At 69.9% G+C, this 224,791-nt stretch carries 230 protein-coding genes, 2 tRNA genes and 6 pseudogenes (2 of these 238 only partly in view); 112 read left to right on the forward strand and 126 right to left on the reverse strand.

Annotated features, from left to right (window positions below; all coding sequences use genetic code 11):
* The 11 genes from LWP59_RS34660 to LWP59_RS34700 form a co-directional block, all read right to left on the reverse strand.
* A protein-coding gene (locus LWP59_RS34660; protein ID WP_186383644.1) for a hypothetical protein crosses the window boundary here: on the reverse strand, positions 1-844 show its 5' portion. Its footprint begins 722 nt before the window's first position; 844 of the gene's 1,566 nt are visible here — the first part of the coding sequence; the start codon lies at positions 842-844; its stop codon lies off the left edge, out of view.
* Positions 845-965: 121 nt separating this feature from the next.
* Entirely contained in the window at positions 966-1,718 is a 753-nt protein-coding gene (locus tag LWP59_RS34665) for a hypothetical protein (protein WP_186383645.1), read from the reverse strand.
* Between the two features lie 87 nt (positions 1,719-1,805).
* Positions 1,806-1,937, reverse strand: a complete 132-nt coding sequence (locus LWP59_RS40525) for a hypothetical protein (RefSeq protein ID WP_267903855.1) — start codon at positions 1,935-1,937, stop codon at positions 1,806-1,808.
* A gap of 288 nt (positions 1,938-2,225) precedes the next feature.
* Entirely contained in the window at positions 2,226-2,540 is a 315-nt protein-coding gene (locus LWP59_RS41300; protein ID WP_407653133.1) for a tetratricopeptide repeat protein, read from the reverse strand.
* Between the two features lie 33 nt (positions 2,541-2,573).
* Positions 2,574-3,497: an IS3 family transposase gene (locus tag LWP59_RS34670; RefSeq protein ID WP_144646400.1), complete on the reverse strand. Its 924-nt coding sequence runs from the start codon at positions 3,495-3,497 to the stop codon at positions 2,574-2,576.
* Complete coding sequence (locus LWP59_RS34675; protein WP_186383668.1) at positions 3,494-3,805, reverse strand: transposase; 312 nt, start codon at positions 3,803-3,805, stop codon at positions 3,494-3,496. The genes LWP59_RS34670 and LWP59_RS34675 overlap by 4 nt, the downstream gene beginning before the upstream one ends.
* Before the next feature lie 67 nt (positions 3,806-3,872).
* The gene (locus LWP59_RS34680; RefSeq protein ID WP_186383620.1) at positions 3,873-5,459 is read right to left on the reverse strand and encodes a tetratricopeptide repeat protein; all 1,587 of its coding nucleotides are present in this window, start codon (positions 5,457-5,459) and stop codon (positions 3,873-3,875) included.
* Positions 5,456-6,529 (reverse strand): class I SAM-dependent methyltransferase, encoded by a 1,074-nt coding sequence (locus LWP59_RS34685; protein WP_144645603.1) that lies wholly within the window; start codon positions 6,527-6,529, stop codon positions 5,456-5,458. Before LWP59_RS34685 ends, LWP59_RS34680 begins: the two co-directional genes overlap by 4 nt.
* Positions 6,530-6,538: 9 nt before the next feature.
* Complete coding sequence (locus tag LWP59_RS34690) at positions 6,539-6,712, reverse strand: hypothetical protein (protein ID WP_186383619.1); 174 nt, start codon at positions 6,710-6,712, stop codon at positions 6,539-6,541.
* Positions 6,713-7,519: 807 nt separating this feature from the next.
* A complete protein-coding gene (locus LWP59_RS34695) occupies positions 7,520-7,849 on the reverse strand; it encodes a PadR family transcriptional regulator (RefSeq protein WP_186383618.1) in 330 nt (109 codons plus the stop codon).
* A gap of 20 nt (positions 7,850-7,869) precedes the next feature.
* A complete protein-coding gene (locus tag LWP59_RS34700; RefSeq protein ID WP_144645599.1) occupies positions 7,870-8,436 on the reverse strand; it encodes a phosphotransferase in 567 nt (188 codons plus the stop codon).
* Positions 8,437-8,552: 116 nt separating this feature from the next.
* On the opposite strand from LWP59_RS34700, the gene LWP59_RS34705 reads away from it, so the two are divergent.
* Positions 8,553-9,482, forward strand: a complete 930-nt coding sequence (locus LWP59_RS34705; protein ID WP_144645597.1) for a Fic family protein — start codon at positions 8,553-8,555, stop codon at positions 9,480-9,482.
* A 1,042-nt stretch (positions 9,483-10,524) separates the two neighbouring features.
* On the opposite strand, the gene LWP59_RS34710 is transcribed toward LWP59_RS34705, so the two are convergent.
* The 7 genes and pseudogenes from LWP59_RS34710 to LWP59_RS34740 all read right to left on the reverse strand — a co-directional run bounded on the left by LWP59_RS34710 (position 10,525) and on the right by LWP59_RS34740 (position 17,889).
* Positions 10,525-11,772, reverse strand: a complete 1,248-nt coding sequence (locus tag LWP59_RS34710) for a hypothetical protein (RefSeq protein WP_144645595.1) — start codon at positions 11,770-11,772, stop codon at positions 10,525-10,527.
* A gap of 521 nt (positions 11,773-12,293) precedes the next feature.
* A pseudogene (locus LWP59_RS34715) lies at positions 12,294-13,250 on the reverse strand (C40 family peptidase).
* Positions 13,247-13,861: a replication-relaxation family protein gene (locus LWP59_RS34720; protein WP_144645611.1), complete on the reverse strand. Its 615-nt coding sequence runs from the start codon at positions 13,859-13,861 to the stop codon at positions 13,247-13,249. The pseudogene LWP59_RS34715 and the gene LWP59_RS34720 overlap by 4 nt, the downstream one beginning before the upstream one ends.
* Positions 13,788-14,984 (reverse strand): annotated as a pseudogene (locus tag LWP59_RS34725) (VirB4 family type IV secretion system protein); the annotation flags it as partial. The pseudogene LWP59_RS34725 and the gene LWP59_RS34720, both read right to left, overlap by 74 nt.
* Positions 14,981-16,480: a PrgI family protein gene (locus LWP59_RS34730; protein ID WP_229857851.1), complete on the reverse strand. Its 1,500-nt coding sequence runs from the start codon at positions 16,478-16,480 to the stop codon at positions 14,981-14,983. The gene LWP59_RS34730 and the pseudogene LWP59_RS34725, both read right to left, overlap by 4 nt.
* Positions 16,481-16,483: 3 nt before the next feature.
* Positions 16,484-16,813, reverse strand: coding sequence for a pilin (locus tag LWP59_RS34735; RefSeq protein ID WP_373299696.1), 330 nt, complete (start codon positions 16,811-16,813; stop codon positions 16,484-16,486).
* Positions 16,814-16,998: 185 nt separating this feature from the next.
* Positions 16,999-17,889, reverse strand: a complete 891-nt coding sequence (locus LWP59_RS34740) for a hypothetical protein (protein ID WP_233921954.1) — start codon at positions 17,887-17,889, stop codon at positions 16,999-17,001.
* A 652-nt stretch (positions 17,890-18,541) separates the two neighbouring features.
* On the opposite strand from LWP59_RS34740, the gene LWP59_RS34745 reads away from it, so the two are divergent.
* The 5 genes from LWP59_RS34745 (at position 18,542) to LWP59_RS34765 (ending at position 22,590) form a co-directional block, all read left to right on the forward strand.
* Positions 18,542-19,546: a hypothetical protein gene (locus tag LWP59_RS34745; RefSeq protein ID WP_191334838.1), complete on the forward strand. Its 1,005-nt coding sequence runs from the start codon at positions 18,542-18,544 to the stop codon at positions 19,544-19,546.
* Complete coding sequence (locus LWP59_RS34750) at positions 19,539-20,489, forward strand: PDC sensor domain-containing protein (protein ID WP_186383342.1); 951 nt, start codon at positions 19,539-19,541, stop codon at positions 20,487-20,489. Before LWP59_RS34745 ends, LWP59_RS34750 begins: the two co-directional genes overlap by 8 nt.
* 309 nt (positions 20,490-20,798) lie before the next feature.
* Positions 20,799-21,287 carry a recombinase family protein gene (locus tag LWP59_RS34755; protein ID WP_144641316.1) on the forward strand — a complete coding sequence of 163 codons (489 nt, stop codon included), beginning with the start codon at positions 20,799-20,801 and terminating at the stop codon, positions 21,285-21,287.
* Between the two features lie 95 nt (positions 21,288-21,382).
* Entirely contained in the window at positions 21,383-21,805 is a 423-nt protein-coding gene (locus LWP59_RS34760) for a VUT family protein (RefSeq protein WP_222425605.1), read from the forward strand.
* A complete protein-coding gene (locus LWP59_RS34765; protein WP_144641322.1) occupies positions 21,802-22,590 on the forward strand; it encodes a deazapurine DNA modification protein DpdA family protein in 789 nt (262 codons plus the stop codon). The genes LWP59_RS34760 and LWP59_RS34765 overlap by 4 nt, the downstream gene beginning before the upstream one ends.
* A 29-nt stretch (positions 22,591-22,619) precedes the next feature.
* Here LWP59_RS34765 and LWP59_RS34770 read toward each other — a convergent pair whose 3' ends face one another.
* The gene (locus LWP59_RS34770) at positions 22,620-22,898 is read right to left on the reverse strand and encodes a helix-turn-helix domain-containing protein (protein WP_144641325.1); all 279 of its coding nucleotides are present in this window, start codon (positions 22,896-22,898) and stop codon (positions 22,620-22,622) included.
* Between the two features lie 564 nt (positions 22,899-23,462).
* On the opposite strand from LWP59_RS34770, the gene LWP59_RS34775 reads away from it, so the two are divergent.
* From LWP59_RS34775 to LWP59_RS34780, 3 genes and pseudogenes are all read left to right on the forward strand, one after another.
* Positions 23,463-23,864, forward strand: a complete 402-nt coding sequence (locus LWP59_RS34775) for a hypothetical protein (RefSeq protein WP_144641327.1) — start codon at positions 23,463-23,465, stop codon at positions 23,862-23,864.
* A gap of 81 nt (positions 23,865-23,945) precedes the next feature.
* Positions 23,946-24,542: a recombinase family protein gene (locus tag LWP59_RS41305; RefSeq protein ID WP_191334839.1), complete on the forward strand. Its 597-nt coding sequence runs from the start codon at positions 23,946-23,948 to the stop codon at positions 24,540-24,542.
* A gap of 400 nt (positions 24,543-24,942) precedes the next feature.
* Positions 24,943-25,806: pseudogene (locus LWP59_RS34780) on the forward strand (recombinase family protein); the annotation flags it as partial.
* A gap of 901 nt (positions 25,807-26,707) precedes the next feature.
* Here the strand turns inward: LWP59_RS34780 and LWP59_RS34785 are convergent.
* From LWP59_RS34785 to LWP59_RS34805, 5 genes are all read right to left on the reverse strand, one after another.
* Positions 26,708-26,780, reverse strand: a tRNA-Ala gene (locus LWP59_RS34785).
* 54 nt (positions 26,781-26,834) lie between these two features.
* On the reverse strand, positions 26,835-27,683 hold the full coding sequence (gene sepX / locus LWP59_RS34790; protein ID WP_144641334.1) for a divisome protein SepX/GlpR: 849 nt from the start codon (positions 27,681-27,683) through the stop codon (positions 26,835-26,837).
* A 143-nt stretch (positions 27,684-27,826) separates the two neighbouring features.
* A complete protein-coding gene (locus LWP59_RS34795; RefSeq protein ID WP_373299697.1) occupies positions 27,827-28,486 on the reverse strand; it encodes a GNAT family N-acetyltransferase in 660 nt (219 codons plus the stop codon).
* 15 nt (positions 28,487-28,501) lie between these two features.
* Positions 28,502-29,770 carry a molybdotransferase-like divisome protein Glp gene (gene glp / locus LWP59_RS34800; RefSeq protein ID WP_144641340.1) on the reverse strand — a complete coding sequence of 423 codons (1,269 nt, stop codon included), beginning with the start codon at positions 29,768-29,770 and terminating at the stop codon, positions 28,502-28,504.
* A complete protein-coding gene (locus tag LWP59_RS34805; protein ID WP_144641343.1) occupies positions 29,770-30,672 on the reverse strand; it encodes a UTP--glucose-1-phosphate uridylyltransferase in 903 nt (300 codons plus the stop codon). Before LWP59_RS34805 ends, glp begins: the two co-directional genes overlap by 1 nt.
* Positions 30,673-30,696: 24 nt before the next feature.
* On the opposite strand from LWP59_RS34805, the gene LWP59_RS34810 reads away from it, so the two are divergent.
* From LWP59_RS34810 to mscL, 4 genes are all read left to right on the forward strand, one after another.
* Positions 30,697-31,287, forward strand: coding sequence for a 5-formyltetrahydrofolate cyclo-ligase (locus LWP59_RS34810; RefSeq protein WP_144641346.1), 591 nt, complete (start codon positions 30,697-30,699; stop codon positions 31,285-31,287).
* Between the two features lie 294 nt (positions 31,288-31,581).
* The gene (locus LWP59_RS34815; RefSeq protein WP_144641349.1) at positions 31,582-31,935 is read left to right on the forward strand and encodes an FmdB family zinc ribbon protein; all 354 of its coding nucleotides are present in this window, start codon (positions 31,582-31,584) and stop codon (positions 31,933-31,935) included.
* Between the two features lie 381 nt (positions 31,936-32,316).
* Positions 32,317-32,562 carry a hypothetical protein gene (locus LWP59_RS34820; RefSeq protein WP_229857856.1) on the forward strand — a complete coding sequence of 82 codons (246 nt, stop codon included), beginning with the start codon at positions 32,317-32,319 and terminating at the stop codon, positions 32,560-32,562.
* A gap of 26 nt (positions 32,563-32,588) precedes the next feature.
* Positions 32,589-33,014 carry a large-conductance mechanosensitive channel protein MscL gene (gene mscL, locus LWP59_RS34825; RefSeq protein ID WP_144641355.1) on the forward strand — a complete coding sequence of 142 codons (426 nt, stop codon included), beginning with the start codon at positions 32,589-32,591 and terminating at the stop codon, positions 33,012-33,014.
* A 247-nt stretch (positions 33,015-33,261) separates the two neighbouring features.
* Here mscL and LWP59_RS34830 read toward each other — a convergent pair whose 3' ends face one another.
* Together LWP59_RS34830 and LWP59_RS34835 are read right to left on the reverse strand one after the other, a co-directional pair.
* A complete protein-coding gene (locus tag LWP59_RS34830; protein WP_144641358.1) occupies positions 33,262-33,444 on the reverse strand; it encodes a hypothetical protein in 183 nt (60 codons plus the stop codon).
* A 4-nt stretch (positions 33,445-33,448) separates the two neighbouring features.
* Positions 33,449-33,949: a MogA/MoaB family molybdenum cofactor biosynthesis protein gene (locus LWP59_RS34835; protein WP_144641361.1), complete on the reverse strand. Its 501-nt coding sequence runs from the start codon at positions 33,947-33,949 to the stop codon at positions 33,449-33,451.
* 88 nt (positions 33,950-34,037) lie between these two features.
* Between LWP59_RS34835 and LWP59_RS34840 the strand changes: the two genes are divergently transcribed.
* A complete protein-coding gene (locus LWP59_RS34840) occupies positions 34,038-35,108 on the forward strand; it encodes an NAD-dependent epimerase/dehydratase family protein (RefSeq protein ID WP_144641364.1) in 1,071 nt (356 codons plus the stop codon).
* Positions 35,109-35,548: 440 nt separating this feature from the next.
* Here the strand turns inward: LWP59_RS34840 and LWP59_RS34845 are convergent, their stop codons facing one another.
* From LWP59_RS34845 to LWP59_RS34855, 3 genes are all read right to left on the reverse strand, one after another.
* A complete protein-coding gene (locus LWP59_RS34845; RefSeq protein WP_144641367.1) occupies positions 35,549-36,595 on the reverse strand; it encodes a sensor histidine kinase in 1,047 nt (348 codons plus the stop codon).
* 215 nt (positions 36,596-36,810) lie between these two features.
* Positions 36,811-37,509 (reverse strand): response regulator transcription factor, encoded by a 699-nt coding sequence (locus tag LWP59_RS34850; RefSeq protein ID WP_144641370.1) that lies wholly within the window; start codon positions 37,507-37,509, stop codon positions 36,811-36,813.
* A 6-nt stretch (positions 37,510-37,515) separates the two neighbouring features.
* Complete coding sequence (locus tag LWP59_RS34855; RefSeq protein WP_186383344.1) at positions 37,516-38,907, reverse strand: hypothetical protein; 1,392 nt, start codon at positions 38,905-38,907, stop codon at positions 37,516-37,518.
* 143 nt (positions 38,908-39,050) lie between these two features.
* On the opposite strand from LWP59_RS34855, the gene LWP59_RS34860 reads away from it, so the two are divergent.
* From LWP59_RS34860 to LWP59_RS34870, 3 genes are read left to right on the forward strand one after another with little or no spacing between them, the layout of a single operon-like run.
* Positions 39,051-39,731 (forward strand): glycosyltransferase family 2 protein, encoded by a 681-nt coding sequence (locus LWP59_RS34860; RefSeq protein ID WP_229857858.1) that lies wholly within the window; start codon positions 39,051-39,053, stop codon positions 39,729-39,731.
* A complete protein-coding gene (locus LWP59_RS34865; protein ID WP_144641373.1) occupies positions 39,728-40,387 on the forward strand; it encodes a TIGR04282 family arsenosugar biosynthesis glycosyltransferase in 660 nt (219 codons plus the stop codon). The genes LWP59_RS34860 and LWP59_RS34865 overlap by 4 nt, the downstream gene beginning before the upstream one ends.
* Positions 40,384-40,983, forward strand: coding sequence for a class I SAM-dependent methyltransferase (locus LWP59_RS34870; RefSeq protein WP_144641376.1), 600 nt, complete (start codon positions 40,384-40,386; stop codon positions 40,981-40,983). The genes LWP59_RS34865 and LWP59_RS34870 overlap by 4 nt, the downstream gene beginning before the upstream one ends.
* An 85-nt stretch (positions 40,984-41,068) precedes the next feature.
* Here the strand turns inward: LWP59_RS34870 and LWP59_RS34875 are convergent, their stop codons facing one another.
* The 6 genes from LWP59_RS34875 to LWP59_RS34900 all read right to left on the reverse strand — a co-directional run bounded on the left by LWP59_RS34875 (position 41,069) and on the right by LWP59_RS34900 (position 47,321).
* A complete protein-coding gene (locus tag LWP59_RS34875; RefSeq protein WP_144641379.1) occupies positions 41,069-42,439 on the reverse strand; it encodes a S1C family serine protease in 1,371 nt (456 codons plus the stop codon).
* Between the two features lie 130 nt (positions 42,440-42,569).
* Positions 42,570-43,649 (reverse strand): galactose-1-phosphate uridylyltransferase, encoded by a 1,080-nt coding sequence (galT, locus tag LWP59_RS34880; protein ID WP_144641382.1) that lies wholly within the window; start codon positions 43,647-43,649, stop codon positions 42,570-42,572.
* Positions 43,646-44,455 carry a DeoR/GlpR family DNA-binding transcription regulator gene (locus LWP59_RS34885; RefSeq protein WP_186383345.1) on the reverse strand — a complete coding sequence of 270 codons (810 nt, stop codon included), beginning with the start codon at positions 44,453-44,455 and terminating at the stop codon, positions 43,646-43,648. Before LWP59_RS34885 ends, galT begins: the two co-directional genes overlap by 4 nt.
* A 51-nt stretch (positions 44,456-44,506) precedes the next feature.
* Complete coding sequence (locus LWP59_RS34890; protein WP_186383348.1) at positions 44,507-45,922, reverse strand: sensor histidine kinase; 1,416 nt, start codon at positions 45,920-45,922, stop codon at positions 44,507-44,509.
* Between the two features lie 8 nt (positions 45,923-45,930).
* Positions 45,931-46,623 carry a response regulator transcription factor gene (locus tag LWP59_RS34895; protein ID WP_144641385.1) on the reverse strand — a complete coding sequence of 231 codons (693 nt, stop codon included), beginning with the start codon at positions 46,621-46,623 and terminating at the stop codon, positions 45,931-45,933.
* A 41-nt stretch (positions 46,624-46,664) separates the two neighbouring features.
* Positions 46,665-47,321: a response regulator gene (locus tag LWP59_RS34900; RefSeq protein WP_144641388.1), complete on the reverse strand. Its 657-nt coding sequence runs from the start codon at positions 47,319-47,321 to the stop codon at positions 46,665-46,667.
* 144 nt (positions 47,322-47,465) lie between these two features.
* Here LWP59_RS34900 and LWP59_RS34905 point away from each other — a divergent pair.
* A tRNA-Arg gene (locus LWP59_RS34905) sits at positions 47,466-47,538 on the forward strand.
* Positions 47,539-47,881: 343 nt separating this feature from the next.
* On the opposite strand, the gene LWP59_RS34910 is transcribed toward LWP59_RS34905, so the two are convergent.
* The gene (locus LWP59_RS34910) at positions 47,882-48,298 is read right to left on the reverse strand and encodes a TetR family transcriptional regulator (protein ID WP_373299698.1); all 417 of its coding nucleotides are present in this window, start codon (positions 48,296-48,298) and stop codon (positions 47,882-47,884) included.
* A gap of 10 nt (positions 48,299-48,308) precedes the next feature.
* Here LWP59_RS34910 and LWP59_RS34915 point away from each other — a divergent pair, with 10 nt between their 5' ends.
* Positions 48,309-48,680 (forward strand): FAD-binding oxidoreductase, encoded by a 372-nt coding sequence (locus LWP59_RS34915; RefSeq protein ID WP_229857859.1) that lies wholly within the window; start codon positions 48,309-48,311, stop codon positions 48,678-48,680.
* A complete protein-coding gene (locus LWP59_RS34920; RefSeq protein ID WP_229857860.1) occupies positions 48,601-49,518 on the forward strand; it encodes a ferredoxin reductase domain-containing protein in 918 nt (305 codons plus the stop codon). The genes LWP59_RS34915 and LWP59_RS34920 overlap by 80 nt, the downstream gene beginning before the upstream one ends.
* A 113-nt stretch (positions 49,519-49,631) precedes the next feature.
* Here the strand turns inward: LWP59_RS34920 and LWP59_RS34925 are convergent, their stop codons facing one another.
* A complete protein-coding gene (locus LWP59_RS34925; RefSeq protein ID WP_222425606.1) occupies positions 49,632-50,336 on the reverse strand; it encodes a FadR/GntR family transcriptional regulator in 705 nt (234 codons plus the stop codon).
* A 143-nt stretch (positions 50,337-50,479) separates the two neighbouring features.
* Here LWP59_RS34925 and LWP59_RS34930 point away from each other — a divergent pair, with 143 nt between their 5' ends.
* From LWP59_RS34930 to LWP59_RS34960, 7 genes are all read left to right on the forward strand, one after another.
* Complete coding sequence (locus tag LWP59_RS34930; protein ID WP_144641395.1) at positions 50,480-50,680, forward strand: ferredoxin; 201 nt, start codon at positions 50,480-50,482, stop codon at positions 50,678-50,680.
* Positions 50,673-51,896, forward strand: coding sequence for an NAD(P)/FAD-dependent oxidoreductase (locus tag LWP59_RS34935; RefSeq protein WP_144641398.1), 1,224 nt, complete (start codon positions 50,673-50,675; stop codon positions 51,894-51,896). Before LWP59_RS34930 ends, LWP59_RS34935 begins: the two co-directional genes overlap by 8 nt.
* A gap of 58 nt (positions 51,897-51,954) precedes the next feature.
* Positions 51,955-53,397, forward strand: coding sequence for an aromatic ring-hydroxylating oxygenase subunit alpha (locus tag LWP59_RS34940; RefSeq protein WP_144641401.1), 1,443 nt, complete (start codon positions 51,955-51,957; stop codon positions 53,395-53,397).
* Entirely contained in the window at positions 53,394-53,942 is a 549-nt protein-coding gene (locus LWP59_RS34945) for a 3-phenylpropionate/cinnamic acid dioxygenase subunit beta (RefSeq protein WP_144641404.1), read from the forward strand. Before LWP59_RS34940 ends, LWP59_RS34945 begins: the two co-directional genes overlap by 4 nt.
* 41 nt (positions 53,943-53,983) lie before the next feature.
* Positions 53,984-54,937 (forward strand): NAD(P)-dependent oxidoreductase, encoded by a 954-nt coding sequence (locus tag LWP59_RS34950; protein ID WP_144641407.1) that lies wholly within the window; start codon positions 53,984-53,986, stop codon positions 54,935-54,937.
* Positions 54,938-55,090: 153 nt separating this feature from the next.
* Positions 55,091-56,260: an MFS transporter gene (locus LWP59_RS34955; protein WP_186383347.1), complete on the forward strand. Its 1,170-nt coding sequence runs from the start codon at positions 55,091-55,093 to the stop codon at positions 56,258-56,260.
* Between the two features lie 42 nt (positions 56,261-56,302).
* On the forward strand, positions 56,303-57,058 hold the full coding sequence (locus LWP59_RS34960) for a class II aldolase/adducin family protein (protein ID WP_144641413.1): 756 nt from the start codon (positions 56,303-56,305) through the stop codon (positions 57,056-57,058).
* A 65-nt stretch (positions 57,059-57,123) separates the two neighbouring features.
* Here LWP59_RS34960 and LWP59_RS34965 read toward each other — a convergent pair.
* Positions 57,124-57,485: pseudogene (locus LWP59_RS34965) on the reverse strand (IS110 family transposase); the annotation flags it as partial.
* Between the two features lie 1,027 nt (positions 57,486-58,512).
* On the opposite strand from LWP59_RS34965, the gene LWP59_RS34975 reads away from it, so the two are divergent.
* The 3 genes from LWP59_RS34975 (at position 58,513) to LWP59_RS34985 (ending at position 60,504) form a co-directional block, all read left to right on the forward strand.
* Positions 58,513-59,421 (forward strand): DUF5655 domain-containing protein, encoded by a 909-nt coding sequence (locus tag LWP59_RS34975; RefSeq protein WP_222425607.1) that lies wholly within the window; start codon positions 58,513-58,515, stop codon positions 59,419-59,421.
* Positions 59,422-59,508: 87 nt separating this feature from the next.
* Positions 59,509-59,901: a hypothetical protein gene (locus tag LWP59_RS34980; RefSeq protein WP_144641419.1), complete on the forward strand. Its 393-nt coding sequence runs from the start codon at positions 59,509-59,511 to the stop codon at positions 59,899-59,901.
* 84 nt (positions 59,902-59,985) lie between these two features.
* Positions 59,986-60,504: a helix-turn-helix transcriptional regulator gene (locus LWP59_RS34985; RefSeq protein ID WP_144641422.1), complete on the forward strand. Its 519-nt coding sequence runs from the start codon at positions 59,986-59,988 to the stop codon at positions 60,502-60,504.
* A gap of 143 nt (positions 60,505-60,647) precedes the next feature.
* On the opposite strand, the gene valS is transcribed toward LWP59_RS34985, so the two are convergent.
* On the reverse strand, positions 60,648-63,191 hold the full coding sequence (gene valS, locus LWP59_RS34990; protein WP_144641425.1) for a valine--tRNA ligase: 2,544 nt from the start codon (positions 63,189-63,191) through the stop codon (positions 60,648-60,650).
* 231 nt (positions 63,192-63,422) lie between these two features.
* Between valS and LWP59_RS34995 the strand changes: the two genes are divergently transcribed.
* From LWP59_RS34995 to hisC, 5 genes are read left to right on the forward strand one after another with little or no spacing between them, the layout of a single operon-like run.
* The gene (locus tag LWP59_RS34995; protein WP_229857861.1) at positions 63,423-64,394 is read left to right on the forward strand and encodes a thiamine pyrophosphate-dependent enzyme; all 972 of its coding nucleotides are present in this window, start codon (positions 63,423-63,425) and stop codon (positions 64,392-64,394) included.
* 37 nt (positions 64,395-64,431) lie between these two features.
* Complete coding sequence (locus LWP59_RS35000) at positions 64,432-65,457, forward strand: alpha-ketoacid dehydrogenase subunit beta (protein ID WP_308431750.1); 1,026 nt, start codon at positions 64,432-64,434, stop codon at positions 65,455-65,457.
* On the forward strand, positions 65,450-65,773 hold the full coding sequence (locus LWP59_RS35005; protein WP_144641431.1) for a biotin/lipoyl-containing protein: 324 nt from the start codon (positions 65,450-65,452) through the stop codon (positions 65,771-65,773). Before LWP59_RS35000 ends, LWP59_RS35005 begins: the two co-directional genes overlap by 8 nt.
* Before the next feature lie 2 nt (positions 65,774-65,775).
* Positions 65,776-66,399: an alpha/beta fold hydrolase gene (locus tag LWP59_RS35010; RefSeq protein WP_144641434.1), complete on the forward strand. Its 624-nt coding sequence runs from the start codon at positions 65,776-65,778 to the stop codon at positions 66,397-66,399.
* 1 nt (position 66,400) lies between these two features.
* Entirely contained in the window at positions 66,401-67,450 is a 1,050-nt protein-coding gene (gene hisC, locus LWP59_RS35015; RefSeq protein ID WP_144641437.1) for a histidinol-phosphate transaminase, read from the forward strand.
* Here hisC and lysA read toward each other — a convergent pair.
* Complete coding sequence (lysA, locus tag LWP59_RS35020) at positions 67,437-68,726, reverse strand: diaminopimelate decarboxylase (RefSeq protein ID WP_144641441.1); 1,290 nt, start codon at positions 68,724-68,726, stop codon at positions 67,437-67,439. The two genes, hisC and lysA, sit on opposite strands and share 14 nt — an antisense overlap.
* A 144-nt stretch (positions 68,727-68,870) precedes the next feature.
* On the opposite strand from lysA, the gene LWP59_RS35025 reads away from it, so the two are divergent.
* Positions 68,871-69,374 carry an OsmC family protein gene (locus LWP59_RS35025; RefSeq protein WP_144641444.1) on the forward strand — a complete coding sequence of 168 codons (504 nt, stop codon included), beginning with the start codon at positions 68,871-68,873 and terminating at the stop codon, positions 69,372-69,374.
* Positions 69,375-69,429: 55 nt separating this feature from the next.
* Here LWP59_RS35025 and LWP59_RS35030 read toward each other — a convergent pair whose 3' ends face one another.
* From LWP59_RS35030 to LWP59_RS35040, 3 genes are all read right to left on the reverse strand, one after another.
* Positions 69,430-69,831, reverse strand: a complete 402-nt coding sequence (locus LWP59_RS35030) for a VOC family protein (protein WP_144641447.1) — start codon at positions 69,829-69,831, stop codon at positions 69,430-69,432.
* 69 nt (positions 69,832-69,900) lie between these two features.
* The gene (locus tag LWP59_RS35035) at positions 69,901-70,533 is read right to left on the reverse strand and encodes an HNH endonuclease family protein (RefSeq protein ID WP_373299699.1); all 633 of its coding nucleotides are present in this window, start codon (positions 70,531-70,533) and stop codon (positions 69,901-69,903) included.
* Entirely contained in the window at positions 70,530-70,859 is a 330-nt protein-coding gene (locus LWP59_RS35040; RefSeq protein WP_229857862.1) for an MFS transporter, read from the reverse strand. Before LWP59_RS35040 ends, LWP59_RS35035 begins: the two co-directional genes overlap by 4 nt.
* 143 nt (positions 70,860-71,002) lie before the next feature.
* Between LWP59_RS35040 and LWP59_RS35045 the strand changes: the two genes are divergently transcribed.
* Entirely contained in the window at positions 71,003-72,007 is a 1,005-nt protein-coding gene (locus LWP59_RS35045) for a hypothetical protein (RefSeq protein WP_144641450.1), read from the forward strand.
* Positions 72,008-72,218: 211 nt separating this feature from the next.
* Here LWP59_RS35045 and LWP59_RS35050 read toward each other — a convergent pair whose 3' ends face one another.
* On the reverse strand, positions 72,219-73,133 hold the full coding sequence (locus LWP59_RS35050) for a ribonuclease Z (RefSeq protein ID WP_144641453.1): 915 nt from the start codon (positions 73,131-73,133) through the stop codon (positions 72,219-72,221).
* 165 nt (positions 73,134-73,298) lie between these two features.
* Here LWP59_RS35050 and LWP59_RS35055 point away from each other — a divergent pair, with 165 nt between their 5' ends.
* A complete protein-coding gene (locus tag LWP59_RS35055) occupies positions 73,299-73,730 on the forward strand; it encodes a YciI family protein (RefSeq protein ID WP_144641456.1) in 432 nt (143 codons plus the stop codon).
* Between the two features lie 38 nt (positions 73,731-73,768).
* Positions 73,769-75,007, forward strand: coding sequence for an RNA polymerase sigma factor (locus LWP59_RS35060; RefSeq protein ID WP_144641459.1), 1,239 nt, complete (start codon positions 73,769-73,771; stop codon positions 75,005-75,007).
* Here the strand turns inward: LWP59_RS35060 and LWP59_RS35065 are convergent.
* A complete protein-coding gene (locus LWP59_RS35065) occupies positions 75,004-75,579 on the reverse strand; it encodes a TetR/AcrR family transcriptional regulator (protein WP_229857863.1) in 576 nt (191 codons plus the stop codon). The genes LWP59_RS35060 and LWP59_RS35065 overlap by 4 nt on opposite strands.
* Before the next feature lie 5 nt (positions 75,580-75,584).
* On the opposite strand from LWP59_RS35065, the pseudogene mca reads away from it, so the two are divergent.
* Positions 75,585-76,315 (forward strand): annotated as a pseudogene (gene mca, locus LWP59_RS35070) (mycothiol conjugate amidase Mca).
* On the opposite strand, the gene LWP59_RS35075 reads toward mca, so the two are convergent.
* Positions 76,312-76,956 (reverse strand): rhomboid family intramembrane serine protease, encoded by a 645-nt coding sequence (locus LWP59_RS35075; RefSeq protein ID WP_144641463.1) that lies wholly within the window; start codon positions 76,954-76,956, stop codon positions 76,312-76,314. The pseudogene mca and the gene LWP59_RS35075 sit on opposite strands and share 4 nt — an antisense overlap.
* 134 nt (positions 76,957-77,090) lie before the next feature.
* Here LWP59_RS35075 and LWP59_RS35080 point away from each other — a divergent pair, with 134 nt between their 5' ends.
* Complete coding sequence (locus tag LWP59_RS35080) at positions 77,091-78,551, forward strand: alpha/beta hydrolase (protein ID WP_144641511.1); 1,461 nt, start codon at positions 77,091-77,093, stop codon at positions 78,549-78,551.
* Here the strand turns inward: LWP59_RS35080 and LWP59_RS35085 are convergent.
* Positions 78,525-79,523 (reverse strand): ABC transporter permease, encoded by a 999-nt coding sequence (locus LWP59_RS35085; RefSeq protein WP_144641466.1) that lies wholly within the window; start codon positions 79,521-79,523, stop codon positions 78,525-78,527. The two genes, LWP59_RS35080 and LWP59_RS35085, sit on opposite strands and share 27 nt — an antisense overlap.
* A gap of 59 nt (positions 79,524-79,582) precedes the next feature.
* A complete protein-coding gene (locus tag LWP59_RS35090) occupies positions 79,583-80,893 on the reverse strand; it encodes an aminotransferase-like domain-containing protein (protein ID WP_144641469.1) in 1,311 nt (436 codons plus the stop codon).
* A 69-nt stretch (positions 80,894-80,962) separates the two neighbouring features.
* Between LWP59_RS35090 and LWP59_RS35095 the strand changes: the two genes are divergently transcribed.
* Entirely contained in the window at positions 80,963-81,715 is a 753-nt protein-coding gene (locus LWP59_RS35095) for an alpha/beta fold hydrolase (RefSeq protein ID WP_144641472.1), read from the forward strand.
* On the opposite strand, the gene LWP59_RS35100 is transcribed toward LWP59_RS35095, so the two are convergent.
* A complete protein-coding gene (locus LWP59_RS35100; RefSeq protein ID WP_229857865.1) occupies positions 81,705-82,538 on the reverse strand; it encodes an SAM-dependent methyltransferase in 834 nt (277 codons plus the stop codon). The genes LWP59_RS35095 and LWP59_RS35100 overlap by 11 nt on opposite strands.
* 143 nt (positions 82,539-82,681) lie before the next feature.
* On the opposite strand from LWP59_RS35100, the gene LWP59_RS35105 reads away from it, so the two are divergent.
* Entirely contained in the window at positions 82,682-84,370 is a 1,689-nt protein-coding gene (locus tag LWP59_RS35105) for an SDR family oxidoreductase (protein WP_144641475.1), read from the forward strand.
* 101 nt (positions 84,371-84,471) lie between these two features.
* Positions 84,472-85,080: a dihydrofolate reductase family protein gene (locus LWP59_RS35110; RefSeq protein ID WP_144641478.1), complete on the forward strand. Its 609-nt coding sequence runs from the start codon at positions 84,472-84,474 to the stop codon at positions 85,078-85,080.
* A gap of 24 nt (positions 85,081-85,104) precedes the next feature.
* On the opposite strand, the gene LWP59_RS35115 is transcribed toward LWP59_RS35110, so the two are convergent.
* The 4 genes from LWP59_RS35115 to LWP59_RS35130 form a co-directional block, all read right to left on the reverse strand.
* Positions 85,105-85,572, reverse strand: coding sequence for a MarR family winged helix-turn-helix transcriptional regulator (locus LWP59_RS35115; protein ID WP_144641481.1), 468 nt, complete (start codon positions 85,570-85,572; stop codon positions 85,105-85,107).
* 131 nt (positions 85,573-85,703) lie between these two features.
* Positions 85,704-86,273: an efflux MFS transporter permease gene (locus LWP59_RS35120; RefSeq protein ID WP_229857866.1), complete on the reverse strand. Its 570-nt coding sequence runs from the start codon at positions 86,271-86,273 to the stop codon at positions 85,704-85,706.
* Positions 86,274-86,278: 5 nt separating this feature from the next.
* Entirely contained in the window at positions 86,279-86,635 is a 357-nt protein-coding gene (locus LWP59_RS35125; RefSeq protein WP_308431753.1) for an MFS transporter, read from the reverse strand.
* Positions 86,535-86,819 carry a hypothetical protein gene (locus LWP59_RS35130; protein ID WP_229857867.1) on the reverse strand — a complete coding sequence of 95 codons (285 nt, stop codon included), beginning with the start codon at positions 86,817-86,819 and terminating at the stop codon, positions 86,535-86,537. Before LWP59_RS35130 ends, LWP59_RS35125 begins: the two co-directional genes overlap by 101 nt.
* Positions 86,820-86,887: 68 nt before the next feature.
* Here LWP59_RS35130 and LWP59_RS35135 point away from each other — a divergent pair, with 68 nt between their 5' ends.
* Positions 86,888-87,718: a phosphoribosylaminoimidazolesuccinocarboxamide synthase gene (locus tag LWP59_RS35135; RefSeq protein WP_144641484.1), complete on the forward strand. Its 831-nt coding sequence runs from the start codon at positions 86,888-86,890 to the stop codon at positions 87,716-87,718.
* A 42-nt stretch (positions 87,719-87,760) separates the two neighbouring features.
* Here the strand turns inward: LWP59_RS35135 and LWP59_RS35140 are convergent, their stop codons facing one another.
* Positions 87,761-91,072 carry a choice-of-anchor D domain-containing protein gene (locus LWP59_RS35140; RefSeq protein WP_233921955.1) on the reverse strand — a complete coding sequence of 1,104 codons (3,312 nt, stop codon included), beginning with the start codon at positions 91,070-91,072 and terminating at the stop codon, positions 87,761-87,763.
* 136 nt (positions 91,073-91,208) lie between these two features.
* Here LWP59_RS35140 and LWP59_RS35145 point away from each other — a divergent pair, with 136 nt between their 5' ends.
* The 8 genes from LWP59_RS35145 to LWP59_RS35180 all read left to right on the forward strand — a co-directional run bounded on the left by LWP59_RS35145 (position 91,209) and on the right by LWP59_RS35180 (position 99,774).
* Positions 91,209-91,496: a glutaredoxin family protein gene (locus LWP59_RS35145; RefSeq protein WP_144645871.1), complete on the forward strand. Its 288-nt coding sequence runs from the start codon at positions 91,209-91,211 to the stop codon at positions 91,494-91,496.
* 14 nt (positions 91,497-91,510) lie between these two features.
* Positions 91,511-92,074, forward strand: a complete 564-nt coding sequence (locus LWP59_RS35150; protein ID WP_144645870.1) for a TetR/AcrR family transcriptional regulator — start codon at positions 91,511-91,513, stop codon at positions 92,072-92,074.
* A 195-nt stretch (positions 92,075-92,269) separates the two neighbouring features.
* The gene (locus LWP59_RS35155) at positions 92,270-92,836 is read left to right on the forward strand and encodes a hypothetical protein (RefSeq protein ID WP_144645868.1); all 567 of its coding nucleotides are present in this window, start codon (positions 92,270-92,272) and stop codon (positions 92,834-92,836) included.
* A gap of 131 nt (positions 92,837-92,967) precedes the next feature.
* A complete protein-coding gene (locus tag LWP59_RS35160) occupies positions 92,968-94,107 on the forward strand; it encodes a CaiB/BaiF CoA transferase family protein (RefSeq protein ID WP_144645866.1) in 1,140 nt (379 codons plus the stop codon).
* Positions 94,104-94,847: an acetoacetate decarboxylase gene (locus tag LWP59_RS35165; RefSeq protein WP_144645864.1), complete on the forward strand. Its 744-nt coding sequence runs from the start codon at positions 94,104-94,106 to the stop codon at positions 94,845-94,847. The genes LWP59_RS35160 and LWP59_RS35165 overlap by 4 nt, the downstream gene beginning before the upstream one ends.
* Positions 94,844-95,698, forward strand: a complete 855-nt coding sequence (locus LWP59_RS35170; RefSeq protein ID WP_144645862.1) for a 3-hydroxyacyl-CoA dehydrogenase NAD-binding domain-containing protein — start codon at positions 94,844-94,846, stop codon at positions 95,696-95,698. Before LWP59_RS35165 ends, LWP59_RS35170 begins: the two co-directional genes overlap by 4 nt.
* Positions 95,695-96,867 carry an acyl-CoA dehydrogenase family protein gene (locus LWP59_RS35175; RefSeq protein ID WP_144645860.1) on the forward strand — a complete coding sequence of 391 codons (1,173 nt, stop codon included), beginning with the start codon at positions 95,695-95,697 and terminating at the stop codon, positions 96,865-96,867. The genes LWP59_RS35170 and LWP59_RS35175 overlap by 4 nt, the downstream gene beginning before the upstream one ends.
* A 108-nt stretch (positions 96,868-96,975) precedes the next feature.
* Positions 96,976-99,774: a PQQ-dependent sugar dehydrogenase gene (locus LWP59_RS35180; RefSeq protein WP_229857868.1), complete on the forward strand. Its 2,799-nt coding sequence runs from the start codon at positions 96,976-96,978 to the stop codon at positions 99,772-99,774.
* A gap of 1 nt (position 99,775) precedes the next feature.
* On the opposite strand, the gene LWP59_RS35185 is transcribed toward LWP59_RS35180, so the two are convergent.
* From LWP59_RS35185 to LWP59_RS35210, 6 genes are all read right to left on the reverse strand, one after another.
* On the reverse strand, positions 99,776-100,594 hold the full coding sequence (locus LWP59_RS35185) for a MurR/RpiR family transcriptional regulator (protein WP_144645856.1): 819 nt from the start codon (positions 100,592-100,594) through the stop codon (positions 99,776-99,778).
* On the reverse strand, positions 100,591-101,634 hold the full coding sequence (locus LWP59_RS35190) for a zinc-dependent alcohol dehydrogenase family protein (protein ID WP_144645854.1): 1,044 nt from the start codon (positions 101,632-101,634) through the stop codon (positions 100,591-100,593). The genes LWP59_RS35185 and LWP59_RS35190 overlap by 4 nt, the downstream gene beginning before the upstream one ends.
* A gap of 452 nt (positions 101,635-102,086) precedes the next feature.
* Positions 102,087-102,884, reverse strand: coding sequence for an LLM class flavin-dependent oxidoreductase (locus tag LWP59_RS35195; RefSeq protein ID WP_144634957.1), 798 nt, complete (start codon positions 102,882-102,884; stop codon positions 102,087-102,089).
* Positions 102,885-102,950: 66 nt separating this feature from the next.
* Positions 102,951-103,637: a metal-dependent transcriptional regulator gene (locus tag LWP59_RS35200; protein WP_144634954.1), complete on the reverse strand. Its 687-nt coding sequence runs from the start codon at positions 103,635-103,637 to the stop codon at positions 102,951-102,953.
* Between the two features lie 33 nt (positions 103,638-103,670).
* Complete coding sequence (locus tag LWP59_RS35205; protein ID WP_144634952.1) at positions 103,671-104,120, reverse strand: GNAT family N-acetyltransferase; 450 nt, start codon at positions 104,118-104,120, stop codon at positions 103,671-103,673.
* Positions 104,107-105,708, reverse strand: coding sequence for an amidohydrolase (locus LWP59_RS35210; protein WP_144634950.1), 1,602 nt, complete (start codon positions 105,706-105,708; stop codon positions 104,107-104,109). Before LWP59_RS35210 ends, LWP59_RS35205 begins: the two co-directional genes overlap by 14 nt.
* 37 nt (positions 105,709-105,745) lie before the next feature.
* Between LWP59_RS35210 and LWP59_RS35215 the strand changes: the two genes are divergently transcribed.
* The 5 genes from LWP59_RS35215 (at position 105,746) to LWP59_RS35235 (ending at position 111,361) form a co-directional block, all read left to right on the forward strand.
* Positions 105,746-106,477 (forward strand): enoyl-CoA hydratase/isomerase family protein, encoded by a 732-nt coding sequence (locus LWP59_RS35215; protein ID WP_144634947.1) that lies wholly within the window; start codon positions 105,746-105,748, stop codon positions 106,475-106,477.
* On the forward strand, positions 106,474-108,000 hold the full coding sequence (locus LWP59_RS35220; RefSeq protein WP_144634945.1) for an AMP-binding protein: 1,527 nt from the start codon (positions 106,474-106,476) through the stop codon (positions 107,998-108,000). Before LWP59_RS35215 ends, LWP59_RS35220 begins: the two co-directional genes overlap by 4 nt.
* On the forward strand, positions 107,991-108,632 hold the full coding sequence (locus LWP59_RS35225) for a TetR/AcrR family transcriptional regulator (protein WP_186383092.1): 642 nt from the start codon (positions 107,991-107,993) through the stop codon (positions 108,630-108,632). The genes LWP59_RS35220 and LWP59_RS35225 overlap by 10 nt, the downstream gene beginning before the upstream one ends.
* Positions 108,633-108,689: 57 nt before the next feature.
* On the forward strand, positions 108,690-109,013 hold the full coding sequence (locus tag LWP59_RS35230; RefSeq protein ID WP_144634941.1) for a hypothetical protein: 324 nt from the start codon (positions 108,690-108,692) through the stop codon (positions 109,011-109,013).
* Positions 109,014-109,150: 137 nt separating this feature from the next.
* Positions 109,151-111,361 (forward strand): hypothetical protein, encoded by a 2,211-nt coding sequence (locus LWP59_RS35235; protein ID WP_144634939.1) that lies wholly within the window; start codon positions 109,151-109,153, stop codon positions 111,359-111,361.
* A gap of 8 nt (positions 111,362-111,369) precedes the next feature.
* Here the strand turns inward: LWP59_RS35235 and LWP59_RS35240 are convergent, their stop codons facing one another.
* Positions 111,370-112,539, reverse strand: a complete 1,170-nt coding sequence (locus tag LWP59_RS35240) for an acyl-CoA dehydrogenase family protein (protein WP_144634936.1) — start codon at positions 112,537-112,539, stop codon at positions 111,370-111,372.
* Positions 112,540-112,624: 85 nt separating this feature from the next.
* Here LWP59_RS35240 and LWP59_RS35245 point away from each other — a divergent pair, with 85 nt between their 5' ends.
* Positions 112,625-113,293 carry a 4'-phosphopantetheinyl transferase family protein gene (locus tag LWP59_RS35245; protein WP_144634934.1) on the forward strand — a complete coding sequence of 223 codons (669 nt, stop codon included), beginning with the start codon at positions 112,625-112,627 and terminating at the stop codon, positions 113,291-113,293.
* Between the two features lie 197 nt (positions 113,294-113,490).
* Here LWP59_RS35245 and LWP59_RS35250 read toward each other — a convergent pair whose 3' ends face one another.
* Complete coding sequence (locus LWP59_RS35250) at positions 113,491-114,606, reverse strand: isochorismate synthase (RefSeq protein ID WP_144634931.1); 1,116 nt, start codon at positions 114,604-114,606, stop codon at positions 113,491-113,493.
* Positions 114,607-114,680: 74 nt separating this feature from the next.
* The gene (mihF, locus tag LWP59_RS35255) at positions 114,681-114,992 is read right to left on the reverse strand and encodes an integration host factor, actinobacterial type (RefSeq protein ID WP_091517208.1); all 312 of its coding nucleotides are present in this window, start codon (positions 114,990-114,992) and stop codon (positions 114,681-114,683) included.
* Positions 114,993-115,254: 262 nt separating this feature from the next.
* Between mihF and LWP59_RS35260 the strand changes: the two genes are divergently transcribed.
* From LWP59_RS35260 to LWP59_RS35270, 3 genes are read left to right on the forward strand one after another with little or no spacing between them, the layout of a single operon-like run.
* Positions 115,255-116,883: a long-chain fatty acid--CoA ligase gene (locus tag LWP59_RS35260; protein ID WP_144634928.1), complete on the forward strand. Its 1,629-nt coding sequence runs from the start codon at positions 115,255-115,257 to the stop codon at positions 116,881-116,883.
* Positions 116,884-116,929: 46 nt separating this feature from the next.
* Complete coding sequence (locus LWP59_RS35265; RefSeq protein ID WP_144634926.1) at positions 116,930-117,295, forward strand: PaaI family thioesterase; 366 nt, start codon at positions 116,930-116,932, stop codon at positions 117,293-117,295.
* A gap of 43 nt (positions 117,296-117,338) precedes the next feature.
* A complete protein-coding gene (locus LWP59_RS35270; RefSeq protein ID WP_373299700.1) occupies positions 117,339-118,538 on the forward strand; it encodes a peptidase C39 family protein in 1,200 nt (399 codons plus the stop codon).
* A 22-nt stretch (positions 118,539-118,560) separates the two neighbouring features.
* On the opposite strand, the gene LWP59_RS35275 is transcribed toward LWP59_RS35270, so the two are convergent.
* Positions 118,561-119,142 carry a TetR/AcrR family transcriptional regulator gene (locus LWP59_RS35275; RefSeq protein WP_186383090.1) on the reverse strand — a complete coding sequence of 194 codons (582 nt, stop codon included), beginning with the start codon at positions 119,140-119,142 and terminating at the stop codon, positions 118,561-118,563.
* A gap of 64 nt (positions 119,143-119,206) precedes the next feature.
* Between LWP59_RS35275 and LWP59_RS35280 the strand changes: the two genes are divergently transcribed.
* From LWP59_RS35280 to LWP59_RS35315, 8 genes are all read left to right on the forward strand, one after another.
* Positions 119,207-119,971 (forward strand): SDR family NAD(P)-dependent oxidoreductase, encoded by a 765-nt coding sequence (locus LWP59_RS35280; protein WP_186383089.1) that lies wholly within the window; start codon positions 119,207-119,209, stop codon positions 119,969-119,971.
* Positions 119,972-120,138: 167 nt separating this feature from the next.
* Complete coding sequence (locus LWP59_RS35285) at positions 120,139-121,239, forward strand: S-(hydroxymethyl)mycothiol dehydrogenase (protein ID WP_144634918.1); 1,101 nt, start codon at positions 120,139-120,141, stop codon at positions 121,237-121,239.
* Between the two features lie 62 nt (positions 121,240-121,301).
* Positions 121,302-121,835, forward strand: a complete 534-nt coding sequence (locus LWP59_RS35290; RefSeq protein WP_229857869.1) for a gamma-glutamylcyclotransferase — start codon at positions 121,302-121,304, stop codon at positions 121,833-121,835.
* 39 nt (positions 121,836-121,874) lie between these two features.
* On the forward strand, positions 121,875-122,570 hold the full coding sequence (locus LWP59_RS35295) for a TetR/AcrR family transcriptional regulator (protein WP_144634915.1): 696 nt from the start codon (positions 121,875-121,877) through the stop codon (positions 122,568-122,570).
* Positions 122,571-122,630: 60 nt separating this feature from the next.
* On the forward strand, positions 122,631-122,900 hold the full coding sequence (locus tag LWP59_RS35300) for a helix-turn-helix transcriptional regulator (RefSeq protein WP_144634913.1): 270 nt from the start codon (positions 122,631-122,633) through the stop codon (positions 122,898-122,900).
* On the forward strand, positions 122,897-123,421 hold the full coding sequence (locus tag LWP59_RS35305) for a hypothetical protein (protein WP_144634910.1): 525 nt from the start codon (positions 122,897-122,899) through the stop codon (positions 123,419-123,421). Before LWP59_RS35300 ends, LWP59_RS35305 begins: the two co-directional genes overlap by 4 nt.
* Entirely contained in the window at positions 123,414-124,316 is a 903-nt protein-coding gene (locus LWP59_RS35310; RefSeq protein ID WP_144634907.1) for an ABC transporter ATP-binding protein, read from the forward strand. The genes LWP59_RS35305 and LWP59_RS35310 overlap by 8 nt, the downstream gene beginning before the upstream one ends.
* Positions 124,313-125,500, forward strand: coding sequence for an ABC transporter permease (locus LWP59_RS35315; protein ID WP_144634904.1), 1,188 nt, complete (start codon positions 124,313-124,315; stop codon positions 125,498-125,500). Before LWP59_RS35310 ends, LWP59_RS35315 begins: the two co-directional genes overlap by 4 nt.
* Positions 125,501-125,619: 119 nt before the next feature.
* Here the strand turns inward: LWP59_RS35315 and LWP59_RS35320 are convergent, their stop codons facing one another.
* The 3 genes from LWP59_RS35320 to LWP59_RS35330 all read right to left on the reverse strand — a co-directional run bounded on the left by LWP59_RS35320 (position 125,620) and on the right by LWP59_RS35330 (position 128,707).
* Positions 125,620-126,930 (reverse strand): citrate synthase, encoded by a 1,311-nt coding sequence (locus LWP59_RS35320; RefSeq protein WP_144634902.1) that lies wholly within the window; start codon positions 126,928-126,930, stop codon positions 125,620-125,622.
* A 197-nt stretch (positions 126,931-127,127) separates the two neighbouring features.
* Complete coding sequence (locus LWP59_RS35325; protein ID WP_144634899.1) at positions 127,128-128,048, reverse strand: carbohydrate kinase family protein; 921 nt, start codon at positions 128,046-128,048, stop codon at positions 127,128-127,130.
* A 53-nt stretch (positions 128,049-128,101) separates the two neighbouring features.
* Positions 128,102-128,707 carry a TetR/AcrR family transcriptional regulator gene (locus LWP59_RS35330; protein WP_144634896.1) on the reverse strand — a complete coding sequence of 202 codons (606 nt, stop codon included), beginning with the start codon at positions 128,705-128,707 and terminating at the stop codon, positions 128,102-128,104.
* Between the two features lie 70 nt (positions 128,708-128,777).
* Here LWP59_RS35330 and LWP59_RS35335 point away from each other — a divergent pair, with 70 nt between their 5' ends.
* Positions 128,778-129,917: an acyl-CoA dehydrogenase family protein gene (locus LWP59_RS35335; RefSeq protein WP_144634893.1), complete on the forward strand. Its 1,140-nt coding sequence runs from the start codon at positions 128,778-128,780 to the stop codon at positions 129,915-129,917.
* 107 nt (positions 129,918-130,024) lie between these two features.
* Here LWP59_RS35335 and LWP59_RS35340 read toward each other — a convergent pair whose 3' ends face one another.
* From LWP59_RS35340 to LWP59_RS35350, 3 genes are read right to left on the reverse strand one after another with little or no spacing between them, the layout of a single operon-like run.
* Positions 130,025-131,236, reverse strand: coding sequence for an amidohydrolase (locus LWP59_RS35340; RefSeq protein ID WP_144634890.1), 1,212 nt, complete (start codon positions 131,234-131,236; stop codon positions 130,025-130,027).
* Between the two features lie 11 nt (positions 131,237-131,247).
* Positions 131,248-131,739 (reverse strand): GNAT family N-acetyltransferase, encoded by a 492-nt coding sequence (locus LWP59_RS35345; protein WP_144634887.1) that lies wholly within the window; start codon positions 131,737-131,739, stop codon positions 131,248-131,250.
* Positions 131,732-132,640: an aldose 1-epimerase family protein gene (locus tag LWP59_RS35350; RefSeq protein WP_144634884.1), complete on the reverse strand. Its 909-nt coding sequence runs from the start codon at positions 132,638-132,640 to the stop codon at positions 131,732-131,734. Before LWP59_RS35350 ends, LWP59_RS35345 begins: the two co-directional genes overlap by 8 nt.
* Positions 132,641-132,706: 66 nt before the next feature.
* On the opposite strand from LWP59_RS35350, the gene LWP59_RS35355 reads away from it, so the two are divergent.
* Positions 132,707-133,282, forward strand: coding sequence for a TetR/AcrR family transcriptional regulator (locus tag LWP59_RS35355; RefSeq protein ID WP_144634881.1), 576 nt, complete (start codon positions 132,707-132,709; stop codon positions 133,280-133,282).
* A 37-nt stretch (positions 133,283-133,319) separates the two neighbouring features.
* A pseudogene (locus LWP59_RS35360) lies at positions 133,320-133,706 on the forward strand (MBL fold metallo-hydrolase); the annotation flags it as partial.
* Here the strand turns inward: LWP59_RS35360 and LWP59_RS35365 are convergent.
* The 12 genes from LWP59_RS35365 to LWP59_RS35420 all read right to left on the reverse strand — a co-directional run bounded on the left by LWP59_RS35365 (position 133,651) and on the right by LWP59_RS35420 (position 142,578).
* The gene (locus LWP59_RS35365; protein ID WP_144634878.1) at positions 133,651-134,106 is read right to left on the reverse strand and encodes a hypothetical protein; all 456 of its coding nucleotides are present in this window, start codon (positions 134,104-134,106) and stop codon (positions 133,651-133,653) included. The pseudogene LWP59_RS35360 and the gene LWP59_RS35365 sit on opposite strands and share 56 nt — an antisense overlap.
* Complete coding sequence (locus LWP59_RS35370; protein ID WP_144634875.1) at positions 134,103-134,417, reverse strand: YbaB/EbfC family DNA-binding protein; 315 nt, start codon at positions 134,415-134,417, stop codon at positions 134,103-134,105. The genes LWP59_RS35365 and LWP59_RS35370 overlap by 4 nt, the downstream gene beginning before the upstream one ends.
* Positions 134,414-135,481: a C40 family peptidase gene (locus LWP59_RS35375; RefSeq protein WP_144634872.1), complete on the reverse strand. Its 1,068-nt coding sequence runs from the start codon at positions 135,479-135,481 to the stop codon at positions 134,414-134,416. Before LWP59_RS35375 ends, LWP59_RS35370 begins: the two co-directional genes overlap by 4 nt.
* Positions 135,482-135,492: 11 nt before the next feature.
* Positions 135,493-135,813 (reverse strand): hypothetical protein, encoded by a 321-nt coding sequence (locus LWP59_RS35380; RefSeq protein ID WP_144634869.1) that lies wholly within the window; start codon positions 135,811-135,813, stop codon positions 135,493-135,495.
* A 46-nt stretch (positions 135,814-135,859) separates the two neighbouring features.
* Positions 135,860-137,140 (reverse strand): MFS transporter, encoded by a 1,281-nt coding sequence (locus LWP59_RS35385; protein ID WP_144634864.1) that lies wholly within the window; start codon positions 137,138-137,140, stop codon positions 135,860-135,862.
* 270 nt (positions 137,141-137,410) lie between these two features.
* Positions 137,411-138,082 (reverse strand): pyridoxamine 5'-phosphate oxidase, encoded by a 672-nt coding sequence (pdxH, locus tag LWP59_RS35390; protein ID WP_144634860.1) that lies wholly within the window; start codon positions 138,080-138,082, stop codon positions 137,411-137,413.
* 100 nt (positions 138,083-138,182) lie between these two features.
* On the reverse strand, positions 138,183-138,908 hold the full coding sequence (locus tag LWP59_RS35395; protein WP_144634857.1) for an urease accessory protein UreD: 726 nt from the start codon (positions 138,906-138,908) through the stop codon (positions 138,183-138,185).
* On the reverse strand, positions 138,905-139,594 hold the full coding sequence (gene ureG / locus LWP59_RS35400; RefSeq protein WP_144634854.1) for an urease accessory protein UreG: 690 nt from the start codon (positions 139,592-139,594) through the stop codon (positions 138,905-138,907). Before ureG ends, LWP59_RS35395 begins: the two co-directional genes overlap by 4 nt.
* Complete coding sequence (locus tag LWP59_RS35405) at positions 139,584-140,264, reverse strand: urease accessory protein UreF (protein ID WP_144634851.1); 681 nt, start codon at positions 140,262-140,264, stop codon at positions 139,584-139,586. The genes ureG and LWP59_RS35405 overlap by 11 nt, the downstream gene beginning before the upstream one ends.
* Positions 140,264-141,982 carry an urease subunit alpha gene (locus tag LWP59_RS35410; protein WP_144634849.1) on the reverse strand — a complete coding sequence of 573 codons (1,719 nt, stop codon included), beginning with the start codon at positions 141,980-141,982 and terminating at the stop codon, positions 140,264-140,266. Before LWP59_RS35410 ends, LWP59_RS35405 begins: the two co-directional genes overlap by 1 nt.
* Entirely contained in the window at positions 141,979-142,266 is a 288-nt protein-coding gene (locus LWP59_RS35415) for an urease subunit beta (RefSeq protein WP_144634846.1), read from the reverse strand. The genes LWP59_RS35410 and LWP59_RS35415 overlap by 4 nt, the downstream gene beginning before the upstream one ends.
* Before the next feature lie 9 nt (positions 142,267-142,275).
* Positions 142,276-142,578 (reverse strand): urease subunit gamma, encoded by a 303-nt coding sequence (locus tag LWP59_RS35420; RefSeq protein WP_144634843.1) that lies wholly within the window; start codon positions 142,576-142,578, stop codon positions 142,276-142,278.
* A gap of 249 nt (positions 142,579-142,827) precedes the next feature.
* Here LWP59_RS35420 and LWP59_RS35425 point away from each other — a divergent pair, with 249 nt between their 5' ends.
* From LWP59_RS35425 to sepH, 4 genes are all read left to right on the forward strand, one after another.
* The gene (locus LWP59_RS35425) at positions 142,828-143,976 is read left to right on the forward strand and encodes a citrate synthase 2 (RefSeq protein ID WP_144634840.1); all 1,149 of its coding nucleotides are present in this window, start codon (positions 142,828-142,830) and stop codon (positions 143,974-143,976) included.
* A gap of 135 nt (positions 143,977-144,111) precedes the next feature.
* The gene (locus LWP59_RS35430) at positions 144,112-145,458 is read left to right on the forward strand and encodes a serine hydrolase domain-containing protein (protein WP_144634837.1); all 1,347 of its coding nucleotides are present in this window, start codon (positions 144,112-144,114) and stop codon (positions 145,456-145,458) included.
* Between the two features lie 13 nt (positions 145,459-145,471).
* Positions 145,472-146,596: a phosphoserine transaminase gene (gene serC, locus LWP59_RS35435; protein WP_144634834.1), complete on the forward strand. Its 1,125-nt coding sequence runs from the start codon at positions 145,472-145,474 to the stop codon at positions 146,594-146,596.
* Between the two features lie 289 nt (positions 146,597-146,885).
* A complete protein-coding gene (gene sepH, locus LWP59_RS35440; protein ID WP_144634831.1) occupies positions 146,886-147,695 on the forward strand; it encodes a septation protein SepH in 810 nt (269 codons plus the stop codon).
* On the opposite strand, the gene LWP59_RS35445 is transcribed toward sepH, so the two are convergent.
* From LWP59_RS35445 to LWP59_RS35455, 3 genes are read right to left on the reverse strand one after another with little or no spacing between them, the layout of a single operon-like run.
* Complete coding sequence (locus LWP59_RS35445) at positions 147,692-148,045, reverse strand: MmcQ/YjbR family DNA-binding protein (protein ID WP_144634828.1); 354 nt, start codon at positions 148,043-148,045, stop codon at positions 147,692-147,694. The genes sepH and LWP59_RS35445 overlap by 4 nt on opposite strands.
* A 15-nt stretch (positions 148,046-148,060) precedes the next feature.
* Positions 148,061-148,681 (reverse strand): DUF2537 domain-containing protein, encoded by a 621-nt coding sequence (locus LWP59_RS35450; protein WP_144634825.1) that lies wholly within the window; start codon positions 148,679-148,681, stop codon positions 148,061-148,063.
* Between the two features lie 40 nt (positions 148,682-148,721).
* On the reverse strand, positions 148,722-149,525 hold the full coding sequence (locus tag LWP59_RS35455) for a TrmH family RNA methyltransferase (RefSeq protein WP_144634822.1): 804 nt from the start codon (positions 149,523-149,525) through the stop codon (positions 148,722-148,724).
* A 206-nt stretch (positions 149,526-149,731) separates the two neighbouring features.
* Here LWP59_RS35455 and LWP59_RS35460 point away from each other — a divergent pair, with 206 nt between their 5' ends.
* From LWP59_RS35460 to LWP59_RS35480, 5 genes are all read left to right on the forward strand, one after another.
* Positions 149,732-151,231, forward strand: coding sequence for a glutamate--cysteine ligase family protein (locus LWP59_RS35460; RefSeq protein WP_144634820.1), 1,500 nt, complete (start codon positions 149,732-149,734; stop codon positions 151,229-151,231).
* Between the two features lie 44 nt (positions 151,232-151,275).
* Positions 151,276-151,932: a biliverdin-producing heme oxygenase gene (locus LWP59_RS35465; RefSeq protein ID WP_144634817.1), complete on the forward strand. Its 657-nt coding sequence runs from the start codon at positions 151,276-151,278 to the stop codon at positions 151,930-151,932.
* A 160-nt stretch (positions 151,933-152,092) separates the two neighbouring features.
* The gene (locus LWP59_RS35470; protein WP_144634814.1) at positions 152,093-152,713 is read left to right on the forward strand and encodes a superoxide dismutase; all 621 of its coding nucleotides are present in this window, start codon (positions 152,093-152,095) and stop codon (positions 152,711-152,713) included.
* Between the two features lie 97 nt (positions 152,714-152,810).
* Positions 152,811-153,572 (forward strand): arylamine N-acetyltransferase family protein, encoded by a 762-nt coding sequence (locus LWP59_RS35475; protein ID WP_144634811.1) that lies wholly within the window; start codon positions 152,811-152,813, stop codon positions 153,570-153,572.
* A gap of 172 nt (positions 153,573-153,744) precedes the next feature.
* The gene (locus LWP59_RS35480; RefSeq protein ID WP_144634808.1) at positions 153,745-154,704 is read left to right on the forward strand and encodes a hypothetical protein; all 960 of its coding nucleotides are present in this window, start codon (positions 153,745-153,747) and stop codon (positions 154,702-154,704) included.
* Positions 154,705-154,839: 135 nt separating this feature from the next.
* Here LWP59_RS35480 and LWP59_RS35485 read toward each other — a convergent pair whose 3' ends face one another.
* The 3 genes from LWP59_RS35485 to LWP59_RS35495 form a co-directional block, all read right to left on the reverse strand.
* A complete protein-coding gene (locus tag LWP59_RS35485; RefSeq protein WP_144635147.1) occupies positions 154,840-156,126 on the reverse strand; it encodes an MFS transporter in 1,287 nt (428 codons plus the stop codon).
* Between the two features lie 104 nt (positions 156,127-156,230).
* On the reverse strand, positions 156,231-156,653 hold the full coding sequence (locus LWP59_RS35490; protein WP_144634805.1) for a MarR family winged helix-turn-helix transcriptional regulator: 423 nt from the start codon (positions 156,651-156,653) through the stop codon (positions 156,231-156,233).
* A 55-nt stretch (positions 156,654-156,708) separates the two neighbouring features.
* Complete coding sequence (locus LWP59_RS35495) at positions 156,709-158,166, reverse strand: NCS2 family permease (RefSeq protein WP_144634802.1); 1,458 nt, start codon at positions 158,164-158,166, stop codon at positions 156,709-156,711.
* A 117-nt stretch (positions 158,167-158,283) separates the two neighbouring features.
* Here LWP59_RS35495 and LWP59_RS35500 point away from each other — a divergent pair, with 117 nt between their 5' ends.
* Positions 158,284-158,523, forward strand: a complete 240-nt coding sequence (locus tag LWP59_RS35500) for a DUF2530 domain-containing protein (protein WP_144634799.1) — start codon at positions 158,284-158,286, stop codon at positions 158,521-158,523.
* Between the two features lie 24 nt (positions 158,524-158,547).
* Here LWP59_RS35500 and LWP59_RS35505 read toward each other — a convergent pair whose 3' ends face one another.
* Together LWP59_RS35505 and LWP59_RS35510 are read right to left on the reverse strand one after the other, a co-directional pair.
* Positions 158,548-161,262, reverse strand: coding sequence for a sacsin N-terminal ATP-binding-like domain-containing protein (locus LWP59_RS35505; RefSeq protein WP_144634797.1), 2,715 nt, complete (start codon positions 161,260-161,262; stop codon positions 158,548-158,550).
* A 64-nt stretch (positions 161,263-161,326) separates the two neighbouring features.
* Positions 161,327-162,094, reverse strand: coding sequence for a DUF3027 domain-containing protein (locus tag LWP59_RS35510; protein WP_144634794.1), 768 nt, complete (start codon positions 162,092-162,094; stop codon positions 161,327-161,329).
* Between the two features lie 50 nt (positions 162,095-162,144).
* Between LWP59_RS35510 and LWP59_RS35515 the strand changes: the two genes are divergently transcribed.
* The 3 genes from LWP59_RS35515 to LWP59_RS35525 all read left to right on the forward strand — a co-directional run bounded on the left by LWP59_RS35515 (position 162,145) and on the right by LWP59_RS35525 (position 165,214).
* The gene (locus LWP59_RS35515; protein WP_144634791.1) at positions 162,145-162,921 is read left to right on the forward strand and encodes a glutaminyl-peptide cyclotransferase; all 777 of its coding nucleotides are present in this window, start codon (positions 162,145-162,147) and stop codon (positions 162,919-162,921) included.
* A 41-nt stretch (positions 162,922-162,962) separates the two neighbouring features.
* Positions 162,963-164,648 carry an MFS transporter gene (locus tag LWP59_RS35520; protein ID WP_144634789.1) on the forward strand — a complete coding sequence of 562 codons (1,686 nt, stop codon included), beginning with the start codon at positions 162,963-162,965 and terminating at the stop codon, positions 164,646-164,648.
* A gap of 65 nt (positions 164,649-164,713) precedes the next feature.
* Positions 164,714-165,214 (forward strand): DUF2771 family protein, encoded by a 501-nt coding sequence (locus LWP59_RS35525; RefSeq protein WP_144634787.1) that lies wholly within the window; start codon positions 164,714-164,716, stop codon positions 165,212-165,214.
* Positions 165,215-165,242: 28 nt separating this feature from the next.
* Here the strand turns inward: LWP59_RS35525 and LWP59_RS35530 are convergent, their stop codons facing one another.
* Positions 165,243-165,629, reverse strand: a complete 387-nt coding sequence (locus LWP59_RS35530) for a cold-shock protein (RefSeq protein ID WP_144635145.1) — start codon at positions 165,627-165,629, stop codon at positions 165,243-165,245.
* Between the two features lie 220 nt (positions 165,630-165,849).
* Between LWP59_RS35530 and LWP59_RS35535 the strand changes: the two genes are divergently transcribed.
* Positions 165,850-166,071, forward strand: a complete 222-nt coding sequence (locus LWP59_RS35535) for a hypothetical protein (RefSeq protein ID WP_144634784.1) — start codon at positions 165,850-165,852, stop codon at positions 166,069-166,071.
* On the opposite strand, the gene LWP59_RS35540 is transcribed toward LWP59_RS35535, so the two are convergent.
* Positions 166,037-166,660: an HAD family hydrolase gene (locus tag LWP59_RS35540; RefSeq protein WP_144634782.1), complete on the reverse strand. Its 624-nt coding sequence runs from the start codon at positions 166,658-166,660 to the stop codon at positions 166,037-166,039. The genes LWP59_RS35535 and LWP59_RS35540 overlap by 35 nt on opposite strands.
* 83 nt (positions 166,661-166,743) lie before the next feature.
* Between LWP59_RS35540 and LWP59_RS35545 the strand changes: the two genes are divergently transcribed.
* Together LWP59_RS35545 and LWP59_RS35550 are read left to right on the forward strand one after the other, a co-directional pair.
* A complete protein-coding gene (locus LWP59_RS35545) occupies positions 166,744-167,349 on the forward strand; it encodes a TetR/AcrR family transcriptional regulator (protein WP_144634779.1) in 606 nt (201 codons plus the stop codon).
* Positions 167,350-167,352: 3 nt separating this feature from the next.
* Positions 167,353-168,315, forward strand: coding sequence for a R2-like ligand-binding oxidase (locus tag LWP59_RS35550; protein ID WP_144634776.1), 963 nt, complete (start codon positions 167,353-167,355; stop codon positions 168,313-168,315).
* Positions 168,316-168,351: 36 nt separating this feature from the next.
* Here the strand turns inward: LWP59_RS35550 and LWP59_RS35555 are convergent, their stop codons facing one another.
* A complete protein-coding gene (locus tag LWP59_RS35555; protein ID WP_144634773.1) occupies positions 168,352-168,765 on the reverse strand; it encodes a VOC family protein in 414 nt (137 codons plus the stop codon).
* 22 nt (positions 168,766-168,787) lie between these two features.
* A complete protein-coding gene (locus LWP59_RS35560; RefSeq protein ID WP_144634770.1) occupies positions 168,788-170,443 on the reverse strand; it encodes an AMP-binding protein in 1,656 nt (551 codons plus the stop codon).
* A gap of 56 nt (positions 170,444-170,499) precedes the next feature.
* On the opposite strand from LWP59_RS35560, the gene LWP59_RS35565 reads away from it, so the two are divergent.
* Together LWP59_RS35565 and LWP59_RS35570 are read left to right on the forward strand one after the other, a co-directional pair.
* Positions 170,500-171,261: a PhzF family phenazine biosynthesis protein gene (locus tag LWP59_RS35565; protein WP_144634767.1), complete on the forward strand. Its 762-nt coding sequence runs from the start codon at positions 170,500-170,502 to the stop codon at positions 171,259-171,261.
* On the forward strand, positions 171,261-171,635 hold the full coding sequence (locus LWP59_RS35570) for a YccF domain-containing protein (RefSeq protein WP_144634764.1): 375 nt from the start codon (positions 171,261-171,263) through the stop codon (positions 171,633-171,635). Before LWP59_RS35565 ends, LWP59_RS35570 begins: the two co-directional genes overlap by 1 nt.
* A gap of 237 nt (positions 171,636-171,872) precedes the next feature.
* Here the strand turns inward: LWP59_RS35570 and LWP59_RS35575 are convergent, their stop codons facing one another.
* Genes LWP59_RS35575 through LWP59_RS35605 form a run of 7 tightly spaced genes read right to left on the reverse strand, consistent with a single transcriptional unit; the run spans position 171,873 to position 177,047 of the window.
* Positions 171,873-172,673 carry a metallophosphoesterase gene (locus LWP59_RS35575; protein ID WP_144634761.1) on the reverse strand — a complete coding sequence of 267 codons (801 nt, stop codon included), beginning with the start codon at positions 172,671-172,673 and terminating at the stop codon, positions 171,873-171,875.
* A gap of 32 nt (positions 172,674-172,705) precedes the next feature.
* Positions 172,706-173,500, reverse strand: a complete 795-nt coding sequence (locus tag LWP59_RS35580) for an HAD-IIA family hydrolase (protein ID WP_144634758.1) — start codon at positions 173,498-173,500, stop codon at positions 172,706-172,708.
* A complete protein-coding gene (locus LWP59_RS35585) occupies positions 173,497-174,558 on the reverse strand; it encodes a sulfate/molybdate ABC transporter ATP-binding protein (protein ID WP_144634756.1) in 1,062 nt (353 codons plus the stop codon). The genes LWP59_RS35580 and LWP59_RS35585 overlap by 4 nt, the downstream gene beginning before the upstream one ends.
* Complete coding sequence (locus LWP59_RS35590) at positions 174,555-175,319, reverse strand: ABC transporter permease (RefSeq protein WP_144634753.1); 765 nt, start codon at positions 175,317-175,319, stop codon at positions 174,555-174,557. The genes LWP59_RS35585 and LWP59_RS35590 overlap by 4 nt, the downstream gene beginning before the upstream one ends.
* 28 nt (positions 175,320-175,347) lie before the next feature.
* Positions 175,348-176,130, reverse strand: coding sequence for a molybdate ABC transporter substrate-binding protein (gene modA / locus LWP59_RS35595; protein ID WP_144634750.1), 783 nt, complete (start codon positions 176,128-176,130; stop codon positions 175,348-175,350).
* Entirely contained in the window at positions 176,127-176,531 is a 405-nt protein-coding gene (locus LWP59_RS35600; protein ID WP_144634748.1) for a TOBE domain-containing protein, read from the reverse strand. Before LWP59_RS35600 ends, modA begins: the two co-directional genes overlap by 4 nt.
* A gap of 33 nt (positions 176,532-176,564) precedes the next feature.
* A complete protein-coding gene (locus LWP59_RS35605) occupies positions 176,565-177,047 on the reverse strand; it encodes a MarR family winged helix-turn-helix transcriptional regulator (RefSeq protein ID WP_144634745.1) in 483 nt (160 codons plus the stop codon).
* A gap of 92 nt (positions 177,048-177,139) precedes the next feature.
* Between LWP59_RS35605 and moaA the strand changes: the two genes are divergently transcribed.
* The 3 genes from moaA to LWP59_RS35620 all read left to right on the forward strand — a co-directional run bounded on the left by moaA (position 177,140) and on the right by LWP59_RS35620 (position 179,567).
* Entirely contained in the window at positions 177,140-178,201 is a 1,062-nt protein-coding gene (moaA, locus tag LWP59_RS35610; protein WP_144634742.1) for a GTP 3',8-cyclase MoaA, read from the forward strand.
* A 6-nt stretch (positions 178,202-178,207) separates the two neighbouring features.
* Positions 178,208-178,462 (forward strand): MoaD/ThiS family protein, encoded by a 255-nt coding sequence (locus tag LWP59_RS35615; RefSeq protein WP_144634739.1) that lies wholly within the window; start codon positions 178,208-178,210, stop codon positions 178,460-178,462.
* Positions 178,463-178,928: 466 nt separating this feature from the next.
* The gene (locus LWP59_RS35620) at positions 178,929-179,567 is read left to right on the forward strand and encodes a LysM peptidoglycan-binding domain-containing protein (protein WP_144634736.1); all 639 of its coding nucleotides are present in this window, start codon (positions 178,929-178,931) and stop codon (positions 179,565-179,567) included.
* Positions 179,568-179,831: 264 nt separating this feature from the next.
* On the opposite strand, the gene LWP59_RS35625 is transcribed toward LWP59_RS35620, so the two are convergent.
* The 4 genes from LWP59_RS35625 to LWP59_RS35640 all read right to left on the reverse strand — a co-directional run bounded on the left by LWP59_RS35625 (position 179,832) and on the right by LWP59_RS35640 (position 182,946).
* On the reverse strand, positions 179,832-180,773 hold the full coding sequence (locus LWP59_RS35625) for a molybdenum cofactor biosynthesis protein MoaE (RefSeq protein ID WP_144634733.1): 942 nt from the start codon (positions 180,771-180,773) through the stop codon (positions 179,832-179,834).
* A complete protein-coding gene (gene moaC / locus LWP59_RS35630; RefSeq protein WP_144634730.1) occupies positions 180,770-181,240 on the reverse strand; it encodes a cyclic pyranopterin monophosphate synthase MoaC in 471 nt (156 codons plus the stop codon). Before moaC ends, LWP59_RS35625 begins: the two co-directional genes overlap by 4 nt.
* A gap of 110 nt (positions 181,241-181,350) precedes the next feature.
* Entirely contained in the window at positions 181,351-182,745 is a 1,395-nt protein-coding gene (locus tag LWP59_RS35635; protein WP_144634727.1) for an NAD-dependent malic enzyme, read from the reverse strand.
* A 12-nt stretch (positions 182,746-182,757) separates the two neighbouring features.
* A complete protein-coding gene (locus LWP59_RS35640) occupies positions 182,758-182,946 on the reverse strand; it encodes a hypothetical protein (RefSeq protein ID WP_144634724.1) in 189 nt (62 codons plus the stop codon).
* An 89-nt stretch (positions 182,947-183,035) separates the two neighbouring features.
* Here LWP59_RS35640 and LWP59_RS35645 point away from each other — a divergent pair, with 89 nt between their 5' ends.
* Positions 183,036-185,270, forward strand: a complete 2,235-nt coding sequence (locus LWP59_RS35645; protein ID WP_144634722.1) for a helicase-associated domain-containing protein — start codon at positions 183,036-183,038, stop codon at positions 185,268-185,270.
* 31 nt (positions 185,271-185,301) lie between these two features.
* On the opposite strand, the gene LWP59_RS35650 is transcribed toward LWP59_RS35645, so the two are convergent.
* The 6 genes from LWP59_RS35650 to LWP59_RS35675 form a co-directional block, all read right to left on the reverse strand.
* Entirely contained in the window at positions 185,302-186,012 is a 711-nt protein-coding gene (locus LWP59_RS35650; protein WP_186383087.1) for a DUF742 domain-containing protein, read from the reverse strand.
* Positions 186,013-186,014: 2 nt separating this feature from the next.
* Entirely contained in the window at positions 186,015-186,437 is a 423-nt protein-coding gene (locus tag LWP59_RS35655) for a roadblock/LC7 domain-containing protein (protein WP_144634719.1), read from the reverse strand.
* A 137-nt stretch (positions 186,438-186,574) separates the two neighbouring features.
* Positions 186,575-187,183, reverse strand: a complete 609-nt coding sequence (locus LWP59_RS35660) for a GTP-binding protein (RefSeq protein WP_144634716.1) — start codon at positions 187,181-187,183, stop codon at positions 186,575-186,577.
* Positions 187,164-187,949 (reverse strand): DUF742 domain-containing protein, encoded by a 786-nt coding sequence (locus LWP59_RS35665; protein WP_186383086.1) that lies wholly within the window; start codon positions 187,947-187,949, stop codon positions 187,164-187,166. The genes LWP59_RS35660 and LWP59_RS35665 overlap by 20 nt, the downstream gene beginning before the upstream one ends.
* Positions 187,950-187,973: 24 nt before the next feature.
* Complete coding sequence (locus tag LWP59_RS35670) at positions 187,974-188,426, reverse strand: roadblock/LC7 domain-containing protein (protein ID WP_144634679.1); 453 nt, start codon at positions 188,424-188,426, stop codon at positions 187,974-187,976.
* Positions 188,427-188,430: 4 nt separating this feature from the next.
* Positions 188,431-191,286 (reverse strand): sensor histidine kinase, encoded by a 2,856-nt coding sequence (locus LWP59_RS35675; RefSeq protein ID WP_144634676.1) that lies wholly within the window; start codon positions 191,284-191,286, stop codon positions 188,431-188,433.
* Positions 191,287-191,550: 264 nt separating this feature from the next.
* Between LWP59_RS35675 and LWP59_RS35680 the strand changes: the two genes are divergently transcribed.
* Positions 191,551-192,345 carry an ABC transporter ATP-binding protein gene (locus tag LWP59_RS35680; RefSeq protein WP_222425449.1) on the forward strand — a complete coding sequence of 265 codons (795 nt, stop codon included), beginning with the start codon at positions 191,551-191,553 and terminating at the stop codon, positions 192,343-192,345.
* Positions 192,345-193,934 carry a benzoylformate decarboxylase gene (gene mdlC, locus LWP59_RS35685; protein ID WP_144634673.1) on the forward strand — a complete coding sequence of 530 codons (1,590 nt, stop codon included), beginning with the start codon at positions 192,345-192,347 and terminating at the stop codon, positions 193,932-193,934. Before LWP59_RS35680 ends, mdlC begins: the two co-directional genes overlap by 1 nt.
* A 46-nt stretch (positions 193,935-193,980) precedes the next feature.
* Here mdlC and LWP59_RS35690 read toward each other — a convergent pair whose 3' ends face one another.
* From LWP59_RS35690 to LWP59_RS35705, 4 genes are all read right to left on the reverse strand, one after another.
* Entirely contained in the window at positions 193,981-194,787 is an 807-nt protein-coding gene (locus LWP59_RS35690; RefSeq protein WP_144634670.1) for an ABC transporter permease, read from the reverse strand.
* Positions 194,784-195,548, reverse strand: coding sequence for an ABC transporter permease (locus LWP59_RS35695; RefSeq protein ID WP_144634667.1), 765 nt, complete (start codon positions 195,546-195,548; stop codon positions 194,784-194,786). Before LWP59_RS35695 ends, LWP59_RS35690 begins: the two co-directional genes overlap by 4 nt.
* A 15-nt stretch (positions 195,549-195,563) precedes the next feature.
* Positions 195,564-196,577, reverse strand: a complete 1,014-nt coding sequence (locus tag LWP59_RS35700) for an ABC transporter substrate-binding protein (protein ID WP_186383085.1) — start codon at positions 196,575-196,577, stop codon at positions 195,564-195,566.
* Positions 196,578-197,071: 494 nt separating this feature from the next.
* A complete protein-coding gene (locus tag LWP59_RS35705) occupies positions 197,072-199,549 on the reverse strand; it encodes a sensor histidine kinase (RefSeq protein WP_144634662.1) in 2,478 nt (825 codons plus the stop codon).
* A 194-nt stretch (positions 199,550-199,743) separates the two neighbouring features.
* Here LWP59_RS35705 and LWP59_RS35710 point away from each other — a divergent pair, with 194 nt between their 5' ends.
* Complete coding sequence (locus LWP59_RS35710) at positions 199,744-200,706, forward strand: ABC transporter substrate-binding protein (RefSeq protein WP_144634659.1); 963 nt, start codon at positions 199,744-199,746, stop codon at positions 200,704-200,706.
* Between the two features lie 102 nt (positions 200,707-200,808).
* Positions 200,809-202,461 carry a DNA repair helicase XPB gene (locus tag LWP59_RS35715; protein ID WP_144634656.1) on the forward strand — a complete coding sequence of 551 codons (1,653 nt, stop codon included), beginning with the start codon at positions 200,809-200,811 and terminating at the stop codon, positions 202,459-202,461.
* Here the strand turns inward: LWP59_RS35715 and LWP59_RS35720 are convergent.
* Positions 202,441-203,163, reverse strand: a complete 723-nt coding sequence (locus tag LWP59_RS35720; protein WP_222425448.1) for an arginase family protein — start codon at positions 203,161-203,163, stop codon at positions 202,441-202,443. The genes LWP59_RS35715 and LWP59_RS35720 overlap by 21 nt on opposite strands.
* Before the next feature lie 70 nt (positions 203,164-203,233).
* Between LWP59_RS35720 and LWP59_RS35725 the strand changes: the two genes are divergently transcribed.
* From LWP59_RS35725 to LWP59_RS35735, 3 genes are read left to right on the forward strand one after another with little or no spacing between them, the layout of a single operon-like run.
* Positions 203,234-203,818: a hypothetical protein gene (locus LWP59_RS35725; RefSeq protein ID WP_144634653.1), complete on the forward strand. Its 585-nt coding sequence runs from the start codon at positions 203,234-203,236 to the stop codon at positions 203,816-203,818.
* A 39-nt stretch (positions 203,819-203,857) separates the two neighbouring features.
* Positions 203,858-204,616 carry a DUF4253 domain-containing protein gene (locus LWP59_RS35730; RefSeq protein ID WP_144634649.1) on the forward strand — a complete coding sequence of 253 codons (759 nt, stop codon included), beginning with the start codon at positions 203,858-203,860 and terminating at the stop codon, positions 204,614-204,616.
* Positions 204,617-204,641: 25 nt separating this feature from the next.
* Complete coding sequence (locus LWP59_RS35735) at positions 204,642-205,442, forward strand: DUF72 domain-containing protein (RefSeq protein ID WP_144634646.1); 801 nt, start codon at positions 204,642-204,644, stop codon at positions 205,440-205,442.
* Positions 205,443-205,520: 78 nt separating this feature from the next.
* Here LWP59_RS35735 and LWP59_RS35740 read toward each other — a convergent pair whose 3' ends face one another.
* Positions 205,521-206,093: a type 1 glutamine amidotransferase domain-containing protein gene (locus tag LWP59_RS35740; protein WP_229857872.1), complete on the reverse strand. Its 573-nt coding sequence runs from the start codon at positions 206,091-206,093 to the stop codon at positions 205,521-205,523.
* A gap of 320 nt (positions 206,094-206,413) precedes the next feature.
* Here LWP59_RS35740 and LWP59_RS35745 point away from each other — a divergent pair, with 320 nt between their 5' ends.
* Together LWP59_RS35745 and LWP59_RS35750 are read left to right on the forward strand one after the other, a co-directional pair.
* The gene (locus LWP59_RS35745) at positions 206,414-207,217 is read left to right on the forward strand and encodes a MurR/RpiR family transcriptional regulator (RefSeq protein ID WP_144646293.1); all 804 of its coding nucleotides are present in this window, start codon (positions 206,414-206,416) and stop codon (positions 207,215-207,217) included.
* A 20-nt stretch (positions 207,218-207,237) separates the two neighbouring features.
* Complete coding sequence (locus LWP59_RS35750) at positions 207,238-208,386, forward strand: M20 family metallopeptidase (protein ID WP_308431751.1); 1,149 nt, start codon at positions 207,238-207,240, stop codon at positions 208,384-208,386.
* Here the strand turns inward: LWP59_RS35750 and LWP59_RS35755 are convergent.
* Positions 208,383-209,345 (reverse strand): zinc-dependent alcohol dehydrogenase, encoded by a 963-nt coding sequence (locus LWP59_RS35755; RefSeq protein ID WP_144646295.1) that lies wholly within the window; start codon positions 209,343-209,345, stop codon positions 208,383-208,385. The genes LWP59_RS35750 and LWP59_RS35755 overlap by 4 nt on opposite strands.
* Positions 209,346-209,419: 74 nt before the next feature.
* On the opposite strand from LWP59_RS35755, the gene LWP59_RS35760 reads away from it, so the two are divergent.
* On the forward strand, positions 209,420-210,364 hold the full coding sequence (locus LWP59_RS35760; protein ID WP_144646297.1) for an o-succinylbenzoate synthase: 945 nt from the start codon (positions 209,420-209,422) through the stop codon (positions 210,362-210,364).
* A 345-nt stretch (positions 210,365-210,709) separates the two neighbouring features.
* Here the strand turns inward: LWP59_RS35760 and LWP59_RS35765 are convergent, their stop codons facing one another.
* Positions 210,710-213,076 carry a xanthine dehydrogenase family protein molybdopterin-binding subunit gene (locus tag LWP59_RS35765; RefSeq protein ID WP_144642816.1) on the reverse strand — a complete coding sequence of 789 codons (2,367 nt, stop codon included), beginning with the start codon at positions 213,074-213,076 and terminating at the stop codon, positions 210,710-210,712.
* Positions 213,077-213,206: 130 nt separating this feature from the next.
* Here LWP59_RS35765 and LWP59_RS35770 point away from each other — a divergent pair, with 130 nt between their 5' ends.
* On the forward strand, positions 213,207-213,419 hold the full coding sequence (locus LWP59_RS35770; protein ID WP_144642815.1) for a PspC domain-containing protein: 213 nt from the start codon (positions 213,207-213,209) through the stop codon (positions 213,417-213,419).
* A gap of 69 nt (positions 213,420-213,488) precedes the next feature.
* Here LWP59_RS35770 and groL read toward each other — a convergent pair whose 3' ends face one another.
* The 4 genes from groL to LWP59_RS35790 form a co-directional block, all read right to left on the reverse strand.
* A complete protein-coding gene (gene groL / locus LWP59_RS35775; RefSeq protein WP_144642814.1) occupies positions 213,489-215,120 on the reverse strand; it encodes a chaperonin GroEL in 1,632 nt (543 codons plus the stop codon).
* 246 nt (positions 215,121-215,366) lie between these two features.
* Positions 215,367-216,761 (reverse strand): serine/threonine-protein kinase, encoded by a 1,395-nt coding sequence (locus LWP59_RS35780; RefSeq protein ID WP_144642813.1) that lies wholly within the window; start codon positions 216,759-216,761, stop codon positions 215,367-215,369.
* Between the two features lie 22 nt (positions 216,762-216,783).
* Positions 216,784-216,990 carry a cold-shock protein gene (locus LWP59_RS35785; RefSeq protein WP_144642812.1) on the reverse strand — a complete coding sequence of 69 codons (207 nt, stop codon included), beginning with the start codon at positions 216,988-216,990 and terminating at the stop codon, positions 216,784-216,786.
* Positions 216,991-217,090: 100 nt separating this feature from the next.
* Positions 217,091-217,705, reverse strand: coding sequence for an AIM24 family protein (locus tag LWP59_RS35790; protein ID WP_144642811.1), 615 nt, complete (start codon positions 217,703-217,705; stop codon positions 217,091-217,093).
* A gap of 71 nt (positions 217,706-217,776) precedes the next feature.
* Here LWP59_RS35790 and moeA point away from each other — a divergent pair, with 71 nt between their 5' ends.
* On the forward strand, positions 217,777-218,979 hold the full coding sequence (gene moeA / locus LWP59_RS35795) for a molybdopterin molybdotransferase MoeA (protein WP_186383424.1): 1,203 nt from the start codon (positions 217,777-217,779) through the stop codon (positions 218,977-218,979).
* A 19-nt stretch (positions 218,980-218,998) separates the two neighbouring features.
* Positions 218,999-219,292, forward strand: coding sequence for a GlsB/YeaQ/YmgE family stress response membrane protein (locus LWP59_RS35800; RefSeq protein ID WP_144642809.1), 294 nt, complete (start codon positions 218,999-219,001; stop codon positions 219,290-219,292).
* Between the two features lie 50 nt (positions 219,293-219,342).
* Here LWP59_RS35800 and LWP59_RS35805 read toward each other — a convergent pair whose 3' ends face one another.
* Complete coding sequence (locus LWP59_RS35805) at positions 219,343-219,519, reverse strand: hypothetical protein (protein ID WP_186383423.1); 177 nt, start codon at positions 219,517-219,519, stop codon at positions 219,343-219,345.
* 201 nt (positions 219,520-219,720) lie between these two features.
* Here LWP59_RS35805 and LWP59_RS35810 point away from each other — a divergent pair, with 201 nt between their 5' ends.
* Genes LWP59_RS35810 through LWP59_RS35820 form a run of 3 tightly spaced genes read left to right on the forward strand, consistent with a single transcriptional unit; the run spans position 219,721 to position 223,634 of the window.
* Positions 219,721-220,440, forward strand: a complete 720-nt coding sequence (locus LWP59_RS35810) for a phosphatidylserine decarboxylase (RefSeq protein ID WP_144642808.1) — start codon at positions 219,721-219,723, stop codon at positions 220,438-220,440.
* A gap of 3 nt (positions 220,441-220,443) precedes the next feature.
* Entirely contained in the window at positions 220,444-221,403 is a 960-nt protein-coding gene (gene pssA / locus LWP59_RS35815; RefSeq protein WP_144642807.1) for a CDP-diacylglycerol--serine O-phosphatidyltransferase, read from the forward strand.
* 20 nt (positions 221,404-221,423) lie between these two features.
* Complete coding sequence (locus LWP59_RS35820) at positions 221,424-223,634, forward strand: AAA family ATPase (protein ID WP_144642806.1); 2,211 nt, start codon at positions 221,424-221,426, stop codon at positions 223,632-223,634.
* A 4-nt stretch (positions 223,635-223,638) separates the two neighbouring features.
* On the opposite strand, the gene LWP59_RS35825 is transcribed toward LWP59_RS35820, so the two are convergent.
* Entirely contained in the window at positions 223,639-224,307 is a 669-nt protein-coding gene (locus LWP59_RS35825) for a LytR C-terminal domain-containing protein (protein WP_144642805.1), read from the reverse strand.
* Entirely contained in the window at positions 224,304-224,612 is a 309-nt protein-coding gene (locus LWP59_RS35830; RefSeq protein ID WP_144642804.1) for a DUF3263 domain-containing protein, read from the reverse strand. The genes LWP59_RS35825 and LWP59_RS35830 overlap by 4 nt, the downstream gene beginning before the upstream one ends.
* A gap of 127 nt (positions 224,613-224,739) precedes the next feature.
* Here LWP59_RS35830 and LWP59_RS35835 point away from each other — a divergent pair, with 127 nt between their 5' ends.
* On the forward strand, positions 224,740-224,791 hold the beginning of the coding sequence (locus LWP59_RS35835; RefSeq protein ID WP_144642803.1) for a peptide deformylase. The gene runs 506 nt beyond the window's last position; 52 of the gene's 558 nt are visible here — the first part of the coding sequence; it begins with the start codon at positions 224,740-224,742; the stop codon falls past the right edge of the window.

Raw genomic sequence — 224,791 nt, forward strand, 5'->3', positions numbered from 1 at the left:
GGAGACAGGCCAGCACCGCCAGCGCCTTCTCCAACACCGGCTTCCGGCCACGCAGCAGCTGTCGATCGAGGGTGTAGGGCAGCGCGGCGAACGGTTGCACCGTGTGATTCGGCAGCTCCACCGCCGGGGCAAGGAGGAGACCCCGCGCGATGGCGTCCTGCAGGATGGGTTGAGCCTCAGTGATCGGCATTCCCTGCTCACCGCGCAAGGTAGCGAAGGCGTCCGCCAGATGAGCTGAGCCGTGTTCGCGCACCAAGTCACCGACGACATCCGGATTCTCGAAGCCGAAGAATGGCGAGTACACCACGTCCCCGTCCAACAAGGGGATCGTCTTGACCAGCTCGGCCCTGCCACCGACTTCGAGAAGACGGGGAACCGCGGCGGTATCCAGACCGATCCGCGTTGCCAACTCCTCGACCGGCACCGGCGTGTCGGCGAGGCCGTCGACCAAGACCACCATCTGTTGTTCGAGCTCGGTCGGTTGGCGGGCTCGCCAGGCTCGACCGAGCTCGGCGTAGAGGTCGTCGTAGTAGGGGACGTTCTCGGTGAAACGGATGATCTTGCCGCCCGCGGTCTGCACCCCCTGGACGAACTCCACCTCGGCAAGCGCTCTCATGACAGCGTCGAAGGCAAACTGGTTGACGTCCAACTGCTCGGCGGCCACTGCGCGCAGCGCCTGTGCATCATTGATGACGTCCTGACCGCGGATGAGCGCGGCGAGGCTAGCTGCCATTCCGATCAATTGGGTGTCAGCCAGGGGTGTCAACGTACCCGAGTTCGGGTCGACATTGCGCAGGCCAGCGTGTACGTCCTGGCAGCGAAGCCCCTCGTCAAACGGCTCCATCTCGCCCCCTCAGCATCAACCCCGTCACTCTAGTCGGCCTAATCGTCCCCGTCGGGTCGATCGTTTCGGCCGGACCAGCTCGCCGGTTTCCCAGCCACGTGACAAGACTTCAAACGGCCACCTAGCCAGCTCGGGCTCGCAGACGGGCCTGCCCGGTCCGCGATCGCTCGGGCATCCGGCTGGATGCCGCGGCGCCAGGATGAAGAACTAGGCGGGCGCGGCGTGGCCGGGACGCTGAGCCCTTGCCGCGGACGGACACCTCGATCTCGTGCTCGACGAGGTACCCATGACCGTTGCCGAGGCCGCCGTGCCGGTGATCCGTTGCGGAGACCCGCAGGTCCGCCGCCGGCCACGCCTCGCCGTACCCGAACGGGACCAAGACCTTGCCGCGGTTTCTCGCTCGGCTGATCAGGCTGCGGGCTGTCGGCTGGCCCACCGGCCCACCGGCCGCAACACCGGCCCCGACAACCACGATGTCCAATCCGTCGAGCAAGGCGTCCACCACGACCGCCCAATGGGAGCCGGGGTTCGGCACGACGGCAAGCCGTTCCAATACGACGTCGCACTCGTGAGCGGCCAGCAACCCCAGGTCGGGCATACCGACGACAGCTGCCCACGAGCCGGCTTCCGTCGCAGCGGCCAGCATGATCAGCAGCAGTCTGCTTGGTCCATCCACCGCGACGGTGGCACCCAACGGCAGGCCGCCGGCCGGCAGCAACGCGGCCACGTCAGGGCGTACCGGCAGAACTGGCCGCGTCGCCTGGTCGGCGGTCGCCGCGGCGACCGCGCCCGCAGTTCTGACCGCGCCTGGCGCACGTCGCTCGAACACCGCCTGCAAGGACGCGATCGGTGATGTGCTGGTCACCGTCGTCATCGATAACCTCCCCGGAGAAGCCGTGCACCAGGTGCGCGGTCCGCCAAGGGGAAGTCGGCGGTCTTACATCGGGCCCTGCTCGTACCGCTACGTCCGGCTCGTCAGGTACGGCGCGTCGTCCATTTCGGCGATGTTGGCCACCGGACCGGAGCTGCGCAGGAACCAGGAATGGTTCGGCTCGCCTTCCGCGGCGCACGCATCACAGCGCACCTGGAGCACACCTCCACCCTCCGTCAACCTGCACCCGCGCGGCCGAAGCGCATGACGACCAGTCCGACACGTCGCGGGGACGACGACGGCCCTCCTCCCGGTTCCGTCCGTCCGGTAGTGCGCCTCCGCGTCAACAGGCCGAGGTTGAGTAGGCAGCAGGTCTATGAGCAGCGACGATACCACGACGATTCGCACAGGTGTTCGATACGTCGAAATGGGTGTGGTGTCATGATCGGGTCAAGGTTCGTCGAACTGCCCGCATGACGACGGCGCTCCTCGGCGTCGCGCCCTAACCGTCTACGTGCCGCCGTCGGGCCGCTGCTCGGAACGGCTACCGATCGCCTCCGGGGACGTCGAGCGCAGGGCGGATGCGGATGCTCGGTGTCTTTCTGCGAGGTCGTTGTCCCCAGATTCTTCATAGATCGCTACCAGGACGTCGTGGGCATGGGCTTGTTGGTGGCGGGAATCCAGGCGGACCATCACGGCGAGAGCGCGGATCGCGAGCTCTTCAGCGGTAGTGTGATCCCCCGCGTGGCGACGTGCACTGGCCAGCGAGATGTCAGCGCGGGCGGCGTTGTACGTGTCAGGCTTATGCAGGGTGGACAGCAGAATTGAGGTTCCCCCGCTTTGCCGGAGACTTGGTTATCAGGATTCGTCCGGCTCGGCCGGGAGTCTAGCCGGTCTGGTCTGTTGCCGGATGCGCCATGCTTCTTCGTACTCGTCGGGGGACAGTCCGCCGAGTCGTTCCTGGATGCGGCGGGGGTTGTACCAGCCGTCGATGTAGCGGAAGATCGCCGAGTCGGCCTCGGTGCGGGTGGTGAAGGTGTTGCCGGGCCAGTAGATCAGCTCGGTTTTGATGGTCGACCACAGGTTCTCGGCGAGTGCGTTGTCGTAGCTGTCACCGACGCTGCCGGTCGAGGGCGCGATGCCGGCGTCGGCCAGGCGCTGGGTGAACCGCAGAGCCGCGTATTGGCAGCCCTTGTCGCTGTGGTGGATCAACTGTCCATCATGGACGTCGCGGGAGCGCAGGGCGTAATCCAGCGCTGTGAGCACCAGGCTGGTGTCGGCGCGGGCGGCGGTGGCCCAGCCGACGACCTTGTTGGAGAAGGCATCCCGCATCGAGGCCAGCCACAACACCCCTTCACCGGTCATGATCCGGGTCAGGTCGGCCACCCAGAGTCGGTTCGGGGCATCGGCGTCGAACTGCCGGTTGACCAGGTCCGGTGCGGCCGTCTGGCGCGGATTCTGCTTGGTGGAGCCGCCTTTCCAGCCCTTGCGCAGGAACGCGCCTTGTAGGCCGTGCTCGCGCATGATCCGCTCGACGCGCTTGCGGCCGACCCGGATCCCCTGGCGGCGCAGCTCCAGCCACACCCGCGGCGACCCGTACGTGGCGGCGAACTCGTGCGAGCAGCGGATCTTGACGATCATCTCCAGCAACTGAGCGTCCTGAAGCGCCCGGCGGCTCGATGCGGACTGCCGGGCCCGCCAGTCGTAGTAGGTCGACGGTGGGATGCCCAGGACCCGCAGCACGAGATCGACCGAGAACTCATGCGCGTCGATGAAGCTCATGACGTCCTCCGGGTCGGGGCGATCACGGAGGCGAAATAAGCGCTGGCTGCTCGCAGCACCTCGTTGACCCGCCGCAGCTCAGCGTTCTCCCGCTTGAGCCGCCGGTTCTCCTCGACCATGTCGGTGCTCGACCGATCATGCCGCTCGCCGCGGTCGGCCTCGTCCTGGCGGATCCAGTTCCGCAGGGCCTCGTGATGAACGCCCAACTGCTCGGCCAACCGGCGGATCACCGGCTTGGGATCGGACTCCCGATACAACCGCACGGCCCGTTCCCGCAGCTCATCCGGGTACTTCTTAGGGGCAGCCACGATGACTTCCTTCCTCGGTTCGCATGATAAAACCTGGTTTGGAAGTCTCCGGGCAACCGGGGGAACCTCAAATGCGGGCGCGTTCCAGATGCTCGGTGGCCTCGGCGGCCCGGTCGAGCTGAACCAAGGCGTCCCCGAGGTTGATCAGCGCCAAGCCCTCGGCACGCGACCGTCCGAGGTCCCGCAGGATTTGGACGACCTCCAGGAAGCAGTCCTCGGCCGCCTCTAGATTCCCGGTGGCTACGTGCAGGATGGCCAGGCTTTTCAGCGCGCTGGCATAGCCGCGCCGATCTCCGGCTTCGCTCGTGTCCCGCAACGCCTGGTCGACGTGACCTTGCGCCCGCTGGACATCCCCCTGTCCGGCGTAGGCGCGGGCCAGGCGCTTCCGGATGGTGTTGGTCGCAGCGACGTCACCGGTGGCCTGGGCCGCGATGAGGGCGATCTCGTCCACCGCGATGGTGTGGCCATTGTCCTTGTGGATGATGGCGAGCGGCTGCATCGCGTCGGCGAGAAGAATTGCGAGCTCCGGCTGGCCGAGGGGCGCGGCTTCGCCTACGGCGGCGCCAAGGTTGCGACGTTCGCGGTCCAGCCATGCGAGCGCCGTGTTGTAGTCCTCGATGTCGAACGGCAGGAAGTACGGGGGCGAGCTGGAGAAGAACCGATAGTCGAGTTCGCGGCGTGCCGGCATGACGGTGGACGCGGCAGCCCTGGCGGTGTGGAGGAACCAGCGCAGAATCCGTTCCTGGGTGGCGGCGCGGTCCTCTGGGAGATCGTGTTCTTCGGCCGCATGGCGAGCGTGTTCGTGAACCAGGTCGTGAAAGCGGTACCGGTCCGCGTCGAACTCGGTGAGCAGACTGGCATCAAGCAGTTCGCGAAGGAGGTCCTCGGCCGTGCCGAGATCGGTGTCGATCGCTGCTGCGGCCAGCTCCACCGAGAATCCTTGGCCGGGGGTCAGGCCCAACGCCCGGTACACGCCGGCAGCGGGTTCGGAGAGGCTCTCGTAGGCCGTGTTGAAACTGGCCTGGGCCGACAGGTCATCGTTCATCGACAGGTACTCCAATCGGTTATGGGCGCGGCGCAACGTGGTCACGGTGTAGGACAGGGCGCGGTGGGGACGGGCCGCGGCGTGCGCCGCGGCCACCGTCAACGCCAACGGCAAGCCGCCGCATAGCTCTGCCAGCTCACGAGCCGGGTCGCCATGCGCGGCAACAAGTTCCGCACCGAGGTGCTGACGCAGGAGTTCCAGCGACCCGTCGGCATCAAGGGACTCGACCGAGATCAGGTGTGCACCATCGGCCATCAGGCCGCGCAATGGGCGCTGACTGGTGACCACGGCGAGGCTGTGCGGCGAAGTGGGCAGCAGCATGCGCACCTGCGCGCTGGAGGCGGGTGCTTCCAGAAGCAGGGCGAGGCGGCGGTGTGCGCTGATCGTGCGCCACAGCGCGGCACGTTCGGCCTCGGCTTGGGGAATTTGGTCCGCAGGGACACCCAGAGCACGGAGGAACTGTCCGAGTATCTCGGCCGGCGCGGCTTCGGCGGGATGGGTGAGATCGGCATACAGCTGCCCGTCGGAAAAGCGCTTCGACCAGCGTGAGAGCGCCGACAATGCCAGTGCGGTCTTACCGACCCCCGTCAGGCCGCTGAGCACGATCACCGTCGGGACGGTGCCAAACTCGCAGGCGAGTAGGTCGTCGAGCTGGGTGAGCTCATGCTGCCGGTTAGCGAAGCGTCGTGATGCTGGAGGAAGTTGACGCGGCGGCGGGAGGGTGAGGCGGCCGAGGTGGACATGGACGTCGCCGTGCACGGCACCGGCTTGGACGCTGGCGCCGTACACCGATCCCGCCGTGTTCTGGATGCTGGGCCGGATCGTTGATCTTTCCGTGGAGCGGCCGTCGGCCGGTTCGGCATGAGCCATGAAGCCCTCGCCGCACCGCGAAATCTCGCCACCATGCAGCCAACAGCGTCGGCTGCGGAGCCAGCCTGCTCGGGCGGGTCGAAGTCCAGGCTCAGCACCTCCCACCCCGCGAGGCGGGCGCGGAGTTCCAACTCCGGCGGCGACAGGACGCGCCGCTGCAAGACGTCGGCTTCGGTTGTCCCGTCGTCATGAAGCCAGGTTCTGTGAGTTGTCAGCACTTGGGTCAGTGGATTCCACTCGCTGCGATCGGTGTACGTGGCGCGGAAATCTCCGATCTCAACGCGCCGCAGTGCTGCTGGGGTCAGGGCCCCAATGGGCGCCAGCAAGGTATGCAGGATCAACAGACTGTCTTCCTGAGCGTGCGCCGAGAACGTGGCGAACGCCGCCTCAAGATCCGGATCTTCATGGATGTAGGACAGGCTGTTGCCGACACAGAGTATGGCGTCGAATCTCCGACCGAGCCGAACGTTGCTGATGTCCCCGACGAAGAAGTCCGGTTCCGGCCGGTGTTCACGGGCGTAGGCAATCAGGTGTGGCTGCACGTCAACACCGACTACCGTGTAGCAGCGGGCCAAGCGCTCGGCGTCGACTCCGATCCAACAGCCGAGATCGAGCACGCTTTGGGCGTCCGGGTGGTGCTGGTTGATCAGGTTGGACCAGCGTTGAGCGTTGGCGTCGGCGTTCGGATGACGCAGCCGCTCGGCGAGGTCGGGCCGCCGGTAGATGAAGTTCGACTGAGTAAGTTGGTTGCCACGCATGGTGTTCCTCGAAGAGCGGGCCGGCGTGTGGGTCGGGATCAACTCGGTCACTGGGCGGATTCACATCCGCCGCAGGCCGTCCAGCACCTGCTGGAGGAAGGCGAGGTCAGGTCGCTTGCTCTGTCGAACCGCGCGAGTAGCAGCAGCTCGTTCTGCCGCCACTCGATCTGCCGCACCACGATCGTCGTTGACCTGTTCGGCTGCTTGGATGTCCAGGCTGCCGATCCGCGGCATGTACGCAGTTGCGACGTTGCGTAAGGCGTCCTGTGTAGACGAAGAATCAGTTTGCATGGCCGGGTAGTCATCGCCAGAAACAAGCCGGTGCCGCCCGACGTACCCAGTCGGAGGCTTGCGGACCGCAGGGTCGCCAGTGTCGGGATCACGCAGAACACGCGTTCGGCGAGGAACGTTGGCGGACACAAGCTCATTACCGACTCCTCACCGGACACGTCGGGTACACATCGGCCTCGCTGTCGTGGAGAATCATGTTCGCGGCACTGCCTTCCTGGCATCGACGTCATCCTCATGTCGCCTGATCAACCGGCGGTCAAGGCAGTGAAACCCGCCTGTATGCGGTTTCCCAGAGCGCCGATGGGGCGGTTATGAGGCGTCGAAGCGGCACCGACCATGGTGACCTGCACTTTTAAGGCCCCGATGGCGGCGGCCAGGGGAATGCTCGGTACCCGCGGGGCCGCGCTCCGGTCCGGAATGGCCACGGCCTGCCTCGGGCCCGTAGCGTCTTCCAGTCAACGGGCCGAACGTAGGCCGGGTCGTCGGCGGAGATGATCAGCGTTGCCTCCGGGTCCTCACTGCGGCGCCTTTCGTTTGCCCATCGGACCTGAGCAGGCGATAGGTCCGGCGGCGGCAAGTAGGCTTGCCGGCCGGCGCGCCACACCCGCATCTGCGCAATCGCAAGGAATGCGATCAGGACGACCAGTAGCGCGCCGACTGAGCCACCACCCAGAATCCAAACGGCCGTCATGCGGACCTATGTGTCCGCCAGCGTGCGGCTCCGGCCGGTCCGGGTGCCCTGATAAGTGATCACGCGATGGATGGATCGTCCTGCAGGTGAAGCGCAGGCCACCACCGCCGCATGAGCCCCGCCAGGCCAACCGTTGCGGCGCTGGGCATCTGTGCTGCGCGGACACCGAGGTTGGTGATCTGGTAGTGGCGGCGACGGGGCTGCTGCGGGTCAGCAGAATCGGGTTCGGCCCAGTAGGCGCGGACCCAACCGTCTGTCTGCAACCTCAGAAGGATCGGGTATGTCGTTCCCGGCAGCAGGCCCGTTCGGTCGTAGATCTCCAAGCCGCACAGCGCCTTGCCAGGATCGGAGGACAGCGTCGTCAGCACGGCGCGGGTGTTCTTGCGCATATGCAACATCTCCTGTTTGATCAACCGTCACTCGCGACGAGGAGTTCTCGGGTTCGATGCCGCTGCTGTTCGAAACGTGACGGCTCGTCGTGGCGGCGTTTCCAACGGACGGCCAGCCAACGCAGGGCGATGGTCCGCCGGGCCGCAGCGAAGCGGCGTCGGCCATGGTGGTCGTTGATCCCGAGCTCGGGCAGGAGCGCGAGCCACAGGTCGTCGTGGATTGCGCGGGCGCTGGGGTGTTCGATGAGTTCGGCCGCGTCGTAGGCGGCGTCGGAGTGACCGGCGAATTCCCAGTCCAGCACGTAGATGGTGGTGATGAAGTCGTGCCAGAGCCAGTTGTCGAGGTTGCCGTCGCCGTGGGAAAACACCAGCGGGGCCGGCTCGGCGAGTACGGCCACGTCGCCGCGGTCGTGCCAGGTGGCGATCAGGCCCGTCATGTCGCGGTTGAGCGCGTCGTCCGGGCCATGATGAAGCTGCTCGGACCACGTGGTGATACGGCGGACGAAGTCGTGGGCGGCGTCCAGGCGGCCGAGGTTGGCGAATGGCCCGAGCGGCACTCCGCGGATCTGGCCAAGGGCGGTGACCATGGCTGGCAGCGCCGAACTCGGCGTGGCCAATCCGGTGACGGGTACTCCTGGCACCAACCTCAACCCGAGCGCGGGCAGTTCGGGGGTCTATCAACGCCGAGCGCCTCTGTGCCGACTTGCTTCAGCTCTCGGGCTATTCAGACGTCGATCCGCAGGCCACCCTTGGCGGGCCAGATGGCAAGAAGGACGTCCTCGCCAGGCGTGACGGCAGACTTTATGTTGCCGCTGTCTATTTTCCTCCAACAAGCCCGTCATTCGCGCAAATCGAGGCCAAGTACGTCGCCGACCGACAGGGCGTCGACGGGAACGATGCCGACGGCTTCGTGTTCTTCATCAACCAGCACCTGTCACTCGGCCAACGGCGAGACCTCCTCCGCCAAGGCTCGGTCGACGACGAGATCTTCCACCTCGAACGGATTCGTTCAGTCCTCGACTCGCCGCGCGGCTACGGGCTGCGCTTGGACTATCTGGACCGCGAGATGAATGTCGAGGAGCAGGTCGCCTTCTTTAGCACACTGAGACATACGCGCGTCCAGGAGCTCATCGACAATGATGATCTTCTGCCCCAGATTGCCGCCGAGAAAGCTCCAATCGCCAACTTGGATTTCGCGCTTCTTCAATTGCTGCACCGTACGATGCTCGTACATGATCCGCGATTTAGGCAGATTGGGGGGCGACTTCGTACGATGCTCACCCAGGTACGAAACGGCATGGGGGACGTCATTTACACTCCGCCACACCCTAATGACGTTCCTAATGTTCTCGCCGAACTCTTCACTTGGTGGCGCAATGCGTATGCACTTGGACTTTCTACGCAAGACACCGAGCAAGTCGTCCAGTCGCTGGCACGGCTCCACTACGGAATCGTTGCCACTCTCCCGTTTCTGGATGCCAATGACCGCCTGGCACGCCTCATTACCGACCAGGCGGCCCGAGAACTTATCCGGAGGGGCGTGTCATTTGACTTGATCACCGATGGTGATGCCTCCGTTTTACGCCATCCAGGGCAGCGCAAAACGGAGGCATGCACAAGCTTGAAGAACTAATCTGGACTGCGCTCGAATAGACGTTGTAACACGCGACAATTGACTGGTGGAGTAGCAGTATTCGAACCATGCTTTATTTCCCCCGGCCCCGTCCGTTAGGTGCAGCTTCGCACTCGGCCCCGCCAGTGGGGAGACGAGTACGCGCAGGGCGCAGATGACCACAGTGACCCGCCAACGACCTCGCCGCCGAGAATGAAGTCACTCAAACAGCGGGCCGCTGCCACGTCGAGCCATCGAGCAGTGCTCACCGCTGCACCCTCTCCAGTACACTGTTGTGCCGGTCATGCCATGCAGCTGGATGCTGGAAGCGGATAGGACGTGATTGTGTTCGACTCGGAAGTCCTTGCAGCGCTAGGTCGCGTGGTCTTGATGCTGCGGGTCTTGAGACGGCATTGGCAGCGTTCGCTGGCGAACGACTTGCCCTGCACGCGATGGATATCATGGGAAAGCCGGGCGCCGCATTGAAAGCTGCGAAGCGTGCACTCCGTGACGTCGATAGTGAATACCAATCTGCCTACGAAACCGCCTTTTGTGAAGCTGAGTCTTTGCTGCAGCGTCGTCACGAGTTCATACACGCGATGTGGTCGGATAGGACTGAAGATAACTCGCCAGGGATTATGGTTATCCACATGAGGACATTCAGGCAGGTGGACGTCTCAGTTCAGATTTTGGATCGCTTCAGCGAAGATCTCCGACGTTGCAGCAGCAAAATTATTCGGCTACTAACAGCGCAGATAAATCATCGTCCAATATCCGACGTTATCCCCATGACATAGTCGCAAACCGCGCCCAACTGCACATAGAATGCGATGAATCCCAATTAACCGGCGAAGTAGCAGTATTCAAACCATGCGGTATGCTCCCGATGTCATATATCGACAACGCGGTACCGCGGCCCCTTTTCGGGCCAAAACGACTGGCGTACGACCTGTGTCTTGGTCGGGGTATCCGTTCGGCCGGTCTTGCTGGCGCTAGTCAAGTTCTCACTTGAGCATGTAGGCCAAAAACTGTTTCCGCTGGCCGCCAGGCAGTTCTGTCGGGCTTAGAGCATCCGCCTCACAAAGTCTCGATGCGCCGCCGCTTGCTCGCGGACGTGACTGACCACTTGGTGAAGCTGCTCACCGCCGACGACCTTCGGCGCACTCAGCAGGGCGTCGAGGAAGACTCCAGCTGGTACGGCACCGGCTAAAATGCGCCTGAGGTGCGCCAGGCTGCCAGCCGGGCAGTAGCGAACGGGCGTGGAGGCCAGGTTCTCAAGGTCTGTCAATTTCTGGCTGAGGGTCTTCGCCGGCTCCGGCCCGACGATCAGCAACAGCTTTAGCGGCGGCAGCGTCGTCAGCTTGTGCTTGACGTTGTCGACATACTCCTGGAGGGCACGGGAATGTTTAGTTGGCAACGCATATGGCCGGGCGGTGCTCTTGGCTTCGACCAGCAGGGTGTAAGGCGCTCCGCCTCCCTGGCTGGCGATGCAGATTAGGTCCACGCGCCGCTCACCGCGGCTGGTCGATACCACGATGAAGCCGAACGACTGCAGCAGGATGCTCAACTGCTGCTCGAACCGCTCCTCAACCTGCTTGTCGCCGTGGCGTCGGATGACTTCTTCCGACCGCCTGGCCAGGTCACCGAGTTCCAACGAACCGATCAGGTGGCCCCACAGTTGATCCCGGCGCTTGAGGTCGTTCTCGTCCCGTTGGTCTACAGCCTGCCGGGCTCGTTTGGCCAAGGCTGCAATGAAAATGTGCGCCATAGCTAGGTGCTCACGGTGCGGGCTGTGTAATGCTACTTGCGACAGGTGCTCCATAGCCCAGTGAACGAACAGGTCATAACCAGTGCCGGTCAATCCGAGAACGACCGACCCTGTATTCTCCATGATGAACGTACTGTGGTAGCCCACGAAGAACTCTGAGATGAACCGGCGTTCGATGGCTGCATCGATGCCGAAGTCGGCTGACAGTAGGTCATTTCGGAGGCAACCAAAGAACGGGCTCCAGCCACGGTACTCACGCGTGGCGTACGCGGATTCAGCGAGCGGCAAGGCATAAGCAAAGTGGCTAGCGATTCGTAGGCTGGCTTGGCGCCATCGGATGTCGGTTGGATCTGCCGCTCGGTCATCGAACGAGGTGTCACGTTCAAGAATTCGCTTCCAGCCACCCATCAGGTCCTCAAGGTTTGCGGCGACCTGCGGCGCCTTCAAGCCCTCGTATCCCGCCTCTGCTGGACGGGGAAGATGGAGTACATCTTCAAGCTTGGCGACTTCGGGCGCCTGCAACGCACGGCCAATGTCTGGCATCCCTTCACTCTACAGTGTCGTACCCCAGGCCGACTTGGACTGACACGGCGATGTTGCGTGATCAAGCTGGTGGAACTCTGCCCTGCCAAGCGAGGGACAGTATGTGGCTCTCGCGTTCCCGATCGCGGTTAGCAAGTACGCCGGTCGTCGAGGGACGTGTTTCGGTCGGCCCCTGCCTGACCCCGGACCCTGCGACAGACGCGAGCGACCGGAAGACCTGGTGCTCGATCGAGCACCTGATGATCATTTACATGCGGCGTTCTCTCTTATATTTGCAGAAACTAGCACAAATGTACGTTCCGCTTGGACTTGATCATTTCGTTTTGAGGCGACCTGCGGTTTCCGCGCTACTTGAACACGGCACGGTCGTGCTCCTTCCGGGCTTGATGATCACTAGACCTCCACTTCCCGCTCTGGCGAGATATTGTTGACGGTGGCTGAACTGGGCTTTTCCGGAGCACTTGAGCAGATGCCCATTGAGTGTTCATTTGTCGCGGAAAGTGTTCAAGTGGACGCGGAAACTACAACAAATCCTGTTTGGATGGCCGACTGGCCGCAAGGTAGTCGTCTCCGTTCCAACGGTACGAGCTGATTTGGATGAGCTTGCCGGTTTCCGGGGCCTCGATCATCTTGCCTTCGCCGATTTACAACCCCACGTGGTGGACATTGCTGGGTGTCCCGTAGAAGACTAGGTCGCCCGGTAGCAACGGTTGCCCGTCAGGCACCAGTGGGCCAGCGTCGTATTGCGTCTGCGCGGTGCGTGGGAGAGTTATTCCCGCCGCGTTGTAAGCTGCCGTGGTCAGGCCCGAGCAGTCAAAGCCCTTGTCACCTTGGGCAGGCCCGTTACCTCCCCACTCGTACGGCAGCCCGATTTGGCCACAGGCATAGTTAATCGCCATCGTCGCTGCGGCTGTCGGCGCCTGGATGTTCTTGCAGTCACCGGTACCCACTACCGCTTGTCCGTACTTGGCTGCCTGCGCGAGCACTTCGTTGACGTACCAGTCGGCGTGGTTGTACGCGAAGATGGCCTTCCGGATGTCTTGGGGCGCACCGGAATCACAGAGGTAGTAGGCAGCGGCATAGATCGCGTCGTGCGGGTTGTATCGGGATGGCGGAGTGGCGCCACCGGGTGGTAGCGGGTGGCGCGCGACCACACTGTCGAATGTGGACTGTAGGAACTGCATCGGGCCTCCCGCCCCGGCTGAGTTCTCTCCGCTGGAGACGCCGGGCAGCGTCGAGCGACCGTGGTCGGTCTCGACCTTCCCGATGGCAGCGAGGATGGACCAGTCCAGGCCGGGGCACACCGTCGCTGCCTGCTGGTAGAGAGTCAGGTAGTTGGCCGGGATGTCGGCGACCGCGTCCTGGCTGGGCTGCGTGCTGCTGCTGCCGAACAGCGCATTGGCGATCGCTTCGCCGACTCCGCCGATCAGAATCGGGATCATGACGATGAACGCGATCACAGCGATGGCAATCTTCATGGTCGACCTCCAGACCGGAAGCGGCTGGTCGGAGGCAACGGCGGCAGCGGGTTAGGCGCCGCCAGTTCCGTCCGTGCTGCCGGCTGTGCCTGGGCAGGCGGGGTGGATTGTTTCGGCGGGGGAGCTTTGACGTGCGGCCAGCAGCGAGCGAGTTCGGCGAGCCGCAACCGGCCGGTTCGTTGTGGCGACGTGCCGGCAACCGGCAGCCATCGGGCTGCGGCAGGGCCGTTCTCGTCGCTGTCGCCGAGGAGGTCTGCCGCGCTGGTCGCTACCGGTACTAGCGCAGGTCGGTCCAGTTGCGACACCGTGTCCGCGAGTGCTCGTCGTGCAGTGGTCTCCCGCCGGTTGCTGGTCAGCCACACCAGCACCGGTGTGGTGATTCCTGTTGCGGCGGCGAGTTTCTGGTAGCCGTAGAGCTTGCTGGCGAGCTTGGTCAGGTCTTCGGTGCCGAAGTCGAATTCGAAAAAGAACTCGACTTCGTTCCCGTCTTCGCGCCATCGCCCGTAGGCGTCGGGGCGGACCATGTCGCCAAAAAGCCGCGTCGCCACTGTCAGCGAGGACCTCGGCGAGGTCGGCCAGCAGCGGCGCCGGCCGGGTCCAGGTCCGCGCATCCGCGGTGATGCCGACGCGCTGATACGTCGCGGTGATCGCGCGGTCCAGCGCGGCGCGTTCGGTCGGCGCGAGCTCACCGCCCAGCAGCACCGACAGGACGGTGTGCAGGAACAGGCTGCGGCGGATCAGGGCATCGCGCGGTGCGGTGCGCCGGCCGTCCGGGCGGGTGTGGATCGGCAGGTCCATCGGGTTGAGGCGGACCTGCTCGGCGCCGAGGTGAACGTAGGTACCGCCGACGGCGGCGGCCAGCCGGGCGTACTCGTCCTCGGGGTCGATGACGTGGATCTCGATCCCGCGGTAAAGCGACCGGAGCAACTCCAGCTTGACCAGATAGCTCTTGCCCGCACCGGAGCGTCCGAGGATCACGCTGTTGTGGTTGTCCAGCGCGAACCGATCGTGATGCACGAGGCCCTGGCTGCCGACGTTGAAGCCGTAGAGCACGCCGCTGGGCGCGCCGACCGAGGTCGAGTCCGGCGGTGGCAGGTCCGGCGACGTGAACGGATATGCCGCGGACAGCGCGGACGTGTCGAAGGTCCTGCGCATGCCGACGAGGTCCAGGCCCATGGGCAGGCTGGTGATCCAGCCCTGCAAGGACCGGTAGGTGGTCGGCTTGCAGTCCAGCAACAGCGACGCGGCCAGCGACCGGATCGCGGCAACCTCGTCGCCGAGGGCTTCCTCGGTCGACGCGTGCACGGTCAGGTAGAGCCCGAGCCGGTAGAGCTTGCCTTCGCCTCGGGCCACCCGCGCGGACAGGTCGTAGGCGTCCTCGGTCGCGGCTTCGACCTGGGGGTCGATCAACCGGCCCTTGTCGCTGGTGTGCCGGCGACCGGACTCTAGTTTCGACAGCTGCTTGCGCAGCCGGTTGGCCGCGGTGACGGGGTCGATCGGCTCGATGTGCAGCGACACATCGACCCGGCCTGGATAGGTCAGCAGCGGCTGGAGCCAACCGGGGTGCACCTCGCGCGGATACCCGGTGATCACGAACGAGGAGACCCACTCGCCGCCGACTTCCAACGCGCGCGGACGCACGGAGATGGCGTCCGGCGTGAACGCACCGGCTCGCCCCAACGGCGACCGGACCGCCGGCTTGTTACGGGCGCGGCGCTTGGTCTTGGTCGTCATGAGCGGCGCCTCCTGTCGTAGTCGTCGGGGTCCTCCGCGGCGTCGTCGAAGCTGTCCTCCCAGGCGTCCCCGCCGTCAGGGGTCTGGTCGGTGGTGAACACGGAGCGGCCGAACGCGCCCGCGTCCCAGCCCTCCTCCGGGGCGGTCGTGATGACCTCCTCGGCACCGGCCAGCCCGGAGCTCGGCGGAATCAGCGAGTCGGGGTTGCAGGCCGCAGCAAGGACCGCAGTGGCCTGCCCGGCGTCCAGCGGCGTGACCGTGATGCCCGACGGCGAGAGCAGCTCGACCGCCTCGCCGAGCCGGCGCACCAGCCGCGCCTCGGCGGCCCGCCGGGTGGCGTCGTCGACCAGTCCGGACTGCTTGGCTGCCTTGCGTCGCGCGGTCAACGCCGCCAGCGGCGACGACCCGCCCAGCCCATCGGTCGGGCCCAGAGAGTGCAGCGGCTCGCGCAGCACCAGCAGCACCTGGCGGCGCAACAGGGTGGTGGCGCGGCCGAGTTGGTCGAGGTAGTCGGCGTGCTCGCGCGCCGCCTGTTCCAGCGCCGAGTGCGGCAGCCCACCGGCCTGCGCGCGCAGTTCGGCGATCTGGGCGGACAGGTCCAGCCGTTCGGCCCGGACCAGCACCTGCACCGGTGCGGTGAGGCTGTGCAGGTACCGGCCGAACGAGGCGACGAGCGACTCCTGCTCGGCCGGCGTGCGCAGCCCGAAGTTGATCGTCGAGCAGACCGCGACCACGGCGACCCCGTCCTTGCCGAGGTCGATGACACCGGTGTCGGTGACCGCTTCGGCCGGCAACCGCAGCGCCGCCGGGGACACTGCCGACGCCGCGGTGCCCGCCCGGTCCTTGGTCTTGCTGCTGCCGTCCGCAGTGGTCGTGCTGGCGTGGGTGGTCAGCCACTCCGGGGCGGGGCGGATGCCCTCCGGCGCGGCCACCCGGTGCTGCGGGCTCATCCGCTGGCGCAGTGCGGCGAGTACGAGACGGTCGAGGGTGATGCCGTCGCGCTGGCCCAGTGCCAGGAACGCGGCGGTCACCCCGACGGGAATGGCCAGGATGAGGAACACAGCCAGCGTGGACGGTGTACAGCCAATCTGGCCGGGGAAACAACTGGTCGGCGGCTGTGTGCCGGTGGGAATCGGCAACGGCACAGTGGGCTGCGGCGTGGTGGTCGCCGCCGGCAGGTGACAGACCGGCAGCGGGGAGTCCGGCGTGCAGGAATCAGCCGTCGGCAGCGGCAGCGGCGGGGCCGATGTGGACGGCGGCTGCGGCGATGCCGCGGGTGAGGCCCAGGCGCTGACCGCGAAGACGCCAACCAGGAGCACGATGATGCTCAGCGCCAGCATCCAGCCCGCACGCCGACGCCGACGACCAGCCGGCGGCCGGTCACTGCTGGCATCGCCGACCGCGGACACCATCGCGCGGTCGGCATCGGCAGCAGTCGTGACCGGGCCGCCGGACTGGCGGTGCGGACGCACCGTGGGCGGGGTGCTGACGGCCATCGGTCAGGCCCCCACGATGCCCTGCAGGACGGTCACAACCAGCGGCGCCAACGCCGCCAAGCCGTAGCCGATCCCCGCAGCCTTGAACGCGGTCTTAGCCTTCTCGATCTCGCCGGGGTCGCCGCCGCCCATCACGTACCGGACGCCGCCGATGGACAGGAACACGGTCGCGAGTCCCGCGAGCACGCCCATGATCCAGTTGCGGACGTTGTTCAACACGTCCGTCACCGAGCCGGCCAACGCGAGGACCGTCGTCGTGTCCGCTTGCGCGGTCGACGCCGAGAGCAGCAGGACCAGTGACGCCGCCTCGGCGACCACGACCAGCCGGCGCACCCGGCGACGGCGCGCGGGACCGGTAGACCTCGGAGCGGTGGCGGGCCGGTTGTCGCGCGGCCCGGTCGAACAGGAACGCGCTCGACGGCGAGTCCGTGGCGCCGAGACCGGCGCTATCGCGGGCCCACGACGCGGGCGGGTGTGAGGGCTGCGCTCGCCAGGTCGCGGGCGAGCGGGCGAATGAATCAGGCGCATTGGGGCACCTCCGAAGGGCGGGTTGCGAGCGGGGAGATCCCGCAGCCCTGAACTCCGGATTTCGGCTCCGTTTTGGACACACGAGCCCGAACTTTTTTCGCCGCGTCGACTTCAGCGACCGATACGGACAGTGACGAACGAGGCAGGCGTCGAGCCGGCGCGGCCAGGCGCGACAACGCGATGGCGTTGGCCACCTGGTCGGTCAGCGCGTCACTCGGATCGGTCTCGGCGACGCCGTCGCGCAGGTACTCGGCGAGCCGAAACTCGGCGCGTTTGCGCGTCTTGTAGACCGCCCACTCGCCCGCCCCGTGGTGGGCAGCCCAGTCCGCGACGGGCACGCCCTCCAGCCGGGTCGCGCCGATCAGCGCGGCCTCGGTCTGGGTCAGGACTCCGTCCGCGACCGCACGGGCCAGGACCAGATCGGGGTGTCCCCACGGGGTGTGCGGAGGTGTCGACCGGAAGCCGGGCGCGACCGGAGTCGGACCATCCAGCGCGTCGGCGAGTGCGTCGTACCCGGACCGATACGCGGCCCACCGCAGCCGCAGCATCACCCGCGGCCGACGCAGATCGATCGTCGACAACGCGCTGAGGAATCCGGAGAGAACCTCGGCGTGCACGTCGGCCGGATCTCCGGCGAACCGATCGGACAACCTGGCCGCGACGGAGGTCAGCGCCGGCAGCGCCATCCCGACCGCGGCGACGGTCCACGTCGCCCCTTCGGTGCGGGCCCGCAGCACCAGATGCGCCCACACCGCGTCGCGCGTCTGCTGCGGGCAGCGGCGCGCCAGCAGGCGGTCGCGGACCTCGTCCAGTGGGATCAACCGGTCGGGCAGACCGGGAAACAACCGGCCGTTCAGCGACACCGGGTCAGGCCCGGTCACCAGCCATGTGAACGTGTCACGCGCGATATCCAGAGAATTCGAAACAGCGTCGTCGCAGTAGCGACGAGACAGAGATTGTGCAGTCATTTTGTGACTTCCCAAGCGTCGTGGCGAGCAACTACGACGACAGGAAGCCACAGCGGATTCCACGGAAATACCACGGAAATACCACGCCATTACTAGCCAGCTACTAGGGCGATGAACCTGGGCTACTAGAGTACTACTATTTCTAGGCCCCGGACCCGTCCAGCAAGATCTAATTATTGAGGTCGGACGAGCGACTCCTTGATCAGGACTAGTAGCTTCTGAGCTGGGAATCTATGTACGTCCTAGTAGATCACTAGTAGGAGAGTGCCCTGGTAGATCATCATCTAGGACCTCGTTCGGAGATCAACTTCTGAGAGCTCGAAAAAATCTTGAAAATCCGCTCGGCGAGGCCCTGAACGTCGCGTACGACACACACGACGTTCACGTAAAGACACGGCCAAATCAGCGGTTCTTTGCACTCCTTTTTTTCCCGCCAGCCTGGCACGGCAGGCGGTCATCGATAACGCGCGCAAAAAATCTGCCGACGCGTGTCCAAAACAGGGCCGAAATCCGGAGTTAAGGGGTGTCCGAACACGGCACACCGACCCGCCGGAGGAGAGCTGCGATGCCCCCGACACGCGACCACGACACCCCAGACGACCAGCCTCAGCAGCACGATCCGATCGACCCACCCACCGTCCCGATCCGGCTCCCACACCTCCCGCACGGCGCCCGGCTCCGTGACTTGCGGCTCGTACTTCGTCATCCCCGTCCCACCCGCCCAGCCTCCGTCTGGCCATGCGCGGAAGACGAGCTGCGCGAGGGCACGGGGTTGATCGCCCAGTGGCTGCTCACCGCGATCATCAAGCTCGTCACTGGCTACACCGCACCCGGTCAGCGGGTGCTGCTGCTCGACTCCGCACCGCACATCACCCCGCCCGCCGGATGGCCGTCCACCGTGGCCGGCCACCGCCCTGGACGCGGCCCGTACGCCGGACTGCTCGAAGCCGGATGGACCGTGGTCCGACTCGGCCGAGGGGTGGACACCCAGACCGCCGCGGCGCACCCCGACCGCTTCGACGACAGCCCGACGAACCCACCAACCGAGTCCGAGTCCGGACCCGGACCGCACGCCGCGAGTCCGGCCAGCGACCACCGCGACGCCGGTGGAACCGACGACCGGTCCGGACCCAACAGCGCCGCGACCGCACACGGTCCGGACCGGTTCGAGCTGATCATCACCGCCGCCGAGCCGCACACGCTCGACGCCATCCAGCCCACCGACTGGGCCGGTCTGCTGACCCCCACCGGCACCCTCGCGGTCATTACACATGGTGACAACTCGGGCGCCTGGTTCACCGATCCCGCCAGGCCGCTCGTGCGCGCCGCGCACCACGCCGGCCTCCACTTCACCGACCGCATCGCGCTGCTGCGCGTGCCCATTCGCGACACGGTGCGCGCGGTCGCCGGCACCGGTCCGCACGACCATTCCGCGAGCCCACCGGGGCCGCCAACGACGTCCATCCGGCACACCCGAGCGCACGACGACCTGTTCGTCTTCACCCGCCTCCCCGCCGCGAACGGCGACGCCAACGCCGCGGAGAACCGGGAGGACACCTCCCATGAATGACCGCCCCACGCCGCCGTGGCCGCGCTCCCGGATGTCGCGGGAGCAGCCGCCGAACCCGCGACTGACGGTCTGGCCAACCGGCCAGCGCGACCCCGCCGCCCAACTCCGCGACGCCGGATGCGTCCCCGGCACCGACACCGACGTCGACCGCATCCCGCCCGCCGTCGCCGCGCACGCGATCGCCACCTACACCCGACCCGGCGACCTCGTTCTGGACCCCGACTGCGGAGCCGGCACGGTCCTCGTCGAAGCCCTCCGCGCCGGCCGTCACGCGCTCGGACTGACGCCTCGGCGGCAGTCGTGGGCACTCGCCCGCGCCAACGTCACCACCGCCAAAGCGGCCGGCGCCTGGCGCGACGGCTCGGTCCTGGACGCCCGGCCACCGCTGCTCGCCAGCGTCCGCGCGGCCGGACTCGTCGGGCGAGTCGGACTCGTGCTCGCCGCACTCCGCCCAATCCCCAACGGCACCGACGAGCAGGACCCGAGTCCGGACCCCGACCATGCCGCCGCGATCGACCGACTCGCCACGACGCTGACGTTCTGCGAACCGCTGCTGCGCTCCGGCGGATACCTCGTCGTCGTCGCCCGGCCCCGCCGAAACCCGAACGGTTCGCTGATCGACGTCACGACGCCGCTGCGCGCCGCGGGCACCTCGGCCGGCCTGGCGCCGGTTGACCGGTGCATCGCGCTGACCGCCGGACTGCGCGGCCGACACCTGGTCACCCGCGCCGCGCTGGACGAGCGGCGCGCCGCCGCCCGCGCCCGCGCCGCCGGCGTACCGACGGCGCTCACCGCGCACCACGAGGTGCTCGTGTTCCAACTCGCCCATGAGGCCGAACTCGCCGCCGCAGCGGCAGCCGCGATCCCGTGGCCGACCGAGCACGACGTCACCCAGGCCGCCATCAACCGCGCCGAGTACCACGGTTGGGAGCGAGCGGCATGACCACGCGCCTGTACTGCCGCGAGTGCGGCTGGCAGCCCAAGTTCCGCCGCAAGCGCACCGCCCTGCGCGCTGCCGCGCGCCACCACTGCACCACCACTCCGCTGGCCGAGACGCATCCACACTGGTGGCTCCGGCTTGGACAACCCTGTGGACAAGTAGCCGCGCCGGGACCATCGACGCGGTCACCGACACGGTGTCCGAGCCGGCCGGTGGAGACGGCGCACTGCTCGACGCCGTGTCGGTGACCGCGTCCAGTGGGCGGCGCTCGCCGCGCACCACGCCGAGACCACCCGCCGAGCCCGTCTCGCGATGGTCGAACTCGTCCGCGCCGGCTACCAGCTCGGCCCACCGCCATACGGATACCGCGCCCTGCGCATCCGCGTCACCGACCCGACCGGACGCAGCCAACTGCGGGCCGTACTCGTGCCGGACTGGCACACCGCCGCAGTCGTCCGCCAGATCTTCACCTGGCGCGCCGACCACGGCCTGGGCTTCGCGGTCATCGCCGGACGACTCAACGCCGACGCGCGCCAATACCCGCCTCCGGTGCAGACCGGGCGGTGGACTGCCAAAACCGTCAGGCGCGTCATCACCAACCCCAAGTACGTGGGCCGCCAGGTGTGGGCGCGCACCGTCGCCGGCCGCCCAGCACCAGTCGAGCAGTGGGTGACTTCTGGCCCGAACGCGCACGAGCCACTGGTCGATCCGAGGACCTTCCAGCGGGCCCAGCCGCGCAACGACGAGTCCCCGCACGACGTGACCGACCCGGCCGACCATGCCCCGCCGAGCGCAGCATGACCCCGTCCCGGTGGACCTCAACGACGGCACTTCTGCTGTGCGGATACGCAGCCGCCATCGCGGCAGCGAACTGGGCTACCACCCTCTGGCCGCAGGTGCCCGTGTTCGGGTTGCAGATCCCCGCCGGAGCGTTCTTCGCCGGGCTCGTGTTCACGGTCCGGAACCTGCTGCAGGACGCCGCAGGCTCCCGGACAGCGCTCATCGCGGTGGTAGCGGGGGCCGCACTGTCCGGGCTGGTCGCCTCGCCGCACGTTGCGCTCGCAAGCGCCGCGGCCTTCGCCACTTCGGAGACGGCTGACTTCGCGGTGTACACCCGGCTGCGCCGCCGCCGGCCCGTCGTGGCGATGGCACTGTCCGACACGGTCGGTTTGCTGCTGGACAGCCTGGTGTTCCTGTCGTTGGCCTTCGGCTCATTGTCGTTGTTCGGCGGGCAAGTCGCGGGCAAGGCCGTCACGACGGTGGTCGCCGTGTCCGTGCTGACCTGCGCTCGCGCCGGCCGGCGAGCGGTGACAACGTGAAGTTCTTCCTCGGGATTCACCAGCCGATCTGGTTGACCCGCGTCCACGATGTCCCGCTGCTCGTGTCGCACCGGCGCCTCGGGCACCGCCGTACACTCCCACGCGCCGTCACGGAGTGGGCGTTGGACTCGGGCGGATTCACCGAGTTGCAGCTTCACGGTCGTTGGCAGATCAACGAGAAGGACTACGTCCGGGCCGTCCGGCGTTACGCCGACGAGATCGGCAACCTCGCCTGGGCCGCGCCCCAGGACTGGATGTGCGAGCAGAACATCCTCAAGCGCACTGCCCTGACCGTTCGCGAGCATCAACGGCGCACCGTGCGCAACCTCGTTCATCTCCGCGAACTCGCGCCCGATCTTCCCTTCGTACCGGTGCTGCAGGGCTGGACGACCGCGGACTACCAGCGTTGCGCCGACCTCTACTACCGGGCAGGGATCGACCTTGAAGCCGAGCCGCTCGTAGGCGTGGGGACCGTGTGTCGCCGGCAACATAAGGCCGTTGTGGAAGAGATCATGCGCGCTTTCGCTTCATGCAACTTCTCGCTGCATGGCTTCGCCATCAAGCTCGGTGGCCTCAGTCAGTACGCGGAGGCATTGTCCAGTTCGGACTCGATGTCGTGGAGTAGGCGGGGCCGGTATGTGCCCGGATGCGGTCCGAGTCATCGCACCGAGTCGAATTGCCTGCGCTTCGCGCTGAGCTGGTATCAGCAGATCCAGACCACCCTGGGTTCGGCGGGACTGTCCGCGGGCGGACCGTCCGCAGAGCCGTTGGCGAGGGTCGCATGAAGACCATCGCCGCGTCTCCCGGTGCGGGCTCAGTGGTCGCCGCGAGACTCCGCGTTGTCAGGTTCGACGAGCGAGACGTCGCGGGGCACGTCGATTCCGAACAGCTCGTTCGGCGTGCATCGCAGCGTCGTGCACAGCGCCTGCAAGGTCGCCACCTTCACCTGAACCGGCGGCTTTTTCATCAGCACGTCAACCGACTGGAGGGACAGCTCGAACCCAGCGCGCTGAATGAGGAGCTCGCGCAGTTCGGTCGCGGTCCAGACATTGCGGGAGGCCATGACCTTCCGCAGCCGCCACTCGATCTGCACCCGCTGCCGTCCCGCGCTCGTCGCTCCGCGGCGCTTCGCGCCGTCGCCAACCGACGCACAGTGTCCCCGATGGCGATGGAAGCCGGCCGCCACACGCCCGGCGTGTTCAGCAGGCACTCACCACTAAACAGGCGATACTTGAGCTAGTCAGGCTATGCGCTAGCTACTCAGGTGATACCTTAATTGAATGACAGACCTGCGCACGGTTCGACAAAGGGGAGGTGCCTCGGCACCCATCACGTTCATCACGACGCCGACGCGCCACTGTTCGCGGTCCGCGCCGGTAGCGATCTTCTGGACTCGCGTCGACCGGCCATCTCGCGCTGACGAGGTGACCGAGCACCAGCTCGGCACGGCACACGATCGTGCCGAACGGCAAGAGTCCAGCACGACCACGAGCGCCGGCCCCGCACAGACGTGCTCGGGGAGCAGAGACCCGCTGGTCGTGACAGCTTCGGCGATCCCAGCTCATTCAACGCACGTCATGGTGCGTGCCCGCGTCGCCGCGAAATCCGCCTCGTGTGGACGTGCGACCGCAGGTGTCGACGGCTGGGAACGCCCGCTGTGTCGACGGTTCCTGTCGCCGACCAGCAGGCCCATGAACCGCCAGCACCTGGACGGGTCACGGGCCCGGAAGGGGCGCTCACGTGCGCGCAACCTGCCGACCCCGCAAAGGTCAACAACAACCACACCGACATTCCTGCTCCGGTCGAATTGGAGCAACACGCAGGCACCGACAGCGTGCCGAGCAAGCAGCCTCGGTCGCAAGTCGGCGCGCGCGGCGCTGGACGCAACTTGGTGGTGCGCGGCGTCCGCCGCGATCCCCCCAACATGCGCAAGCTCGCGCGGGTGGTGGCCAGCCTCGCGGCATCCATGTTGGCCGAGGAAACCGGCCAGCAACCCGTGTGCTCCGAACCGGACGCATCCGCTGCCAGCCCGCGCAATGGCCACCGCGATGCGGCTTAGACCGCAGCACGTTCGCGCTCGACCCGCGAGCGCAGCGGATCTACCCGACTCACCCAATGAATGGAAGGAAAGGTCAGCACAATGTCGCTTGCCACGCCCGAACCCCCAAGCAGTCCTCGGACTACGGACCAGCAGGCCCAGTGCACTGTGCGCGTCGGCTCGTACCAGCGGCAGCCCGAGTTCGGTGAAGACGAGTTGTTGAACTCCTACGTCGCGTCTCAGCCGGGTTGGCAGGTCCGTCTCCACTGCACTGACCACTACGCGTCAGGCGCCACGATGCGACGTCCGGGACTACAACGGGTGTTGAAGGCGGCTCGCTCCGGAGAGATCGACGTGCTGGTCGTCTGCCACATACACAACCTGTCGCGCTCGCACCTGCACCTCACCCAACTTCTCAGCGAACTGAGAAGCCGAAGTGTCCGCGTCGTCTCGGCCGCCAATCCTTCCTTCGACACGGAGACCCCCTTCGGGGCCATCCTCGCGTGCGCACTGGACGTCATTGCGGGCATCGAACGGGACGGCGCGCGCGAAGACCGCCGAACCCTGCGGCGCCCGACACCCTCCGCGCGAGCGTCCATTCGCCGCGCGGTTGCTACCAGCGCCACCGGTCCGTTGATGGCGACCACGCCGCCTACGCCCTCGTCCATCCGGCCTGCCCCCCAGCGAGGTGTCCTGTGACTCGCACTCATCCCGGCGCGAACGACAGGCGGCGGCACGGCGTCAACTTCGGTGCACAACTGCCATCGCGTGACACTCAACTCGGTACCCGTGCGGTGATCTACCTGCACGTGTCCGCGTCGCAGCCAGCCGCAACCGACCGCAGTATCGCGACCCAGCGTGAAGCGTGTCTTCGCACGGCCGCCGAACTGGGTTTCTCAATCATCGACGACTACGTCGTCGCAGACCGGCCGGTCCGGAAAGTGGCCCCGCGCGAGGCATTCCGGCGCTTACGCACCCAGGCCCACAGGCGATCGACGGCAGCCGACCGGCTCGTATCGATCAGCCACCGATCTCGACGGCCGGGCCGTGTTCACCGGTGGCCGTGTACCTCGTCCAAGCCCACCGACCGGGAGATTTCATGACCAGCGCCTATGCCGACTTCGTTGACGAACTGGAGCGGGACGTCGCGATCCCAGTCCTGGGACTGCCCAATGACCCTGCCCCCGGCACCCGCGCGGTCATCTACCTCCGCGTGTCGTCGACCGGGCAGGTCAACACCGACTACAACGCCGAGGGCATCTCCATCCCGGCCCAACGTGAAGCGTGCTTGCATAAGGCGAGGGACCTCGGTGTCACCGTCATCGACGAGTACGTCGAACCCGGCCGCTCAGCACTGGAGATGACCAAACGCAAAGCGTTCCAGCAGATGCTCGCGCGGGTGCGCAGCCAGGGTGACGTCGATGTCATCATCGTCTACCAACTCTCACGCATGGCCCGCAACCGCTACGACGACGCGATCGTCATGGCCGACCTCCGCAAGCGCGGCGTCACCCTGGTCTCGGCCACCGAGGCGATCGACGACACCCCGGTCGGTCAACTGATGCACGGCATCTTGGCCACGTTCAACGAGTACCAGTCCCGCCAATCCGGTGCCGACATCGCCTACAAGATGGGTCAGAAGGCTCGCAACGGTGGCACTCTCGGCCGCGCCAAGATCGGCTACCTGAACCACATCGACCACTTCGACGGCCGCGTGATCCGCACAGTCATTCTGGACCCCGAGCGGGCGCCATTGGTCAAGCTCGCCTTCGAGCTCTACGCCACGGGCGACTATAGCCTCGACGACCTAGCCGACGAACTGTATGACCGCGGTCTGCGCACCCGCCCCACCAGTCGGCACCCGGCCAAGAAGATTTCGATCCACAAGCTCTCGGACATGCTGCGCGACCGCTACTACCTCGGCTACGTCGACTACAAGGGCGAGGAGATCCGCGGTCGGCACGAGCCGCTGATCGAGGATGAAGAACTGTTCGACCAAGTCCAGGAAATCATCGAAACCAGGGCCACGGCGAAGGAACGCCGCCGCACTCACCACCACTACCTCAAGGGCTCGGTGTTCTGCGGCTACTGCCGACGCGCGGGCAGGACACAGCGACTCACGATCCAGCGATCCGTCAACCGCCACGGGTCCGAGTACCTGTACTTCTTCTGCCGGCACATGCGCGAGGGCCTGTGCCCTGGCCCGCACGTCCACGCCTACCAGGTCGAAGAGGCCATCGAACGCCACTACGCCCACGTCCGGTTCCGGCCAGAGTTCATCGCGGACGTCGGCGCGCACATCGACTCCGTGATCAACGAGCAGGAAGCCGCCGCGCGCCTGCTGCACGAGCAGATTTCTGGCCAACTGAAGGAACTCGACACGAAGGAGGAGAACTTGATCGACCTCGCCGCCGACGGCACACTGCCGCAGACCAAGGTCAAAGCCAAGCTCCGCGACATCGCCACCGAGCGACGTCGCCTCACTGAGCGGCTCGACACTGCCAGCGCCGACCTCACCGACAGCGCCCAGCTCATCCAAGCTGCCCTCAAGTTCCTTCAAGCCCCCGAGGAGCTCTACCGACGCTGCAACGAGCAGCAACGACGCCTACTGAACCAGGCGATCTTCCAGGGCCTCTACATCGAAGACGACCAGGTCACCGATCATGACCTGCATGAGCCTTTTGGCCAGCTTCACGCCCTGCAACGTCAACACGTGCCCACGCCCCGAAGCGCTCCGGCCAGTCGGCCACGGCGGGCAGGCAGCAAAAAGGCCACCCGCCCAGCAGGTGGCCCTTCAACTTCCGGCGTTGCCCTTCTTCTGAAGGGCGTTCACGCAGGCAAGGGTTCTACTAACAACCCTAGGGTGGAGCTGAGGGGAATCGAACCCCTGACCTTCTCGATGCGAACGAGACGCGCTACCAACTGCGCTACAGCCCCTTGTTGAAAGCGTGGAAAGCATAGCAACCACCGCGAGGCGGTCGGCGAGGGGGGTTACTCGCCGACCGCCCGCCGGAACGGGAGTTGGCCCGGGTCGTCCAGTTCGTGGAATGCCGGGTCCTCGTCGTCCACGTCGACGATCACCGCGCGGCCGCGCATCCGCGAGGCGGGCGACGGGCGGCGCTCGATGCCGACCAGTTCGCGCCGCGGCTCCTCGGCCACCTCGTACTCGTCCCGCAGGTCCCGCCGCGGCGCGGCACGACGCCGAGCCCTGTCCAGCCGCGCGAGCCGTCGCTGCCGGATCTCGTTCTCGATCCGGACCTGCCGCCGCAAGTACGCGAGGTAGGACACGAACGCGATGTCGATCAGACCGTGCGCCCACCAGAGCAGCCCGGTCACGAAGCCGGCCGCACCGGCGGTCACCAGCGCGAGAAGGATGAGGGCCAGCACCACGCGCTGCCGGAACGCGTACTTGGCGCGCGCCGCGATCTCCGCGGCCTCCGGATCGAAGCCGCCACGGCCCGGCCGGTAGCGGCGCCCGTCGTCATCGGGGTCGTCATACGACGCGGAAGACCGGCGGCGGCGCGGATCGTCTTCGGAGTCGTCCTGGGGGTCGAAGCCGCCACGCGCGGAGCGGTAGCGGCGCTCGTCCTCTTCGGGGTCGGCGTACTCGTCGAGGTCGTCCTCGAGCTCAGCGGGTTCGGGGTCGACGACCTGTTGCACAGTCTGGGCCATGGCGAACTCCTCTTCCCCCTGGTCGGTGCCGCTCCCACTCCGCACGACGCGCGCCGCGAGCGCGGCATCCGCCGTCTGCACGACGGCCTGACGCTTCCGCGCGACCATGGGCACGAGCACGACAAGCCACGCCGCCGCCAGGGCGACAATGATCAACGAGCTGGGCATCTCCCTCTGTCACCTCCCCCGACTCCTGCTACATACCGTCACGCTAGTCACAGGAGTAACAGATCGCAGGTAGCCACGCCGCTCGAAAAGAGAAAACGGACCACCGGATTAGGTGAAACAGCACAGATGTGGTAACGCCGATCTCACACTCGTTCGGCGCGGCCCTGTTGCACGAGACGGGCGACGAGCCCGGGGCCGGTCTCCTCCGCGGTGATCGCGAAGCAGAAGTGGTCACGCCAGTCGCCTGCCACATCGAGATACCGCTGGAACAGGCCCTCCTGGCGGAATCCGGCCTTGGTGAGCACCCGGATGCTCGGCTCGTTCTCCGGGCGCACGGTCGCCTCGATCCGGTGCAGCCCACCGAGGGTCAGCGCGTGGTCCACCAGAAGGGCGACGGCGGCCGTCGCGACGCCTCCACCGACTGCCGTTGAGGACACCCAGTAACCGACCCAGGCCGAGCGGAGTGAGGCCCGGATCACGTTACCGACTGTGATCTGCCCCGCGAACTCGCCGTCCACCGTGATGACGAGAGGCAGGCACTGACCACGCCTCGCGAGCCCGCGCAACGCCATCCACTGCGGCGGCCAGGACCAGAAACCGTTGCGGTCGCGCCACGGGCCGGGCGCGGTCGGCTCCCACTTCTCGAGGTGCGCCTGGTCGCGCAGGCGGACCCGGGACCAGTCCCCGGCGTCGCGCAACCGGATGGGCCGCAGCCCGACGACCCCGGCCCCGACCTTGAGCGGCCCCAATCGTGCCGGCCAGCCGGGATGCCGGGCTTCGATGTCGTACGTCGTTGCCTGCACCCGGGTATTCAACCGTTACACCCGTTGTGCGAGGAAGGTCACCCGCACCTGCTCGCCCGCGGGCACCTCGGTGAGGTCTTCGTCCACGTTCACCAGGCAGTTCGCCTCGGCGAGCGAGGCCAGCAGGTGCGCGCCGGAGGTGCCGAGCGGCTGCACCAGGTACTCTCCCGTGCTCTCGTCGCGCAGCAACTGCCCGCGGAGGAAGCCCTTGCGCCCCTTCGTCGAGCCGATCGGCGACAGCAACCGGGCGCTGACCATCCGCCGATGCGGGTTCCGGGTGCCGCGGGCGGCCCTGATCAGCGGGCGGATCAGCACCTCGAACACCACGAGCGCGCTCATCGGGTTGGCCGGCAGCAGGAAGGTCGGCACCGAGTCCGGCCCGAGGCGCCCGAAGCCCTGCGCGGACCCGGGGTGCATCGCGACCCGCGTCATGTCGAGCCGGCCGAGGTCGGACAACGCCGCGTGCACCTCGTCGCCAGCCGTGCCGCCGGCGCCGCCGGCGACCACGACGACCTCGGACATCAGCAACCGGCCTTCGACCACTTCACGCAACCGCTTCGGCTCGCCGGGCACGATGCCCACCCGGCTGACCTCGGCGCCCGCATCCCGCGCGGCGGCGGCCAGTGCGTAGGAGTTGACGTCGTAGACCTGTCCGACCGACGGCGTGCGGTCGATGTCGACCAGCTCGTCGCCGACGGACACGATCGACACCCGCGGCCGCGGGTAGACCAGCACCTTGGACCTGCCGACCGCGGCGAGCAGCCCGACCTGCGCGGAGCCGATCGTGTCGCCTTGGCGCACCGCGACATCGCCGATCTGCACGTCTTCACCGGTGCGGCGGACGTAGCCGGCCGACGGCACCGAGCGGTGCACCGTCACGTTGGCCGGATGCCCGTCGGTGAAGGCCGTCGGCACGACGGCGTCGGCCAGCGTCGGCAGCGGCGCCCCGGTCGCGACCCGCACCGCCTGCCCTGGCTGCAGCCGCCGGGGCTGGCGCGAGCCGGCCGGGATCTCGCCCACCACCGGCAGCTGGACCGGCTCGTCCTCGACCGGGCGCACATCGACGCTGCGCACGGCATACCCATCCACGGCAGCCTGATCGAATCCGGGCAGGGCGTGTTCCGCGACGACCTCTTCGGCGCAGAGCAGGCCCTGTGCCTCGGAGATGGCGACGCGCACCGGACGCGGGCGCACCGCCGACTCCAGCACGAGCGCGATCTGCGCGTCGACGGGACGGAACTCCTGCTCAGCGGCCTCGGGCGGCTCCGGGGTGGGCGGGGTCATCAGCCTTCGTTCTCGATTCGCTCGGCGAGCCAGGTGCGCAGCGACGGGCCGTAGTCGGGGTGGTCGAGGGCGAAATCGACCGCGGCCCGCAGGAACCCGCCGGGGTTGCCCAGGTCGTGCCGGCCTCCCCGGTGCACCACGATATGTACCGGGTGTCCCTCTTCGATCAGCAGTGCCACCGCGTCGGTGAGCTGGAGTTCGCCGCCGCTGCCGGGCTCGATCCGGCGCAGCGCGTCGAAGATCGCCCGGTCAAGGAGGTATCGGCCGGCCGCGGCGTAGGTCGATGGAGCGTCCTCCGGCTTCGGCTTCTCGACCATGCCGTGCACGCGCTTGACGTCTTCGTCGCCCGTATCGGTGACGTCGAATACGCCATAGGGTGAGATCTGCTCCTTCGGGATATCGAATGCGCACAGCACGCTGCCGCCGTGCTTCATCCGGACCTCGGCCATCCGCTCGAGGACCCCGGCCGGCAGCACCAGGTCGTCGGGCAGGAGCACGGCGACGGCCTGGTCCTCGTCGGTGAGGTTCGGCTCGGCCTGGGCGACCGCGTGCCCGAGACCCAGCGCTTCTTCCTGGATGGCGACTTCGACGTCGAGCAGGCCGGGGCCGCGGCGGACCTTCTCCAGCAACTCGGTCTTGCCCTTGCGCTCGAGGTTCTCCTCCAGCTCGGGCGAGGGCCGGAAGTAGTTGACGACCGCTTCCTTGCCCGGTGAGGTGACGATCACAAGGCGCTTGGCGCCGGCCTGGGCCGCTTCGGCCGCGACGATCTCGATGCCCGGCGTGTCCACCACGGGTAGCAGCTCCTTGGGAACCGCTTTCGTCGCAGGTAGGAAGCGTGTCCCGAGCCCGGCGGCGGGGACGATCGCGGTCCGGAACGAGTTGTTGTCGAAGGCGCCCGTCATGGAGGTAAAGCCTAACCTGCGGTTATGTGTAGCGGGCGGAATGACGACCTGGGGAAGGCCGAGTGGCGGGCACGTGTGGCGGCGGCTCGCACCGACGTTTCCCAGGCCCAGCGGGTACTGGAGGCACGTGCGCTGGTCGCGGCGCTCGCCGCGTTGAGCCTGCCGGACACGGTCTGCTGCTACGTGCCGTTCGGAACCGAACCGGGTTCGGCGGCGTGGCTGGACCTCCTGCGCGGGTCCGGGGTGCGGGTGCTGCTGCCGGTGATCCCGCCGACACCGGCGCCGTTGGACTGGGCAGAGCACACCGGTCCCCTGGCTCCGGGTCGCCTTCGCGGCGTCCTCGAGCCGACGGGTCCACGCCTGGGGCCCGCAGCCTTGGGCGAAGCAGGTCTCGTGCTGGTGCCCGCGCTGGCCGTGGACAACCGGGGCGCGCGCCTCGGCCGCGGCGCGGGCTACTACGACCGGTCGCTCGCCCACGCCGCCCCCGACGCCGTCCTACTGGCCCCGATCCGCGACCACGAGCTGGTGGACCACCTCCCCACCGAGCCCCACGACGTCCGGATGACCGCGGCACTGACCCCACGCCGGGGTCTCGTGCCACTGCCGGTCGCATGACCTCTCGTGTCCTCCCAGGTACACCTCCTTCTCCGCAGCCACCACGCCTGACGCCTCCCATCGGTGACCGATATCTCACGACCCACCGACATCCTCGGAGGTCCGGCGACCGTTGTTGTGAGGTGAGGGCAAACGGGCAGGCCACTGGTACCGGCGGGTCGCTTGACCGCAGATGATCGTGGTGCGTCTCGGTTGCAAGGCATGAAAACCCCGTTTGACCTGCGGGGGAATCGCCAAGTATCGTCTAGTGTTAGCACTCTCGCGGATCGAGTGCCAATGCGCGAAGGAGCAGCAGTGCCCACCTACCAGTACGCCTGCAAGGAGTGCGGCCACCAGTTCGAGGCCGTGCAGTCGTTCTCCGACGCCAGCCTGACCGAGTGCCCGCAGTGCACCGGCCCGCTGCGCAAGCTCTACGGCGCCGTCGGCGTGATCTTCAAGGGCAGCGGGTTCTACCGCACCGACTCGCGCTCCGACGCCAAGTCGTCCGCCGGTTCGAGCAAGCCCTCGTCCTCGTCGAGCACCGGCTCCTCCGGTGACGGCGGGTCGAGCAGTGGCAAGTCGGACAGCAGCGGATCGAGCAGCGGCAAGTCGGACTCTTCGTCCTCCTCGTCGAGCAGCTCCTCCACCACTGCGGCCGCCGCTTCCTGACGAACGAGTTATCCACAGGCACCCAGTTGTCCACAGGTGCTTGAACATCATCTGTTCTCCTCGCGGGCACGCTTCTAGCGTCGAGGTGACGGCAGCGGACCCACCGCAGCCGCATCGACGACCAGGAGTGTGCCCGCGATGCGTTTCCCGCCCCGTTCCTCGTGGCACCGCTTTCGTTTTCGCTTACGTACCAGGCGTTTCCTGCTGATCCGGCGTGCACTCGCGGTCGGGTTGCTCCTCCTCGCCGCGGCGCTCGCCCTTCGCCCGACCGCTGCTACGCCCACGTCGGCCGAGCCTGCGCGAGCCCGTGCGAGTCCTGGCGTTCCGCTGTCCGGCGCGGCCGGTTTATCCACAGTCCCCGTCCACCTCGCGGACGCGAGCGTGGCCGCGTTGCTCACGCCCGGCATGCGGGTGGACGTGGTGACCGCCGAAGACGGTTACAGCCCCCGGAAGGTGCTGGCCAGCATGGCGACCGTCATCGACATCCGTCCGCCCCCGGAGGGTGGCAGCCAGCTCACGGGCACCGAGTCCAAGGGGCCTCTCGTGCTGATCGCCGTTCCCACCGAAATCGCGACGGAGGTGGCCGCGCTGTCACTGCGAAACCCGGTAGCCGTTACCCTCCGTTAGCCATATCCGGTGAGGAAGGAGTGCACATGCTGAAGGGTTTCAAAGACTTTCTGATGCGCGGCAATGTCGTCGATCTCGCGGTCGCGGTGGTCATCGGCACCGCGTTCACGGCGATCGTCACCGCGTTCACGAACGGTCTGATCAAGCCGCTGATCAACACGATCGGCGGGACGGATGCGGCCAAGGGCCTGGGCTTCAACATCCTCGGCAGCAATGACTCGACGTTTCTCGACTTCGGGGGTGTCATCAACGCGGTGATCAACTTCGCGCTGATCGCCGCCGTCGTGTACTTCATCATCGTGCTGCCGGTGCAGAAGATCCAGGAGCGCCGCAAGAGGGGTCAGGAAGCGGGCCCCTCCGAGCCCACGGACGTCGAACTGCTCATCGAGATCCGCGACCTCCTGCGCGAGCAGCGTGGTCGCCAGGAGAGTGAGGAGAAGATCAGGTCATAGCCGCCGCGCTCGCACCCTCCGCGGGCCCGGAGCGAGGACTATGTCGTGCGGTCAAGGCCGACGTGGGAGCCAACGGGGCCATTAGTCCCTTGACCGGGCACCACCGCTCACAGCCTGCATACGCGTGAAGCGAGGCCGCCCACAGCCCGCGGTCACAGCTCCCGCGGCCGCGACAGGGATCCGCCCTGAAGACCATCAGTCTCCGACCGGGCACCAACCGCCCGGGCAGGCCGAAGGGTGCTCGCGGCTAACGGTCGTGGTGCGGGGGCCGGTTCTCCCGGTACCAGGCGTCCCGGTCGCGGCTCGAGGACTCCGGATCGCGCTCGTCGGAGGTGGTTTCCGGCAGGACGTCCCCGAAGATCGCGTCCAGCTCGCGCCGGTCGCGCTTCGGGGACGGCCGGTCGCGTTCGTCGCGTTCGTCGCCGGACAACGGCTCAGGCCTCGTCGAGGCCGGACAGCTCGTCGATGACGTGCGGCACCAGCGAGGACAACGTCGCCATGCCGTCCCGCACCGCCGCGCGCGAGCCGGCGAGGTTGACCACCAGGGTGCTGCCCGACACGCCGACCAGGCCGCGGGAGATCCCCGCGTCGACGGCGCCGGCGGCGAGGCCGGAGGAGCGCAGCGCTTCGCCGATGCCGGGGATGGGGCGATCCAGCACGCCCGCGGTCGCGTCGGGGGTCACGTCGCGAGGTGACACACCGGTGCCACCGACCGTGATCACGAGGTCGACGCCACCGATGACGGCGGTGTTGAGCGCATTGCGGATGGCGACGGTGTCCGCGTGGACGACGACCACGCCGTCCACGATGAAGCCGGCTTCCTCCAGCAGCTCCGTGACCAGGGGCCCCGAGGTGTCATCGTGCTCGCCATGCGCCGCGCGGTCGTCCACGATCACCACGAGGGCGCGGCCAAGCCGCTGTGCACTGCGTTCCATGCAGCACACGTTAGCCCGTTGTTACCGAAGTCTGACGGCCACGTCCGAGCTACTGCGCGTACCTGGTCTCGCCCCATAGCGTGACGGCGTGCGAGTACTTGTGACGGGTGGCGCGGGCTTCATCGGCTCCCACGTCGCCGACCTGCTGGCCGCGTCCGGCCACGCCGTGACCCTGCTGGACGACCTGTTGCCGCAGGCGCACGGGGCCGGGGCAGCGCCGGACTACGTCGAGCCTCACCGGTTCGTGCAAGGCGACGTAGCCGACCGCAGGCTGCTGCGCGGGCTCCTGTCCGATGTGGACGCGGTCTGCCACCAGGCCGCGGTCGTCGGGCACGGGCTCGATCCGTCCGATGCTCCGATGTACGCGCTGAACAACGACTACGCGACCGCCGTCCTGCTCGCCGAGATGCACGTGGCAGGGCTGACGAAGCTCGTGCTCGCTTCGTCGATGGTGGTCTACGGCGAGGGCCGTTACTCGTGCATCCAGCACGGTGTCGTTCCACCCGCTCCTCGGCGACAGTCTGATGTGGACGCCGGCCGGTTCGAGCCGCCGTGTCCCGAGTGCGGGCGCGAGCTCGAGTCGCAGCTGGTCCCCGAGGACGCACCGCTGCGCCCGCAAAGCACCTACGCGGCGACGAAGCTCGCTCAGGAGCACCTCGCCGCCGCGTGGGCGAGGCAGACAGGGGGCACGGTTTGGGCCCTGCGCTACCACAACGTGTACGGGCCGCGAATGCCGCAGAACACCCCCTACGCCGGTGTCGCTTCGCTGTTCCGCTCGGCGCTGGTGCGCGGCGAGGCGCCCACCGTCCTGGAGGACGGCAACCAGCGCCGTGACTTCGTGCATGTGCAGGACGTCGCTCGCGCCAACCTCGTGGCACTCGAGACGCCCGGTCCCAGTGGCGACCTGACGGCGGTCAACGTCTGCTCGGGCATGCCCCACACCGTCGGCGAACTGGCGACGGAACTGGCCAAGGCCTGCGGCGGACCGGCGCCCCGCATCATCGGCGGTGCCCGGCCCGCGGACGTCCGCCACGTCGTCGCCGACCCGGCCCGCGCCGAAAAACTGCTCGGCTTCCGGGCGGCCGTACCGTTCGAATCGGGCATCGCGTCCTTCGCGACAGCACCGCTGCGCGCTCCGACCCCGGTGGCGGGTACCTAGCCAGACCGGTGGGCGACACCAGCGTCCGGCGCGGCGTCGTCAACCAACGACGAGCCCGTGCCGCGCGGGGCGCTGCCGGAGCCAGGACCACGAGGCGCCCTTGCGAGGTGGTGAGTGGGCGTTGAACCCGGACCGGCACCGCCATGAAGCCGCGAGTCGAAGCCGGGCCTACGTCCCGCCGCTGGCGAGGCCATGAGTGAAAGCCAAGCCGCCACACCCCCGCTCCTCGCGGAGTCGTGAGTGGAAGCAGGGCCATCACACACCCTGGCGAAATCCCGAATGGGAGCCGGACCGCCACGCACGCCCATCCCGAAGCCGCGGGTGAAAGCCGGGTCCACGTCCCACCCCTGAAAGCCAGGCCCCCGATGAAGCCCAGAAAGGAGCCGGCCCGCCACGACGCGGCCGCCGCGAAGCCGGGCGGCGGTGCCGGACCGGCAGCGTCAAGAGGTGGCGAGTGGGAGCCGGACCTCGAAGCGGCAGCCGTCGCCGTGGTTGCGGACGTCGATCTGGCCTCGGTGGGCTTCCACGAGGCCCTTGGCGATCGCCAGCCCCAGCCCGCCGCCTGTGGTGCCCGAGTGGTCCGGGGTTCTGGCCTGCGTCCCGCGGAACGCCACCTCGAAGACCCGCTCGATCTCGTCCTCCGGGATGCCGCCGCAACTGTCGTCGACGGCGAGCAGCGCCTCCGAACCGTCGATCCCCACGCGGATGGCCACCGTCCCGTCCGGCGGGGTGTGGCGGATCGCGTTGGACACCAGGTTGCGCACGATCCGCGTCAGCTCCGGGTCGCTGCCGGTCACCACGGGCCACACATCGGCGTCAGCCAGGACCTGCACCTTCTTCTGGTTCGCGACGATCGTCTGCGCGGCCAGCGCTTCGCTGATGACGTCCTGCAACGGCACGGCGGACATCGTCAGCCGCAGCGCGCCGGCGGTGATCCGGGACAGCTCGAACAGGTCGTTGACCATCCCCGACAGCCGCGACGTCTCGCCGCTGATGCGCGCGGCGTAGTCGGTCACCTCGTCCTTTTCGACGACGATCCCGTCCGCCAGCGCCTCCGCCATCGCACGGATACCCGCGAGCGGACTGCGCAGGTCGTGACTGATCCACGCGACCAGATCACGCCGGGCGGCCTCCGCGGCACGCTCACGCTCGCGGGCCTCCCGCTCCCACACACTGTGCCGCGCGATAGCCCGGCCGAAGACGATCGCCGCCGGCACCGTCACCAGCGCGACCAGCAGACAGACCAGCAGCATCGTGGTGAGCGCGGGGGTGAACATGAAGCCACTGATGCCGAGCACGCCCGCGAGAGTCGCGAGCACCGGGATCAGCACGAGCACGGTCAGCGTCGTGGCGAGCGATCCGCGCCGCAGCCAGTACAACAGCAGGCCGCCCACCAGCGCGACCGGCAGCGCGAACGCCAGCGCCAGCGGCAGGATGTGCCAGACGTGCGCCAACATCGCCTGCCACGACTCACCAGGCTCGATCACCGCGACACCACCTCACGCATGGCAAATTCGCTCCGAAGGCCCGGGAACGCCAACTCTTTGGATGGCGCCACGAACTTTCGGCCGCGAGGCCGAGCCGAGGACCGTGCCGCCGGCGGTGATCCGCACCCACCGAGCACCCCTCCCGTCGCGCGGCCAGGGACAGTAGGCCGTTCCGGCCGTTCTGCCGCCGAGCGAACCAACCCCACCGCCGGCCATCACGACGTCACCGGGTCGTACCGGTACCCGACGCCCCACACGGTCGCGATGCGCATCGGCTTCGCGGGGTTCGGTTCGATCTTCTCGCGCAGGCGCCGGACGTGGACCGTGACCGTCGACTGGTCGCCGAAGTCCCAGCCCCACACCTTCTCCAGCAGGTCGGCCCGCGAGAACGCCACCCCCGGATGCGCCAGGAAGAACGCCAGCAGGTCGAACTCCCGCGCGGTCAGCGGCAGCTCCGCGCCATCCAGGGTCGCCTGCCGCGCCCCCGGTTGCAGGCGCAGGTTGCCGTCCCTGGACTCGGGCGCGACGGGCGCCACGCCGGGCATCCGCGCCCGCCGCAGCACCGACGCCACCCGCAACGTCAGCTCCCGCGGGCTGAACGGCTTCGTCACGTAATCGTCCGCGCCCAGCTGCAGACCGGCGATCCGGTTCTCCTCCTCGCCGAGCGCGGTCAGCAGCACCACCGGCACCTGACTCGCCTGCCGCAGGCGCCGGCACACCTCGAGGCCGTTGATACCCGGCATCATCACGTCCAGCACGACGACGTCCGCCGGTCGCTGGGCGAACAGCCGGAGGCCCGTGACGCCGTCCCCGGCGACGTCGACGGTGAACCCGCCCGCCTCGAGGTAGCGCCGCACCACATCGCGCACCGTCTCGTCGTCGTCGACGACGAGCACCCGACCCGTCTCAGCCACAGCCACCTACCAGAACGTCAGCACCAGCGAGTTGACCGCGAGCGCGGTCAACGCCTGCCCGGCGAGCCACCACCGCCACGATGGCAGCAGCGACACGGCGGGCAGCAGCCACACCGTGAACGGTAACCAGATCCGCTCGACCTCGGCCTTCGACAACCCCGACACGTCCGCGAGCACGATCGCCACGGCCGCCGCGACGACCAGCAGCAACACCGGGTCGCAGCGGTTGCCCCGCCGCCACGGCCGCGCCGCCACGAAGGCGATGCCACTGCGCCGCACCCCCGCGACCAGCGCGGGCCCCGCGGCCAGCGCGAGCGAAGCCAGGTCCGCCCACACCCAGTACGAGTACGGCCGCGCACTCGCGATGCCCTGGTAGTACCGCTCGACCACCAGGTGGTACCCGTCGAACCACCAGAACCCCGCCGCCGTGAAGACCACCGCCACCGCCAGCGCACCGGCCACGGCCAGGGGCAGCGCGCGGGTGAGGCTGCGGCCGAGCAGCGTCACCGCGAACGCGATCAACCCGATCAGCGGCAACCCGTACGACAGGTACATGCCGAACCCGAGCAGCGCCCCGCCCAGGACGGACAACGGGACGGCGTACCACCGGCCGGCGCGAAACCCGTGCGTCGCGACGGCGATCAGGGCGATTCCGGTCGCGGTGACCCCGGCGAACATGCCGTCCGCCGACACCCCGACCCACACCGCGCCCGGGAACAGCACCGCGAACGGGAGCGTCGCGCGCGCCGCGTCGCAGCGGTGCAGGGCCGACAGCGTGAGTGGCACGGCGACGGTCACCAGGCAGCCGACGAGCACGCACACGGTCGCCGCCCAGGCGCCGCCCGAAAGCCCGATGCGGTCCAGCCAGACGAACACGAGCGTCGCGCCCGGCGGGTGGCCCGAGACGTGGGTGGTCCAGGAGTCCGGCTGGAAGTCGAGGATCCGGGAGGAGAACTGGCGCAGCATCGCCGGGATGTCGGTGATGCCGGGCACCTCGTGCAGGTACTCGTTGGGGTTGGTGAGCCGGTCGGTGAAGCCGCGGTGCCAGCCGTCGATCATGGCCAGCGCGAACGTCCACGCCAGCGACGTCGCGTAGCCGAGCGCGAGCAGCCGCCGCCACCGCATCCGCGCCACGAGCCCGGGGCCCCAGGCGACCACCGCCACCGCGATCAGCACCGCGAACAACGTGCCGGGCCCGACGTGCGGAAGCCACTGCGCGAACAGCGGTGCGGCGGGTGCCCAGAGCACCACGCCGCTGCCCGGCCGGTTCAGATACCCCCCGACCGCGACGGCCACCCCGACGAGAACGACCGCCACCAGCACGGCCCACAGATCGCGAGAACGTTTTTCGGGCCGCTCTTCCGCCACGGCGAGCGTCCGCACGATCCCCCTGGTCATGCGCGCACCATAGCCCGGCGCGGAATGCCCGTGAAACGGACCCGGGGCATCTGTCACAGAGTGGTAAGAAGTCAAGGACTGTCATGATTTGGTAAGGACCGCAAGGGTTCCGCTCTGTCCACCCTGGACTTACCGTCCGTTGCGTGAATCGGCACGAAATCGATCAAAACCTCGATCAAACAGACGTCGTCCTGCCGTGTCTCGACGAGGCCGCGGCACTGCCGAAATTGTTGCGTGCGCTGCCGCGAGGATTTCGTGCCATCGTCGTCGACAACGGCTCCACCGACGGCTCGCCGGAGATCGCGGGCGAGCTCGGCGCGAAGGTCCTGCACGAGCCCCGACGCGGTTACGGCGCCGCTGTGCACACCGGACTGGAGGCCGCGACCTCCGGCATCGTGTGCTTCATCGACGCCGACGGTTCACTCGATCCAGCCGACCTGATCCCGCTGGTCGCGACCGTGCGCAGGGGCGCGGATCTCGCCGCGGGCCGTCGCGTGCCCGTGGGCTGGGGCGCCTGGCCCTGGCACGCGAGGGCGGGTAACCACCTCCTCGCGACGCTCCTTCGCCGCCAGGGCGTTCAGGTGCACGACATCGCACCGATCCGGGCGGCGCGTCGCCAGGCCCTGCTCGATCTCGCGATCGCCGACCGCGCCTTCGGCTACCCCCTGGAGCTTCTCATCAAGGCCGGACGGGCGGGCCTGCGCATCGAGGAGTTCGACGTCGCCTACCGGCCGCGCGCGGCCGGCACGAAGTCAAAGGTTTCGGGATCCGTGCGCGGCACGCTCCGCGCGACGCGGGACATGGCGAAGGTGCTGCGCGGATGACCGGCTCGTTCTGCCTGCTGGTCGTCGCGAAGGCGCCGGTACCCGGTTTCGTGAAGACCCGCCTGTGCCCGCCCGCGACGCCGGACCAGGCCGCCGACATCGCGGCCGCGGCGCTGCTCGACACGCTCGACGCGGTCGCGGCAACCCCCGGCGCCGTGCCGGTCGTCGCGGCGACCGGAGACTGGGGCACCGCAGCCCGCGCGGCCGAGCTCGCACACGCGCTGTGGCCGATGACCGTGATCCGCCAGCGGGGCAACAGCTTCGCCGAGCGCCTGGTCAACGCCCACCAGGACGCCGCGATGCCCGGCCTCCCGGTGCTACAGATCGGCATGGACACCCCGCAGGTCACGCCTGATCTCCTCGCCCAGGGCGCGGCGTCGCTCACGAGCGAGGAGAAGGCCGCGCTCGGGTTGGCCGAGGACGGCGGCTGGTGGGCGCTCGGACTCGGTGACCCGGCGGCGGCGAAGGTGCTGACCGGGGTGCCGATGTCCCGCGCCGACACCGGAAGGCGCACCCTGCGGGCCCTCACCGACATCGGGCTGCGCACCACCGAGCTGGACCTGTTGTCCGATGTGGACACGATGGCGGACGCCGAGCGGGTGGCGGCCCGGTGCGGCGGGCGGTTCGCGCCGGCGGTCCGGGCGGTGCTGTCGTGAGCCCGTTCGACACGGCTCTGCTGGCCCACACGTGCGTCCTCGAGCTGGCCAACGGCGAGCGGATCGAACTGCCCGCGCGGCGCTGGGCGGCCGACCCCGGCAGGGGCGACGAGCTGATGCTGGCGCGTTGCACCGGCCCGACGCTCGACATCGGCTGTGGCCCAGGGCGGCTGACCAGTGAGCTGACCGCCCGCGGCGTCAGCTCGCTGGGCATCGACGTGTCGCGCACCGCCGTCCGCCTGACCCGGACGCGCGGTGGCAGCGCGCTCCGGCGGGATGTCTTCGACCGCGTGCCGGGCGAAGGCCGCTGGCAGCACGCCCTGCTCGCCGACGGCAATATCGGCATCGGCGGCGACCCCGTCAGGCTGCTGCGACGGGTCCGCGAGCTGCTCGCACCGGACGGACGGGTGCTCATCGAGGTCGAGCCCGGCCGTCAGTTTCGCCGCGGGCACGTGCGCGTCGGCAACAGCTCGTGGTTCCCGTGGGCCTGGCTCGGCGTCGACGCCCTGGACGACATCGCGCACACGGCGTCGCTGGAGGTCGCCTGGACCGGTTCACACGGTTCGCGGCACTTCACCGAACTCGCGGTGGAGTGACACGAAAAACGGGCTCCCGGCGACGGATCGCCGGGAGCCCGTGGTTGGTCTCGGCCGCGTCGAGCGGCCGAGCGCTGGAAGCGCGTCAGTTCACCTGGACCGGCTGGCCGCCGAGGGTGACCTGGACCGAGCGGTTGTCGCTCAGGGTGAACGTCACCTTGTCGTTCGGCGCGCGGGTGCGGATGGCCGCGATCAGGCCGTCGGAGTCGTTGATCACCAGGTTGTCCACCTTCGTGACCACGTCACCGGACTTGAGCCCCGCCTGCTCCGCGGGGCTGCCCGGCTGCACCTGCTGGATCATGGCGCCGCCGGCCTGCGCGTCGCTGACCGTCGCGCCGATGTAGGTCTGCGTGGCCTTCCCGGTGTCGATGATCTCCTGCGCCGTGCGCCGCGCCTGGTTGATCGGGATCGCGAACCCGATGCCGGCGTTGGTCGCCTCGCTCTGCTGCTGGCCGAGACCACCGGAGGACTGCGGGCTGTAGATCGCCGAGTCGATGCCGATGACCTGGCCCGCCAGGTTGACCAGCGGGCCGCCGGAGTTGCCCGGGTTGATCGCCGCGTCGGTCTGGATCGCGCTCATCACGGTCGTCTGGTCGCCGCTGCTGCCGCCCGCGCGGACCGGCCGGTGCAGCGCGCTCACGATGCCCGACGTGACCGTGCCCGCCAGCTCGAACGGCGAGCCGAACGCCACCACCTGCTGGCCGACCTGCGTCGCGTCGGAATTGCCCAGCGCCACCGGCGTCAGGTTCTTCACGCCCTGCACCTTGACCACGGCGACGTCCGTCGTCGGGTCGCGGCCCACGATCGAGGCGTCGGCCTTCGTCCCGTCCGGGAACACCGCCTGGATGCTGCCGCCGTTCGCGGCGACCTCCACGACGTGGTTGTTCGTCAGGATGAAGCCGTCGGTCGAGAGCACGAAGCCCGAGCCCTCGCCCTCCTCCTGGCTGCCCGAGACGACCAGCTCGACGACGCTGGGCGAGACCTTCTGCGCCACCGACTCGACGCTCCCGGCGGGCGCGGCACTGGTCTGCTGGCTCGGCACCGGCTGGTTCAACGCGTTGTAGGAGCTGCCGCTGCCGCCGGAACCCTGCGACGCGAAGTAGCCCCCGGCGCCACCGGCGGCACCGCCCACGACGAGGGCCAGCACGGCGACGCCCGCCACGAGCCTGCCGGAGCCGCGGCGCTGCTGCGGGATCGGCTGCTGCTGTGCCGGGAAAGTCGCGGTGCTGTACGGCAGGCCCTGCTGGTGCTGGGCGGTCTGCTGCTGCGGCGACGTCCACGGGTACGCCTGCTGCTGTGCGGGCGCCGACCACGGGCTCGGCTGCGCCTGCTGCTGCTCCCCACCGAAGGACGTCCCGCGCGGGGGCGTGCTCACGTCCTCCTGGGCCGGCTGCTCCGGCTGCGGCTCCCGCGGTTCACCGCTGCCGTGCGGTGCGCTGGGGTCGTTCTCGGTCATGTACCTCACCATGCTGGTTGGTCCTGAGAGCTAGCTGAGCCCAAGCTGAGCTTCCAACATGAGTATGCCCAAGGTCGCCGCCGGCCGCGCGAAGCGCGTCCCTTGAGGGTGGTGTCGGGCGAGAGCCGGCCTAGCCCGCCGCCCGCAGGCGTTCGGCGATCTGCTCCGGCGTGGCGTCGTTGATCCACACCGCCATCCCGGACTCCGAGCCCGCCAGGTACTTCAGCTTGTCCTTGGCTCGCAAGATCGAGAACAGCTCCAGGTGCAGCCAGCCCAGCTCGCGGTCGATGCGCACCGGCGCCTGGTTCCAGCCCGCGATGTAGGGCAGCGGCCGGTCGTACAGCGCGTCGCAGCGGCGCAGGACCTGCAGGTACACCTGGGCGAAGTCGTCACGCTCCGCGTCGGTGAGGGCGGGAATGTCGGGCACCTGCCGGCGCGGCACCAGCAACACGTGCACCGGCCAGCGCGCGGCGGGCGGTACGAAAGCCGTCCAGTGCTCGCCCTCGGCGATCACCCGGGTGCCGGACTTCTGTTCCGCGGCGAGCACGTCCCCGAGCACGTGGCGGCCGTGTTCCTCCTGGTAGGCACGGGCGGTGTCGAGCGCGCGCCTGGTCTTCGGCGTGACGAACGGGTACGCGTAGATCTGCCCGTGCGGGTGCGACAGGGTCACGCCGATCTCCTCGCCCCGGTTCTCGAACGGGAAGACCTGCTCGACACCCTCCACAGTAGACAGGAACTCGGTCCGGTCCGCCCACGCGTCCACGACGGTGCGGACCCGCTCCGGCGCCAAGGTGCCGAACGAGCCATTGTGGTCACTGGTGAAGCACACGACCTCGGCCCGGCCGCGCCCCGGCGCCGTCGGCACCAGGCCCATCGCGTCCACAGTGGACGGATCGCCGGTGACGTGCTGGGAGAACGACGGGAACCGGTTCTCGAACACCACGACGTCGTAGTCGGACTCCGGGATCTCGGTCGGCCGGTCGGGGCCGCTCGGGTCGAGCGGGCACAGGTCGGCGGGCGGCTTGTACGTGCGGGTCTGCCGGTGCGCGGCCATCGCGACCCACTCCCCGCTCAGCGGGTCACGCCGGATCTCCGAGCTCGCCGCGACCGGCGGCAGGTCCCGGCTGTCGACGGCGATGCGCTCGCGTGGCGACTCGTCGAAGTAGATGATCTCCCTGCCGTCGGCCAGGTGCCGCACCGTGCGTATCAACTTTCCTCCGCCTCGTTCACGTCGGCGACGACCAGCTCGCCGATGTGCTCGGCCAGCGTGTCCCGCGCGGCCGACGGCAACCCGTCGTCGGTCACCACGACGTCCGCTTCCTCGAGATCGGCGATGGTCGAGATGCCGACGATGCCCCATTTGGTGTGATCGGCGAGCACGACGAGCCTGCGCCCGGCCTCGACCAGCGCGCGGTTGGTCTCGCTCTCGTCCAGGTTCGGCGTGGTGAAACCCGGCCCCTCGGCCATCCCGTGCACGCCGAGGAACACCTGGTCCAGGTGCAGGCGCCGCAGGCTCGCGACGGCTACGCCGCCGACCAGGGCGTCCGAAGGCGTGCGCACCCCGCCGGTGAGCACCACGGTGCGCTCCGGCTGCCCGGACTCGCGCAGCACGTCGGCCACCCGGACGGAGTTCGTGACGATCGTCAGGCCCGGCACGGGGTCCAGCGCGCGGGCGAACGCCCACGTCGTGGTGCCCGCGGAGATCCCGATCGCGGTGCCCGGCCGGACGAGGTCCGCCGCCAGCCCGGCGATCGCTTCCTTCTGGGCCTGCTGCTGCTCGGACTTCGCCTCGAAACCGGGCTCGTCGGTGCTCTTGCCGAGGTTCGCCGTCGCGCCCCCGTAGACCTTCTCGACCAGGCCGCGGCTCGCGAGCACGTCGAGGTCCCGGCGGATGGTCATGTCCGATACGCCCAGCCTGACGACGAGCTCGCTGACCCGGACGGCACCCGTGCGCCGGGCCTCCTCCAGAATCACCGCTTGCCGCTGCCGCGCCAGCACCGCCGCTCCCGTCAACATCCTCGCCAACTACACAAAATCCTACACGATTAAACATCGGCAGGGGTTCGCTCAGGCGGGTGCTCCCGGCAGCCGGATGGTCAGCAGTGCGCCCCCCTCGGGCGAGCGGCCGGCGTAGACCTCACCGCCGTGCCGTTGCGCGGCCTGCTTGACGATGGACAGGCCCAGGCCGGAACCGGGCAGCGTCCTGGCCTCCGAGGAGCGGTAGAAGCGGTCGAACACCTTCGGCAGGTCGGCCTCGGCGATACCGGGGCCGGCATCCGCGACCTCGATCACCGCGGTGCCGTCGCCCAGCGGGTACATCCGGACCCGGACGGTCGAGCCGGGCGGGGAGAACTTCACCGCGTTGTCCAGCAGGTTGAGCACGGCACGTTCGAGCGCGCTGTGGTCGCCGGTGAGGACCCAGGGCTGCAACGACACGTCGAACTCGATGTCGTTGGCCCGGCGGCGGGCGCGGTCCAGTGCCCGCTCGACGACCTCGTTCAGCTCGACGCGCTCGAACTCGGTGCGCGGCTCGTCCTGCCGGGCGAGCTCGACCAGGTCGCCGATGAGCTGGGTCAGCTCGTCCAGCTGCGCCTTGATGTCGGTCTCGATATCGGCTCTGTCCTGTTCGGACAGTGCGGGCGCGCCGGCCCTGCTGGCCGAGAGCAGCAGCTCCAGGTTGGTGCGCAGCGACGTCAGCGGGGTACGCAGCTCGTGCCCGGCGTCCGCGACGAGCTGCCGCTGGCGTTCCCGGGACTCGGCGACCGTGCCCAGCATCGTGTTGAAGCTCGTGGTCAACCGGGCCAGCTCGTCGTCGCCGCTCACCGGGATCGGCCGCAAATCCCCCGTGCGAGTGACGTATTCCGTCGCGAAGGTCAGCCGTTCGACCGGCCGCAGCCCGGTGCGGGCGACGGCCGTGCCGGCCAGCGCGGCGATGATGATCCCGCCGCCGCCGATCAGCGCGAGCACGACGGCGAGCTCCTTGAGGGTCTGCTCGGTGGGGGTCAGCGACTGGGCGAGGACCATCGCCTCGCCCGGCGCGTACGGCAACGCGATGACCCGGGTGTCGGTCCTGCTGTCCGTACGCAGGGAGGACGTCGTCTTGCCCTGCGCGACATCAAGCTCCACCTGGCTCATCGGCGGCTTCCGGCCGCCCCGCGGAAAGTACGGCGTGCCGTCGGAGTCGAGCAGACCGATCTGGAGGTCGGTGCTGGTCAGGAAGGCGCCGGGGAACTGCTGGAGGCCCTGCTGGAGCTGCGGTGTCTGCACCGCGGCGATCGCCCGGACCTGCAGGTTGTCGTCCACCTGCTGGTAGAGGTTCTTGTCCACCGTGATGTAGGCGCCGAGGGAGACCAGCGCCATCACCCCGGCGACGCACGCCGCGGCGAGCAGCGTCACGCGGGCGCGCAGGGAGATGCGCCGCTTCGGCCTGCGCTTGTTCTCGGGGCGCTCGCTGACATCCACGACCGCCACGGTTTCGGTCACGGTGTGGCTCACGGCGGGGTCTCCCGCATCACATAGCCGACGCCACGAACCGTGTGGATGAGCCGCGGCTCGCCGCCGGCCTCGGTCTTGCGGCGCAGGTACCCGACGTACACCTCGAGCGCGTTGCCGGAGGTCGGGAAGTCGTAGCCCCAGACCTCCTCGAGGATGCGGCCGCGGGTGAGGACGTGCTTCGGGTAGGACATGAACAGCTCGAGCAGGGCGAACTCGGTGCGGGTCAGGCTGATCTCGCGCTCGCCCCGGCGGACCTCGCGGGTGCCCGGGTCCAGCGTCAGGTCGGCGAAGGTGAGCTGCTCGGCGTTCGGGCCGGGCTGATTGTCGGGCGCGGCGCGGCGCAGGAGGGCACGCAGGCGGGCGAGCAGCTCTTCGAGGGCGAAGGGCTTCGGCAGGTAGTCGTCGGCGCCGGCGTCCAGGCCCGACACCCGGTCGGAGACGGTGTCGCGGGCGGTGAGGACGAGGATCGGCAGGTCGTCGCCGGTGCTGCGCAGCCGGCGGGCCACCTCGAGCCCGTCGAGCCGGGGCATCATGACGTCGAGGATCATCGCGTCGGGCCGGTCGGCGATCACCCGCTCGAGTGCCTGCGCACCGTCGCCCGCGAGCTCCACCTGGTAGCCGTTGAACTCCAGGGAACGTCGCAGTGACTCCCGGACCGCCCGATCGTCGTCGACAACGAGAATGCGCATGTAGACAGTGTTACTGACAGTGCTGAGACCCGCCTAAGAACTCACAGTTGGTCGAGCAGGCCGCCACGGTAGGCGAGCAGTGCCGCCTGCACCCGGTTCGCGGCGCCGATCTTGGAGAGGACCGCGGAGACGTAGCCCTTGACCGTGGCCTCGGAGAGGTGGAGCTTGCCCCCGATCTCGGCGTTCGACAAGCCTTGGCCGATGAGCCCGACGACCTCGCGTTCGCGCTCGGACAGGCTGGCGAGCAGCTTGCGCGCGGGCTGGGCGGCGCGCTGGCCCTCGCGGTGCGCGCGGACCATTCGCGCGGCGACGCCCGGGTCGAGCACCGCGCCGCCGCGGGCGAGGTCGCGGACCGCACGCAGGAGCGCGGCGGGCTCGATGTCCTTCAGGAGGAACCCGTTGGCCCCGAGCCGCAGGGCGAGGCTGACGTACTCGTCCATGTCGAAAGTGGTGAGCATCGCGACGGTGGGCGGGGCCGGCAGGGCGAGGATCGCGCGGAGCGCGCGGATGCCGTCGTCGGGGGCGCGCATCTTGATGTCGAGCAGCACGACGTCCGGATGCAGGCGGCGTGCGGCCTCGACGGCCGAGCGCCCGTCCGTGGCCTCCCCGACGACCTCGATGTCCGGTGCGCCACCCATCATTCCACGCAGACTCGACCGCACCAGCTCTTCGTCGTCGGCGAACACCAGCTTGATCAACGGGCCCTCCGGATCTTGGGGAGCGGGGTTTCCGCGTCCGATCACGGAAGGTTACCCAGTGGTAGCGCAAGAGTCGATAGCTCGCGCGTTTGGCCGGTGTGGCTCGTGCTTCGTCGGCGCGTGCCGCTACGCTGTAGCCTGCCAGCCCTCGTAGCTCAGGGGATAGAGCACCGCTCTCCTAAAGCGGGTGTCGCAGGTTCGAATCCTGCCGGGGGCACAGATTGTGATCAACATGCGCACTCTGGCCTGCGGAAACGTTCTGTTTCTGAAGCAAGAGGGGGCGAGCCAGTGTGCGAACCTTACGTAGAGTCACTGCGAGTCTGCTCAGCGACCGTGATCGGTCGCCTACGGTAGGACCCGTCGCGGGCGTCGACGACTTCCTGCACATGGGTGCTCCTGCTCTCCGATGCGCATCAAGGATGCGACAAGGATGCGACCGTCGCGCGGCGAGAGCGAGTTGCTGCCTTATAGCCACGGCCACGTCGACGCCGCTCTTTCATGGGTGGTCGCGTCTGCCGTAGCTGTTCGCGTTGCCAAGGTGTCTGGCTACGACGGCGAGTTCACTGGGTGAGCAGCTTGAGTTCGAAGGCGATGGCCTGCCGCACCGGGCCCGCGCCGCCGTGGCGTTCGCGGATCACGAAGCGGAAGTGGTCCTCGTGCGCGCGGACGTGTTCGTGGAGCGTGCGCACGGAGGCCTCGATGACACCGGCAGAAGACCGGGAATCTCGGCGGGCCTCGTGGATCGTCGCACGCAGCGTGCGCATGGACTCCTCGACGAGCACGACGCCGAGTTCGTCCATCGAGGCGAAACGCCGGTAGAACGCGGTCGGCACGATGCCGACATGCTTGGCAACCTCACGCAGGCTGAGGTTGCCGAAACCAGTGTCGGCGAGTAACCCCAGTGCGGCGTCCAGGAGTGCGCGTCTGGTCCATTCTTTGCGCTCGTGGCGGGTAGCCGGTTCCGCAGCATTGCTCACACCGCACGGCGTGGATCGCTACCTGGAGCTGATCGGCCCGATGCTGGTCCGCCGCGAGCTCCGCGGCGTGGTCACGGGCGTTCGGCGGCAGACCGCGGACACGGTGACGCTCACGGTGCGGCCGAGCCGGGCCTGGCAGGGGTTCCGGGCCGGCCAGTGCGTGCGGGCGTCGGTGGACATCGATGGAGTGCAGCGCACGCGCTGCTACTCGCCCACCGGTTCGGAACAGCGGAACGGGCTGGAGCTGACCATCAAGGGGGCGCCCGACGGCTTGGTCTCCGGCTATCTGCACGCCCGGCCTGATGCTCGGCCTTTCCGCGCCGGACGGCCAGTTCACCCTGCCCACGCCGCGGCCGTCGCGGATTCTGTTCATCAGCGGTAGCAGCGGGATCACCCCGGTGCTGTCGATGCTGCGCACGCTTGCCGACGGGAAACACCGTGGTGAGATCGTGTTCTCACACTACGCCAGCGGGGCGGACGACGTGCTCCATCATGACGAACTGGCCCAGCAATCGCCGACCGTTCGTGTCGTTCTCGGATACACTCACGCCGAAGGTGCCGACCTACGGGGTTTCGTTTCAGCGGAGCACGTGGAGCGCGCCGTGGTGTCGCGACGCGGAGACCTACCTGTGCGGACCGCCTCGACGGCCGCGACGCTCGCCGCCGGGGCGTCGGTCGCGGTGCGCTCGGTCAGGCGGTCATCAGCCGGTTCATCGACCGGCGGTGCGGGCGCGATCATGTGGATGCCGCGGATCGCGGTGCCGTGCCTGCTGTTCATCGGGTTCGCCCCGTTGGGAGCCGCGGGTTACGTGCTCGTGGTGCTGCTCGCCAATGTCGTCATCATAGGCGGAAACGGTGGTGCCATCAGCATTTCAGGGATCTTCTACCGGCCGTCGATCCGGGCCAGCGGCGGCTGGGCCGCGTCGGTGTCCCAGCTGGGTGCGATGCTCGGACCGGTGGCTCGCCGGATTGTTGCTGGACGGCGGCATGACAGCGAAGGGGACGTTCTTCGTGTTCGCGATCTTCCCGATCGTCATGGTGGTGGCGCTCGCCGGAGATGGAGCCCGTCACCGCGGCGTAACGTCCATTATGGACGTTGGCGCGGAGGAATGGGGTTTCGGGACGTGCACGTGGATCTCTCGGGCGCTCGCTCGGGCACGGCCACCAATTTCACGAATGTGCTCCGCGAACACCGATGCAGCGGAGGCGTGCGCAGCTGACGTCTGTGCGTGTCGATGATCGCGTTGAGCCCGACTTCGCCGCGTGACCACGCCGGAAGAAGTCCATTGTGGACGGCCCAGCGGGCAGGCCGGCCGGACGTCGAAGCCGTGGCTCAGCAGGGGGAACCGACCGCGTCGGCGGTGCGACGAAGGTGGTCGGCCATGGCCTGATGTGCGCGATCGGCGTCCCTTGCCCGGACGGCGTCGATGAACTTCCGGTGCTCAGCGACGCCCTGTGTTCCCTCGTGTCGCGCTTCCTGTATCGACATCAGGATGGCGTCCCGGAACGAGTCCATGATCATCACGATCGCGGGGTTGTGAGTCGCAGCTGCGACACGTAGATGGAAGTCGAGTGACATCGCACGCGTGTAGGAGCCGTCGGTGCGTGCCGCTTCGGCCTCGTCGCACAGTTTGTCCAGTTCGAGGAGGTCGGTCTCGTCGGCGCACGCGATCACGACCGGGATGATCCCGAGCTCGAGGATCGAGCGTGCCTGCGTCACGTTCGCGGCGGACAGGCCGGCCGTGGTGAGAAGGTCGGTGATCCCCTCGCCGGCATGCTGCGTCGACGGGGCCGTCACGAAGGCTCCGCCGCGGGCGCCCATGCGGACCTCGATCAGGCCATTGGCTTCGAGCACGCGCAGGGCCTCGCGCAAGGACAACCTGCTGACATTGAGCTGAGCGCACAAATCCCGCTCGGACGGCAGGCGATCCCCGACCGGCAGCTCACCGGAACGGATTCGGTCACGAAGCAACCGCACGATGCGGTCCGCGGTTCTCGCGCTCGGTAGCGGATCGAACGCGCGGGCCTCCTTCGACACGCTGCCCTCCTCACCGCGGCCCGTTGGGCTGATTGGTCCCCTGCCAAGAGCCACCTTACGGCACCTCGCGCTATGACCCTTGACACCGACCTCCGCTGCTCCTAGTTTGAACTTCCAAACCATTGAACCAATGCGGAGGTGGTATGCGCATCGAGGCGGATGTCGCGAAGTGTCAGGGCTACGGCAATTGCATCGGCGTCGACGCCAAGCACTTCGATCTGGACGACGACGGGCTGGTCGTCATCCGGGACGAGATGGTCGATCCGGCCGATCTGGAGACGGTGGAGTCCGCGATCCGCAGTTGCCCGGTGGCGGCGATCTGGAGGACGGCTGCCGATGCGTGAGCGTGTTGTCATCGTCGGCTCGTCGGTCGGCGGCATCCGAACCGCCCAGGAGCTGCGACGCCTTGGCTTCGACGACGACATCATGGTGCTCGGCGCAGAGGAAGAGTTGCCTTATGACAAGCCGCCGTTGACCAAGCAGCTGCTCGTCGGCGGGCAGACTGAGGACCAGATCTCACTCCTCGGTGCCGATGGCTGGGACGGGATCGGGGTCGACGGCAGGCTGGCGACGGCCGCGACCGCCGTCGACATCGATGAGCGCACGGTCACCGCCTGCGGCGAACAGATCGACTACGACTACCTCGTCATCGCCACCGGCGTCCGACCTCGAACCTTGGGCACCGGCGTCGAGAGCGTCGTCTCCGTCCGCGAACTGCGCCACGCTCGGAGCCTCCGACTGCGACTCGCCGGGGGGCGTCCAGTGTTGGTGGTGGGCGGTGGCTTCATCGGTGCCGAGGTCGCATCGTCGGCGCGAACGCTCGGTGCCGATGTCACGATCGTCGAGGCGTTGGCGGCGCCGTTCGCGCGTGCCGTCGGCGCTGAGGTCGGCGGGCATCTCGCGTCCCTGCACCGCGACAACGGCGTCACGCTGTTGACCGGCGTGGGCGTGGAGGCCGTGGAGCAGACGTCCGAGGGTGCCGTTGTGCGGTTGTCCGATGGCACGACGCACGAGGCGGGCACGGTGGTCGTCGGGATCGGCACCACGCCCAACACGGAGTGGCTCGACGGTTCCCGGATCCCCATCGACGATGGTGTACTGACCGACGCCAGTTGCGCCGTCCAAGCCGCTGAGGGCGTTTACGCGATCGGCGATGTTGCCCGTTCGATCGACCAAGGTGCGACGGTCTATCGACGCGTCGAACACTGGACGAACGCAGTCGAACAGGCACATATCGTCGCCAAGCAGATCATCGATCCCACCGCGCGGGTTCCGAGTGCGCGTGCGCCGTATTTCTGGTCTGACCAGTTCGGCACGAAGATTCAAATGGTCGGACGCCCGGCGGAATCCGACAGCGTGGAACTGCGTCGATTCCCGACGCCGGCCGGGGAGAAGACCATTGCGATTTACGGGCGCCAGGGCGCCTTCGCCGCATGCGTCACGTTCGGCTGGCCGCGCGCGATCGCCACGTGCCGATCCGCGTGGGAGCGAGGCAAGTCCACTGAGCACGTGCTCGCCGAACTCGAAAAGCTCTCCTCGGGCGCGCCCGTTGGCGCGTGACATCTTGCCCAGCGCTCACGAAGCCATTACCAACGCACCACATCGAAAGGCACCAGTAATGACGGTGAAGGACCTAAGCACCGCCTCGGCGGCATCATCCCGAATCGGCGACCTGGTCGATGTCGACAGCGGTGTCATCAGCCGCGACATCTTCGTCAACGAGCAGATCCACAAATTGGAACTGGAACATCTCTTCCCGAGAGCCTGGCTCTTTGTCGGCCATGCCAGCCAGGTGCCCAACCCCGGGGATTTCTTCAGCTCTTGGATGGGCTCCGACCCGGTACTCATGACCCGTGCCACCAACGGCGATGTCTACGTTCTGCTGAACTCCTGCCGTCACCGCGGTATGCGGGTTTGCCGGTACGACGAGGGCAACACGATGCAGTTCACCTGCCCATACCACGCGTGGTCGTACTCGATGGACGGATCGCTGGTGGACGTCCCCGGCGATCTCCACGGCGTACCGCATATGAAATCGGCCTACCACGGTCGGCTCGAGAAGGACAAGTGGGGACTTGTCCGATGCCCCCGGGTGCACAACTACAAGGGCCTCATCTTCGCATCGTGGGACGAGGACGCACCGGCGTTCCTCGACTACGTCGGTGACTTCCGCTTCTGGCTGGACAACCTCGCGGACGCGTTCGACGGACGTGCGGGCGAGACCGAAGTATTCCGTGGCGTGCTGAAGTGGCGCATCCGCTCCAATTGGAAGTTCGTATCCGAGAACTTCCTGGGTGATACCTACCATGGCGCGTCGACCCACGCCTCGGTCGAGGCGGTCGGGATCGGTCCCGGCGGCCGGGGAAATCGCCGGCACGGTGAGCGTCAGAACCAGGGCGGATTCTCCAAAGGGCGTATGAAGACCTCCTTCCGTCTCGGTCACGGTGCGTCAGACAATCTCGACTACGAGATTCCCTATCCCGAGTTCGCCGAGCCGGATCTGACCGAGTACTTCGAGCGAGCATGGGACGTCCGCGCGGAGAAACTCCGCGCCGAGGGCCGGGCACTTGGCGGACGCGGCCCGGCGACGCTTTTCCCGAATATGTCGTTCGCCGCGGGTTTCCCGCGCTCGATCCTGGTCGCCCATCCGATCAGCGCCACCGAGACCGAGGTGTGGCGCTGGTTCCTCGTGGACAAGGATGCTCCGGATTTCGTCCGTGATTGGCTGCGCGAGTACTACATGCGCTACGGCGGCCCCGCGGGCATGACCGAGCAGGACGATATGGAGAACTGGGACTACGCGACCCAGGCAAGCCTGGGCGTGGTCGCCCGCCGCTACCCGTACAACTACCAACAGGGGCTTGGCGAGGAACGGCTGAGCGATCTCGACGGCGCGGTGCACTCCGACCACGCCATCGCCGGCGAGGTCAACGCGCGAGCGTTCTACCGCCGATGGGCCGAGTTCGTCGACAACATGTCGTGGCCCGAGCTGATGAACGTGGCCGCTGTCGACGACCGGGTCGCCAAGATCATGGAGCGCGCGAGCGAGGTGGAGGCATGACCGTCCCGACGCAGAGCGCCCAGCCGACCGGTATGCGGCGCGCGGAACTGCTCAGTGACATCAGCGAGTTCCTCTATTACGAGGCTGACCTCCTTGACGAGCGCCGCTATGAGGAATGGCTGGACCTGCTCGCGGACGACTACCATTATTCGGTCCCGCTCCGCATGAATGTCATGTACAACGACGTGGCGGCGCGCGAGGAGACAAAACACGGATCCGAGGTGTGCTGGTTCGACGAACCGAAGACCACGGTGGAAAACCGCGTCCAGCAGCTGCTGACCGGCGTGCACTGGGCCGAGGAGCCCGTATCGCGTGTCTCGCACATCGTGACCAACCTGCGGATCGTAGAAGTATCCGGAGATGAAGTCGAAGTCAGCGCTCGATTTTTCGTCTACCGTAATCGGGTGGCCGACGAGACCGACTTTTTCGTCGGGCGTCGTCGCGATTGGCTGCGGCGTACCGAGCGGGGCTGGAAGGTTTTCCGGCGAGTACTACACCTTGACCAGTCCGTGTTGATGGCGAAGAACCTCTCCGTCTTCCTCTGAGTAATTCCGACCGACCGCAGTCGCGATATGAAGGGTCTGGTATGAGTTGGACTGGCATCGACGGCACTCGGACTGTCGGCGTGATAGGGCTTGGCGGTATGGGCACGGCGTTATCCCGGGAATTGCTCCGGGCGAACTACGCGGTCGTCGTCCACGATCGCCGGACGGAACGGGTAGAGGAAATTGCCGCGGCGGGCGCGGACGTCGCCGATAGCGCCGCACGGCTCGCCGAGAAGTGCCGGCTTGTCATCACATTCCTGCCCGGCCCCGCGGAGGTCGAGCAGGTATTGGTGCACGACGCGGCGAGTGTCCTGTCCCGAGCCCGCGCGGGCACGATCGTGCTGGACATGTCGACGTGTGGTCCAGACACCGCCACCCGGGTCGGTGCCGCATTCGACGCCGCGGGCTGCGTTTTCCTCGACTGCCCCGTGAGTCGTAAGGCGCCGGAAATGACCGTGCTCATCGGTGGCGAGCCGGGTGTTCTCGGTGCGGCGGAGACCGTACTGGCCGACGTGTCGCGGACGCTCGTGTATTGCGGGCATCGAGGCGCGGGGTATGCGACGAAGTTGCTCAATCAACACGTGAAGTACGCCTGGTATCTCGCCGCGTCCGAGGCTCTGTTAATTGCCCGGGAATGGGGCCTCGATGCCCCGACGGTCGCGGGGGCAATCGAGCAATGCAGCGGAGGCGACTCCGGACTGGACACGGCCGCCGAGTTCTTTCGGGGCGACACCAGCCAGATGGCGACCCACGCACCAGCCAGCACGATCCACAAGGACATGCGACTGGTCGAGCGGCTGGCCGTAGCGAGTTCCATTTCCAGTCCGACCGCCGACGTCGTGGCCGACTTTTTTGAACGAGTCGCGGAGACATCGTATTTCGAGCGCCCGTACCCCGAAAGCACCGAACTACTCGCGTGCCTGCGCCGGCAGCGCCCGAGTAGTGACGTCAGGAAAGGGGGCGCCGAATCTCGGTCGCGATCCACCTCCGCCTGACCGCTGGACTCGTTCAGCATCCTCTCGATTGGAGACACCGAAGTGAGCACACAGCAAGCACCGGGGCCTGCTGCCGTAGCCCAACCGTCCTGGACATCGAACATGCGCTGGCGAATCGCCCTTCCGCCACTCGCGGTCATCTGGATAGTCGGCATGATCGACAAGACCGGCGCGGGTGTCATCGCCGCCGACGGTGGCTTCCTTTCGGCCCTTCATCTCCACGGTAAAGAGAGCCTGATCGGCTTCCTCACCACCGCCACGCTCTTGTTTTACGGGGCGTCGATGCCGGTCTGGGGTATTCTGATCGACAAGTTCGGCGCCAAGCGTTGCGCGGTCACCGGTCTTGTCTTCTGGGCCGTCAGTACGACGATAGCCGCATTGGCGCCCAACTACGGCGTCCTGGTGGTGGGCCGGGCCCTGCTCGGTGTCTCCGAAGGTTTTCTCTGGCCACTGTCGAACGCCCTCACGGCCCGCTGGTTCCCACGCTCGGAGCGGTCCAGGGCCAAGTCGATATGGATCGGCGCGATCAATCTCGGATTCGCGGTCGCCGCCTATCTGATCAACGCGGCCATTACGCTGACGAACTGGCGGGGTGCCTTCTTCCTGCTGACCATTCTCGCCCTCGTGGTCTGCGTCCCGGTCGCGTTGCTGCTGCTCAAGGACGACCCGACAAAGGTCAGGCGCATGACCGCCGCGGAGCGAGCGTTCATCGCCGCTGACAGTACGGATGTCAAGCTCACTCGCGACCAGAAGCGCAGTCAGCTCCTCACCTGGCCGTATTTCATCATGATCATCGGCTGGATCGCCAACAACATCGGCGTATACGGGCTCGCGAGCTGGTTCCCGTCCTATCTCAAGGACGTACAGCACGTGGGGAAGAGCACCGCGAGCGCTTTCGTCGCACTCGCATTCGTGCTCTGCATCGTCGTCTCGCCGATCGTGGCCGTATGGATGGACCGCCGCGGCCGCAAGGCCATCTTCTCTGTTGTGGGCTTCTCCCTCGCGGCCGTCCTTCTCGTGCTCTGTCGGGTCATTCCCTCGGCGGATTTCCAACTTGCGGCAGTCATCATCGCGATCGTCGGCATCGAGGGCATGACCACACTTGCCGGCCAGGGCGTGCTGCACTCGATGGCACCCGAGCGGCGCATGGGCCGGGCGGCAGGCGTGATGATCGGCGTCGGGAACTTCGTCGGTGCCTTCGGCGCGACGGTCATGGGCGCCTTCATCCATGCCGGCGGCTACCCTGCGGCATTCGGATTCTTGATCGGCACGTTCGCGGTGGGCGCCGCCTGCGCGTTTTCACTGCACCGGCTCCGGTACTGACCGCGATTCGGATCACCCGCGTTTCCACCGAAAGGAGTTCACATGGCCAGCGACGTGTCCGCTTCCGCGGACGACGCCTCGGGAGAGGCCGCCGCTCGCAGCATCGTCGCCACGGCGTGCAGGGCGCTTGCTCATCAGGGGCTGGCGGCCGACATCCTCGGGCATGTCAGCAAGCGCGCGGATGCCGACAGCATGTGGGTGAGGTGCCGCGGCCCGCAGGAGCGCGGGCTCCTCTTTACTCTGCCGGACGACGTCCGACGCGTGCCGATCGTCGGCGCGGCCGAGCTGCCCGACGGATACGCGGTACCCAACGAGCTACCGATCCACACCGAGATCATGCGGGCTCGGCCGGAGGTACAATCCGTCGTCCACGTCCACCCGCCCGCGGTTGTGGCCGCCGATCTCGCGGGCTTGGAACTGCGACCCATCGTCGGCGCGTTCAACATCCCGGCGATGCGCCTCGCGCAGGACGGGATCCCCGTCTACCCGCGCAGCGTGCTGATCCGTCGGCCCGAACTCGGGCGTGCGGTCTCCGACGTCCTCGGCACGAAGCCGGTTTGCGTGCTGCGAGGTCACGGGATCGTCGCCACCGGTTCGACAGTGCAGCAAGCTGTGGTCCGAGCGCTCAACGTCGAAGCCCTCGCACGCCTCACGCTCGACGCGGGCGCGCACGGCAGCCCGGACGTCCTCTCCCCGGAGGACGTCGCCGAGCTCCCAGATCTCGGCTCAACGTTCAACGACCAGTTCCTCTGGCAAAGCCTGCTAGCAAAGCTCGAGCACGACGGCCTCGCCGTTTGAGAGGTTCCATCGTGCCGAGTGCGCGTGTCCGGCAGTATCGGCGGGGAGGTGTCCCTACGTGGTTGTCAAGCGGCGGCTGCGGTGGGAACTGGTTCGGGGTGGTGGTAGTGGGTGCCGTTGCGGAGCATGGCGTAGAGGACATCGCAGCGGCGGCGGGCGAGGCGGTTCTGTTTCTTGCCCTCGGCTCGTTTGCGGTCGTGGTGGGCCCGGCTGACCGGGTCGGACAGCGAGGCGAACGCGGCGAGGAAGAGCGCGCGTTTGAGCTGGCGGTCGCCGGTGCGGGCGGGTGCTCGCCCTTGATGCTGGTGACGGTCTGCTCGGCCAGTGCGGTCATGATCGCCTCGACCAGCCGCTCGCCCATGCGGGGCGCGTGGGCCTTGGCGATCGCGGTGAGTTTGCGGCGGCCGGCTTTGGCGATGCCGGCCGGCACGTCGACCTCGAACCACACCCGCCCGGGGTGCCGGCCGGCTTGGCGCCAGGTCCCGTCCGGCTGCCTTGCCGCGCGGATGAGCTCGATGGCGTCGGCCATCCGCGGATCCGGTCCCGTGCCGTCGAGCCTGGTGGCCTGGCGGAAGTACTCGGCCGCGTTGAGCACGTTGTAGGACCAGCGGAACGGGTAGGCGAAGCGCTCGACCCACGGCGCCACCGGTTCGCCCGTCGAGAGGCGGCGGAGGAGCCCGCGCTGGAGGAGGTACTCCTCACCGGCACGGCGGGCAGCGCGGGTCGCGTCGGTGCCGTCGGTCGCGGCGTCGTAGGCGAGGAGTCCCTTGAGGGAGTTGAGCGTCGAGTGGAACGACGAGCGCGTCGAGCCCTCGACCCACTCGCAGTTCCAGCCGCCGTCGGGCAGGCGGTGCTCGAGGAACCAGTCGACGATGCCGGTGATGTCGGCGCCGAGCCACAGTCCGTTCGCGGTCGTCCAGGCGTTGATGCAGCAGTCGACTTCACCGTCCCAGTACGGCAGGTTGTCGTACTCCCAGCGGCAGTTCTCGGCGAGGAGTTCGACGGTGCGGCGTTCGCGCAGGACGGCGGGGTCGAGGCCCCACTCGCGCAACGAGTTGAGCGTCCAGGTGGTCGCGGTCCAGGGCTGGCCGTCCTCGGAACGCTGGAAGTCGGCGGGGAAGAACGCGCCACCTGCCCACTGGCCGTCCGGCTCCTGCAGCGCGAGCAGGCGCGAGCCGAAGCCCTCGGTGGCGATCCTGGCTCGCGTCGCTTCCCACACCCGGGGCGGTTCGTGCAGGAGGTCGCGCTCGACCTGCCAGCGCAACGCGGGATCCGAGTCGCGGAGCCACGCGGCGAGGTCCCTGGTCCCCATGGGGGGACTTTAGCCGTTTTCGGCGGAGTGCCGGGGGGCCACGAGCGGGTGCGCTAACGATTGGAGGGTCATCTCCGATCACCAATGGAACGCACGATCCCCTCCCAAGAGGGCGAGAAAGGCCAGGCACACTTTGAGCGACTTGAAGCTCTTCCGCATCAGTCACGGGAAGGCCGAGGAGCTGGCCGGCAGCTCGGTGGCGCTGGAGCGTCAACTCCAGCGCACGATCGAGGCCAATATGGAGACGTTGTTCGGGGTGCGCTTTCTCGCCACCGAATATTCGACCGGACCGCAGCACCGAGGCCGTATCGACTCGCTCGGGATAGACGAAACCGGTTCGCCGGTCATCTTCGAATACAAACGCTCCCGGGACGAGAACGTCATCAACCAGGGCTTGTTCTACCTCGACGGGTTACTCGACCACCGGGCCGAGTTTCAGCTCCTGGTCATGAACCGGCGTGGGGCGGCAGAAGCCGACCAGATCGACTGGAGCAACCCCAGACTGGTCTGTGTTGCCGGAGACTTCACCCGGTACGACGAGTACGCCGTCCGGCAGAACAACCGCAACATCGAACTGGTCCGCTATCGGGACTTCAATGGTGAGCTTCTGGCGCTCGAACTGCTCACGTCCGTCACCACCACAGGGCCCGCAGGAAATGTCGAACGCGCGAAACCAGAATCAGTCACCACCGGCGAGACAACTGTCCTCGAATATCTGGCCAAGGCGCCGGACGGCCTCAAGAACCTTTATGACGACCTCGATTCGCAGCTCACCGCCTATGGTGACGACGTTCAGAAGACCGCCCGCAAGAACTACTTCGCCTACAAGCGGCTCAAGAACTTCGCCTGCGTCGAGGTGCATCCCCAGAGCCGAGCACTGCTCGTCTATCTCAAGGTCAACCCGGACTCGATAGATCTCGAGGACGGGTTTTCACGCGACGTGCGGAACATCGGGCACTTCGGCACCGGCAGCTTGGAACTACGCATCAGAACACCTGAGGACCTGCTCAGGGCCGAGCCCTACCTGCGGACGAGCTATGACGCAAGCTGAGGACATCGCCGCTCTGGTGGATGCCATCCAGAAGAAGCTGCCGCCGACCTGGGCGCACTGGCTGCGTACGACCCGCAGGACCTTGAGGTGATCACCGGCAATCACCAGCGGCTCTCCGGCGGCTCACCAAAGGCAGTCGCGATCGTGGCGGTCGCACGCCGGCTCACCGCAGCAGGAGTCCACCGCGCCGCAGATCTTCGAGAACCGACAGATCTGCACAAACACGCTTACTTGAGCGTTCCCGGCCTCGGCACGGTCACCTGGGCCTACTTCCTCATGCTGCTGGGCATTCCCGACGTCAAGGCCGACGTCTGGATCAACCGCTTCGTCGCCAGGGCCGTCAGGGCCGGGCTGTCGGCGGCCGCCAGTCAGGTTCTGGTGAAGAGTGCTGCCGACCGCCTCGGGGTGTCGTCCATCGAACTGGATCACGCGATCTGGGATCACATGCGGCGCGCCGAGGGGTCATCCGGCTTCCGCTGACCGTCCACTGCAGACCCAATCGAGGGTCACCCGGACGGCTTTTCAAGATCAAGCTAGCCCCGGCATGCCGTTAGAGTCCGCGCGGTGACCGCACTCGGAGTGAGCTACCTCGGTGACCGCGCTCATCACGAACGGTTCGCCCGCGATCTCGCGGATGCCGGTTCGTCGCTGCACTGGACGGGCGCGGCCAGAGCCGACATCGTCCTGCTCGACCAGCATGCACCGAACCGATTGTCGTCGTGCCTGGTCACCAGCGCTGTCTTCCTCGTGGCCTGCCCGTCGGACGAGCCGCTGGAAGCGCTTCCTCCCGGGGTGCGCGGGGTGCTCAACTGCGCCGGCGCCACGTCGGCGCAGTTGCTCGCCGCGGCGGCGGAGGTCAGCTCGCTGCTCGGTCCACGGCAGACGGGACCGCTGCTGACCTCGATGGAGATCGACGTGCTCTCCTGCGCCGCCGCGGGGATGACCATCGAGGCGACCGCCCAGCGACTGGACATCACGGCGAGCGGCGGGCGCTCGGTGCTGAACTCGGCCAAGCGCAAGCTCGGTGCCCGCACCAGGGCGAACGCCGTCGCGTTGGCCTTCCGGCACGGGCTGGTCCGCTGACGCGCACCCGGCTGGTCCGCTGACGCTGGGAAGCGCTTTCAGGCGACTGCCCAGCGCACCCTGCCCCACGGGCGTGCCCGCGGGTCCACCCGGTCCGTGAATGCGCGGACCCGCGCCACCTCGGCGGCCACACAGACCGCGCGTCAGGCCTCCGCGAGCTGGACCTCGATCCGCAGCTCCTCGCCCTGCGGCGTGAACTCCAGCTCCTCGACGTTGCCCGCCGCCCGGAGGTCGCCGCCGATGGAGTTCAGCGTCTCGACCTGACCGGCGGGCCCGGCGATCCGCACCCTCTCGACCGGCGAGCGCATCGAGCGCTTCGCATCGCTCTTCGCCTTGCGGATCGCGCTGATCGCGGTGCTGGCCAGCGTGATCACCTCGGGCGAGCCGTCGACCGCACCGGCCGGGACGGGCCACTCGCTCGTGTGCACCGACTCGTCGTGCCACCACGACCACGCCTCCTCCGTGCTGTACGGCAGGAACGGCGCGAACAGCCGCTGCAGCGAGGACAACGCCTTCCGCAGCGCGAGCCGCGCGGACTGGGTGGCCGCGCCGCCGTCCTCGTCGTACGCCCGCTGCTTGATCAGCTCGAGGTAGTCGTCGCAGAAGAACCAGAAGAACCGCTCGATGCGCTCCAGCGCGGTGGTGTACTCGAAGCCCTCCAGCGCCTCGGTCGCCTGGCGGATCACGTCGTCGAGCGCGGCCAGCATCGCCTGGTCCAGCGCCTCGGTGATGCTCGCGCCCGCGGCGGGCTCCGGGAAGCTCAGCGCGAACTTGCTCGCGTTGAGCAGCTTCGTCGCCAGCCGGCGGCCGATCTTCATCTGGCCCTGGTCGAACGCCGTGTCCGTGCCGGGACGGCCGTTGGCGGCCCAGTACCGCACGGCGTCCGGGCTGAACTGCTCCAGCAGCCCCACCGGAGTGACGACGTTGCCCTTGGACTTGCTCATCTTCTTGCGGTCCGGGTCGAGGATCCAGCCCGAGATCGCCGCGTGGTACCAGGGCAGCGAGTCGTTCTCCAGCTGCGCGCGCAGCACGGTCGCGAACAGCCAGGTGCGGATGATGTCGTGCGCCTGCGGGCGCAGGTCCATCGGGAACGTCTGCGCGAACAGCTCCGGGTCCTCCTCCCAGCCGCAGGCGATCTGCGGCGAGAGCGAGGAGGTGGCCCAGGTGTCCATCACGTCCGGGTCGCCGGTGAAGCCGCCGGGCCGGTCCCGCTGGTCGGCGGTGTAGCCGGGCGGGGTGTCCGACGACGGGTCGATCGGCAGGATGTCCTCACCCGGCACGATCGGCGCGTCGTAGTTCGGCTCGCCCGCCTCGTCGAGGGAGTACCAGACGGGGAACGGCACGCCGAAGAAGCGCTGGCGGCTGACCAGCCAGTCGCCGTTGAGGCCGCGGACCCAGTCGTCGTAGCGGGCCTTCATGTACGCCGGGTGCCACTGCAGCTCGGCGCCGCGCCGCAGCATCTGCTCCTGGTGCTCGATCGACTTGATGAACCACTGCCTGCTGGACACGATCTCCAGCGGCTTGTCGCCCTTTTCGTAGAACTTGACCGGGCGGACGGTCTTGCGCGGCTCGCCCTCGAGATCACCGCTGTCACGCAGCATCCCGACCACGCGCTCGCGCGCGGTGTGCACGGTCGCGCCGGCCAGCTCGGCATACGACTTGCGCCCCGGCTCGTTGTCCAGCCCGGGGGGCGGGTCGGCCAGGATGCGGCCGTCGCGGCCGATGATCGTGCGGGTGGGCAGCTTCAGCTCGCGCCACCACTGCACGTCGGTCAGGTCGCCGAAGGTGCAGCACATCGCGATGCCGGCGCCGCGGTCCATCTCGGCGGCCGGGTGCGCGACCACCGGCACCTCGACGCCGAACACCGGCGAGGTGACCGTCTTGCCGAACAGGTTCCGGTAGCGCTCGTCGTCGGGGTGCGCGATCAGCGCGACGCACGCGGGCAGCAGCTCCGGCCGGGTGGTCTCGATGTACACCGGCTCGCCGTCGGCCTTGTGGAACGCGATCCGGTGCCACGCGCCCGCGTGCTCGCGGTCCTCCAGCTCGGCCTGCGCCACGGCCGTGCGGAACCCGACGTCCCACAGGGTCGGCGCCTCGGCCTGGTAGGCCTCGTCGCGCGCGAGCAGCCGCAGGAACGCGCGCTGCGAGACGCGCTGGGCGTGCCGGCCGATCGTGGTGTACGTGCGCGACCAGTCCACCGACAGGCCGAGCCGCTTCCAGGTCTCCTCGAACGCCTTCTCGTCCTCGGCGGTCAGCAGCTCGCACAGCTCGATGAAGTTGCGGCGCGAGACGTTCTGGACCGGCCGCTCGCCCTTCTTCACCATCGGCTCCGGCGCGACGAACTCCGGGTCGTACGGTAGCGACGGCTCGCACCGGACGCCGTAGTAGTTCTGCACCCGGCGCTCGGTGGGCAGGCCGTTGTCGTCCCACCCCATCGGGTAGAAGACGCGCTTGCCGCGCATCCGCTGGAACCGGGCGACGATGTCGGTGTGCGTGTAGGAGAAGACGTGGCCTACGTGCAGCGAGCCGCTGACCGTCGGCGGCGGTGTGTCGATGGAGAACACCGCGGCTCGCTCACCAGGAGCGCGGAACCGGTAGACACCGGTCTGCTCCCACTGGTCCGCCCACTTGGCATCCAGACCGTCCAGCGCGGGGCGGTCGGGCACGTTCGGCGTGGTCTCGGACACGCGTTTTGCCACCTCATCTACAAGAACAACTGGCCTGGGGTTGCATACAGCTTAACGGGGCAGGCCGAGCGCTTTTTCTCCGCACCCGTTCAGAGCATCCGTCAGCGAACAGCCTTGCCGGTGAGCAAGTTGTCCAGCACCCTGCCCGATCGGGCAACCATTTCTTGCATAGTGATCAGCTGAATCAGCCACTGTTGCACAGTCTACTGGCTGCTGTGCAGGCTCTGGGGCGTGGAAAAGGCTGACCTACGCGAGCTGCACCGCCTGATGCTGGTGGCCCGTCGCGTCGACGAGGAGGCCATCGCCCTGCAGCGTCAGGGCGTGCTTCCGGGCTACGCGCCGATGAGGGGCCAGGAGGCCGCGCAGGTTGGCAGCGCGGCCGCGCTGGACCTCACCCGCGACTTCGCCTTTCCCAACTACCGCGACCTGGGGGCCGCGACGGCGATGGGCGTCGACCTGGTCGGCTACCTCTCGACCCACCTGGGGACCTGGCACGGCGGGATGTACGACCCGAAGGCCTCCCGGTTGGCGCCGGTCAACGCCGTCGTCGGCGGAGCCGTGCCGCACGCGGTCGGCTGGGCGATGGGCGCCAAGCTGGACGACACCGGTGGCGTGGCGATCACCTACTTCGGGGACGGCGCCAGCTCGCAGGGCGACGTCCACGAGGCGATGAACTTCGCCGCGGTCTACCGGCTGCCGGTGGTGTTCTTCTGCCAGAACAACGGCTGGGCGATCTCGGTGCCGACCGAGCGGCAGGTCGCCGGCGGCTCGGTCGCCGCGCGGGCCGCCGGGTACGGCATCGAGGGCGTGCGGGTCGACGGGAACGACGTGCTCGCGGTGTTCGAGACGACGCGGGAAGCCGTGCTGCGAGGCCGCGACGGCGGCGGGCCGACCGTGCTCGAGGCGATGACCTACCGGATGGGCCCGCACTCCACTTCGGACGATCCCGGCCGCTACCGCACGCTCGAGGAGGAGCGGGCCTGGGCGGAACGGGACCCGGTCGCCCGTGCCGCTCGGCAACTGTCCGCGGACGACGTCGCCGAGGCCGAGGCGCATGCCGCGGACGTCGTCCGCCAGGTCCGGGAGGGCCTCGTCACGGTCGGCGACCGGCCGACCGAGGAGCTGTTCTCGTTCGTCTACCGCGAGCCGACGAAGGCTCTGCTCGACCAGCAGCATGCCTGGAAGGAAGCCGCTGATGTGTGAGAGGACCACACGAAGCGAGCGCGACGAAGGAGCTGCTGTGCTGGAGGACCGGACGGGTGCGGAACCCCGCGGCAATGCTGAGCTGTCCTTGCAGCAGGCCCTCAACCTCGCGCTTCGGCATGCGTGCGAGGACGACGACCGCGTGCTCGTCTTCGGAGAGGACGTCGGCCGGCTCGGCGGCGTGTTCCGGGTGACCGACGGGCTGCAGGCCAAGTTCGGCGAGCAGCGCGTGTTCGACACCCCGCTCGCGGAGTCCGGGATCATGGGCATGGCGGTCGGTCTGGCGATGGCCGGCTGGCGGCCGGTGCCGGAGATCCAGTTCGACGGGTTCGCCTTCCCCGCGATCGACCAGATCGTGAACCAGGTCGCGCGGCTGCACTACCGCAGCCGTGGCGTGCTGACCATGCCGATCACCCTGCGGCTGCCCAGCTTCGGGGGCATCCGCGCGCCCGAGCACCACGGGGAGAGCCTGGAGTCGTTGTTCGCGCACGTCCCCGGGCTCAAGGTGGTCTCGCCGTCGTCGCCGCGCGAGGGCTACCACCTGCTGCGGCAGTCGATCGCCGACCCGGACCCGGTGATCTTCATGGAGCCGAAGCCGCGGTACTGGCACCGCGAGTCCTTCGACCCGACGCAGCCGGTCGAGGCGCTGCCCGTGGGCACCAGCCGGGTCGTCCGGCAGGGCAAGCACGCGACGCTCGTGGCGTGGGGCGCGACGGTCGCCCGCTGCCTGCAGGTTGCGGAGCTGGCGGCGGAGGACGGCGTCGAGCTCGAAGTGCTGGACCTGCGCTGGCTCAAGCCGGTCGACGCCGACGGCCTCGCCGCGTCCGTCGGGCGCACCCGGCGCGCGGTGGTCGTGCACGAGGCCCCGCTGACCGCGGGCCTCGGCGCCGAGGTCTCGACGCTGATCACCGAGCGCTGCTTCGGCGAGCTGCGCGCGCCCGTCCAGCGGGTCACCGGGTTCGACGTGCCCTACCCGTCCGGCCCGCTCGAGGACGAGTACCTGCCGAGCATCGACCGGATCCTGACCGCCGTGCAGACCACCCTGGAGTACCGCCGTGGCTGAAGTGACCTTTCCGCTGCCCGACCTCGGCGAGGGCCTGATCAGTGCGAAGGTGCTGGAATGGCTGGTCGCCGAGGGCGACTGGGTTGAGCGCAACACGCCGCTGCTGGAGCTGGAGACGACCAAGGCCGCGGTGGAGATCCCGTCGCCGCAGTCCGGCCGGATCACCCGGCTGCACGTCGGCGAGGGCGAGGAGCTGGCGGCCGGGGACCCGCTGGTCACCTTCACCGTGGAGGACGACCAGGCCGGCATCGTCGGCACGGTGCCGCAGGAGAAGAAGCCGACCAGGCGGATCCGCCTCTCGCTGCCGGAGGACTGAGCATGTTCGCCATCGCCGAGGACGGCGCCAAGATCTGGTACGAGAGCGTGCCCGGGCCGCGGCCGGTGCTGCTGGTGCACGGGTTCGCGTCCGACAGCCGTCGCAACTGGACGGACACCGGCTGGCTGCGCGCGCTGGCCGAGCACGGTTACGTGACCGTGGATCTGCGCGGGCACGGGCAGAGCGGCAAACCGTCCTCCGGGTACACGCCGGAGGACATGGCGCGTGATCTGCTCGCGGTGCTCGACGTGGTTTCTTTGTCCACTGTGGACGTGGTGACGTACTCGATGGGTGGGATCATCGCGTGGCAGCTGGCCCGGATCGCGCCGGACCGCGTGCGCCGGATGGTGCTGGGCGGGATCGGCACGCGGCCCGCCGCGCGCGAGGACATGCTGCGGGTGCAGGAAAGGCTCTCCGGCGAGGACCTGAGCGCCTGCATCGACGGCATGGCAGGCAGCAGGATCGAAGGCAGCGCACCGGTCCCGGTGCTGTTCGCCGCCGGGGACGCCGACGAGTTCGCCGCGGACGCGCCCGAGCCGTTCGTGTCACTGGGCAGCCGCAACCACTTCAACGCCGTCTCGAGCCGGGCCTTCAAACAGGCCGCACTGGAGTTCTTCGGGAGCTGACATGTATCCGCGAATCCGAGCCGCCCTCGACGACGTGCCCGCCTATGTGCCGGGGAAGGCCACCGCGGGCCTGGTGAAGCTGTCCAGCAACGAAAACCCGTTCCCCCCGCTGCCCGGCGTCCTGGAGCGCGCGACGGCGGCCGCCGCGACGCTGCACCGGTATCCGGACCTCGCCGCGACCGAGCTGACCGGTGAGCTCGCGCGGTTCCTGTCCGTGCCGCCGGAGTTCATCGCGGTCGGCACCGGCAGTGTCGGCGTGCTCCAGCAGATCGTGCAGACCGTCGCGTCCGTCGGCGACGAGGTCGTCTACCCGTGGCGGTCGTTCGAGGCGTACCCGATCACCACCCGGATCGCCGGCGCCGCGGCCGTCGAGGTGCCGCTCGACTCCGCGGCCCGGCTCGACCTCGCCGCGCTCGCGGACGCGGTGACCGAGCGGACGAAGCTGGTCCTGGTCTGCTCGCCCAACAACCCCACGGGTCCGGGCGTCCGCCGGGACGAGTTCGCGGAGCTGCTCGCGCGGGTGCCGGAGGACGTGCTCGTGGTGCTGGACGAGGCGTACGTCGAGTTCATCCGCGACCCCGACGCCGTCAACGGCTTGGATTTCCTTGCCGCATACCCGAATCTGTGCCTGCTGCGGACGTTCTCGAAGGCGTACGGGCTGGCCGGGCTGCGGATCGGCTTCGCACTCGCCCATCCTCCGGTCGCGGCCGCGATCCGCAAGTGCGCGGTGCCCTTCGGCGTCTCGACGATCGCGCAGCTCGCCGCGATCGAGTCGCTGCACTGCCAGGACGCGATGCGCGAGCGGGTGGACGCGGTCGTCGCGGAACGGACGCGGGTGCGGGACGCGCTGCTCGAACAGGGCTGGGCGGTGCCCGAGACCGAGGCGAACTTCGTGTGGCTGCCGACGGGCGCGCGCACCGCGCGGTTCGCGGCGACCTGCCAGCAGTCCGGGCTCCTCGTGCGCCCCTTCGCCCCCGACGGCTGCCGGGTCAGCATCGCTGAGCGCGAGGAGAACGACCTGTTCCTCAGGACCGCGCTCACGCAGGTATGAGGTCGCGCCGCAGCAGGTCCTCCTCCGTTTCGCGCCGGACGAGCAGCTGCGCGACCCCGTCGCGGACGCCGACGACCGGTGGCCGCCCGACGAGGTTGTAGTTCGACGCGAGGGCGTGGTGGTACGCGCCGGTGACCGGCACGGCCAGCAGGTCGCCGGCGTGCACGTCGTCGGGCAGTGGCACGTCCTGCGCGAGGATGTCCCCGGCTTCGCAGTGCCGCCCGACGACGGTGACGGCGTGCCGCGGCGCGCGCGTGTGGCGGCCGACGAGGCGCGCGGTGTAGCGGGCGCCGTAGAGGGCCGGGCGGGGGTTGTCGCTCATCCCGCCGTCCACAGCGACGAACCCCGGCTTCACCGCGATCACCCGGTACAGCGTGACCCCGGCGTTGGCGACGATCGCGCGCCCGGGCTCGATCACCAGCCTGGGCAAGGGAATCCGCTGCCGCGTGCACTCGTGGGCGAGCGCGGCGCGGATCCGGTTCGCGAACCCGGTGAGGTCGAACGGCTGGTCGCCCACGCAGTAGGGCGCCGCGAAACCGCCACCGAGGTCGAGCTGCTCGATCGGCAGTCCGAGTCCGATCAGCCGGCGTACGGCGTCCTCGTACACCGAGACACGGGTGATCTGGGAGCCGAGATGGCAGTGCAGGCCGACCAGGCGCAGCCCGTTCGCCGCAGTTTGTCGCGCCGCGTCGGGCACCGTGTCCAGCGGGAAGCCGAACTTCTGGCCGTCGACGCCGGTCGTGACCGCCGGGTGGGTGTGCGCGTCGATACCCGGCGTCACCCGGATCAGGACCGGTTGCGCGGTGCCCGCGAGCTGGTCCATCTCGTCGAACGAGTCGAGCACGATCCGGCCGACGCCGTACGACAGCGCGGCCTCGAGGTCCTCGTCGGTCTTCACGTTGCCGTGCATCAGGATCCGCGCGGCGGGGATGCCCGCGGTCCGCGCGGCGGCCAGTTCGCCTGCCGAGCAGACGTCCAGGGACAGCTCCTCGTCGGCGAGCCAGCGGAACACCGATCGGCACGGCAGCGACTTCCCCGCGAACACGACCTCGGCCTCCGGCAGGGCTTGCCGGAACGCCCGGGCGCGATGGCGGACCTCTGTCTCGTCGAGCAGCTGGAGCGGAGTACCGAAGTGGCCGGCGAGGCTGGTCAGGGCCTGGCCACCGACTTCCAGGTCACCTTGGGGCAGCAGGCGGGTACTCGCGGGCCAGAGGTGTTTCTCCAGCGGCGGTTCCCCGCACGCGCCCACGCTCGGCAGCAGCTCGGCCAGTGTCACGACTTCCTCCTTCGACGGCTGACACTCGCCAACGTCGGTTGTTCCGGATGGTCGTGGCACCGCGGCGGACGCGATCATGACGTCCGGTGCGGGGTTATTGCCGGGGTTTTGACGCGCCTGGTGACGGCGGTCATGCTGGCGGGCATGGACACCACTGAGCTGCGGAAGCTGCAGGCACCGCTGAAGGACCGGTACCGCGAGACCCCGGAAAGCGCCGTCGTCACCATGAAGTCCGAGGCCGAGCTGTCGGACGTCGGCGTGTCGTGCAAGGTGCAGACGGGACAGGCGCTGGTCGAGGCGGGACTGCACCCGGCCGCCGGTGGCGACGGCACGCTGGCCTGCTCGGGTGACATGCTGCTCGACGCGCTCGTGGCATGCGCGGGCGTGACGCTGCGCGCGGTGGCGACGTCGCTCGGGGTGGACGTGCGCGGTGGCACGATCCGCGCGGAGGGCGACCTGGACTTCCGCGGCACGCTCGGCGTGGACAAGCTCGCCCCGGTGGGCTTCCGCGCGGTCCGCCTGGCGTTCGACCTGGACACGGACGCGGACGCCGAGCAGCTCGCGACGCTGGAGAAGCTGACGGAGCGGTACTGCGTGGTGTTCCAGACGCTGAAGAACGCGACGGAGATGAGCACGACGTTCGGGTAGTGGGCTGCCGTGGGGGCGGGAGGCGGCCTTCCCCCTGCGAAGGCCGCCTGGCCACCTACTCCACGTGGCTCGGGTCCATGTACAGCACTTCCCACGTGTGACCGTCGAGGTCGCTGAAGCTGCGGCTGTACATGAACCCCATGTCCGAGGGCTCGTTCGCCGCCTGGGCGCCGGCCGCCAGGGCCTTGTCGACGAGCACGTCGACCTCCTCGCGGCTGTCCACGCTCAGCGCCACGATCGTCTCCGTGCCGGCCGTCGCGTCCACGATCGGCTTCTTCGTGAAGTTCTTGAAGAACGGCTCGGTCAGCAGCATCGTGTAGATGTGCTCGTTGATCACCACGCACGCCGCGTTCTCGTCGGTGAACTGCGGGTTCACCGAGTAGCCGAGCGCGGTGAAGAAGTCGATCGAGCTGGTCAGGTCCTTGACGGGCTGGTTGACGAAGATCTTGGTGGACATCGGGCCCTCCTCGTTCGGTGGTTCCGTCCGGGGTAGACCCGCGCCGCCGCGAAAACTCATCGGTGCCGCTCAGCAGTAGTTCAGCATGTCCGTCAGCGCCGCCTTCTCCGGATCGGTCACGGTCAGCTGGTAGTACGACTTCACGGTGATCCAGTCGGTCGCGTAGGCGCACCAGTCCGCCTTCAACGCCGGGCGCCACTCGTCGGGAGCCTTGTCGCCCTTGGCCTGGTTGACGTTGTCCGTCACGGCCTTCAACTGCGGGCGCACGAGGTCGTTGGCGAACTCCTTGCGATGGTCCGTCGTCCACGATGCCGCGCCGCTTTCCCAGGCCTGCCCCAGCGGAACCGTGTGGTCGATGTCCACGTCGGACGCCTTGGTCCAGGTGGCGCCGTCGTACGGGCTGTGCCAGGTGCCCGCGGTCGGCCGGCACTGCGCGTCCGTCCGGACGTCCTGCCCGTCCCGCTTCAGTACCGTCTCCCGGGTGTCACATTCTCCCGAAACCTTTGCCCAGTGCGGAAACTTCTCCCGTGAGTACCCGCCCATCCCGTTACGCGGCTTGACCACCAGCCCCGCCAGCTGCGCACCCGCCGGCGCCGCGTTTGCCGGCGGCGGCGGCTGCGTCTTGAACGCCCCCGCCTGCCAGGCCGCCACCAGCAACGCCACCACGATCACCGCACCCACCGACAACCAGGACTTCTTCACCGCACACCTTTCGGAGCCCGCACCGGGAGCACTGCGGCCAGCCCGGCGATGAGAACGACGACGATTCCGGCCATACCCGCCCGTTGCGAGCCGAACAGGCCGATGAAACCGCTGAACATCAGCGGCCCGCGGAACGACACCGCGCGCCCGGTGGTCGCGTACAGCCCGAACGCCTCGCCCTCGCGCTCGGGCTTGACGATCCGGGCGAGGAACGTCCGGCTCGCCGACGGCGCGGGCCCGACGAACATGGCCAGCGCGAGCCCGCACACCCAGAACGCCCAGCTGATCGTCCAACGCCGCGGTGGCGCCTCTCCGGCCAAGGTCACGGCGAAATAAGACCTCACGCGCCCCGCGGTGATCAAAGCGGGGTGGGTCTTCCCCTCTTGACTCGCCAGGTGCCCGTCTGCACACTTGGGTTCACTGAATGGCACAGCAGTTTCAAACAGTCCCCGAGTGCTAGGAGACGGTGATGGCTGTCGGTTTCCGGTCCTTCCTGCGAGTCGCACCCGGCCAGCAGCTGCTCGACACCGTCATCGAGCACCTCGGCCGGTGGTTGGCGAGCAAGGAGATCCACCTCGACGCCGACCGGGCAGGTCAGTACGTGCTCGACCACGACGACCTGGTCACGGTGCTGCGGGACCGGGCGGGCGGCGGTCAGCTGTACCAGTGGCGGCGCCAGCACCCGGACGCGCAGCCGCGCGACGTCTGGCGCACCACGGTCACCGTGCTGGAGCACCCGGACGAGCCGGGCTGGATCTGGACCGAGATCGAGACGCGGGACGACTGCACCGCGCCCGGCGAGGCGCCCTTCAACCGATGCATGTCGGTGCCCAGCGTGCTGCGCGGGCTGCTCGGCGAGCTGGAGACGCTCGACGGGCGCACGGATATCGCACCGAGTCCGCAGTGGGTCACGCTCGGGCACCTGCCGGACCTGATGGACTACCTGGCCGACGAGACCCGGCGCGGTCCGGTGTACATGATCAGCCAGGGCCAGCAGCCGCGCGAAGACTTCGAGCGGTGGGCGCGCGAGGTGACCTGGCACCTGGTCGGGATGGGCAGCGCTTTCCTGCTCGACCCGGTGGTCGAGGCGGGGTTCAACGAGATGATGGGCGCCGGGCACGCGGTCCCGTCGGGCACGATGCGGACGTATCTGCCGGAGGTGAACCTGGACAACCCGGCGGACCCGCTGCGGCACCGCATCCTGGGCCGGACGCGGATCGTCGCCACGGACACCCGGCGCCTGGCCCGCATGCTCGGCCGCGCGGAACGCGACCGCGCTGCCCGCCTCCCGATCCCGGCCGATGCGCGGGAGCTGGTGAAGGCGTACGAGCCCAAGCCGATCCCCGTCTCGTGGCGGGATCAGCAGCGCCTGGTGATGGAGCTGCGGGCGGAGAACGAGCGCCTGCGCGAGGCCCTGATGGCGAGGCCGCACCTGCACGTGGCGGAGTTGCATCAGCAGCGGACGGCGTCTTAGGGCAGGCGGGCGGCGGGAGCCGCTTCGCGTGGGATCCGGGCAAGTTGGCGGAGCCGACCCACCCCGATTTCTGATCGTTCAACGGTCGACCCACCGGCCGCTGAAGAGGCTGGGTATCGGGGTTAAGGGGACGGCTGGGCTCGGCTCTCTCGGCTGCCGTTGCCGGGTTCGCCATCGCGGGGTGGCTGGGGTGCTGTCGGCCGTGGCCGTCTCACCGGCGCTTCGGCATGCTCACCCGGCTCAGGTCGGCTGCCACCACGACGTCGCCGCCGAAGATGTCCTTCGCCTCGTCGTAGAACTTGGTCGGGTCGTCGTAGCGTTGCGAGAAGTGGGTCAGCACCAGCTTCGTCACCTTGCTCTCCGCCGCGACCTGCGCCGCCTGGCGGGCGGTCAGGTGGCCGTACTCCTCGGCCAGCCCGGCGTCCTCGTCGAGGAACGTGGACTCGATGACCAGCAGGTCCGCCCGCTCCGCCAGCTCGTAGACCCCGTCGCAGAGGCGGGTGTCCATCACGAACGCGAACCGCTGCCCGCGGCGCACCACGCTCACCTGCTCGACGGTCACCGTCCGGCTGCCGAACCGCAGTGCGCCCGTCCGCTGCAGCTCACCGATCTCCGAACCCGTGATACCGAACCGGTCCAGCAGCTCCGGCAGCATCCGCCTGCCACCGGGCTCGACCAACTGGTAGCCGAACGACTCCACCGGATGGTCCAGCTGCCGCGCCCGCAGCTCGCCGAACTCGCCCTTCGCGATCACGCCGTCCTCCGAGACCGGCTCCTCGACGATCTGCGCGGTGTCGTGGAACACGCTCGCGTGCCGCAACCGGTCGAAGTACTCCTGCCCGGAAGCCGGATAGTGCGCGTGCACCGGATGTTGCACGTCGTCCAGCGACAACCGCTGCACCACGCCCGGCAGCCCGAGACAGTGATCACCGTGGAAGTGCGTCAGGCAGATCCGGTTGATCGCCGACGCCGAGACACCGGCGAACAGCATCTGCCGCTGGGTGCCCTCGCCGGGATCGAACAGGAAGCCTTCGGCGTCCCAGCGCAGGAGATAACCGTTGTGGTTGCGGGTACGGCCGGGCACCTGGCTCGCCGTTCCCAGTACTACCAGCTCGCGGACGGACACACGCCCGACCCTAGCCCGTTCCGGTCCACCGGACGCTCGGCCGTGGGCCGGCCGGCCCGAAGATCAGGACAGCTGTCCCGGGAAAATTTCCCGGGCGGGTGTCGATCCGGGGCCCGCTCGTTCGATGTGCTGGTGAAAGGACACCGACGAGCGAGGAGAAAAGCCATGCGATTCATGGTCATCATCAAGGCTTCGGCCGACAGCGAAGCCGGCGTCTTGCCGAGCGACGAACTGCTCAACGCGATGGGCAAGTACAACGAAGAGCTGGTCAAGGCGGGTGTGATGCTCGCGGGCGACGGCCTGCAGCCCAGCTCGAAGGGCGCGCGTGTCCGGTTCGAGGGCGACGAGCGGACGGTCATCGACGGGCCGTTCGCCGAGACGAAGGAGCTGATCGCGGGGTACTGGATCCTCGACGTGAAGTCCAAGGACGAGGCGATCGAGTGGGTCAAGCGCATTCCCTCGGACCCGGCCGGGACGGACGAGGTCGCCGAGATCGAGATCCGGCAGGTGTTCGAGGTCGAGGACTTCGCCGAGACGATGTCGCCCGAGACCCGCGAGCTCAACGAGCAGCTGCGCGAGCGGACCTCGGGTAACTGACTTGCCCGATTCGCCCGGAGGTGGTGTGCTCGGGGGCCGTGACGGCCTCCGACACCCACCGGACGATCGACGCCGTCTGGCGGATCGAATCGGCGAAGATCATCGGCGCACTGACCCGCGTGGTGCGCGACGTCGGCCTGGCCGAGGAACTGGCGCAGGACGCGCTCGTGACCGCGCTCGAACAGTGGCCGGAGGCGGGTGTGCCGAAGAACCCGGGCGCCTGGCTGATGACGATCGCGAAACGTCGCGCCATCGACCGGCTCCGCCGCGAGAAGAACCTGGAGCGCAAGCAGGAGGAGCTCGGCCGCGAGCTGCCGCCGGAGGAACCCGGGGTCGAGCCGGACGAGGTCAACGACGACGTCCTGCGCCTGATGTTCACCGCGTGCCACCCGGTGCTGTCGACCGAGGCCCGCGTCGCGCTCACCCTGCGCCTGCTCGGCGGCCTGGCCACGGACGAGATCGCCCGCGCCTACCTGGTCTCCGAGCCGACCGTGGCGCAACGCATCGTGCGCGCGAAGCGCACGCTGGCCAAGGCGAAGGTGCCGTTCGAGGTGCCCAGCGGTGACGAGCTCGCACCGCGACTGGCGTCGGTGCTCGAAGTCGTCTACCTGATCTTCAACGAGGGGTACTCGGCGACGGCCGGCGACGACTGGATGCGTCCGGCGCTGTGCGAGGACGCGCTGCGTCTCGGCCGGACCCTCGCGGCGCTCGCGCCCAAGGAGCCCGAGGTGCACGGACTGGTGGCGCTGATGGAGATCCAGGCGTCCCGCGCGCGAGCCCGCACCGGCCGCGACGGCTCGCCGATCCTGCTGCTGGAGCAGAACCGCGCGCTGTGGGACAGGTTGCTCATCGGCCGTGGCCTGCGCGCGCTCGCCCTGGCCGAGGAGCTGGGCGGCCTGCGCGCCCCGTACACCGTGCAGGCCGCGATCGCCGCCTGCCACGCCCGCGCGGCCACGCCCGAGGACACCGACTGGATCCGCATCGCCGCCCTGTACGAGGTGCTGGCGCAGCTCATGCCGTCGCCGGTGGTCGAGCTGAACCGGGCGGTCGCGCTGTCGATGGCGTTCGGGCCCGAAGCGGCGCTCGGACTGGTCGACGAGCTCGCCGACGAGCCCTCGATGCGGCAGTACCACCTGCTGCCCAGCGTCCGCGGCGACCTGCTCGCCAAGCTCGACCGGCACGCCGAGGCCCGCGCGGAGTTCGAGCGCGCCGCGGCCCTCACGCGCAACGCCCGCGAACGGGACCTTCTGCTCAAGCGCGCGGCGGAGTGCTCCTAAAGCTCGGCGATCCCCGAAGCCAGCAGGTCGAACACCCGCTCGGCGGTCTTCCGGACCCTGGCCGCCACGGCCTTTTCGCCGTTCGCCGTCCGGCGCAGCACCTCGTCGAACAGCAACCGGTGGGCCGTGGCCAGCTGCGCCGCGACGGCCCGGGCGGTGCCTGGCTCCATTCGCTCCGCCAGCGCGGCGGCCAGTCTGCTCTCCCGCTCCTCGTGCAGCTCGCGAAGCCGGGCCAGCAGGACGGGGCTGGAGACGATCAGCTTCGCGAACTCCCGGCCGGAGAACCCGAGCAGCGCGTCACGCCGGTCGAGCGCGTCGAAGTAGGCCTGCCGCGTCGTGTCCAGCACCGGCTCGCCGACGGTGGTGGCGAGGCTCTCGACGAACTCCTCGTGCACGTCGAAGACGAGGTCTTCCTTGCGGGGGAAGTAGTTCGTGACCGTCATCTTGGCCACCTCCGCGGCCGCGGCGACCTGCGCGATCGTCACGTTCTCGAAGCCGTGCTCGATGAACAGGCGGGTCGCCACGTCGGAAATGGCCTGCCTGGTCTGCTGTTTCTTCAGCTCTCGGAGCACCCGGGATGGCCCGGTACGTGGCGCAAGGCGCCGAGGTGCTGGTGGTCACCTGCACCGGCGGCGAGCGTGGGGACGTGCTGAACCCGCGGCTGGACCGGCCGGAGATCCGCGCCGAGCTGCCCGCGGTCCGGCTGCGGGAGATGGCCGCCGCCCGGGAGATCCTCGGTGTGCGGCAACGGTTTCTCGGCTTCGTCGACTCCGGCATGCCGGTGAGCTGCCGGAGGGCTGCTTCGCGCGGGAACCGCTCGAGACCGCCGTCAAGGCGCTGACCGAGGTGATCCGCGAGTTCCGGCCGCAGGTCCTGGTGACCTACGACGAGACCGGCGGCTACCCGCACCCGGACCACATCAGGACCCACGAGGTGGCGGCGGCCGCGTTCGAGGCAGCGGTCGGCACCGCGTACCAGATCAGCAAGCTGTACTACCTGTCCTCGTCCAGCCGCGCGTGGTTCCAGGCGATGCACGACGCGCTGGACGCCGACTCGCGGATGGGCCCGGTGCTCGCCGAGCTGCCGGACACCGAACGCCTGGTGACGACGAGGATCCGCTGCGAGGAGCACTTCGACGTGCGGGACCGCCCGCTGCTCCCCCATGCCACGCAGGTCGATCCGGACAGCGGCTTCACGGTGCACTCGCGGGACGTGGAGCGGAAGGTCTGGCCCACCGAGGACTACCAGCTGGCGCGCTCGCTGGTCCCGGTACACCTGCCCGAGGACGACCTGTTCGCCGGGACCTAGGACTCCAGCGGCTTGTCGAGCAAGGTGGTCGCCGGGTCCGGCTCGACGGCCTTCTTCCGCCGCTCGCGGAACAGCCAGCCGCCCAGGACGCCGGCGACGAACCCGAACAGGTGGGCCTGCCAGCCGATGCCCTCGCCCGCGGGGATCAGCAGCGAGAACTGGTAGGCGAAGCACAGCGCCATCACCAGCCCGATCACGATGTCGATCGGCCGCCGGTCGAACAGCCCGCGCACGATGATGTAGCCGAAATAGCCGAACACCACGCCGCTCGCGCCGGCCCCGACCGTGCCCGCGCTCGCGGTGAACCACGCGCCGAGCCCGCTACCTATCACGATCAGCGCGCTCACCCCGAGGAACTTCTTGACGCCCCGGTACGCGGCGAGGAACCCGAAGATGAACAGCGGCCCGGAGTTGCCCTCGATGTGCGCCCAGCTGAAGTGCAGGAACGGCGCGCTGAGGATCTCCGGCAGAGAGCCCACCTGGCGGGCGCGGATGCCGTAGTCGAAGCTGAGCTCGTAGCCCAGCGCGGCGTTGATGATCTGCACCAGCCACAGCACGACCAGGATGCCGACCATGACCCACAGCGCTTTGCGGGCCTCGGCGAGCAGGGCTTCGGCCTCCTCGCCGCGTGGCATGCTCATCCCTGCCTCCCGTTCTCCGTTCCGGTCAGGGTAACGGACATTTCCTACTTCCGGCGGGTCCCGGGTGCGGGTGTCCGAGGCTAGTGTTCCCCCGCGTGAAGCGTCTCGTGGCCCTCGCGGCGTCCGCATTGACCATGGCTTCGATCGTGACGGCGGCACCGGCCGCGGTGGCGGCGCCGGAGCCCATCGCCTGGGGTCCGTGCACCGACCCGACCCTCGTCGCCGCGGGCGGCGAATGCGGTTACCTGTCCGTGCCGCTGGACTACGACCACCCCTCGGGCGCGAAGATCCAGCTCGCCGTCGGACGGGTCAAGCACAAGGTGCCCGACGCTCGGTACCAGGGCGTCATGCTCACCAACCCGGGCGGTCCCGGCGGGTCCGGGCTGTACCTCGCCGCGCGCGGCTCGAAGCTGCCGAACCACGCCGGCGACGCCTACGACTGGATCGGCTTCGACCCACGCGGCGTCGGTTCGAGCAAGCCCGCGATCTCGTGCGACCCGCTCTACATGGACTACGGCAGGCCGAACTACCTGCCGGTCACGCCGCAGCTGGAGCAGACCTGGCTGCAGCGCGCGAAGTCCTACGCCGGCGCGTGCGCGAAGAACAACGACCTCGCGTTGCTGCAGCACATGAAGACCGTCGACTCGGTCAAGGACATGGACTCGATCCGCGCCGCGCTCGGCGTGCAGCAGGCGAGCTTCTACGGCTACTCCTACGGCACCTACCTCGGGCAGGTCTACGGCACGCTGTTCCCGAACCGGGTGCGGCGGATGGTGCTCGACAGCACCGTCGACCCGCGGTACGTCTTCTACCAGGCCAACCTGAACCAGGACCTCGGCTTCGACCGCAACATCCGGATCTGGTTCGGCTGGGTGGCGAAGTACGACTCGGTCTACCACCTCGGCAAGACGGGCGACGCGGTCGAGCGGCTGTTCGACGAGCAGCTGGCCAAGCTGTCCTTCCAGCCGGCGGGCGGGGTCATCGGACCCGACGAGTGGATCGACGTGTTCCAGCAGGCGTCCTACTACCAGCTGCGGTGGACCACGCTGGGCGACGCGTTCTCGAAGTTCGTCAACTCCGGTGACTGGCAGACGATGAAGACCCTGTTCGAGACGTACGGCGGCCGCGGGGACGACAACGGGTACGCGGTGTACCTCGCGGTGCAGTGCACCGACGTGCAGTGGCCGACCAGCTGGAACCAGTGGCGGGCCGACAACTGGCGCACCTTCGCGCAGGCGCCGTACTTCACCTGGCAGAACGCCTGGTTCAACGCGCCGTGCCTGAACTGGCCTGCCAAGGCGGGCAAGCCGGTGAACGTCAACGGCAGCAAGGTTTCCAGCGTGCTGATGATCGACGAGACGCTCGACGCGCCGACGCCGTACGAGGGCAGCCTCGAAGTGCGCAAGCGGTTCCCGGGTGCGGTGCTGATCGCCGAGCCGGGCGGCACCAGCCACGCGATCACGCCGCGCGGGAACGCCTGCGTCGACGACAAGATCGCGGACTACCTGCTGACGGGCAACCTGCCCGACCGCAAGCCGGGCAACCGCGCCGACGTCACCTGCGACCCGCTACCCCAGCCGGTCCCGGCGTCGTAGGCGCAGGGCCGACGCGACGAGCGTGACGAGGAGCCCCGCCACGCCCCAGATCGCGATGACCAGGAGCGGGCGCAGGGTGGCGTGGCCGTCGAAGTAGCCGAAGTTGCGCAGTGCCTCGGTGCCCGCGCCGTTCGGGATGGCGCCGCCGATCGCACGCCAGAAGGTGGGCAGCAGCTCGGCCTGGTACGCGCCGCCCGCGCTCGGGTTGCCGAGGATGACGAAGACCAGCACGGTCACGCCGACGCCGATCACCCCGAACAGCACCTGGAAGGCCATCGTGACGGTCGCGGCGGCGAAGGTGAGCATCGCGCCGATCCACCACAGCGCGAAGAAGTGGCCGGTGAGCGCGTGCAGCCACTGGTCGAGGATCAGCGCCCCGCCGAGTCCGGAGAGGATCGCGTACGGGACCATCGCGCCGAGCCGGAAACCGGTGCGTTGCAGGGTCGCCGGGCGGGCGCCGCGGGCGATGCCGAGCGCGGCGGCGGCGAGGTACCCGCCGACGAGCCAGCCGACGACCGCGTAGAACCCGGTCAGCGCCCGCGCGTCACCCGGTTCGGGGGCGACGAGGTCGACGGTGTTGACCGTCCGTCCCTGCGCGGTCTCGACCTGGGTGACGACCTGCTGGACGGCGGTGGCGAGCGCGGGACCGCCTGCCGAGGCGACGAGCAGGGTGTCCGTGGTGCCGCTCGGGTTGAGCACCAGACCGGCGGTGACCTCCCGGTCGAGGATGCGCGCGCGGGCTTCGGCCTCACTCCCGGCGGTGCTCGCGTCGAGCGGTGCGCCGGCGAGCTCGTCGAGCTGGTCGACCGTCGCTTGTGGACCGACGACGGCGAGCGTCACCCGGTGCGGGGCGGGACTGTGGAAGGCGCCCACATAGGACAGGATGAAGCCGAGCTGCAGCAGCAGCACCCCGGCGACGAGCAGGATCGTCCGGGGCGGGATCGCGTCCCGCAGTCGCTCCTCGGTTTTCATTCCACAGACCCTAGAAGCGACGGGGGGCGGCCGCTATTCGGCGGAGCCGCCGCCGGGCGTCACTCCACCCCGACGTCCTCCGGCGTGGTGCGGGCGAGCCCGGCCAGCGTGTCCAGCGCCTGCGCGAGCACCGGCACCGGGGGCGAAGCCAGGGCCAGCCGCACGGCGTTGGGGGCGCGCCCGGGGGTGACGGCGAACGCCGCGGCCGGGGTGACGGCGATGCCCCGGCGGGCGGCGGCGGCCACGAAGGTTTCCGCGCGCCACGGGTCCGGCAGCTCCCACCAGCAGTGATACGACCGCCGGTCCGCGCGGACCGGCAGCCGCTCATGGGCGAGGGCCTGCCGCGCGGCCGCGTCCGCGCGCTTCGCGGCCTCGATCTTCGTCAGCGTGCCGTCCGCCATGAGGCGCGTTCCCGCCTCGAGGGCGAAATGGGCCGGCGCCCAGCCACCCGAACGGATCGCCGTGGCCACTCGATCGGCGAGTTCCGGCGGTGCGGACACGAAGCCGAGGGTGAGCCCCGGGCCGAGGCGCTTCGACAGGCTGTCCAGCACGACCGCGCGGTCGGACGCCGGCGGCGCCGTCTCCGGCGCCAGAAACCCGTTGATCCCGTCGTCGATCAGGTGAAGCTCCCGCGCCGCAACGACTTCCGCGAGCTCGGCCTGCCGACGTGCGGACATCGTCACGCCGAGCGGGTTGTGCAGGGACGACTGCACGTACACCGCCCGCAGTCGTGGCGTCGAGGCCAGCGCGCCGGGCACCATGCCGTCCGCGTCCATCTCGATCGGCACCAGCGTGACCCCGAGCCGCGCCGCGATCCCTTTCACCACTGGATAAGTCAGCTCCTCGACGCCGAGCCGCTCACCCGCGGGCACGAGCGCGGCGACGACGGCCGCGATCGCCTGCCTGCCGTTGCCCGTGAAGAGCAGGCTTCCCGGATCGGGGGTCCAGCCGCCGCGTGCGAGATGGCGCGCCGCGACCTCACGGGTGACCGGCGAACCGGAAAGGCCCGTGGGCCGCAACGCGGCGGTGAGGGCGTCCGGCCGCAGCAACGCCGCGAGGCTGTCCGCCACCAGCGCCGACATCTCCGGCAGCACCGGGAAGTTCAGCTCGAGATCGACGGTGGCCGCGGCCGGTTCGGCCAGTGCCGGCTCCGGTCGCGCCCCGGCCGCGCGGATGAAGGTGCCGCGTCCTGTCTCGCCCACCGCGAGGCCCCGCCGGATCAGCTCGCCGTAGACCCGGGACGCGGTCGAGTTCGCGATCCCGCGGTCGCGGGCGAACCGGCGTTGCGGCGGCAGCCTGTCCCCGCCGCGCAACCGTCCGGCGGCGATGTCGGCGGCCAGTGCGTCCGCGATCCCGTGATAGTCGTCCATCGATCCCCTTATTGCACCGAGAGCATTGTTTTCATTGCTCCGCTCGGTTTCCGAGGATAGCTTCGAGGCATGGACCTCCGCTACGACGACAAGGGCACCGGCCCCGTGCTTCTCCTCGTGCACGGCCACCCGTTCGACCGGACCATGTGGCATCCGCAGCTCGAGCACTTCAGCGCGACCCACCGGGTGCTCGTCCCCGACCTGCGCGGTTACGGCGAAACACCGGTACGCGGTACGAAAACCCTGCTGCAAACGTTTGCCGAGGATCTCGCCGACCTGCTCGACCACCTGCACGTCGACCGCTGTGTCCTGGGCGGGCTGTCGATGGGCGGGCAGATCGCGATGGAGTTCCAGCGGCGGTTCCCCGAGCGCCTCACCGGCCTCCTGCTCGCTGACACGTCACCGCTCGCGGAGACCGGGCAGGGCAAGCAGAATCGCACCGAGATGGCCGCGCGATTGCTCCGAGAAGGAATGGGCCCGTACGCCGACGAAGTGCTCCGGAAAATGGTCGCCCCGGGCAGCTCCGAAGTGGACGAGCACGTCCTGGCGATGATGCGTGGCGCTCGGCCCGAGGGCGCGGCCGCGGCGCTGCGAGGACGGGCCGAGCGCCCGGACTACGTGGAAACTCTCCGTACCGTTCGCGTGCCCACGCTCGTGGTCGTCGGCAGCGAGGACGAGTTCACCCCGCTCGCGGACGCCGAGCTGATCCACCGGAGCGTCCCGCACTCGGAGCTCGTCGTCATCGAAGGCGCCGCGCACCTGCCGAACCTCGAACGGCCGGCCGAGTTCAACACGGCACTGGCGCGCCTGCTCAGCGCTTGACGCCGAGCCCGCCGACGAAACAGCACGCCGCGGGCTGCTCGCGCAGCAGCGCCGGCCCGTCGTTCACGTGCCACTCCGGCAGCCAGGTCAGACCGGGCTCGGCCAGCTCGAAATCCCCGAAATAGCTCCGGATCGTCTCGCGGTCGCGCGGGCTCGCGGCGATCCCGGCCTGCCGGTACAGCTCGACGCCGGCCTGGAACTGGCGCAGCTGCTCGTCCGGCACCGCGTCGAACGTCGCGTGCGAGATGACCAGCTGCGATCCCGGCGGCAGCAGGTCGCGGTACGCCGCGACCACGCCCGGCACCTCCTCCTGCGGGTCCAGGAAGTGCAGCACGGACACCATGAGCAGGCCGATCGGCTGCGTCGGGTCGAGCACGCGGGTGGCCAGTGCCGCCTTCCACACCGCGTCGACGTCGCGCAGGTCCGCGTGCAGGACGGCCTGCCGCGCCGGATCGCCGTGCCGCTCCAGCAGCACCTTCGCGTGCGCGACCGCGACCGGTTCGCAGTCGACGTAGACACAGCGGCTTTCCGGGTCGATCGTGTCCGCGACCTCGTGCACGTTGCCGACGGTGGGGACACCCGAGCCGAGATCGAGGAACTGGGTGATCCCGTTGCGCACGGCGTGCCGCACCGCGCGGCCGAGGAACTCGCGGTTCACCCTGGCGCCGATGCGGATGATCGGGACCAGCTTGCTCAGCTCGTCGCCGAAGACGCGGTCGATCGCCCAGTTCGCAGTGCCACCGAGGAAGTAGTCGTAGACGCGGGCGGAGTTCGGGTGATCGAGGTCGACCGCGTCCATCGAGGCGTCGTGTCGGTCTTTCACGCCTCGGCTCCCTTGTCCGCAACTGTCCCACCCGTGCGGCAGGCTAGCAGAGGACTCTACCGGTTCTTGAGTGTTACTCGCGGTCATAGTTACTTTCGGGTAGCATATTTCCGGCCGGCGCGGGCCGGCCCTGAGGAGGACGGATGAGGACAGTGGTCTCCGGCGACGTCCGGCTCGCGGTGTTCGAGGAAGGCCCGGCAGACGCGCCGACGGTGCTGCTCGTGCACGGCTATCCCGACACGCACACCGTGTGGGACGACGTGGCCGCCCAGCTGGCCACCCGGTTCCACGTCGTGCGGTATGACGTCCGCGGCGCGGGCGCGTCCGACTCCCCGCGCGGCACCGCCGCCTACCGGCTGCCGCATCTCAAGGACGACCTGTTCGCCGTCGCCGACGCGGTGAGCCCGGACGAGCCGGTGCACGTCGTCGCACACGACTGGGGCTCGATCCAGTCCTGGGAGGCGGTCACCGAACCGGGCGCGCACGAGCGGATCGCTTCCTACACCTCGCTTTCCGGGCCCAGCCTGGACCACGCCGCGTACTGGATGCGCGAACGCTGGCGCCGTCCGACGCCGCGGAAGCTCAAGCAGGCGCTGACCCAGCAGCTGCACTCGTGGTACATCCTCGCGTTCCACGTGCCGGTCCTGCCGGAACTGTTGTGGCGCACGGTTCTCGCGAGGCGCTGGCCCCTGTTGCTCAGCCGCGTCGAGGGCGTGCCACCGCGGCCCGGCCATCCGGCGCCGACGCTGGCGTCCGACGCCGCCCGCGGAGTTTCCTTGTACCGGGCCAACTTCCGGTCCCGGCTGAACAAGCCGCGCGAACGGCACACCCAGGTCCCGGTGCAGGTGATCACGCCCACCGGCGACCACTACGTCACCCCGGCGCTCACCGAGGGGCTCGAACGGTGGGCGCCGCGCCTGTGGCGGCGGCGCCTGCACGCCGGGCACTGGTCGGCGCTGCTGCGCGACGGCGCGCAGGTCGCGCGGATGGCGACCGAGCTGATCGACCACGTCGGCGGCGAGCCCGAAGCACGCGGCCTCGCCCGGGCGCGGGGTGCCGCGGGTCCGCTCGTCGTGGTGACGGGCGCGGGCAGCGGCATCGGCCGGGCGACCGCACAGGCGTTCGCCGCCACCGGCGCGGAGGTCGTCGTCTGCGACCTGGACGAGGCGGCCGCGCGGGCGACCGGCGGGCACGCGTACCGGGTCGACGTCTCCGACGAGGCCGCGATGCGCGAGTTCGCGGCCGAGGTGGCCGACCGGCACGGCGTGCCGGACATCGTCGTCAACAACGCGGGTGTCGGGCACGCGGGCAGCTTTCTCGCCACCACCACCGAGGAATGGCAGCGGGTGCTCGACGTCAACCTGTGGGGCGTGATCCACGGGTGCCAGGTGTTCGGGAGGCTGATGGCCGAGCACGGGGAGGGCGGGCACATCGTCAACGTCGCGTCCGCCGCGGCGTACCTGCCCGTGAAGTCGCTCGCCGCCTACTCGACGAGCAAGGCGGCGGTGCTGATGCTGTCGGATTGCCTGCGCGCCGAGGTGAGCGGCCGCGGGATCGGCGTCTCCACGATCTGTCCCGGCCTCGTCGCCACGAACATCACCCGGACGACGACGTTCTCCGGGGTGAGCGCGCAGGAGCAGGACCGGAAGCGGGCGAACGCGACCAGGGCCTACGGGCGGCGGAACTTCGGCCCGGAGAAGGTGGCGGCGCAGATCCTGCGGGCGGTGGCGACCGGCAAGGCGACCGTCCCGGTCACCCCGGAGGCGAAGGCGGGTCTGGCGCTGGCGCGGCTTTCCCCCGCCGCGTTGCGGGCGGCCGTGCCGCACACCTGACCTGAACATCAAGGTCCGCATCGCCTGATGCCGGTCCGATGAGTTCCGAGCCTCCGCGGAGTCTGCACTGACGGACGGACACACCGACGAGAGGAACCACCGTGGGCAAGCTGATCGTGGCCGAGTTCATGACCCTGGACGGGGTGGCCCAATCGGGAGGAGAGCCTGACGAGGACCGCGACGGTGGCTTCAGCCACGGCGGATGGCACGCACCGTTCCGCGACCCCGAGGCCGGCAGAGTCATGTTCGAGGCAGCCAAGTCGATGGACGTCCTGCTGCTCGGCCGCCGCACCTACGACGTGTTCGCCCGCTTCTGGCCGACCGCTCCCCAGGAGATGCCGTTCACCGCAGTACTCAACGGCGTCCCCAAATACGTGGCAAGCCAGACACTCACCGAGCCTCTGACCTGGCAGGGCTCGACCCTCCTCACCCAGCCCATCGCCGAGAGCGTCGCCGCACTGAAGGACCGCCACGAGGAGGTCCACGTCATCGGCAGCCTCAACCTGGTGCAGTCACTGCTGCGCTTCGGCCTCGTCGACCGGCTCGACCTCTGGGTCGACCCGCTCGTGCTCGGCACCGGCAAGAAGGTGTTCGGAGACGGCATCCCACCCACCGCACTACGCCTGATCGAATCCGCCAGCTACCCCAACGGCATGCTCCACCTGGCATACGACACCGCCGGCGAACCAACCTACGGCACCATCGGATGACCAGGTCTTGGCGGCCGTCACGCCTCAACGTTCCGCCTCCGGCGGGCGCAACGCGCGGAACACCTTGCCGCTCAGACGGCCCAGCTCCAGGAACTCCTCCTCGGTCAGCGCACCGGCCATGGTCCGGTGCACCGCGTCCGCGTACCCCGGCTGGATGCGTTCGAGGAACTGCGTGCCTTCGGCGGTCAGCACCGCGTACAGCCCACGCCGGTCGACCGGATGCTGCTCCCGCCGCACCAGGCCCAGCTGGGCGAGCCGGGTGACCCGGTAGTTCAGCCTGCCGCCCGGGGAGAACAGCACCGCAGCCAGCGCCCCCATCCGCATCCGCCCTCCCGCGGCGCGCAACCTGGTCAGGATCTCGTACTCGGCGTGCGAAATACCCGCGTCGGCGTGCAGATGCCGCTCCACCGCCCGCTCGACGAGGGTGCAGGCGCCGAGGAAATCGATCCACGCACGCCGCCGCTCGCCGGACAACCACGAACCGTCCGCCATGCCCAGGAAGAATATCCGCTTTCCCCGGTGCGCTCAGCCATGCGTCTCCACCGGCACCCCGACTGTCGCATGTGGACGCTGCGCCGACCAGAGGAGGGCCGTCACCGCGGTCGCGAGCGCCGAAGCGCCCGTCAGCCACCAGAACGCGGCGTGGAAGGCTCCCTCGGCGCCAGGTGTCGGGCCAGCACGACCGCGAGCAGCGCGAACGGCAAGGTCGTCAGCACCGTGAACACGGCGCCGCCGAACGCGACGACCCCACCGCCGAGCCGGTCGCTGAGCCGGTCGCTGAGCCGGCCCGCGAACGGCAGGGCGACCATCGTGCCGACCCCGAGCGAGACCAGCGACAGGCCGGTGGTCACGACGTCCGCGCCGCGCAGGAGCTGGAAGTAGAGCGGGAACAACAGCATCGCGCCGAACATCGAGGCACCGATGAACGCCGACGACGCCGCGGCCGCCGCGTACACCCGGTCGCGGAACAGCCGCAGGTCCAGCAGCGCATGCTCCCGTCGCCACGCGCGGACACCGAACGCGATGATCCCGGCGAGGCCGAGGAACAAGGGGATCGCCACCGTCGGCGCGGTGAGCGTCGGCTTCTCGCCGAACGTGGTGACGGCGTAGACGAACAGCGGCAGGCCGGCGCCGATCAGCAGGAACCCCGGCCAGTCCAACCGCGGCACGGCCGTCGCGACACCGCGCGGCACGTACCTCAGGCCGAGTGCGACCCGATCGCGCCCACGGGCAGGTTGATCACGAACAGCCACGGCCACGGCAGTGCGTGCAACAGCAGGCCGCCGACGGTGGGGCCGATCGCCGGACCGCTGCTCACGGCGATGCCGAGGATGCCCATCACGCGTCCGAGCCGCCGCGGACCGACCGCCTGGCCGAGGATGGTCTGTCCCGCAGGCACCAGCAGCCCGGCCGAAATCCCCTGCACCACGCGCGCCGCGACCAGCCACCCCAGGTCACCGACGAGTGCGCACAAGCCGGACGCGACCGTGAACGCCGCGAAGGCGTACAGCCACAGCCTCCCGACTCCGATCTTTCGTCCCAGCCAGCCGCACAGCGGCCGCGAGCGCGATCAGGTAGGCGCTCGACACCCACTGCACCTCGTCGAGCGTGGCGCCGAGGTCGGTGCGGATCGCGTCGAGCCCGACGTTGACGAGCGAGGTGTCGAGCATGCTGACGAACGCGCCGAAGACGATGACGAGGGCGAGCCGCCAGGTGGGCCAGGAGATCCGGTCGGTCATGAGACCACCTGAGACCTCGACCTTACTGGAGGTCAAGCGCGGTGGAGCACGGCCTTTAGGATGGGCGCATGGAGCACGTGCACGCGGGCAAGGTTCGCGACCTCTACCTCGATGGCGACGACATCCTGCTCGTGGCGTCCGACCGGATCTCGGTCTACGACGTGGCGCTGCCCACCCCGATCCCGGGCAAGGGCGCGCTGCTGACCCAGCTGTCGAACTGGTGGTTCGAGCACTTCCGCGAGGTCGTGCCCAACCACGTGCTGTCCGTGACGGACGTGCCCGAGGAGTTCGCCGGCCGGGCGATGCGCTGCAAGCCGCTGAAGATGGTGCAGGTCGAGTGCATCGCCCGCGGTTACCTCGCGGGGCTCGGGCTGCGCGAGTACCAGAAGTACGGCACGGTGTCCGGCGTCGCGCTGCCGCCTGGGCTCGAGGAGGGCAGCAAGCTGCCCGAGCCGATCTTCACGCCGACCACGAAGGCGAGCGAGGGACACGACGAGTTCATCACCTTCGGCGACGTGGTGAACCAGGAGGGCCGCGAGACCGCGGAGCGGCTGCGCGAGCTGACCCTCGAGATCTACCGCAAGGGCGCCGAGCACGCGGCCGGACAGGGCATCATCGTCGCGGACACGAAGCTGGAGTTCGGCTGGGACACCGAGGGTGTGCTGACCCTCGGTGACGAGGTCCTCACCTCGGACTCGTCGCGGTTCTGGCCCGCCGACGAGTGGGAGCCGGGACGGCCGCAGTACGCCTTCGACAAGCAGTTCGTCCGAGACTGGGCAGCCGGCACCGGCTGGGACAAGACGGAGCCGGGCCCGGAGGTCCCCGCCGACATCGTGGAGGCCACCCGGCGCCGGTACGCCGAGGCGTACGAACGGATCACCGGCCGCACCTGGTCCTGAGTAGACGGTTCGGGGCGCCGGTGGTCCCGGCGCCCCGAACGGTCAGCGGTAGGTCACCTGGATCGAACCGTTCGAGAACCAGAACGTGATCCACCCGTGCACGAAGTCGTTCCGCCTGCCGCCGTTGATGCCGTACTCGTCCGAGCTCGGGTAGCCCAGCGCGCTGCGCTCCCAGCCCATCGACGCCCACTGCTGCCGGATCAGGCCGTAGATCGCCGCCGGACCCGTCGACGGGGTCCAGTAGATCGACGCCTGTTTGCTGAAGTGGTTGTACCGCCCCACCCCGTCCGGCGTGCCCAGCTCGTCCGTCGTCGGGTAGCCGAGCGGGCCCTGCTCACGGCTGAGCGCGGTCCACCGGTCCCGGATCTGCCCCTGGATCGACCACGCGCCGGTGTTCGCCGTCCAGTAGATCGACGCGCCGTCCGGGCGCGAGAAGTGGTTGTACTTCCCGGTCCCGTCCGGGGTCGTCGTCTCGTCCGTGATCGGGTACCCCTGCGGCCCGGTCTCCCAGCCCATCGACGCCCACTTCGTCCGGATCGCACCCTGGATGGCATGCGCCCCGGTGTTGGGCGTCCAGTAGATCGACGCGCCGTCCGCCCGCGAGAAGTGGTTGTACCGCCCCACTCCGTCCGGCGTGCCCTGCTCGTCGGTGATCGGGTAGCCGAGGCTGCCGGCCGGCCCGCCGAGCGCCTTGTACTTGGCCAGGATGTCGCCCAGCATCGCGTGCGCACCCGTCGCCGCGGACCAGTAGATGCTGCCGCCGCGGAAGTCCTGGGCCTTGCCGCCGCCCGCCGTCGCGTACTGCGCCGATACAGGGTCACTCAGGAACGAGCCGCGGGCGCCGCCGAGCTTGTTGTAGTAGTCGGTGATCGGGTCGGTGTTCCCTTGCAGGGTCACGGTCTTGGCGGTCTCGAGGTCGTCACCGGTGATCTCGTACACCGCCGTCGCCGGGTAGGCGTCGGACGGGGTGAAGGTCACCTTCTGCTGCATCTCCTCGCCCGGCGGGATCGGCTGCCCCTCGGCCAGCGGGTCGTCGCTGTGGAACACGCCCGCAGGCGCCTTCGCCTTGGTGATCGTCAGCGGCACCGTGCCGGTGTTGGCCACGGTGAACGAGAGCGTCACCGACTGCCCGACCGGGACCGTGTGGAAGTCCACCACCGTCGGGTCGAGCGTCAGCTGCGGCTTGCCCGTCAGCGCGGTGCCCGTCATCGGCACGGTCACCGAGCCCTGGTCGCTCGACAGCGTGAGCGCGCCGCTTTCGGGCTTCCCGGTGTCCGTGCCCGTCGTCGGCGTGTAGGTGACCGGGACCGTCGTCGACGCACCCGCCGCCAGCACGGTGCCCGCCGTGGGCAGCTGGTCCGCGCTGAACGGTCCGCCCGGCGCGGTCACCGCGGTGATCGTCTCCGCGGTGGTGCCCGTGTTGATGATGTTGACGCCGAGCTCCTTCGCCGCACCCGTGCGCACCTGCCCGAAGTCGAGCGAGGTGGGTGTCGCGCCGAGGCCCGGCTGCGTGCCCTGCCCGTGCAGGTCCATCGCGGTGGTGCCGACGTTGGTGCTGAAGGTCAGGCTGCCGGTCGACGCGCCCCAGGCGGACGGCGTGTAGCTGATCGGCACGGTCAGTGTCTGCCCCTTGACCAGGCTCACCGGCGTGGTGAGCGAGGTGACGAAGGGAGCGTCCGCGGTGGCGCCGGTGACCGTGAGATCACGGTTCGCCGTGACGGTGACGGTCGCGTTCTCCGTGGTGCCGACCGCGGTCGAGCCGAAGTCGTACGGCTTGGTCGCCAGCACGGCGGTGGTCGGCCTGCCGAAGCCGAGGATCTTGCCGTCCCGGGTGCCGACGTAGACCCGGCCGTTGTCGGTGGCGGGCACCGAGAACTTGACCGCCGTGCCGATCGGGGCGGAGTAGCGCAGCTTCAGCACGCCGTTGACCGGCACCGGGTCGTACGCGCGCAGCTGGGCGTTCGCCCCGGTCGGGCCCGTGCTGTAGACGACCCACACCAGCGCCGAGCCCGAGGTCGTGCCGGTGGAGGTGACCACCGGCGAACCCGAGGTGTAGCCGAAGTTGTCGGTGGTCGTGCCGACCGAGGTCAGCGACGGCCCGGCGGCGGAGTACTTCAGCGCACGCAGCGGTCCGGTGTTGCCGACGACGTAGACGTAACCGCCGTCGCCGCCCCAGAAGCCGGGCCGGCCCCAGACGCCCTGGAACGGGCCGGTCATGCCGACGACGGCGTCCCCGCCGCCCGCCCCCTGCCCGGAGCCGCCGAGGTGGTCGGCGTCGAGCAGGTAGACCCGGCCGTCCTTGCCGACCTGGACGACCAGGCGCGGGTGCGCGGTGGTGCCGAAGTTCGACGGCAGCGCCATCGGGCCGCCCGAGCCGAGGTCGGCGTCGTCCTGGTTGAGCTTCGTGTTGTCGTGCGGGCTGAAGAAGCTCTGCGGGGTGAGGGACCCGTCGCTGTTGACGGCCAGCCGCACGACCGACTCGCCGAGGGTGGCCGGCGGGTCCTCGCCGGGGCCGGGCGCGGGCGCGATGCCGTTGCCGGTAGCGACGATGATGCGACCGGGCCCGTCGGAGAGCAGCCCGGCGCCGGACTCCCAGATCCCGCCCTCGTCCGAGGCCGAGGCCTCGGTGGCCCAGATCGTGGTCTGGGCACCGGTCGAGGCATTGACGCCGACGATGTAGCCGACGTACGGCGTGTAGTCGCAGTGGCTGGCGAACCCGGCGTAGACGACCCCGTCGAGCAGCAGCAGCCCAGGCCGCTGCATCGCGGTCATCGGGTTGAACGGCACGCTCGGGTTGTTCGTCGGCGCGCCCTTGATCGTGGTCGGGAAGCCCGCGCGCTCGGCGCCGGTCTTCGCGTCCAGCGCGTGCAGGTACCAGTGCGGATGCTGGGCGTCGGGCCCGTCGTTGACCTTCGCGGTGAGGTAGACGGTGCCGGTCGACGGGTCGTAGACGGGCGTGGCCGTGACGCCGATGTTCGGGACGAGGTCACCACAGCTGACGGTGGACGCCGGCCAGGCCGGGCCGAAGTCGACGCTCCACTTCTGGGCGCCGGTCACCGCGTCGAGGCCGTAGACCTCGTTGTTCTCGGTGGCGGCGACCACGACGCCGTTCGCCACGACGGGCTGGGCGTAGACCTGGCCGTTGACGTTCGCGGAGAACAGCTGGCCGAAGTCGGCCGCGCTCACCTGCGACGGCACCAGGCCGGCTTCGTCGTCGTCCCAGCCGGTGCGCAGCGTGTTGTGCGCCGAGGTCGAGTCGTCGGCGAGCGCGGTCGGAGCGACTCCCCAGCCGACGAGAATTGCAATTACGGAAAGTAGCAAAATCCGGGCAGCATAACGAGACCGGATGAACAACGCGTGCCTCCATTGCGCCATTGGGACGCAACAGTCGCGTCACCCCGCGACAGACATTTCGTAATTTCCCCCGATCGTGTTACTTCTCAAGATCACGGACGAGTTACGATCACCGGGAAATGGTTAACCTGGAGCCATGACCACTGCGCACGAAAGTGCTGTCGAGTTCTACTGGCGGCCCGGCTGCGGGTTCTGCATGATGCTGCGCGCCCACCTCGAGCGGGCCGGCCTGCCCCTGCACGAGGTCAACATCTGGGAGGACGACGACGGCAGGGCCCGCGTCCGCACGGCCGCGAACGGCAACGAGACGGTGCCGACCGTGTTCGTCGGGCCGGTCGCGATGGTCAACCCCGACATCGACGAGGTGCTCGCCGCTGTCCGCGAGCACGCACCCCAGCTTCTCGCGACCCGTACCAACCAGTAGGTACAATCGGCACCGTGGACACGGTGGAACGGCTGATCACCAGCACGCAGGAGCTGCTCTGGGATCGCGGCTACGTCGGGACCAGCCCGAAGGCCATCCAGCAGCACGCCCAAGCGGGCCAGGGCAGCATGTACCACCACTTCGCGGGCAAGTCCGAGCTCGCGCTGGCGGCGATCTCGCGCAGCGCGGCCGAACTGCGGGAAGAGGCCGAGTCCGCGCTGTCCGGCGCGGGCACCGCGGTCGAGCGGATCTCGGCCTACCTGGACAGGGAGCGCGAGATCCTGCGTGGCTGCCGCGTCGGGCGGCTCGCACAGGATCCGGACGTCGTCGCCAGCGAGGAGCTGCGCCGGCCGGTCGGCGAGACGTTCGACTGGCTGCGGGACCGGCTCGCTCAGGTGCTCGCCGAGGGCAAGGCGAACGGCGAACTGGCCGAGGACCTCGACCCGGTGGACGTGGCCGCAGCCGTGGCCGCGGTCGTCCAGGGCGGTTACGTCCTGGCCCGCGCGGCCGGTTCCGAGGAGCCCTTCACCCACGCCGTCGCGGGCGTGCGCGACCTACTGCTCGGTAAACAACTCTGAACCAGGAGTGCAGGCCCGCCGTACCGGTCGCGCCGAAAACCGTCGCGGATTGTCGCGAAAACCGGCGCCCAGCGGTGTTCATCGACACGGCCAGTGATTTTCCGAACTTTTCCCCACCCCGGCCCTTACCGGACGGCCGGCCTGCGCTAGAAAGACTCCGGCGCAGTCTTTCCCTTCGTTCGAAAGGTAGGTCCGGTGAACGACGAAGTGTCGGTGGCCGAGCTCCTCGAGCGCGAGGGCTGGGGCGACGTGGACCGGAAGCCGAACGGCCGCATGCGGGTGGTCGCCGTGATGCTCGCGGTGGTGCTGGGCTGCGGGCTCGCCGCGATCCTGGTCCACTTCGGATCGCAGAACTCCGAGGCGGACTCGCCCTCGTTGTTCAACCTGCCGCACGGCCCCACGGGCGGCCTCGCGGGCGGCGGCGTTCCCGCCGCGCCAACCGGTTCCGAGGTCACCGGCCTCAACACCACGGTCATCGTCACCAACGAGACCGAGATTCTGGGCACCGGAATCGACGGGATCCCCTGGCACAAGCACAAGCGGGAGACCGAAACGCAGACTGTCACAGTCACCGGCTCCGCGGATCCCGGGCAGGGCGACGACCCGAGCACGGGCGGCAGGCCGCCGGTGACCACAACCCCCACCGCCACCCCCGGCGGGCCGGCAGGCGGAAACGGCGGCCGGCCGTCGAGTGACCCTGGCAAGCCGCCGACGAAGACGACGACACCGCCCCCGTGCGTTCTGGGCATCCTTTTCTGCTGATTTCGAACAACACGGCGAATTCGGTGTGACCGCTGCGGTCACACCGTTGTTCTTCCATTGATCATTCCGTTCCGGCGCATTTCGTCCTAGCTTCGAAGGTGAAGCGAGAAACGAAATGCGAGGAGGCAGGAATGAGTGGCCCCTTGGCCGGAATCCGGGTCATCGATCTGTCGACCGTGGTGATGGGCCCGTACGCCGCACAGATCCTGGGGGACCTGGGCGCCGACGTCATCAAGATCGAGTCACCGGGTGACACCGCGCGGGTCGGGACCTACCAGCGCACCCCGGGCATGACCGCCCTGGCGCTGGCGGTCAACCGCAACAAGCGCAGCGTCGCCCTCAACCTCAAGGACGAGGAGCAGCGCGCGCAGGCACTGCGGCTGATCGACGGCGCGGACGCGCTGATCACGAACATGCGCCCCGGCGCGCTCGCGCGCCTCGGGCTGACCTACGAGCACGTCGCCGAGCGCAACCCCAAGCTGGTCTACGCGCACGCCCAGGGCTTCCGCGGCGACTCGCCGCTGGCCGGCAACGCCGCGTACGACGAGACGATCCAGGCCTCTTCGGGCCTGGTCGACCTGACCAACCGCGCCGTGGGCAAGCCCGTGTACCTTCCGACCATCATCGGCGACAAGGTCTCCGCCCTGACCATCGCGTACTCGGTGCTCGCGGCGCTGCTGCACCAGCAGAAGACCGGCGAGGGCCAGTACGTCGAGATCCCGATGACCGACACGATGATCGCGTTCAACCTGGTCGAGCACCTGGCCGGGCGCACCTTCGAGCCGCCGACGGGAGCAACCGGGTTCGCCCTGTCGATGAGCGAGGGGCACCAGGCGGTGCCGACCAAGGACGGCCTGGCCTGCGTGATCCCGTACAACCCGCAGAACTTCCGCGACTTCTTCACCGCCGCGGGGCGCCCTGACCTGGCCGACGACCCGCGGGTGAACGGCGACGCCATCGACCGGGCCGACACCGGCGCACTCAACGCGCTGATCGCGGAGTGCGCGCCCGAGTTGACCACCGAGGAGTGGGCCGAGGTCTGCGCCAAGCACAGCATTCCGTTCGCACCGGTGCTCGAACTGGATCACGCGGAAGAGGACCCCTACGTCGCGGCTGGAGGGCTGATCCAGCGGGTAGCACACCCGAGTGAAGGGCCGATCAAGACGGTCGGCATCCCGGTGCGGTTCTCCGCGACCCCGGCCGCCATCCGGCGGCTGCCGTCGCTGCCCGGCCAGGACACCGAAGAAGTGCTGAAGGAGCTGGACGCATGAAGGCCGAAGACGTCCGACGCCGGCTGTCCACGCCGCTGACCGGCCCGGCGTTCCCGCCGATGAGCCCGCGGTTCACCGATCGCGAGTACCTCAACATCGTCTACCGGACCGATCCCGAGGCGCTGCGGGCCGTCGTGCCGGAGCCGCTGGAGATCGGCGAGCCGCTGGTGCGCTTCGAGGTGATGCGGATGGGCGACGTCACCGGCTACGGCCCGTACACCGAGGCCGGGCAGGCGATCCCGGTGAGCTTCGAGGGCGAGCGGGGCGAGTACCTGCACGCGATGTACCTCGACAACTTCGCCGCGACCGCCTCCGGCCGGGAGGTCAGCGCGTACCCGAAGACCACCGGCTCGCCGCGGCTCTACGTCGACCACGGCGCGCTCGTCGGCACCCTGGACTACGGCAGCCTCCGCGTCGCGACCGCGACCATGGGCTACCAGCACCGCGCGCTCGACCTCGACGAGGCCCGCGCGCAGATCACCGTGCCCACGTTCATGCTCAAGATCGTCCCCGGCTACACCGGCAGGCCACGGGTGTCCGAGCTGGTCCGCACCGAGATCACCGACGTCACCGTGAAGCAGGCCTGGACCGGGCCGGCGCGGCTGCAGCTGTTCGAGCACGTGCTCGCCCCGCTCGCCGACCTGCCGGTGCGTCAGATCGTGTCGGCCAGCCACATCCTGACCGACCTCACCCTCGCGCCGGTGCGCCCGGTGCACGACTACCTGAAGGAAACGTCATGAAGATCGCCGTCATCGGGGCCGGCACGATCGGCCTGTCGTGGACGAAGCTGTTCGCCGACCACGGCCACGACGTGCGCGTGAGCGACCCGCGTGCCGACCTCGCCGATGTGCTGCGCGAGTTCGACCCGGCGCGGGTGCGTGCGGCGGCCGACCTGGCCGACGCGGTGCGCGACGCGGACGTGGTGCAGGAGAACGGGCCCGAGAACCTGGAGTTCAAGAAGGACCTGTTCGCCACCCTCGTCGAGCAGGCACCGCGGCACGCCCTGTTGCTCAGCTCCTCGAGCGCGATCCCCGCCGGCGCGTTCGCGCCGGCGGACGGTGAGCGCGTGCTGATCGGGCACCCGTTCAACCCGCCGCACGTGCTCCCGCTGGTCGAGGTCGTGCCCAGTGAGCGCACGTCCGAGGACTCCGTCCGCCGTGCGGTCGAGTTCTACCGCTCGCTGGGCCGGACTCCGGTGGTGGAGCACAAGGAGGTGCCCGGCTTCGTCGGCAACCGCCTCCAGGCCGCGTTGCAGCGTGAGGCGGTTTCCCTGGTACAGCAAGGAGTCGTGAGCCCGGCCGAGCTGGACGCAGTGGTCGTCAACTCGCTCGGCCCGCGGTGGGCGACTGTCGGCCCGTTCCTGGGCGCGCACCTGGGCGGCGGCCCCGGCGGCTACCGCCACCTCACCAGTCACATCGGGTCGTCGATGAGCAACCTGTCGGTTGGCAAGCCCGACACCAGCCCGGAAGCGACCGAACGCGTCGTCGAGGCCGTCGAGCAGGCGTACGGCGACAAGTCGTACGAGGAGCTCGCCGAAGCCCGCGACCGCACCCAGCTCGCCATCCTTTCCGTGACAGGAGAAGAGAAATGACCACTGCCGACTTCTACGGCTACGAGGACCTGCTCGCCGAGGAAGAGCGCAAGATCCTCTACAGGGCACGGGACTTCCTGCAGGCCGAGGTGCAGCCGCTCGTCAACGAGTACTGGGCCAAGGGCGAGTTCCCGCGGGAGCTGATCCGGAAGTTCCAGGAGCTGAACCTGGCGGGCGTGGCCTACGAGGGCTACGGCGACCCGCTGCCGCGCGGGAGCCACCTGCTGACCGGCATGCTCGCGATGGAGTACAGCCGCACCGATCCGTCCGTGGCCACGTTCTTCGGTGTCCACAACGGACTCGCGATGTACAGCGTGTACGCCGGCGGCGACCAGGAGCAGCGCGACCGCTGGCTGCCGGCGATGGCCGCCATGGACAAGATCGGCGCGTTCGCGATGACCGAGCCGCTCGGCGGTTCCGACGTCGCGGGCGGCATGCGCACCACCGCGAAGCGCGAAGGCGACACCTGGGTGCTCAACGGCGCGAAGCGCTGGATCGGCAATGCCACGTTCGCGGACCTGGTGATCGTGTGGGCGCGCGACGTGGACGACAACAAGGTCAAGGGCTTCGTCGTCGAGAAGGGCACGCCCGGGTTCTCCCCGGTCAAGATCGAGCACAAGGTCGCGTTCCGGATCGTGGAGAACGCCGAGATCACGCTCACCGGCGTGCGGGTGCCCGAGGCCAACCGGCTGCAGAACATCAACGGCTTCCGGGACGTCGCCGAGATCCTCCGCGCCACTCGCGGCGGCGTGGCCTGGCAGGCGCTCGGCGTGATGACCGGCGCCTACGAGCTCGCGCTCGCCTATGCCAAGGAGCGCAAGCAGTTCGGCCGTCCGATCGCGAGGTTCCAGCTCGTGCAGGACCTGCTGGTGAAGAGCCTCGGTAACATCACCGCGTCATGGGGCATGCTGGTGCAGCTGGCCAGGCTGCAGGACTCGGGCATCTTCCGGGACGAGCAGTCGTCGCTGGCGAAGGCGTTCGTCACCTCGCGGATGCGCGAGGTCGTGGCCTGGTGCCGCGAGATCTTCGGCGGCAACGGGATCGTGCTCGACTACGACATCGCCCGCTTCTTCGCGGACGCGGAGGCCATCTACTCCTTCGAGGGCACCCGAGAGATGAACACGCTGATCGTCGGTAAGTCAATAACCGGCGAAAGTGCCTTCGTTTAGGAGAAATCACAACTAGATAACTGATTGCAACGAAATCCCCCTTCTAGGCGAAAAGGGAACATACGCCTAAAAGGGGGATTCATGATCAGACAGTGGTCAAGGCGAGGGATGGCCGCCCTGGTCGTCACCCTGTTGGCGACAGTCGGCCTGGTGGCCACGCCGCAGGCGACGGCCGCACCCGCGGTGCCGTCCGGGTTCGTCATCCGCGAGCAGGCGACCGGCCAGGCGGCCTACGACCTGACCGACTTCGGCTACCTGCCCGGCGACGGCGGCATCATCACCACCGGCAAGGGCGGCAAGGTCACCTGGATCTCCCCCGCCGGCGCGGTCCGCACCCTCACCACGCTCGCCGTCAACAACGAGGGCGACCTCGGCCTGGTCGGCCTCGCCGTCGCCCCCGACTACGCGAGCACGCACCACGTCTACGTCGTGCGGTCGGTGCGCACGAGCACCGGCACGAACTTCCGGCTCGCCCGCTGGACGGTCACCGGCTCCCCCGAACCCACCGGCCTCGGCAGCGAGCAGGTCCTGCTCGAACTGCCGATGACCTTCAACGTGCACGGGATGACCGGGGTGGTCGCCGGGGACGACGGGACGCTCTGGGTCTCCATCGGCGACAGCTCCGAGTTCCGCCACGGGTTCTACGACCCACGCGCGCTGCGGGCCCTGGACGTCGACCAGCTCTACGGCAAGATCCTGCACCTCACCGCGGACGGCGCCGGGGTGGCGGGCAACCCCTACTACCAGGCGGCGAACCCGAACTCCGCGCGCAGCAAGGTGTTCGCGAGCGGGTTCCGCAGCCCGTTCCGACTCGCGCTCGACCCGAGCAGCGGTCTGCCGGTCGTCGGCGACGTCGGCTGGGAGACCTGGGAAGAGCTCGACATCGTCCAGCCGGGCCGCAACTACGCCTGGCCCTGCTGGGAGGGCAACCACCAGACCGGGTACGCCACCCAGTTCCCCGCCGAATGCGGGCCGGTGTCGAACCAGGCCCCGATCTGGGAGTACCACCACGGCGGCGCGGTCGACCAGGGCAACAGCGTCACCGGCGGGTTCGTCTACACCGGCAAGAGCTATCCCGCGTCGTACCAGGGCACCTACTTCTTCGGCGACTACCAGGGCGAGAAGCTCTGGACGCTGCGGTACGACAGCACCGGCAAGCTGACCCAGGCGCCGCAGAACCCGCCATGGGCCACCGGGATCGGCGGGCCCGTCGAGTTCGCGGCCGCGCCGAACGGCGACGTGGTGTTCGCGGACCTGATCTCGGGGAACCTGAAGCGGGTCAGCTACCAGCAGGGCAACATCGCGCCGATCGCGCAGGCGACCAGCACGACGAACGCCGAGACCCGGACCGTCGCCTTCGACGGCTCGGACTCGCTGGACTACGACGGCGACCTGCTCACCTACAGCTGGGACTTCGGCGACGGGACGACCGGGAGCGGCAAGACCGTCTCCCACACCTACGCCGCCGGCGCGAGCCGGTTCACCGCGACGCTCACCGTGCGGGACCCGCTCGGCGCGACCGGCACCACGCAGCTGACGGTGGCGCCGTCCAACCACTCCCCGCAGCTGACCCTGACGCCGCCGCCGAGCGACACGTACGCCGTCGGCGAGCAGATCAGCCTGGCGGCGACGGCGACCGACGCCGAGGACGGCGCATTGGCGGTCGAGTGGACCAGCCGTGAGCTGCACTGCCCGGACGACACGACCTGCCACTCGCATCCCGGCGTCGGCGCGACCGGGTCGACGTTCACCGTGCCGTTCCCCGACCACCCCGACACCCAGCTGCTGATCACCGCGACGGTGGCCGACAGCGCGGGCGTCACGGCGAGCCAGACCTACACCGCCTCACCGCGGCAGCACCGGCTCACCCTCAGCTCGGCCGTGCCGGCGGCGCTGCAGATCCCGTCCGAGAACAACGCGAACACCGCGATGGTGACCGAAGGCGTGACGCTCGACGTGCAGGCCGCGGCAACGGCGAGCGACGGCGCTTCGACGTTCACGGCCTGGGCCGACGGGCCCACGGAGCGGATCCGCACCCTGAAGATGCCCGCGACGGACCTGACCCTGTCGGCGGTCTACGCGACGCCGATCGAGCAGCGGTACAACTCCGACGCCGCACTGCGGCAGAGCCTCGGCGCGCCGACCGCGCCCGAGGTGTCCGACGGCGGCCTGCGCTACCGCGTGTACGAGAAGGGCCGCCTGTACTGGTCGCAGCAGACCGGGGTGCACGAGGTGCACGGCCAGATCCTGGCGAAGTACCTCGCGCTCGGCGGGCACGCGAAGTTCGGCGCGCCGACCACCGACGAGACGACCACGCCGGACGGCACCGGCAAGTACAACCACTTCGTCGGCACACCCGGCACGGGCACGGCCTCGGTGTACTTCACCGGAGCCACCGGCGCCCACGGCATCTGGGGCCTGATCCGGGACAAGTGGACCGAGCTGCGCCGGGAGCAGGGCCCGCTGGGCTACCCCACGACCGACGAGCAGACGACGCCGGACGGTGTCGGCCGGTACAACCACTTCAGCAAGGCCGCCTCGATCTACTGGACCCCGGCGACCGGTGCGCACGGTGTCTGGGGCGCCATCCGGGGGACCTGGCAGGCGACGGGCTGGGAGGCGGGTCCCGCGGGCTATCCGACGACCGACGAGCTGACCACGCCGGACGGCGTGGGCCGGTACAACCACTTCAGCAAGGCCGCCTCGATCTATTGGTCGCCCGGCACGGGCGCACACGAGGTCTACGGCGCGATCCGGGCGCGGTGGTCGGCGCTGGGCTGGGAGCGGTCGTACCTCGGCTATCCGCGCTCGGGCGAGTTCGGCTTCGACGGCGGGCGGCGCAACGACTTCCAGTTCGGTTACATCCAGTGGTACCCGAACGGGACGGTGATCGACCACCGCTGGTGAGCTAGCCGTAGTAGAAGCCGAAGGAGTGCGGGAGGTCGTCCGCCGGGCCGTGGTTCCCACGCCGGAGGGCGACCTCCCGTGCGAGCACCTGGGCCAGTGCGGCGAGCGCGGTGAGGGAATGGAAGTTGCCCACTCCGGCGGTCTCGGCGAAGAGCACGGCGTGCGCGTACTCGGCGAGCGGCGAAGCCGGATTGTCCGTCAGGGCGACGACTCGCACGCCGTGCTCGCAGGCGTACTCGGCGGCGCGGACCGTGTCGGCGGCGTAGCGCCGGACGGACACGGCCACCAGCACGCCGGACAGCTCGCGCACCTCGTCGACGAGCGAATCGCCGAGCTGCCGTGCGTGCAGTTGCCTGCTCAGCAGTTCGGCGATCGGCCTGCTGTCACGGAGTCCGAGCACGTGCACCTCGTCGGCCTCCGCGAGCAGCGCGACGGCGTGCAGCCAGGACGTGCGGTCGAGCCGGTTGAACGTGCGCGTCAGATTGGTCTGCTCCTGTTCGAGCGTCGCCGACAGCATCCCGCCCGGCGGCTCGTGGCCGTTGTCGTCGGCACGGCGGGCGGCTTGCGCCTGCTCGGCGAGCCAGACCCGGCACAGCTCCATGATCGCCGGATAGCCGGGCAGGCCGAGGGAGTTCGCGAACCGCGCGACCGAGGACTCGTGCACCTCGGCGAGCCGGGCCGCTTCGGAGATGCCACGGTACGCCGTGCCCTCGGGGTCGGCCAGCACCAGGTGCGCGATCCGCAGCTGCCCCGAAGCCAGTTTCGGCAACCGGCTGCGGAGCAACTCGGTCAGCTCCTGGTAACTGCCCGGCGGGGTCACGGTCTCGGCAGATCCACGACGGTGACACCCGCCCGGACGGGGACGGGTTCGTCCATTTCGGCCAGTGCGGCCGGTGCGTCGTCGAGGCCGATCCGCCGTCCGACCAGCTGGCCGAGGTCCATTCCGGAGCGTGCCACGAAGTCGAGCATCGCCGGGTACTCGTGGGCCTGCAGGCCGTGGCTGCCGAGGATGCGCAGCTCGTCGGCGATGACCCGGTGCATCGGGATCGGCGGGGTGCCCTGGCCGGGCGGCATCAGTCCGACCTGCACGTGGCGACCGTGTTTGCGCAGGCCGGCCACGGACGAGGCACAGGTCACGGGCAGGCCGACGCAGTCGAGGGACAGGTGTGCGCCGCCCTCGGTGAGCTCGCGGACCTCGTCCACGGGGTTGCGGCTGTGCACGGTGGCCTCGGCGCCGAGGCGTTTCGCCATGGTGAGCGCGTCGGGCGAGAGATCCACGGCGACGACCCTCGCCCCGGCCGCGACCGCGAGGAGGACGGCGGACAGCCCCGCGCCGCCGCAGCCGTACACCGTGACCCACTCACCGGCCTGGAGAGCGCCCTGCCTGAGCACGGCGCGGTATGCCGTGCCGAACCGGCAGCCGAGCGCGGCTGCGGTCACCGGCTCGAGGTCGGCGGGCAGCGGCACGAGGTTGACGTCGGCGTGATCGAGGGCCACGAACTCGGCGAAGGACCCCCAGCCGGTGAAGCCTGGTTGGAACTGGTGGTCACAGATCTGCTGGTTGCCGCTCGCACACCGGGGGCAGGTCCCGCAGGCACAGACGAACGGCACGGTGACCCGCTCGCCGACGCGGTGGTTGCGCACCCGCTCGCCGACTGCGACGACCGTCCCGGCGAGCTCGTGCCCGGGGATGTGCGGCAGCTTCACGTCGGAGTCGTGCCCGCGCCAGGCGTGCCAGTCGCTGCGGCACACCCCGGTGGCCTCGACGGCGACGACGACCCCGTCCGGCGTGGGCGCGGGGTCGTCGACCGCCTGGACCTCGGGCAGCTCCCCGAACTTCTCGAACAACACGGCACGCACCCGACCACGATACGTGCAATCGGGTGGCGGGAAGTGTGTCTTCGACCGCGCAGCGGGCGGGGGCGGGCGGGGTGCGGCGGGAGCCCAAGCTCCCGGGTGCCAACCCCCGGAGTTGGGTGGTCATCCCGTCGCCTGAACTCGCGGCATCACTTTGAGCCAGGCCCGCAACCGTCCTGCTTTCGGGCAGCCGCCAACGCAAGCTTGCGGGCCTGGGTCAAAGTGATACGCACAGACCGCAGGCGACGGCATGACCACCCAACTCGACCACGTCGAGAAGGTGAGATGAGCGGGCTTTTCCTGGCTCATCTTTGAGCCTGCCCGTCCGGCGAGGACTCTCTTGATCTTTAGAGCCGCGCTGCGCGCAGGTGGCTGGGGTACGCCCGTCCCACCCCGATCGCGGAATGTTCAGCGGGCATTCCTGCTGCCGTTGCCGGGTCCTCCCAACCAAACCCCTACCGCAGCAAAGCCACCACCCTGGCGAACTGCGCCAGGTAACCCGAGTTCACCGTCACGTACGAGATCCCCAGCTCCGCCCGCCACCGCAGCAACGTCTCCGCGCCCTGCTCCGGCGTGCCCGGCAGTACCGTCACCGCACCGCTCGCGGCCAGTTCCGGCAGGCCCACCCCGATGAACCGCTCCAACCACGGTGCGGGCTCGTCGCCGACGGCGAGGAGGTTCACGGCCAGCTCCACTTCGTCCAGCCTGTCACACACCGCACGGAAACCATCCACAATGGACTTCGCCGCCGCCTCGGTGGTGCGCGGCATCCACGCCATCGTCGCGATGTCCGCCTCGCGGGCGGCCAGCGCCGTCATTTTCGGGCCGCCCGGGGCGAGTAGCAACGGCGGCCGGTCGTCCTGCTTCTTCAGGAACTCTATGGTCTCGACCAGATGCGAGTACCGATGGTCGAACGTGCCACCCAGCGCCGCGACACGGGCCGCCGCGTCGGGACGGCCGGTGCCCAGCCCCAGTTCGAACCGTCCACCGGTGAACTGGTGCAGCGATCGCGACTGCCAGTCCAGCAACCGCCGGTCGCGGAACTTGTCCACCGCGACGAAGGTTCCCACGTGCAGCGTGCTGGTGACGGCCGCCGCCGCGGAGAGGATCGTGAACGGGTCCAGGTCGACCTGGGGATCGGGTGAGACGAGGGTGTCGTAACCGGCGTCCTCGGTGCGGCGGGCGAGGTCGGTCCACGTGGCGAGGTCGGTGCCGCTACCGACCACGCCGAACCGGAACGGGCGAGCAGTCATGACCTGATCGTGGCCCCTCGGCCACACCGGCACATCCGTCCGTGAGCGTACTTCGCCGTACGCGCCTCAATGTACGGCGACGCTCAGCGCCTGCGCGATCTCCTTGCCCAGCGCATGCGTGGTGGCGTCCCGGGCAGGCCCCACCTTCACCACGAGCGACCCGCCGAACGGCTGCCGCTCGACCACCTCGATCCGCTCGCCGATGCCGATCGCGTGGTCGGCCAGGTACCGCAGCATGTTGGGGTCGGTGTCCCACACCCGCACGATCTGCCCCACCGCGCCCGGCTCCAGCTCGTCCAGCAGCCGCGTCGGCAGCTCCTCGACGCTCCCGTCGGCCGCCGGGATCGGGTCGCCGTGCGGGTCGCGCACCGGATGCCCGAGCTTCGCGGAGATGCGCTCGACCAGCCGGTCGGAGACGGCGTGCTCGAGCGCGTCGGCCTCGCCGTGCACCTCGTCCCAGGTGTAGCCCAGCTCCTGCACCAGGTAGGTCTCGATGAGCCGGTGGCGTCGCAGCACGCCCCGCGCGAGCAGCCGTCCGGCGGGGGTCAGTTCGATGCCTCGGTACGGCACGTGCTCGACCAGCCCCTGCTGCGAGAGCTTGGTGACCATGCCCGACGCCGAGGACGGACTGACCTCCAGCCGCGCGGCCAGCGTCGTGTTCGTGACCGCCTCACCGCGCTCCACCAGGCCGTAGATCACCCGGATGTAGTCCTCGGTGGAGGACGACGACGAGCGGCTGGGACTGTCCGGCATACGGTCAACTTTACGTCCTGCACCTGGATCGAGTCAGCCTCGCCCGGGCGACCAGCGGTACCGGATCCAGCCCGGCACCGGCTCGGCCCCGAGCTGCGCGTAGAACGCCGCCGCCTTGTCGTTGCCCTCCTGCATGTCCCACTCGACCCGGCCGGTGGTGCGCGCCCGCAGCGCGGCCAGCAGTTCCCCGCCGAGGCCGTGCCGCCGGTGCTCGGGCCGGATGTAGAGGTCGTCGAGCCAGATGCCCGGCTGTCCTTCCCAGGTCGAGAAGTTCCACGAGCAGAACGCCAGGCCCGCGACGGCGCCGGGCTCGCCGGGCGGCGAGGCGACGAGCACCCACGCCTTCGGCTCCGGGCCGAACAAGTGCTTGGTCATCTCGACGCGGTCGAGGACGAGCGAGTCGTTGCCCTCGAAGCGGGCGTGCTCCTCGATCAGCGCGCAGATCTCCTCGATGTCGGCGACTTCGGCGTCACGGACGGGCATCGGTCATTCCCCTCTCGTAGGCGAGCGTGCCGCCGACGGCGGTCGCCAGCACGCTCGCGTCCTCCGGACTCTCGGTCGGGTCCGCCGACAGCACCACGAAGTCGGCGAGCTTCCCGGTCTCCAGGGTGCCCAGCTCCCGCTCGCGAAACGCGGCGTAGGCCGACCCGTACGTGTAAGCCCGCAGCGCTTCGACGGGCGTGATCCGCTCGCCGGCGCCCAGGAGCCGGCCCGACGACGTGCGCCGGTGCACCATGTCCGCCAGTCCCAGCAGCGGCGCCCCGCGCACGACCGGCCGGTCCGAGCTGCCGGGGAGCACACAGCCCGCGTCGAGGAAGGTGCGCAGCCGGTAGCACCAGTCCTCCCGCGCCGGCCCGAGCGCGGCGGCCATGCCGTCGCCGATCTCGTTGACGAACCGGCCCTGCGGCACCGGCACCAGCTCCAGCGCGACGATGCGCGCGAGGTCGGCCGGCGACACGACGGCACAGTGTTCGATGCGATGCCGGTGGTCGGCGCGCGGGTTGGCCCGCAGCGCCGCCTCGTACGCGTCGAGGATCGTCGAGATCGCCCGGTCGCCGATCGCGTGGGTGGCGACCTGCCAGCCCGCCGCGTGCGCCTTGAAGACCGTTTCGGCGAGCTCGTCCTCGGGCTGCTGGAAGTAACCGCGGTTGCCCGGCTCGTTCGAAAAGTCCTCGTGCATCGCGGCGGTCCGCCCGATCAGTGAACCGTCGGCGAACAGCTTCATCGGCCCGATCCGCAGCCACTCGTCACCCATCCCGGTGCGCATGCCCAGGTCGAGGCCGAACCCCGCGCCGTCGGGCAGCTCGTGCAGCACCGCCGAGGACACCATCACCGTGCTGCGCACCCGGAGCACTCCGCGGTCACGCGCCAGCTGGTAGGCGAGCACCTCCGCGGGCGTCTCACCGACCAGCCCGCCGCCGACGCCGGCCTCCTGCGCACTCGTGATGCCCTCGGACAGGTAGCGCTCACCGGCCCGGTCGATCGCGCGGACCACGGTTTCGAGGGGTGTCGGGTAGATCAGCGGCCGCAGCAGCAGCTGCGCCTGCTCCCGCAGCAGCCCGGTCGGCGAGCCCTCCGGGTCGAGCACCACGTCCCCGCCGGCCGGCACGTTCGCCACGTCCAGCCGGTCGAGGACGTTCGAGCTGACCACCACCATGTGCCCGGAGGTGTGCTTGAGCCGGACGAGGTGCCCCGGCGCCGCCCGGTCCAGGCCGTGGCGGGTCGGATGGCCGCCGATCAGCCGGTTCTGGTCGTAGCCGCTGCCGACGATCCAGCCGCCCGGCCGCACCTGCGCGGCACGCTCGGCGACGGCCGCATACACCTCGTCGACGTGCTTGCACTCGCCGAGCGCCACCTCGTCCAGGCTCATCCCGAACCACGCCATGTGGTTGTGCGCGTCGTGGAAGCCGGGCACGACGACCGCGCCACCGAGGTCGACCCGGGTGGCCGTGGACAGCGACTCGGCGTCCTCGCCCAGCGCGACGATCCGCCCGTGCAGCACGGCGACCGCCGACGTCCACGACTCGCCGGTGAACACCCGCGCGTTCTCGTACACCGCATCGACTCGCACCCCGCCACCCTATCGATCGATTGATAGGCTCGCAGGCATGACCTCGGTGGAAGTCAGGATCGACGACGGCGTCGCCCAGGTGCGGCTGAACCGGCCGGACCGGCTGAACGCGGTCGCGCCCGTGCTGGTGGACGACCTGCTCACCGCGCTGGACACGGTCGCGGGCTCGGACGCGGGCGCGGTCGTGCTCTCCGGCCGGGGACGGGCGTTCTGCGCGGGCCACGACCTCAAGGAACCCACCCCCGAGGGCGACTCGCGAGCCCGGCTGGAGCGGCTTCAGGACGTGACCCGGCGGCTGCGCGCGCTGCGGCAGCCGGTGGTCGCCGCGGTGCACGGGTACGCGATCGGCGCGGGCGCGGAGTTCGCCCTGGGCTGCGACCTGATCCTGGCCGCCGAGGACGCGGTGTTCGCCTTCCCGGAAACCGGCCTCGGGCTCAGCGTCACCGGCGCGGCCTCGCGACTGCTGCCGCAACTGGTGGGGCCGCTCAAGGCGAGGGAGCTGCTCCTGCTCGGCGAGCGGATCGACGCGGCGACCGCGCTGCGGCTCGGCCTGGTCAACGACGTCGTGCCCGATGTCCACGCCGCCGCGACAATCTGGGCGAAGCGCATCGCCGAACGCCCGCACGGCGCGGTCGCGCTGGCCAAACGCGCGCTCGACGCGAGCACCGACATCGAGGCCGCGCTGGAGCTGGAGGTCAGCCACGCGCTGATCACCGAGCACACGCCGGAGGTCGCGCGGTCGGCCGAGGCCTTCCGGAGCCGGGGATGATCCCGCTCGACCAGGTCGACGACCTCGCCACGCTCGTGCGCCGGGCCGCGGACCTGTGGCCCGACCGCGATGCGTGGATCTTCGACGAGACCGGAGAGCGGTTCACGTTCGCCGAGGTCGACCGGCGCAGCACGAAATTCGCGCTCGCGCTGCTCGAACTGGGCCTGGAACCCGGCGAGCGGGTCGCGGTGATGCTGCGCAACCAGCCGGAGTTCCCGTTGCTGTGGCTCGCGCTGGCCAAGCTCGGCGCGGTGCTGGTGCCGGTCAACACCAACTACCGCGAGTTCGACGGCGCGCACGTGCTGCGGCATTCGGGCGCGCGTTTCGCCGTCGCGGCCCCGGAGTTCACCGAGCTGCTCGACCGGATCGCGCCGGACACCAAGCTCGAACGCGTGCTCGCCCCCGGCGACCTGCACGCGGAGTCCACCGGGGCGGCGCGGTTCGAGGTGACCGGCGAGCGGCCTGCCAACCTCCAGTACACCTCGGGCACCACCGGCGCCCCGAAGGGCTGCGTGCTGCCGCAGCGGTACTGGCTGACCCTCGCCCGCGGTCTGGTCGCCGACTTCCCCGCGGTGTCGGACGAGGACAGGATCCTGACCGCGCAACCGTTCCACTACATCGATCCACAATGGAACGTCGCGCTCGGCCTGGCCTCCGGCGCAACGCTGGTGGTACTCGACCGGTTCCACCCGTCCACGTTCTGGGCCAAGGTCCGCGAGCACCGGATCACCTGGTTCTACTGCCTCGGGCTGATGCCCACGCTGCTGCTGCGCCAGCCGGAGTCCCCGGCTGAGCGCGAGCACCGCGTCCGTGCGATCAGCGCGTCGGCGATCCCGCGTGACCTGCACGCCCAGCTCGAAGCCCGGTGGGGAGTGCCGTGGTTCGAGGCGTTCGGGATGACCGAGACAGGCGGCGACATCCGGATGTCCGAGGCGGACCACGACGAGCTGGTCGGCACCGGCTGCATCGGCAGGCCGACCCGCGACCGCGAAGCGATGATCGTCGACGAAGCGGGCCGGCCGGTGCCACGCGGCGAGACCGGGGAGCTGGTGCTCCGGGGAATCGGCCTGATGCACGGCTACCACGACGATCCGGAGGCGACCGCGCGCGCGTTCCGGGCGGGCTGGTTCCACACCGGCGACCTGGCCACAATGGACGCTCACGGCCGGATCTTCTACGTGGGCCGCACGAAGGACATGATCCGTCGCAGCGGCGAGAACATCTCCGCCGACGAGGTGGAACGGGCGCTGCTGCTGCATCCGGCGGTGCGGCTGGCGGCCGTGCTCGCGGTGCCCGACGAGCTACGCGGCGAAGAAGTCAAGGCCTTCGTCGTGCTGGCGCAGGAAACGGCGCCGGAAGACCTGGTGGAGTTCTGCTCGGGGAAGCTCGCGTACTTCAAGGTCCCGCGGTACTGGTCGATCGCCGAGTCGCTGCCGCTCACTCCGTCGGAGCGGGTCGCGAAGGGTGAGCTGCGCTCCGCCGACCTGCCGACCTACGACCGGATGAGGCACGGGTGGCTCTGACGACCGAGCAGCGGGTCCGCCGCGCGGCCGTGAAGCTGTTCGCCGACAAGGGATTTCACGGCACCGGCATTCGGGATCTGGCCCAGGAGGCCGGAATCTCGTCCGCGAGCCTGTACCACTACATGGGCACCAAGGAGGAACTGCTCTCCGGGATCATGCGGGAGTGCCTCGACCGCCTGCTGCTGGGCGCCCGCCGGGCGACCGGCGGCGTCGCCGATCCGCGGCAGCGACTGGTCTCGCTGGTCGCCCTGCACGTGCTCGCGCACGCCCTTCAGCCGGCGGAAACCCGGGTGGTCGACAACGAGGTGCATGCGCTTTCCGCAGCCACCCGGCGACAGATCGTCGCGTTACGCGACGAATACGAGCAACTGTGGTCGGCGGCGATCGACGACGGTATCCGGCGTGGTGGCTTCACCACGCCGGAACCGGCCGTGACCAGGCTCGCACTGCTGGAAATGTGCAGCGGGGTCGCGCGGTGGTACTCCCCGCGCGGCCCAGTGGAATTGGACCGGCTCGCGGGCCATTACACCGGTCTGGCCCTGCGGATGCTGGGCAGCGCGGACCACGAATGCCCGGCCGGGCTCGACACTGCCCGGAAGGTGCTGTCCGACGTGTGGGGAAAGACCCTCTAGCTGGGGATTCTCGGGCTATACCTTGCCCGGACGGCTGATCTGAGGGACCCTCGAACCGTGAGTGAGCAAACGATCCATCTGGAACTGAACGAGTCAGGCCTCGCTCCGGGGCTGCCGGTTCCTACCAACCCTCGCGATCAGGTTCAGGACGTGCCTTATCGTCCGGTCGAATTCCGTGACGACGACCTACCCACCGCACTGGAGCGGTGTGCGACCTGGCTGCGAACCGCACAGGAGTGGCTGGGCGAGCCACTTGACGTGGTGGCCATTCACCTCGACTACGACGACCGCGAAGGCGCGCCCTACTACGACGTCAAGCTGTTGTGCAACGAGGAGGACCTCGCCGGGGCACCGCTGGCCCTGCGCGCCCAGTCCAAGTAGCCGACCACCGAGGCCGGGAGGGGGCGCTCTCCCCTGGGAGCGCCCCTTTCCCGGCTGATCACGGCCTCGTAAGCTGAGCCCGTTTTCCCGAGTTAGTTTCACGAGCGCGGCGTGCCGCCGGAACCAGGGGGCACGCGATGCGCGCTGTGACACCCGCCGCGTGGAGCGCTGTCCTCCTCGCCTGGCTCGGGGTCCACCTCGCCACCGGCACCCCCCTCGCGGAACTGGCCCAGTGGGCGCTCGCCGTCGGGCTCGGGGTCCTGCTGCCCGGCTTCGCCCTCGTCCGGGCCGCCCGCGCCACCGCCGCCCCGCTGCTCGAGGACCTCGCCTGGGGCACGGTCGCCGGCTGCCTCGTCGCGATGCTCGGCTGGGCGCTCGACGTCGTCCTGCCGTGGGCCCCGCCACCGTGGCTCGTCGGCCCGGTCTTCGCGCTGGTGCTGCTGGCCTTCCCACGCACCCGGCGACGCGTCCTCGCGCGGCCCGCGCCCGGGTGGGGCGTCGCGGCGAACCTGTGGCTCACCGGCGCGCTGGCCGTGGCCGTCGCCTGGATGACCACCGACTACCTGCGGTTCACCCCGCTCGACCCGGGGCCGGGCGGGCGCACCTATTACTACGACACGACCTTCCAGGTCGCCGTGATGGGCGAGCTGCGGCACACGCTGTGGCCGGGTTACCCGCTCGTGCACGGCGATCCGTACTCCTACCACTGGTTCCTGCACGCGATCACCGCCCACCTGACCACCGGCACGGGCGTCGACCCGTTCGACTCGATGCTGCGGCTCGTCCCGACCACGCTGTTCCCGGCCGTCGTACTGCTCGCGGCCGTGGTCGCGCGCCGGGTCGCCGACAGCGTGCGCGCGGGAGTGGTCTGCGCCGGACTGCTGACGGTCACCGGGGCCACCGTCGCCACGGTCTGGTCCACCGACGGCCAGGCGCCGCTGATGATCCAGTCGTACTGGGTCTCGTCGCTGACGTCGGCGTTCGGCTGGCTGCCGACGGTCGCCGTGGCCGGTTGCGTGGTCGCGATCCTGCGCCGCTCCACGGCCGACCGCGCGGTCCCGGTCGCGTTGTTCGTCCCGCTGGTTCTCCTTGCCACCGGGGCGAAATCCGCGGACCTCGCGGTGCTGCTCGGCGGTACCGTGCTCGCGTTCTTCGCGCTGCTGTTCCGTCGCAAGTGGATGGTCGTGCCGCGGGCGATCGCGGTGAACGTGTTCCTCGGCGGGGTGCTGCTGATCGCCCGGTTCACGATGTACGGCGGCGGGGACTACGGGCTGCAGGTCTCCCCGCTCGGCCCGATCCGGCAGACCGCGGGGCAGACGTTCCCGGACGCGGTCCGGCCCAGTGGCGGCGACCTGTACCTGGCGCTGCCGCACGTCCCGCTCGCGCCGCTGTTCGCCGCGGCGGTGCTGTACCTGGTGCCGCTGCTGCCCCGGCTCGCCGGGTTCGTGCCGCTGCTGCGGCGACGCCCGCTCGACCCGGCGATGTGGGTGTTCCTCGGCACGACGATCGCCGGGTTCGGCGCGATGCTCGTGTTCCGCCAGCCCGGCAACTCGAACATCTACTTCCTGGTCGCCGCCTATCCGGTGGGGCTCATCGGGTCGGCCTGGGGCGTCGCACAGCTGCGCTGGACGCGGACCGCCGTCGCAGGCGGAGCGGGCATCGGCCTCGTGCTGACGCTGGCGATCGCCTGGGTCGCGGGGGCCCGCCCGGCGAAGTCGATCACGGGCTGGCTGCTGCCGCTCGCCGCGCTCGCCGCCGCGCTGCTCCTGCTCGCGCTCGGCCGGCGCCGCTCGACGGGGGTCGTGCTGACGTTCGCGCTGCTGGGCACCGGACTGCTGTCCACGGGCCTGTACCTCACGCAGACCTCGACCCGGCCCAGCTACAACCTGGGCGTCACCTACGCCGACGCCACCTCCCTGCCCGTGACGCGCGACGAGCTCGCGGCCGGGCGCTGGCTCGACGCGCACGCGGGCCCGACGGACGTGCTGGCCGTGAACCGGGTTTGCACCCAGCAGTCACCGGGCGAGTGCACGGCGAAGCTGTTCGACATGGGAGCGTTCGCCCAGCGCAACGTCGACGTCGAGGGCTGGGCGTACTCGCAGCGGAACCTGGACGCGGCCTGGCACAGCACCGTCTGGTACGCCGATCAGCCGTTCTGGGACCAGCGGCGGCTCGACGAGGAGCTGTCCGCCTTCCGCACGCCGACGCCCGCCGCGCTGGCAGCCCTGTCGGCGCGCGGGGTCCGCTGGCTGGTGGCGGACACCCGCGCGCCGGTCGACGTCGGCGCGCTCGACGCACTGGCGCCGCGCGCGCTGACCTTGCCGACGGTGCTCGTCTGGCGGCTCTGACCGGTTGGTCAGCCGAGGACGCCGGTGACCTTCACGTGGCCCTTGAGCAGGTTGCGCGCGATGGTCCGGCGCTGGATCTCGTCGGTGCCCTCGTAGATGCGCAGCAGCCGCAGCTCGCGGTACCAGCGCTCGACGGGCAGCTCACGGGTGTAGCCCATGCCGCCGTGGATCTGCAGCACCCGGTCGACGATCTCGTTGGCCTTCTGGCCGCCGTAGAGCTTGGCGATCGACTGCGCGTGCCGCGAGTCCATCCCCTGGTCGACCTGCCAGGCGGCGTGCAGCACGAGCCAGCGCAGCGCCTCGATCTCGACCCCGGAGTCGGCGATCATCCACTGGATGGCCTGGCGCTCCGCGATCGGCGCGCCGAAGGTCTGGCGGGTGTTGGCGTGCTCGATGGCCATCGTCAGCAGCCGCTCGCACGAGCCGATCGCGTGCGCGGGCAGGATGTAGCGGCCGCGGCCGATCCACTGCATGGCCAGGTTGAAGCCCTTGCCGACCTCACCGAGGATCTGGCTCTCGGGCACCCGGACGTCCTGGAAGATCAGCGAGGCCGGGCCCCACTCGCCCATGGTGTCGATGTACTCGGACTTCCAGCCCATCTCGCGGTCGACGAGGAAGCAGGTGACGCCGCCGTTCGCGCCCTTCTCCGGGTCGGTGACCGCGAAGACCATCACGAAGTCGGCCTCGTTCCCGCCGGTGATGAAGGTCTTCTCGCCGTTGATGATCCAGTCGGCGCCGTCCTTGCGGGCCGAGGTGCGGATCGCCTTGGCGTCGGAGCCCGCGCCGGGCTCGGTGATCGCGAAGCACGACTTGCGCTCGCCCGCGATGGTCGGCAGCAGGTAGCGCTGCTTCTGCTCCTCGTTGGCGTAGAACAGGATGTTGTCCGCGGCGCCGCCGAAGCGGAACGGCACGAACGTGCGGCCGAGCTCGGCCTCGAGCAGTGCGGTCATCACGGCGGACAGGCCCATGCCGCCGTACTCCTCGGGGGTCTGGATGCCCCAGAACCCGGACTCCTTCGCTTTGAGCTGCAGTTCCTTCAGCTCGTCCGCGGTGACGCCGGGCCGGCCGGCGCGCTCGCGGCGGAGCACCTCCTGCTCCATCGGCGTCAGCTCTCGCTGCACGAAGGTGCGCACCCAGTCACGCACCTCGCGCTCTTCCGTGCTCAGGGTGAAGTCCATCGTGTGCCTTCCTCCGACTTACTAAGCGCTTGCTTACCCCAGGCTATCGCACTGACTCGTCAGTAGGAACCGGTAGCTTGGACACGTGATCGAGTGTCTGGTCTGGTGGGCCCGGCCACTGCCCGGTGAGGCGCGGTACCTGGCCCTGCTGGACGAGCCCGAGCGTGGCCGGTTCGAGTCGTACCGGCGCGAGATCGATCGCCGCAGGTTCCTGACGGGGCGGGTGCTGGCGAAGAGCGTCCTGGGGGCCCAGCTCGGTCGCACACCGGAGGCGGTTCGCTTCGACGCCACCTGTGACGACTGCGGAAAGCCCCACGGCAAGCCGAAACTGGCCGGGGTGGAATTCTCGATCTCGCATTCGGGCGAGCGCGTCGGGCTGGCTGTGACTTCGGCGCCCGTCGGCCTGGACGTGGAGACGGAGACGCGCCGGGCGGAGGACAACCTGATCGCGTACACCCTGAACGAGACCGAACAGGCGGCGCTGCGCGGCCTGGACCCGGACGCGCGGACTCGGGCCTTCTATGAATACTGGACGCGCAAGGAAGCCCTCATGAAGGCGACCGGCCGTGGCCTGAAGATCCCCCTGCAGTCCCTCACCCTGGACGGTGCGCGGCTGGCCCACTCGGCCGACCCGGCCCTGAACCCGGCGACGACCCACCTGGCGGACCTCGACCCGGGCGAGGGCTACCGAGGCGCGGTGGCCGTCCTGACGGCGGCGGAGGTTGTGGTGAAGGAAGGGACCTGGGAGGGGTAGGTCAAGGTGTCGCCCACCCACTCACGCCGACCCACTCGCCCACGGTGACCCGGCAACGGCCAGCCACCCCTCAAGGCGAACCCGGCAACGGCAGCCAAGGATGCCCGCGCCCAGCCCGCTCCCCAACCCAGATCCCCGCGCCACTCCGCGATCGGGGTGGGACGGGCGTACCCCAACCGCCCGCGCTTCGCCAGCCTCTACAGCTCCATCCCCATCGCCCTCAGCAGGGTCTGGAACTTCGCCGACGTCTCGTCCAGTTCGGCCTTCGGGTCCGACGCCGGGACGATGCCGCCGCCGGCGTACAGCCGCAGCGACCGCTCCGCCACCTCGGCACACCGGATCGACACCGCCCACTCGCCGTCGCCCTCGGTGTCCATCCAGCCGACCGCCCCCGCGTAGTACCCGCGGTCGAACGGCTCCAGCTCGCTCACCAGCTGCCGCGCCGCCTCGGTCGGGCTGCCGCAGATCGCGGGCGTCGGGTGCAGGGCCGCGGCCAGGTGCAGCGCCGTCACGTCCCGGTCGACGAGCTCGCCGGTGACGACCGTGCCCAGGTGCCACATCGTCGGCGTCGACACCAGGGACGGCTCGCGCGGGACGTCGAGGCTGCGGCAGAACGGGCGCAGCGTCTCGACGATCGCCTCGGTCAGCACCGCGTGCTCGATGTGGTCCTTGCGCGAGCCGGCCAGCGCGTCGGCGTTCTCCCGGTCGGTCACCGGATCGCCGGAACGCGGCGCCGAGCCCGCGTGCGGATGTGAGATGACCTGCCCGCCGACCCGGGACAGCAGCAGCTCGGGCGTCGCGCCGAGTAGCGTGCGGCCGCTGGGCAGCCCGGCCGCGTAGGTGTACGCGCCGGCCTTGTCCTTGGCCAGGTTGTGCAGGATGGCCTGCGCGGACACCTCGAAGTCGAACTCGAGGTCCAGCGCACGGGCCAGAACGACCTTCCGCAGGCCGCCGTCACGAAGGATCTTGATGGCACGCCCCACGGCTTCGACGTGCCGGACGGGCTCGGGTACGGCCCGCACAGCGCTCGCCGCGCCGATGGTCTTACGGCTCGCGGGCCGCGCGGGACCCGCGACGCGCACTGTCTCCGGAAGCACGATGTGCCCGGGCGTGCCCGCCGTGTCGAACGGCAGCACCCCGACCGCCAGTGACGTGGGCGAACCGGCCAGCGCGGCCGGGACGACCTCGCTCAGCGCCGCCACATCGGTGTCGGTGAAGGTCCGCAGGGACCCGGATCCCAGGATCGTGCGCCGGGAAGTGCCGAAGTAGAAGTCTCCGGGCGTGTAGTCCTCGAGCAGCTCGCCTGTGTCCACGTCTCCCATTGTGGGCGCACTTCGGTGGGCACGTGGCGCGAAGTGCGTGGCGTCACGTGCCCACCGGCGCGGGCTTACTTGAGCGCGTCGATCAGCGCTTCGCGCTGGCGCTCGCCGAGCCCGGCCGCGCGCCGGTCGGGGTCGATGCCGGCCTGCTCGAGCAGGGCGGCCACCTTGACGGCACCCAGGCCGGGGACGGCCTTGAGCAGCTGCGTCACCTTCGTCTTGCCGATGGTCTTGTCCTCCTTGGCCTTCAGGAGCACCTTGTCGATGCTCTGCTGGCCGGACTTGATCGACGCGAGCAGCTCGGAACGTGCCTTGCGAGCCTCGGCGGCCTTGGCCAGAGCTTCCGCACGCTGCTCCGGAGTCAACGTAGGCAGAGCCAACGTACTTGTCCTTCCTCTTTCGGATGTCCGCTCTCGCGGCGACGGCCGGGCACCCAGCTGGTGCTTGCACGAGCAAGCGCTGGCCAGGCCGTCTGGTCCACGCGCCCAGTAAACGCCACCTGGGCCGATGCCGCGAAATCGACACGCGCGCACTCGCCCGGTCGGGGAGGGGGCGGGACCTTGTGGCGAGCAGCACTACCTACGACTTAAAGTCACACCAACTGACGTTCACCGTTGAACCAAGCCGCCCGGGAGTAGCCCCATGCTCAGCACGATGCAGGACGGACACCTCAACATCGGCACCCTGCTGCGACACGGCAGCACGGTCCACGCGAACAGCGAAGTCATCACCTGGACCGGGGGCGGTTCTCGCCGCGAATCCTTCGCCGACCTGGGTAAACACGCCGCGAAGCTGGCCGGGGCGCTGCGGGGTCTGGGTATCACGGGCGACCAGCGCGTCGGCACCTTCATGTGGAACAACGCCGAGCACATGGCGGCCTACTGCGCGATCCCGGCGATGGGCGCGGTGCTGCACACGCTCAACATCCGGCTCTTCCCCGAGCAGCTCGTCTTCGTCGCCAACCACGCCGAGGACCAGGTCATCCTGGTCGACGGCACGCTGGTGCCGCTGCTGGCGAAGCAGCTGCCGCAGATGAAGACGGTCCGCCACGTGGTGGTCGCGAACGGCGACGCCTCGACGTTGCAAGCCCCCGAGGGCGTCGAGGTCCACGCCTACGACGAGCTGCTCGCCGGCCAGCCGGACACCTTCGACTGGCCCGAGGTGGACGAGCGCGCCGCGGCCGCGATGTGTTACACCTCCGGCACGACGGGTGACCCGAAGGGCGTCGCGTATTCGCACCGCTCGATCTGGCTGCACTCCATGCAGGTCTGCATGACCGACAGCATGAAGCTCGCCGAGAGCGACACAGCGCTCTCGATCGTGCCGATGTTCCACGCCATGGCCTGGGGACTGCCGTACGCGTCGCTGATGATCGGCGCTTCGCTGGTGCTGCCGGACAGGTTCCTGCAGCCCGCCCCGATCGCGGAGCTGCTCGCCGCGGAGAAGCCGACCTTCGCCGGCGCCGTGCCGACGATCTGGCAGGGCCTGCTGCAGCACCTGGACGCGAACCCGCAGGACATCTCGCACCTGCGTGAGGTGGTCGTCGGCGGTTCGGCCGCGCCGCCGTCGCTCATGCACGCCTTCGAGGAGCGCTACGGCGTGTCGATCCTGCACGCGTGGGGCATGACCGAGACCTCGCCGCTGGGCAGCGTCGCGCGGCCGCCGAAGTCGGCGGCGGGCGAGCAGGCCTGGGCCTACCGGTACACGCAGGGCCGGTTCCCGGCCGGGGTGGCCGCGCGGCTCATCGGCGACTCCGGTGAGGAGCTGCCGTGGGACAACGAGGCCGTGGGCGAGCTCGAGGTGCAGGGGCCGTGGATCGCGGCGTCCTACTACGGCGGCGACTCGGTGGACCCGGACAAGTTCCACGACGGCTGGCTGCGCACCGGCGACGTCGGCAAGGTCAGCCCGGACGGGTACCTCACGCTGACCGACCGCTCGAAGGACGTGATCAAGTCCGGCGGCGAGTGGATCTCCTCGGTGGACCTGGAGAACTCCGTGATGGGCCACCCGGCCGTCGCCGAGGCCGCGGTGATCGGCGTGCCCGACGAGAAGTGGGACGAGCGGCCGCTGGTCGCCGTCGTGGTGCGGCAGGGCGAGCAGGTGACGGCGGACGAGCTGCGGGAGTTCCTCGCGGACAAGGTCGCGAAGTGGCAGCTGCCGGAGCACTGGACCTTCGTCGAGGAGGTCCCGAAGACGAGCGTGGGCAAGTTCGACAAGAAGCGCCTGCGGGCGATGAACTCCGAGGGCGAACTGGACGTGACCCATTTCTGAGCTGAGCGAGCTCGACGAGGCCGGCACCGCGCTGTTCCACCAGACCATGCCGTTCACCAAGCGCCTCGGCGTGCAGGTGCTCGAGCACGGTCGCGACGTCGTGACCTCCCGCCTGGCGTGGGACGAGTCCCTCTGCACGGTGGGCGGGGTGATGCACGGCGGCGTGCTGATGTCGCTGGCGGACGCGACGGCGGCCGTGTGCGCGTTTCTCAACCTTCCGGACGGCGCGAAGGGCACGACGACGATCGAGTCGAAGACGAACTTCCTGCGCGCCGTGCGGCAGGGGTACGCGACGGCGACGTCGCGGCCCCTGCACGCGGGGCGCACGGTCATCGTCGTCGAAACGGAGGTCCGGGACGACGCGGGCAAGCTCGCCGCGAAGGTGACGCAGACCCAGGCAGTCCTTTCGTAGGTAGTCGCTTGGCGGACAGTGCGTCCGGCGGGAAAATCACTTGATGACCCGTATGCGTGTCGGCAACTTGCTCGTCGTGCCGGCGGTCGCGATCATGGCGTCGATGATGATCGCGCTACCAGCCGACGCGCACCCTGGCCGCGCCGACGACGAAGCCATCAGCTACCACGAGTGGCACGACCCGGCGGCCCGGCCGACGGGGCGTACCGACTTCGGCGGCAAGACCTACGAGTACGCGCAGTGGACGACGTCACCGGTGTTCCGGCAGGGCTTCGGCGCGACCGAGCTGATCGCGTCGTGGAACGCGCGGACGCCCGAGCACACCTGGCTGCAGGTCGAGACCCAGGGCGAGACGGACAAGGGCGCCGAGACGGCGTGGTACGTGATGGGGCGCTGGGCCGGGAGTGACACGGTCTTCCAGCGCACCAGCGTCGACGGCCAGGACGACGCGAACGCGGCGGTCAGTGTCGACACGCTGGTCATGAAGCCGGGCGTGACACTGCGCTCGTACCGGTTGCGGCTGAGCCTGTACCGCGAGGCCGGGACGTCCGCGATGCCCGCGGTGAGCACGATCGGCGCGATGACGTCGAACGTGCCCGACCGGTTCAGCGTGCCGGCCTCGCCGCCCGGCAAGGCTTCCGGGGTCGAGCTGCCGGTGCCGGCGTACGCCCAGAACCTCCACAAAGGACAGTTCCCGGAGTACGGCGGGGGCGGCGAGAACTGGTGCAGTCCCACGGCGACGGAGATGGTCGTCGAGTACTGGGGGCGGCGGCCGAGCGAGTCGCAGCTGTCGTGGGTTCCCGGGGACTACGTCGATCGCACGGTGGACTACGCGGCGCGCAACACCTACGACTACTCCTACGAGGGCACCGGCAACTGGCCGTTCAACACGGCGTACGCGGCGGAGTTCGGGCTGCGCGGGCACATCACCCGGCTGCACTCGCTGGCGGAGCTGGAGGACTACGTCGCGCGGGGCATCCCGGTGATCACGTCGCAGTCGTTCCTGGCGAGCGAGCTGGACAACGCGGGGTACGGGACGGCGGGGCACATCATGGTCGTCATCGGGTTCACCAAGGACGGCGACGTGATCGTGAACGACCCGGCGGCGAACAGCAACGCCAACGTCCGGACGGTGTACAAGCGCGACCAGTTCGAGAACGTCTGGCTGCGCACGAAGCGCTACGACGCGGACGGCTCGGTGGCCAGCGGCACAGGCGGGATCGCGTACATCATCACGCCGTAGGCGAGGTGGGCCGCGCACCCGCTCAGCGCGCCACCAACCCGCGCAGCACCAGGTCCAGCTTCACGGCCAGCAGCTTCGCCAGGTCGAACGGGCGCTCGGCGGGGATGAGCCACCGGCTGAGCGTGTCGGAGTAGATCGCGGCCAGCACCTCGGCCACCAGCTCCGGCTCGGCGCCCGGATCGAACTCGCCCCGCGCCTGGCCCCGGCGGATCGCCGTCAGCACCGCCTGCGGCACCGGCTTCTCCTGCACCAGCACCTCGTCGTGCCGCAGACTCGCCCGCAGCATGCCCGTCAGCTCGCGCTCCTGCTCGTTCATCGCCGCCAGCGCGGCGAAGTACCGGCGCAACTGCTCGGCGGCCGGCTCGGTGCCATCGACCTCCGGCAGCCGCAGCAGCTGGTCGCGCCGGTCCTGCCCCCACGCACGCATGAAGTCACGCTTGTGCGGGTAGTGGTTGAGCACGGTCTGCCGTGCCACATCGGCCTTCGCGGCGATCTGGTCGATGGTCGTCGCGTCGTAGCCGTACTTCCCGAACAGCTCCAGCGCTGCCGCGAGCAACCGCGCGCGCATCCGCTCCCGCTGTGCCGCACGCCGTCCTTGCGTCATGCGCCCACCTTCGGTAAATGTTGGTCTCGAACCTAAGTTTAGGCTAGAGCCTAAGGAGCAACCCATGCAGGTGGACATTCGGGACAAGGTCATCGTCGTGACCGGCGCCGGTCGCGGGCTGGGACGCTCGCTCGCGCTGGGCCTGGCCGCGGAGGGCGCCCGAGTCGCCGTCGTCGCCCGGGACGAGCAGAAGGCCGTGAGCACGGTCGAGGAGATAGTCGCCCAGGTGCCCGGCGCCCCCAAGCCGCTCGCCGTGGTCGCCGACGTGAGCGACGAGGCGCAGGTCCAGGCGGCGGCCGAGGCGGTCGACACGCACTGGGGCCGGGTCGACGGACTGATCAACAACGCCGGCTGGATGCCGCCGGCGAACAGCATGTCCGTGCTCGGCTTCGAGCTGGCCGAGCTCCGCCGCGTCATCGACAGCAACCTGGTCAGCTGCTTCCTGACCACCAAGCACTTCGCCCCGGTCATGATCCGCGGCGGTGGCGGCCGGATCGTCTACGTGAGCAGCATCGCCGCGGAACACGGCGGCGCCGGCCGCAGCGGCTACGGCGCCACCAAGGCCGCGGTCAACAACTACAGCAACGTCGTCCACAAGGAGCTCGCGAACCAGGGCATCCGCACGATCGCCCTCGCCCCCGGCCTGACCGACACGCCCGGCATGCGCGAGGCCGCCGGCGAGGAGCACATCGCCCGCGTGTCGGCCCTGTACCCGGACGGGCGGGTCGGGCAGCCGGAGGACATCGTGCCCTTCGCCGCATTCCTGTGCAGCGACGCGGCGAACCACCTGTCCGGCACGGTGCTGACCATCCGGCCGTTCACCGGCTGAGTGTGCGCAAGGCCGCTTTCACCCGGTGAAGCCGAGATATGCCACTGTCGCGATATCCGCATGTTTCATGGCAAGCTCGTCGGGGCGGTTCCAGGGCGGCCAGGCAACCGGCACCCGCACCGCTACGCAGGCCGAGTTCGAATGTTTCATCAGGAAGGTGGTCGCAGATGCCGCACGAGGTGCAGGGAGTCGTGTCCCGCGCGAAGGGCGAACCGGTCTCGCTGGAGACGGTGCTCGTGCCGGACCCGGGTCCCGGCGAGGCGGTCGTGTCGGTCAAGGCCTGCGGGGTGTGCCACACGGACATGCACTACCGCGACGGCGGCATCAACGACGACTACCCGTTCCTGCTCGGGCACGAGGCGGCGGGCTACGTCGAGCAGGTCGGCGAGGGCGTCACCGACCTCGCGCCCGGCGACTACGTGATCCTGAACTGGCGCGCGGTCTGCGGCGTCTGCCGTGCCTGCAAGCGCGGGAAGCCGTGGTACTGCTTCAACACGCACAACGCCGCACAGCCGATGACGCTCACCGACGGCACGAAGCTCAGCCCGGCCCTGGGGATCGGCGCCTTCCTCGACAAGACGCTCGTGCACGCCGGACAGTGCACGAAGGTCAACCCCGAGGCCGAGCCCGCGGTCGCGGGCCTGCTCGGCTGTGGCGTGATGGCAGGCATCGGCGCGGCGATCAACACCGGCGCGGTCACCCGCGGGGACACCGTCGCCGTGATCGGCTGCGGCGGCGTCGGCGACGCGGCCATCGCGGGTGCCCGGCTGGCCGGGGCGCGGAAGATCATCGCGATCGACATGGACGACCGGAAGCTGGACTGGGCCAAGGACTTCGGCGCCACGCACACGTTCAACTCGCGCGGCAAGAGCGAGGACGAAGTGGTCGAGGCCATCCAGGACCTCACCGAGTCCTTCGGCGCGGACGTCGTGATCGACGCCGTGGGCAGGCCGGAGACCTGGAAGACCGCGTTCTACGGCCGGGACCTCGCCGGCACCGTGGTGCTCGTCGGCGTGCCCACCCCGGACATGCGGCTGAACGACATGCCGCTCATCGACTTCTTCTCGCGCGGTGGCTCGCTGAAGTCGTCGTGGTACGGCGACTGCCTGCCCTCCCGGGACTTCCCGGCGCTGGTGGACCTCTACCTGCAGGGCCGGTTGCCGCTGGAGAAGTTCGTGACCGAGCGGATCTCGGTCGACGGCGTGGAGCACGCGTTCGAGCGGATGCACAAGGGCGAGGTGCTGCGCAGCGTGGTGGAGTTCTCCTGATCTTCCGCGACCTCGACTATCCGGCCGACCCCTATCCCGGGGCTCGGCCGGATTGTTCGTTCGTGCACCGCGACGGATGCGGCTACGCGCTCCCCGCGGAGCTGGACCACACCGGTTTCACCCCGGTACTGGCCTACGGTTCCAACGCCTGTCCGTCGAAAATCACCTGGCTGCGCGAAAACCTCGGGCTGACCGGCGACGTGACCGTGCTGCAGGTGCGGTGCACCGGCCTGGCCGCGGTGTGGGCCGCGGGCTTTCGCGCGCGCGACGGGCAGCGCTCGGCGACACTCGCCGCGTACCCGGGAATCGTGGAGACACACGCCGTCTGGCTCGCGACGCCGGAACAGCTCGCCGTGCTGGACGTGTGTGAGGGGCGCGGCGAGCGATACGACCTCGCGCGGTTGAAGACCGGGGTGTCGCTGCCCGACGGCACGGAACTGCCCGAGGTTTTCGCCTACGTCGGCGCGAGTCCGGCCCGGATGCCGCTCCTCGTCGACGGTGCCCCGGTGCGCACGGCAGATGTCGCGCAAGGGAAAGCCCGGTCGTTGAACGGTGTTCCAGCGCCCTCACATGGGCTAGACATCGTGATCGTCTAATATCGCCCGCCTGAAAACCTGAAGAGGGCACGGTGACACATGGACGACGACGGTCACACTGCGTTCAGACCCTACCACCCGCCATCTTCGGGATCGACGCCCGAGCCTGCACGTTCATCTGCACGAGCATCGAGTCTTGCTAATGCACGTGCGCGTCAGACCACGGCGCGGGTTTCCGACGACCTCCTCCTCGACGCGGCGCAGCAGTGCGTGCTCGCGGTCGGGTTGCGGCGGGCCACCCTCGCGGAGATCGCACGCACGGCGAAGGTCAGCCGGATGACGTTGTACCGCCGCTTCCCGGACGTGCGCAGCGTGCTTTCCGCATTGATGACAAGGGAATTCGGCGCGTTGCTGCATCGCGCGAGCGTCGAGGGGGCGAATGCGCCGCTCGCCCGCCAGCGCCTGGTGCGCAGCGCGGTCGCCGCGGTGCGCCTGCTCAACGGCGACGACCTGATGCGCACGGTCATCGACGTCGACGCCGAACTTCTGCTGCCCTACCTCGTCGACCGGCTCGGTGGCACCCAACGGGTCGGGGAACAGGTCGTGCGGACGCATCTGGAGGCCGGCCGGGCCGACGGTTCGATCCGCGAGGCCGACCTGCCGGCCCAGGCCCGCGCGGTCATGCTCGTGGTCCAGTCCTTTGTGCTGTCCCTGCGCGCGGCCACCCGGGACCTCGACCCGAAGGTGCTGCTGAACGAGATGGCGCACCACCTGGACGCCGCGCTGCGCCCCTGACACCCCGCCCTTCTGCCGGCAGGCTTGCCAAGTCGTTGGGTTTTTGCAACAGTACGTTGTATGAGTCCAGTGAGACGTGGCAAGGAGCTGCCGATCTACAACCGGCTCCAGGTGCTGCGTGCCGAGCGCGGCATGAGCCGCGCGGCGCTGGCCGAGGCGGTCGAGGTGAACCCGCAGACGATCGGCGCGCTCGAACGCGGCGATCACTACCCCAGTCTCGACCTCGCACTGCGGATCTGCGCGGTGTTCGGGCTACCGGTCGAGGCCGTGTTCAACCGGGAGCCGTTCGCGCCACTGTCCACTCAGGTCTATGGCAAGGGGGAGGCATGAGGAACCTGCTGGAGAAACACCGGAAACGTTTTCTCGACCACCTGGAGGAACGGGAACGCAGGCGCGCCGGGAAGCTGCAGTCCTGGCGCACGCGGCGGCATCGCCGGCGGCTGACCGTCGCGCTGGCCGTCGCGAACCTCCTGATGGTCGTCGGCGCGCTGTTCCTGCGGCAGGGCGTTCTCGACTGGTTCTTCGTGCTGTGGTTCGGCGGGTACCTGATCTGGATGGTGCCGTTCGCCCTGCTGCGGATCCTGACCGGGAAGATGTCCAGCTCCTTCTCCGCACTGCTCGACGAACGCGAACGCGAGTGGCGCCATCGCGTCAGCTACGTCGGATACCAGGTCCTCATCGTGCTGATGGTCCTCGCGATGTGCTACCTGCTCGCGATCGCGCGGCAGCCACACGCGGCCGAGCGTGGCGCGGTCATGCTGTCCGCACTGCTCATGGTCGGTTCGTCGGTGCCCGCCCTGGTACTCGGCTGGGCACTGCCCGACGACCTTCCGGAGGAAAACCTTGCCTGACTTGGAGATCGACCGAGTGTCCAAACACTACGGCGACGTCGTGGCGCTGGACGAGGTCTCCTTCGACGTGCGGGCCGGGGAGCTGTTCGGGTTCGTCGGCAGCAACGGCGCCGGGAAGACCACAACCATGCGCATCGCGCTCGGGGTGCTCGCCGCGGACGCCGGCGAAGTGCGCTTCGACGGCGCACCCGTCACGCACGAGACCCGCACCAGGATCGGCTACATGCCCGAGGAACGCGGGCTGTACCCGAAGATGAAGGTCCTGCCCCAGCTCGTCTACCTCGCCGAACTGCACGGCCTGAGCACCAACGAAGCCCATCGCAGCGCGGAGAACTGGATCGCCAGGCTCGGGCTCGCCGGGCGGCGGCTCGACGAGGTGCAGAAGCTCAGTCTGGGCAACCAGCAACGCGTCCAGCTCGCGGCCGCGCTGGTGCACGACCCGGCCGTGCTGGTGCTCGACGAGCCGTTCTCCGGCCTCGACCCGATCGCGGTCGACGTGATGAGCGAGGTACTGCGGGAGAAGGCGGCGGCCGGCGTGCCGGTCGTGTTCTCCAGCCACCAGCTCGATCTCGTCGAGCGGCTCTGCGACCGGGTCGGGATCATCCGAAGTGGACGGATGGTCGCCTGCGGCAGCGTCGACGAGCTGACCGCCGACGCGAGCTCCCAGCTGGTCGTACGAGTTCCCGAGGCGCACCCGGGCTGGGCCAAGCAGCTCGCGGGCGTGCGTGTGGTCGGCGAGGAGCCCGGCAGCACCGTTCTCGAACTCGACCCGGCGGTGGACGACCAGGTCGTGCTGGAAGCGGCGCTCGCGACCGGTCCGGTGCGCGAGTTCCGGCGCCGCCGTCCGACGTTGGCCGAGCTGTTCCGCAACGTCGTCACCGGGGGAGAACGATGACCGTACCGCCCACGAAGGCGATCGCACTGGTCGCCAAGCGCGAGCTGAACACCCGGCTGCGCACCCGCTCGTTCCTCGTCGGCACGATCGTCATCCTGGTGGTGCTGGCAGGCTACCTGCTGTTGCAGGCCAACCTCTTCAGCAACGCGAGCAAGGCGAAGGTGGGCCTGACGGGTCAGACCATCGGTATCGCCCAACAGCTGCAGACCGCGGGCGGCCAGATCGGCAAGGAGATCCGGACCAGCGTCGTCGCGAACCCCGAGCAGGGCAGGGCCGAGGTCGAGAGCGGGGACCTGGACATCCTGCTCTCCGGCAACGCCGCCGATCTCCAGGTGCTCGTCAAGTCCGACCTCGACCCGCAGCTGCGCACGCTGTTCAACGGGATCTCGCATCAGCAGGTGCTCAACGCCAAGCTGCTGGAGGGGGACCTGGACCCGGCGCAGGTGATGCGCGAGGTGAACTCGGCGCAGGTCGACCTCACGCAGCTCGAGCCGCCGGATCCCGGCCGCGGGCAGCGGCTCGCGATCGGCCTGATCACCGTGTTCCTGTTGTTCTTCGGCATCCAGACCTACGGCGCGTTCGTCGCGCAGGGTGTGATCGAGGAGAAGTCGAGCCGTGTGGTGGAGCTGCTGCTGTCGACCGTGCGGCCGTGGCAGCTCATGGTCGGCAAGGTGCTCGGCCTCGGCCTCGTCGGGTTGGTGCAGATCGTCGTCCTGGCCGTCGGCGGGCTCGCGATGGCCTCGGCGACGGGCGCGCTCACCCTGTCCGGCCTGGCGACCGGGACCGTGCTGTGGGGCGTGGTCTGGTACCTGCTGGGCTTCTTCCTCTACGCGACGGTGTACGCGGCGGCAGGCTCGCTGGTCTCCCGGCAGGAGGACGCCGCGTCGGTGATCACACCGGTGACGATGGTGTTCACCATCGGGTTCGTCGTCGGGTTCAACGTGCTGGCGCAGAACCCGGACAGCGGCACCGCGCGCGTGCTGTCGCTGGTCCCGCTGTTCTCGCCGATCCTGATGCCCGCCCGGATGGCGATCGGGAGCGCGGCGGGCTGGGAGGTCGTGCTGTCCCTGGTGCTCACGCTGGTGCTCGGCTCGCTGCTGACCTGGGTGGGCAGCAGGATCTACCGCAACGCCGTGCTGCACACCGGCAGCCGTCTCAAGCTGACGGCCGCGCTGCGCGGCTGACCTCCACTGTGGACGTCTTCGCCGGGCAATGCCCGCCGCTCGCGCGCGAAGATCACGCAGGGTGCACGAAAACCGCCCTCCCGCAGGGAAATCGCGGGAGGGCGGTTACGGAAACGAACTCAGCGCTCGGAAATGCGGAGGTAGTCCCGCTCCTTCTCGCCGGTGTAGATCTGCCGCGGGCGGCCGATCTTGGTGGCCGGGTCCTGGATCATCTCGCGCCAGTGCGCGATCCAGCCGGGCAGCCGGCCGAGGGCGAACAGCACGGTGAAGAACTTGGTCGGGAACCCGAGGGCCCGGTAGATCAAGCCGGTGTAGAAGTCGACGTTCGGGTAGAGCTTGCGCTCCACGAAGTAGTCGTCCGACAGCGCGGTCTCTTCGAGCTTCATCGCGATCTCGAGCAGCTCGTCGTTGACGCCGAGCTTGTTCAGGATCTGGTCGGCCGTCTTCTTGATGATCTTCGCGCGCGGGTCGTAGTTCTTGTAGACCCGGTGCCCGAAGCCCATCAGGCGGACACCCTTCTCCTTGTTCTTGACCCGGGCGACGAAGTCCGACACGTCGCCACCGTCTGCCCGGATGCCCTCGAGCATCTCCAGCACGGCACTGTTCGCGCCGCCGTGCAGCGGGCCGAACAGCGCGTTTATCCCGGCCGAGATGCTGGCGAACAGGTTCGCCTCGGACGAGCCGACGAGCCGCACGGTCGAGGTGGAGCAGTTCTGCTCGTGGTCGGCGTGCAGGATGAACAGCAGGTCCAGCGCCTTGGCGACCTCCGGGTCGACCTCGTACGGCTCGGCAGGCAGGCCGAAGGTCATCCGGAGGAAGTTCTCGACCAGGCCCAGGGAGTTGTCCGGGTAGAGGAACGGCTGGCCGATCGACTTCTTGTAGGCGTACGCGGCCAGGGTCGGCACCTTGGCCAGCAGCCGGACGGTGGAGAGCTCGACGTTGGGTTCGTCGAACGGGTTGAGCGCGTCCTGGTAGAAGGTGGACAGCGCCGAGACCGCGCTGGAGAGCACCGGCATCGGGTGCGCGTCGCGCGGGAAGCCGTCGAAGAATCGCTTCAGGTCCTCGTGCAGCAGGGTGTGCCTGCTGATCTTCTGCGTGAAGTCGTCGAGCTGTTCCTGTGTGGGCAGCTCGCCGTAGACGAGCAGGTAGGAGACCTCGATGAAGCTCGAGTTCTCCGCGAGCTGCTCGATGGGATAGCCGCGGTAGCGCAGGATGCCCGCGTCACCGTCGATGTAGGTGATGGCGGAGGACGTGGACCCGGTGTTGACGAATCCCGGGTCGTAGGTGATGTACCCCGTCGACGCCAGCAGCTTCCCCAGCTCGATGCCGGGAGCGCCCTCTACGGCGTTGACCACCTTAAGTTCGTGCTCGCCGGTCGGCAGGCGCAGCGATACCGTGCTGCCGCCGGACGCCGCAGTCGCGTCGGACATGCAAGTCCCTCTCACGGTCACACGGGTCGGCGGCGCCTGCAGGTCGCACAGGCAGCCATTTGTTCGTGCGCGACCGGTCTATTTCGGGTCTCGCCGCACACCGCCCCGCTGGGGTATGAATTCACCCCTTACGCTAGTCGAACGACTGGGCATCGCGCAGCCATTGTGTTACCCAGAGCAAACCGGTGGGATCAGATTCACACCATTTCCTCAGCTTCCGGCGGCTCGGCCCCACTGCGCGAGACGGTGATCGCCGCCGCCTTGGCCGCGTAGCCCAGCGCCGCCCGCCAGTCGTCCGCGCCGAGCTGCGTGACCGCGCGCACATCGCGCTCGTGCAGCCAGGCCAGCAGCGCGCCCTGAACGGTGTCGCCGGCGCCGATCGTGTCGACCAATTGTGCCGGGGCAGAAGGGACGAAAACGTCTTCGGAAGCGGTGTGCACCGCAATTCCGTCGGCACCCCGGGTGAGCACGACCGCGTCCACGCCCGCGTCGAGCCAGCCCTTCGCGGCCGTCGCCGGGTCGGCGCCACCGGCGAGCCACGCGGCGTCGTCGTCGGAGAGCTTGAGCAGCCGCACGTCGGGCAGCCAGGACTGGAACCGGGCGCGGTAGGCCTCGGGGTCGGCGATGAGGTCGGCGCGGATGTTCGGGTCGAGCGCGGTCAGCACCCCACGGCCGGCCTCGCGGCGCAGCATCGTCTCGTAGGTCGTCGCGCCGGGCTCCAGGACCATGCCGAGAGTGCCAAGGCACAGGGTGGTCACGGCTTCGGGCAGCGGGCCGGGGTCGGCGACGAGCCGGTCCGAGGTGCCCTCGGTGTAGAAGGTGTAGCTGGCCGCACCACGCTCGTCGAGCGCGACGACGGCCAGGGTCGTCGGCTCGACACCGGTTTGCACCATCGATATATCGACATCCGAGGCGGTTAGCCGGGCACGGAGCGCCTGGCCGAAGCGGTCGGACGAAACGCGCGAAAGGAACGCCGTCGGCGCGCCGAGCCGGGCCGCCGCGAGCGCCACGTTGTACGGCCCGCCACCGAGTCTCGGCACCAGCGAGGTCAGCCCGTTGTCCACTTTGGAGTCACCCGGCACCAGGTCGACCAGCGCCTCACCACCTACCACGATCACGGTCGGCATGCTATCCCGGCCCGCCGCGAGCGCGGAGTAATTGTCCGGTCTTGTCAGTCACGCGAAGCGAGACCGCCGAGCAGGAGTTCCGACAGGGCCGTGAACGCCTCGGCGTCGGAGACACCCGTCCGCGCACCGACGATGCCCGTCTGGATCCCTTCGATCAGTACGGCGGCCATCTCCGCGATGAGCGTCGCGTGCACGTTCCGGAACACCCCGTCCTCGACGCCGCGTGCGATGAACGAGCGGATCCGCCCCGCGGCGGCGCGGCTGTTCAGCTCGTACGCCGCTCGCGCGGGGGCGAAGTCGTTGATGTCCCGCATGAAGGCCGGGGACGCGCGGTTCAGGTACTCGGCGATGCCGGCGAGATAGCTGCCGATGATCTCGCGGACGTCGTCGAGGCCGGCGACGCGCTTCTCCATCACGTCGGCCGCGCCCCGGAAGAAGTGCGCGACGACCCGGACCGCGAGCTGCTCCTTGCTCGGTGCCAGCGCGTACAGCGTCGACTTCGAACAGTGCATCTTCGCCGCCAGGTCGTCCAGGGTGAAGTGGACGAACCCCTCGGCCAGGAACAGCGCCTCGAGCTCGGCGAGCAGCGCGCGCTGCCGGGCGGTCAGCTGCCTGCTGCCCGGCGGACGCAGGGGGACGCGATCTGCCATCGGAACACCGTATGTGCTGTACTGTGGCCGATTACAGAGTACTGATCTGAGTACCTTCCCGGAGGCCGAGATGCCCGTCGAACGCCTGCTGCCGAACCGAGAGTCCGAGGACCTGCTCGCACTGGCGGCCGAGCTCGCGCGCGAGGAGCTCAAGCCGCACGCCGCGCAGTACGAGGAGGCCGAGCGCTTCCCCCGCGAGCAGTTCCGCACGCTGGGCAAGTCCGGTCTGCTCGGGCTGCCGTACGCGGAGCGCTGGGGCGGCGGCGACGTGCAGTACGAGGTGTACCTGCAGGTGCTCGAGGAGATCGCGGCCGCGTGGATGTCGATCGGCGTCGGGCTGTCGGTGCACACCATGTCCTGCTTCGCGCTCGCCCACCACGGCACGGATGAGCAGCGTGACCGGTGGCTCCCGGCGATGCTGGAGGGCGAACTGCTGGGTGCGTACGCGCTGTCGGAGTCGCACGCCGGGTCCGACGCCGCGGCGCTGTCCACCCGCGCGCGGCTCGACGGGGACCAGTACGTCCTCAACGGCACGAAGGCGTGGATCACCCACGGCGGGGAGGCCGACTTCTACACGACGATGGTGCGCACGGGTGCGGAGTCCATCTCGTGCCTGCTGGTCGACGGCGCGACGCCCGGGCTCACCGCGGGTCCGCCGGAGCGCAAGATGGGCCTCACCGGGTCGACCACGGCGCAGCTGATCTTCGCGGACACCCGGGTGGACGCGGACAGGCTGATCGGCGCCGAGGGCGCGGGCCTGCGCGTCGCATTGTCCTCTTTGGACTCCGGTCGGCTCGGGATCGCCGCGTGCGCGGTGGGTCTTGCGCAGGCGGCGCTCGACGAGGCGGTCGAGTACGCCAAGGGGCGCACCCAGTTCGGCAAGCCGATCATCGAGTTCCAGGGCCTGGAGTTCCTGCTGGCCGACATGGCGGCCGCGGTGGACTCGGCGCGCGCGACGTACCTGGACGCCGCCCGCCGCCGCGACCGCGGCATGTCCTTCCGGCGGCAGGCATCGATCGCGAAGCTCGTCGCCACGGACGCGGCGATGAAGGTGACCACCGACGCGGTCCAGGTCCTCGGGGGCGCCGGTTACACCCGCGACTTCCCGGTCGAACGCTACATGCGCGAGGCGAAGGTGCCCCAGATCTTCGAGGGCACGAACCAGATCCAGCGGATGGTCATCGCGCGGCAGTTGAAGGGCGGGGGTTGACCTCGCGCGGGGCGCGAGGTGGGCCGGCCGGGCGCGGCCATGCCCGGCTGCCGTTGCCGGGTTCGCCTGGGGTGGGGTGGGCGGCCGCACTGCCGCCACCGTGCGGGCTACTCCTGGTAGCGGCGCTCCGCCACGACGCCCTCGCCACGGGCCTCGTCGAAGGTGTACACCTCGCGGCCCCGGACGAAGACACGCAGCGCCCTGTTCATCACGTCCAGCGGGTCACCGGACCAGATCACCACGTCCGCGTCCAGGCCCGGCTTCAGTGCACCCACCTGGTCCTGCAGGCCGAGCATGCGCGCCGGGTTCACGGTCAGCGCACGCAGGGCCACGTCCGGTTCCAGACCGTCCTTCACGGCCAGCGCCGCCTGGTAGACCAGGAAGTTGATCGGCACCACGGGGTGGTCGGTGGTGATCGCCAGCTGCACGCCGGCCCTGGCGAGGATGCCCGCCGAGCGCAGCGTCCGGTTGCGCAGCTCCACCTTGGACCGGGTGGTGAACAGCGGCCCGAGGATCACCGGCACGCCCTTCTCCGCCAGCACGTCCGCGATCAGGTGTCCCTCGGTGCCGTGGTTGACCACGAGCTTGTAGCCGAACTCCTCGGCCAGCCGGATCGCGGTGACGATGTCGTCCGCGCGGTGGGTGTGCTGGTCCCAGTAAAGCTCCCCGTCGAGCACCTCGGCGAGGGTCTCCATGGTCAGGTCCGTGTCGAACGGCTTGCCCTCGTCCCGCGCGTGATCGCGCTGGGCGGCGTAGTTGCAGGCCTTCGTGAACGCCTCGCGGATGATCGCCGCGACACCGAGGCGCGTCGACGGGGTCTGCTTCTTGTCGCCGTACACGCGCTTCGGGTTCTCGCCCAGCGCGCTCTTCACGCTGACCCGCTCGGCGAACACCATGTCCAGCACGGTGCGGCCCCAGGTTTTCACCCCGATGGTCCGACCGCCGATCGGGTTGCCCGAACCGGGCTTGACCACGACGCTGGTCACCCCGCCGGACAACGCGTCGTCGAAACCGACGTCGTACGGGTCGATGCCGTCGAGCGCGCGGAACCGGGCGCCGTTCGGGTCGGTCATCTCGTTGGTGTCGTTGCCCGACCAGCCCTCGCCCTCCTCGTGCACGCCGAGGTGGGCGTGCGCGTCGAGAAACCCGGGCAGGACCCACGAGCCCGACGCGTCGATCAGCTCGGCGTCCTCGGGGATGTCGACGTCGGCGTCCGTGCCGACTGCGATGATCTTGCCGTCCTCGACGAGGACCGTGCCCCCGTCGATCGGCTCACCATCGATCGGAACCACATAACCGCCCACAATCGCGCTCACCATGGTTCGACACGCTAACGAACAACGCCCGCCGCCGCGCTTCGAGGGCGGGCCTTTTCGAAATTCACGATTTCGTACGAGCCTTCCGGCGTGCGGCGCGTCTCGCGGTAGCCCAGCGACGCGTACAACGCCAGCGGCCCGCTCGAGTGCTCGCCGGTGAACAGCCGCAGCGTGACGACCTCCGGCGGCAGCAGCTCCTCGAGCGCCCGCATCATCGACCGGCCGAGCCCGCGCCGTTGCTGGTCGGGCGCCACGACGAGCCGTCCGACCTCGCCCACGCCGGCCCGCACGAGCACCCGGACGCTCGCGACCAGCCGACCGGAAAGCCTTATGCCCCAGGCGAAGCAGGCCGGATCGCGCAGCACCGCCAACAGCTGGCCGAGTGTCTCCACCAGCGGCGGCAGGTTCAGGTCGCCGTGGGCCCGCGCCTCGGTCACGTAGGCCGCGCGCTGGAGCGTGAGCAGCTCACCCGCGTCGGCCTCGCCGAGCCGCAGCGGCTCAGACATCGACACGGACACCCCAGCTGCCGGTCCACGAAGTGCCCGGCTCCAGCTCGATGAGGTCGGTGCCCGAGTTCAGTGCGTCGGCCGGGCAGGTCATCGGCTCGATCGCGATCGCGCGGCCACGCCCGACCAGATCCTGCGGGGTGAACACCTGCACCCATTTGAAGTCGGGGTCGGTCCACACGTCGAGGCGAGATGCGCCGTGGGACAGCACGTGGTGGTGCCGACCGTCCTCACCCGCGCTCAGCCCGCCGAACGCCGTGTCGAGGTCCACCCGGCCGACGAGCGTGCCGTTGCGGAAGTCGTACTCGGTGCCCTCGACGTCCTGCTCCGGGCCGTAGGGCAGCTGCTCGTCGGCTTCGTACGGGCGGACGCGCGTGGCGGACAGCGTCAGGGTCAGCTCGTCGGTGGGCACGTCGCCGAGGCGGAAGTACGGGTGGGTGCCGACGCCGACGCCGATCGCGGACTCCCCCTCGTTGCGGATCTCGTGCGTCACGGTCAGCTCGCGCGGGGCGAGCGCGTAGGTGATCCGGGCGTGCAGCGGCACGGGCCAGCCGGGCTGCGCCTCGACCTCGATCTCGAAGGTGATCGAGGACTCGGCGTGCTCGACGAGCGTCCACTCACGGTGCCGGGTCAGGCCGTGGATGGCGTTGCCCCGCGCCTCCTCGGTGACCTCCAGCTCCTGCTTCTCCCCCTGGTAGGTCCACTGTGCGCCCTTGGTCCGGTTCGGCCACGGCAGCAGCACCTGGCCCGCACCCTTCGGCGGCTTGGCGTCGGCGTCGAAGGTCTCGAGGTAGGGCACGCCGTTGCTCTCGAAGGCGCGCAGTCCGGCGCCGATCTCGGTGACCACCGCACGGGCGGAACCGCGGACGATCTCGAACTGCTGTCCAGTGGGATTGGCCATGCCGAGGAGGTTACTGCGCAGCGAACTGACTAGACCGGTCGTCATAGTTTGCCTACGGTGGCCCCCATGGTCCACCGAACCGACACCCGGCAGCGGATGCTCGACTCCGCCGCCGACCTCTTCCACACCCAGGGCTACCACGCGACCGGGCTCAACCAGCTGGTCAGCGCGGTGGGCGCGCCCAAGGGCTCGCTGTACTTCCACTTCCCCGGCGGCAAGGAGCAGCTCGCGGCCGAGGCGGTGGAGATCTCGGGCGAACGCCTCGCCGGGCTGTTGCGGCAACTGCTCGACGCCGCACCGGGCCCGGGAGCCGCGATCGCCGCCGTGCTCGACGCGCTCGCGCAGAACCTGACGGAGTCGGACTTCCAGCGCGGCTGTCCGATCGCGACGGTCGCGATGGACGCGGGCACGGAAAGCGCGCGCATCAGGGAGGCCTGCGCGGGCAGTTACTCGTCCTGGCAGGAGGTCATCTCGGACTACCTCGTCCGGCAGGGCTTCGAGAGCGAGCACGCGTCGATGCTGAGCGAGGTCGCGCTGAGTTCGATCGAAGGCGCGCTGTTGCTCGCGAAGCTCCGGCGCGACCTCTCGCCGATGAGAACCGTCCGGGACCACCTGCGGCTCACCTTCACGAAGGAGACCTGATGCGGGTACACCACTTCAACGCCGGCAGCATGCGCCCGCGCACGGTCCACAGTGGATGTCCTATGAGGACAAGGATGAGCCGTGGTTCGGGTTCGAGGCGGTGCGGGAGCTGAAGGGCCTGCCGCCGGAGATCCTGCTGGTGCCGCTGGGCGGGCACACCCGCGGCCATGCGGGAGTGGCCGCCGCCACCGACGACGGCTGGCTGCTCAGCGCGGGGGACGCCTATTTCTTCCACAGCGAGCTGGACCCGGTGCGGCCGCACTGCCCGCCGGTGCTGGGCGCGTTCGAGCGCCGCATGCAGACGCTGCCGGGACCACGCCGCGAGAACCAGCAGCGCCTTCGGGAACTACGCCGTGAGCACCCGGAGATCACGGTGTTTTCGGCTCACCACGCGGTTGAGCTGCACCGGGTTCTGGCGGGATGACCTGCCACTGGCCCGCGTTCGGGTCGACGCCCGGCGTGTACGGCACGACCTCGGGCTCCGGGTCGATCGGCAGCCCCGCCGAGCGCATCATCTCCAGCGCCGCCGCGTCGCCCAGCGCGTCACCGAGCACGTTGACGCCCTCGGCGAGCGCGGCCTGCTGGGCACGGTGGGACAGCTCCACGATCTGGGCACTCAGCTCCTGCGCGCTCAGCTGGAGCGCGGACTCGTCGAGCTTCAGCTCCTTCAGCGCGCCGTGCACATCCACCGTCACCCGGAGGTTGTCGGGGCCGTTGTAGGCCCAGCCGCGCAGCTCCGCCAGCCGCGCGGGCAGCTGCTCGGTCAGGCGCAGGCGCTCCTCGGCGTCGGCGAGCAGGCGTTCCGCCGTGCGTCTGTCGTTCATCCCCGGGTCCAGTCGCGGTCGAAGTCGTCGTCCGACGCCAGCTCCGGGTCATAGCCCAGCCCGAGCTGCTCCCCGACGCGCGCGGCGTCCCGCCCGAGCACCTGTGCGTACAGGTGCTGCGCCCGCTGGTTCGCCTTCGCCGTCGCGCGCGCCGCGACGGACACCACGGTGTCGGCCAGGTACGCCGCGCCGTAGCGCATCGCCTGCGGGCTCAGCTGCACCGACCGCAACCGCCCGCCGACGCCGACCTCGACGGTCGCCCCGTCCGCGCTCGCCTTGCCGACGATCGTCGCGAAGTCCGGCTCACTCATGCCGAGGGCCTGAACACGCCCAGCAGCGGCTCGCCCGCGTTGCTCGTGCGCAGCGGCACGACGTGGCAGACGTCGCCGGTGTGCGGCTCCTCGACCATCTGCCCGTTGCCGATGTACATCGCGACGTGCCCGCTCCAGATGACCAGGTCGCCGGGCTGGATGTCCTTGATGTCGACCTTCTGCCCGATCGTCTGCGTCGCGGCGGTGCGCGGCAGCTTGATGCCCGCCTGGCTGTACGCCCACTGCGTCAGCCCGCTGCAGTCCATGCCCTTGTTCGGGTCCGTGCCGCCCCACACGTACGGCAGCCCGAGCCGCGACAGCGCCGCCCGCACGGCGATCGCGGCGCGCTCGCTCGGCGCGTTCACCGTCTGGCCGCCGGGCAGCTTGATCTGCGAGCCGCTGCCGTACTGGTCCGACGGCGGGAAAGTCATGGCGTGCCCGCTGGACGGGACGTCACCGCCACCGCCGCTGTATCCGCCACCTCCGCCGCCACCGCCGGAGTCGGTGGCGCGCGTGCCGAGCGGACCCGCGGGCGGCGCCGACGCCGGGGTGGTGGCGTTCATGCCGTTCATCAGGTCCTGCAGCCGGTCCTTGGCCGCGTTGACGATGTCCGCGGCCTCCTTCGCGTACTTCGCCGACATGCCGGCGATGACCGCGCGGGCCTGCAGCTCGGCGCCCGGGTCGGTGCTGCTCGCGGCCGCGTTGGCGAGGGTGCGGGCGTCGGCGTCGAACTCCGTCAGCAGCGCCTGGCACTGCTGCTGGGCGTTCTTGACCAAGCTGGTCGCGTCACCGATGGTCTGCGCCGTCTTCGACGCCCAGGTGGACGCGTCGTCGAGGGCCTGGGTGTGCTCCTTGGCCTTGACGCCGAACAGGTCGCCGCGGTCGCCGACCCAGTTGCCCTGCAGGCTGCTCGCCTCGGTCTGGTGCCGGGTGCCGTACTCGCCGAGCTTGGTCGACAGCGAGCTCAGGTCCGACTGCGCCTTGGCCGCGGCGCCGGTGTCCCCCTCCAGCTTGTCCGCGGCCTCCTTGATGGGCGCCTCGTAGGGCGCCAGGTCGATCGCCACGTGCGCGCCCCTCAGCCCAGGATCCGGCGCAGGTGGTCGCCGAACAGCTGCTCGTCGGCCTCGTAGTCGCCCTTCGCGGTGTGCACCGACTGGCCGAGGTCGTGCACGCTGCCCGCGACGGAGTGCACGTGGGTGTGCATGCGGTCGAGGTGGTCGGTCAGCGAGGCGTGCAGGCCGCTTTCGTGCCCGAGGTCGCCGAACAGGTTGGCGGGCAGCGACAGGTTGCCGGCCAGGTGCGTCTTCGCGGTGCCCACGATCTCGTCCGAGAGCGTGCCGGCGCGCGAGTGGTATCGGGCCAGGTCGGCGGTGTCGACGGAGATCCCATCAGCCATGCCGCCATGGTGCCCCATCGGGCAGCCCCGCGTGGGTGAAACGCGGCTATTTGACCACCGCGGCCGCGCGGTACCGCCAGAAGGCGGGCAGCATCGCGACGGCGATGACGATCAGCACGATCACGAGCACCCCACCGCCGGCGGAGGCGGCCGCGGTGCCGACCGCGGCGCCGCTCCAGCCGTGCGTGACGTCCGCGATGCGCGGCCCGCCCGCGACGACGACCGTGAAGGCGCCCTGCATCCGGCCGCGCATCTCGTCGGTCGCGGCGGCCTGCAGGATGGACTGCCGGTAGATCGCGCTGACCATGTCGGCCGCGCCACCGATGATCAGGAACGTGACGGCGAGCCACAGCGCGTGCGCCAGCCCGAACCCGACGATCGCCGCGCCCCACGCGCAGATCGCGACCACGACCGCGACACCCTGACGGCGGATCCGGCCGAGCCAGCCGGAGAACAGGCCGATGACGACCGAGCCGATCGGGATGGCGGCGAACAGCCAGCCCAGCGCGAGGCCGCCGCCCGGCGGGTCGCCGAAGGTCCGCTCGGCCATCTCGGGGAACAGGGCACGCGGCATGCCCGCGACCATCGCGATGATGTCGACGACGAAGCTCGCCAGCAGGACCTTCTGGGTGCCCATGTAGCGGAAGCCGTCGATCACGTCGCGCAGGCCGGCGCGGCGGGCCAGGCCGGACAGCGGCGGGAGCGCGGGCAGGCGCCAGACCGTGTAGAGGGTGAGCAGCAGGGCGATCGTGTCGATCAGGTAGAGGGTCGGCAGGCCGAGGACCGGCATCAGGGCGCCGGCCGCCATCGGGCCGAAGATCGTGCCGAACATGTTCATGGTGCCGCTGAGCGCCGTCGCGGCGGGGAGCAGCTCGGGAGCGACCAGGCGGGCGACGATCGCGCTGCGGGTGGGCATGTTGATCGCGAAGAACGCCTGGTTGAGGGCGAGGAGCACGAGCACGAGCCAGACCGAGCCGATGTTCAGCCAGGCCTGCAGCCACAGCAGCGCGGAGACGACGGCGATGCCGGCGTTGCCGAGGAGGAGCAGCTTGCGGCGGTCGACGGTGTCGGCGATCGCGCCGCCCCACAGGCCGAACACGAGCAGCGGCACGAGCGCGACGGCGCCGGTGAGGCCCACCCAGGCCGACGACCCGGTGAGGTCGAACACCTGCTTCGGCACCGCGACGGTGGTGAGCTGGCTGCCGATGGCGGTGACCGCTGTCCCGACCCAGAGACGGCGAAAAGCAGGCACCTTCAGCGGCTGGATGTCGATGACGACCGAACCGAACCGCTTGCGCTTCCTGCTGGCGCCCGCCTCGACACTCACAACGAACCAGCTTAGCGGAGCTAAGTAGTTGGTCCGTTGTGATTTCCGCTGAGCGAGATGGCGCTGGATGGGTGGTTTGGGCAGGGGCGGCGAGGGTGGCGGTGGCGGCGCGGTTTCGGGGAACCCGGGTGCGGGGGTCAGACGGCGGGTACCGCGAGCGATTGCGCAGCCACCCCCACTGGCCCGGTCCGACAGGCAGCACGCACCGCGACCGGCACCGGCCGCCCGCTCGTCACACCAAACAGGCCGGGGCTACCGCAGCACCCGCGACTACGGCGCCACCCGCACGATCTGCCACCCGTCGTGGGTGTGGACGTAGCGGAGGCGGTCGTGGAGGCGGTTCTGCTGCCCCTGCCAGAACTCGACCGTGTCCGGCTTGATGCGCCAGCCGCCCCAGTGCGGCGGGAAGGGCACCTTCTCGACATCGGCGAAGCGGCGCTCGATCGACGCCAGCGCGTTGTCCAGCTCCCGCCGGCTGCGCACCACCTGGGACTGCGGCGACGCCCACGCGCCCAGCTGCGAACCCCGCGGCCGCGAAGCCCAGTACTCCGCCGTCTCCTTGACATCGACCTTCTCGACCTCGCCGCGCACGGTCACCTGCCGGTGCAGCGAGTACCACGGGAAGGTCACCGACGCGTACCGCGTGACCGTCAGGTCGTGGCTCTTCGCCGAGGTGTAGTTCGTGTAGAACACCACGCCACGATCGTCGAGCCCCTTGCACAGCACGGTCCTCGACGAGGGCCGGCCCTCGGCGTCGGCGGTGGCGAGCACCATCGCGTTCGGTTCCGGGACCCCCGCCCCGATGGCCTGGTTCAGCCACCCCTGCAGCTGTTCGGTCCAGGTGCCCGCCAGATCGGACTCCTCCAGGGACTCCCCTTCGTAGGCCACCCGCATTCCGGGCAGTCGTACCGCTACGTCGTCGATGTTGCCGACCTCCGGCATGTGTCAACCTCCGCGCCCGCGCACGCATCAGTAATACAAGTGGATGAAGGTTGACGTTAGGGCCTGCGACGCCTGCGCGAAACCCGCCGAACGGTGACGCCTAACACGACATCTTCGGAAAACAACGCCTGGCTCGATCAAGACCCGCCTGCGCCGTCACCACATCGGGTGCCAACGCCGTGACCAGGGCGCCACCGTGTGCGAGCGGCGTGACCGACCACCAGTCGCCACCCGCGGGCTCCGGCGGATCCTCCCCGCCGACGAGCAGCTCCGTCGCGAGCACCCGCCGCCCGGCGAGGTGGGCGATGCTGCGGTCGAGCACCCCGACGTCCAGCGTCTGGTGCAGCAGTGGCACCCCGGCCCGCACGACGCGCTGGGTACTGCGCAGCACACCGGTCCGCTCACCCACGCGGCCGAGCACCAGGACCTCCCGCGTGTGGAACCGGGCGTCGTCATCCAGCGTCGCGAACAGCTCCGCGGCGTGCCGGGCGCGGGAGGTGACCACGGTCGGCTCCGGCAGGTACTCCAGCATCCCGCCGCGCTCGACCTCCACATGGACCGTCGAGCGGCTACCGCCCTCCCGATGCCCGGGCAGTGCCAGCGTCGCCGCGACCCCCGACAGCCGCAGCCGCGCACCGGCGCCGACCCGCACGGTCAGCGTCAGCTCGTCGCCGCCGAGCGGGGAGGTCGCCGAGCTGACGAGGTGCACGACAGCGGCACCGTTCGTGCGCTTCGGGAACAGCGTCAGCGGCGCCATCGACCTCAGCTCACGCAGCACGGTGCGGCCGTCGCGGTACTCGGCCACCAGCCGGGCGTCGGCTCTCATACCAGCTGCTTGCGGACCCAGTCGGCGACGTCCGGCGCGTTGGGAGTGTCCACAAGCGACTGGGTGATGACCGGCAGCTCGCCCCGCATCCGGTGCGCGTCCGAGGTCATCACCGCCATGTCCGCGCCGACGAACTGCGCGAGGTCGATCTTGTTGATCACCAGCAGATCCGCCGTCGTGACGCCGGGACCACCCTTGCGGGGGACCTTGTCACCACCGGCGACGTCCACCACGAACACCTGGCTGTCGGCGAGACCGCGGCTGAACACGGCTGTCAGGTTGTCCCCGCCGCTTTCGATGATCACCAGTTCCAGCCCGGGGAACCGCTCCTCGAGCCGCTCGACGGCGTCGAGGTTCGCGGTGATGTCGTCACGGATCGCGGTGTGCGGGCACGCGCCGGTCTGCACCGCCTCGATGCGCTCGACGTCGAGCACGCCCGCCCGGCGCAGGAAGTCCGCGTCCTCGGTCGTGTAGATGTCGTTGGTCACCACGGCCAGGTCGATCTCGTCGCCCAGCGCCCGGCACAAGGCCGCGACCAGTGCGGTCTTACCGCTGCCGACGGGACCGCCGATGCCGATGCGGAACGCGCGGCCGTGCTTCGCCGCCGCCGCGTACTGGTCGGGTTCGGCGGCCGTGGGGTCGAAGTTCACGGGATGGACGTGCCCGTGACCGTGCTCAGCTGGCAAAGAGACGCACCTCTTCCTTGTGGTGCCGAAGATGTGCTTCGGCGAGCAGGTCCAGTGCCGGGGCGTTGGGTGCCGGCAGCCGCGCCGGGTCGGCGCCCGCGGTGGCGGCGGCCTCGTCGGCGACGGCCTCGAGCCCTGGCGCCAATCGTGCCACCATCGCGTTCACGGTGAGCGGGTCGAAGCCGAGCAACCGCACCGCCGCGCTCGCCGGGCCGCTGACCGCGAGGTAGGCGAGCGCCAGTGCGGCGTCGCGCGGCGAGCTGCCGCCCGCTCCGGCGAGGGCGCCGGTGACGATCGGGTGGTGCGGACGCGGGGTCACGGCCAGCAGCTCGCCGATGGCGGGCCACGCGATCCGCCCGGCCCGGGCCGTCCCGCGGCCCTGCGCTCGTGACGCCTCCCGCTGCGCCGGCGACGGGGTGCGTGCGTCGAGCTCGGCGTCCAGCCGCAGCCAGTGTCCACTGTGGACATCTCGGCGGATGGCATGTGCCGCCGCCGCGGCGAAAGCGGCGGCCAGCAGGCCCGCCGTCCACAGCCGTCCGTGCAGGAACTCGGGCAGGTCCCGCTCGGCGGTCACCAGCCTGCGCGCGACGACCTCCTCCAGCCCGCCCGAGTGGACGTGCCCCCCGCCGGGGAAGCGGGAGTCGGCGAGCAGCAGCGCGGTGACGTCCATCAGAACAGGAAGTACCGTTGCGCCATCGGCAGTTCCGCCACCGGCTGTGGTTCGATCAGCTCGCCGTCGACGTGCACGGCGAAGCTGTCCGGGTCGACCTGCACGTCCGGCATCGCGTCGTTGAGCAGCATGTCCGCCTTGCCCACCGACCGCGTGTCCGCCACCGCCGCCAGCCGCCGCCGCAACCCGAAGGTGCCGGCGACATCGGCCTTGATCGCCGCCTCGGTGACGAAGTGCAGGCTGGTCTCGGTGGCGACAGAGGGCTGCGCCCCGAACATCGGCCGCGCGAGCACCGGCTGCGGGGTCGGGATCGAGGCGTTGGCGTCGCCCATCGCCGCCCAGGCCGGGAACCCGCCCTTGAGCACGACGTGTGGCCGCACGCCGAAGAACTTCGGCTCCCACAGCACCAGGTCGGCGAGCTTGCCGACCTCGACCGAGCCGATCTCGTGCGCCATGCCGTGGGCGATCGCGGGGTTGATCGTGTACTTGGCGACATAGCGCCGGGCCCGCAGGTTGTCCGCGGCACCGTCGCCGGGCAGCGCGCCGCGGCGGCGCTTCATCACGTGCGCCGTCTGCCAGGTCCGGATGACCACCTCGCCGATCCGGCCCATCGCCTGCGAGTCCGAGCTGATCATCGAGATCGCGCCCAGGTCGTGCAGCACGTCCTCGGCGGCGATGGTCGTCGGGCGGATGCGGCTCTCGGCGAACGCGAGGTCCTCGGGCACCGACGGGTTGAGGTGGTGGCAGACGACGAGCATGTCGAGGTGCTCTTCGAGGGTGTTCACGGTGTGCGGCCGGGTCGGGTTCGTCGACGAGGGCAGCACGTTCGGCAGCGAGACGACCTTGATGATGTCCGGCGCGTGCCCGCCGCCGGCGCCCTCGGTGTGGTACGCGTTGATCGACCGGCCGCCGATGGCGTCCACAGTGGACTCGAGGAAGCCGGCCTCGTTGAGGGTGTCGGTGTGGATGGCCACCTGCCCGCCGTACTCGTCGGCGACGGTCAGCGCGGCGTCGATCGCGGCCGGGGTCGAGCCCCAGTCCTCGTGCAGCTTCAGCCCGCCCGCGCCGGCCTCGAACTGTTCCCGCAGCGCCTCGTGCCGGACGGTGTTCCCCTTGCCCAGCAACAGGACGTTGACTGGCAGCGCGTCCATCGAGCGCAGCATCCGGCCCAGGTTCCAGGCGCCGGGCGTGACGGTGGTGGCCTTGCTGCCCTCGACCGGACCGGTGCCGCCGCCGACCAGCGTCGTCAGCCCCGAGGCGAGCGCGGTGTCCACGAGCTGTGGGCAGATGAAGTGCACATGGCAGTCGATGCCGCCCGCGGTGAGGATCTTCCCGTTACCCGCCAGCACTTCCGTGGACGGGCCGAGCACCAGCGCCGGGTCCACGCCGTCCATCGTGTCGGGGTTGCCCGCCTTGCCGATGCCGACGACCCGCCCGTCCCGGATGCCGACGTCGGCCTTGACGACACCCCAGTGGTCGAGGATCACCGCACCGGTGATCACCAGGTCGGGCGCGCCCTCGGCGCGGGTGGCCATGCCCTGGCCCATGGACTCCCGGATGACCTTGCCGCCGCCGAACAGCACCTCGTCGCCGGCGCCAGGACCCATGCTGCGGTCCTCGGTCACCTCGATGAGCAGGTCGGTGTCGGCGAGCCGGATGCGGTCGCCGACCGTGGGCCCGAACAGCTCGACGTACCGCTCGCGGTCGATGGCGCTCATCGCTGCAGCCCCGGGACGACCTTGGCGCCCGCCAGCGGCACGAGGTCCACCTCGCGGTCCACCCCCGGTTCGAAGCGCACCGACGTGCCGGCCGGGATGTCGAGGCGATGCCCCTGCGCGGCGCCGCGGTCGAAGTCGAGGGCGCTGTTGGTCTGCGCGAAGTGGAAGTGCGAGCCGACCTGCACCGGCCGGTCGCCGGTGTTGACCACCCGGAGCGTGGTCCGCGGCCTGCCTGGGTTGAGCTCGACCGGCTCGGCGGCCGGGAGGATCTCTCCAGGGTGCACGGGAACCTCCTAGACGATGGGGTCGTGCACGGTCACGAGCTTCGTGCCGTCCGGAAAAGTGGCCTCGACCTGCACGGAGTCCACCATCTCCGGAATGCCGGGCAGCACCTGCCCGCGGTCGAGGACGTTGCGCCCGCCCGCGACGAGGTCGGTGACGCTCAGCCCGTCCCGCGCGCCCTCGAGCACGTAGTCGGTGATGAGCGCGACCGCCTCGGGGTAGTTGAGCTTCACCCCGCGCTCCAGCCGGCGCCGCGCCACGTCGGCGGCGACGTGGATCAGCAGTTTGTCCCGTTCCTGCGGGCTCAGATGCATCCACCAGGTCTATCACCGCCGGCCCGTACACGCGCCCGCGAGAAACACAGGATTTACACGAGATCGGCCAACTCGACTGAATCGTTCTCGTAATCGTGACCGAAACCACCGCTTCTTTCGATTGCGACCCGGCTGGCGGGGGTGCATGGTTTGGGCACCGTGCGACGAGGCGCGTCCCCGCGTGTCGATCGCGCGAGAAACGTGACTCAAGGCAACTGTCGGGGAACGCACATCGAAAGGTCTCCCACCGTGACTACCTCAGCGCCTGTTGCGAGCAACCAGCCTGCGGCCGAGCCGGATGACGGGTTCAAACCCGGCTTGGAGGGCGTTGTCGCCTTCCGGACCGAGATCGCCGAACCCGACCGCGACGGCGGCGCGCTGCGCTACCGCGGCGTGGACATCGAGGACCTGGCGGGCAAGGTCAGCTTCGGCGACGTGTGGGGCCTGCTGGTCGACGCCAGGTTCGGCAACGGCCTGCCGCCCGCCGAGCCGTTCCCGCTGCCCGTGCACAGCGGCGACGTGCGGGTGGATGTACAGGCCGCGCTCGCCATGGTGGCGCCGATCTGGGGTTACCGGCCGCTGCTGGACATCAGCGACGAGGAAGCCCGCGACAACCTCGCCCGTGCCTCGGTGATGGCGTTGTCCTACGTCGCGCAGTCGGCGCGGGGCGTCGGCGTCCCCGCGGTGCCGCAGTCCAGGGTGGACGAAGCGAAGACCATCACCGAACGGTTCATGATCCGCTGGCGCGGTGAACCGGACCCGGCGCACGTGAAGGCCCTGGACGCGTACTGGGTGTCCGCCGCCGAGCACGGCCTGAACGCCTCCACCTTCACCGCGCGCGTGATCGCGTCCACGGGCGCGGACGTCGCCGCCGCCATGTCGGGTGCGATCGGCGCGATGTCCGGGCCGCTGCACGGTGGCGCGCCGGCGCGGGTGCTGCCGATGATCGAGGAGGTCGAGCGCACGGGTGACGCCCGCAAGATGGTCAAGGGCATCCTCGACCGCAAGGAACGGCTGATGGGCTTCGGTCACCGCGTGTACCGCGCGGAGGACCCCCGCGCCCGCGTGCTGCGCCGGACCTGCAAGGAGCTGGGCGCCGAGCGGTACGAGATCGCCGAAGCGCTGGAGCAGGCCGCGCTGGCGGAGCTGCGCGAGCGGCGTCCCGACCGTCCGATCGAGACGAACGTCGAGTTCTGGGCCGCGGTGATCCTGGACTTCGCGAAGGTGCCGCCGCACATGATGCCCGCCATGTTCACCTCGGCGCGCACCGCCGGCTGGGCCGCGCACATCCTGGAGCAGAAGCGCACCGGCAGGCTGGTCCGCCCGTCCGCGACCTACGTCGGGCCGGGCCCGCGCCAGCCGCGCGAGGTCGAAGGCTGGGACGCGATCGGCAAGTAGCCGCTGTCCGCCGGACGGTGGACACGAGGTTCAGCGGACGCCTCGCGCGCGGAGCCGGCCGGGGCGGACCGCGGCGGTGCCCACCGCGATGGCCCGCGGGCTGCTGCCCTGATCAGTGCCGGGCAGAATGTCGTCATGTTGCCCAGCACCGAGTTCGCCCTGCTCCGCCGGTTGGCCGCCGAACAGGCCGCCGCGCGCGTGCCCTCCGTCGTCGGCGCCGTGGTTCGCGACGGCGAGCTGCTGTGGTCCGGCGCGCGAGGCTTGGTCGAGGGCGCGGCGCCCGACGACGACACGCAGTACCGGCTGGGCTCGATCACCAAGTCGCTCGTCGCGGTCCTCGTCATGCGGCTGCGCGACGAGGGCAGGCTCGACCTCAACGACCCGCTCGACAAGCACGTGCCCGGCACCGGTTTCGGCTCGTCGACGATCGCGCAACTGCTCTCGCACACCGGCGGCCTCACCTCGGAGTCGCCCGGCTCGTGGTGGGAGCGCAGCGTCGGCGGCGACTGGGCGGCCCTGCAGGCGAGCCTCGCCCAGGACGCGCTGAAGAACCGGCCCGGCAGCCGGTTCCACTACTCCAACGTCGGCTACGGCGTGCTCGGCGAGCTGATCGCGCGCCACCGCGGCACGAGCTGGCTCGACGCGCTGCGCGCGGAGATCCTGGTGCCGCTGGCCATGTCCCGTACGACGCCCCACCCGGAGGGCAAGCACGCCAACGGGTACGCGGTGCACCCGTTCGCCGACCTCCTGCTGCCCGAGCCCAGCCCCGACGCCGGGGCGATGGCGCCCGCCGGGCAGCTGTGGTCGACGGTCGTCGACCTCGCCCGCTGGACCTCGTTCGTCGGCGGCCACACCGGCGACGTGCTGCGCCCGGAGACGATGGCCGAGATGCGCGCGGTGGCGACGGTCGACGACGGCGACGTGTGGACCTCGGGCTACGGCCTCGGCCTGCAGCTCGTGCGCCACCAGGGCCGCCGCCTCGCCGGGCACACCGGGTCGATGCCGGGCTTCCTGGCGACCACGCTGGTCGACCCGGCGACCGGCACCGGCGCACTCGCGATGGCCAACACCACTTCGGGCCCGGCGATCCTGTCCCTGGTCATCGACCTGATCTCGATCGCCGACGAGCACGAGCCCAAGCTGCCCGCCGAATGGCGCCCCACCGAGGTCGACCGCGACCTGCTGGCGCTGACCGGCCTGTGGCACTGGGGCCCGACGCCGTACCACCTGCGCCTCATCCCGGGCGGGATGCTGGACCTCGCGCCGGTGGCGTCCGGGCGCGCCTCCCGGTTCCGGCCGGTCGGCGCGGACGAGTGGCTCGGGCTCGACGGCTACTACGCGGGCGAGACCCTGCGGCTCGTCAGGGCCGCCGACGGCACCCCCTCCCACCTGGACCTGGCCACGTTCATCTTCACCCGCACCCCCTACGACCCGGCCGCGCCGATCCCCGGCGGCGTCGACGAAGCCGGCTGGCGCACATGACAGACTGGGCCCCATGACCGAGTTGACGATCCCCGCTGAACTCAAGCCCAGCGACGGGCGCTTCGGCTGCGGGCCCTCGAAGGTCCGGGCGGAGCAGCTCGCCAACCTCGCCGCCGAGGGGGCGAAGTACCTGGGCACCTCCCACCGGCAGAAGCCGGTGAAGTCCCTGGTCGGGCGGGTGCGCGCGGGATTGTCCGAGCTGTTCTCGCTGCCCGAGGGCTACGAGGTCGTGCTCGGCAACGGCGGCACCACGGCGTTCTGGGACGCGGCGGCGTTCGGCCTGGTGCGCGAGCGCTCGCAGCACTTCACCTACGGCGAGTTCTCGTCGAAGTTCGCCGCGGTCACCAAGGGCGCGCCGTTCCTGGCCGACCCGGTCGTGGTGAAGTCGGAGCCGGGCAGTGCTCCCGAGATCGCCTACGAGCAGGGCGTGGACCTGGTCGGCTGGGCGCACAACGAGACCTCGACGGGTGTCGCGGTGCCGGTGCGCCGCCCCGCGGGCAGCGAGGGCGCGCTCGTCGCGATCGACGCGACCTCGGGCGCCGGCGGTCTGCCGGTCAAGGCCGAGGACTTCGACGTCTACTACTTCGCGCCGCAGAAGTCGTTCGCCTCCGACGGTGGCCTGTGGCTGGCGCTCATGTCGCCCGCGGCGCTGGAGCGGGTCGGCGAGATCGGCGCGAGCGACCGCTGGATCCCGGAGTTCCTGTCGCTGACCACGGCGCTGGACAACTCCCGCAAGGACCAGACGTACAACACCCCCGCGGTGGCGACGCTGTTCCTGCTGGCCGACCAGATCGAGTGGATGCTCGGCAACGGCGGCCTGGACTGGACGGTCGCGCGCACCAAGGACTCCTCGGACCGGCTGTACGAGTGGGCCGAGGAGACCAGCTACACGGTGCCGTTCGTCAAGGACCCGGCGCTGCGCTCGCAGGTCGTGGGCACCGTGGACTTCGTCGACGAGGTCGACGCGGCCGAGGTCGCCAAGGTGCTGCGCGCCAACGGCATCGTCGACGTGGAGCCCTACCGCAAGCTGGGCCGCAACCAGCTGCGGATCGGCATGTTCCCCGCCATCGAGCCGGGCGACATCACGGCGCTGATCAGCTGCATCGAGTTCGTGGTGGAACGGCTGCCCCAGAAGTAGAACTGGGCTGACGACGGAGATGATGGTGGCCGGCATCGCCGGCCACCATCATCTTTTGTCGGCAACGGCACGAGGAACACCGAAAACCTGCGGTCCCAGCGCCGGGCGATCCTGCCCGAGAATCCCCTGTTCGTGACCGCCGGGGCCAGGCGTGTCCCGGCGACAGCGGGCGGTTTCATGCGTGAAGATCAACAACTGGGTACCGGGATGTCGGCGCGCCTGCACCGTCAAGGCGACGCGCCGTTCTACCGTTAACACCCACAAAGGTGAAGTCTGGAGGAGGCGGCTGATGCGAGCGCTGAGGGTTGTCGGGATACACGAGGACGGTAAGTCCATCGTGTGCGAAGACCCGGCGCGCCGCGAACGTTTCCTCCTGCCTGCCGATGAAAGACTGCGGGCGGCCGCGAGGGGCGACATCACCCGGCTCGGTCAGATCGAAATCGAGTTGGAGAGTCAGATGCGACCACGCGAGATCCAGGCCCGGATCCGGGCCGGCGAATCCGTGCAGCAGGTGGCGGCCTCCGCGGGTGTGCCGGAACAGCGGGTCGAGCGGTTCGCGTACCCGGTGCTGCTCGAACGATCACGGATCGCGGAACTGGCCCAGGGCGCGCACCCGGTCCGCGAGGACGGCCCCGACGTGCGGACGCTCGGTGAGGTCGTGGCGTACGCGTTCGGCGTACGCGGGCAGGACTACGGGCACGCCGAGTGGGACGCGTGGAAGGACGACGGCAAGTGGGTCGTCGCGCTGCGCTGGCAGACCGGCCGCTCGGACATGAGCGCGCACTGGTCGTTCGCGCCGGGCGCACACGGCGGCACCGTCAACGCGCTCGACGACCACGCCGAGGAGCTGCTCGATCCGCACCGCGCGCCGCGCACGCTGCGGGCCGTCGAGCCCGATCCGCTGCCGGTCGCCGAGCCAGAGCAGCCGATGCTCACCGCGGAAGAGCCCGAAGCCGCCGCGCCCGAGCCGCCTGCCGAGCCCGAGCCGGAGCCGGAACCCAAGTCCGCGGTGCCGGCGAAGCCGAAGTCGAAGAAGAACCACCCGGCGGTCCCGGCGTGGGAGGACGTCCTCCTGGGCGTCCGCTCCCAGCGCGGCTAGGCGTCCAGCTCTGCGACGAGCTTCTTGGGGGCGACTACGCGGTAGGCGTCGGTGACGATCGCGCGGATCTCGGCCCAGTCCACCGGCACGTCCAGCCACACGCCGAGCCAGCCGCGGCGACCGACGTACGGGGGCCGGAAGAAGCGCTCCGGCTCCTCGGCGACCAGCTCCTCCTGCGCACCGGGCGGCGCGGCGCACCAGAACGCGAGCCGGTCGTCGTGGTGGTGGTCGGCGAACATCACGAACGTCTTCTTGTCCCGCACGAACCAGGCCGGCTCGCCGTGGCTCGGGCGCTCCGTCGTCTCCGGCAGCGCCAGGCACAGCTTCCGCAGCTCTTCGAGCGGCTTCATGGCCGGACCATCCCCTCAGAATGCCACCGTGAGCACCCCGAACCAGGCCAGCACGCAGCCGGCGGCCGCGCCGAGGGCGATCCAGCGCACGATCGGCAGGCGCCGTGCCAGCCACAGCGACGGCGCCAGGCCTGCGGTGACCACGGCGGACGCCAGCAGCACGACCCAGCCCGCGGTCTCGGCGGCCAGCGCCACGGCGAGCGCGAGCATCGCCGTGATCACCACGGCCGCGACGAACCCTGCGACCACGAGGCCGGTCCCCCACGGCGTGGGCTCGTCGCCGACCTCCGCCGCGCCGAACAACCGGCGAGTGAGGCTCTGTTCCGCCTGCTCCGGCGGCAGCGGCTGCACCACTACGACCTCGTCGGTCACCGGGTCGACGTAGTGCACCGGCGTGCCCATCACCGTGGCCACGCGGGCGGCGAGCTGCTGCCCGCGTCGCGAGACGACCGGCGCCGCCTCCCCCGGCCCCGCGCGCTCGGCCGCGCGGCGGACCGCGGCGGCGACGCGCGCCCACTCGTGCAAGGCGTCGGCCAGTTCGACGCCGAGCGCCAGGCTGTGCGGATCGATCTCGCGCGTGTAGGCCTCGCCGTGCCCCTTCAGCACGGCTCGCTCCCCGCGGATCCGCAACTCCACGCGTATGCCTCCCCGTCCAGCGCCTGCGAACGCGAGTAACTTACCGCCCGGCGAGCTCGTAGAAGGCGACCGCTGCCGCAGTGGCGACGTTGAGCGAGTCGACGCCTTCGGCCATCGGGACACGCACCGCGACATCCGCCGCCCCGAGCGCTTCCTCGGTGAGCCCCGGACCCTCCGAACCGAGCAGCAACGCGATCTTCCCACCGTCGGCGGCCAGTTCGCGCAACGGCACCGAATCGGCCCGCGGGGTCAGCGCCGCGACCCGGAAACCCTTCTCCTTCAGCGATGTCAGCCCGGCCGGCCACGGTTCGAGCGGGGCGAACGGGACGCGCAGGACGTTGCCCATGGAAACCCGCACACTGCGCCGGTAGAGCGGATCCGAACAACCCGGCCCGAGCAGGACGCCGCCGAGGCCGAACGCGGCCGCGTTGCGGAACAGCGCGCCCAGGTTTTCGTGGTCGCCGACACCTTCCGGTACCGCGAGTACCCGTGCCCGCGCGACAATCTCCCCTGCGGACGACCGCGGCGCCCGATCGGCCACCGCGAGCACACCGCGGTTGAGGTGGAAGCCGACGATCTCGGCCATCAGCTCGGCGGACGTGACGTAGGCGGGCACGTCCACCCCGGCCAGCTCCGGCTCCAGTTCTTCAATCCGGCGCGCCACGCCTAAAAGCGCCCGAACGGGGTAATCGGACGCGAGCAGGCGACGGACGACGACCGTGCCCTCGGCGATCACGAAACCGCGCCCGCCGGGGCGGTCCGGCCTCCGGTCGGCTGTGGACAGGTGACGAAAGTCGTCGACACGGGGGTCGTCGACCTTCTGGACGGAGATACGTTGCGCCACGGAGACGAGTCTGGCCTCGGGGTGGTTGCTCCGAACGAGGCGGGTATCGCTACGGCGAACGGGTCAGCTTCGGTTCCCCTCCGGATAGCCGACCGGACAGCACCAGTTTGGCCGATAGCCCTTGAAGCGATGCTGTGTAACTGTTGTCCGCCGGGCAAGAGCGCCCAGACTCCGCGACGGACCCGGACGAACGAAGCAGGGAAGGCATGGGCCAGGATCTTTCGGCTGACGGCTTCAACCCACGCGACCGGGCCAAGTACCGCCGCAAGGTCCAGCGATGTCTCGACACACTGGGCCGAATGCTCGGCGACGGCGGATTCTCTTTCCCCCGAAGACATATCGGGCTGGAAGTCGAGCTGAACCTGGTCGACGGGACGATGGGTCCCGCGATGACGAACCAGGAAGTGCTGGACGCACTGGACAATCCGTCCTTCACCACCGAACTCTCGCAGCACAATATAGAACTGAACGTACCGCCCAGGCCACTGGCCGGGAACTCCGCGATCGAACTGGAACGCGATCTTCGCGGCTACTTGACCGACGCCGACGACAAGTCGGCCTGCTCCGGCGCGCGGCTGGCGATGATCGGCATCCTGCCGACGTTGACGCACGATCACTTCGACCAGAAGTGGATCACCAACAGCACCCGCTACACCATGCTCAATGACCAGATCTTCGCCGCCCGCGGCGAGCACGTCACGTTGTCGCTGGACGGCGCGGCGATGCGGGGGCACAAGGCGGAACGGCTGCGGACGCACTCCGAGTCGATCCTCCCCGAGGCCGCCTGCACGTCGCTGCAGCTGCACCTGCAGGTCGCGCCCGAGGAGTTCGCCGCGCACTGGAACGCCGCGCAGTGCCTGGCCGGCGTCCAGGTCGCGGTCGGCGCGAACTCGCCGTTCCTGCTGGGCAAGGCGCTGTGGCACGAGACGCGGATCCCGCTGTTCCTGCAGGCCACGGACACCCGTCCGGAGGAGCTGAAGAACCAGGGCGTGCGGCCACGCGTGTGGTTCGGCGAACGCTGGATCACCTCGATCTTCGACCTGTTCGAGGAGAACGTCCGCTACTTCCCCGGTCTGCTCCCGGAGACCGACGACGAGGACCCGGTCGACGCGCTGGACTCCGGCCAGGCGCCGAAGCTGGCGGAACTGCGGCTGCACAACGGAACCGTGTGGCGGTGGAACAGGCCGGTGTACGACGTCGTGGACGGCAAGCCGCACCTGCGCGTGGAGAACCGGGTGCTGCCCGCCGGGCCGACCGTGGTCGACATGATGGCCAACGCGGCGTTCTTCTACGGCGCACAACGCGCGCTCGCCGAGGCCGAGCGTCCTATTTGGACACAGATGTCCTTCCAGGCCGCCGAGGAGAACCTGTACGCCGGAGCACGCAACGGGTTCGACGCGCAGCTGTACTGGCCGGGCATCGGCTGGATCCCGCCGGACGAGCTGACCCTGCGGGTCCTGCTGCCGCTGGCCTACGACGGGCTGCGCACGGCTGACGTCAGCGAAGCCTCGATCGAGCGATACCTGGGCATCATCGAGCAGCGGTGCCTCACCAAGCGCAACGGCGCCTGGTGGCAGCGGGAGACGGTGGCCCTCGCGGAACAGCACGGCTCGGACCGCGAGACGGCGCTGTCGACGATGCTGGAGCGCTACCTGTCACTCTCCGCAACCGAGGAGCCGGTGCACACCTGGTCGGTGGAACTGTGAATTTAGGGTAGCCTTACCAGTCGCGCTCGCTTACGCTCGAGGTCATGGCAGCTACTCTGACCGTGGAACAGACCCCGTTCTCGACGATGCTGCGCGAGTCCACCAGGGACGTGCACGAGCGTGCCCACCGGTCCGCTTTCATGGACGCCCTGTTCGACGGCAGGCTCCCGCTGCGGGCGTACGCGCGCCTGGCGGCCCAGTACCACTTCATCTACCAGGCGATCGAGGAAGCGTCCGACGCGCTGGCCTGCCATCCGGTCGGCGGTGCCTTTGTGTTCGACGAGCTGCGGCGCGGGCCGGCGCTGGCCGCGGACCTGGCGTTCCTGGTCGGCGAGGACTGGGCCGAACGGGTGACACCGGTGCCGGCCACCGAGGACTACGTCCGTCGCATCCGGACGGTCGCCGCCGACTGGCCCGGCGGCTACGTCGCCCACCACTACACCCGCTACCTGGGTGACCTCGCCGGCGGGCAGGCCGTGCGCGGGCTGCTCAAGCGCACCTACGGCGTCGAAGGCCCTGGCGCGCTGTTCTACCACTTCGACCTCGGCAACGTGCCCGCGTTCCGCAAGCGCTACCGGGCGCTGCTCGACGAAGCGCCGTGGGACGAGGCCGAGCGCCGGCGCATCGTCACCGAGACGCTGGTCGCGTTCGAGCTCAACGTGGCCCTGCTCGCCGACCTCGCCGACGAAGTACCGGGGTGATCACGCGCACACCTGGTTGACCTCCAGCAAGCTGGAGATCGCAGGCTGGTGACGGGCGCCTTCCCGGGGTGTGGATCACCAACTCCCCGGTTAGCCACCCGATACGGTTGCTACTAGGTTGGTGGCGCAGGGATTTTGCGTCAGATAAGAAGGAGGGCTGATGGCCCGGTACGAGCTTCCCGATCTGGACTACGACTACGGCGCGCTTGCTCCGCACATCTCGGCTCAGATCAACGAGCTGCACCACAGCAAGCACCACGCCACCTACGTCAAGGGCGCGAACGACACCCTGGACAAGCTGGCCGAGGCGCGCGACAAGGGCGACTTCTCCTCGATCGTCGGGCTGGAGACCACGCTGGCCTTCAACCTGGCCGGTCACGCGAACCACGTCGTGTGGTGGAAGATCCTCTCGCCCGAAGGCGGCGACAAGCCGACCGGCGAGCTCGCGCAGGCGATCGACGACGCGTTCGGCTCCTGGGACAAGTTCCAGGCGCAGTTCACCGCCGTCGCCACGACCATCCAGGGCAACGGCTGGGCCGCGCTCTCCTGGGACCCGGTCGGCAAGACGCTGATCACCCAGCAGCTGCGCGACCACCACAACAACCTGGTCCTGCCGACGGTTCCGATCCTGCTGGTGGACGTGTGGGAGCACGCGTTCTACCTGGACTACAAGAACGTCAAGGCGGACTACGTCAAGGCGCTCTGGAACGTCTACAACTGGGCCGAGGTCAGCAAGCGGTTCGACAACGCCGTCTCCGGCGGGAACGGCCTGCTTCTCTGAGAGTCGTGCAGCGCCATCGGGGTCCTTCCTCAGCTGGAAGGGCCCCGTTTCGTTTTTCGGTTGACCTCCACCGTGGTCGAGGTGGGACGGTAGCGACATGGACGTTGACGCCTACCTCGCCCGCATCGGCGCCTCCCGGCCCGCGGCCCCGACCGCCGAGGCGCTGGCCGAGCTGCACGAGCGTCACATCAGCACCGTGCCGTTCGAGAACCTGAGCGTGCACCTGCCGGAGCCGATCGTGCTCGACGAGGACGCGCTGGCGGACAAGATCGTCGGGCGCCGCCGCGGCGGGTTCTGCTACGAGCTGAACGGAGCCTTCGCCGCCTTGCTACGGGAGCTGGGCTTCGAGGTCACGCTGCTCTCGGCGCGGGTGTTCGGCGGCGACCGGTTCGGCGCGCCGTTCAACCACCTGGCGCTGCGCGTCGACCTGGAGGAGCCGTGGCTGGCCGACGTCGGGTTCGGCCGGTTCGCCCGCCGCCCGCTGCGGCTGACCGGCTGCGACCCGCAGGCCGACGCCGAGGGCGAGTTCCTGCTGCTCGACGCGCCGGGCGGGGACATCGACGCCCGGCACGGCGGCAAGCCGGCGTACCGGCTGGAGCAGCGGCCGCGAGAGCTGGCGGACTTCGTGCCGACCTGCTGGTGGCAGGCCACCTCACCGGACTCGCACTTCACGAAGAACCTGCTGTGCACCTTGCCGACGCCCGGCGGCCGCGTCACGCTCGCCGACGACCAACTGATCGAGACGGCCGAGGGCAAACGGGTGGAGCGGGTCCTGGCGGGCGCCGAGCTCGTGGACGCCTATCGGGCGTATTTCGGCATCGAGCTGGCGGAGCCGCCCACCGCCCGGTCCTTCACCTGAACGAGGCCCCGTTACCAGGGGAATCCCTGGTAACGGGGCCTCGCCCGTTCCCGAACTGACTGCCGCTCCCACCACGAAGCGGACAAGCCTGAGGTTAGCCTAACCTCAGCAATCCCCGCAAGGGCTGTCGTCAAGATCAGCTGCCGACGCCGGTGGCTGTAGCCTCCGGGGCGTGAAGACGTCGACCGTGCTGGGCATCGTGTTGGCGGTGCTGTTCTCGTTCGCGGGCGTCGCCACCGGGGCGGGCTACCTGTGGACCCGCGTCGACAACGACCGGCCTCCGGTGACGAAGGCGCTCCCCGCGGAGTGGCCGAGCAAGGACGGCAAGGCGTTGCGCCCGGTACCGATGCCGACCGGTGAGATGGTGGCCGCGCTACCGCCGGACACGGCGGGCCAGGTGCTGTGCCAGGCGCTGAGCCAGGAGCGCTGGGAGGCACTGCTCGGCGGCAAGACGCTGCGCGAGGTCCAGGGCGCCGGCTGTCACCTCGTCACCACGACCACGGACGTCACGCTCGCGCTCGACGCGGCCCCAGCGAACCTGCAGGACCCGAGCGACGTCGAGGTCGCGGGTCGGCCGGCCCGGCTCGAGTTCCTGCCGCCGAAGGCGAACACGAGGCTGGACGTGCGGGTGCTGGACGCGCCGGGAACGGACCAGGTCAAGCCGTACCTGCGGGTCGGGCTGAGCGGCAGCGCGCCGGCGCTGGACACACTCGCCGAGTCCATCGCGACGGAGGTCGTCCAGGCGACCACCAAGCCGGGCCCGGCGCTGCCCGCCGCCGCCGAGGACGGCTCGATCCCCGCCCAGCGTCCCGCGCCGGCGGCCATCGCGGACCTGCCGTGGCCGATGATCTCGTGGCAGCTGTGCACGGCGCTGACCGGACGGCTGGGCGGTACGGCACGGCCGTTTGCGGACGGCCGCTGCGCTGCGCACGGCATCGAGGCGGCCTACACGGACGCGGTGACGCCACGGGTCTTCCCCGCGCGGCTCGCGGGCCGCCCGGCGCTGGTCACCGACGACATGGTGGCCGTGAAGCTCACCGACGGCACCGCACAGGAACTGACCTTCACCGGCGGCGGCCGCTCCCTCGAGCCCCTCGCCGAGGCGGTCCTGCCCCGGCTGCTGGCCGGTTAGGGACTGTTTCAGAAGTGACTTGCGGGCAGGTGCGGGTAGCGGAACCCGCGGCGGTGCAAGCTGACGGCGCAGGCGCAAGCGGCTCCGCCGCTTAGAAACACAACCTAGATGACCTAGCCCACCGCTGCCGGAAGGTCAGAGTGCGCGCCGTGACGGGGTCGTCGTCGTGGCGCGGCCGCTCGAGAACAGGACCCGCAGCCCGGCGAGCCGGTATCCCCTCGTCAGTCCGCCCCGGCGGACGAGCACCGCGGCGCAGGCGAGCGCCGCCAGCGCGGAGATCGCACCGCCGATGTAGAACGGCGACCGGCCGCCGAAGGTGTCCGCCATCCAGCCGACCATCGGCCCGCCGACCGGGTTGCCGCCGATCAGCACCAGCACGTAGATGCCCATCACGCGCCCGCGCATCTCCGGGCTGACCGCGGTCTGCACCAGCGAGTTCGCCGTGTTGAGGAACGTGATCGTCGCGAACCCGAGCGGGATCAGCGCGATCCCGAACGCCAGGTACGTCGGCATGAACGCGGCCACGAACTCCATCGCCCCGAGGCCGAACCCGGCCGCCAGCAGCAGCCGCACCCGCGGCCGCCCCTTCACCATGCGCCGCGCGGCCATCAGCGAACCGGTGAAGGTGCCGACCGCGAGCAGCGTGGACAGCAGGCCGTAGCCGTCGGCCTGGGTGCCGAACACGTTGCCGGCCACGATGGCCAGCGACGTGAAGAACGTGATGCCGAACGTGCTGACGAAGAACACCAGCACCATCACGGTCACCAGGTCCGAGCGCCCGCGCACGTAGGCGAGCCCCTCGCGCAGCTGCCCCTTCGCCCGCACGACCACCGGGCCGCGGAAGAGCTTGTCCGGGTTCATCAGCAGCAGACCGGTGATCACCGCGAGCGTGCTGACCGCGTTCGCCAGGAACATCCAGCCCGTACCGACCCAGGTGATCGCGAACCCGGCGATCGCGGGCCCCACGATCCGGGCCATGTTGAACACCGAGGAGTTCAGCGCGACGGCGTTCGGGATCTGCTTGCGCCCCACCATCTCCGCGACGAACGACTGCCGCGCGGGCACGTCGAGCGCGCTGAAGATGCCTAGTACGAAGCACAGCAGATACACCTGCCACAGCGCGACCAGACCGCCGACGTCGAGCAGCCCCAGCACCAGCGCCTGCACTCCGATCCCGCTCTGGATCGCGATGCACAGCTTGCGCTTGTCGACCCGGTCGGCGAGCACGCCCGCCCACAGCGACAGCAGCACCGTCGGGGTGAACTGCAGCGCGACCGCGATGCCCAGCGCGATCGGGTTGTTGCCCGAGAGCGTGAACACCAGCCAGTCCTGCGCAATGCGCTGCATCCAGGTGCCGATGTTGGAGATCACCTGGCCGGAGAAGAACAACCGGTAGTTACGCACCCGTAGCGAAGCGAACATGCTCGGCTTCGGCTTGGGCGGTGCGTCGGCGGGTAGCGCCTGACCCCGGGTAGCTGTCGTCGTCGGATAGGACTTTGCCTGGCTACCCGTGTCTGCCGTCACCGTTACCCGTTCCCCGCCATTCTGTCGATGATCTCGGCGGCCTCGGCGAGCACCTCTCGCTCGTCGCCGCTCAGTTCTGCCAGCTTCCGGTCCAACCACGCCTCGCGCACGGAGATCGTCGCCTCGATGAACGACGTCCCGCTCTCGGTGAGCGTGACGATCGACTGCCGCCCGTCCGTGGGATGCGGTGTGCGCGCGACGAACCCCATGTCCTCGAGCGCCGCGATCACCCGCGTCATCGATGGCGGCTGCACGCCTTCCTTGGCGGCCAGCTTGCCGGGCGTGAGCGCGCCACACTTGTGCAGAGTGGACAGTGCCGCGATCTGCGTCAGCGAGACGTTCTGGTCGGTCCGCTGTGCCCGGAGCTTGCGATTGAGCCTGACGACGGCCAGCCGCAGCCGGCTCGCCAGCACAGGCTCGCGCATATCGGACACATAGTTAGCATACCTTACGATCGACGGGGCTTACGGGTGAAGCTCGTTACTTCAGCGCCGCCTCGATCGGGCCGACGGCGAAGTACGCCACGAACGCGACCGCGATCACCCACATCAGCGGATGCACCCGGCGGATCTTGCCGGTGACCGCCTGGATCACCACGTAGCTGATGAAGCCCGCGCCGATGCCGTTGGCGATCGAGTAGGTGAACGGCATCACCACGATCGTCAGGAACGCCGGCAGCGCGATGGAGAAGTCCGTGAAGTCGATGTCGCGGACCTGCGCGATCATCAGCGCGCCGACCACGACGAGCGCCGGCGCGGCTGCCTCGACGGGCACGGACTCGTACAGCGGGGTGAGGAACATCGCGGCGATGAACAACACGCCGGTGACGACGTTGGCCAGGCCGGTCCGGGCGCCTTCCGCGATACCGGCGGCCGACTCGACGAACACCGTGTTGGAGCTGGCGGAGCCGAAGCCGCCGGCGGCCCCGGCGAGCCCCTCGACGAACAGCGCCCGCCCGACGCGCGGCAGCTGGCCGTCCGGGCCGAGCTGGCCCGCCTCCTTGGCCAGGCCGGTCATGGTGCCCATGGCATCGAAGAAGTCGGCGAGCACGAGGGTGAAGACGAACAGGACCACGGTGATGATCGGCAGCCTGGTCCAGGCGCCGAAGGAAACGTCGCCCACCAGGGACAGGTCCGGCAGGCCGACGACCTTGTCCGGCAGCGCGGGGTAGCCGAGGTTCCAGCCCTTGGGGTTGGTCCCGTTGGAGGGGCCGGCGTGCACGAGGGCCTCGACGACGATCGCCAGCACGGTGGTGGCCAGCACGCCGATCAGGATGCCGCCGCGGACCCGCTTCGCGACCAGGGTGCCGGTCAGCAGCAGGCCGACGACGAAGACGGCCGTCGGCCACGAGGCGATGGAGCCGCCGATGCCGAGCCCGACCGGGACGGTCGTGTTGGCCGCGTCGGGCAGCCTGCGCACGAACCCGGCGTCGACCAGGCCGATGAAGCAGATGAACAGCCCGATCCCGACGGCGATCGAGGATTTCAGCGCGGCGGGGACGGCGTTGAACACGGCGGTGCGGAACCCGGTGAGCACGAGCACCACGATGATCAGGCCCTCGATGACGACCAGTCCCATCGCCTCGGGCCAGCTGACCTGGGGCGCGATGGTGACGGCGACGAGGCTGTTGATGCCAAGGCCGGTGGCGATGGCGAACGGGTACTGCGCGACGAGGCCCATCAGGATGGTCATGACCCCGGCGACGAGCGCGGTGACCGCCGCGACCTGCGGCACGGGCAGGATGTTGCCCAGCACGTCCTTGTGCGCGCCCGCGTCGGTGGGCGAGAAGCTGCCGAGGATCAGCGGGTTGAGGACGACGATGTAGGCCATCGTCACGAAGGTGACCAGGCCGCCGCGGACCTCCCGGCCGGTCGTCGAGCCGCGTTCACTGATCTTGAAGAAGCGGTCGAGGCCCGACCTTGTGCCCTGCTCGGTCATGCTGTGTCCCTTTGTGGTGCTTGGTGCCGCAGTGGTGCTCGAGGAGAACTCGCCGGTAGCCTTCCTGACGTGACCGACCCGATCAACGGTGGGAATGTTAAAGGCTCGTTACGCCCGGTGCCGGAGTTGCCCACGCAACTGACCGCGCTCTCCCCCATCGTCGTGGTCGGCACTCTCGCCTGGCTCGCCGGGTTCGTCGTGTTCGCGATCCGGGACTTCGGCGGCGGGCGGACGCCGAGTGTGTGGCTGTGGACCTGCCTGGCGGGGGTCGTGATCAGCCTCATCGGGATGGGGATCATGGCCTGGCAGCGCGCCGCCGGCCGCCGCGGCTCGCGGTCCGCGCAGACGGGGCTCTGAGGGGTCGCTTCACCCACACGCGTCTCACGCCAGGAGCGTCAGCGGGTCGGGGTCGTCGAGCAGGGCCGTGATGAGGTGCCGGTCCGCCCAGTGGCCGGATGCCCACGCGAACGCGCGCGCCAGGCCTGCCGGGCTGTCCTCCGCGTGATGTTCCCCGTGAAACCCACCACTTTCGACCCACCACGGCGCGGTGCGCTTGACTCCGTCGACCTCCACGGTCAACTCCTCGTGCACCACGACCCCGCCCTCGGGGAACGGGATGTCCAGCAGCTCCGCCACCAACCGGACCGCCGTCAGCTCGGACCACCGCAGGAACTCGCCCTCGGGCAGGCGCGCCGAGACGAGCTCGCTCAGCACGGGCACGTCCAACAGCTCGGCAAGCCGCTCCGGGGCCGCCGCGGCCACCAGCCGCCCCGCCGGCCAGACCGCCGCGAGCCACGGCAGGTCGAGCACCGCCGCCTGTTCGGCAGCCACCACCGAGCCGTCCACCGCACGCACCCGCGCCGGCGGGTCCAGCTGCGACCAGTCCAGGTCCACCGCGGCCAGCGCGGCGTACGCCCGCGAGATCAAGCCAGCCGCGACCACCCGATCGGGATCACCGAGGCGGTCCAGCAAGTCAGCCGCGTCATCGAGATCGGCCACCGCGAGCTCGGCCCGGACGCCCGCGAGCGTGAGCACCTCCGGCCCGAGCCCGACATCCGGCACCGGGTCGTACAGCCCGGCGAGCCCCTCGGCCTCCGGCAGCCGCCACTCCTCCGGCGCCCGCCCGGCCAGCACCGCGTTCCGCGCGATCCACTCGCCCGACGGGCCGGACAGCGCGTGCCAGGTCTCCCGTTCCCCCGCCAGCAACCGCAGCGCCTGCGGCCACGCGTCGTCCGCGACGAGGTCCAGGTCGCGGATCCCGTCCTCCGTCACGACGAACCCGTCGAGCACGCCGACCGCGGTCAGCGCACCCGGCGCCCAGTCCTCGGCGAAGTCGTTGTCCAGCACGGAAAGTGCCCCGTCCGCACCGAGCGCCTCCGGATCGAACACGGCCAGCAACGGCGACGTCGGTAGCACGAGCTCGTCCGCGCGCCGCCAGCCGTCCCGTGACGGCAGGGCGAGCGCGCCCAGCCCTTCGACCGGGTTGTCCGAAACCAGGCGCAGCACGGCATCCGCGAGCGGTCGCACGTCCAAACCGGACAGTCCATCTTCGACGCTGCGCTCGATCGCCTCACGCAGGGAGGGCGCCTCGAGCAGGTCCGCCGAGTCGGCCTGTTTCGCGCCCAGCCGCTCGAGCAGCGGATGCGCCGCATCCGGATGCACCAGTCGCAGCCCGACGACCTCGGCGTCGGCGAGCAGGTCCAGCAGGTCGTCGGCCGCGCCGAACAGGAAAGCCCCGCGCGGACCCGGCAACGTGCGCCCGTCCGCGAGCGGGACAGGCAGCGCGCCCAGGTCGTCGTAGGACACGGAATGCGCTTCCAGCAACGGCAGAAGCGCGTCGTACAGCGAATGCCACCACGCCGGCGGCCGCTCCAGCCCGGTCAGGATCTCGACCAGCTCCGCCACGTCGAGCGGCTCGGCGTCCACGGTCGCGAGCACCCGCGCGACCTCCGGCCCGGACAGCGACACCAACCGGGGCACGATCTCGCCCAGCAGTCCGGTCAGCTCCGGCGACTCGACGTTCAGCACGCGGGCACCCGAGCCCGCCAGCTCCGAGACACCCGGCAGCCACGCCTGCCCGGCCAGCTGCCGCAGCACGGCCTCCCGCAGCTGACCGTCCAGTTCGGACAGCGGGAAGCCTGCCTTCGGCACCATCGTCACGCGGTGTTCCGGGGCGAGCTTCCGCACCAGCGCGGGGTACGAACGCGCGAGCCCGGACAGGTCGGTACCGGGCAGCACCCGCCGCCGCGACGGCTCCATCGGCACCGAGGCGATCAACCGCGCGGGCAGCGAAAGGCGCTCGTCAGTCGGCGTCGGCGCGTGCAGGACGTCGTCCTCCAGCGGCACGGGGCCGTCGTCGACCGGCACCGCCCACAGCCCGTCCGGCGCCTCCTGCGTCAGCCACCGGCGCACGGTGCCGTCCGGTGCCGCGATCTGCACGGTCGAGTCCACAGCAGACCGTTGCCACACCGAGCCCTCGACCTCGAACCGGGTCAGCCCGGGCAGGGAGAGCAACAAGTCCTCGGCCTCAGCCTCGGCCCGTGCCAGCAGCCCGGCCGGATCCACCCCGTCCCGCAACGGCAGCCGGACCTCGGTGTCGAAGCCCGCCGGTACCTCTTCCCCGGCAGGCCAAGGCAACCGCAGCACCGGAACCTCGTCCTGAGAAACCGCTTCCCGGGTGCGGGCCTCGGAAAAGGCAACGCCACCGGTGCGCGAGAGCACCCTCGGCTCGGAGCTGACCGCCAGCACCGCGGCGAACCCGACGCCGAACTGGCCGACCAAGCCCTCCTTGGCCGACGCGCGCAGCGACGACAGCGACGCCACTCCGCGGGCGTCGAGCGGCGCGCCGGTGTTGGCCACTCGCAGCTCACCATCCACAACGGACACACGCAGGGTGCCGGGGATGCCTGCGGCCACGGCCGCGTCGGCCGCGTTCTGCGCGAGCTCGACGAACAGCCTGTCCCGGTACGCGCCGACCCGCAGGTCACGCTCGGCGTTGGTGTCCTCGAGCAGGCGGGTGGGCGAGTCGGACCACGCACGCAGCACCGAGGCCCGCAGCTCCTCGGTGCCGAACGGGTCAGTGCTCGGCAGGCTCACTGCGCACTGCGGGGCACCCGCACCCGGTCGGCCTCGATGAGCGGGCTTCGCCGATTCTCACTCATCAGTCCTCCGAAGACGGTTCCATGTCCAGCAGCGAGTCGTCGTAGACCAGCTCGGCGACCGGCACCGACGAGGTCGCCTCGACCTCGACCTCGGAGTGCGCGCCGCAGCCGTACTCGGCGTTCACGACATGCCCGTCCGCAGGGGACATCTCGTTGCCGCACACCCCGAACGCGGCCCGCAGCGACCCGGCCAGCGGGAGGTAGAAGGCACAGGTCCCGCAGGTCGCGGGCGCGCTGCGCGCCATGTCCGACCGCGGCCCGAACTCGCCCGAGCGCCACCGCGACGCGGCGTCCAGCCGGCCGTAGCGCGACATCACGTGCACCCGGCCGAGCCCGGCCTCGTGCGCGACCTCCTCGACCGCCGGGTCGTCGGACTGCAGGTACGCCGGCACCAGGCGCGGGTCGTCGTCGTCGGTCGGGAAGACGTCGCCGACGCCGAGGTCGCCGGGGCGGACCCGGCGCTCCCACGGCACCCACGTGGGCGCGACCAGCGCGTCCTCGCCAGGGCTCAGCACGACCTCGCTGACGGTCACCGGCGTGTCCGGGCCCGCCATCGCGACGGTCACCGACCAGCACCAGCCGCCGTAGCCGGGCACGGCCGCTTCGAAGAGGTGGCTCGCCGACACGGCGTCCTCGCGGTGGACGCCGACGTGCGCGCCGACCTGCTCCGCCCCGGCCTCGGCGACCGCGGCATCGCGCGCGAGCTCGACGGCGTCGTTGAGGGCCCGCTGGACGGAGCCGTCGTCCAAGGTGAGCAGGAGGGTCATGGAGCCATTGTGCAGCGGCGGATTCAGCTACGTCATGTCAGGGTAAGGCCGTGCGCATCCTGGTCTCGATCTCACTCGCGCTGGTCGCGGCGCTGGCGGCCTGCGCCGCGAGCACTCCGCAAGCGGACGACTCCGTTCCGCGACTACGGGTGCAGGTGCTCGCCACGCTTCCGCACGACACGTCCGCGTTCACCGAGGGCCTGGAACTGGACGACGGCCTGCTCTACGAGGGCACCGGGCTGGTCGGGAAATCCGAGGTGCGGGCCGGGCTGCCGGGCCGGCCGCCGACCGTCCGGGCGACGCTGCCGGGCCCGTTGTTCGGCGAGGGCATCACCGTCGTCGGGTCCCGGTTGTGGCAGCTGACCTGGCAGAACGGCATCGCGATCGAACGCGACGCGCATACGCTCGCCGAACTGCGCCAGGTCGCCTACCAGGGTGAGGGCTGGGGGCTGTGCCACCAGCAGGACCGGCTCGTGATGAGCAACGGCTCGGACCAGCTCACCTTCCGCGACCCGGCGACCTTCGCCTCGCTGGGCACGGTGGCGGTCCATGCGGGCAGCCAGACGTTCGACCAGCTCAACGAGCTGGAGTGCGTCGGCGACAGCGTCTACGCGAACGTCTGGCAGACCGACACGATCCTGCGGATCGATCCGGCGAACGGCGAGGTCACCGGCTTGATCGACGCCGCCGGGCTGCTCACCGACGCCCAGCGGCAGCAGGCGGACGTGCTCAACGGCATCGCCGCGATCCCCGGCACCGACGAGTTCTTGATCACCGGCAAGCTCTGGCCCGAGCTGTTCCGGGTGAAATTCGTCGGACCCGCCTGATCGACCGGCGCATCCACCTGCTGATGAGGCAAGATTGATGTGTGGGGCGCAAACGGAAATGGACGCCGGAACCCGGTTCCGGACAGAGCTGGCGGCCGTCCACGTACACCCGCGCCACCCCGACGGCCGACGAAGCGCCCACGGGCGCGGTCCACTCGGCGGCTCCGCCGCGCAGCTCGGCCGCCCCACCCCGTGGCTCGTCGGTCCCGCCGCGCGGCGCCCGGGCCTACCCGCCGCGGCCGGGCGAGGCGCCGCCCCGGCGTACCGAGCCCCTGTACGAGCACTACAACACCGACGGATACCCGGACGCCTCGCGCCCCGAGGAACCGCCGCAGGAGCACCGCACCGAGGCCACCGCCGGCGCCATGCCGCGGATGCCGAAGAAGATCACCGTCACCCGGGTCGCCGCGATGCGCAGCCGGGAGCTGGGCGGCAAGGCGGTCGGTGCGTTCCAGCGCGCGGCGAAGGCCGACGGCGCGGACAAGTCCGGGCTGACCTCGCTGACGTACGCGACGATGCTCAACTACGCCAGCGACGCGACCATGGCCGTCGCGCTGGCGAACACGCTGTTCTTCGCCGCCACGAGCGGGGAGAGCAAGGGCCGCGTCGCGCTGTACCTGCTCATCACCATCGCCCCGTTCGCGCTGGTCGCCCCGGTGATCGGCCCGGCACTGGACCGCATCCAGCGCGGCCGGCGGCTCGCGATGTGCTTGTCCTCGGTCGGGCAGGGCCTGATGGCCGCACTGATGGCGCTGAACTTCGACAACTGGGGCCTGTACCCGGCGGCGCTCGGCATGATGGTGCTGTCGAAGTCCTTCACCGTGCTCAAGTCGGCCGTCACGCCGAGGGTCGTGCCACGCGGGGTGACGCTGTCCAAGACGAACGCGCGGCTCACGGTGTTCGGGCTGGCCGCGGGCGGCGTGTTCGGCGCGGTCGCCAGCGGGGTCAACTCGCTGTTCGGCTCGGCGGGCGCGCTCTGGTTCACCGGGCTGATCTGCCTCGCGGCCGCCGTGCAGTCGATGCGGATCCCGTCCTGGGTCGAGGCCACCGAGGGCGAGGTGCCCGCGTCGCTCAAGGCCCATCCGGGCAAGAAGAAGAAGCGCCAGCCACTCGGCAGCGACGTCGTGGTCTCCTTGTGGGGCAACGGTTCCGTGCGGGTGCTCACCGGCTTCCTGATGATGTTCGCGGCGTTCGCGGTCAAGGCGCACGCGGAACAGAACGGGCAGAGCCCGTTCACCCAGCTGCTGCTGCTCGGCATCATCGGTGCGGCCGCGGGGGCCGGCGGGTTCGTCGGAAACGCGCTCGGCTCACGGCTGCAGTTCGGCCATCCGACGCAGGTGGTCCTCGGCAGCGCGGCCGCCGCGCTCGCCTCGACGGTGCTCGCGGCGGTGTTCGCGGGGATCGCGACGGCCGCGATCGTCGGTCTCGTCGGCGCCACCGCCAGCGCGCTCGCGAAGATCAGCCTCGACGCGGCGATCCAGGCCGACCTGCCCGAGGAGTCGCGGGCCTCGGCGTTCGGCCGGTCGGAGACCGTGCTGCAGCTGGCCTGGTGCTTCGGTGGCGCGGTCGGCCTGCTGCTGCCGCCCACGTACTGGATCGGGTTCCTGGTCGTCTCGCTGCTGCTGGGCCTCGGCCTGACGCAGACGTTCCTGATGCAGCGCGGCGGTTCGCTGCTGCCGTTCCTCGGCTCGAAGCGCCCCCGGCACCCGGCCCGCACGGTCGCCTGACTACGCCAGGGGGGCGCCGTGCCTGCCGTCGGATCGGTACCGGTCGACGCAGTAGGGTTTTGCCCATGCGGCGTAGTCGGTTGTTCGGACTGTTGGCGGCGGGTGCACTGGCACTGACGGGATGCTCGGCGACGGTCGGCCCGCCGGAGGTCACCTTCTACGGCGACGGGCACACGGTGGACACCGGCCCGGCTGTGCACTGCGACACACTGGTCCGCGACTGTGACAAGCATCCCGAGGACATCGCGACCCTCAAGGTGCGCAAGGGCATGCCGGTGCAGATCTCCGTGCCGTCGGAGGTCAGCGACACACCGTGGCTGGTCAACGTCGAGTACGCCGACGCGAACGGGAAGTCGCAGATCAAGCAGCAGTTCTTCGCGCCGGGCAGCACACTGGCCTACACCGCGACGCCGGGCGGCGCCGACAACCAGCTCGTGGTGGTCGAGGTGCAGCAGATCGGCGCGGCCTACGCGGCCGACCAGGCGGGCAACCCGATCCTCGACGAGAACGGCAACCCGCAGCTGGTCGCCCGCGCCTACTGGTCCCTGCAGATCCAGCCGCAGTGACACCCGGGAGCGGTTGCCCCGCAGCGGATCACGGGTCGAGGTCGCGCGCCACGGCGCGCATGACCTCGGCGATCCGCTTGATGTTCTTGCGGTCCGGGTAACGGCCGCGGCGGAGGTCAGGCTGGACCTTCGTCTCGAGGAGCTTGATCATGTCCTCGATGAGGCCGTGCAGCTCCTCGGCGGGCCGGCGGCGCGCTTCCGCCACCGAGGGCAGCGAGTCGATCAGCCGGACGGAGAGCGCCTGCGGCCCGCGCCTGCCGTCGGCCACGCCGAACTCGAGTCGCTGACCCGCCTTGAGTGCCTCTACCCCCTGGGGTAGCGCGGTCTTGCGGATGTAGACGTCCTCGCCACCGTCCTGCGTGACGAACCCGAATCCCTTCTCCGCGTCGTACCACTTGACCTTGCCGGTCGGCACTGCCCTCACCGTTCCTTCGCTCTGCTTCGTAAGCTCGTCCCGCACGACGAACGCGCCCCGGGGCGTACCCAGGACGCGTATCGACCAGCCTATCCCCCCGGCCACCTTGGGGAGAAGTAGATAGCACGTTCAGTATCCGGCCGGACACCCGAATCGGTCCTCCTCCGCGAAAGCCGCCGCACATCGCACTCGCCCCGCACGGTCCTTTAGCCTTCTACCCATGAACGACACCGCGAACCCCACCCAACGCAAACCCTGGCTGATGCGGGTGGGAATCGGCGTGTTCGCCGTCGGCGTACTCGCCGTGCTGGTCGTGTTCATCCTGTTCGCGGCCGGGCTGCACGACCTGCCGCTGTGGCTGAGCCTGGCCGCCGGGGTCGCGACCCCGCTGGGGATCCTGCTCGGGTTCATCGCACTGGTTCTGGAGCACCGAAAGCGCTGAACCACCCCGGGAACTCCTCGAGGCTGTCGAAAATCACCTCCGCGCCCTCGGCGGCGAGCTCCGCCCGGCTGCACGGCCCGGTGGTCACGCCGATCGGCGTCACACCCGCGGCGAGCGCGCCGCGCACGTCACCGAGGTGGTCGCCGGCGTAGGCCTTCGCGCCGTGCTCGCGCAGCGCCACGGCCTTGCCCGTGGCCCACAGCTCGCCGACCAGCACGTCGACCTCGAGGCCCAGCGCCTTGATGTGCTTGTCCGCGTTGGGCCCGTACTTTCCCGTCACCACAACGATCCGGCCACCCGCCCGGCGCACGGCCTCGAGCGCGGCGTGCGCGCCCGGCAGTGCGATGGTCGCCGGGACGACGATCTCCGGGTACAGCTCGCGGAACCGTGCGACCAGGCCGGGGATCCGCTCGGCGGGAGCGCCGAAGTCCCGCAGCACCATGTCGAGCGGCGGGCCGAGGTTGCTCGCGAAGTGCTCGCCGTCCAGCGGCAGCCCCGCCTCCTCACCGAGCGCGTTCATCACCGCGACCATCCCGGGTCGCGGGTCGATCAGCGTCATGTCCAGATCGAAGCCCACGGTCGTGCCCACAGATTCAACCGTAGCTTGCTTTACAACGTGACCGTTCGGGTCAAGCTGGTTGACATTTCGGGAATGCATGTCAAGCTGGTCCTGTGTCGGAGATCACCTCGTCCTTCACCGAGCGCACCAAGGCCTCGCTGCGGGAGACCCTCCTCGAGGCCGCGACCGGGCTGCTCGCCGAGCAGGGCCACGCCGGGCTGCGGATGGCCGATGTCGCCGCGGCGGCAGGCGTGAGCAGGCAGACCGTCTACAACGAGTTCGGCAACAAGACGGCACTGGTCGAGGCCGTCGCGTTGCGCACGACCGCAGAGTTCCTCGAGGGCATCCGGACCCGGTTCGAGTCGGCGCCGGACCTGCTCACCGGAATCCACCGCGCGGTCGTGCACACGATCGAGCACGGCCGCGAGAACAAGCTCGTCGCCGCCGCACTGGGCACCCAGGCCGGCGAGGACCTGCTGCCACTGCTCACCACCAAGGGCGAACCGGTGCTCTCGGCCGCGACCGAGCTGGCCGCCGCGCAGTACCGGGAGTTCGTGCCCACCCTCGACGAGCCGACCGCGGAGCTGCTCGCCGAGACCGTCACCAGGCTGGTGCTGAGCCATCTCGTGCTGCCCACCCACTCCGCGACCGAGGCGGCCGACATGGTCTGCACCGCGCTCGCCCCCGCCATCGCCCACCATTTGTCCACAATGGAGTGAGAGATGACCGATACCCTGTCGCCACACCGCACCGGCTTCACCTCCCTGCGCCGGGGCGGGCTCAACTGGGACGCGTTCCCGTTGCGGCTGTTCGTCAAGGGCAACAAGAAGTTCTGGAACCCGGCCGACATCGACTTCAGCAAGGACCGGGCGGACTGGGAGACCCTGACCGACGAGGAGCGCCGCTCGGCGACGTACCTGTGCGCGCAGTTCATCGCCGGCGAGGAGGCGGTGACCGAGGACATCCAGCCGTTCATGAAGGCGATGGCCACCGAGGGCCGGTTCGGCGACGAGATGTACCTGACCCAGTTCTGCTTCGAGGAGGCCAAGCACACCGAGGTCTTCCGCCGGTGGATGGACGCGGTCGGGCTCACCGAGGACCTCACGTCGTTCGTGTCGGAGAACCCGCACTACCGCAAGCTGTTCTACGAGGAGCTGCCGGAGTCGCTGGGCATCCTGGCCAATGATCCCAGCCCGCTCAACCAGGTCCGGGCGAGCGTCACCTACAACCACGTGATCGAGGGCAGCCTCGCGCTCACCGGGTACTACGCGTGGCAGAAGGTGTGCACCCAGCGCGGGATCCTGCCCGGCATGCAGCAGCTGGTGAAGCACATCGGCGACGACGAGCGCAGGCACATGGCGTGGGGCACCTTCACCTGCCGCCGGCACATCGCCGCCGACGACTCCCTGTGGGACGCCGTCCAGCAGCGCATGGGCGAGCTGCTGCCGCACGCGCTGGGCATGATCCAGTGGGTGCAGGACCAGTTCGAAGAGCCGCGCCCGTTCGACAACGACCCGCAGGAGTTCATCACCTACGCGGCCGACCGGGCACAGCGGCGGCTGGGCGCCATCGAGTCCGCACGCGGGGTGCCGGTCGCGCAGATCGACCTCGACTACTCACCCGAGCAGCTCGAGGAGACCTTCGGCGAGGAGGACGCGAAGGCGTTCGCCGAGATCGTCGCCTGAACCCGGGCGGCCGCCCGCAACGGCGCGGGCGGCCGCTCAGCCCTGTGACTGGCCGATGTCCACCAGCCACTGCACGCCGAACCGGTCGACGCACATGCCGAACTCGTCGCCCCACATCTGCTTCTCCAGCTGCGTGAGCACGGACCCGCCCTCGGACAGCCTGCTCCAGTAGCCGCGCAGCTCGTCCGCGTCGTCGCCGCTGAGGCTGATCGAAATGGTGGTGCCCGGCCGGTACTCCATGCTCGGCGGCAGGTCCGAGCCCATGAGGGTGAACCCGCCGGGGGTTTCGAGCCGGCTGTGCATGATCTTGTCGGCGAGGGCCTCGTCCGGCGCGCCGAACTCGCCGAAGGTGCTCATGTCCAGCCTGCCGCCGAACACGTCGCGGTAGAACTCCATCGCCTCCCGCGCGTCGCCCGCGAAGCTGAGGTAGGGGTTGAGCCGAGATGTCATCGGAACCTCCTGGGTCGTCCTCTCACGCGTGCCGGGTGGCGGCAACCGACTCCAGGCCCAGCAGGCTCACGGCTTGCTGCCGCATCTCGACCTTGCGGATCTTGCCCGTGACGGTCATCGGGAACTCGTCCACGATGTGCACGTAGCGCGGGATCTTGTAGTGGGCGAGCTTGCCGGTGCAGAACTCGCGCACGGACTCGGCCGTCAGCGGGGCGGCGCCCTCGCGCATCCGGACCCAGGCCATCAGCTCCTCGCCGTAGCGCTCGTCCGGCACGCCGATGACCTGGGCATCGAGGATGTCCGGGTGGGTGTAGAGGAACTCCTCGATCTCCCGCGGGTAGACGTTCTCGCCGCCGCGGATGACCATGTCCTTGATCCGGCCGGTGATGTTGAGGTAACCCTCGTCGTCCATGATCGCCAGGTCGCCGGTGTGCATCCAGCGCGCCTTGTCGATCGCCCCTGTGTCGTTGAAGCCGGTCTTGGCGGTCTCATCCCAGTACCCGAGCATCACCGAGTACCCACGAGTGCACAGCTCGCCCGGCTCGCCGCGCGGCACGGTCAGCCCCGTCTCCGGGTCGACGACCTTGACCTCCAGGTGCGGCCCGACCCGGCCCACGGTGGACACCCGGCGCTCGATCGAGTCGTCCGCGCGGGTCTGTGTGGACACCGGCGAGGTCTCGGTCATGCCGTAGCAGATCGACACCTCCGCCATGCCCATCCGCTCGATGACCTGCTTCATCACCTCGACCGGGCAGGGCGAGCCTGCCATGATCCCGGTGCGCAGGCTGGACAGGTCGTAGGACTCGAAGTCGTGCTCGGCCAGTTCGGCGATGAACATCGTCGGCACCCCGTACAGCGAGGTGCACCGCTCGGCCTGCACCGCTTCGAGGGTGGCCGTCGGGTCGAACGCGGGCGCGGGGATGACCATGCACGCGCCGTGGCTGGTCGCCGCGAGGTTGCCCATCACCATGCCGAAGCAGTGGTAGAAGGGCACCGGGATGCAGATCCGGTCCGCCTCGGTGTAGTTGCACAGTTCGCCGACGAAGAAGCCGTTGTTGAGGATGTTGTGGTGCGAGAGGGTCGCGCCCTTGGGGAAACCGGTCGTGCCCGAGGTGTACTGGATGTTGATCGGGTCGTCGGCCGAGAGCCGGATCTCACCCAGCACCGCTCGGTCGCCGCGCTTTCCGTTCTCCAGCAAGGAGTTCCACAGCTCGCCACCGATGAGCGCGACGTGCTGCAGCCGCCCGCAACGGGGGCGGACCTCCTCGATCATGCCCGCGTAGTCTGAGGTCTTGAACTTCTCGGCCGCCACCAGCAGCCGGATCCCGGCCTGGTTCAGCACGAACTCCAGCTCGTGGGAGCGGTAGGCCGGGTTGATGTTGACCAGGATCGCGCCGATCTTCGCGGTCGCGTACTGGGTGAACGTCCACTCGGCACAGTTGGGCGCCCAGATGCCGACCCGGTCTCCCTTGCCGATGCCCAGTTCGAGCAGTCCCAGTGCGAGCGCGTCGACGTCGGCGGCCAGCTCGGCGTACGTCCAGCGGCGGCCGACGGCGCTGTCGACGAGTGCGTCCCGGTCACCGAATGCCTGCACGGTCCGGTCGAAATTGTCGCCGATCGTGTCGCCCAGCATGGGGACGTCGGAGGTTCCCGAGGAGTAGCTCGGCACAGCAGGCATGGTGACTCCTGGCGAAAGGTCAACACTGACTTCGTGCCCGAGTCTAGGGTGGAGGCATGCGCCTGTACATCGTCGACGCGTTCGCCGACACCGCTTTCGCCGGTAACCCGGCGGGCGTCGTCCTGCTGGACGAGCCGGCCGATCCGGCCTGGATGCAGTCGGTCGCGGCCGAGTTGAAGCACGCCGAGACCGCGTTCGTCGAAGTGGGCGGTGCGGGTGCGAAGTCGTTGCGCTGGTTCACCCCGACGGTCGAGGTCGACCTGTGCGGCCACGCGACGCTGGCGACCGGGCACGTGCTGGGCGGCTCGCAGGTGTTCACGACACGCAGCGGCGAGCTGCGCACGAGGGCCGAGGACGGCTGGGTGCGCATGGACTTCCCCGCCGACCCGCCCCACGCGGCGGCCGACGAGGTCGCGCCCGCGCTGCCGGGCGTGACGGTGCGGGAGGTGCTGCGAGGGAAGTGGGACATCCTGGTCCGCGCCGCGGACGCCGCCGAGGTGCGTGGCCTTTCCCCAGATCTGGATGGCCTCGCGGGTTTGGACGCACGCTGCGTCGTCGTGACCGCGCCCGGGGACAAGCCGGGGATCGACTTCGTCAGCCGCGTGTTCGGCCCGGCTGTCGGCGTGCCCGAGGACCCGGTGACGGGCTCGGCGCACTGCACGCTCTCGCCGTACTGGTCCGCGGAGCTGGGGCGGGACGAGCTGGTCGGCGAGCAGGCGTCGCCGCGGGGCGGGATCGTCCGGGTCGCGCTGCACGGTGAGCGGGTCGTGCTGGCGGGACAGGCGGTCACCACGGTGCGAGGGGAGTTGCTGGTCTGATGCGCTTGCTGCTGAACGTCATCTGGCTGGTGCTCGCCGGGTTCTGGATGGCGGTGGCGTACGTGGTGGCGGGGATCGTGTGCTGCGTGCTGATCGTGACGATCCCGTTCGGCATCGCGTCGTTCCGGATCGCGAACTACGCGCTGTGGCCGTTCGGCCGGAGGCTCGTCGACCGGCGGGACGCGGGGGTGGCGTCGCTGATCGGGAACGTCGTCTGGATCGTGTTCGCCGGCTGGTGGCTCGCGATCGGCCACGTCGTCACCGGCGTGGTGCTGTGCCTGACGATCGTCGGCATCCCGCTGGGCCTGGCGAACTTCAAGCTGATCCCGGTCTCGCTGGTGCCACTGGGCCGCGAGATCGTCGCGGCGCCCTAGGCATAGTGCCCGGGGAGGTTGAGCGGGTGGGGCCGTTCCTGCCCCGACCCGCGAGTGTCCAACGGCCGCAACACCGCGTCAAGGCGGGAAAACGTGCCTTGACCCGGCGCGTCGACCGCTGGGGAGGCCGAGGATCGGCGTCAGGGAGCGGCCTGGCCGGATCGGCCTTATTGCCGTTGCCGGGCGGCGGTTTCGCGGGCGACTGGTGCCACTGGGCCGCGAGATCGTCGCGGCGCCCTAGTCCTCCGGCTCCCAGGGCAGCTCGACCACCAGGCAGGGCCCGCCGACGAAGAGGCCGCCGTCGATGCCGAGGACCTTGCCGCCCGCGTACAGGAACGGCGCCTCGATCTGCGTCGGGTGGATGCCGAGCTGGTCGGCGATCACGCTGTGCCCGTGCACGATCCGCTCCCCGCCGAGCTGCGCCAGCAGCTGCTCCGCCACCTCGGCGCCGTTCGGCCCGCGGAAGGCGTAGCGCGTGGTCATCCGCCGCCAGACCTCCCACCACGCGGCCAGGTCGTTGCCGGCCAGGATCTCCTGCGCGGTCTCGTTGATCTCGTCCTCGGTGTCGCCCCAGTCGAGGTACTCGAGCGTGTCCGAGTGCATCAGCAGATGATCACCCGCATGTGCGACGAGCGGCCGGGTCGACAACCACTCGATGTGATCGTCGGTCAGCCCGTCCTGGTCCGCCGACTGGCCGCCGTTGATCTCCCAGCTGCGGGCGAAGCTACGCGGCCCGAAGTCCGACGGCACCTCGGTGTCGCCGAAGTGGTACATCCCCAGCAGCAGGATCTCGTGGTTGCCCAGCAGCGCCTGCACGGAACCGCCGGCCTCGGCCGCCTGCTCCTGCAACCCCATCACCAGGTCGATGACGCCGATCCCGTCCGGGCCCCGGTCGACGAAGTCACCGAGGAACCACAGGTGGGCGTCGGCACCGCACCAGGCATCGTTCTCGTCGACCAGCTTGCTCTCACGCAGGGCGTCGGCGAGCTCGTCCCGATGCCCGTGCACGTCTCCTACGACATACGTCAGGACATCCACCCTTCGACGATAAGCCCTGTTCAGTACTTCGCTCAGACCAGCCCGCCACTGAACGGGTCCTGGGTGCGCCCGACCAGGTCGGCGATGGAGTCGATCACCATCGTCGGCCGGTACGGGTAGCGCTCGGCGGTCTCCTTGGTCGAGATGCCGGTGAGCACCAGGATCGTCTGCAGCCCCGCCTCGATCCCGGAGTGCACGTCGGTGTCCATCCGGTCCCCGATCATCAGCGTGCTCTCCGAATGCGCGCCGAGCGACCGCAGCGCCGAACGCATCATCAGCGGGTTCGGCTTGCCGACGTAGTACGGCGAACGGCCGGTGGCCCTCTCGATCAGTGCCGCGATCGAGCCGGTCGCCGGCAGGATGCCTTCGAGGCTCGGGCCGGTGGCGTCCGGGTTGGTCGCGATGAACTTGGCCCCGGCCTCGATCAGGCGGATGGCCTTCGTGATCGCGGTGAAGCTGTACGTCCGCGTCTCGCCCAGGACGACGTAATCGGGCTCGCTGTCGGTGAGCACGTAGCCCGCTTCGTGCAGCGCGGTGGTCAGGCCCGCTTCGCCGATGACGAACGCGGAGCCGTTCGGACGCTGGCTGTCGAGGAACTTGGCCGTGGCCAGTGCGGAGGTCCAGATCCGCTCCTCCGGCACGTCCAGCCCCGTCCGCAGCAGCCGCGCGTGCAGGTCACGCGGGGTGTAGATCGAGTTGTTGGTCAGCACCAGGAAGGGCGTGTCGTGGGCGCGCAGCTCGGCGAGGAACTCGTCGGCGCCGGGGACAAGGTGCTCCTCGTGCACCAGGACCCCGTCCATGTCGGTCAGGTACGTCCACTGGGTCATACGGTGAGACTAGCGGGGTACACCGTCACCGTTGTCGCCTTGATGTCCAGGCGGACGGGGGTGCCCGGCTCGAGCCGCAGGTCGGCGACCGCGGCCGGGGTGAGGTCCGCGGCCAGCCCCACGTCCGTGCGGAGCCGGATCACCGGACCGTGTGGTTCGAGCGCGGTCACCGAGGCCGCCATGGTGTTGCGCGGGCTGCCGGGACGGCCGTCCTCCACCGGGTACACCGCCACCGCGCTCGGCGCGAACACCGCCACCGCCGGTTCGCCCAGAGCCGCGTCCTCGGCCAGCATGCCCGCGATCAGCCGTCCCTCGTCCGTGCGCAACCCGTCGTCCACGGCCGTGCCCGCGACGAGGTTCAGCCCGGCGATCCGCGCGGTGAACGCCGTCCGCGGCGCGGCGAGCACCTCGCGCGTCGGGCCGCGCTCGAGGGCCCGGCCTTCGGTCAGGACCAGCACGTGGTCGGCGAGGGCCAGTGCGTCGAGCGGGTCGTGCGTGACCAGCACCGTCGCGCGGGTGGCGTTGGCGCTGAGCACCCTGCGGAGCAGCCCGCGGATCGCGGGCGCGGCGTCGACGTCCAGCGCGGCGAGCGGCTCGTCGAGCAGCAGCAGGTCCGGCTCGCCGGCGAGCGCCCGCGCCACCGCGACCCGCTGCGCCTGCCCGCCGGACAGCTGCGCGGGCTTGCGGCGCTCGAACTCGGCCGCGTCCACCTCGGCCAGCCACCGTCGGGCGATCTGACGTGCCTCAGCGCGCCCGGCGCCCTTCGACCGCGGCGAGAACGCGACGTTGTCCAGAACGGACAGATGGGGGAACAACAGCGGATCCTGGGACAACAACCCCACCGAACGGTCGTGCGGTGGCAGCTGGTGCAGGTCGCGGTCGCCGAGGAGGATCTTCGCCCGGCGCGGGCGCAGCAGGCCCGAGAGGCTGCCGAGCAGGCTCGACTTGCCGGACCCGTTCGGCCCGAGGATCGCCAGCACCGTGCCCGCCGGCACCTCGAAGTCCACCGCGAGGTCGAAGGTGCCACGACTCAGCTCGATCTCCGCGCGCAGCATCACGCCCGCCCTTCCAGGGCACGCGGGCGCGCGACGACGATCACCACGAGCGCCACCACGACCAGCAGCAGCGCCACCGCGACCGCACTGTCTATATCGGACTCCGCCTGGGTGTAGACCTCGAGCGGCAGCGTCCTGGTCACGCCCTCGAGACTGCCGGCGAACGTGATCGTCGCCCCGAACTCGCCCAGCGAGCGGGCGAAGCTCAGCACCGCGCCCGACCCGAGCGCGGGCAGCAGCAGCGGCACCGTCACGCGCCGGAACACCGTCCACGGCTTCGCGCCGAGCGTCGCGGCCACCTGTTCATAGGAGTCGCCCGCGTTCCGGAGCGCGCCTTCGAGGCTGACCACGAGGAAGGGCATGGCCACGAAGATCTGCGCGATCACCACGGCGCTCGTGGTGAACGGCACCGTCACGCCGAGCGTCACGTCGAGCAGGTAGCCGAGGAAGCCCTTCCGCCCGAGCAGGTACAGCAGTGCCAGCCCGCCGACCACCGGCGGCAGCACCAGCGGCAGCAGCACGATCGCGCGCAGGACCCGGAGCCCGGGCACCGTGGACCGCGCGAGCACGACGGCGAGCGGCACCCCGAGCAGCACGCAGCCCACGGTCGAGAGGGCGGCCGTCTCGACCGACAGCCGCAGCGCCGCGAGCGAGGACTCGGAGACGATCAGCGACGGCAGCCGCCCCAGGTCCGTGCGGACCAGCAGGCCGACCACCGGCAGGACGACCAGCGCGAGCGCGAGTCCCGCGGGCACCCAGAGCACCCACGGGACCTTCGCGCGCGGAACAGGATTACAGGGCCGGCGTGCCAAAGCCCACCTTGGTCAGCTCCTGCTTGCCCTGCGCGCCGAGCACGAACTGCTCGAACTGCTGCGCGAGATCGGCCTCCGGCGCGTCCTTGACCACTGCGATCGGGTAGTTGTTGATCGCCTGCGCCGACTCCGGGAAGTCCACCTGGGCGACCTTGCCACCCGCGGTGTTCGCGTCGGTGACGTAGACCAGGCCGGCATCGGCGTCGCCGGACTCGACCTTCGTCAGCACCTGCTTGACGTCCTGCTCCTCACTGACCGGCTTGATCGTCACGCCGGTGTTCTTCTCGACCTTCTGCGTCGCCGAGCCGCACGGCACCTGGGCGGCACAGACGACGACCTTCAGGCCCGAGCCGGTCAGGTCGGCGAAGGTCTTGAGCGCCTTCGGGTTGCCCGGGGCCACCGCGATCGTGAGCTTGTTGGTCGCGAACACGGTCGGTGCGCCCTGGATGACCCCGCCCTGCACGGCCTTGTCCATGTTCGCCTGGTCCGCGGACGCGAACACGTCGGCCTTCGCGCCATTGGTCAGCTGCTGCACGAGCGTCGACGAGCCGCCGAAGCTGTACTTCACGGTGACCCCGGGATGTGCCGCCTCGAACTCCGTCTTCAACGCGTTGAAGGACTCGGTCAGCGAAGCGGCGGCATACACCGTGAGCGTCTTCGCCTGGGGGGCACTGCTGCTGCCGCCGGTGCTGCCGGACGAGCCCGAACTGCACCCGGTGACCAGCAACGCGACGCCGGCCAACGTGGCCAATACCTTCTTCAACGCTCTCCTCCTGGAGTCTCGACGACGACCGTCGTCGCCTTCACCACCGCGACCGCGAGCACCCCGGGCCGAAGGCCCAGCTCGCGCACCGCCTCGGTGCTCATCAGCGAGACGACCCGCTGCGGCCCGCACTGCAGCTCGACCTGTGCCATCACCTTGTCCACGACGACCTCGGTGACGAGCCCGACGAACCGGTTGCGCGCCGAGCGCCCCACAGCGGAGGGGTCCTCGGGGCCGGTGGCCTGCTCGCGGGCGAACGCGGCGAGTTCGGCGCCGTCCACGACCTTGCGGCCCGCAGCGTCCACCTGGGACGTCAGCTGCCCGGCGCGTACCCAGCGACGCACCGTGTCGTCACTGACACCGAGCAGACCGGCTGCTTCAGAAAACCGAAATTGCGGCATGGCCGCGAGATTATCTCCGCGGCTGCGGAAAATCTACGTGCCCTTGCTTTCATCAAGAATGTCGTTACGCATCAGACGCTGTACTTCGCGCTCGAAACGTTCCACGACGTCACGTTCCTCCGGGGAGAACCTTTCGAGCACCTGCTCGACCACGTCCAGTGCGGAGGAGAACAGCGGCGCGTACCGCTCCTCGTCCATGGGCAGGATCTCGACGAGGACCTTGCGCCGGTCCTGGGTGTCGCGCACCCGGCGGACGAACCCCGCCCGCTCGAGCCGGTCGATGACGCCGGTGACCGCGCCCGTGGAAAGGCCGGTGAGCTGGGCGATCCGCCCCGCCGTCAACGGTCCATCGGCGCGGGAGGCCAGGTCCAGTGCCTTGTGGTCGGTGCCGGACAGGCCCATCCGCTCGGCGATCCGCGCGTGCCGCAGCACCGCGAGCGTGCTGCCTTCCCTGCCGAGTTCGGCGAACCGCTGGAGCACTTCGGGCGGCACGGGGTACCTTGGCTCGGCTGCCATCGCCCGCTTCCTCCCCCTGCTCCTGAAACACGGTCTGCTCTCAATATTCTAGTGATCGTCGCAGCGCGCTGACTCGGGTTAGGCTGGTACCAATGAGTGCGGTGAATCTCGGTCTACCCCGTCTTAGGGGCGCCGACGTCGTGTCCGAACCACGCCCGGACAACCCGGCCCTGATCGACACCTTCGGCCGGGTCGCCACCGATCTGCGGGTCTCGTTGACGGACCGGTGCAACCTCCGGTGCACCTACTGCATGCCTGCCGAGGGCCTGCCGTGGCTGCCCGGCGAGGACATGCTGAGCGACGAGGAACTGTTGCGGCTGCTGCGAATCGCGGTCGAACGGCTCGGGGTCACCGACATCCGGCTCACCGGCGGTGAGCCGATGCTGCGGCCAGGTCTGGAGGACCTCATCGCCGAGGTGGCCGCGCTGCGGCCGCGGCCCCGGCTTTCCATGACCACCAACGGGATCGGCCTCGCCAAGCGGGCCACCAAGATCGCCGCGGCCGGCCTGGACCGGATCAACGTCTCGCTGGACACGGTCGACCCGGAGCTGTTCCGCGCGATCACCCGCAGGGACCGGCTCTCCCATGTGCTGAAGGGACTCGAGGCGGCTCGCGCGGCCGGACTCGACCCGGTCAAGATCAACGCCGTGCTGCTGCGCGGGGTCAACGAGCACGAAGCGGCGCGACTGCTGCGGTTCTGCCTCGACCACGGCTACCACCTGCGGTTCATCGAGCAGATGCCGCTGGACGCCCAGCACGGCTGGAACCGCGGCGACATGGTGACCGCCGCGGAGATCCTGGAGCTGCTGGGCGCCGAGTTCGAGCTCACGCCGAGCCCCGTCGAGCGGGGCGGCGCCCCGGCCGAGCGCTGGCTGGTGGACGGCGGGCCCGGCGAGGTCGGCGTCATCGCGTCGGTGACCAGGCCGTTCTGTGCCGCGTGCGAGCGCACCCGGCTCACCGCCGACGGCGCGGTCCGCTCCTGCCTGTTCAGCAACGACGAGACGGACCTGCGCGGGCTGCTGCGGGCCGGGCTCGACGACGAAGCGGTGGCCGACGCGTGGCGGATGACCATGTGGGCCAAGCTCGCGGGCCACGAGATCAACGACGCCGGTTTCGCCCAGCCGATCCGGCCGATGAGCGCGATCGGGGGCTGAGCGGGCGTGCCGAAGGTGCTGGTGCGGTACTTCGCGTCCGCAAGGGCCGCGTCGGGCGTGGAGCATGAGACGCTCCAGCTGCCCGTCGGGGCGTCCGTCGGCGAGGCGCTCGGCGTCCTGCGCGAGCGGCATCCGGAAAAGCTGCCACGGGTCCTCGAAGCGGCCAGTTTCCTCCTCGACGGCATCGCTGTGCGTGATCGTTCTCGTGCCGTCCCGGACGGGTCCGAGCTCGACGTCCTCCCCCCCTTCGCGGGTGGTTAACCGGAGGTTTTGCTCCCGTTTCCACGGCCTCACGAACGGCCCAGTCACGCGTTAACGACGTGACACAGACCTCACGATCAGTGATTTATCTCGGCAAGGAAACGGGACGATAACGGCGTGCTGACCAGGAAGAATGGTCAAATCGTAATGGGTTGCGTGCCGTTACTGTGATGTAGGTCACGTAGCGAATAATTTCCGATCACGGTCGCCGTTACGTACCGTCGCTTTTCGGCTGGCCCCGACCGGCCACGGCAACACCGGGATTCCGAAGCGCCAAACCCTGTCCGGCGGAATCCCGGCACCAAACCCCGAGCGAAAGAAGCTTCCGGACAGGGACGGAGGGAACCCGTTCCACGCCCAGTGCGCGGATCGGGTCGGCAACCCGGATCCCGCCGGGAAGCCACGGGCCCGCGAGGGTCCGCCCCGCAAGCCTGGCCCGACGGCGCGGAGGCCCGAGATAGATCGAATGTCCTACCGAGGCAAGCACCGCAAGATGTCCCCCGCCGCTCGCAACATCGCCCGCGTCGCTGTCGCGGGTATCGCGGTCGGCACCCCGCTGGCGATCGCTGCGACCCCCGCGCAGGCTGCCAGCGTCAACTGGGACGCCATCGCGCAGTGCGAGAGCGGTGGCAACTGGAGCACCAACACCGGCAACGGCTTCTACGGCGGTCTGCAGTTCACGCAGAGCACCTGGAAGGCCTACGGCGGCACCGGCAGCCCCCAGAGCGCGTCGCGTGAGCAGCAGATCGCGGTGGCGGAGCGGGTCCTGCAGGGCCAGGGGATCGGCGCATGGCCGGTCTGCGGCAAGAAGGCCGGCTCTTCCGCCAGCTCGTCCAAGAGCACGGCGAAGACGCAGAAGAAGGTCACCTCCACTCCGAAGAAGGCCACCGCGCCTGCTCCGAAGACGGTGGCGGCCCAGCCGGCGACCGCGGTCCCGTCGTCGAACCCGAACGGTGACTACACCGTCGTGGCCGGTGACACCCTGTCGAAGATCGCGAAGCAGTTCAACGTCGACGGTGGCTACCAGAAGCTGCAGCAGCTGAACTCGCAGTACGTTCCGGACGCGAACCTGATCCTGGTCGGCCAGAAGATCGCCACCAAGTGACCTGCTGAAGGTCACCCGAGGCGCGATCAGGCCGTCGGACGCCACACGGCATGCCCGTGACGTCCCGATGAGCAACCGAGGGCCCCACCGCTATCCCCCGTGCGGTGGGGCTCTCGGCGTGTCTGGAGTCCTCAGGGCGGTTGAGACGGCCGGCTGCGGCTGATTGGCGTTGTACGGCGCCTGAGGCCGCGAATCAGGGTCGGTCTGCTCAGCTCACCCAGCGGCGGCCACCGGCAATCGCTCAAGCCGGCGCCGGGCCACCGCTCAGGGGGAGTTGACCCACTCGTCACTGCCGTCGGCGAAGTGCTGGTGCTTCCAGACCGGGAGCTGCGCCTTGACCTCGTCCACCAGTTCCGCGCAGGTGGCGAACGCCTCGGCGCGGTGGTCGGCCGCGACGGCGCACGCCAGGGCGACATCGCCGATGGCCAGCGCGCCCAGCCGGTGGCTCACCGCCACCGCCCGCACCCCGGCGCGCCGGGCCGTCACCTCCGCGACCACCCGCGCCAGCACGTCGCCGGCGCTCGGGTGGCCCTCGTAGTACAGGGTCTCCACCGACTTCCCGCCGTCGTGGTTGCGGACCACCCCGCCGAACGTCACGACGGCACCGGCCGCCTTGTCGTCGACCAGCTCGGCGTGCGCCTCGACGGACAGCGGCTGCTCGGTGACCTGCGCCAGCGCGATCCGCGGCGGCGTGACCTCGCTCGCGGCGACACTGCCCTTCTCGGCCGGGCGAGGATGGTCGCCGCCCGAGAGCTGGTCCACCGCGTGCTCCAGCACGCCGTCGAGCACGCCGAGACCGTCCTTCACGCCGCCACGCGAACCCGGCAGGTTCACCACGAGCGTCCGGCCCGCGACCCCCGCCAGCCCGCGCGACAGCACCGCCGTCGGCACCTTGGGCAGCCCGGCACTCCGGATCGCCTCCGCGAGGCCCGGCAGCTGGTGGTCGAGCACGGCCACGGTCTCGTCCGGAGTGCGGTCGGTGGGCGAGATGCCCGTCCCCCCGGTGGTGATGACGACGTCGACGTCGTCGTTGAGACAGCCGCGCAGGGCCTGTCCCACCGCCTCGCCGTCGGGGACGACGATCGGCGCGGGCACGTCGAACGACCGCTCCGTCAGCCAGTCGACGATCACCGGCCCCGTGTTGTCGGCGTAGACACCCGACGCCGCCCGGTTCGACGCGACGATCACCCGTGCCGTGCGCTTCATGGCCGCTCCCACGTTCCGGTCTTCCCGCCGTCCTTGCGCTCCAGGCGGACCGCGTCGAGCGTCGCCGCGGGGTCGACGGCCTTGATCATGTCGTGCACCGTGAGCCCGGCGACCGCGACCGCCGTCAGCGCCTCCATCTCGACGCCCGTCCGGTCGGTGGTCTTGGCGGTCGCCTGGATGCCGACCTCGGTCTCGCCGAGCGAGAACTCCACCTTCACCCCGGACAACGCGATCTGGTGGCACAACGGGATCAGCTCCGGCACCTTCTTGGCGCCCATGATCCCGGCGATCCGCGCCGTCGCGAGCGCGTCGCCCTTGGGCAACCCGTTCGACGACAACAGCCCGATCACCTCGGCCGTCGTGTGCACCACCCCAGTGGCGATCGCCGTGCGGGCCGTCGCCTGCTTGCCGGAGACATCGACCATCCGGGCGGCGCCCGTCTGATCGACGTGGCTCAGTTCACTCACAAGGGAAAGGCTAGCCGGGGGCGCTCGCGAGTCGCGGCGGCACACCCCGAGAAACGGCGAAGGCGGACAGCCACGCCCCCAGGGAGTGACCGTCCGCCCGGCTGCTCGAACTAGCCGACCGCCACCGTCCTGCGGGCCGTCGTCCGTACTGCTTCCGCGACCGCAGGGGCGACCGCCGAGTCGAAGACGCTCGGCACGATGAACGAAGCGTTCAACCGGTCGTTGACCACGTCGGCGATGGCGTTGGCCGCCGCGATCAGCATGTTGTCGTCGATGTCGTGCGCCTGGGCGTCGAGCAGCCCGCGGAACACGCCGGGGAAGGCGAGCACGTTGTTGATCTGGTTCGGGTAGTCGCTCCGCCCGGTCGCGACCACCGCCGCGTGCTTCTGCGCCTCCAGCGGGTCGATCTCCGGATCCGGGTTGGCCAGCGCGAACACGATCGCGTCCTTCGCCATCGTCGCGACCTGCTCGGCCCCGAACAGGTTCGGCGCCGACACCCCGATGAACACGTCCGCCCCCACGAGCGCGTCGTGCAGGCTGCCGGAGACGTTGTCCTTGTTCGTCGTCTCCGCGAGGTGCCGCAGGTTGTCGTCGAGGTTGGCGCGGCCCGCGTGCACGATGCCGTCGATGTCGGCGGCGATGATGTCGGCCGGCTTCTTGTGCTGCAGCAGCCGGATGATCGCCGAGCCCGCGGCCCCCGCACCGCTGACGACGATCTTGCAGTCCGCCATCTCCTTGCCGACCACCCGCAGCGCGTTGCGCAGCGCGGCCAGCACCACGATCGCGGTGCCGTGCTGGTCGTCGTGGAACACCGGGATGTCCAGCTGATCACGCAGGCGCTTCTCGATCTCGAAGCAGCGCGGCGCGGCGATGTCCTCCAGGTTGATGCCCGCGTACACCGGCGCCAGCGCCTTGACGATCTTGATGATCTCCTCGGTGTCCTGGGTGTCCAGGCACACCGGCCACGCGTCGACGTCCGCGAACTTCTTGAACAGCGCCGCCTTGCCCTCCATGACCGGCAGCGCGGCCGCAGGGCCGATGTTGCCGAGGCCCAGCACGGCCGACCCGTCGGTCACGACGGCGACGGTGTTGCGCTTGATGGTCAGGCGCCGGGCGTCGGCCGGGTTCGCGGCGATCGCCTGGCACACGCGGGCCACGCCCGGGGTGTACGCGCGGGACAGATCGTCACGGTTGCGCAGCTGCACCTTGGGGGTCACCGAGAGCTTGCCGCCCAGGTGCATGAGGAAGGTGCGGTCGGAGACCTTGCGCACCCGTACCCCGGGCAGCGAGTCGAGCTCCTTGGTGACGTCCTCCACGTGGTCGGCGTTGGAGACGTTGGCCGTGATGTCGACCACGATCGCGTCGGCGTTGGACTCGACGACGTCGAACGCGGTGAGCACGCCGCCCACCCGGCCGACGGCGGTCGTGAGGTCGCCCGCGGCGCTCGCCGAAGGCGGAGCCTCGACGCGGACGGTGATCGAATAACCGGGGCCGGGAACCGGCACTGTCGTTACCCCTTACTTGTTGATCTCTGTGTGTGGGTGCACGTAGGGCACCGTGTCCAGCGGGAACGTCACGTCACCGTAGGGCGAGAGCGCGCCCTGCCGGTCCGCCGCGAGCTCGGTCACCGGGTGCTCGCCGTCTGGCACCTTGGGCCAGCTCGGGTCGATCCGGACTGCCTTCTTGTCGTTGTCGCCTTTGGCCACGTCGTCCTCCCGTTCGCCTCGCCTGTGAGGCTTTTAGTTTGCCTCAACGCGAGCGGTCCCCGGAGGCCAGGGCGGTATCCTGACCTGTGATGCCCGCGACCTCTCTGGCGGACTGGCTGCGTTCCGCGTCCGACGACGAGCTGGCCGCACTCCTGCAGGCCAGGCGCGACCTGGCCACCCCACCGCCCTCCGACAGCACTGTGCTCGCCACCCGCGCGGGCACAGCCGGTTCGACGGCCCGCGCGCTGGAGGACCTGGACACCTTCACCCTCACGGTGCTGGACGCGCTCCTGGTCGCCGACGCCGACACTGAAGCCGTCCCCCGCGAGCGGGTCGCCGCCCTCGTCGGCGTCGACCCCGGCGCGGCGCTGGACAGGCTGCGCGCTCGCGCCGTCGTGTGGGGCGACGACGACGCGCTGCGGGCGCTGCCCGTGACGCGGGAGCTCGTCGGCCCGTTCCCGGCCGGTCTCGGCGCCTCGGTACCCGAGCTGGCGGACGCGGACCTGAGCGAGCTGGGCGAGGACGAACGCAACGTGCTCAACGCGCTCGCCGCAGGTCCCCCGATCGGGCGCAGCAGGGACGCGCTCACCCGGGTGCCGGTCGAGGACGCGAAGACCCCGGTCCAGCGGCTGCTCGCGCGCGGGCTGCTGCTGCGGCGGGACGCCGAGACCGTCGAACTGCCCCGCGAGATCGCGCTGGCCCTGCGCGACGGGCACTCGTGCTCGCCGGGCGCGCTGCGCGAGCCGGAGCTGCCCACGAACCCGCACCAGCAGTCCACAGTGGACGAAGCTGCCGCCGGTGAGGCCGCGGAGTTCTTGCGGCAGATGGAGTCTCTGCTCAACCAGTGGTCGGAGCAGTCGCCGCCGGTGCTCAAGTCCGGCGGCCTGGGTGTGCGCGAAGTACGCAGGCTCGCTCGCGAACTCGAGATCGACGATGCGCGCGCGATCCTCCTCGCCGAGCTCGCGCTCGGCGCCGGCCTGGTCGCCGACAGCGGGACGACCGCGCCCGAATGGGTGCCCACGACGCTCACCGACTCGTGGCTCGCGTCGGGGCCGGGGCAACGGTGGCTCACCCTCGCGCAGGCCTGGCTGGAGCTGCCGCGGCTGCCCGGGCTGGCCGGCCGGCGCGACGCGAAGGACAAGCCGATGGCACCGCTGTCGGACGACCTGCGCCGCCCGCTGGCCCCGATCACCCGTCGCCGGGTCCTCGAAGCGCTCGCCGACCTGCCCGCGGGCGCGGGCGTGAAGAGCGTCGACGAACTGGTCGCGGTGCTCGCCTGGCGGGCGCCGCGGCGTGGCGGCAGGCTGCGGGACGAGACGGTGCGCTGGACGATGGCGGAGGCGTCGACGCTCGGCGTGATCGCGCTGGGCGCGCTCACCACCGCCACCGGCGCGCTGCTCGCCGAAGACCGCCAGGGCGCACTGTCGGCGATGGTCGACGCGATGCCCGCGCCGATCGACCACGTGCTGGTGCAGGCCGACCTGACGGTGGTCGCGCCGGGGCCGCTCGAGCCGGAGCTGGCCGCGGAGATCAAGACGGTCGCCGACGTCGAGTCCGCCGGGCACGCCACGGTCTACCGGATCACCGAGCAGACCGTGCGGCGCGCCCTCGACGCCGGGAAGACCGCCGACGAGCTGCACGAACTGTTCGGCAAGCGGTCCGCGACGCCGGTGCCGCAGTCGCTGACCTACCTGATCGACGACGTCGCGCGCAGGCACGGCCGGTTGCGGGGTGGCGCGGCCGCGTCGTTCCTGCGGTGTGACGACGAGGTGCTGCTCGCCGAGGTACTGGGCAACCCGGTCGCCGGGGAGTACGAGCTGCGCAAGATCGCGCCGACGGTCCTGGTCAGCCCGGTGCCGCTCGCGGACGTGCTCGACGGGCTGCGGGCCGCCGGGTTCGCGCCCGCCGCCGAGGGCCCGGACGGGCGGGTACTGGACCTGCGGCCGAGCGGCAGGCGGATCCCTGCCCGTGCCCGCGCCGCGCGCCGCGCGGTGCTGCCGGAGCCGAACGGCCCGAACCCCGGGCAGCTCGCCCAGATCATCGCGCATCTGCGTGCCGGGGACAGGGCGGCGAGCCGGCGCCGGGGCGCGGAGGTGCGGCTGCCGGCCGGTGGCGGCGGCTCGGACACGGCGGCGACCATGGCGCTGCTGGCACGCGCGACCCGCGAGGGGCGCGAGGTGTGGATCGGGTTCGTCGACTCGCACGGGACGGCCAGCGAGCGCGTCGTCAAGCCGGCGTACGTGGGCGGCGGAATCCTGCGCAGCACCAGCGACGAGCAATACCCGCTGCACCGCATCACGTCGGCAGCACTGGTGGAGGACTAGCGCGGCGGCCCGGTCGGAGCCGGGGTCGCGCCTAGAGCGACCGCAGACCCTCCAGGACACGGGCCATGAACTCGCGCGAGGAGCGGTCGCCGAAGGACAGGCCCGGCTGGTGCAGGACCACCAGCTCCAGGTTGTCCATGTCGCTCACCAGCACCTTCACCACGTTCAGCGGCAGGTGCAGGAACGCCGCGATCTCCGCGATCGAGCGGGCGTCCACGCACACGTCGCAGATGCGGCGGTGCTGCACCGACGTCGCGCCCAGGTAGCGGCGGCCGCGCTCGGTGGTGGAGACCAGTGTCTCCAGGGCCAGCTCGTAGTCGGGCCTGGTGCGGCCGCGGGTGTGCGCGTACGGCCGCATCATGGTGCGCTGGCGGATCGCGACCTGGTTCGCGGCCGGGGCGGGCGGCAGTGCGTGCCGGCCCGTCGGGTACGCCGCTTCGGGCACCTCGGAGTACGCGGTGGGAGCCTCGGGATACACCGGCGGCGCGTGGTAGCCGGCAGGCTGCGGACAGCCGTGGCGGCCGCTCGGCTGCAACGGGCCGGGCTCGGCGGGCCACTCGCGCTGCGACGAGGCCGGGCGCATGCGCTGCACGCCGTGCAGCGAGCGGACGCGCATCAGCACGGCCGAACGGTCGAGCGTGAACCGGGCCGGCGAGTCGAGCTGTTCGCGGTCGGCGCCCTGATGCAGTGCTTCCCAGGCATCAGGGGCGGGGTTCTCGGGACGGATCGGGATGCCTCTCATCGCTATCCGCGCACACCACCCTGGAGCTGCATCCGCAGCTCAGGCGTCATCTGCTGCCCGACGCGGTCCACGAGAAGGGTCATCTCGTAGGCCACCGTGCCGATGTCGCAGTTCGGTGCGGCCAGCACGGCCAGGCTGGACCCGTCGCTGATGGACATCAGGAACAGGTACCCGCGCTCCATCTCGACGACGGTCTGGTTGACCGAGCCCGCCTCGAAGCACCGCGCGGCGCCGAAGGTGAGACTGACGAGCCCGGACGCGACGGCGGAAAGCTGGTCGGCGCGGTCCTTCGGCAGGCCGTCGGAGCCGGCGAGCAGCAACCCGTCGGCGGAGACGACGACGGCGTGTGCGGCGCCGGGCACTCTGCGCACGAAATCCGTGATCAGCCAGCCGAAGCTGCCCGCGTGATAGGCCGGGGCGCTCACTCCAACCTCCTCGCCGTCCGCTCGTCGCGATTATTCCTTGTCAGGGTATTCCCCACAGCGGCCTTGTCGACCCGCGAGGGCGGGTGGTTCCCATCTTCACCCCAACGGCCGTACCCGGAACGTGAGCACCCAAACACTCAGCCGGGTTGCAGGGCGCTGTCCCTCGCGATGGCGTGCTCGACGACCGAGATCAGAACCTGTTTGGCGGACTCGCGCTCCCGCGCGTCACAGGCGATGATCGGCACGTGGTCGCCGATCGTGAGCGCGTGCCGGACGTCCTCGATCTGGTGGTGCAGCAACCGGTCGAAGCAGTTGATCGCCACGATGTAGGGCAGGTTGCGGTTCTCGAAGAAGTCGATCGAGGGAAACGCGTCGGCCAGCCGCCGCGTGTCCACCAGCACGACGGCGCCGATGGCACCGAGCGCGAGGTCGTCCCACATGAACCAGAACCGGTGCTGGCCCGGCGTACCGAAGACGTAGAGGACCAGGTCGGAGTCCAGCGAGAGCCGGCCGAAGTCCATCGCGACGGTCGTGGTGACCTTGTCCGGTGTCGCGGAGACGTCGTCGACGGACAGGCTCGCCTCCGTCATCTGCGCTTCCGTGGTGAGCGGGTCGATCTCGGACACCGCACCGACCAGTGTGGTCTTGCCCGCGCCGAAGCCACCGGCGACCACGATCTTGGCCGACTGCGTCGGCCCGTTGGCCGCCGACGTGTTCGCGTCGGAGTCAAATTCTCCGAAGCCCACTGAGCACCCTCTCCATGAATTCGATACTGGGACGGTCACCGACGGCGGCGGTGGCGGTGTGCACCAGGACGAGACCGAGCCCGGCCACGTCCCCGATCAGCACCCGCACGACGCCGAGTGGCAATCGTAGATAGGCGGCCACCTCGGCCACCGAGCGAGTGTCCAGGCACAGCCCGCAGATGGACCGGTGCTCGGGCACCTTGACCCGGCCGAGCTCGCGCCCGCGCTCGCTGGTGGAGATGAGGGCCTCGATGGCGAGGTCGTACGTCGGTCTCGTCCGTCCGCCGGTGCGGAAGTACGGCCGGACCAGGCCGGACGTCTCGGCCGCGGTGGGCGGCGGGGCCACAGGAGCGGCCGGGACCGGCGGCATCGACGGCAGGCTGGGATGCCCGCTGTACCCGGGGTGGCTGACCGGGCCCGGGCCCGGCGCGATCGGCCGGTACCCGCTGAACTCGCCGCTCGGGGGGCTGTCGCTGCGGCCACCGAACAGCTCCGAGCCCGGCCCCGACAGCAGTCGGTCGCCGAAGTCGCTCACCCGGTATTCGCTTCCGCCGTAGCCCGGGTAGGACGGCGGGCCACCCATGTCGTCCGCTTCGCCGGCGCCGCTCGCACGCCGTTGGCGCCATTCCCGGTCGACGCGCGCCCGGAACTTCGTCCAGTCGTCGTCGGCCAGCGCGTTCTCCGGTTCCTCAGGATCCGAGCCGGAATCCGAGGCGTTCCTGCCCATCCGGTCCCCGTCCAAGTCCGTAGCCCGACCCGCGTCCACTGCAGTCCCTCCGTGCCCCGCGCGTCACCCGCGCACGGCCCCCTGCAGCTGAGCCCGCATCTCGGGCGTCAACTGCTGTCCGACCCGGTCGACCAGGAGGGTCATTTCATACACCACGAGCCCGATGTCGCTGTCCGGGGAGCCCAGCACCGCGAGGCACGAACCGTCCGACACCGACATCAGGAACAGGAAGCCGTTCGCCATCTCGACCACGGTCTGCGCGACCGGGCCGCCTTCGAAGACCTTCGCCGCGCCGCGGGCGAGGCTGGTCAGCCCGGAGGCCACCGCCGCCAGCTGGTCGGCCCTGTCCTTGGGCAGGCCGCGTGAAGCGGCCAGCATGAGCCCGTCCGCGGACACCACGACAGCGTGCGCGGCGCCGGGCACCCGGTGCACGAAGTCCGTGATCAGCCAGGCGAACCCGTTTTGCACACCCTGAGGCTTGGCGCCTCCGGGCTGCAGCGATCCCGCGCGTGTCACGTCGTCACTCCTCACTGCCGTATTCGGGCGAGGTCAGATCCCCGCCGGATACCGAAACGCTCTCTCCGGACCGCTCCCGCAACGCGTGCCGGCCGGACCGGTAGCCCTGTTGGAAGCTCACCATACGGTCTCGCGCCGCGGTGGCCGACCTGCTGATCGCGCTCTGCCCTGGCGTACCCGACGTGGTGTCGGTGAAGGACGTGCCCTTCGATTCGCCCTCCGTGACCGAGCCGGGCACCAGGTAGGCGTTGGGCACCCGCTTGGGCAGCCCCGCCGTGGTCACCTCTTCGCCCTTGGGCTCGAGCAACGACTGCGCCTTCTGCCAGCCCTCGTCGGCCGCGCTGCGCCACACGTCGTCGAGCATCGGCGTGGCCTCAAGCTCTGCCGGCTCCTGCGCGGCCGGTTCCTCGAGATTCCCCGTCATCGAGTGCTGGGACGCCTCCTCCCCACGGGTGTCCTGCTCCTCTTCGCCTTCATGGGTGAACCACCGGGACACCACCGACTGGTAGATCGGCAGCCGCTTGGTCGGCACGTCGTCGTCGAGCACCCCGTTCTGCGGGGCGGGCGGCTCCAGGGTCTCGGGCTCGGGCTTGGTGACGGGCACGTACTGCGGTTCCCGCTTCGGCAGCTCCAGCGGCGCGAACCGGGTGGCGCCGTTGCCGTTGTTCGCCGGCGGGGGCGTCGCGTTGCTGCCCCGGCTCATGAACGCCGCGCTCGAACTGCCCGCGACCAGGTCGTCCAGGCTGATCGGCTGGGCGAGCGGGGTCAGCCCGGCCGCGTTCTGCTCAGCGGCGACCGACGCCGGGCGCGGCCGCTGGGCGGGCACGGACGGGATGTCGGGCAGCGAGGTCTCCAGCTGCGACGGCGGCATCGGCGCTTCCGCGACGATCGGGCCGAGCAGCTCGGCCGGCACCACCACGCGGGCGATCACGCCGCCTTCGATGTCCTCGTTCTCGCGGACCCGCACCTCGACGCCGTGTCGCTGGGCCAGCCGTGCCACCACGTACAGGCCCATCCGGCGGGTCACCGACACGTCGAGGTCCGGTGGGTCGGCCAGCCGCTGGTTGGCCTCGGCGAGCTGCTCGTCGGACATGCCGACGCCGCGGTCGGTGATCTGGATGGCCAGCGCCTTGCGCCGGGTCACCACCGCCCGCACACTCACCTTCGTCTCCGGCTCGGAGAAGTAGGTGGCGTTGTCGAGCAGCTCGGCGAGCAGGTGCACGAGGTCGTGCACGGTCAGCCCGCGCACGGCGACCTCGGGGATCACGCCGACCTCGACGCGCGCGTACTGCTCGATCTCCGACACCGCGGCGCCGATGACGTCGGCCGCCGAGACCGGCTTGGGCACGGACTTCGCCAGACCGGCGCCGGAGAGCACCAGGAGGCTTTCACCGTTGCGGCGCAGCCGGGTCGCGAGGTGGTCGAGCTCGAACAGGCTCGCGAGGTGGTCGGGGTCCTGCTCGTCGGCCTCGAGCCGGTCGATCACGCCGAGCTGGCGTTCCACCAGCCGCTGCGACCGCCGCGAGAGGTTCACGAAGATGCCGTTGACGTTCTCGCGCAGCAGCGCCTGCTCCGCGGCCATCTTCACGGCCTGCTCGTGCACCTCGTCGAACGAGCGCGCGACCTCGCCGATCTCCTCGCGGGTGGTGATCGGCACCGGTTCGACCGCCTTGGCCGCCGCCACCATGGGCTCCGGGTCGTCGAGGATCTTCGCGACCGACTGCGGCAGCCGGGTGTAGGCGATCTCCAGCGCGCTGGAGCGCAGCACGCGCAGCGGTTTGAGCATGACCCGCGCGATGAGGAACGTCAGCAGCAGCGCGGCGGCCAGTGCGGCGAGCACGATGCCGATGTCGCGCCAGGCCGCGGTGTTCGCGTCGCCGGCCAGTGACGCCGATTCGGCCCGCAGGTCGCCCAGCAGGTCGCTTTCCAGCGTGCGCATCTTGTTCAGCGTCGCGGCGCTGTCGGTCGCGAGCAGGTTCCGGTCGATACCCGGCGGTGCGCCTGCCGAGGCCCGGGTCAGGGCGACCGCGGCCAGCTGCTCCCGGCCGTCCACGTCCGCGCCGCTGACTGTGTTGTTGAACAGCTGCAGCTGTTGCGGGGTCGCGTCCGAGCGGAACAGGTCCAGCGAGGCGGACGAGCTGGCCTGCGCGGCACGGGTCTGGTCGAGCAGGATGTTGTTGAACCCGTTGCGCATCACGGCGATCTCGAGCGCGGCGTCCTGCTGGGCGGTGAACTCCTTCGCCTCGCTGATCGCCTGCACCGTGGTGCTGAGCCGGAGCAGGTCGCGGTCGTTCACCGTCGCGGTGACCTCGCGGCCCAGCTGCACGAGCGAGTCGAGGATCGAGGTGTAGGTGACGAACGCGGCCTGTTCGGAGTAGGGCGGGGTGTTGACCGTCGTCCGCAGCGCGGGCAGCGTGTCCAGGCGCTGCAGGCCCTGGTCGTAGCGCTGCCGGCTGGACGGGTCGCCGATCTCGACCTTCGCCGCGTCGTCCCGCAGATCGGACACGGTCGAGTCGACCTGTCGGATCTGGGCGTTCAAAGCGGTCTGCAGGTCGACGTCGCCCGGCGTGATGATCTTCGCGACCGCCAGCATCCGCTCGGACTGCAGCTGGTGCACGACCTCGGTCAGCTTTCCGGCCAGATCCACCTGTGCGGTGGTCTGGTCCAGTCGATCGGCCTGCTGCAGTTCGTCGTGGGCACGCAGACCGCCCAGCGCGAGCGCGGTCACGGTCGGAATGGCCAGTACCAGCGCCAGCTTCGAGCGCAGCTTCCAGTTCCGAAGGCTCAGTCGCGACCCGTTCTGCCGCGCAGTCCGCTGCGCAGGAGGCCCCGCTACGTCCGGGGTGTCTTCACTCGGCACCGCTGTACCACCGTCAATCCCGCCAGCATGGGTCCATAGCTCTAGTGCAGGTGCAGAGGGTAGCGGGAAGCCGGTGAAGATGTAACCCTTCTTGAGCAAAGGTAGGCAAGGGGATCTCTTGACAGGGCTGTGACCTGATACAACTTCCCTTGCTCCAACCGGGTTAAAACACTCTGTGTATATAACCAGGTACCAAACACCCGGATCGGGTGATCTACCTCACCGTGGCGGTCTGGCACCCTTCGAACGCGAGGAGACAGTCAAGTGCCGACGATGCTCGAGGTGGCCGGACTGAGTCACCGCTATGCGGGCCGGGAGTCGCAGCTCGCGGTGACCGACCTGTCGTTCAGCGTCGACGCCGGCCGGCTCGTGTGCATCGTGGGCCCGTCGGGGTGCGGGAAGTCGACGCTGCTGCGGTGCATCGCGGGCCTGATCAGGGCGACCGAGGGGACGGTCCGGCTGCACGGCGACGAGGTGACCGGTGTGCCCGCGGACCTCGCGGTGGTCTTCCAGGACTACAGCCGTTCCCTCTTTCCCTGGCTCAGCGTTGCCGGAAACGTCGAATTTCCCCTGAAGTCGACGCGAATGAGCCGGGCGGAGCGGCGCAGCCGGACCGACGAGGCGCTGGAATGGGTCGGTTTGTCCGGTGCCCGGCGAAAGTACCCGTGGCAGCTCTCCGGCGGGATGCAGCAGCGCGTCTCGATCGCGCGCGCCCTCGCGAGCCGCCCCGCACTGCTGCTGATGGACGAGCCGTTCGCCTCGGTGGACGCGCAGACCCGGTTCGAGCTGGAGGACCTGCTGCGCCGCGTGCAGCGTGAGCACGGCAGCACCGTGCTGCTGGTGACCCACGACATCGACGAAAGCGTCTACCTCGGCGACCGGGTGCTCGTACTGTCGAAGTCACCCGCCTCGATCGTCGCGGACCTGACCGTCGACCTGCCCTCGGAGCGGGACCAGATCACCACCCGCGAATCGGGCGAGTTCGTGAAGCTGCGCGGTGAGGTCGCGCGGCTGCTGCAGAACCGCGAACTCGCGCACAGCCCGGAGAGGAACGCGTAATGGCTCCCACGACAGTCCGCGACGTCGTCCGCGACCTGATGCGGGACTGGAAGATCACCACGGTCTTCGGCAACCCCGGCACCACCGAGGTGCCCTTCCTCGCCGACTGGCCCGACGACTTCCGGTACGTGCTGGGCCTGCACGAGACCTCGGTGCTGGCGATGGCCGACGCCTACGCGCAGTTCACCGAGCGGCCTGCCGTGGTGAGCCTGCACTCCGCGGGCGGCCTCGGCCACGCGCTGGGCAGCATGGTCACCGCGTACCAGAACCGCGCGCCGCTGATCGTGATCGCGGGCCAGCAGGAACGCTCGATGCTGCCCTACGACCCGTTCCTCTCGGCCATCGACGCGGCCCAGTTCCCCAAGCCCTGGGTGAAGTGGAGCCTCGAGCCCGCGCAGGCCGCCGATGTTCCGGCCGCGTTCGCCCGTGCCTACCAGGTCGCCACGCAGCCGCCGTTCGGCCCGGCTTACCTGTCCATCCCGGCCGACGACTGGCTGCGGCCCGCCACGCCGCTGCCCGCCAAGCCCCGCGTGCGTGGCTTCGCCCCGGACCCGGAGGCCATCGCGGAGCTCGCGGCGGCGCTGAACGCCAGCGCCCGTCCGGCGATCGTGTTCGGTGCGGCCGTGGACGCCGACAACGCCGTGCCCGACGCGGTCCGGCTCGCCGAGCGGACCAGGGCCGCGGTGTGGACGGCGCCGTTCGCCGCGCGCAGCCCGTTCCCGGAGAACCACCCGCAGTTCGCGGGTTTCCTCAAGCCCAGCAAGCGCAAGGTGTACGAGGCGCTGGCGGGGTACGACCTCGTCGTGGTGATCGGGGCGCCCGCGTTCACCTACCACGTGCCCACCGAGGGCGAGCTGCCCGAGCAGGCGCCGCTGTACCTGGTCAACGACGACCCGCAGGTGCTCGCCAGGGCGCCGCAGGCGACGACGGTCATGTCGACGCCGAGGGCGGCCATCCGGGCGCTGTCGGAGATGGTCCAGACCCCGCAGACCCGGCAGGCGCCCGTGGGCCGTCGGCGGCGCGAGCGGCCCGCCGAACCGGCCGAGGGCGAGCTGATGACCGCCGCGTACGTCTACGCCGCGTTGTCCGCGCTGCTGCCCGAGGACACGCTCCTGGTCGAGGAGGCGCCCAGCCTGCGCGGCGACATCCAGGAGCACCTGCCGATCAACGCCGAGGGCGGCGGGTTCCTCACCATGGCCAGCGGCGTGCTCGGCTACGGCCTGCCCGCCGCGGTGGGCGCGGCGATGGCGCAGCCGGGCCGTCCCGTCGTGGCGGTGCTCGGCGACGGCTCGAGCATGTACGGCATCCAGGCACTGTGGACCGCCGCGCAGGAGCACGTGCCCGCGGTGTTCGTCATCCTCGACAACCGCGAGTACGGCGCGGTGCGCGCGCACGCGGAGACCTCGATCAACAGCAAGGTGCCCGGCTCGGACCTCGGCGGTCTGGACTTCTGCGGCCTCGCGCGCAGCATGGGCTGCGACGCGATGCTCGTCGAGCGTCCCGACGAGCTGAAGCCCGCGGTGACAGGCGCGCTGGCCGCGGCCAACCCGACGCTGGTGCACGTACGCATCCGTTCCGGCGCGCACTGAAGAAAGAGGAGCGGCCGGTGGTCCGCGCGACCACCGGCCCGCCTGCTCAGACCTCTTCCGCCTGGAAGCCCGGGTGCCAGCCGAGCGCCCGGCGTTCGACGGCCGAGAGCACCAGGTTCGCCACGTACCCGAGCAGGCTCACCAGCACGATCCACGCCCACATCTGCGGCAGCTGGAAGTTGCCCTGCGCGTTGATCAGCTGGTAGCCGATCCCGTTGGTGCTGCCGCCCATCAGCTCCGAGACGACCATCAGGATGATCGCGAGCGACAGCGCCAGGCGCAGGCCCGCGAACACCTTGGGCAGCGCGGTCGGCAGCACCACGCCGAAGATCCAGCCGCTGCGGGAGATCCGGAACGCCCGCGCGGTCTCGGTCTTCACCTCGTCCACCGCTCGCGCGCCGTCGATGGTGTTCAGCAGGATCGGCCAGATGGCGCCCCACAGCACGGTCACGATCTCCATCCGCGGCCCGATGCCGAACGCCACCAGGAACACCGGGACCAGCAGCGTCGCCGGTACCGCGCGGGCGAAGAAGAACATCGGCGATACGTAGTCGGTCGCCCTGGCCGACCGGCCGAGCGCGAGCCCGGCCGGGATGCCGGCCACCGCGGCGATCGCGAAGCCGGCGAGCAGCCTGCCGAGGCTGGGCAGGATGTCGTCGGTGAACGCGCCGGAGAGGTAGAGATGACTGGCCGGTCCGGAGAACCAGGTGTGCCCGGCCGCGGACAGGATGCCCGACGGCGGCGGGAAGTAGGGGTTGGCGGCCGAGTACGCGACCAGCTGCCACACCCCGACGAACACCACGAAGACCACCCAGCGCCGGGCGAAGTCGAGCCATCGCCTGCCGCCGTTCACACCGCACCCCCCGTCGCGGCCCAGCCGATCCAGCGCCGCTGCGCGCTCAGCAGCGCCTGGTTGACCAGGTAGCCCACCAGCCCGATGAAGACCACGCCCGCCAGCACCATGTCCATCCGCCCGGCCGAGGTGCCCCAGAGGTAGACGAACTGGCCGACGCCGATCGTGCCGCCGCTGAGGTACTCGGTGCTGACCAGCACGACCAGCGAGATCGACGCCGAAAGCCGCACGCCGGTCAGCGTGAAGGGTGCGATGCTCGGCAGCAGCACGGTGAACAGCCGCCGCAACGGCGGGGTCCGCAGCGCCCTGACGGTCTCCAGCAGCTGCCGGTCGATCTCCCCCATCGCGTAGATCGTGTTGAACAGCACGGGCCAGACCGACGCGAACGCGGCGAGCGCGATCTTGGTCTGCGCGCCGCTGCCGAGCAGCAGGATCACCAGCGGGATCAGGGCGACCGCGGGCAGCGGGCGCAGGAACTCCACGATCGGGCTGAGGCTCAGCCGCAACCAGCGGATGCTGCCGAGCAGCACCCCGAGCGGAACGGCGACGGTCACCGCGAGCGCCAGCGCGATGAACCACGACAGCACGGTGGAGACCGCGTCGGGCACGAAACGGGCGTCGGAGAACAGCCCGGCGAATCTGACCAGCACGGTCGACGGCGGGGGGACGACGGCGGCGGGCAGTACGCCGAGCCGGACGATCACCTCCCACAGCACGAGGAAGCAGACCAGGCCGATCAGCCTGCGAAACGCGGTCCGCACGTTCGTCCTTCCTGCTCAGACCTGCGGCGTCGCCACCATGTACTGGCTGGCGTCCAGCTGGGCGCTCAGGCCACCGTAGTTCTGCATCAGCGTCACGACGCGCTGCAGCTGCGCCGCGCTCACCGAGGTCGGGAAGACGTCGATGTTGAGCAGGGAGGCGGTGTCCTTGTCGACGCCGGTGAGGTCGGGCAGCACCTCCAGCAACTTCGACCTGTCGGCGGCCGCGGTCTGGGCGGGCACCATGGCCTTCTGGAACGCGGCGACCGTCTTCGGGTTCTTCTGGATGAAGGAGTCGAGCGCGACGAACCCGGCCGAGGTGATGTTCGCCGTGGAGCCGGTGACGATCTTGAGCACCGGCTGCGCGCCCTGGGTGCGCTCGGCCTGGGTGATGTAGGGCTCCAGCTCGACGCCCGCGTCGAGCTGACCGCTGGCCAGTGCCGCCGGGATGTCGGGGAACTTCACGGTCTGGAGCTCGACCCGGTTCGGGTCGACGTCGTGGTCCTTCAACGTCGCCCGCAGCAGGACCTCGGCGATCGAGCCCGCCTGGTGGATGGACACCTTCTTGCCGACGAGGTCCTTCGGCTCCTGGATGCCCGAGTTCGGCTTCGCGATCACGACGAGGCTGTTCTCACCCAGCTGGTCGACGTCGACCACGACCTTCGCCTGCAGCGTCTTCTGGGCGATGGCCTGGAAGAAGGAGACGTAGTTGGTGACCGCGAAGTCCAGCTCGCCGTTGAGCAGCGCCGGGAACGCGGCGGGCCCGGAGGCGAACATCTTGCTGGTGACCTCCAGCCCCTGCTGGCTGAAGTAGCCGTACTTCTCGGCCAGCTTGGTGGACACGCCCTGCTGGCCGGTCAAGATGCCCACGGTCAGCTTGGTCTTCTCCAGCCCGGCGTTGTTGGTGCCGGACGTGGAGTCGCTGGAGCTCGAGCCGTTCAGTGCACTGCAGCCCGCCGACGCGGCCAGCGGCGCGGCGACGGTGGCGCCCAGAGCGAGCCGGAGGAAACGGCGGCGAGTGGCGTTACTCACATCTATAGACATTAACGGCGCTCCTGACGCGGCGTGTCGATAACCAGAATTTTGACTACCCCCCGTGATTCGAGAAGCAACCACCCGGACGACGAATGGGTGATTACCCGACGGAGATCGAGCCCGGGCGCAACCTATCGCAATAAGGGTTAGCGCAACAGTGCTGTTTGATCATGATCCGATATCCGTCACAACCGACGCGTGAGTAGGTTGCGAGAAGTGAAAAAAATCGTGCTCCCGTCGCATTCAGCGGCGCGAACGCCACTTCGGCGACCGCCGAGCGGCCACGATGTGAGACAGAGGTCCAGACCACAGTGCTGGCATTAGGACAACAAGCGGCCGGCAGGCCGGTCGCAAAACTACTCCCCCGAATGGGGGGTACTTTCGCGTCGAATTCGGCGAATGGCTCGAAAAGGGTACGGCGTTCGGGCTACGGAGTTGGCCGGCTCACACTCCGGGAATGCCGGCGCCAATTGCAGTCGGCAACGGCGTGGCTATCTGCCGCGGAAGCCCGCGTCATCGCGGGCGCCGGCTCTCGCCTCGCGGGCGCGGTTGAAGCCGTCCTGCAGCCGCGCCATCCGGCCGCGCACGGCCTCCGGGTCCAGCCGCAGCGTCGGCGGGTCGACCGGGTCCGGCTGGGCGTGCCGGACCCCGTTGAGCCGTTCCGCGATCGAACCGCCGGGCTGCTCGTCCGCGGGCCACTCTGGGTCGTGCGCGGGCGCCTCGGACTGGTGCACCGGCCGGTGCTCGCCGGTGTGGAACCACTGCGACAACACGGCCTGGTACGCGGGCAGCCGCTCGGTCGGCGCGTCGTCCTCGAGGTAGTAGCGCTCCTGCTCGTCGTTGTCCCGGGACGGCCAGTCCGGCCCCTGCTCGTCCTCTACCGGCGCCCGTCGCGCCACCTCCGGCGGCAACGCGAGTGGCGCCTCCGGCACGGGCACTGGCGCCGGTTCGGGCACGGGCTGGGCGACCGGCCCGGGCTCGGGGCGCCGGGCCTGCTCGACCAGGAGCCGGGCCGGCACCACGACCGTCGCGACGAGGCCGCCGCCGTCGGCCGAGCGGAGCCGCACGCCGATGTCGTGCCGCCGGGCCAGGGTCGCGACGACGAACAGGCCCATCCGGCGGGACACCTCGACGTCGACGTCGGGCGGCGTGGCCAGCCGGGCGTTCGCGCGCTGGATCTCCGGCTCGGGCATCCCGGCGCCGGAGTCGGTGATGTGCACCTGCCAGGCGCCGTCGTCGCCGACCGCGCTGACGACGGTGACGGTGGTGTCCGCCGGGGAGTACAGCGTCGCGTTCTCGAGCAGCTCCGAGATCACGTGCACGAGGTCGCTGGTCGCCTCGCCGACGATCGCGAGGTCGGGCGTCGCGGTCAGCTCGATGCGCTGGTAATGCTCCACTTCGGACAGTGCGGCGCCGATGATCTCCTCTGCAGGAACGGGTTCCGTCCGCGTGTCGCCGAGGTCGTGCCCCGACAGCACGAGCAGGTTCTCGCTGTTGCGGCGCATCCGGGTGGCGAGGTGGTCCAGTTCGAACAGTCCGCCGAGCGTCTCCGGATCCTGCTCGTCGGCCTCCATCCGGTCCAGTACGGACAGTTGCCGCTCGACGAGGTTCTGGCTGCGGCGCGAGAGGTTCACGAACATCGCGTTGACGTTCTCGCGCAGCAGTGCCTGCTCACCCGCGAGCCGCACGGCCTGCCCGTGCACCGCGTCGAACGCCCTGGCGACCTGGCCGAGCTCCTCGCGGCTGAACACCGGCACCGGGTCGATCCCGCGGCGGCGCGCGGCGCCTTCGGGATGCGGATCGGCCAGGATGTTCTCCACCGCTTCGGGCAGGCGGTGGTCGGCGACGTCGAGCGCGGTGCGGCGCAGCGCGCGCAGCGGCCGCAGCAGGGACCGCGCGATGACCACCGCGAGCACCGCGCACAGCACCAGCACGCCGAGCACGATGCCGGCGTTGGCGATGGCGGAGCGGCGGGCGCCCGTGGCGAGCGAGTCGATCTTCGTCTGGGTCTCGGCCTGCACCGCCTGCTGGACCTGGTAGGCCAGGTTGATCGTGTAGGTCGCGGAGGTGTCCCACTGCTGCGGGTCGAGGCCGGAGAGGCTCTGGCCCATCTCGGCCCTGGTGATCGCCGACTCGACCATGTTGTTGCCGGTGTCGACGATCAGGCCGATCACGGTGTCGTCGTACATCCGCTGCTCGGCGGGAGTGGCGAACTTGCGGAAGTCGCTGCGTGCGGCGGAAAGCTCGGCGTCGGAGCCGAGCAGTGCCCGCATCTCGTCGGTGGAGAGCCTGCCCTCCTGCAGCGCCTCGGCGAGCAGCGCGCGCTTGACCGACATCTGGTCCTTGACCCTCGCCAGCGCGCTCGCGGCCAGCCGCAGCCGGGACAGGTCCGGGTCCGTCACGTCGGCGACCGTCTGGTCGGACAGGTCGAGCATCCCGGAGATCAGCTCGCTGTAGGAGCGGAGGGTGGCGTCGGCGGGCAGGCTCGAGTGCTCGGTGGCGAACCGCAGGCCGGTGAGCACGTTCAGCCGCGCGATCGTCGCCTGCAGCTCGGTGTCGCCGTCCGGGGACAGCCGCGAGCGCTCGGCGTCGAACTCCTCGCCCATCGCCCCGACGGCGGCGTCGACCCTGTTGCGCTGGTCGCGCAGGTCGGTCAGGTCGCCCTTGCGGTCCGCGGCCACGAACCGGACGCTGAGGTCCCGCTCCCGCTGCAGCTGGTGGATGACATCGTTGACGCCCGCGTCCACGCGGCCGTGCGCGGACAGCTCGGCGAGCTCGTCGGCGTGCGCCAGGTCCTGCTGCACGTGCAACCCGACCAGCGCGAGCACGGTCACGGCCGGGATGACCAGGACGACGATCAGCTTCGTGCGCAGCCGCCAGTTGCGCAGCCGCCACCGGCCGCCGACCCGGATCTCCGGCCGCCGCTCCAGTGCGTCACCGCCGGCGGGACGCTTGCGCGGACGAGCCATCGACTTCCTTCGTTAGCTGCCTTCTTGAACACGCACCGTTACCGGCCCGAGGCCGCTAACCTACTAGAGAGAAGCTGGGTCGCGGGCGGACCAAGTTGCTCTCTACTCTCTGTGCGATCCGTCGGCGATCGTATTGGCCCTGGATCCTAAGCTCTACCCACGACCGTGATTTTCCTTCGCCGGCAGGGGGTCGAATGCGAGGAGTAGCGATCTTCCTGGTCGTGGCTCTCGGTCTGGTCACTGCCTGCAACGGCTCGGACGGCGGAGAGCAGTCGACACGGGGAGCCGCGCTGGAGCGCTCGGAACTGCGCGTGGGCGTGGGCAACCCGATCGATACCGCCCCGCTGCGGATGGCCGTCGCGGACGGCTCGTTCGCCCGCGACGGGCTGCACGTCGACCTGGTCGAGGACGCGGACCCGCGGGCCGGCCTGAACGGGCTGTCGACCGGGAAACTCGATGTGGCGTTCGCCACTGACGTGGCCTTGTTCACCGCGGCGGCGCACGGCACGGCGCTGCAGCTTCAAGGCGAGGCCTACACCTCGGCGCCCTACACGATGGCCCTGGTGACGCTGCCCGGCTCGACGTACACGGACCTGGTGGGCCGGAAGGCGCCGAAGATCGCGGTGAACCAGGAGAACGACCTGGGCACCCTCGCGGCGCGCTCGATGTTCGCCACCGCGGGCGGCGATCCGACGAAGATCAGGTTCGTCACGCGTTCCTACGACCAGATGCCTGCGGCGCTGCGGGACGGCTCGGCGGACGCGGCGCTGATGACGGAGCCGTTCATCACGAAGGCCCAGCAGAACCTGGGCGCCCGGGTGCTGGCGGACTCCTCCCGCGGCGCGACGATGGACTTCCCGGTCTCGGCGTACGCGGCGACCGGGCTCTTCGCGCAGGCCAACGTGCACACCCTCGCCGCCTTCCGCGAGGTCCTCGCCGACGCCCAGCAGCGGGCGGCGGACCAGTCCGTGGTCCGGCAGGCGCTGCCGAGGATCGCGGGCGTCGACGAGACCACCGCGGCACTGGTCGCGCTGGGCCAGTACCCGACCTCGCTCAACGGCGTCCGCCTGCAGCGGGTGGCCGACCTGATGCACAACACGGGGATGCTCGCCGACCGGCTCGACGTGCCGTCACTGCTGCCGAAGTCCGACACCTGACAGCGCCGGTGATCCGCCCCGACGGCGTCGTGTGCTGGTCAGGGGACGGTGCCGGACGCGGGCGATGACCAGATGGCTCGGGCACGCCGTATAAAGGAGTACGTGACAGATGGCCCGCTGATCGTTCAGTCCGACAAGACCGTGCTGCTCGAGGTCGATCACGGGCAGGCGGAGGACGCCCGGATCGCGATCGCGCCGTTCGCCGAGCTCGAGCGCGCGCCCGAGCACGTGCACACCTACCGCATCACCCCGCTGGCGCTGTGGAACGCCCGCGCCGCGGGACACGACGCCGAGCAGGTCGTGCACGCACTGACCAGCTACTCGCGGTTCCCCGTCCCGCAGCCGCTGCTGATCGACATCGTCGACACGATGGGCCGGTTCGGGCGGCTGCAGATCACCAACCACCCGGCGCACGGCCTGGTGATGGCGACGACCGACCGCGCGGTGCTGGAAGAGGTGCTGCGCAACAAGAAGATCAGCCCGATGCTGGGCACCCGGGTCGACGACGACACCGTGCTGGTGCACCCGTCGGAGCGGGGCAGGCTGAAGCAGGCGCTGCTCAAGGTCGGCTGGCCTGCCGAGGACCTCGCCGGCTACGTCGACGGCGAAGCGCATCCGATCGCGCTCGACGAGCAGGACTGGCAGCTGCGCGACTACCAGCGCCGCGCGGCCGACGCGTTCTGGGCCGGCGGCTCGGGCGTGGTCGTCCTGCCCTGTGGCGCGGGCAAGACGCTGGTCGGCGCCGCCGCGATGGCGCAGGCCCAGGCGACGACGCTGATCCTGGTCACCAACACCGTCGCGGGCCGGCAGTGGAAGCGCGAACTGATCGCGCGCACGTCGCTGACCGAGGAGGAGATCGGCGAGTACTCCGGCGAGAAGAAGGAGATCCGGCCGGTCACCATCGCGACCTACCAGGTGATCACCCGCAAGACCAAGGGCGAGTACCGGCACCTGGAGCTGTTCGACTCGCGCGACTGGGGCCTGGTGGTCTACGACGAAGTGCACCTGCTGCCCGCGCCGGTGTTCCGGATGACGGCGGACCTCCAGTCCCGACGCCGTCTCGGCCTCACCGCGACGCTGGTGCGCGAGGACGGGCGCGAGGGCGACGTGTTCTCGCTGATCGGGCCGAAGCGGTACGACGTGCCGTGGCGCGACATCGAGGCACAGGGCTGGATCGCGCCGGCCGAGTGCACCGAGGTGCGCGTGACGCTGACCGACAACGAGCGGCTGGTCTACGCGACGGCCGAGGCCGAGGAGAAGTACAAGCTCGCCTCCACCGCGCACACCAAGACCGCGGTGATCAAGTCCATTTTGGACAAACACCCCGGTGAGCCGACGCTGGTGATCGGCGCGTACCTCGACCAGCTTGAGGAGCTGGGTGTGGAGCTGGCGGCACCGGTTATCCAGGGCTCGACGAAGAACAAGGAGCGCGAGGCGCTGTTCGACGCCTTCCGCCACGGCGAGCTGAACCGGCTCGTGGTGTCGAAGGTCGCGAACTTCTCCATCGACCTGCCGGAGGCGTCGGTCGCGATCCAGGTCTCGGGCACGTTCGGTTCGCGGCAGGAGGAAGCACAGCGGCTGGGCCGGCTGCTCCGTCCCAAGGGCGACGGCCGCCAGGCGCACTTCTACTCCGTCGTCGCCCGCGACACGCTCGACGCGGAGTACGCCGCGCACCGCCAGCGGTTCCTCGCCGAACAGGGCTACGCCTACACGATCCGCGACGCGGACGCCTACCTATCCGGTGATCTCGGCTAGCAGCCGGGCACGATTGTCGTTGTCCTGCCCCGGATGCCACGGGCAGGCGACGTCGAACGCCACGACCTGCCCGCTGTCCAGGACCCGGCGCACCGCGGCCACCACCTCGTCGCGCGAAGGGCCGCCGGACACCGGGAAGAGCAGTCCCGGCAGCTCGCCCGCGTCGATCACGTCCAGGTCGACGTGCAGCACCACCGGACCCTCCGGTGCCGCGGCCTCGGCGACCGTCGTGCGCCGGATCGCGGCCGAGGCCAGGTACTCGGCCTCGGCCGGGTCGAGGTCGCGCGCGTCGACCAGCGTCACGCGCTCCTCCGGCAGTGGCCGCAGGTCCAGCCCCAGCGCTCGCGGTGCCTCGCCGAGCGCGAACCGCAGGGCCATGCCACCGACGTAACCCGAGGTCGAGCTCGCCGGCGTGTGCGCGTCGCCGTGTGCGTCGAACCAGATGACCGACGGGTCGGCGCCTGCGCGCTGCGCGCCGGCCAGCACGGGCAACGCCATCAGGCAGTCGCCGGACACCACCGTCGGCCGCTCGCCCGCGTCGATCCTGCGCGCCACCTCGCCCGCGACGTCGTCGTACAGCGCGTTGAGGCGTCGCCACAGGTCGCCGTCGGGCAGGTCGGGAGTCACCGCGTCGCCGGGCAGCGGAAGTGCCCCGTCGGGCAGTCGCTCATCCTGGTGGAACGGCACGAGCAGGGCAGGCACGACCGCAGACTGACGACCGGCGGCGAAAACCCACGCATGATTTAACGTCCGGCGTGGAACCCTGCGAAGCGTGACCGAGCAACTGCGGCACCGGTTCCCGACGTCGGCCCTGCGGTCGCGGTACGTGACCGCGTTGATCACCGCGTGCGCCGCCGGGGTGATCAGCGGGCTCGGGAGTGCCCATTTCCTGGATTCGAGCGGCCTGCAGCGTGCCATCCCGGCGTTGCTGGTCGCGGTCGTCGTCGGCCTCGCCGTGCTGGCCGCGGGCGCGTTCCTCGTCGCCCGGCACGCAGACCGGGAAACGGTCGAACGGATGGCCATGCACCTCTTATGGGTGGTCTTCGCGCTCGCCGCCCTGCCCGGGCTGGTGTGGTTCGCGCTGTGGCTGTCCGGTGGCAGCGCCCAGTCGCTGTTCGGGCTCGTGGCCGTCGCCCTCGGCGGCCTGCCTGTGCTCGCGGCCCGGCGTAAACCCTCCGCACTGCCACTGACCTTGGGTTTGGGGCTGCTCGCCGGCGTCGCGGCGTTGCTGCTGCGGCAGCCGCTGTTCCTCTTCCTGCCCATTTCCGCCGCCGTCACGGGCGGCTGGCTGCTGGTACTCGCGCTGCTCGGGTACGCCCGGCGGCGGTGCACCGAAACTGTCGTACCCTCGAACTAGTGTTCGACGCGTTGGCGCAAACTATCGCGAGGGGTACCGATGACCACCACCGCTTCATACGAGACGCTGCCGGGCCTGGACCTGCCCGCCGGTCGCTGGCACGGCCCGATCTGGCTGTCCGACGAGCCACTGGCCGAGCCGGGCCGCTACCGCGACTGCATCGGCGCGTTCGACCGCACCGGGCTGTGGCCGGTGCTGGTCCCGCACGACGAGCGCTTCGCGGCGACGGGTGAGGACTGGGTGGACGACCGCGGCCGGCTGGCCCCGGCCGTGCACAAGGTCGAAGCGATCGATGTCAGCGAGACGCTGTCGCGCTGGTGGGACCCGTTCTGCTGCCCGGGCGGCACCGGCTGTCTCCGCCCGTACGGCGCGAACTTCCCGGGCCTGGCGCGGAAGTCCCAGCTGCGCGTGGACCCGCTCGCCGAGGCGGGCAACACCGGCTCCATCCTGGCCCGCCGCGGCACCTACCGGCTGGGCCTGGTCGCGGTCGAGCGGCCCGCGGACGTGCCGGCCGCGCTCGGCTGGACGGGCATGATCAAGTCGACCGACCAGGTCGCCGCCGTCTCCGCGGTGCTGCGCAGCTGGGAGGACAGGTTCGGCGCGACGCTCATGGTGCTGGGCTTCGACGAGCTGGAGCTGTCCGTCGCGGCGCCGCCGCGCCTGCAGGGCCGCGCGATCGTGGTCGCGGCCGAGCACCGGGCGTTCTCGGTGCGCAGCTTCTCGGGCCAGCCGGGCAACCTGCGCGAGTACGCGGCGAGCCTGGTGCACCGGCGGCACTGGCGGTTCTCGTGGGAGTGAGGAGGACGCGATCGGCGAGCTGAGGATCGGGACATCGGGCTGGCGGTACCCGCCGTGGCGGGGCGCCTTCTACCCGAAGGGCCTGGTGCAACGGCGTGAGCTGGAGTACCTCTCACGCCGGATGAACACGGCCGAGATCAACGGCTCGTTCTACTCGCTGCAGCGGCCCGAGCGGTACCGCGCGTGGTTCGAGCAGACACCCGAGGACTTCGTGTTCGCCGTCAAGGGCGGCCGGTACATCACGCACATGAAGCGCCTGCTGGACGTCGAGGTCCCGCTGGCGAACTTCTTCGCCTCGGGCGTATTGGCGCTGGGTCACAAGCTCGGACCGATCCTGTGGCAGCTGCCGGCGCGGCTGGCCTTCGAACCCGACCGCCTCGCGAGCTTCTTCGCGGCGCTGCCACGCAGCACGCAGGCGGCGGCAGAACTCGCGAAGAAGCACGACGAGAAGCTGAAGGGCGCACCGCACACGGAGCCCGGCCCCGACCGGCCGCTGCGGTACGCGCTGGAGGTCCGGCATCCGAGCTTCCAGACCGCCGAGTTCTTCGATTTGTTGCGGGACAACGGGATCGCCTCGGTGGTCGCCGATTCGGCCGGCACCTGGATCACGCTGGAGGAGGTCACCGCCGACTTCGTGTACGTGCGTCTGCACGGTGACGAGGAGCTGTACACGAGTGGGTACAGCGAACCGGCGTTACGTGAATGGGCGAAGAAGATCCGCGCCTGGCAGGCGGGCCGGCGCGACGCGTACGTCTATTTCGACAACGACGCGAAGGTGAAAGCGCCGGGTGATGCCATCGCGCTGGCGGAGCTGATGGCGGGTTGACCACCCGGTGGCAGGGCGCCCGGGGACAGACCCCGAGCCTGCTGCGCCGAGACGCCCTGTCGACCGGGAGGCCGGTGGTCAGGCGCTCTTGGACTGGGCGCGGTGCTTGCCCTCGGCGAACTCCTCGACCAGCTTGCCGCAGAAGGCAGGCAGGTCGTCGGGCTTGCGGCTGGTCACGAAACCGCTGTCCACCACGACTTCCTCGTCCACCCACTCGGCACCCGCGTTACGCAGGTCGGTCCGCAGGCTGGGCCACGACGTCATCCGGCGGCCACGCACCACGTCGGCCTCGATCAGTGTCCACGGGGCGTGGCAGATCGCCGCGACGGGCTTCTGCTGTTTGAAGAACGCGCCCACGAACTGCACCACGTTGTTGTCCATGCGCAGGAAGTCCGGGTTCGCCACGCCGCCCGGCAGGACCAGTCCGTCGTAGTCGTCCGGCGATGCGTCGGTCACGACCTTGTCCACCGGGAAGGTGTCCGCCTTGTCGAGGTGGTTGAAAGCCTGGATCTTGCCACTGCTGGTAGAGATGAGCTCGGGCTGGCCACCCGCCTGCTGCACCGCCTTCCACGGCTCGGTCAGCTCGACCTGTTCGACGCCTTCGGGCGCCGCCACGAATGCGATGCGCTTGCCGGCCAGTTCGTTCGCCACGATCGCGCTCCTTTCGTCGTCGGATCGCTTGTGTTCGAGCACATACCCCTTACTCCGTAAGCACGAAACATGGCGTGGCATGTTCTTGAGCGCACACACCCCATCGCGCTCGCCACCCCCATGACCGGCGGCCCGGCAACGGCAGCCGAGGTGGCCCACCACGCACAGCCACCTCGCGCGCAGCACGACACCCTCCCTCCCGCACTCACCGCGAGCACCCCTCACAGCCCACCCCTCTCACCTCACACCCCACCCCTCTTGCCATCTGAAATCTCACTTGCGAGTATCACCATGACTGCAATCGATCTTACGGAGCTGGCGTGCTGCCCGAGCTGATCCGCGAACACGCGGAGAACCTGTCGAGGACCGACCGGCTCATCGCGGACCACCTGCTCGAACACCGCGACGAGGTCCCGTTCCTCCGCGCGGCCGAGATCGCCGAACAGCTCGCCGTCAGCGCCGCGAGCATCACCCGCTTCGCGCAGCGGCTCGGCTTCGACGGCTACCCCCGCTTCCAGGACGCCGTCCGCCAGGAGCTGCGTACGTCGCTCACGCTCCCGACGCAGGGCGGAGGCCGCTTCGGGCAGCTCTGGGAACGCGAGCTGAAGAACCTCGAGGAGCTGCGCCGCCTCCCGGAGGACCTGCTGGACGCCGCCGCGCGCCTGATCTCCGAGGCCCGGAAGGTGTGGGTCGTGGGCGGGCGCGTGTCCCAGGCGTCGGCCGAGATGCTCGCCTATTCCCTCGGCCGGGTCCGCGACGACGTCCACTCCCTCGGCTCGGCCGCGCTGCACGAGCCCGAGGCCCTGCTCGACATCCATCCCGAAGACCTACTCGTGGCCCTGACGTTCCGCCGCTACAGCCGGAGCACGGCCGAGCTCGGCCGCCTCTTCGCCGCCCGGGACGTACCGATCCTGCTGGTCACCGACGACGGCAGCCCCTCACTCGCCGGGCTCGCGAAGCTCGTCGTACGCGTGTCGAGCAAGGCACCCGGCGCGCTGCCGTCGATGACCGCCGTCACCAGCCTCGCGCTCGCGCTCACGCTCGGCGTCGTCGGCTACTGCGGCACCGGCCGGCTCGAAGCGGGCGAACGACTCGGCCGCACGCTGCACGCCTTCGAAGACTGAACGGAAAGGAAGAAACTGAAGTGACCGACCCGAAAGCGTTGCTGGACTGGGTAACCGCACACCGCGACGACATGCTGGCCGACCTGCGGACGTACGTGGAGCTCGAATCTCCCAGCAGTGACAAGGAATCCCTGAACTCCACACTGGCCTGGCTGGGCTCCTGGCTCGACGAGCGCATCGGCGAGCCTGCCCGGATCCACCGGGTCGACGGCGGTGAGCGCGGCGACATCGAGGTGCGTGACTACCCCGGCCGCGGCGACAAGCCGATCCTGCTGCTGTGCCACTACGACACGGTGTGGCCGCTGGGCACGCTCGCGGAGATACCGTTCCGGATCGACGGCGACCGAGGCACCGGCCCGGGCATCTTCGACATGAAGTCCGGTCTGGTGCACGCCGTGTGGGCGCTCAGGGCACTGGACGCGGCCGGGCTCGAGCGGCCGCCGATCCGATTGCTGCTCAACGGGGACGAGGAGATCGGCAGCCTCTCCTCGCGCCCGGTGATCGAGTCCGAGGCGGCGGGCGTGGCCGCGGCGCTGGTGTTCGAGGCGAGTGCGGACGGCGCGATCAAGACCGGCCGCAAAGGGGTCGGCATCTTCCGGGTGGACGCGACCGGCGTCGAAGCGCACGCGGGCCTGGACCCGGACAAGGGGTGCAGCGCGATCGACGAGATCGCCCGCGTCGTGCTGTACCTGCACGGACTGACCGACCGGGAGAAGGGCACGACGGTCAACGTCGGCGTGCTCGAAGGCGGCACGCGGACGAACGTCGCCGCCGGCAAGGCGAGCGCGCAGCTGGACGTCCGGGTGGCGAGCCAGGAGGAGGCCGACCGGATCGACCGCGCGCTGGCCGAGCTGCGCCCGCACGACTCACGCGCCACGCTCACCCTGTCCGGCGCCTGGAACCGTCCGGTCATGGAACGCACGCCGACGACCGTCGCGCTGTACGAGCGTGCCCGCGCCATCGCCGCCGAGCTGGGTGTCGACCTGCGCGAGTGCTCGGTCGGCGGTGCGAGCGACGGCAATTTCGTTGCCGCGCTGGGAGTTCCGGTCCTCGACGGCTTCGGCGCGGTCGGCGACGGGGCGCACGCGCGGCACGAGCACATCAGCGTCCAGGGCATGCTCGAACGCACCGCGCTCGCGGCGGCCACGCTCGACGCGCTCGCCGGCTAGAACGAGATCCAGGACTTCCCGGCGACCGACCTCACGGAGGCGAAGGCTTCGGCCGCCTCCGTGAGGTCGAACCGCGCCTGCAGCACCTTGCCCGGCGTGATCGCCCCACGGTCGAGCACCGCGACCGTGTCGTCGAAGTCCGCCGGGTGGTCGTAGATCAGCGAGCCCCGCAGGGTGATCTGGCGGTACACCAGGTCCGCGCTGGTCAGCTCCAGTGGGCGGGTGCTGATGCCGACGAGCAGCGCGGTGCCGCCGGGCGCCACCCTGCCGAGGCCGTCGTGCAGCGCCTGCGGCACCCCGGAGGTCTCGAAGAGGAAGTCGAACCCGTCGTCGCCTGCCACCGGTGCCGCGCCGAACGACCGGGCCAGCTCGACCCGGCCCTCGTGGGGTTCCTGGACGAACGCTGTCGCCCCGAGCTCCTGCAACGCCAGGCACAGCAGCAAACCCTGCGAACCCGCACCGACGACCAGACAGCGATCACCGGGCCCGACGCCCGAACGGCGGATGGCGGAGCGTGCGACCGTCAGCGCCTCGGTGCACACGAGGTCCTCGATCGCGACGGTCGCCGCGGCGGGCCAGGTGAACGCCGCCGGCACGGCGACGTACTCGGCCAGCAGACCGGGATGGTTCATGCCGACGATCACCCGGTTCGGGCAGGCCGACGTGAACCCCGCACAGCACGCGGGACAGCGTCCGCAGCAGTAGTTGGGCTCGATGGCCACCTGTTGCCCGACCTGCCGATCCTCGACGGCGCCACCGACGGCGACGATCTCCCCGACGCCCTCGTGCCCCATCAGCCAGGGCGCGTCGACCGGCCGGCTCCCCGTGTAGACCGCCAGGTCCGACCCGCAGAGCCCGAGCCCCCGCATGCGCACCAGCACCTCGTGTGGGCCGCAGTCCGGCTCCGGCAGATCGACCAGCCGCAGCTCCTCGGGCTCGGTCAGCACGACCGCCCTCATCCGATCACCTCCACGACCCATCGTAGAGCTAATTAACCAAAAGGTCCATTAGCTCGCCTGGGACACTGGGAGGCATGGACTCCGTGTACGCCATCCCCCTGCACAACCGTTTCCGCGGCATCACCGTCCGGGAGGGCGTGCTGTTGCGCGGGGCGGCGGGCTGGGGGGAGTTCTGCCCGTTCGCCGACTACTCGGACGTCGAGAGCGCGCCGTGGCTGGCCGCCGCCGTCGAGGCGAGCGAGGTCGGCTGGCCCGCGCCGGTGCGCGACCGGATCGAGGTGAACACGACGGTCCCGGTCGTCTCGCCGGAACGGGCACACGAACTGGTGGCCGCGTCCGGCTGCCGCACCGCGAAGGTGAAGGTCGCCGATCCCCGCTCGTCCCTTGTGGACGATTGCGACCGGGTGGCGGCGGTACGGTCGGCGCTGGGCCCGGGCGGCTCGATCCGCGTGGATGCGAACACCGCGTGGGATGTGGACACGGCGGTAAAGTCGATCCGGGAGCTGGACCGGGCGGCGGGCGGGCTGGAGTACGTCGAGCAGCCATGCCCGTCGATCGAGGAACTGGCGGCGGTCCGGCGGCAGGTCGACGTGCGCATCGCGGCGGACGAGTCCATCCGGCGGGCGGAGGACCCGCTGAAGGTGGCGGTCGCGGGGGCGGCGGATGTCGCCGTGATCAAGGTGACCCCCCTCGGCGGTGTGCGTCGGGCGTTGGAGGTGGCCGAGGCCTGTGGACTGCCGTGTGTGGTTTCCTCGGCGGTGGAGACGAGCGTCGGACTGGCAGCGGGCCTCGCCCTGGCCGGAGCGTTGCCGTCACTGGACTTCGCCTGCGGTCTGGGTACTCGCTCGTTGTTGACGGGCGATGTGACGAGCGCGGAACTGTCCCCTGTGGACGGATGGCTCCCAGTGCTGCGGACGGCGCCGGAGCCGGACCTGCTGGCGTCGGTGACGGCCCCGCCGGAGGTGCGGGAGCGGTGGCTGGAGCGGTTGGGCCGGGTACGCGCAGTGGCGGGTCTTTAGGCAGGCCCAGCCACCCCCCTACGCCGACCCAGACACCGCCCAACCCCCACCCATGCCGAACCCACCAACGCCCAGCCACCCACGGCGACCCGACAAAACCGAGCCACCCACCATGGCGAACCCGGCAACGGCAGCCAAGAATGCCCGCGCCCAGCCCGCTCCCCAACCCCGATCCCCGCGTCCTTCAGCGGTCGGCACGCCGGGTCAAGGCATCTTTCCCGCCTTGACGCGGTGGGCCGACCGTTGAACACTCCGCGATCGGGGTGGGACGGGCATACCCCAACCACCCGCACCCCAGCCGCCCGCGCTGCGCGCGCCCCCCGCGCTACGCCATCACCCCTGCCCTTACGCAACCGCCTCGTCGGCGTCCTCCGACTTCGCGCTCTCGCGTACCGGGAGCGTGTCGAAGGCCGTCGGGGGCTCGCGCCACGGGTCCGTCGGCTCGCCCGACTTCGCGGCTCGGATCGCTCGCCACACCCGCTGCGGGGTCGCCGGGATGTCGATGTGACGGACACCGAGGTGCCGCACCGCGTCGATCACCGCGTTCTGCACCGCGGGCGTCGAGCCGACCGTTGCCGACTCGCCGATTCCCTTGGCGCCCAAAGGGTTCCGCGGCGAGAGGGTCACCGTGTTGGACACCTCCAGGTCCGGCACGTCCGCCGCGGAGGGGACGAGGTAGTCGGCGAACGACGCCGTCACCGGGTTGCCGTCCTCGTCGAACGACACCTGCTCCCACAGCGCCTGCGAAATCCCCTGCACCGCACCACCGTGTTGCTGACCACGCACGAGCAACGGGTTCAGCACCCGCCCGCAGTCGTCCACCGCGATGTGCCGCAACGGTTTCACGTAACCGGTCTCGACGTCGACCTCGACCACGGAAACGTGCGCCCCGAACGGGAAGGTCGCACCGTCGGGCTTGAAGTCCGTCGACTCGACGAGCGGGCTGCCCTCCTCCTCGGCAACCGTCGCGAGCTCGGCCCAGGTCATCGTCGCCGTCGGGACCCCTTGCACGCCAAGAGCGCCGTCCTCGGTCAGCACGATGTCGTCCACCGCGGCCTCCAGTTTCGACGCCGCCAGCTCCTTCGCCCGCCGCAGCACCAGCTCCGCCGCCTCGCGCACCGCGCTGCCACCGACCTGCAACGACCGCGAACCACCCGTACCGCCACCACGCGGCACCTGGGCGGTGTCCGACTGCACGAACGCCACCCGCTCCATCGGGATGCCCAGCGCGTCCGCGATGATCATCGAGAACGACGTCGGGTGCCCCTGGCCGTGCCCGGACGTGCCGACCTTGATCTTCGCGCCACCGTCGGTGTCGATCTCCACGGCCGCGTACTCCCCCGCGCCACCACCGGTGATCTCCACGTACGCGGACATCCCGATGCCCAGCAGCGTCGTTTCGCCGGCCTCGATCCGCCGCGCCTGCTCCGCCCGCAGGTCCTCGTACCCCACGACCCGCAGCGCCTCGCGCAACGGCAGGTCGTAGTCGCCGGTGTCGTAGCTCGCACCCGTCAGCGTCGTGTACGGGAACTGCTCCGGCTGCAGGAAGTTGCGCCGCCGCAGGTCCGCCGGGTCGAGGTCCAGCTCGGCCGCGGCCAGGTCCATCAGCCGCTCGAGCATCGCCGCCGCCTCGGGACGGCCCGCCCCGCGGAACGCGCCCATCGGCGTGGTGTTCGTCAGCGTCGCGATCCCCGCGTAGCTGACCTTCGGAATGTCGTAGACGCCCTGCACCATCGTGCGTGTCGGCCCCAGCGCGAGGTTGCCGCCGAACCCGGCGTAGGCGCCCGTGTCCCCGATGACCCGGCAGCGCAGTCCGACGATCTTGCCATCCGAGCGCAGGCCCAGCTCGGCGAACTGCACCTGACCACGCCCCTGCGGCATCGCCTGCAGGTTCTCCGAGCGGGTCTCCGTCCAGCGCATCGGCCGGCCAAGCCTGCGGCACGCCTCGATGACCACCGCGTGCTCCGCGATCACCCCGACCTTGCCGCCGAACGCGCCGCCGACGTGCGGGGTCACCACGTGGATCCGGTCGGTCTCCCAGCCGAACACCTTCGACGCGGCGGCACGGAAGCCGTGCGGCATCTGGGTCGAGACGTAGATCGTGACGTCGTAGTCCTCGTCGCCGGGCAGCACCGCGATCGCGTTGCCCTCCATCGGCGCGACCGCCAGGCGCTGGTTCTCGATCCGGGCCCGCACCACGACGTCCGCCCCGGCGAGCACGTCGTCGTCCGCGTCCCGGACGCCGGCCGCGACGTTCGAGCCGAGCTCCGGGAACTGCGTGGGCGCGCCGGGTTCGAGGGCCTGCTCGGGGTCGATCGCCGCGGGCAACGGCTCGTAGTCGACGTCCACCAGCTCCAGCGCGTCCTCCGCGGCGGTCGCCGACTCGGCCACGACGGCGACCACCGGCTCACCCACGAACCGCACTCTGTCCGAGGCCAGCGGATACCTTGCGCACTGCGGGTTCACCTCGATGAACACCGGCAGCGACGGCAGGCCCAGGTCCTCCGCGGTGTAGACGGCCACGACCCCGGGCGCCTTCGCGGCCTCGGTGACGTCGATCCCGGTGATCAGCGCGTGCGCGAACGGCGAGCGCACGAAAGCCACGTGGAGCGCACCGTCGAAACGGAGGTTGCCCACGTAGCTACCCTGCCCGCGCAGCAGTTCCGGGTCCTCGACCCGGCGGACCTCGGTACCCAGCAATGAACCCGGCATACCCGCGACTCTATAGCGGGGATCGCCCCCTGCCCACGTGGACCAGCTCCAGCTCAGGGGCGGAAGACCGGGGTCGTCTCAGGGCCCTTCCCCGATGTCCGCGCGGGCTTTCCGGCCGAACATCGATGGCATGACGAACAACGTGAACACCATCAAGAAGCTCCGTCGTAGCTCGTCGGACCGGATGATCTCCGGGGTGTGCGCCGGCTGGGCCGAGTACCTCGGCGTCGACGTGTCGATCCTGCGCATCGGCATGGTCGCCGCCGCCGTCTTCACCGGCGGCGCGGCCGCGATCGTGTACGCCGCGTGCTGGTTCCTCACGCCGGAAGACACCGCCGAGTGACCCGGAAACGCCGAAGGGGGCTCCGGCACCGAAGTACCGAAGCCCCCTCCAGGCTTTGACGCGGACTTGTCAGAAGTCCATGCCGCCCATGCCACCGGTCGGGTCGCCGGCCGGAGCGGCCGAGGCCTTCTCCGGCTTGTCGGCCACGACGGCCTCGGTGGTGAGGAAGAGCGCCGCGATCGAGGCGGCGTTCTGCAGCGCGGAGCGGGTGACCTTCGTCGGGTCCGGCACGCCGGCCGCGAGCAGGTCCTCGTACTCGCCGGTCGCGGCGTTGAGGCCGTGACCCGCGGGCAGGTTCCGCACCTTCTCCACGACGACGCCGCCCTCGAGGCCGGCGTTCACCGCGATCTGCTTGAGCGGAGCCTCGACCGCCACCTTGACGATGTTGGCACCGGTGGCCTCGTCGCCGGTCAGGCGGAGGCTGTCGAACGCCAGCACGGCAGCCTGCAGCAGAGCCACGCCACCACCGGCGACGATGCCCTCCTCGACGGCGGCCTTGGCGTTACGCACCGCGTCCTCGATGCGGTGCTTGCGCTCCTTGAGCTCGACCTCGGTCGCGGCACCGGCCTTGATGACGGCCACGCCACCGGCCAGCTTCGCGAGCCGCTCCTGCAGCTTCTCGCGGTCGTAGTCGGAGTCCGAGTTCTCGATCTCCGCGCGGATCTGGTTGACCCGGCCCTGGATCTGGTCCGCGTCGCCGGCACCCTCGACGATGGTCGTCTCGTCCTTGGTGATGACGGCCTTGCGCGCGCGGCCCAGCAGGTTCAGGTCGGCGTTCTCGAGCTTGAGGCCCACGTCCTCGCTGATCACCTGGCCACCGGTCAGGATCGCGATGTCCTGCAGGATGGCCTTGCGGCGGTCACCGAAGCCGGGCGCCTTGACGGCGACGGACTTGAAGGTGCCGCGGATCTTGTTGACGACCAGCGTGGCCAGGGCCTCGCCCTCGACGTCCTCGGCGATGATCAGCAGCGGCTTGCCCGACTGCATGACCTTCTCCAGGACCGGGAGCATGTCCTTGACGTTGGAGATCTTCGAGCCGAACAGAAGGACGTACGGGTCCTCCAGGACGGCTTCCTGACGCTCCGCGTCGGTGACGAAGTAGCCCGAGATGTAGCCCTTGTCGAAGCGCATACCCTCGGTGAGCTCGAGCTCGAGGCCGAAGGTGTTCGACTCCTCGACGGTGACGACGCCTTCCTTGCCGACCTTGTCGAGCGCCTCGGCGATCAACTCGCCGATGGTGCGGTCCCCGGCCGAGATCGAGGCGGTGGCAGCGATCTGCTCCTTGGTCTCGACCTCCTTGGCGGCCTTGTGCAGCTGCTCGACGACGGCCTCGACGGCCGTCTCGATGCCACGCTTGAGGCTGATGGGGTCGGCACCCGCGGCGACGTTGCGCAGGCCCTCGCGCACGAGCGCCTGGGCCAGCACGGTGGCGGTGGTGGTGCCGTCACCCGCGACGTCGTCGGTCTTCTTGGCAACTTCCTTGACGAGCTCGGCCCCGATCTTCTCCCAGGGGTCCTCGAGCTCGATCTCCTTGGCGATGGAGACGCCGTCGTTGGTGATCGTCGGCGCGCCCCACTTCTTTTCGAGCACGACGTTGCGGCCTCGGGGGCCGAGCGTCACCTTGACGGCATCGGCGAGGATGTTGAGGCCGCGCTCGAGTCCACGGCGGGCGTCCTCGTCGAACGCGATCAGTTTGGCCATTGCGGTGTTGTCCTCCGGTATTGGGCGCTGCGTGGCCAGTCTGGGTTTTCTTGCCAGCAGCAGGACACGTCCTTCGGCCAGGCTCGGTGCCCGCGACGGACGACCGTCCCCGGTTGCTCCCGGGTTCCGGCCTCACCGTCCCGACCTTTCAGGCGAGCGGTCGGCGACCGCCCGTCTGGCACTCGACGGTGCCGAGTGCCAATCCTGTGTTTAGCACTCTCGGCCGGAGAGTGCAAGAACCGCAGCTCAGGCCGAGGGGCGGATGGGGATGGTCGCGGGCGGCGGATTGTTCGCGGATGACCCGGGACCCGGCCCGCCGGTGGGGCCGACCGGGATGTCGGGCGCGGTGGGCTGGGGCGAGCCGCCGCCGCTCCCGCCGCTCAGCAGGATGGCCGCGACCACTCCGCCGGCCACGACGACGGCACCGAGCAACAGCCAGAGCCACAGCAGGCTGCGCTTCCTCGGCTGCGGTTGGTGCGGGGGATAACCGTGAGGCGGCCCGTAGCCGGCCGGGGCGTAACCCGGCTGCGGTACCCCGAACGGCGGGCTGTGATAGCCGGACTGGTGGTAGCCCTGCTGCGGCGGCGGCCCGTACTGCTGCGGCGGGTACTGCTGCTGTCCCCAGCCCTGCTGCCGGCCCCACTGCTGTTGTTGCGGGTAGGGCTGCTGCCGGGTCGGCTGTGAGTCCGGCTGCTGGGGATAGGGCTGCTGCTCGGTGGGCTGTGCGTCCGGGCCCCACGGCGACGAGCCGGACGGCGGCCCCGCGGCCTGCGCCACCTCCGCGCGGGGGTCGGTCAGTACCGGGCCGAGCGCGTTGCGCGCGCTCGCGATCAGGTCGCAACAGTTGTCATAGCGGTCCGGCGGGCTCTTGGCCATCCCCTTGCGGACGACGTCGTCGATCGCGGGCGGCAGCGACGCCACGCGCGAGACCGGCGGCGGCTCTCCCGCCAGATGCCCCTTGATGACCGTCGGCACATCGCCCTTGAACGGCGGGCCGCCGGTGAGGCACGCGTACAGCACGCAAGCGAGCGCGTACTGGTCCGTCCGGCCGTCGAGCGGTTCGCCGCGCAGGTGCTCGGGCGCGGCATAGGTCGGCGATCCGAGGAAGTCGCCCCCACGCGTGCGATGGCCCGTCGCGCCGCGGCGAGTCAGCCCGAAGTCCGCGACGTAGACGTGCTCGCGCGCGGACTCCCGGCTGGTGACCAGCACGTTGGCCGGCTTCACGTCGAGGTGCACCAGACCGCGGCTGTGCAGGCTGTCCAGGGCGTCGGCGACCTGGTCCAGCAGGCGCAGCGTGCGCTCGGGCGAGATCGGGCCCGCCGAGATCAGGCTCGCCAGGTCCGCTCCGTCCACCAGGCGCATGGCGATGTAGTGCATGCCGTCGATCTCGCCGAAGTCGTACAGCGGCACGACATTGGCGTGATCGATGGCCGAGGTGTTGCGGGCCTCGTCGACGAAGCGCTCGCGGAACTCGGCGTCCGCCCCGAGGTGCTCACCGATCACCTTCAAGGCGACCTTCCGCCCGAGCCGGACGTCGGTCGCCTTGTACATGACGCTCATGCCGCCCTTGCCGAGCACTCCGTCTATGCGGTAGTTGCCCAGCCGACGACCGGTGAGGTCCCCCGAGACATCGCCTGTCACGAGGGCAGCCTAGCCGTACCCGCTAGGACAGCTTGCGGACGTCCGCCGCCTGGCTGCGGCCATCGCGACCGGCCTGGATCTCGAACTCCACCTTGTCCCCCTCGTCGAGAGTGCGGAATCCGTCGGACTGAATCGCCGAGTAATGCACGAATACGTCCGGGCCCTCGGGCGATGCGATGAACCCGTAGCCCTTTTCGGAATTGAACCACTTGACCGTGCCGACTGCCACGGCGTCCTCCTTGCGACCAAAGAACACTGGAAGACCGGCCGAACCGATGTCCCGAGATGCGATCACGCTACCGGAATAACGGCGTCGGGCAATGGGCAATTCACCGAGATTTACGAGCTTGTACCAGGACGGTGCCCGGACCGGCGAAGTCGAGCGCGAGCCCTTCACCCGTCCGGATCGACTGCGGGCCCGAGGGATCCACCGCGCGCAGGCGGCACTGGACGGTGTCCGGATAGGCCAGCAGGTACTGCGGGCGCACCGTGATCAGCTCCCCCGCCTCGATTTTGAACGCGTCGACCGGGCCCGCGCAGGCGAGCACGAGCGGGCCGGTTCCGCTGTAGTGCTCCAGAAAACCGCCGTCGCCGCCGAAGAGTGCCTGCAGCGCCTGCCATCCGTGGTCGACGCGGACCGTGGACGGGCGCGCGAGGAAGGCCAGCTTCGCGACGTTCCAGCCGGTGCGGCCGTCGAGCTCCAGCGGGTAGACGTCGCCGGGATCGGCGGGCGCGAGGTCGACCCAGCCGCCGTCCTTCGGCGCCGTGAACACCGTCGGCGCGCCTTTGCCGTGTGTGCGCAGGCCGCCGCGTGACTGCGAAACCTCGGTGACGCCGAAGCTGCTGGCGAGGAGCGTGTCGGGCACGGCCTGCACCGCCTCACCGGCCGCGAGGCTGACCCGCGCCACGCCGAAGGCGGGCGTGTGCCGCGTGTGGACCTGCACCGAACCTCCCCCGAAGGCTGATCAAACGGGGTGAGTGTCGCACGCTGCGCCGGAGGGGCAGGATGGTCGTCGTGGTTTCCGTCGACGAATACCGTGCCGAGATCGTCTCGCTGCTGGGCACCGCGCCCCCGGTGAGCCTGCCGCTGGCCGACTGCGCGGGACTCGTGCTGGCGGACGACGTGCTCGCCGGGGTCTCGCTGCCGCCCTTCGACAACTCCGCGATGGACGGCTACGCCGTGCGCGCGGCCGACGTCGCCGGGGCGAGCGCCGAAAGCCCGGTCGAGCTCCCGGTCGGTGAGGACATCCCGGCCGGCCGGGTCGATGTGCCCGAGCTGCCACCGGGCGTCACCCATCGGATCATGACCGGCGCGCCGATGCCGCCGGGCGCGGACAGCGTCGTGATGGTCGAGCGCACCGACGGGGGCACCGAGAAGGTGCGCATCAACGAAGCCCCGGAGCCGGGCGCGCACATCCGGCACGTCGGTGAGGACGTGCAAAAGGGCTCGGTCGCGCTGCCGAAGGGCACGGTGCTGGGGCCGGCGCAGCTCGGCCTCGCCGCGGCGGTCGGGCTCGACCGGCTGATCGTGCGCAAGCCGTTGCGCGTCCTGGTCGTGTCGACGGGCACGGAGCTCGTGGTGCCGCCGCGCCCGCTCAAGTTCGGGCAGATCTACGAGTCCAACAGCATCACGCTCGCGGCCGCGATCCGCGCGCTGGGCTGCGAGGCCGAGATCGCGATGAGCATCGACGACGTCGGCATGTTCCGGCGGGCGATCGAGCCGCGGCTGGGCGAGTTCGACCTCGTGGTCACCACCGGCGGCGTGAGCGCGGGCGCGTACGAGGTGGTCAAGGACGCGCTGACCGGCATGGACGTGCGGTTCCAGAAGGTCGCGATTCAGCCCGGCGGGCCGCAGGGCAACGGCCGGTGGAACGGCATCCCGGTGGTCACGCTGCCCGGCAACCCGGTCAGCGTGCTGGTGTCGTTCGAGGTGTTCCTGCGCCCGGCGCTGCTGACCGCGCTCGGCCACAGCAACGTCGACCGGCACCGCGTGCGGGCCCGGCTGACCGAAGGGCTGAAGTCCCCGGCCGGTCGCCGCCAGTTCCGCCGCGGGTACTACTGGCAGCGCGAAGGCGAGGTGACCGGCGAGGTCGGCCCGCGGGGCGGCCCCGGGTCACACCTGCTCGCGGCCTTCACGCAGGCCAACTGCCTGATCGTGCTGCCGGAGAGCGTCGCGGACGTGCCCCAGGGCGCCGAAGTCGACGTGCTGCTGTTCTGATCCCCGTACCATTCGGTGCATGGGGATCTTCTCGTGGATCGTGTTCGGGGCACTGGCGGGCTGGGCGGCGAACCTCGTCATCGGCGGACGTGAGCGGCGGCGGCAGGGTTGCCTGGTCAGCGTGCTCGTCGGAGTGGTCGGCGCCGCACTCGGCGGGCTGCTCTACCGGCTGATCACCGGCCACGAGAAGACGTTCGACTTCGACTTCCCGAGCTTCGGCGTGGCCGTGCTCGGTGCCGTCGTGCTGCTGGGCGTCCTGCGGCTCGCGCTGAGCCTCGGCCGCGGCGGGCCACGATCGCGTGACCGCATGTAACAACTTGCCCCGGCACTGTCACTTGTTGCTTTACACGAACTAAGCTTCTTCTACCGTGTCGGCGCCTCGTCGGGGGAAGCGTCGGCACGGTGCAGTGCGCCGCGGACGATCGACACGGCCGTCGCGAGGTCGACGAGAGTGGGGATCGGCACGCTCCGGATATCCCTCCGCCATTGCTCGAGCAGCTCGCCGAGACGCCCGTCGGGCGTGAGGTCGGGAGCTGTCATGACGGGTCCTCTCTGCTGTTACTACGTTCTGCATCGCCGGTGACGACTTTGCGTTAACAAGCTCGCCCCGGATGGGTTCCCCCTCACAGCCAGGCCGACCTGGCCCGAGCGGTAGCGTGGATACCCAGGTCGGCCAACCACCAGGCCGGTCGAGGCCCGGTCGATACCAACCGGTTACCTATGACAACCCACGGGAACGTGATGAGCCCCAAATCGCCGGAGCAGGCGGGCAACCCTGTCGCCCACGCACTGCAGCTGGCCCGCGAAACCCTTCCCCCGATGCACCCGGCCGGACGTCCGTTCGTCGCCGGCGGCGTCGCCGCCACGCTGCTGCTGCGCAGGCTGTCCAAGCCACTCGGCACGGTCGCCGGGCTGGCGACGCTGGCCACCGCCGCCTTCTTCCGGGAGCCGCGCCGCGTGCCGCCTGCCCGCGAGGGCCTCGCGCTTGCGGCGGCGGACGGCATCGTGTCGCTGATCGAGGAGGCCACCCCGCCGCCCGAGCTCGGCCTGCCTGCCGAACCCCGGATGCGGGTGAGCATCTTCCTGTCCGTGTTCGACGTGCACGTGCAGCGTGCGCCCGCCACCGGCAGCGTCGAGCGGGTCGCCTACCGGCCCGGCAAGTTCCTCTCGGCGGACCTGGACAAGGCCAGCGACGACAACGAGCGCAACTCGGTCCTGCTGCGCACCGTCGACGGGCACGACCTGGTGGTCGTCCAGATAGCGGGACTCGTGGCCCGCCGCATCTTGTGCCAGATCGCAGAAGGCGACAAGATCTCCGCCGGTCGGACTTATGGTCTGATCCGCTTCGGCTCACGTGTCGACCTGTACCTCCCCCCGGGCAGCCGGGTCCTGGTCAGCAAGGGCCAGCGCACGATCGGCGGCGAAACCCCGCTCGCCGAGCTCCCCCAGGGGAAGGACTAGGGCATGGTCCGCGTGGTGACCCCGAGCGTCCGGCTGCTGCCGAACGCGATCACGGTGCTCGCGCTGTGCGCCGGCCTGTCGGCGGTGCAGTTCGCGCTCAGCCACAACTACGTGCTCGCGATCGGCGCGATCGGCGTGGCCGCGGTGCTCGACAGCCTCGACGGCCGCATCGCGCGGCTGCTCGACGCCACGTCGAAGATGGGCGCCGAGCTGGACTCGCTGTCCGACGCGATCTCCTTCGGTGTCGCGCCCGCGCTCGTGCTCTACATCTGGCACACCGACACCGAGCGCATCAGCTGGGTCACCTCACTGGTCTTCGCGGTGTGCATCGTGCTGCGCCTCGCCCGGTTCAACACCCTGCTCGAAGTCGAGAAACCGCCGTACGCCAACGAGTTCTTCGTCGGCGTGCCGGCGCCTGCCGGCGGCCTGCTGGTGCTGATGCCGCTGATCCTGACCCTCGAGTACGGCGAGGGCTGGTGGTCCGCCAAGCCGGTGGTGTGGGTGTGGACCGTCGCGATCGCGCTGCTGTTGATCAGCCGCATCCCGACGTTGTCGCTCAAGAGCGTCAAGGCTCCCGCGAAGGCGGCGGCCCCGCTGTTGGTCGGCGTCGGCCTGCTGGCCGCGGCCATCATCCAGTACCCGCTGATCGCGCTGGCGGTCGCGCTGCTGCTCTACCTCGCGCACATCCCGTACTCGGTCCGCCGCTACCGCTGGCTGGCCGGTCACCCGGAGGCGTGGAACGTGCCGCTGCGGGAGCGCCGGGCGATCCGCCGGGCGCGCAGCACCCGGCGCCTGCGGCTGCGCCGGCCGAAGCTCGCCGGCGCCGGACGGCTCAGCGTCCGCCTGCCGCGCAACACGCCGGAGCACGTCGTACGGGTCCGCACGTTCTCGCCGGACGGCGAGGACCGCAACCGCCGCCGCAGCTGGCGGCGAATGGGCCTGAGGCAGCGCGGAGACCGCTAGCTTCGCCCTAAGGTGAGGGCGTGAGCTCCCCCCAGATCACGCTGACCCTGCGCCACACGCCGTCGGCGCTCGACACCCGTCGCGGCGTCGTGCGGCTGCACCCCGAGGTCCTCGACGCGCTCGGGCTGCGGCCGTGGGACGCGGTGCACCTGACCGGTGCCCGCCGCTCCGCCGCCCTCGCGGCGCCCGCCGACGCCGGGAACACGCCGGGCGTGGTGCTGGCCGACGACGTGACGATGTCCAATCTCGGTGTCACAGAAGGCGCCGAGGTGGTCATCGCGCCCGCGGAGGTGTCGGCCGCCCGGTCTGTCACGGTCGCCGGGTCGCGGCTGGCCAGCGTCTCGGTCTCGCCGCACACCCTGCGGCTCGCCCTGATCGGCAAGGTCCTCACGGTGGGCGACGCGGTTTCGCTGCTGCCGCAGGATCTGGCGCCGGCACCGGGCGCGGACGTCGCGTCCGTGCGGGGGCAGCTCGCCAGGGCGATCGGCACCACCTGGACCACCGAGCTGCTGACGGTCACGGCGACCGAACCGGCGGGCGCGGTCGCCGTCGGCCAGTCCACGGTGGTGAGCTGGCGCAACGGCGCGAGCACACCCGTCCCGTCCACTGTGGAACGTCCGGCACCGGCGCCCGCGCCACAGATCGTGCTCGAGGAGGACGGGGACGCGGTGCCGGTCACGGACCTGGTGGGGGCGCAGCCGCAGGCCAGGACCCTCGCGGAGTGGCTCGATCTCACGTTCCGCCGGCCCGAGCTGCTGGCCCGCCTCGGCACCACGGCCCGGCTCGGGGTGCTGCTGTCGGGCCCCGAGGGCGTCGGCAAGTCGACGCTCGTGCGCTCGGTCGCCGCCGCGGAGGACATCCGGCTGTTCTGCCTCGCCGCGCCGAACATCGCCGTGCTGGAGCCGAACGCCGCCGCGGCCGCGTTGCGGGACGCCATCGCGCAGGCGACCAGCGGTGAGCCGGCGGTGCTGCTGCTGATGGACGTCGAGGCGCTCCTGCCTGCCACCGACCAGCCGCCGCTCGCGACCATCGTGCTCGACGAGCTGCGGATGGCGCTCGACAAGCCCGGCTTCGCGCTGGTCGCGACCACGGCCCGGCCCGAAGCGTGTGACGCGCGGCTGCGCGGCCCCGACCTGCTCGACCGCGAGCTGGCGGTCCCGTTGCCCGACGGGAAGACCCGCACCGACCTGCTCCGGATCCTGCTGCGCGACGTCCCGGTCGAGTCCGGTGTGGACTGTGGTGCGCTGGCCGAGAAGACGCCCGGGTTCGTGGCCGCCGACCTCATCGCCCTGCGCCGGGACGCCGCGCTGCGGGCCGCGCTCCGCCAGCGCGACGCCGAGGAGCCGCGGATCTCGCAACAGGACCTCCTCGACGCGCTCGCGACCGTGCGGCCCATTTCTATGTCCACTTCGGACACCCTGGCGACGGGCGGCATCAGCCTCGACGACGTCGGCGACATGGTGGACGTGAAGCAGTCGCTCACCGAGGCCGTGTTGTGGCCGTTGCGGTACCCGGACTCGTTCGCACGGCTCGGCGTCGCGCCGCCGCGCGGGGTGTTGCTGTACGGGCCACCGGGTGGCGGCAAGACGTTCCTGGTGCGAGCACTGGCGGGGACAGGCGCGCTGAGCGTGTTCGCCGTCAAGGGCGCGGAGCTGCTGGACAAGTGGGTGGGCGAGTCCGAGCGTGCCGTGCGCGAGCTTTTCCGCCGGGCTGCGGAAGCCTCCCCGGCACTGGTGTTCCTCGACGAGATCGACGCGCTGGCACCGCGGCGCGGGCAGTCGAGCGACTCGGGCGTCTCCGATCGCGTGGTCGCCGCGCTGCTCACCGAGCTCGACGGCGTCGAGCCGATGCGCGATGTCGTCGTACTCGGCGCCACCAACCGGCCGGATCTCGTCGACCCGGCGTTGCTGCGGCCGGGACGGCTGGAGCGGCTGGTCTACGTTCCCCCGCCCGACGCGGCAGCCCGCGCGGAAATCCTCCGGGCCACGGCGAAGAACACCCCGTTGGCGTCCGATGTGGACCTGGACAAGCTGGCGTCCACTCTGGAGGGTTACTCCGCGGCGGACTGCGCGGCGCTCATCCGCGAGGCGGCGCTGACCGCGATGCGCGAGTCGCTGGAGGCGGCCGAGGTGACGGCGGCACACTTCGACACCGCGCGTTCGGTGGTGCGCCCGTCACTCGACCCGGTGCAGCTGGCAACCCTGGAGGCGTACGCGGCCCACCGGAGGTGACGCGCTACGAGCCCTTCGCGCGCAGGCCCTGGTAGTCCTTCGTCACGATGACGATCACGCCGGGGCTCGCGTTCTGGATGCCTTCGAACCGCGGCTCGGCCTTCATGCCGAACCAGCTCGCGATCGCCTTCGCCGCGGTCTCCTCGTCGGTGCCCGGCGTGTAGAACGCGGTCGTGGTCGGGATGACGCCGTACGGGTAGTTCGACTCCTCGACGACGTTCCACCCGTCGGCCCGCAGGTCGTCGGCGGCACGTTTGGCGAGCCCGGAGATGGTGCTGTTGTTGTAGACCCGGACCGGCACCCACTTGGCCGCCGCCTGATCGGCCGGCACGCCGCCGTTGTCGTTCGGCGCACCGGGCGCGCCCGTAGCCGGCGGCGCCCCGGCCTGGCCGGACGTCGCGGGCGGCGCCCCGGGGCCACCCGGTGGCGGGGTGGCCGGCGAGGGGGTGGTCGTGCCGGCCGGAGCCGACGACGACGTGCTCGGCGCCCCGCTGCTGCTGCCCTGGCCCGGTCCGGGCCCCGGCGGCGCGGACGAGGTCGGCGCGGCGGAGGTGCCCCCGTTGCCCCCGGACACGGCGGTCACGATGCCGATGATCGCGGCGATGACCGCGATCCCGAGCAGCGCGACACCGGCGAGGCGCAGTGGACGGGACAGGCCCTGGAAGAAGTTCATCGTCCCTCGATCCCCAGCCGCCGGGCCACCCGCTTGCGCTGCCGCGTGGTGCGCAGCTTCCGCAGCCGCTTCACCAGCATCGGGTCGGCTTGCAGGGCCTCTGGCTTCTCGAGCAGTTGGTTGAGCAGCTGGTAGTACCGCGTCGACGAGAGGGCGAACTGGTCGCGGATCGCCTCTTCCTTGGCCCCGGCGTAGCGCCACCACTGGCGTTCGAAGACCAGGATGGCGACTTCGCGCTCCGACAGGCCGGCAGGGGGATCAGGCGGGGACGGCCGCCCGTCGGCCATCGACTCCGCGGCGTCCATCTGACTCCTCAAATCGCCGAAGAACACGGTTGTCATTCCGCCGCGCCATTGAACCACGGGCAAGCCGCTCAGGCGCGGGATCACGGCCCGGCGCGTCACGGTGCGCCGGTGGGTACGATCGCAGCTTGTGACGATTCACCCCATTCGCATCGCCGGCGATCCCGTGCTGCACCACCCCA

The organism is Amycolatopsis acidiphila (assembly GCF_021391495.1).
GTDB classification, from domain to species: Bacteria; Actinomycetota; Actinomycetes; order Mycobacteriales; family Pseudonocardiaceae; genus Amycolatopsis_E; species Amycolatopsis_E acidiphila.

Coding starts and splice junctions, on each gene's coding strand:
- LWP59_RS35165 (WP_144645864.1), top strand. CDS start 94,104: ATGAAGGCCGAAGACGTCCGACGCCGGCTGTCCACGCCGCTGACCGGC.
- LWP59_RS35240 (WP_144634936.1), bottom strand. CDS start 112,539: ATGGACTTCACCCTGAGCACGGAAGAGCGCGAGGTGCGTGACTGGGTG.
- LWP59_RS35280 (WP_186383089.1), top strand. CDS start 119,207: ATGCAGGTGGACATTCGGGACAAGGTCATCGTCGTGACCGGCGCCGGT.
- LWP59_RS35395 (WP_144634857.1), bottom strand. CDS start 138,908: ATGAGAGCCGACGCCCGGCTGGTGGCCGAGTACCGCGACGGCCGCACC.
- pdxH (WP_144634860.1), bottom strand. CDS start 138,082: ATGCCGGAGGTCGGCAACATCGACGACGTAGCGGTACGACTGCCCGGA.
- sepX (WP_144641334.1), bottom strand. CDS start 27,683: ATGCCCAGCTCGTTGATCATTGTCGCCCTGGCGGCGGCGTGGCTTGTC.
- LWP59_RS35600 (WP_144634748.1), bottom strand. CDS start 176,531: ATGCCGCAATTTCGGTTTTCTGAAGCAGCCGGTCTGCTCGGTGTCAGT.
- hisC (WP_144641437.1), top strand. CDS start 66,401: ATGTATCCGCGAATCCGAGCCGCCCTCGACGACGTGCCCGCCTATGTG.
- LWP59_RS35550 (WP_144634776.1), top strand. CDS start 167,353: ATGACCGATACCCTGTCGCCACACCGCACCGGCTTCACCTCCCTGCGC.
- LWP59_RS35460 (WP_144634820.1), top strand. CDS start 149,732: ATGGGCCAGGATCTTTCGGCTGACGGCTTCAACCCACGCGACCGGGCC.
- LWP59_RS35135 (WP_144641484.1), top strand. CDS start 86,888: ATGGAGCACGTGCACGCGGGCAAGGTTCGCGACCTCTACCTCGATGGC.
- LWP59_RS34810 (WP_144641346.1), top strand. CDS start 30,697: ATGTGTAGCGGGCGGAATGACGACCTGGGGAAGGCCGAGTGGCGGGCA.
- LWP59_RS35025 (WP_144641444.1), top strand. CDS start 68,871: ATGGACACCACTGAGCTGCGGAAGCTGCAGGCACCGCTGAAGGACCGG.
- LWP59_RS34945 (WP_144641404.1), top strand. CDS start 53,394: ATGACCGTCCCGACGCAGAGCGCCCAGCCGACCGGTATGCGGCGCGCG.
- LWP59_RS35090 (WP_144641469.1), bottom strand. CDS start 80,893: ATGGACGACTATCACGGGATCGCGGACGCACTGGCCGCCGACATCGCC.
- LWP59_RS34855 (WP_186383344.1), bottom strand. CDS start 38,907: ATGACCAGGGGGATCGTGCGGACGCTCGCCGTGGCGGAAGAGCGGCCC.
- LWP59_RS35465 (WP_144634817.1), top strand. CDS start 151,276: ATGGCAGCTACTCTGACCGTGGAACAGACCCCGTTCTCGACGATGCTG.
- LWP59_RS41305 (WP_191334839.1), top strand. CDS start 23,946: ATGTCGCTTGCCACGCCCGAACCCCCAAGCAGTCCTCGGACTACGGAC.
- LWP59_RS35430 (WP_144634837.1), top strand. CDS start 144,112: ATGTTGCCCAGCACCGAGTTCGCCCTGCTCCGCCGGTTGGCCGCCGAA.
- LWP59_RS35420 (WP_144634843.1), bottom strand. CDS start 142,578: ATGCATCTGAGCCCGCAGGAACGGGACAAACTGCTGATCCACGTCGCC.
- LWP59_RS34895 (WP_144641385.1), bottom strand. CDS start 46,623: ATGCGCATTCTCGTTGTCGACGACGATCGGGCGGTCCGGGAGTCACTG.
- mdlC (WP_144634673.1), top strand. CDS start 192,345: ATGGCTCCCACGACAGTCCGCGACGTCGTCCGCGACCTGATGCGGGAC.
- LWP59_RS35170 (WP_144645862.1), top strand. CDS start 94,844: ATGAAGATCGCCGTCATCGGGGCCGGCACGATCGGCCTGTCGTGGACG.
- LWP59_RS35315 (WP_144634904.1), top strand. CDS start 124,313: ATGACCGTACCGCCCACGAAGGCGATCGCACTGGTCGCCAAGCGCGAG.
- LWP59_RS35200 (WP_144634954.1), bottom strand. CDS start 103,637: ATGCCGGACAGTCCCAGCCGCTCGTCGTCGTCCTCCACCGAGGACTAC.
- LWP59_RS34690 (WP_186383619.1), bottom strand. CDS start 6,712: ATGCCGCGGATCGGCAGCCTGGACATCCAAGCAGCCGAACAGGTCAAC.
- LWP59_RS35645 (WP_144634722.1), top strand. CDS start 183,036: ATGCCCGCGACCTCTCTGGCGGACTGGCTGCGTTCCGCGTCCGACGAC.
- LWP59_RS35295 (WP_144634915.1), top strand. CDS start 121,875: ATGGACGACGACGGTCACACTGCGTTCAGACCCTACCACCCGCCATCT.
- LWP59_RS35495 (WP_144634802.1), bottom strand. CDS start 158,166: ATGACCGAGCAGGGCACAAGGTCGGGCCTCGACCGCTTCTTCAAGATC.
- LWP59_RS35180 (WP_229857868.1), top strand. CDS start 96,976: ATGGCCGCCCTGGTCGTCACCCTGTTGGCGACAGTCGGCCTGGTGGCC.
- LWP59_RS34720 (WP_144645611.1), bottom strand. CDS start 13,861: ATGCGCGGACCTGGACCCGGCCGGCGCCGCTGCTGGCCGACCTCGCCG.
- LWP59_RS35410 (WP_144634849.1), bottom strand. CDS start 141,982: ATGAGCGCCATCGACCGCGAGCGGTACGTCGAGCTGTTCGGGCCCACG.
- LWP59_RS35045 (WP_144641450.1), top strand. CDS start 71,003: ATGGCTGTCGGTTTCCGGTCCTTCCTGCGAGTCGCACCCGGCCAGCAG.
- LWP59_RS34865 (WP_144641373.1), top strand. CDS start 39,728: ATGACCGGCTCGTTCTGCCTGCTGGTCGTCGCGAAGGCGCCGGTACCC.
- LWP59_RS35215 (WP_144634947.1), top strand. CDS start 105,746: ATGACCTCGGTGGAAGTCAGGATCGACGACGGCGTCGCCCAGGTGCGG.
- LWP59_RS34950 (WP_144641407.1), top strand. CDS start 53,984: ATGAGTTGGACTGGCATCGACGGCACTCGGACTGTCGGCGTGATAGGG.
- moaA (WP_144634742.1), top strand. CDS start 177,140: ATGAGTGCGGTGAATCTCGGTCTACCCCGTCTTAGGGGCGCCGACGTC.
- LWP59_RS35605 (WP_144634745.1), bottom strand. CDS start 177,047: ATGGCAGCCGAGCCAAGGTACCCCGTGCCGCCCGAAGTGCTCCAGCGG.
- LWP59_RS35555 (WP_144634773.1), bottom strand. CDS start 168,765: ATGACATCTCGGCTCAACCCCTACCTCAGCTTCGCGGGCGACGCGCGG.
- LWP59_RS35565 (WP_144634767.1), top strand. CDS start 170,500: ATGCGCCTGTACATCGTCGACGCGTTCGCCGACACCGCTTTCGCCGGT.
- LWP59_RS35285 (WP_144634918.1), top strand. CDS start 120,139: ATGCCGCACGAGGTGCAGGGAGTCGTGTCCCGCGCGAAGGGCGAACCG.
- LWP59_RS34670 (WP_144646400.1), bottom strand. CDS start 3,497: ATGAGCTTCATCGACGCGCATGAGTTCTCGGTCGATCTCGTGCTGCGG.
- LWP59_RS35270 (WP_373299700.1), top strand. CDS start 117,339: ATGACCCGTATGCGTGTCGGCAACTTGCTCGTCGTGCCGGCGGTCGCG.
- LWP59_RS35380 (WP_144634869.1), bottom strand. CDS start 135,813: ATGGCTGATGGGATCTCCGTCGACACCGCCGACCTGGCCCGATACCAC.
- LWP59_RS34695 (WP_186383618.1), bottom strand. CDS start 7,849: ATGCGCAAGAACACCCGCGCCGTGCTGACGACGCTGTCCTCCGATCCT.
- LWP59_RS34885 (WP_186383345.1), bottom strand. CDS start 44,455: ATGTTGACGGGAGCGGCGGTGCTGGCGCGGCAGCGGCAAGCGGTGATT.
- mscL (WP_144641355.1), top strand. CDS start 32,589: ATGCTGAAGGGTTTCAAAGACTTTCTGATGCGCGGCAATGTCGTCGAT.
- LWP59_RS35650 (WP_186383087.1), bottom strand. CDS start 186,012: ATGAGAGGCATCCCGATCCGTCCCGAGAACCCCGCCCCTGATGCCTGG.
- LWP59_RS35275 (WP_186383090.1), bottom strand. CDS start 119,142: ATGACGCAAGGACGGCGTGCGGCACAGCGGGAGCGGATGCGCGCGCGG.
- pssA (WP_144642807.1), top strand. CDS start 220,444: ATGGTCCGCGTGGTGACCCCGAGCGTCCGGCTGCTGCCGAACGCGATC.
- LWP59_RS35800 (WP_144642809.1), top strand. CDS start 218,999: ATGGGGATCTTCTCGTGGATCGTGTTCGGGGCACTGGCGGGCTGGGCG.
- LWP59_RS35115 (WP_144641481.1), bottom strand. CDS start 85,572: ATGGCGGACGGTTCGTGGTTGTCCGGCGAGCGGCGGCGTGCGTGGATC.
- serC (WP_144634834.1), top strand. CDS start 145,472: ATGACCGAGTTGACGATCCCCGCTGAACTCAAGCCCAGCGACGGGCGC.
- LWP59_RS35760 (WP_144646297.1), top strand. CDS start 209,420: ATGGACTCCGTGTACGCCATCCCCCTGCACAACCGTTTCCGCGGCATC.
- LWP59_RS35305 (WP_144634910.1), top strand. CDS start 122,897: ATGAGGAACCTGCTGGAGAAACACCGGAAACGTTTTCTCGACCACCTG.
- LWP59_RS35010 (WP_144641434.1), top strand. CDS start 65,776: ATGTTCGCCATCGCCGAGGACGGCGCCAAGATCTGGTACGAGAGCGTG.
- LWP59_RS34805 (WP_144641343.1), bottom strand. CDS start 30,672: ATGACGGGCGCCTTCGACAACAACTCGTTCCGGACCGCGATCGTCCCC.
- LWP59_RS35830 (WP_144642804.1), bottom strand. CDS start 224,612: ATGGACGCCGCGGAGTCGATGGCCGACGGGCGGCCGTCCCCGCCTGAT.
- LWP59_RS35475 (WP_144634811.1), top strand. CDS start 152,811: ATGGACGTTGACGCCTACCTCGCCCGCATCGGCGCCTCCCGGCCCGCG.
- LWP59_RS34920 (WP_229857860.1), top strand. CDS start 48,601: ATGCTCGGCCTTTCCGCGCCGGACGGCCAGTTCACCCTGCCCACGCCG.
- LWP59_RS34930 (WP_144641395.1), top strand. CDS start 50,480: ATGCGCATCGAGGCGGATGTCGCGAAGTGTCAGGGCTACGGCAATTGC.
- LWP59_RS34700 (WP_144645599.1), bottom strand. CDS start 8,436: ATGGTCACCGCCCTTGGCCAGATCCGCGGAGTGCCGCTCGGGCCATTC.
- LWP59_RS35265 (WP_144634926.1), top strand. CDS start 116,930: ATGCCGTTCACCAAGCGCCTCGGCGTGCAGGTGCTCGAGCACGGTCGC.
- LWP59_RS35810 (WP_144642808.1), top strand. CDS start 219,721: ATGAGCCCCAAATCGCCGGAGCAGGCGGGCAACCCTGTCGCCCACGCA.
- LWP59_RS35175 (WP_144645860.1), top strand. CDS start 95,695: ATGACCACTGCCGACTTCTACGGCTACGAGGACCTGCTCGCCGAGGAA.
- sepH (WP_144634831.1), top strand. CDS start 146,886: ATGCGAGCGCTGAGGGTTGTCGGGATACACGAGGACGGTAAGTCCATC.
- LWP59_RS34710 (WP_144645595.1), bottom strand. CDS start 11,772: ATGCCAGACATTGGCCGTGCGTTGCAGGCGCCCGAAGTCGCCAAGCTT.
- LWP59_RS35220 (WP_144634945.1), top strand. CDS start 106,474: ATGATCCCGCTCGACCAGGTCGACGACCTCGCCACGCTCGTGCGCCGG.
- LWP59_RS35345 (WP_144634887.1), bottom strand. CDS start 131,739: ATGTCTGAGCCGCTGCGGCTCGGCGAGGCCGACGCGGGTGAGCTGCTC.
- LWP59_RS34750 (WP_186383342.1), top strand. CDS start 19,539: ATGAATGACCGCCCCACGCCGCCGTGGCCGCGCTCCCGGATGTCGCGG.
- LWP59_RS35365 (WP_144634878.1), bottom strand. CDS start 134,106: ATGAACGACAGACGCACGGCGGAACGCCTGCTCGCCGACGCCGAGGAG.
- LWP59_RS35370 (WP_144634875.1), bottom strand. CDS start 134,417: ATGAGTGAGCCGGACTTCGCGACGATCGTCGGCAAGGCGAGCGCGGAC.
- LWP59_RS35525 (WP_144634787.1), top strand. CDS start 164,714: ATGCGGCGTAGTCGGTTGTTCGGACTGTTGGCGGCGGGTGCACTGGCA.
- LWP59_RS35075 (WP_144641463.1), bottom strand. CDS start 76,956: ATGAGCATGCCACGCGGCGAGGAGGCCGAAGCCCTGCTCGCCGAGGCC.
- LWP59_RS35085 (WP_144641466.1), bottom strand. CDS start 79,523: ATGAAAACCGAGGAGCGACTGCGGGACGCGATCCCGCCCCGGACGATC.
- LWP59_RS34940 (WP_144641401.1), top strand. CDS start 51,955: ATGACGGTGAAGGACCTAAGCACCGCCTCGGCGGCATCATCCCGAATC.
- LWP59_RS35755 (WP_144646295.1), bottom strand. CDS start 209,345: ATGAGGGCGGTCGTGCTGACCGAGCCCGAGGAGCTGCGGCTGGTCGAT.
- LWP59_RS35095 (WP_144641472.1), top strand. CDS start 80,963: ATGGACCTCCGCTACGACGACAAGGGCACCGGCCCCGTGCTTCTCCTC.
- LWP59_RS34665 (WP_186383645.1), bottom strand. CDS start 1,718: ATGACGACGGTGACCAGCACATCACCGATCGCGTCCTTGCAGGCGGTG.
- LWP59_RS35805 (WP_186383423.1), bottom strand. CDS start 219,519: ATGACAGCTCCCGACCTCACGCCCGACGGGCGTCTCGGCGAGCTGCTC.
- LWP59_RS34835 (WP_144641361.1), bottom strand. CDS start 33,949: ATGGAACGCAGTGCACAGCGGCTTGGCCGCGCCCTCGTGGTGATCGTG.
- LWP59_RS35080 (WP_144641511.1), top strand. CDS start 77,091: ATGGCTTCGATCGTGACGGCGGCACCGGCCGCGGTGGCGGCGCCGGAG.
- LWP59_RS35105 (WP_144641475.1), top strand. CDS start 82,682: ATGAGGACAGTGGTCTCCGGCGACGTCCGGCTCGCGGTGTTCGAGGAA.
- LWP59_RS35580 (WP_144634758.1), bottom strand. CDS start 173,500: ATGACCCAGTGGACGTACCTGACCGACATGGACGGGGTCCTGGTGCAC.
- LWP59_RS35620 (WP_144634736.1), top strand. CDS start 178,929: ATGTCCTACCGAGGCAAGCACCGCAAGATGTCCCCCGCCGCTCGCAAC.
- LWP59_RS35235 (WP_144634939.1), top strand. CDS start 109,151: ATGCGCGCTGTGACACCCGCCGCGTGGAGCGCTGTCCTCCTCGCCTGG.
- LWP59_RS34955 (WP_186383347.1), top strand. CDS start 55,091: ATGATCGACAAGACCGGCGCGGGTGTCATCGCCGCCGACGGTGGCTTC.
- LWP59_RS35030 (WP_144641447.1), bottom strand. CDS start 69,831: ATGTCCACCAAGATCTTCGTCAACCAGCCCGTCAAGGACCTGACCAGC.
- LWP59_RS35625 (WP_144634733.1), bottom strand. CDS start 180,773: ATGAAGCGCACGGCACGGGTGATCGTCGCGTCGAACCGGGCGGCGTCG.
- LWP59_RS35560 (WP_144634770.1), bottom strand. CDS start 170,443: ATGCCTGCTGTGCCGAGCTACTCCTCGGGAACCTCCGACGTCCCCATG.
- LWP59_RS35570 (WP_144634764.1), top strand. CDS start 171,261: ATGCGCTTGCTGCTGAACGTCATCTGGCTGGTGCTCGCCGGGTTCTGG.
- LWP59_RS34745 (WP_191334838.1), top strand. CDS start 18,542: ATGCCCCCGACACGCGACCACGACACCCCAGACGACCAGCCTCAGCAG.
- glp (WP_144641340.1), bottom strand. CDS start 29,770: ATGACCCCGCCCACCCCGGAGCCGCCCGAGGCCGCTGAGCAGGAGTTC.
- LWP59_RS35340 (WP_144634890.1), bottom strand. CDS start 131,236: ATGGTGAGCGCGATTGTGGGCGGTTATGTGGTTCCGATCGATGGTGAG.
- LWP59_RS35825 (WP_144642805.1), bottom strand. CDS start 224,307: ATGAACTTCTTCCAGGGCCTGTCCCGTCCACTGCGCCTCGCCGGTGTC.
- LWP59_RS35335 (WP_144634893.1), top strand. CDS start 128,778: ATGCCCGTCGAACGCCTGCTGCCGAACCGAGAGTCCGAGGACCTGCTC.
- LWP59_RS35130 (WP_229857867.1), bottom strand. CDS start 86,819: ATGACCGACCGGATCTCCTGGCCCACCTGGCGGCTCGCCCTCGTCATC.
- LWP59_RS34935 (WP_144641398.1), top strand. CDS start 50,673: ATGCGTGAGCGTGTTGTCATCGTCGGCTCGTCGGTCGGCGGCATCCGA.
- LWP59_RS35490 (WP_144634805.1), bottom strand. CDS start 156,653: ATGCGCGAGCCTGTGCTGGCGAGCCGGCTGCGGCTGGCCGTCGTCAGG.
- LWP59_RS35260 (WP_144634928.1), top strand. CDS start 115,255: ATGCTCAGCACGATGCAGGACGGACACCTCAACATCGGCACCCTGCTG.
- LWP59_RS35320 (WP_144634902.1), bottom strand. CDS start 126,930: ATGTCCGACGCGACTGCGGCGTCCGGCGGCAGCACGGTATCGCTGCGC.
- LWP59_RS35510 (WP_144634794.1), bottom strand. CDS start 162,094: ATGACCCTCCTGCTCACCTTGGACGACGGCTCCGTCCAGCGGGCCCTC.
- LWP59_RS35160 (WP_144645866.1), top strand. CDS start 92,968: ATGAGTGGCCCCTTGGCCGGAATCCGGGTCATCGATCTGTCGACCGTG.
- LWP59_RS35355 (WP_144634881.1), top strand. CDS start 132,707: ATGGTCCACCGAACCGACACCCGGCAGCGGATGCTCGACTCCGCCGCC.
- LWP59_RS35205 (WP_144634952.1), bottom strand. CDS start 104,120: ATGCCCGTCCGTGACGCCGAAGTCGCCGACATCGAGGAGATCTGCGCG.
- LWP59_RS35405 (WP_144634851.1), bottom strand. CDS start 140,264: ATGGACGTCACCGCGCTGCTGCTCGCCGACTCCCGCTTCCCCGGCGGG.
- LWP59_RS35055 (WP_144641456.1), top strand. CDS start 73,299: ATGCGATTCATGGTCATCATCAAGGCTTCGGCCGACAGCGAAGCCGGC.
- LWP59_RS35730 (WP_144634649.1), top strand. CDS start 203,858: ATGACCACCACCGCTTCATACGAGACGCTGCCGGGCCTGGACCTGCCC.
- LWP59_RS35535 (WP_144634784.1), top strand. CDS start 165,850: ATGAACGACACCGCGAACCCCACCCAACGCAAACCCTGGCTGATGCGG.
- LWP59_RS35705 (WP_144634662.1), bottom strand. CDS start 199,549: ATGGCTCGTCCGCGCAAGCGTCCCGCCGGCGGTGACGCACTGGAGCGG.
- LWP59_RS35445 (WP_144634828.1), bottom strand. CDS start 148,045: ATGAAGCCGCTCGAAGAGCTGCGGAAGCTGTGCCTGGCGCTGCCGGAG.
- LWP59_RS35710 (WP_144634659.1), top strand. CDS start 199,744: ATGCGAGGAGTAGCGATCTTCCTGGTCGTGGCTCTCGGTCTGGTCACT.
- LWP59_RS34960 (WP_144641413.1), top strand. CDS start 56,303: ATGGCCAGCGACGTGTCCGCTTCCGCGGACGACGCCTCGGGAGAGGCC.
- LWP59_RS34875 (WP_144641379.1), bottom strand. CDS start 42,439: ATGACCGAGAACGACCCCAGCGCACCGCACGGCAGCGGTGAACCGCGG.
- LWP59_RS35765 (WP_144642816.1), bottom strand. CDS start 213,076: ATGCCGGGTTCATTGCTGGGTACCGAGGTCCGCCGGGTCGAGGACCCG.
- LWP59_RS35470 (WP_144634814.1), top strand. CDS start 152,093: ATGGCCCGGTACGAGCTTCCCGATCTGGACTACGACTACGGCGCGCTT.
- LWP59_RS35770 (WP_144642815.1), top strand. CDS start 213,207: ATGACGAACAACGTGAACACCATCAAGAAGCTCCGTCGTAGCTCGTCG.
- LWP59_RS35330 (WP_144634896.1), bottom strand. CDS start 128,707: ATGGCAGATCGCGTCCCCCTGCGTCCGCCGGGCAGCAGGCAGCTGACC.
- LWP59_RS35485 (WP_144635147.1), bottom strand. CDS start 156,126: ATGTTCGCTTCGCTACGGGTGCGTAACTACCGGTTGTTCTTCTCCGGC.
- LWP59_RS35300 (WP_144634913.1), top strand. CDS start 122,631: ATGAGTCCAGTGAGACGTGGCAAGGAGCTGCCGATCTACAACCGGCTC.
- LWP59_RS35350 (WP_144634884.1), bottom strand. CDS start 132,640: ATGGCCAATCCCACTGGACAGCAGTTCGAGATCGTCCGCGGTTCCGCC.
- LWP59_RS35195 (WP_144634957.1), bottom strand. CDS start 102,884: ATGACTGCTCGCCCGTTCCGGTTCGGCGTGGTCGGTAGCGGCACCGAC.
- LWP59_RS35145 (WP_144645871.1), top strand. CDS start 91,209: ATGACCACTGCGCACGAAAGTGCTGTCGAGTTCTACTGGCGGCCCGGC.
- groL (WP_144642814.1), bottom strand. CDS start 215,120: ATGGCCAAACTGATCGCGTTCGACGAGGACGCCCGCCGTGGACTCGAG.
- LWP59_RS34755 (WP_144641316.1), top strand. CDS start 20,799: ATGGTCGAACTCGTCCGCGCCGGCTACCAGCTCGGCCCACCGCCATAC.
- LWP59_RS34730 (WP_229857851.1), bottom strand. CDS start 16,480: ATGGCCGTCAGCACCCCGCCCACGGTGCGTCCGCACCGCCAGTCCGGC.